General features: G+C 64.4%; 219 protein-coding genes, 3 tRNA genes and 3 pseudogenes (1 of these 225 cut by a window edge). 102 read left to right on the top strand and 123 right to left on the bottom strand.

Translation table 11 applies throughout. The features are described from left to right. The 11 genes from pks13 to glf all read right to left on the bottom strand — a co-directional run. On the bottom strand, nt 1-4,363 hold the 5' portion of the coding sequence (pks13, locus tag ABG82_RS01130; protein ID WP_407661899.1) for a polyketide synthase Pks13. The gene continues 905 nt to the left of window position 1, outside the view; only the first 4,363 of its 5,268 coding nucleotides appear in the window; the start codon lies at nt 4,361-4,363; its stop codon lies beyond the left edge, outside the window. Nucleotides 4,364-4,516: 153 nt separating this feature from the next. Next, nucleotides 4,517-6,430, bottom strand: a complete 1,914-nt coding sequence (gene fadD32 / locus ABG82_RS01125) for a long-chain-fatty-acid--AMP ligase FadD32 (protein ID WP_043077395.1) — start codon at nt 6,428-6,430, stop codon at nt 4,517-4,519. Between the two features lie 336 nt (nt 6,431-6,766). Continuing rightward, nucleotides 6,767-7,777, bottom strand: a complete 1,011-nt coding sequence (gene culp6 / locus ABG82_RS01120; RefSeq protein ID WP_043077396.1) for a carboxylesterase Culp6 — start codon at nt 7,775-7,777, stop codon at nt 6,767-6,769. Nucleotides 7,778-8,013: 236 nt separating this feature from the next. Next, complete coding sequence (locus tag ABG82_RS01115; protein ID WP_043077397.1) at nt 8,014-8,991, bottom strand: alpha/beta hydrolase; 978 nt, start codon at nt 8,989-8,991, stop codon at nt 8,014-8,016. Between the two features lie 245 nt (nt 8,992-9,236). Beyond that, the gene (locus tag ABG82_RS01110; RefSeq protein WP_043077398.1) at nt 9,237-10,238 is read right to left on the bottom strand and encodes an esterase family protein; all 1,002 of its coding nucleotides are present in this window, start codon (nt 10,236-10,238) and stop codon (nt 9,237-9,239) included. A 78-nt stretch (nt 10,239-10,316) separates the two neighbouring features. Continuing rightward, the gene (locus ABG82_RS01105) at nt 10,317-11,291 is read right to left on the bottom strand and encodes an esterase family protein (protein WP_043077399.1); all 975 of its coding nucleotides are present in this window, start codon (nt 11,289-11,291) and stop codon (nt 10,317-10,319) included. A 188-nt stretch (nt 11,292-11,479) separates the two neighbouring features. Beyond that, nucleotides 11,480-13,468, bottom strand: a complete 1,989-nt coding sequence (zomB, locus tag ABG82_RS01100) for a flagellar motor control protein ZomB (protein ID WP_043077501.1) — start codon at nt 13,466-13,468, stop codon at nt 11,480-11,482. 13 nt (nt 13,469-13,481) lie between these two features. Further along, nucleotides 13,482-14,396 (bottom strand): decaprenyl-phosphate phosphoribosyltransferase, encoded by a 915-nt coding sequence (locus ABG82_RS01095; protein ID WP_043077400.1) that lies wholly within the window; start codon nt 14,394-14,396, stop codon nt 13,482-13,484. Next, the gene (locus ABG82_RS01090; protein ID WP_043077401.1) at nt 14,393-14,947 is read right to left on the bottom strand and encodes a phosphatase PAP2 family protein; all 555 of its coding nucleotides are present in this window, start codon (nt 14,945-14,947) and stop codon (nt 14,393-14,395) included. The genes ABG82_RS01095 and ABG82_RS01090 overlap by 4 nt, the downstream gene beginning before the upstream one ends. Beyond that, nucleotides 14,944-16,896 carry a glycosyltransferase gene (locus ABG82_RS01085; RefSeq protein ID WP_043077402.1) on the bottom strand — a complete coding sequence of 651 codons (1,953 nt, stop codon included), beginning with the start codon at nt 16,894-16,896 and terminating at the stop codon, nt 14,944-14,946. Before ABG82_RS01085 ends, ABG82_RS01090 begins: the two co-directional genes overlap by 4 nt. Continuing rightward, the gene (gene glf, locus ABG82_RS01080; protein ID WP_162269178.1) at nt 16,889-18,094 is read right to left on the bottom strand and encodes a UDP-galactopyranose mutase; all 1,206 of its coding nucleotides are present in this window, start codon (nt 18,092-18,094) and stop codon (nt 16,889-16,891) included. Before glf ends, ABG82_RS01085 begins: the two co-directional genes overlap by 8 nt. A gap of 274 nt (nt 18,095-18,368) precedes the next feature. On the opposite strand from glf, the gene ABG82_RS01075 reads away from it, so the two are divergent. From ABG82_RS01075 to ABG82_RS01065, 3 genes are all read left to right on the top strand, one after another. Continuing rightward, the gene (locus tag ABG82_RS01075; protein ID WP_052510972.1) at nt 18,369-19,175 is read left to right on the top strand and encodes a hypothetical protein; all 807 of its coding nucleotides are present in this window, start codon (nt 18,369-18,371) and stop codon (nt 19,173-19,175) included. Between the two features lie 200 nt (nt 19,176-19,375). After that, nucleotides 19,376-21,109: an N-acetylmuramoyl-L-alanine amidase gene (locus ABG82_RS01070; protein WP_043077405.1), complete on the top strand. Its 1,734-nt coding sequence runs from the start codon at nt 19,376-19,378 to the stop codon at nt 21,107-21,109. A gap of 68 nt (nt 21,110-21,177) precedes the next feature. After that, complete coding sequence (locus ABG82_RS01065; protein WP_043077406.1) at nt 21,178-21,747, top strand: dihydrofolate reductase family protein; 570 nt, start codon at nt 21,178-21,180, stop codon at nt 21,745-21,747. A gap of 5 nt (nt 21,748-21,752) precedes the next feature. Here the strand turns inward: ABG82_RS01065 and ABG82_RS01060 are convergent, their stop codons facing one another. From ABG82_RS01060 to ABG82_RS01045, 4 genes are read right to left on the bottom strand one after another with little or no spacing between them, the layout of a single operon-like run. Continuing rightward, nucleotides 21,753-22,571: a Cof-type HAD-IIB family hydrolase gene (locus ABG82_RS01060; protein ID WP_043077407.1), complete on the bottom strand. Its 819-nt coding sequence runs from the start codon at nt 22,569-22,571 to the stop codon at nt 21,753-21,755. Next, on the bottom strand, nt 22,568-23,332 hold the full coding sequence (locus tag ABG82_RS01055) for a lysophospholipid acyltransferase family protein (RefSeq protein ID WP_043077408.1): 765 nt from the start codon (nt 23,330-23,332) through the stop codon (nt 22,568-22,570). The genes ABG82_RS01060 and ABG82_RS01055 overlap by 4 nt, the downstream gene beginning before the upstream one ends. Further along, entirely contained in the window at nt 23,333-24,130 is a 798-nt protein-coding gene (locus ABG82_RS01050) for a lysophospholipid acyltransferase family protein (protein ID WP_043077409.1), read from the bottom strand. It abuts the gene before it with no gap. A gap of 47 nt (nt 24,131-24,177) precedes the next feature. Beyond that, the gene (locus ABG82_RS01045) at nt 24,178-24,951 is read right to left on the bottom strand and encodes an SDR family NAD(P)-dependent oxidoreductase (RefSeq protein WP_043077502.1); all 774 of its coding nucleotides are present in this window, start codon (nt 24,949-24,951) and stop codon (nt 24,178-24,180) included. 43 nt (nt 24,952-24,994) lie between these two features. Between ABG82_RS01045 and ABG82_RS01040 the strand changes: the two genes are divergently transcribed. Together ABG82_RS01040 and ABG82_RS01035 are read left to right on the top strand one after the other, a co-directional pair. Continuing rightward, complete coding sequence (locus ABG82_RS01040; protein WP_043077410.1) at nt 24,995-25,717, top strand: aminoglycoside 3'-phosphotransferase; 723 nt, start codon at nt 24,995-24,997, stop codon at nt 25,715-25,717. Between the two features lie 47 nt (nt 25,718-25,764). After that, nucleotides 25,765-26,328: a CHAP domain-containing protein gene (locus tag ABG82_RS01035; RefSeq protein ID WP_043077411.1), complete on the top strand. Its 564-nt coding sequence runs from the start codon at nt 25,765-25,767 to the stop codon at nt 26,326-26,328. On the opposite strand, the gene ABG82_RS01030 is transcribed toward ABG82_RS01035, so the two are convergent. Genes ABG82_RS01030 through ABG82_RS01020 form a run of 3 tightly spaced genes read right to left on the bottom strand, consistent with a single transcriptional unit; the run spans nt 26,329 to nt 28,614 of the window. After that, entirely contained in the window at nt 26,329-27,222 is an 894-nt protein-coding gene (locus ABG82_RS01030) for a LysR family transcriptional regulator (RefSeq protein ID WP_043077412.1), read from the bottom strand. Nucleotides 27,223-27,234: 12 nt separating this feature from the next. After that, entirely contained in the window at nt 27,235-27,645 is a 411-nt protein-coding gene (locus ABG82_RS01025) for a tautomerase family protein (RefSeq protein ID WP_043077413.1), read from the bottom strand. 3 nt (nt 27,646-27,648) lie between these two features. Further along, nucleotides 27,649-28,614: an NAD(P)H-dependent flavin oxidoreductase gene (locus tag ABG82_RS01020; protein ID WP_043077414.1), complete on the bottom strand. Its 966-nt coding sequence runs from the start codon at nt 28,612-28,614 to the stop codon at nt 27,649-27,651. Nucleotides 28,615-28,744: 130 nt separating this feature from the next. Here ABG82_RS01020 and ABG82_RS01015 point away from each other — a divergent pair, with 130 nt between their 5' ends. Further along, entirely contained in the window at nt 28,745-29,458 is a 714-nt protein-coding gene (locus ABG82_RS01015) for an AAA family ATPase (protein ID WP_043077503.1), read from the top strand. 10 nt (nt 29,459-29,468) lie between these two features. Here the strand turns inward: ABG82_RS01015 and ABG82_RS01010 are convergent, their stop codons facing one another. Next, nucleotides 29,469-29,906 carry a MarR family winged helix-turn-helix transcriptional regulator gene (locus ABG82_RS01010; RefSeq protein ID WP_043077415.1) on the bottom strand — a complete coding sequence of 146 codons (438 nt, stop codon included), beginning with the start codon at nt 29,904-29,906 and terminating at the stop codon, nt 29,469-29,471. A 90-nt stretch (nt 29,907-29,996) separates the two neighbouring features. On the opposite strand from ABG82_RS01010, the gene ABG82_RS01005 reads away from it, so the two are divergent. Next, nucleotides 29,997-31,550, top strand: coding sequence for an MBL fold metallo-hydrolase (locus ABG82_RS01005; protein WP_043077416.1), 1,554 nt, complete (start codon nt 29,997-29,999; stop codon nt 31,548-31,550). Here ABG82_RS01005 and ABG82_RS01000 read toward each other — a convergent pair. From ABG82_RS01000 to ABG82_RS00985, 4 genes are read right to left on the bottom strand one after another with little or no spacing between them, the layout of a single operon-like run. Further along, on the bottom strand, nt 31,547-32,005 hold the full coding sequence (locus tag ABG82_RS01000; RefSeq protein ID WP_043077417.1) for a nitroreductase family deazaflavin-dependent oxidoreductase: 459 nt from the start codon (nt 32,003-32,005) through the stop codon (nt 31,547-31,549). The genes ABG82_RS01005 and ABG82_RS01000 overlap by 4 nt on opposite strands. 47 nt (nt 32,006-32,052) lie before the next feature. Further along, nucleotides 32,053-32,862: a DUF5718 family protein gene (locus tag ABG82_RS00995; protein ID WP_043077504.1), complete on the bottom strand. Its 810-nt coding sequence runs from the start codon at nt 32,860-32,862 to the stop codon at nt 32,053-32,055. 5 nt (nt 32,863-32,867) lie between these two features. Beyond that, nucleotides 32,868-34,124, bottom strand: a complete 1,257-nt coding sequence (gene serS / locus ABG82_RS00990) for a serine--tRNA ligase (RefSeq protein WP_043077418.1) — start codon at nt 34,122-34,124, stop codon at nt 32,868-32,870. A gap of 42 nt (nt 34,125-34,166) precedes the next feature. Next, entirely contained in the window at nt 34,167-34,604 is a 438-nt protein-coding gene (locus tag ABG82_RS00985; RefSeq protein WP_043077419.1) for an ankyrin repeat domain-containing protein, read from the bottom strand. 85 nt (nt 34,605-34,689) lie between these two features. Here ABG82_RS00985 and ABG82_RS00980 point away from each other — a divergent pair, with 85 nt between their 5' ends. The 6 genes from ABG82_RS00980 to ABG82_RS00955 all read left to right on the top strand — a co-directional run bounded on the left by ABG82_RS00980 (nt 34,690) and on the right by ABG82_RS00955 (nt 39,318). Beyond that, on the top strand, nt 34,690-36,363 hold the full coding sequence (locus ABG82_RS00980) for a septum formation family protein (RefSeq protein WP_043077420.1): 1,674 nt from the start codon (nt 34,690-34,692) through the stop codon (nt 36,361-36,363). A 19-nt stretch (nt 36,364-36,382) separates the two neighbouring features. Then, a complete protein-coding gene (locus tag ABG82_RS00975) occupies nt 36,383-36,733 on the top strand; it encodes a metallopeptidase family protein (RefSeq protein WP_043077421.1) in 351 nt (116 codons plus the stop codon). Between the two features lie 145 nt (nt 36,734-36,878). Next, a complete protein-coding gene (locus ABG82_RS00970) occupies nt 36,879-37,250 on the top strand; it encodes a PE family protein (protein ID WP_043077422.1) in 372 nt (123 codons plus the stop codon). Nucleotides 37,251-37,253: 3 nt separating this feature from the next. After that, the gene (locus tag ABG82_RS00965; RefSeq protein WP_043077423.1) at nt 37,254-38,294 is read left to right on the top strand and encodes a PPE domain-containing protein; all 1,041 of its coding nucleotides are present in this window, start codon (nt 37,254-37,256) and stop codon (nt 38,292-38,294) included. After that, complete coding sequence (locus tag ABG82_RS00960) at nt 38,291-39,034, top strand: ESX secretion-associated protein EspG (RefSeq protein WP_043077424.1); 744 nt, start codon at nt 38,291-38,293, stop codon at nt 39,032-39,034. Before ABG82_RS00965 ends, ABG82_RS00960 begins: the two co-directional genes overlap by 4 nt. Before the next feature lie 56 nt (nt 39,035-39,090). Then, nucleotides 39,091-39,318 carry a hypothetical protein gene (locus ABG82_RS00955; RefSeq protein ID WP_043077425.1) on the top strand — a complete coding sequence of 76 codons (228 nt, stop codon included), beginning with the start codon at nt 39,091-39,093 and terminating at the stop codon, nt 39,316-39,318. On the opposite strand, the gene ABG82_RS00950 is transcribed toward ABG82_RS00955, so the two are convergent. Beyond that, nucleotides 39,315-40,001 (bottom strand): histidine phosphatase family protein, encoded by a 687-nt coding sequence (locus tag ABG82_RS00950; RefSeq protein WP_043077426.1) that lies wholly within the window; start codon nt 39,999-40,001, stop codon nt 39,315-39,317. The two genes, ABG82_RS00955 and ABG82_RS00950, sit on opposite strands and share 4 nt — an antisense overlap. Continuing rightward, nucleotides 39,998-40,924, bottom strand: coding sequence for a prephenate dehydratase (gene pheA / locus ABG82_RS00945; protein WP_043077427.1), 927 nt, complete (start codon nt 40,922-40,924; stop codon nt 39,998-40,000). The genes ABG82_RS00950 and pheA overlap by 4 nt, the downstream gene beginning before the upstream one ends. Before the next feature lie 135 nt (nt 40,925-41,059). On the opposite strand from pheA, the gene ABG82_RS00940 reads away from it, so the two are divergent. Next, a complete protein-coding gene (locus tag ABG82_RS00940) occupies nt 41,060-41,845 on the top strand; it encodes a DUF2470 domain-containing protein (protein ID WP_043077428.1) in 786 nt (261 codons plus the stop codon). Here ABG82_RS00940 and ABG82_RS00935 read toward each other — a convergent pair. Beyond that, on the bottom strand, nt 41,842-42,531 hold the full coding sequence (locus tag ABG82_RS00935) for an alpha/beta fold hydrolase (protein WP_043077429.1): 690 nt from the start codon (nt 42,529-42,531) through the stop codon (nt 41,842-41,844). The genes ABG82_RS00940 and ABG82_RS00935 overlap by 4 nt on opposite strands. 22 nt (nt 42,532-42,553) lie before the next feature. Between ABG82_RS00935 and ABG82_RS00930 the strand changes: the two genes are divergently transcribed. The 5 genes from ABG82_RS00930 to ABG82_RS00910 all read left to right on the top strand — a co-directional run bounded on the left by ABG82_RS00930 (nt 42,554) and on the right by ABG82_RS00910 (nt 46,912). After that, entirely contained in the window at nt 42,554-43,315 is a 762-nt protein-coding gene (locus ABG82_RS00930) for a CPBP family intramembrane glutamic endopeptidase (RefSeq protein ID WP_043077430.1), read from the top strand. Nucleotides 43,316-43,626: 311 nt separating this feature from the next. Then, complete coding sequence (locus ABG82_RS00925) at nt 43,627-44,568, top strand: LCP family protein (RefSeq protein ID WP_043077505.1); 942 nt, start codon at nt 43,627-43,629, stop codon at nt 44,566-44,568. An 18-nt stretch (nt 44,569-44,586) separates the two neighbouring features. Then, a complete protein-coding gene (locus tag ABG82_RS00920) occupies nt 44,587-45,144 on the top strand; it encodes a ferritin (RefSeq protein WP_043077431.1) in 558 nt (185 codons plus the stop codon). A 171-nt stretch (nt 45,145-45,315) separates the two neighbouring features. Continuing rightward, nucleotides 45,316-45,861 carry a ferritin gene (locus ABG82_RS00915; protein ID WP_043077506.1) on the top strand — a complete coding sequence of 182 codons (546 nt, stop codon included), beginning with the start codon at nt 45,316-45,318 and terminating at the stop codon, nt 45,859-45,861. A gap of 133 nt (nt 45,862-45,994) precedes the next feature. Beyond that, nucleotides 45,995-46,912, top strand: coding sequence for an SAM-dependent methyltransferase (locus tag ABG82_RS00910; protein ID WP_043077432.1), 918 nt, complete (start codon nt 45,995-45,997; stop codon nt 46,910-46,912). Between the two features lie 49 nt (nt 46,913-46,961). Here ABG82_RS00910 and ABG82_RS00905 read toward each other — a convergent pair whose 3' ends face one another. From ABG82_RS00905 to msrA, 4 genes are all read right to left on the bottom strand, one after another. Continuing rightward, the gene (locus ABG82_RS00905; protein WP_078343389.1) at nt 46,962-47,825 is read right to left on the bottom strand and encodes a glycerophosphodiester phosphodiesterase; all 864 of its coding nucleotides are present in this window, start codon (nt 47,823-47,825) and stop codon (nt 46,962-46,964) included. After that, nucleotides 47,800-48,762: a DUF4328 domain-containing protein gene (locus tag ABG82_RS28765; protein WP_234708006.1), complete on the bottom strand. Its 963-nt coding sequence runs from the start codon at nt 48,760-48,762 to the stop codon at nt 47,800-47,802. The genes ABG82_RS00905 and ABG82_RS28765 overlap by 26 nt, the downstream gene beginning before the upstream one ends. Before the next feature lie 282 nt (nt 48,763-49,044). After that, nucleotides 49,045-49,371, bottom strand: a complete 327-nt coding sequence (locus tag ABG82_RS00895; protein ID WP_043077433.1) for a rhodanese-like domain-containing protein — start codon at nt 49,369-49,371, stop codon at nt 49,045-49,047. Between the two features lie 244 nt (nt 49,372-49,615). Further along, the gene (gene msrA, locus ABG82_RS00890; RefSeq protein WP_043077434.1) at nt 49,616-50,347 is read right to left on the bottom strand and encodes a peptide-methionine (S)-S-oxide reductase MsrA; all 732 of its coding nucleotides are present in this window, start codon (nt 50,345-50,347) and stop codon (nt 49,616-49,618) included. Between the two features lie 188 nt (nt 50,348-50,535). On the opposite strand from msrA, the gene ABG82_RS28500 reads away from it, so the two are divergent. The 4 genes from ABG82_RS28500 (at nt 50,536) to ABG82_RS00875 (ending at nt 53,822) form a co-directional block, all read left to right on the top strand. Then, nucleotides 50,536-50,691 carry a hypothetical protein gene (locus ABG82_RS28500; RefSeq protein WP_078343392.1) on the top strand — a complete coding sequence of 52 codons (156 nt, stop codon included), beginning with the start codon at nt 50,536-50,538 and terminating at the stop codon, nt 50,689-50,691. A gap of 218 nt (nt 50,692-50,909) precedes the next feature. Further along, nucleotides 50,910-51,533 (top strand): superoxide dismutase, encoded by a 624-nt coding sequence (locus tag ABG82_RS00885; protein WP_030096167.1) that lies wholly within the window; start codon nt 50,910-50,912, stop codon nt 51,531-51,533. 167 nt (nt 51,534-51,700) lie between these two features. Further along, the gene (locus tag ABG82_RS00880; protein WP_043077435.1) at nt 51,701-52,234 is read left to right on the top strand and encodes a hypothetical protein; all 534 of its coding nucleotides are present in this window, start codon (nt 51,701-51,703) and stop codon (nt 52,232-52,234) included. A gap of 1,189 nt (nt 52,235-53,423) precedes the next feature. After that, complete coding sequence (locus ABG82_RS00875) at nt 53,424-53,822, top strand: secretion protein EspR (protein ID WP_005062824.1); 399 nt, start codon at nt 53,424-53,426, stop codon at nt 53,820-53,822. Nucleotides 53,823-53,927: 105 nt separating this feature from the next. Here the strand turns inward: ABG82_RS00875 and ABG82_RS00870 are convergent, their stop codons facing one another. The 4 genes and pseudogenes from ABG82_RS00870 to ABG82_RS29290 form a co-directional block, all read right to left on the bottom strand. Further along, nucleotides 53,928-55,043: a hypothetical protein gene (locus ABG82_RS00870; RefSeq protein WP_043077436.1), complete on the bottom strand. Its 1,116-nt coding sequence runs from the start codon at nt 55,041-55,043 to the stop codon at nt 53,928-53,930. After that, nucleotides 55,040-55,531 carry a M48 family metalloprotease gene (locus tag ABG82_RS00865; protein WP_043077437.1) on the bottom strand — a complete coding sequence of 164 codons (492 nt, stop codon included), beginning with the start codon at nt 55,529-55,531 and terminating at the stop codon, nt 55,040-55,042. Before ABG82_RS00865 ends, ABG82_RS00870 begins: the two co-directional genes overlap by 4 nt. Before the next feature lie 66 nt (nt 55,532-55,597). Further along, nucleotides 55,598-56,143, bottom strand: a pseudogene (locus tag ABG82_RS29295) (hypothetical protein); the annotation flags it as partial. A gap of 129 nt (nt 56,144-56,272) precedes the next feature. Then, nucleotides 56,273-57,154: pseudogene (locus ABG82_RS29290) on the bottom strand (hypothetical protein); the annotation flags it as partial. Between the two features lie 316 nt (nt 57,155-57,470). Between ABG82_RS29290 and ABG82_RS00855 the strand changes: the two are divergent. The 7 genes from ABG82_RS00855 (at nt 57,471) to ABG82_RS00825 (ending at nt 63,157) form a co-directional block, all read left to right on the top strand. Continuing rightward, nucleotides 57,471-58,127, top strand: coding sequence for a DUF6474 family protein (locus tag ABG82_RS00855; protein WP_043077438.1), 657 nt, complete (start codon nt 57,471-57,473; stop codon nt 58,125-58,127). Nucleotides 58,128-58,130: 3 nt separating this feature from the next. Continuing rightward, on the top strand, nt 58,131-58,796 hold the full coding sequence (locus ABG82_RS00850; RefSeq protein WP_043077439.1) for a YcnI family copper-binding membrane protein: 666 nt from the start codon (nt 58,131-58,133) through the stop codon (nt 58,794-58,796). Next, nucleotides 58,796-59,362, top strand: a complete 567-nt coding sequence (locus tag ABG82_RS00845) for a copper resistance CopC family protein (protein ID WP_043077440.1) — start codon at nt 58,796-58,798, stop codon at nt 59,360-59,362. The genes ABG82_RS00850 and ABG82_RS00845 overlap by 1 nt, the downstream gene beginning before the upstream one ends. Before the next feature lie 148 nt (nt 59,363-59,510). Continuing rightward, complete coding sequence (locus tag ABG82_RS00840) at nt 59,511-60,131, top strand: hypothetical protein (RefSeq protein ID WP_043077441.1); 621 nt, start codon at nt 59,511-59,513, stop codon at nt 60,129-60,131. 67 nt (nt 60,132-60,198) lie between these two features. Further along, nucleotides 60,199-60,687, top strand: coding sequence for a ribonuclease E activity regulator RraA (rraA, locus tag ABG82_RS00835; RefSeq protein ID WP_043077442.1), 489 nt, complete (start codon nt 60,199-60,201; stop codon nt 60,685-60,687). After that, entirely contained in the window at nt 60,687-61,874 is a 1,188-nt protein-coding gene (locus ABG82_RS00830) for an amino acid deaminase/aldolase (RefSeq protein ID WP_043077443.1), read from the top strand. Before rraA ends, ABG82_RS00830 begins: the two co-directional genes overlap by 1 nt. Beyond that, entirely contained in the window at nt 61,871-63,157 is a 1,287-nt protein-coding gene (locus ABG82_RS00825) for a D-arabinono-1,4-lactone oxidase (RefSeq protein ID WP_078343394.1), read from the top strand. The genes ABG82_RS00830 and ABG82_RS00825 overlap by 4 nt, the downstream gene beginning before the upstream one ends. Here the strand turns inward: ABG82_RS00825 and ABG82_RS28105 are convergent. Both ABG82_RS28105 and ABG82_RS00820 read right to left on the bottom strand, forming a co-directional pair. Beyond that, on the bottom strand, nt 63,147-63,314 hold the full coding sequence (locus ABG82_RS28105; RefSeq protein ID WP_155772763.1) for a hypothetical protein: 168 nt from the start codon (nt 63,312-63,314) through the stop codon (nt 63,147-63,149). The two genes, ABG82_RS00825 and ABG82_RS28105, sit on opposite strands and share 11 nt — an antisense overlap. Nucleotides 63,315-63,419: 105 nt before the next feature. Then, a complete protein-coding gene (locus ABG82_RS00820; protein ID WP_043077445.1) occupies nt 63,420-64,202 on the bottom strand; it encodes an enoyl-CoA hydratase/isomerase family protein in 783 nt (260 codons plus the stop codon). Between the two features lie 81 nt (nt 64,203-64,283). On the opposite strand from ABG82_RS00820, the gene ABG82_RS00815 reads away from it, so the two are divergent. Then, complete coding sequence (locus ABG82_RS00815) at nt 64,284-64,937, top strand: TetR/AcrR family transcriptional regulator (RefSeq protein ID WP_157847526.1); 654 nt, start codon at nt 64,284-64,286, stop codon at nt 64,935-64,937. Nucleotides 64,938-64,993: 56 nt separating this feature from the next. Here ABG82_RS00815 and ABG82_RS00810 read toward each other — a convergent pair whose 3' ends face one another. The 10 genes from ABG82_RS00810 to ABG82_RS00765 all read right to left on the bottom strand — a co-directional run bounded on the left by ABG82_RS00810 (nt 64,994) and on the right by ABG82_RS00765 (nt 75,488). Further along, the gene (locus ABG82_RS00810) at nt 64,994-66,484 is read right to left on the bottom strand and encodes a flavin-containing monooxygenase (RefSeq protein ID WP_043077446.1); all 1,491 of its coding nucleotides are present in this window, start codon (nt 66,482-66,484) and stop codon (nt 64,994-64,996) included. A gap of 111 nt (nt 66,485-66,595) precedes the next feature. Beyond that, complete coding sequence (locus ABG82_RS00805) at nt 66,596-67,207, bottom strand: class I SAM-dependent methyltransferase (RefSeq protein ID WP_043077447.1); 612 nt, start codon at nt 67,205-67,207, stop codon at nt 66,596-66,598. A 7-nt stretch (nt 67,208-67,214) separates the two neighbouring features. Further along, nucleotides 67,215-68,450, bottom strand: coding sequence for a cytochrome P450 (locus ABG82_RS00800; protein ID WP_043077448.1), 1,236 nt, complete (start codon nt 68,448-68,450; stop codon nt 67,215-67,217). After that, nucleotides 68,447-69,277 (bottom strand): mycofactocin-coupled SDR family oxidoreductase, encoded by an 831-nt coding sequence (locus ABG82_RS00795; protein WP_043077449.1) that lies wholly within the window; start codon nt 69,275-69,277, stop codon nt 68,447-68,449. Before ABG82_RS00795 ends, ABG82_RS00800 begins: the two co-directional genes overlap by 4 nt. Next, nucleotides 69,261-70,823 carry a flavin-containing monooxygenase gene (locus ABG82_RS00790; RefSeq protein ID WP_043077450.1) on the bottom strand — a complete coding sequence of 521 codons (1,563 nt, stop codon included), beginning with the start codon at nt 70,821-70,823 and terminating at the stop codon, nt 69,261-69,263. The genes ABG82_RS00795 and ABG82_RS00790 overlap by 17 nt, the downstream gene beginning before the upstream one ends. Further along, entirely contained in the window at nt 70,820-71,413 is a 594-nt protein-coding gene (locus tag ABG82_RS00785) for a TetR/AcrR family transcriptional regulator (protein WP_043077451.1), read from the bottom strand. Before ABG82_RS00785 ends, ABG82_RS00790 begins: the two co-directional genes overlap by 4 nt. A gap of 44 nt (nt 71,414-71,457) precedes the next feature. Continuing rightward, the gene (locus ABG82_RS00780; RefSeq protein WP_043077452.1) at nt 71,458-72,468 is read right to left on the bottom strand and encodes a PHP domain-containing protein; all 1,011 of its coding nucleotides are present in this window, start codon (nt 72,466-72,468) and stop codon (nt 71,458-71,460) included. A 9-nt stretch (nt 72,469-72,477) separates the two neighbouring features. Beyond that, on the bottom strand, nt 72,478-73,866 hold the full coding sequence (locus ABG82_RS00775; protein ID WP_043077453.1) for a hypothetical protein: 1,389 nt from the start codon (nt 73,864-73,866) through the stop codon (nt 72,478-72,480). Next, nucleotides 73,866-75,197, bottom strand: coding sequence for a glycosyltransferase 87 family protein (locus tag ABG82_RS00770; RefSeq protein ID WP_043077454.1), 1,332 nt, complete (start codon nt 75,195-75,197; stop codon nt 73,866-73,868). Before ABG82_RS00770 ends, ABG82_RS00775 begins: the two co-directional genes overlap by 1 nt. Before the next feature lie 24 nt (nt 75,198-75,221). Next, nucleotides 75,222-75,488 carry a helix-turn-helix domain-containing protein gene (locus ABG82_RS00765; protein ID WP_043077455.1) on the bottom strand — a complete coding sequence of 89 codons (267 nt, stop codon included), beginning with the start codon at nt 75,486-75,488 and terminating at the stop codon, nt 75,222-75,224. 75 nt (nt 75,489-75,563) lie between these two features. Between ABG82_RS00765 and map the strand changes: the two genes are divergently transcribed. Next, nucleotides 75,564-76,328: a type I methionyl aminopeptidase gene (map, locus tag ABG82_RS00760; protein WP_043077456.1), complete on the top strand. Its 765-nt coding sequence runs from the start codon at nt 75,564-75,566 to the stop codon at nt 76,326-76,328. On the opposite strand, the gene ABG82_RS00755 is transcribed toward map, so the two are convergent. From ABG82_RS00755 to gltB, 3 genes are all read right to left on the bottom strand, one after another. Continuing rightward, a complete protein-coding gene (locus tag ABG82_RS00755; RefSeq protein WP_043077457.1) occupies nt 76,325-77,116 on the bottom strand; it encodes a DUF3298 domain-containing protein in 792 nt (263 codons plus the stop codon). The two genes, map and ABG82_RS00755, sit on opposite strands and share 4 nt — an antisense overlap. 512 nt (nt 77,117-77,628) lie before the next feature. Next, nucleotides 77,629-79,095, bottom strand: a complete 1,467-nt coding sequence (locus ABG82_RS00750) for a glutamate synthase subunit beta (RefSeq protein WP_043077458.1) — start codon at nt 79,093-79,095, stop codon at nt 77,629-77,631. Further along, the gene (gene gltB, locus ABG82_RS00745; RefSeq protein ID WP_043077459.1) at nt 79,088-83,671 is read right to left on the bottom strand and encodes a glutamate synthase large subunit; all 4,584 of its coding nucleotides are present in this window, start codon (nt 83,669-83,671) and stop codon (nt 79,088-79,090) included. The genes ABG82_RS00750 and gltB overlap by 8 nt, the downstream gene beginning before the upstream one ends. A gap of 469 nt (nt 83,672-84,140) precedes the next feature. Here gltB and ABG82_RS00740 point away from each other — a divergent pair, with 469 nt between their 5' ends. From ABG82_RS00740 to phoA, 4 genes are all read left to right on the top strand, one after another. Beyond that, complete coding sequence (locus ABG82_RS00740; protein ID WP_043077460.1) at nt 84,141-84,974, top strand: SDR family NAD(P)-dependent oxidoreductase; 834 nt, start codon at nt 84,141-84,143, stop codon at nt 84,972-84,974. A 20-nt stretch (nt 84,975-84,994) separates the two neighbouring features. Then, the gene (locus ABG82_RS00735; RefSeq protein WP_043077461.1) at nt 84,995-85,912 is read left to right on the top strand and encodes a metal-dependent hydrolase; all 918 of its coding nucleotides are present in this window, start codon (nt 84,995-84,997) and stop codon (nt 85,910-85,912) included. Further along, nucleotides 85,912-87,051 (top strand): PDR/VanB family oxidoreductase, encoded by a 1,140-nt coding sequence (locus ABG82_RS00730; RefSeq protein ID WP_043077462.1) that lies wholly within the window; start codon nt 85,912-85,914, stop codon nt 87,049-87,051. The genes ABG82_RS00735 and ABG82_RS00730 overlap by 1 nt, the downstream gene beginning before the upstream one ends. A 67-nt stretch (nt 87,052-87,118) precedes the next feature. Beyond that, nucleotides 87,119-88,678, top strand: a complete 1,560-nt coding sequence (gene phoA / locus ABG82_RS00725; protein ID WP_043077463.1) for an alkaline phosphatase — start codon at nt 87,119-87,121, stop codon at nt 88,676-88,678. A 77-nt stretch (nt 88,679-88,755) separates the two neighbouring features. Here phoA and ABG82_RS00720 read toward each other — a convergent pair whose 3' ends face one another. Further along, on the bottom strand, nt 88,756-89,688 hold the full coding sequence (locus ABG82_RS00720) for a TauD/TfdA dioxygenase family protein (protein ID WP_043077464.1): 933 nt from the start codon (nt 89,686-89,688) through the stop codon (nt 88,756-88,758). Nucleotides 89,689-89,759: 71 nt separating this feature from the next. Between ABG82_RS00720 and ABG82_RS00715 the strand changes: the two genes are divergently transcribed. Continuing rightward, nucleotides 89,760-90,320, top strand: a complete 561-nt coding sequence (locus ABG82_RS00715) for a TetR/AcrR family transcriptional regulator (RefSeq protein WP_043077465.1) — start codon at nt 89,760-89,762, stop codon at nt 90,318-90,320. A 7-nt stretch (nt 90,321-90,327) separates the two neighbouring features. Here the strand turns inward: ABG82_RS00715 and ABG82_RS00710 are convergent, their stop codons facing one another. Further along, the gene (locus ABG82_RS00710) at nt 90,328-91,407 is read right to left on the bottom strand and encodes a DUF1254 domain-containing protein (protein ID WP_078343395.1); all 1,080 of its coding nucleotides are present in this window, start codon (nt 91,405-91,407) and stop codon (nt 90,328-90,330) included. A 39-nt stretch (nt 91,408-91,446) separates the two neighbouring features. Next, a complete protein-coding gene (locus ABG82_RS00705; protein ID WP_043077512.1) occupies nt 91,447-91,881 on the bottom strand; it encodes a MarR family winged helix-turn-helix transcriptional regulator in 435 nt (144 codons plus the stop codon). Nucleotides 91,882-91,966: 85 nt separating this feature from the next. On the opposite strand from ABG82_RS00705, the gene ABG82_RS00700 reads away from it, so the two are divergent. After that, a complete protein-coding gene (locus ABG82_RS00700) occupies nt 91,967-92,656 on the top strand; it encodes a PadR family transcriptional regulator (RefSeq protein WP_043077466.1) in 690 nt (229 codons plus the stop codon). Here the strand turns inward: ABG82_RS00700 and ABG82_RS00695 are convergent, their stop codons facing one another. Then, nucleotides 92,657-94,372: a 3-ketosteroid-delta-1-dehydrogenase gene (locus ABG82_RS00695; RefSeq protein ID WP_043077467.1), complete on the bottom strand. Its 1,716-nt coding sequence runs from the start codon at nt 94,370-94,372 to the stop codon at nt 92,657-92,659. Nucleotides 94,373-94,537: 165 nt separating this feature from the next. Here ABG82_RS00695 and ABG82_RS00690 point away from each other — a divergent pair, with 165 nt between their 5' ends. After that, on the top strand, nt 94,538-95,695 hold the full coding sequence (locus ABG82_RS00690) for a Rieske 2Fe-2S domain-containing protein (protein WP_043077468.1): 1,158 nt from the start codon (nt 94,538-94,540) through the stop codon (nt 95,693-95,695). Beyond that, the gene (locus ABG82_RS00685) at nt 95,692-95,949 is read left to right on the top strand and encodes a hypothetical protein (RefSeq protein ID WP_043077469.1); all 258 of its coding nucleotides are present in this window, start codon (nt 95,692-95,694) and stop codon (nt 95,947-95,949) included. The genes ABG82_RS00690 and ABG82_RS00685 overlap by 4 nt, the downstream gene beginning before the upstream one ends. On the opposite strand, the gene ABG82_RS00680 is transcribed toward ABG82_RS00685, so the two are convergent. From ABG82_RS00680 to ABG82_RS00665, 4 genes are all read right to left on the bottom strand, one after another. Further along, a complete protein-coding gene (locus ABG82_RS00680; RefSeq protein ID WP_043077470.1) occupies nt 95,946-96,866 on the bottom strand; it encodes an alpha/beta hydrolase in 921 nt (306 codons plus the stop codon). The two genes, ABG82_RS00685 and ABG82_RS00680, sit on opposite strands and share 4 nt — an antisense overlap. Further along, nucleotides 96,863-97,708 carry an IclR family transcriptional regulator gene (locus tag ABG82_RS00675; protein WP_043077471.1) on the bottom strand — a complete coding sequence of 282 codons (846 nt, stop codon included), beginning with the start codon at nt 97,706-97,708 and terminating at the stop codon, nt 96,863-96,865. Before ABG82_RS00675 ends, ABG82_RS00680 begins: the two co-directional genes overlap by 4 nt. Before the next feature lie 181 nt (nt 97,709-97,889). Then, the gene (gene bphC / locus ABG82_RS00670) at nt 97,890-98,789 is read right to left on the bottom strand and encodes a biphenyl-2,3-diol 1,2-dioxygenase (protein WP_043077472.1); all 900 of its coding nucleotides are present in this window, start codon (nt 98,787-98,789) and stop codon (nt 97,890-97,892) included. Then, nucleotides 98,789-99,970, bottom strand: coding sequence for an acyl-CoA dehydrogenase family protein (locus ABG82_RS00665; RefSeq protein ID WP_043077473.1), 1,182 nt, complete (start codon nt 99,968-99,970; stop codon nt 98,789-98,791). Before ABG82_RS00665 ends, bphC begins: the two co-directional genes overlap by 1 nt. Before the next feature lie 143 nt (nt 99,971-100,113). Here ABG82_RS00665 and ABG82_RS00660 point away from each other — a divergent pair, with 143 nt between their 5' ends. The 4 genes from ABG82_RS00660 to ABG82_RS00645 are packed head-to-tail and all read left to right on the top strand — an operon-like array spanning nt 100,114 to nt 104,203. Then, nucleotides 100,114-101,715 (top strand): flavin-containing monooxygenase, encoded by a 1,602-nt coding sequence (locus tag ABG82_RS00660; RefSeq protein ID WP_043077474.1) that lies wholly within the window; start codon nt 100,114-100,116, stop codon nt 101,713-101,715. Further along, entirely contained in the window at nt 101,712-102,506 is a 795-nt protein-coding gene (locus ABG82_RS00655; RefSeq protein WP_078343397.1) for a mycofactocin-coupled SDR family oxidoreductase, read from the top strand. Before ABG82_RS00660 ends, ABG82_RS00655 begins: the two co-directional genes overlap by 4 nt. A gap of 1 nt (nt 102,507) precedes the next feature. After that, nucleotides 102,508-103,338, top strand: coding sequence for a mycofactocin-coupled SDR family oxidoreductase (locus tag ABG82_RS00650; protein ID WP_043077475.1), 831 nt, complete (start codon nt 102,508-102,510; stop codon nt 103,336-103,338). Between the two features lie 28 nt (nt 103,339-103,366). Next, nucleotides 103,367-104,203 carry a sulfurtransferase gene (locus ABG82_RS00645; RefSeq protein WP_043077476.1) on the top strand — a complete coding sequence of 279 codons (837 nt, stop codon included), beginning with the start codon at nt 103,367-103,369 and terminating at the stop codon, nt 104,201-104,203. On the opposite strand, the gene ABG82_RS00640 is transcribed toward ABG82_RS00645, so the two are convergent. The 4 genes from ABG82_RS00640 to ABG82_RS00625 all read right to left on the bottom strand — a co-directional run bounded on the left by ABG82_RS00640 (nt 104,200) and on the right by ABG82_RS00625 (nt 107,486). Next, nucleotides 104,200-104,586, bottom strand: a complete 387-nt coding sequence (locus ABG82_RS00640; protein ID WP_005062707.1) for a DUF1304 domain-containing protein — start codon at nt 104,584-104,586, stop codon at nt 104,200-104,202. The two genes, ABG82_RS00645 and ABG82_RS00640, sit on opposite strands and share 4 nt — an antisense overlap. Before the next feature lie 26 nt (nt 104,587-104,612). Then, nucleotides 104,613-105,872, bottom strand: coding sequence for an MFS transporter (locus ABG82_RS00635; RefSeq protein WP_456152419.1), 1,260 nt, complete (start codon nt 105,870-105,872; stop codon nt 104,613-104,615). Continuing rightward, a complete protein-coding gene (locus ABG82_RS00630; protein WP_016341521.1) occupies nt 105,865-106,503 on the bottom strand; it encodes a GntR family transcriptional regulator in 639 nt (212 codons plus the stop codon). The genes ABG82_RS00635 and ABG82_RS00630 overlap by 8 nt, the downstream gene beginning before the upstream one ends. 74 nt (nt 106,504-106,577) lie before the next feature. Next, nucleotides 106,578-107,486 (bottom strand): sterol desaturase family protein, encoded by a 909-nt coding sequence (locus tag ABG82_RS00625; RefSeq protein WP_043077478.1) that lies wholly within the window; start codon nt 107,484-107,486, stop codon nt 106,578-106,580. A gap of 25 nt (nt 107,487-107,511) precedes the next feature. Between ABG82_RS00625 and ABG82_RS00620 the strand changes: the two genes are divergently transcribed. Continuing rightward, a complete protein-coding gene (locus ABG82_RS00620) occupies nt 107,512-108,288 on the top strand; it encodes a helix-turn-helix transcriptional regulator (RefSeq protein ID WP_043077514.1) in 777 nt (258 codons plus the stop codon). Nucleotides 108,289-108,310: 22 nt separating this feature from the next. On the opposite strand, the gene bla is transcribed toward ABG82_RS00620, so the two are convergent. After that, the gene (bla, locus tag ABG82_RS00615) at nt 108,311-109,234 is read right to left on the bottom strand and encodes a subclass B3 metallo-beta-lactamase (RefSeq protein WP_052510974.1); all 924 of its coding nucleotides are present in this window, start codon (nt 109,232-109,234) and stop codon (nt 108,311-108,313) included. Between the two features lie 56 nt (nt 109,235-109,290). Here bla and ABG82_RS00610 point away from each other — a divergent pair, with 56 nt between their 5' ends. The 3 genes from ABG82_RS00610 to ABG82_RS00600 all read left to right on the top strand — a co-directional run bounded on the left by ABG82_RS00610 (nt 109,291) and on the right by ABG82_RS00600 (nt 112,853). Then, the gene (locus tag ABG82_RS00610; protein ID WP_043077479.1) at nt 109,291-110,436 is read left to right on the top strand and encodes an acyl-CoA dehydrogenase family protein; all 1,146 of its coding nucleotides are present in this window, start codon (nt 109,291-109,293) and stop codon (nt 110,434-110,436) included. Between the two features lie 95 nt (nt 110,437-110,531). Further along, nucleotides 110,532-111,788, top strand: coding sequence for a lipase LipE (gene lipE / locus ABG82_RS00605; protein ID WP_043077480.1), 1,257 nt, complete (start codon nt 110,532-110,534; stop codon nt 111,786-111,788). A gap of 114 nt (nt 111,789-111,902) precedes the next feature. Further along, nucleotides 111,903-112,853, top strand: a complete 951-nt coding sequence (locus tag ABG82_RS00600) for an epimerase (protein ID WP_234708007.1) — start codon at nt 111,903-111,905, stop codon at nt 112,851-112,853. Here the strand turns inward: ABG82_RS00600 and ABG82_RS00595 are convergent. The 3 genes from ABG82_RS00595 to ABG82_RS00585 are packed head-to-tail and all read right to left on the bottom strand — an operon-like array spanning nt 112,850 to nt 116,127. Beyond that, nucleotides 112,850-114,250: a mycothione reductase gene (locus ABG82_RS00595; RefSeq protein ID WP_043077482.1), complete on the bottom strand. Its 1,401-nt coding sequence runs from the start codon at nt 114,248-114,250 to the stop codon at nt 112,850-112,852. The genes ABG82_RS00600 and ABG82_RS00595 overlap by 4 nt on opposite strands. Nucleotides 114,251-114,286: 36 nt before the next feature. Continuing rightward, nucleotides 114,287-115,474: a sensor histidine kinase gene (locus ABG82_RS00590; protein ID WP_043077483.1), complete on the bottom strand. Its 1,188-nt coding sequence runs from the start codon at nt 115,472-115,474 to the stop codon at nt 114,287-114,289. 5 nt (nt 115,475-115,479) lie between these two features. Further along, nucleotides 115,480-116,127 (bottom strand): response regulator, encoded by a 648-nt coding sequence (locus ABG82_RS00585; protein WP_043077484.1) that lies wholly within the window; start codon nt 116,125-116,127, stop codon nt 115,480-115,482. 174 nt (nt 116,128-116,301) lie between these two features. Between ABG82_RS00585 and ABG82_RS00580 the strand changes: the two genes are divergently transcribed. Together ABG82_RS00580 and ABG82_RS00575 are read left to right on the top strand one after the other, a co-directional pair. Continuing rightward, complete coding sequence (locus ABG82_RS00580; protein WP_043077485.1) at nt 116,302-116,616, top strand: hypothetical protein; 315 nt, start codon at nt 116,302-116,304, stop codon at nt 116,614-116,616. Between the two features lie 178 nt (nt 116,617-116,794). Then, nucleotides 116,795-118,021 (top strand): MinD/ParA family ATP-binding protein, encoded by a 1,227-nt coding sequence (locus tag ABG82_RS00575; protein ID WP_043077486.1) that lies wholly within the window; start codon nt 116,795-116,797, stop codon nt 118,019-118,021. Here ABG82_RS00575 and ABG82_RS00570 read toward each other — a convergent pair. Further along, nucleotides 118,018-118,755, bottom strand: a complete 738-nt coding sequence (locus tag ABG82_RS00570; RefSeq protein WP_043077487.1) for an SDR family oxidoreductase — start codon at nt 118,753-118,755, stop codon at nt 118,018-118,020. The genes ABG82_RS00575 and ABG82_RS00570 overlap by 4 nt on opposite strands. 36 nt (nt 118,756-118,791) lie before the next feature. On the opposite strand from ABG82_RS00570, the gene hrpA reads away from it, so the two are divergent. Next, entirely contained in the window at nt 118,792-122,694 is a 3,903-nt protein-coding gene (hrpA, locus tag ABG82_RS00565) for an ATP-dependent RNA helicase HrpA (protein ID WP_043077488.1), read from the top strand. Here hrpA and ABG82_RS00560 read toward each other — a convergent pair. After that, the gene (locus ABG82_RS00560; protein WP_043077516.1) at nt 122,678-123,889 is read right to left on the bottom strand and encodes an amidohydrolase family protein; all 1,212 of its coding nucleotides are present in this window, start codon (nt 123,887-123,889) and stop codon (nt 122,678-122,680) included. The two genes, hrpA and ABG82_RS00560, sit on opposite strands and share 17 nt — an antisense overlap. A 136-nt stretch (nt 123,890-124,025) precedes the next feature. Here ABG82_RS00560 and cynR point away from each other — a divergent pair, with 136 nt between their 5' ends. The 3 genes from cynR to ABG82_RS00545 all read left to right on the top strand — a co-directional run bounded on the left by cynR (nt 124,026) and on the right by ABG82_RS00545 (nt 126,067). Next, nucleotides 124,026-124,910, top strand: coding sequence for a transcriptional regulator CynR (gene cynR / locus ABG82_RS00555; protein WP_043077489.1), 885 nt, complete (start codon nt 124,026-124,028; stop codon nt 124,908-124,910). A 151-nt stretch (nt 124,911-125,061) separates the two neighbouring features. Then, entirely contained in the window at nt 125,062-125,532 is a 471-nt protein-coding gene (cynS, locus tag ABG82_RS00550; protein WP_043077517.1) for a cyanase, read from the top strand. A 37-nt stretch (nt 125,533-125,569) separates the two neighbouring features. Beyond that, complete coding sequence (locus ABG82_RS00545; RefSeq protein ID WP_043077490.1) at nt 125,570-126,067, top strand: nucleoside deaminase; 498 nt, start codon at nt 125,570-125,572, stop codon at nt 126,065-126,067. Between the two features lie 73 nt (nt 126,068-126,140). Here the strand turns inward: ABG82_RS00545 and ABG82_RS00540 are convergent, their stop codons facing one another. The 5 genes from ABG82_RS00540 to ABG82_RS00520 all read right to left on the bottom strand — a co-directional run bounded on the left by ABG82_RS00540 (nt 126,141) and on the right by ABG82_RS00520 (nt 129,636). Further along, nucleotides 126,141-126,431, bottom strand: coding sequence for a WXG100 family type VII secretion target (locus tag ABG82_RS00540; RefSeq protein ID WP_043080603.1), 291 nt, complete (start codon nt 126,429-126,431; stop codon nt 126,141-126,143). A 24-nt stretch (nt 126,432-126,455) separates the two neighbouring features. Beyond that, complete coding sequence (locus ABG82_RS00535; RefSeq protein ID WP_062826675.1) at nt 126,456-126,746, bottom strand: hypothetical protein; 291 nt, start codon at nt 126,744-126,746, stop codon at nt 126,456-126,458. A 52-nt stretch (nt 126,747-126,798) separates the two neighbouring features. Next, nucleotides 126,799-128,310, bottom strand: a complete 1,512-nt coding sequence (locus ABG82_RS00530) for a PPE domain-containing protein (RefSeq protein WP_043080590.1) — start codon at nt 128,308-128,310, stop codon at nt 126,799-126,801. Nucleotides 128,311-128,315: 5 nt separating this feature from the next. Next, nucleotides 128,316-128,624 carry a PE family protein gene (locus ABG82_RS00525; RefSeq protein WP_043080613.1) on the bottom strand — a complete coding sequence of 103 codons (309 nt, stop codon included), beginning with the start codon at nt 128,622-128,624 and terminating at the stop codon, nt 128,316-128,318. A gap of 433 nt (nt 128,625-129,057) precedes the next feature. Beyond that, complete coding sequence (locus tag ABG82_RS00520) at nt 129,058-129,636, bottom strand: TetR/AcrR family transcriptional regulator (protein ID WP_043078123.1); 579 nt, start codon at nt 129,634-129,636, stop codon at nt 129,058-129,060. 189 nt (nt 129,637-129,825) lie between these two features. On the opposite strand from ABG82_RS00520, the gene ABG82_RS00515 reads away from it, so the two are divergent. Together ABG82_RS00515 and ABG82_RS00510 are read left to right on the top strand one after the other, a co-directional pair. Then, entirely contained in the window at nt 129,826-131,319 is a 1,494-nt protein-coding gene (locus tag ABG82_RS00515) for a flavin-containing monooxygenase (protein ID WP_043078124.1), read from the top strand. Further along, nucleotides 131,316-132,386, top strand: coding sequence for a DUF6670 family protein (locus tag ABG82_RS00510; protein WP_043078125.1), 1,071 nt, complete (start codon nt 131,316-131,318; stop codon nt 132,384-132,386). Before ABG82_RS00515 ends, ABG82_RS00510 begins: the two co-directional genes overlap by 4 nt. A 31-nt stretch (nt 132,387-132,417) precedes the next feature. Here ABG82_RS00510 and ABG82_RS00505 read toward each other — a convergent pair whose 3' ends face one another. The 7 genes from ABG82_RS00505 to ABG82_RS00475 all read right to left on the bottom strand — a co-directional run bounded on the left by ABG82_RS00505 (nt 132,418) and on the right by ABG82_RS00475 (nt 138,629). Next, nucleotides 132,418-132,855 carry a DUF350 domain-containing protein gene (locus ABG82_RS00505; protein ID WP_043078228.1) on the bottom strand — a complete coding sequence of 146 codons (438 nt, stop codon included), beginning with the start codon at nt 132,853-132,855 and terminating at the stop codon, nt 132,418-132,420. A gap of 33 nt (nt 132,856-132,888) precedes the next feature. Then, a complete protein-coding gene (locus tag ABG82_RS00500; protein WP_043078126.1) occupies nt 132,889-134,055 on the bottom strand; it encodes a glutathionylspermidine synthase family protein in 1,167 nt (388 codons plus the stop codon). Beyond that, the gene (locus tag ABG82_RS00495; protein WP_043078127.1) at nt 134,055-134,663 is read right to left on the bottom strand and encodes a hypothetical protein; all 609 of its coding nucleotides are present in this window, start codon (nt 134,661-134,663) and stop codon (nt 134,055-134,057) included. Before ABG82_RS00495 ends, ABG82_RS00500 begins: the two co-directional genes overlap by 1 nt. Before the next feature lie 96 nt (nt 134,664-134,759). Further along, nucleotides 134,760-134,951: a hypothetical protein gene (locus ABG82_RS00490; protein ID WP_043078128.1), complete on the bottom strand. Its 192-nt coding sequence runs from the start codon at nt 134,949-134,951 to the stop codon at nt 134,760-134,762. Nucleotides 134,952-134,983: 32 nt separating this feature from the next. After that, nucleotides 134,984-135,202, bottom strand: a complete 219-nt coding sequence (locus tag ABG82_RS00485) for a DUF732 domain-containing protein (protein ID WP_052511020.1) — start codon at nt 135,200-135,202, stop codon at nt 134,984-134,986. 59 nt (nt 135,203-135,261) lie between these two features. Then, complete coding sequence (locus ABG82_RS00480) at nt 135,262-138,198, bottom strand: MMPL/RND family transporter (protein ID WP_043078130.1); 2,937 nt, start codon at nt 138,196-138,198, stop codon at nt 135,262-135,264. Next, a complete protein-coding gene (locus tag ABG82_RS00475) occupies nt 138,195-138,629 on the bottom strand; it encodes an MmpS family transport accessory protein (RefSeq protein ID WP_165589743.1) in 435 nt (144 codons plus the stop codon). Before ABG82_RS00475 ends, ABG82_RS00480 begins: the two co-directional genes overlap by 4 nt. Before the next feature lie 282 nt (nt 138,630-138,911). On the opposite strand from ABG82_RS00475, the gene ABG82_RS00470 reads away from it, so the two are divergent. Further along, the gene (locus ABG82_RS00470) at nt 138,912-139,484 is read left to right on the top strand and encodes a TetR/AcrR family transcriptional regulator (RefSeq protein WP_043078230.1); all 573 of its coding nucleotides are present in this window, start codon (nt 138,912-138,914) and stop codon (nt 139,482-139,484) included. A gap of 655 nt (nt 139,485-140,139) precedes the next feature. Here ABG82_RS00470 and ABG82_RS00465 read toward each other — a convergent pair. The 3 genes from ABG82_RS00465 to ABG82_RS00455 all read right to left on the bottom strand — a co-directional run bounded on the left by ABG82_RS00465 (nt 140,140) and on the right by ABG82_RS00455 (nt 145,364). Further along, nucleotides 140,140-143,496: a hypothetical protein gene (locus ABG82_RS00465; protein WP_407661847.1), complete on the bottom strand. Its 3,357-nt coding sequence runs from the start codon at nt 143,494-143,496 to the stop codon at nt 140,140-140,142. Nucleotides 143,497-143,913: 417 nt separating this feature from the next. Continuing rightward, nucleotides 143,914-145,050: a tyrosine-type recombinase/integrase gene (locus ABG82_RS00460; protein WP_043078131.1), complete on the bottom strand. Its 1,137-nt coding sequence runs from the start codon at nt 145,048-145,050 to the stop codon at nt 143,914-143,916. 20 nt (nt 145,051-145,070) lie between these two features. Then, a complete protein-coding gene (locus ABG82_RS00455; protein WP_043078132.1) occupies nt 145,071-145,364 on the bottom strand; it encodes a helix-turn-helix domain-containing protein in 294 nt (97 codons plus the stop codon). Between the two features lie 215 nt (nt 145,365-145,579). Between ABG82_RS00455 and ABG82_RS00450 the strand changes: the two genes are divergently transcribed. From ABG82_RS00450 to ABG82_RS00355, 20 genes are all read left to right on the top strand, one after another. Further along, on the top strand, nt 145,580-146,272 hold the full coding sequence (locus tag ABG82_RS00450; protein WP_052511021.1) for a hypothetical protein: 693 nt from the start codon (nt 145,580-145,582) through the stop codon (nt 146,270-146,272). A gap of 94 nt (nt 146,273-146,366) precedes the next feature. Then, the gene (locus ABG82_RS00445) at nt 146,367-146,684 is read left to right on the top strand and encodes a hypothetical protein (RefSeq protein WP_234708030.1); all 318 of its coding nucleotides are present in this window, start codon (nt 146,367-146,369) and stop codon (nt 146,682-146,684) included. Between the two features lie 198 nt (nt 146,685-146,882). Continuing rightward, on the top strand, nt 146,883-147,437 hold the full coding sequence (locus tag ABG82_RS00435) for a recombinase family protein (RefSeq protein WP_043078134.1): 555 nt from the start codon (nt 146,883-146,885) through the stop codon (nt 147,435-147,437). Nucleotides 147,438-147,622: 185 nt separating this feature from the next. After that, a complete protein-coding gene (locus ABG82_RS00430) occupies nt 147,623-147,991 on the top strand; it encodes a hypothetical protein (RefSeq protein WP_043078135.1) in 369 nt (122 codons plus the stop codon). Between the two features lie 11 nt (nt 147,992-148,002). Beyond that, nucleotides 148,003-149,007 carry a DNA adenine methylase gene (locus tag ABG82_RS00425; RefSeq protein ID WP_234708031.1) on the top strand — a complete coding sequence of 335 codons (1,005 nt, stop codon included), beginning with the start codon at nt 148,003-148,005 and terminating at the stop codon, nt 149,005-149,007. Nucleotides 149,008-149,075: 68 nt separating this feature from the next. Further along, entirely contained in the window at nt 149,076-149,354 is a 279-nt protein-coding gene (locus ABG82_RS27410; protein WP_054492169.1) for a type VII secretion target, read from the top strand. Continuing rightward, entirely contained in the window at nt 149,355-150,539 is a 1,185-nt protein-coding gene (locus ABG82_RS00420) for an amidase domain-containing protein (protein WP_052511022.1), read from the top strand. A gap of 2 nt (nt 150,540-150,541) precedes the next feature. Beyond that, nucleotides 150,542-151,258: a cation diffusion facilitator family transporter gene (locus ABG82_RS00415; protein ID WP_054416661.1), complete on the top strand. Its 717-nt coding sequence runs from the start codon at nt 150,542-150,544 to the stop codon at nt 151,256-151,258. A gap of 5 nt (nt 151,259-151,263) precedes the next feature. Then, on the top strand, nt 151,264-151,983 hold the full coding sequence (locus tag ABG82_RS00410) for an MT-A70 family methyltransferase (RefSeq protein ID WP_052511023.1): 720 nt from the start codon (nt 151,264-151,266) through the stop codon (nt 151,981-151,983). Between the two features lie 1,393 nt (nt 151,984-153,376). After that, nucleotides 153,377-153,577 (top strand): hypothetical protein, encoded by a 201-nt coding sequence (locus ABG82_RS28100; RefSeq protein ID WP_043078138.1) that lies wholly within the window; start codon nt 153,377-153,379, stop codon nt 153,575-153,577. 78 nt (nt 153,578-153,655) lie between these two features. Then, a complete protein-coding gene (locus ABG82_RS00400; protein WP_078336699.1) occupies nt 153,656-156,493 on the top strand; it encodes a phage/plasmid primase, P4 family in 2,838 nt (945 codons plus the stop codon). After that, complete coding sequence (locus ABG82_RS00395) at nt 156,486-157,373, top strand: DUF2637 domain-containing protein (protein WP_234708032.1); 888 nt, start codon at nt 156,486-156,488, stop codon at nt 157,371-157,373. The genes ABG82_RS00400 and ABG82_RS00395 overlap by 8 nt, the downstream gene beginning before the upstream one ends. A 716-nt stretch (nt 157,374-158,089) precedes the next feature. Further along, nucleotides 158,090-158,422, top strand: coding sequence for a hypothetical protein (locus ABG82_RS00390; protein WP_043078140.1), 333 nt, complete (start codon nt 158,090-158,092; stop codon nt 158,420-158,422). Then, nucleotides 158,422-160,539 (top strand): type IV secretory system conjugative DNA transfer family protein, encoded by a 2,118-nt coding sequence (locus tag ABG82_RS00385; RefSeq protein WP_054429033.1) that lies wholly within the window; start codon nt 158,422-158,424, stop codon nt 160,537-160,539. The genes ABG82_RS00390 and ABG82_RS00385 overlap by 1 nt, the downstream gene beginning before the upstream one ends. Then, nucleotides 160,536-161,177 carry a hypothetical protein gene (locus tag ABG82_RS00380; RefSeq protein WP_043078142.1) on the top strand — a complete coding sequence of 214 codons (642 nt, stop codon included), beginning with the start codon at nt 160,536-160,538 and terminating at the stop codon, nt 161,175-161,177. Before ABG82_RS00385 ends, ABG82_RS00380 begins: the two co-directional genes overlap by 4 nt. After that, complete coding sequence (locus ABG82_RS00375; RefSeq protein WP_043078143.1) at nt 161,174-161,896, top strand: hypothetical protein; 723 nt, start codon at nt 161,174-161,176, stop codon at nt 161,894-161,896. Before ABG82_RS00380 ends, ABG82_RS00375 begins: the two co-directional genes overlap by 4 nt. A 50-nt stretch (nt 161,897-161,946) precedes the next feature. Next, nucleotides 161,947-162,204, top strand: coding sequence for a hypothetical protein (locus tag ABG82_RS28095; protein ID WP_054416665.1), 258 nt, complete (start codon nt 161,947-161,949; stop codon nt 162,202-162,204). Between the two features lie 2,033 nt (nt 162,205-164,237). After that, complete coding sequence (locus ABG82_RS28810; RefSeq protein ID WP_234708033.1) at nt 164,238-164,927, top strand: hypothetical protein; 690 nt, start codon at nt 164,238-164,240, stop codon at nt 164,925-164,927. Nucleotides 164,928-164,939: 12 nt separating this feature from the next. Continuing rightward, nucleotides 164,940-165,191 carry a hypothetical protein gene (locus ABG82_RS00360; RefSeq protein WP_043078145.1) on the top strand — a complete coding sequence of 84 codons (252 nt, stop codon included), beginning with the start codon at nt 164,940-164,942 and terminating at the stop codon, nt 165,189-165,191. A 141-nt stretch (nt 165,192-165,332) separates the two neighbouring features. Continuing rightward, on the top strand, nt 165,333-165,653 hold the full coding sequence (locus ABG82_RS00355; RefSeq protein ID WP_165589742.1) for a hypothetical protein: 321 nt from the start codon (nt 165,333-165,335) through the stop codon (nt 165,651-165,653). Nucleotides 165,654-165,930: 277 nt separating this feature from the next. Here the strand turns inward: ABG82_RS00355 and ABG82_RS00350 are convergent. Then, nucleotides 165,931-166,013, bottom strand: a tRNA-Leu gene (locus ABG82_RS00350). Between the two features lie 257 nt (nt 166,014-166,270). Here ABG82_RS00350 and ABG82_RS00345 point away from each other — a divergent pair. From ABG82_RS00345 to pknB, 7 genes are all read left to right on the top strand, one after another. Continuing rightward, nucleotides 166,271-167,626 carry an FhaA domain-containing protein gene (locus ABG82_RS00345; protein WP_043078146.1) on the top strand — a complete coding sequence of 452 codons (1,356 nt, stop codon included), beginning with the start codon at nt 166,271-166,273 and terminating at the stop codon, nt 167,624-167,626. A 166-nt stretch (nt 167,627-167,792) separates the two neighbouring features. After that, complete coding sequence (locus ABG82_RS00340; protein ID WP_043078240.1) at nt 167,793-168,257, top strand: FHA domain-containing protein FhaB/FipA; 465 nt, start codon at nt 167,793-167,795, stop codon at nt 168,255-168,257. Continuing rightward, a complete protein-coding gene (locus ABG82_RS00335) occupies nt 168,254-169,762 on the top strand; it encodes a PP2C family protein-serine/threonine phosphatase (RefSeq protein ID WP_043078147.1) in 1,509 nt (502 codons plus the stop codon). Before ABG82_RS00340 ends, ABG82_RS00335 begins: the two co-directional genes overlap by 4 nt. Continuing rightward, complete coding sequence (locus ABG82_RS00330; protein WP_043078148.1) at nt 169,759-171,216, top strand: FtsW/RodA/SpoVE family cell cycle protein; 1,458 nt, start codon at nt 169,759-169,761, stop codon at nt 171,214-171,216. The genes ABG82_RS00335 and ABG82_RS00330 overlap by 4 nt, the downstream gene beginning before the upstream one ends. Next, nucleotides 171,213-172,727 (top strand): D,D-transpeptidase PbpA, encoded by a 1,515-nt coding sequence (pbpA, locus tag ABG82_RS00325; protein WP_043078149.1) that lies wholly within the window; start codon nt 171,213-171,215, stop codon nt 172,725-172,727. The genes ABG82_RS00330 and pbpA overlap by 4 nt, the downstream gene beginning before the upstream one ends. After that, nucleotides 172,724-173,986, top strand: coding sequence for a serine/threonine-protein kinase (locus tag ABG82_RS00320; protein ID WP_054173135.1), 1,263 nt, complete (start codon nt 172,724-172,726; stop codon nt 173,984-173,986). The genes pbpA and ABG82_RS00320 overlap by 4 nt, the downstream gene beginning before the upstream one ends. After that, complete coding sequence (pknB, locus tag ABG82_RS00315; RefSeq protein ID WP_043078151.1) at nt 173,986-175,872, top strand: Stk1 family PASTA domain-containing Ser/Thr kinase; 1,887 nt, start codon at nt 173,986-173,988, stop codon at nt 175,870-175,872. The genes ABG82_RS00320 and pknB overlap by 1 nt, the downstream gene beginning before the upstream one ends. 7 nt (nt 175,873-175,879) lie before the next feature. Here pknB and ABG82_RS00310 read toward each other — a convergent pair whose 3' ends face one another. Both ABG82_RS00310 and ABG82_RS00305 read right to left on the bottom strand, forming a co-directional pair. After that, on the bottom strand, nt 175,880-176,554 hold the full coding sequence (locus ABG82_RS00310) for an aminodeoxychorismate/anthranilate synthase component II (protein ID WP_043078152.1): 675 nt from the start codon (nt 176,552-176,554) through the stop codon (nt 175,880-175,882). A 56-nt stretch (nt 176,555-176,610) separates the two neighbouring features. Continuing rightward, nucleotides 176,611-177,327 (bottom strand): DUF881 domain-containing protein, encoded by a 717-nt coding sequence (locus tag ABG82_RS00305; RefSeq protein WP_052511034.1) that lies wholly within the window; start codon nt 177,325-177,327, stop codon nt 176,611-176,613. Nucleotides 177,328-177,505: 178 nt separating this feature from the next. On the opposite strand from ABG82_RS00305, the gene crgA reads away from it, so the two are divergent. The 4 genes from crgA (at nt 177,506) to ABG82_RS00280 (ending at nt 180,303) form a co-directional block, all read left to right on the top strand. Then, the gene (crgA, locus tag ABG82_RS00300) at nt 177,506-177,769 is read left to right on the top strand and encodes a cell division protein CrgA (RefSeq protein ID WP_005082859.1); all 264 of its coding nucleotides are present in this window, start codon (nt 177,506-177,508) and stop codon (nt 177,767-177,769) included. 154 nt (nt 177,770-177,923) lie between these two features. After that, nucleotides 177,924-178,349 (top strand): PH domain-containing protein, encoded by a 426-nt coding sequence (locus tag ABG82_RS00290; RefSeq protein ID WP_043078154.1) that lies wholly within the window; start codon nt 177,924-177,926, stop codon nt 178,347-178,349. A gap of 59 nt (nt 178,350-178,408) precedes the next feature. Further along, a complete protein-coding gene (locus ABG82_RS00285; protein ID WP_043078155.1) occupies nt 178,409-179,308 on the top strand; it encodes a class I SAM-dependent methyltransferase in 900 nt (299 codons plus the stop codon). Nucleotides 179,309-179,340: 32 nt separating this feature from the next. Continuing rightward, complete coding sequence (locus ABG82_RS00280) at nt 179,341-180,303, top strand: SAM-dependent methyltransferase (RefSeq protein WP_062826674.1); 963 nt, start codon at nt 179,341-179,343, stop codon at nt 180,301-180,303. Nucleotide 180,304: 1 nt separating this feature from the next. Here ABG82_RS00280 and ABG82_RS00275 read toward each other — a convergent pair whose 3' ends face one another. After that, a complete protein-coding gene (locus ABG82_RS00275; RefSeq protein ID WP_043078242.1) occupies nt 180,305-181,048 on the bottom strand; it encodes a rhomboid family intramembrane serine protease in 744 nt (247 codons plus the stop codon). Between the two features lie 126 nt (nt 181,049-181,174). Further along, the gene (locus ABG82_RS00270; RefSeq protein ID WP_078343400.1) at nt 181,175-181,759 is read right to left on the bottom strand and encodes a peptidylprolyl isomerase; all 585 of its coding nucleotides are present in this window, start codon (nt 181,757-181,759) and stop codon (nt 181,175-181,177) included. A 105-nt stretch (nt 181,760-181,864) separates the two neighbouring features. On the opposite strand from ABG82_RS00270, the gene cwsA reads away from it, so the two are divergent. Continuing rightward, complete coding sequence (gene cwsA, locus ABG82_RS00265; RefSeq protein WP_043078156.1) at nt 181,865-182,269, top strand: cell wall synthesis protein CwsA; 405 nt, start codon at nt 181,865-181,867, stop codon at nt 182,267-182,269. A gap of 13 nt (nt 182,270-182,282) precedes the next feature. Beyond that, nucleotides 182,283-182,810, top strand: coding sequence for a hypothetical protein (locus tag ABG82_RS00260; RefSeq protein ID WP_043078157.1), 528 nt, complete (start codon nt 182,283-182,285; stop codon nt 182,808-182,810). Between the two features lie 148 nt (nt 182,811-182,958). Here ABG82_RS00260 and ABG82_RS00255 read toward each other — a convergent pair whose 3' ends face one another. Genes ABG82_RS00255 through ABG82_RS00240 form a run of 4 tightly spaced genes read right to left on the bottom strand, consistent with a single transcriptional unit; the run spans nt 182,959 to nt 187,229 of the window. Continuing rightward, a complete protein-coding gene (locus tag ABG82_RS00255) occupies nt 182,959-183,420 on the bottom strand; it encodes a DUF6262 family protein (protein ID WP_065212754.1) in 462 nt (153 codons plus the stop codon). Further along, nucleotides 183,417-185,417 (bottom strand): tyrosine-type recombinase/integrase, encoded by a 2,001-nt coding sequence (locus tag ABG82_RS00250; RefSeq protein WP_078343401.1) that lies wholly within the window; start codon nt 185,415-185,417, stop codon nt 183,417-183,419. Before ABG82_RS00250 ends, ABG82_RS00255 begins: the two co-directional genes overlap by 4 nt. Next, nucleotides 185,404-186,528: a tyrosine-type recombinase/integrase gene (locus ABG82_RS00245; RefSeq protein WP_043078158.1), complete on the bottom strand. Its 1,125-nt coding sequence runs from the start codon at nt 186,526-186,528 to the stop codon at nt 185,404-185,406. Before ABG82_RS00245 ends, ABG82_RS00250 begins: the two co-directional genes overlap by 14 nt. Beyond that, on the bottom strand, nt 186,525-187,229 hold the full coding sequence (locus ABG82_RS00240) for a hypothetical protein (RefSeq protein WP_224644795.1): 705 nt from the start codon (nt 187,227-187,229) through the stop codon (nt 186,525-186,527). Before ABG82_RS00240 ends, ABG82_RS00245 begins: the two co-directional genes overlap by 4 nt. A gap of 157 nt (nt 187,230-187,386) precedes the next feature. Between ABG82_RS00240 and ABG82_RS00235 the strand changes: the two genes are divergently transcribed. Continuing rightward, complete coding sequence (locus ABG82_RS00235) at nt 187,387-188,607, top strand: ImmA/IrrE family metallo-endopeptidase (RefSeq protein WP_234714538.1); 1,221 nt, start codon at nt 187,387-187,389, stop codon at nt 188,605-188,607. A gap of 18 nt (nt 188,608-188,625) precedes the next feature. Continuing rightward, the gene (locus ABG82_RS00230; protein WP_231707128.1) at nt 188,626-188,994 is read left to right on the top strand and encodes a hypothetical protein; all 369 of its coding nucleotides are present in this window, start codon (nt 188,626-188,628) and stop codon (nt 188,992-188,994) included. A 9-nt stretch (nt 188,995-189,003) separates the two neighbouring features. Here the strand turns inward: ABG82_RS00230 and ABG82_RS00225 are convergent, their stop codons facing one another. Further along, nucleotides 189,004-189,414 (bottom strand): hypothetical protein, encoded by a 411-nt coding sequence (locus tag ABG82_RS00225; protein ID WP_052511025.1) that lies wholly within the window; start codon nt 189,412-189,414, stop codon nt 189,004-189,006. Between the two features lie 77 nt (nt 189,415-189,491). On the opposite strand from ABG82_RS00225, the gene ABG82_RS00220 reads away from it, so the two are divergent. Beyond that, nucleotides 189,492-189,836: a hypothetical protein gene (locus ABG82_RS00220; protein ID WP_131676264.1), complete on the top strand. Its 345-nt coding sequence runs from the start codon at nt 189,492-189,494 to the stop codon at nt 189,834-189,836. Between the two features lie 29 nt (nt 189,837-189,865). Here the strand turns inward: ABG82_RS00220 and ABG82_RS00215 are convergent, their stop codons facing one another. Next, entirely contained in the window at nt 189,866-190,252 is a 387-nt protein-coding gene (locus ABG82_RS00215) for a hypothetical protein (protein ID WP_052511026.1), read from the bottom strand. A 176-nt stretch (nt 190,253-190,428) separates the two neighbouring features. On the opposite strand from ABG82_RS00215, the gene ABG82_RS00210 reads away from it, so the two are divergent. Next, nucleotides 190,429-191,199 (top strand): hypothetical protein, encoded by a 771-nt coding sequence (locus tag ABG82_RS00210; protein ID WP_043078162.1) that lies wholly within the window; start codon nt 190,429-190,431, stop codon nt 191,197-191,199. A gap of 121 nt (nt 191,200-191,320) precedes the next feature. After that, a complete protein-coding gene (locus tag ABG82_RS00205) occupies nt 191,321-191,881 on the top strand; it encodes a hypothetical protein (protein WP_043078163.1) in 561 nt (186 codons plus the stop codon). A gap of 798 nt (nt 191,882-192,679) precedes the next feature. Here ABG82_RS00205 and ABG82_RS00195 read toward each other — a convergent pair. From ABG82_RS00195 to ABG82_RS00150, 10 genes are all read right to left on the bottom strand, one after another. Continuing rightward, nucleotides 192,680-192,967 (bottom strand): hypothetical protein, encoded by a 288-nt coding sequence (locus tag ABG82_RS00195; protein ID WP_043078165.1) that lies wholly within the window; start codon nt 192,965-192,967, stop codon nt 192,680-192,682. 191 nt (nt 192,968-193,158) lie between these two features. After that, nucleotides 193,159-194,790 (bottom strand): long-chain fatty acid--CoA ligase, encoded by a 1,632-nt coding sequence (locus tag ABG82_RS00190; RefSeq protein ID WP_043078166.1) that lies wholly within the window; start codon nt 194,788-194,790, stop codon nt 193,159-193,161. A 72-nt stretch (nt 194,791-194,862) separates the two neighbouring features. After that, complete coding sequence (locus ABG82_RS00185) at nt 194,863-195,930, bottom strand: BtrH N-terminal domain-containing protein (RefSeq protein WP_043078167.1); 1,068 nt, start codon at nt 195,928-195,930, stop codon at nt 194,863-194,865. A gap of 49 nt (nt 195,931-195,979) precedes the next feature. Beyond that, entirely contained in the window at nt 195,980-196,816 is an 837-nt protein-coding gene (locus ABG82_RS00180) for an SDR family oxidoreductase (RefSeq protein ID WP_043078168.1), read from the bottom strand. Further along, a complete protein-coding gene (locus ABG82_RS00175; protein WP_043078169.1) occupies nt 196,813-198,342 on the bottom strand; it encodes an aldehyde dehydrogenase family protein in 1,530 nt (509 codons plus the stop codon). Before ABG82_RS00175 ends, ABG82_RS00180 begins: the two co-directional genes overlap by 4 nt. Next, nucleotides 198,339-199,064 carry a transglutaminase-like domain-containing protein gene (locus tag ABG82_RS00170; RefSeq protein WP_043078170.1) on the bottom strand — a complete coding sequence of 242 codons (726 nt, stop codon included), beginning with the start codon at nt 199,062-199,064 and terminating at the stop codon, nt 198,339-198,341. Before ABG82_RS00170 ends, ABG82_RS00175 begins: the two co-directional genes overlap by 4 nt. Beyond that, nucleotides 199,061-200,521, bottom strand: coding sequence for a cytochrome P450 (locus ABG82_RS00165; RefSeq protein WP_043078171.1), 1,461 nt, complete (start codon nt 200,519-200,521; stop codon nt 199,061-199,063). The genes ABG82_RS00170 and ABG82_RS00165 overlap by 4 nt, the downstream gene beginning before the upstream one ends. A 74-nt stretch (nt 200,522-200,595) precedes the next feature. Continuing rightward, entirely contained in the window at nt 200,596-201,798 is a 1,203-nt protein-coding gene (locus tag ABG82_RS00160; RefSeq protein ID WP_043078172.1) for an NAD(P)/FAD-dependent oxidoreductase, read from the bottom strand. Then, nucleotides 201,795-203,183, bottom strand: coding sequence for a cytochrome P450 (locus ABG82_RS00155; protein ID WP_054173132.1), 1,389 nt, complete (start codon nt 203,181-203,183; stop codon nt 201,795-201,797). The genes ABG82_RS00160 and ABG82_RS00155 overlap by 4 nt, the downstream gene beginning before the upstream one ends. 24 nt (nt 203,184-203,207) lie before the next feature. Then, a complete protein-coding gene (locus ABG82_RS00150) occupies nt 203,208-203,528 on the bottom strand; it encodes a 2Fe-2S iron-sulfur cluster-binding protein (protein ID WP_043078249.1) in 321 nt (106 codons plus the stop codon). A gap of 118 nt (nt 203,529-203,646) precedes the next feature. Between ABG82_RS00150 and ABG82_RS00145 the strand changes: the two genes are divergently transcribed. The 3 genes from ABG82_RS00145 (at nt 203,647) to ABG82_RS29285 (ending at nt 206,692) form a co-directional block, all read left to right on the top strand. Next, nucleotides 203,647-204,648 carry a helix-turn-helix transcriptional regulator gene (locus ABG82_RS00145; protein WP_043078250.1) on the top strand — a complete coding sequence of 334 codons (1,002 nt, stop codon included), beginning with the start codon at nt 203,647-203,649 and terminating at the stop codon, nt 204,646-204,648. A gap of 153 nt (nt 204,649-204,801) precedes the next feature. After that, a protein-coding gene (locus ABG82_RS00135) for an IS3 family transposase (protein ID WP_109475879.1) occupies nt 204,802-206,039 on the top strand; the annotation gives its coding sequence in 2 pieces (ribosomal slippage) (nt 204,802-205,093 and nt 205,093-206,039; 1,239 coding nt in all). Nucleotides 206,040-206,242: 203 nt separating this feature from the next. Next, complete coding sequence (locus ABG82_RS29285; RefSeq protein ID WP_078343402.1) at nt 206,243-206,692, top strand: helix-turn-helix domain-containing protein; 450 nt, start codon at nt 206,243-206,245, stop codon at nt 206,690-206,692. Here the strand turns inward: ABG82_RS29285 and ABG82_RS00125 are convergent. From ABG82_RS00125 to gyrA, 4 genes are all read right to left on the bottom strand, one after another. Continuing rightward, a tRNA-Ala gene (locus tag ABG82_RS00125) sits at nt 206,680-206,755 on the bottom strand. The genes ABG82_RS29285 and ABG82_RS00125 overlap by 13 nt on opposite strands. Before the next feature lie 310 nt (nt 206,756-207,065). Beyond that, nucleotides 207,066-207,142 (bottom strand) — tRNA-Ile (locus ABG82_RS00120). A 48-nt stretch (nt 207,143-207,190) separates the two neighbouring features. Next, nucleotides 207,191-208,156: a DUF3566 domain-containing protein gene (locus ABG82_RS00115; protein WP_054173131.1), complete on the bottom strand. Its 966-nt coding sequence runs from the start codon at nt 208,154-208,156 to the stop codon at nt 207,191-207,193. Nucleotides 208,157-208,166: 10 nt separating this feature from the next. Next, complete coding sequence (gene gyrA, locus ABG82_RS00110; RefSeq protein ID WP_043079394.1) at nt 208,167-210,683, bottom strand: DNA gyrase subunit A; 2,517 nt, start codon at nt 210,681-210,683, stop codon at nt 208,167-208,169. 112 nt (nt 210,684-210,795) lie between these two features. On the opposite strand from gyrA, the gene ABG82_RS00105 reads away from it, so the two are divergent. After that, a complete protein-coding gene (locus ABG82_RS00105) occupies nt 210,796-211,803 on the top strand; it encodes an SAM-dependent methyltransferase (protein ID WP_052511082.1) in 1,008 nt (335 codons plus the stop codon). Nucleotides 211,804-211,809: 6 nt separating this feature from the next. Here the strand turns inward: ABG82_RS00105 and ABG82_RS00100 are convergent, their stop codons facing one another. The 3 genes from ABG82_RS00100 to ABG82_RS00080 form a co-directional block, all read right to left on the bottom strand. Further along, nucleotides 211,810-212,382: a YdeI/OmpD-associated family protein gene (locus tag ABG82_RS00100; RefSeq protein WP_043079372.1), complete on the bottom strand. Its 573-nt coding sequence runs from the start codon at nt 212,380-212,382 to the stop codon at nt 211,810-211,812. A gap of 1,322 nt (nt 212,383-213,704) precedes the next feature. Next, nucleotides 213,705-215,252: a DUF4185 domain-containing protein gene (locus ABG82_RS00090; protein ID WP_043079371.1), complete on the bottom strand. Its 1,548-nt coding sequence runs from the start codon at nt 215,250-215,252 to the stop codon at nt 213,705-213,707. A gap of 361 nt (nt 215,253-215,613) precedes the next feature. After that, nucleotides 215,614-215,835: a hypothetical protein gene (locus ABG82_RS00080; RefSeq protein WP_043079369.1), complete on the bottom strand. Its 222-nt coding sequence runs from the start codon at nt 215,833-215,835 to the stop codon at nt 215,614-215,616. 143 nt (nt 215,836-215,978) lie between these two features. Here ABG82_RS00080 and ABG82_RS00075 point away from each other — a divergent pair, with 143 nt between their 5' ends. Together ABG82_RS00075 and ABG82_RS00070 are read left to right on the top strand one after the other, a co-directional pair. Next, the gene (locus ABG82_RS00075; protein WP_043079368.1) at nt 215,979-216,815 is read left to right on the top strand and encodes an arylamine N-acetyltransferase family protein; all 837 of its coding nucleotides are present in this window, start codon (nt 215,979-215,981) and stop codon (nt 216,813-216,815) included. A 9-nt stretch (nt 216,816-216,824) separates the two neighbouring features. Beyond that, nucleotides 216,825-217,529, top strand: a complete 705-nt coding sequence (locus ABG82_RS00070; protein WP_043079367.1) for a methyltransferase family protein — start codon at nt 216,825-216,827, stop codon at nt 217,527-217,529. Nucleotides 217,530-217,553: 24 nt separating this feature from the next. Here the strand turns inward: ABG82_RS00070 and ABG82_RS00065 are convergent, their stop codons facing one another. From ABG82_RS00065 to dnaN, 12 genes are all read right to left on the bottom strand, one after another. Further along, a complete protein-coding gene (locus tag ABG82_RS00065) occupies nt 217,554-218,009 on the bottom strand; it encodes a hypothetical protein (RefSeq protein ID WP_054416674.1) in 456 nt (151 codons plus the stop codon). A gap of 247 nt (nt 218,010-218,256) precedes the next feature. Beyond that, the gene (locus ABG82_RS00060) at nt 218,257-219,090 is read right to left on the bottom strand and encodes a hypothetical protein (protein WP_043079365.1); all 834 of its coding nucleotides are present in this window, start codon (nt 219,088-219,090) and stop codon (nt 218,257-218,259) included. Nucleotides 219,091-219,098: 8 nt separating this feature from the next. Beyond that, nucleotides 219,099-219,416: a hypothetical protein gene (locus ABG82_RS00055; RefSeq protein ID WP_054416676.1), complete on the bottom strand. Its 318-nt coding sequence runs from the start codon at nt 219,414-219,416 to the stop codon at nt 219,099-219,101. Nucleotides 219,417-219,425: 9 nt separating this feature from the next. Beyond that, nucleotides 219,426-219,965: a hypothetical protein gene (locus ABG82_RS00050; protein WP_078343404.1), complete on the bottom strand. Its 540-nt coding sequence runs from the start codon at nt 219,963-219,965 to the stop codon at nt 219,426-219,428. Between the two features lie 277 nt (nt 219,966-220,242). Next, complete coding sequence (locus ABG82_RS29195) at nt 220,243-220,587, bottom strand: hypothetical protein (RefSeq protein WP_043079377.1); 345 nt, start codon at nt 220,585-220,587, stop codon at nt 220,243-220,245. A gap of 272 nt (nt 220,588-220,859) precedes the next feature. Next, complete coding sequence (locus tag ABG82_RS00040) at nt 220,860-221,081, bottom strand: hypothetical protein (RefSeq protein WP_043079336.1); 222 nt, start codon at nt 221,079-221,081, stop codon at nt 220,860-220,862. Continuing rightward, a complete protein-coding gene (locus ABG82_RS00035; RefSeq protein ID WP_043079335.1) occupies nt 221,078-222,295 on the bottom strand; it encodes a hypothetical protein in 1,218 nt (405 codons plus the stop codon). The genes ABG82_RS00040 and ABG82_RS00035 overlap by 4 nt, the downstream gene beginning before the upstream one ends. 117 nt (nt 222,296-222,412) lie before the next feature. Continuing rightward, the gene (gyrB, locus tag ABG82_RS00030; RefSeq protein WP_043079334.1) at nt 222,413-224,440 is read right to left on the bottom strand and encodes a DNA topoisomerase (ATP-hydrolyzing) subunit B; all 2,028 of its coding nucleotides are present in this window, start codon (nt 224,438-224,440) and stop codon (nt 222,413-222,415) included. A gap of 224 nt (nt 224,441-224,664) precedes the next feature. Continuing rightward, nucleotides 224,665-225,216 (bottom strand): DUF721 family protein, encoded by a 552-nt coding sequence (locus tag ABG82_RS00025; RefSeq protein ID WP_043079333.1) that lies wholly within the window; start codon nt 225,214-225,216, stop codon nt 224,665-224,667. Continuing rightward, complete coding sequence (gene recF / locus ABG82_RS00020; RefSeq protein WP_043079332.1) at nt 225,209-226,357, bottom strand: DNA replication/repair protein RecF; 1,149 nt, start codon at nt 226,355-226,357, stop codon at nt 225,209-225,211. Before recF ends, ABG82_RS00025 begins: the two co-directional genes overlap by 8 nt. 19 nt (nt 226,358-226,376) lie before the next feature. Then, nucleotides 226,377-227,270 (bottom strand): phosphogluconate dehydrogenase (NAD(+)-dependent, decarboxylating), encoded by an 894-nt coding sequence (gene gnd / locus ABG82_RS00015; RefSeq protein WP_043079331.1) that lies wholly within the window; start codon nt 227,268-227,270, stop codon nt 226,377-226,379. A 49-nt stretch (nt 227,271-227,319) separates the two neighbouring features. Continuing rightward, on the bottom strand, nt 227,320-228,519 hold the full coding sequence (gene dnaN, locus ABG82_RS00010; RefSeq protein ID WP_043079330.1) for a DNA polymerase III subunit beta: 1,200 nt from the start codon (nt 228,517-228,519) through the stop codon (nt 227,320-227,322). Nucleotides 228,520-228,939: 420 nt separating this feature from the next. On the opposite strand from dnaN, the pseudogene ABG82_RS28795 reads away from it, so the two are divergent. Next, nucleotides 228,940-229,131, top strand: a pseudogene (locus ABG82_RS28795) (hypothetical protein); the annotation flags it as partial. A gap of 79 nt (nt 229,132-229,210) precedes the next feature. Here ABG82_RS28795 and dnaA read toward each other — a convergent pair. Beyond that, complete coding sequence (gene dnaA, locus ABG82_RS00005) at nt 229,211-230,686, bottom strand: chromosomal replication initiator protein DnaA (protein ID WP_043079329.1); 1,476 nt, start codon at nt 230,684-230,686, stop codon at nt 229,211-229,213.

Below are 230,686 nucleotides of genomic sequence, written 5' to 3'. Positions count from 1 at the left end.
CCTCGGCCTCGATCTCACCGTCGGCCCGCTGCGAAAGACGTTCGGCGAGCTTGGCCGCCGTCGCATCGTCGATCTTGGGCAGTGCGTTGAAGATGCTGCCGGGCGATTCACCGGTGACGATGGCCCAGGTCGCGAACGCGACGCGTTCGGCGGCATCACGCGGTGGCACATCGGCATTCAGCGCCTCGGCGATGGCCTCCTGGTTCATCACCGCCGCGGCCTTGGCCAGCTCGGACGTCTCCGCCGAAATCACCGGCTCGGCAGCGGCTTCCGTCGCGGGCTCCTCGGCCGGAGCGGCCGGAGCCGCCGACACCTCGGCACCCGCGGTCAGCGCCTGTTCGATATCGGCCTTCGACAGCATGGCGCCCGTCGGGGCGGCCTCCTTGAACTCGTCGGTCTGCTGGTAGTCGTGCAGCTCGTGCACGGCGTCCGGGTTCTCCAACGCGTAGATGACCAGCCGCTCGACGTCCATCAGGTTGGCGTCGCGTACGGCCTGCAGCTGAATCGGCGGCAGATCGAAGTCGAACTCGACGCGGTTCTTGATACGCACGGCCATCAGCGAATCCAGGCCCAGCTCGATCAGCGGCACCTCACGCGGCACGTCCTCGGGCTCGTAACCCATGGCCATCGACACGATGGTGGCCAGGCGGTCGATAACCGGCTCGCCGGACTCCTTGCTCCACTTCTTGAAGTCCGCACCCGCACCGGCCCCGGAGAGCAGGTTGTCGTGAATCTCTTCGGGCACTTCCTCTTCCGCGACAGCAGTAGCGTTGGAAGCCAACGCGGGCACCGCGCTCACCACGGCGCTGCCGTTGGCGGCAACCCCCGCGGCAGTCGCGAACGGCAGCGCGCCACCCTGCCCGGCACGGGATACCACCGCGTCATAGACGAGCGTGAACGATTCCCCGATGCGGGCGTGCACCTGCACGGTGGCCCCGCCCGGGTGCCGGGACAGCGTGGTCACCAGCGTGGAGCCTTCGCCCGGGATGGCGCGCTGCTCAAACGCGGTGAGCTGAGCGCCCGGAAGCACGGATGTCGCAGCGGTTTTCACCAGCTCCGCGAAAGCATTCGCCGCGGCCTCGGAATTGAATGTCGCCAGTCCGCTCGTTCCGGGATTCCATTCCCATACGTGCTTACCGTCGGGCAGCGACACATGCGTACCCGGGATGCGGGTCGATCCGTCGGCACTGAAATGCGCGGGCAGCCAGTGCGGCTTGCGCTTGAACTCGGTTGCCGGGATCGGCGCGTAGTCAGCGGACTTGGCCGCCCTGCTGAACAACGTGCGCGGGTCCAGGGCGTGGCCGTGCACGTAGAGCTGCGCCATGGCCTTGACCATGGACTCGACCTCGTCCTCCTTGCGGGCGAGGGTCGCGATGAGCTGCGCGTCCGGCAGCCCCGACGACATGGTCGTGAGCCCTACCTGCATGAGCGCCACCGGGTTTGGCGCCAGCTCCAGGAAGGTGGTGTGCCCGGCGTCCACGGCGTTGCGGGTGCCATGGGTGAAGTAGACCGAGTGCCGCATCCCCTTCTTCCAGTAATCCACATCGTGGACCGGCTCCCCGCCTCCGCGGATGAACGTGCCCTCGTGGACCGTCGAGAAGATGCCGATCTTCGGGGACATCGGCTCGATCCCCTGCAGTTCGGCGGCGAATTCGCCGAGCAGCGGATCCATCTGCGAGGTATGGCCCGCGCCCTTGGTCTGCAGCTTGCGCGCGAACTTGCCTTCCGCCTCGCAGCGGGCCACGATCGCGTCGACCTGCGCCGGCGGACCACCGATGACGGTCTGCGACGGCGCGGCGTACACGCACACTTCCAGATCGGGGAAGTCGGCGAACACCGTCTTGAGTTCGTCGGCCGAGTACTCGACCAGCGCCATCAGCCGGATGTAGTCGCCGAACAGCATCGCCTCGCCCTCACCCATCAGGTGAGCACGTGAGCAGATGACGCGCGTGGCATCGGCCAGCGAGAGCCCGCCCGCGAAGTAGGCAGACGCGGGCTCGCCCAACGACTGTCCAATGACGGCAGTGGGTTTGGCGCCATGTGCCTTGAGTACCTCGCCCAACCCGATCTGGATGGCGAAGATGGCGATATTGCTGGTTTCGATGCCGTACTCATGCGAGTCGTCCAGGATCAGCTCGACCACCGAGTAGCCGCGCTCCTCCTGCACATACGAGTCGACCTTGTCGATCCACTCGGCGAAGATCGGATCGCGCAGATACAGGCTCTTACCCATTTTCCGGTGCTGGGCACCGAAACCGGCCATCACCCAGACCGGACCGTTACTGACCGGTCCGTCGGCGGAGTACACGTAGGGCTTCTGCTTGCCCTCGGCGACAGCACGCAGACCCTTGACGGCCTCCTCGTGGTCGTGGGCCAGCACCACGGCGCGGGAACGGCCATGGTTGCGGCGCGACAGCGAGCGGCCGATGGACTCCAGCGAGTGGGACTGCCCCTCTTCGCTTTCGATCCAGTCCGCCAGTGCGGCCGCCGCGGCCTTCTTGCGCGAAGAAAGGAAGCCCGAGATAAACAGGGGTACAACGGGAGTGACCGGCTCTTCGGCAGCAAGCGCCGCCAGCGCCTCTTCCTTGAGTCGTTTAGCCTCGTCGGTCAGTCCGGGAAGCTCATACGGCTCATCGGAATAGCCCCCGGCGAACTCGCCGTACTCGTCAAAGCGTGAGCCGCCGAAATCGCCGTTGTCTTCGCTATCCGCCTCTGCCACAGCGTGTTTGCCATTGGCGTCGGCATCAGCATCGTCGGATTCCGGCGCCGCACCGTCGCTGGGCTCCACCAAGTCGATGGGCAGCACCTCGCGCACCACGATGTGGGCGTTGGCCCCACCGAAGCCGAAGCCGGAGACACCCGCGATGGCGTGCCCGCTGTAGCGCGGCCACTCGGCGACCTGATCGACAACCTTCAGGTGAATGGCGTCGAAGTCGATGTACGGATTGGGGCCGGTGTAGTTGATCGACGGCGGAACCTTGTTGTTCTGCAAGGCCAGCACGATCTTCGACAGGCTGGCGGCGCCGGCGGCGGACTCCAGGTGCCCGAAGTTCGACTTCGCCGAACCCAGCAGCGCGGGCTTGTCGGCGTCGCGGCCCCGGCCGACCACCCGGCCGAGCCCGTCAGCCTCGATCGGATCACCGAGGATGGTGCCGGTGCCGTGCGCCTCGATCACATCGACACTGCGCGGATCGATTCCGGCGTCCTTATAGGCCTTGCGCAGCACATCGGCCTGGGCATCCGGATTGGGGGCAAGCAGACCATTGGACCGGCCATCGTGGTTGACGGCGGAGCCCGCGATGATCGCCATGATCGGGTCGCCGTCGCGGCGCGCATCCGAGAGACGCTTGAGCACAAGCATGCCGCCACCCTCGGACCGGCTGTACCCGTTGGCATCCTGCGAGAAGGACTTGATACGGCCGTCCGGGGCCAGCACCCCGCCCACCTCGTCGAACCCGACCGTCACCACGGGCGTGATGAGCGCGTTCACACCACCGGCCACCACCACGTCGGCCTCACCGGAACGCAGCGCCTTCACACCCTGGTGCACCGCGACCAACGACGAGGAACACGCCGTGTCGACGGCAACGCTCGGGCCGCGGAAGTCATAGAAGTACGAAACACGGTTCGCGATAATCGAACTCGCGTTTCCGGTGATGGCATACGGGTGGGTGACAGTGGGATCGGCCACCGAGAGATAGCTGTAGTCGTTGTTGGAGCTGCCGATGTACACACCGACACTCTCACCCTTGAGGCTGGACGCCGGGATGCGGGCGTTTTCCAGTGCCTCCCAGGTTAATTCGAGAGCGATCCGCTGCTGCGGATCCATATTGTCGGCTTCCATCTTGGACAGCGTGAAGAATTCGGCATCGAATCCCTTGATGTCCTTGAGGTATCCGCCGCGGGTGGCGGCTTGCGCAACCCGCTCGGCGATACGCGGCTCGACGGTGAACTCTTCCCAGCGGCCCTCGGGCAGATCGGTGATGGCGTCACGGCCCTCCAGCAGCGCCTCCCACAGCTGCGCCGGGCTGTTGACATCACCGGGCAGGCGGGCCGACAGCCCGATCACGGCGATATCGAATTCGCCTGCGGCAACGTTCGAGTCGCGCGACCAGTCCTCGTCACCGGCGTCCGGAACCTCCGGCTCACCCTCGATGATGCGCGTAGCCAGCGATTCGATGGTGGGGTGCTGGAAGGCGACGGTGGCCGTCAGGGTGACCCCGGTGAGGTCCTCGATATCGGCGGCCATCGCGACAGCGTCACGCGAAGACAGACCCATCTCCACCATCGGCGCCGAATCATCGATGCGGTCCGGGCTCACCCCGGTGGCCTTGGCGATCCAGTTGCGCAGCCATTCACGCATCTCGGGCACGGTCAGCTCGGCACCACCTGTTGGTGCCGCTACCTCCGGAGTTGGGGTTTCCAGGCTGGTCTCTGGTGTCGAATCCTGTTGCGTATCAGTCATGTTCGAGGCCTATCTCCGGAGTATCAGATGGCGGGGGCGATGCTGGATCGCCTACCGCCGGTCGTCGGGGAATGCGGTCTGCTGGTAGCCGCCACGCAGGCTGCCGTCCAGGTAGCTGGTTCGCGCGGCACGCCGGGCGATCTTGCCGCTGGAGGTCCGGGCGATCGAGCCGGCCGGGACCAGCAGCACGTCGCGCACCGTCACACCGTGGCGCACCGCGACGGCCGCGCGCACATCGTCACCCACCGTGTGGTTGTCGGACTTGTGTCCGCCCACGCTGCGTTCACCGATAACCACCAGCTGCTCGGAGGAATCCTCCGGGTCGTACTTCAAACCGGCGTGCGGATTGTCGAAGACCTCTTGCGGCAACTGGTTGGCAGGCACCGAGAAGGCCGCGACATAACCCGGGCGCAGTGCCTTGTTGGCCTCTTGCGCGGTGTACTCGATGTCCTGCGGGTAGTGGTTACGGCCGTCGACAATGATGAGGTCCTTGACGCGGCCGGTGATGTACAGCTCGCCATCGACCCACACACCGAGGTCACCGGTGTTGAGCCAGTCGGCGTCATCGGCCACACCCTCGGCGTGCGATTCAGAGATCCGCGACTTCAGCGTGTTATGGAAAGCAGCACGCGTCTCCTCTTCACGGCCCCAGTAACCAGAGCCAATGTTGTTGCCGTGCAACCAGATCTCGCCGATCTGGCCGTCGGGAACCTCGGAGGCGGTCTCGCCGTCGACGATCACGGCCCATTCATCGCGGGCCATCTTGCCGCTGGACACCTGGGTCACCGAGTTCTCCGAGCCCGGCTCCACCTGCACGATGCGCCCGGCATTGAGCTCGGTGCGATCAACATGCAGCACCCGTGCCGTCTCGGTGTTCCAGATGGTCGAGGAGACGAACAGGGTGGCCTCGGCCATGCCGTAGGAAGGATGAATCGCCTTGGGATCAAAGCCATACGGCTCGAAGGCGTCACAGAACTTCTTCAGCGACGCCGTGGAGACCGGCTCGGACCCATTGATGATCGAGTACACATTCGACAGATCCAGCGGTGGCTCGCCCTCCTTGGGCACCCCGCGCAGCGCGCAGTGCTCAAAGGCGAAGTTCGGCAGCGCCGAGAATGTCCCGCCGCGGTCGTCACCCTTGACGCCCATTTCCCGCAACCAGCGCAGGGGGCGGCGGATGAACGCTGCCGGGCTCATCACGGTCATGTGCTTGCCCAGCATGGACGGCACCATCACGGTGATGAGACCCATGTCGTGGAAGAACGGCAACCAGGTGGTGCCACGCAGATCCTCATGACTGCCCTGCCCCTGCTTCGCTGACAACGCGTCGATCAGCTGCAGCAGGTTGGTCGCCAGGCCAAGATGCGTGATCTGCACACCGGCCGGGGCCCGGGTAGAGCCGGAGGTGTACTGCAGATACGCGATGGTGTCCTTGTTGGCCACCGGCTCGACCCACGTCGAACCCACGTCGTTGGGAATGGCGTCGACCGCGATGACGCGGGGACGCTCCTTGGGCGGACGGTTGCGGAAGAACTTGCGTACTCCCTCTGCGCAATCGGTCGTGGTCAGCACCGCGGAGGGCTCACAATCGTCCAGCACCGCATGCAGTCGACCGGCATGGCCGGCCTCACTCGGATCGAACAGCGGCACCGAGATGGCGCCGGCGTACAGCGCGCCGAAGTGGGCGACAAGGTAGTCAAGGCTCTGTGGGGCCAGGATGGCGACACGGTCGCCGGGCTTGGTCACCTGCTGCAGACGGGCCGCCACCGCGCGGTTACGCGCACCGAACTCCGACCAGGTGATGTCGATGTACTCGCCGTCACGCTCGGTGGAGAAGTCCAGGAACCGGTACGCCAAGCTGTCGGCCTGCGACTGTGCAAAACCTTCGACGTGACCGACGATGCTCCCGTCCTCGGGGAACTTGATATGACCCGCCGAGTCTAGGAACGGGTTGTCGAACGCCATGTGTGCTTCTCTCCTATGACGGCGCGGGTGCGCGGTTCGCGGGCCTGACCAGTCCGTGCACGCGGATCATCACACCGGGGCGGACGTCAAATCCTCGATGATCGTACCGAGACGTATTCGCGTACTACGGCAGCTCAGGCGGCCATTCGCGACGAGATTATCGGTCGGCGTCAGCTAGCCAAAATCACTCAGCCCCGCGAACGGCTTACAGTCTTATTTTTCTCTTAACCTTAGGCGAGCGTACCTTCTCCGCCAAATATCTCGGCGCCCTGTTGTGAAGATGACATCAACGCTTGTCAGGCGCTCGCCCGACCACGCGGTCTGCGCGCGAAACGCTCATCCATGCTTCGGGTGGGGGGCGTTCTCAATGAGCCCCTCGGCCCAGTTGGTGGTCCACACCGTGGCCGGATTGCCGTCGATCTGCCAGAACTCAGGGGTCGCGTACAACGCGTGCACGGGGGCGCCCGCCCCGCCGGACAGAATGTCCAGCGTTTTGCCCAGGTTGGAGATGTTGAAGGCGTCCGGCGGCGCCGCACAGATGAGATCTCCGGTGCCGCAGATCTGGTTGGTGCGGTCGTTGAGCTCACCGAACCCGCCCGGCCGCGGTCCCGTCATCTTCAGCCCGAAAGAGTCCAGCACCCCGAGGTCACCCAGAGTGACCTCGGCGCCCTGCCCGGGCGGATTGGGCCCGGGCGACTGCCCGATCCCGTCCTGACGGCGACCGTCGGCGATCAATGTCACCCCCAGCACCAGATCCTGGTCGACGGGGCCCTCCCCGTTACCGATCTGATTGGCGATGTCACCGGCGATCACCGCACCCTGCGAGAAACCAACGATGACATAGCTGGTGAGCGGGCACCGGTCGTACATGTCGGAGAGCTGCTTGACCGCCCGGTCGGTGCCTTCCTTGCGGCTGTCGTTGTACGACATCTGGTTGTCGTTGGCGAACGGATTATGGAACTGCGCGGTGTATGGCACTGTCCACGTCTGCAGCCGGGACTTGTCGAACTTCTCGGTGATGGGCCGAGAGACGTTCAGCAGCAGTGAGCGCGGGAACTCCGTCGGGTTGAGGGGGTCATCCGTGCGCGAAGACTCCCAGGTGCCCGGAATGATCAGCGCCTGCACATCGGGGCAATCGGCACTCTGGAAGGCGGGGCGGGGCTTCTGGCCGGGGCGGGTCACCGGCGGTGTCGTGGTGACCGGGACCTGTGCGCCGGGGCTGACATCATCGGGCCTGCGAACGATGACCACGACAATCGCGATCACCAGAATGACGACGACTGCGACGGCCAGCGCCGCGGCCAAACCGAGAATCCGGTGCCGTTTACTGTTCGAACTCTTGGGCATGTCTCTCCTGGCCGTTCTTGACGTGCTGTCTCGCCGAGTGCTGTCGCTTGCTCCAAGGTACCGGCAACCCCGAGCGGGGCTACCGAGCCGGTGCGCCTCGCACCTGCGCAAATGATCGTCACAGCACCGAATTCGTTACGTGATTGTGGCTCTGCGCCAATACCCGTCCAACGACATCGGCGGCGACCCTCTGCCCGAAGACAGAGTGGCCGCCGCCGATGTGCTGTTCGTTATGCCTAGTGGCTCTGCAGGTACGCGACCATGTCAGACTTCATGGCCTTGAGCTGGTTGCCCCAGTAGGTCCAGTTGTGCAGACCACCCGGGGGGAACTCCACGTGGGCGTTCTTGCCGCCGGCAGCGGTGTAGGCGTCCACGTACTGCTTGTTCGAGCCGATTGCCATTCCCTCGAGGAATCCACCGGTGAAGTTCTCGAAGCCGTTGCGGGTGGCGTCCAGGTCGGTGGCGTCACCGCTACCGCAGTAGATCCACAGACGCGTGCCGTTGGCCACGGTGCGATCGATGTTCAGGAACGGGTCGTTGCGAACCCAGGCGGGGTCGCTGTCCGGGCCCCACATGTCCTGCGGGTTGAAGCCACCGGCGTCACCCATGGCCATACCGATCTGGCCCTTCATGTCGGCCGGGTGCAGGAAGCCCGAGAGCGCACCGGCGTACACGAACTGCTGCGGGTGGTAGTTCGCGAGGTTCAGCGCGGAAGCCGCACCCATGGACAGACCAACAACGGCGTTACCGGTCTTGGACAGCCCCTGGTTGGCCAGGAACGCGGGCAGCTCCTGGGTCAGGAAGGTCTCCCACTTGTAGGTGAAGACACCGTCCTTGCCCTTGGCCGGCTGGTACCAGTCGGTGTACCAGCTGGACTGGCCGCCGACGGGCATGACGACGGAGATGCCGGACTGGTAGTAGTCCTCGAACGCCGTGGTCTCGATGTCCCAACCGCTGAAGTCATCGCGCGCACGCAGACCGTCCAGCAGGTAGACAGACTTGGCGCCACCGTTCTGGAACTGGACCTTGATGCTGGTGTTCATCGCGGCCGACGGCACCTGCAGGTACTCGACCGGGAGACCCGGGCGCGAGAACGCGTTGGCGACCGCGGAACCACCGGCGACACCGATGAATCCAGGTAGAACAGCCGCAGCCGCGGCAACAGTGGCAAGTCGACGCGCGGTCTTACCGCGCAATTGTGAAAAGAGCTTCATTACCTCAGTATCCCGTCTGCTTCAATCGGCGTTACACATGTCAGGCCGATGGACATCCCGATGGACGTCCCTGGGGTTCCCGAGGTAGTCAACCACATCAGGGCGCCTGTCAACACATTCCGTCCCCGTTGTTGACCCTCCGCAACCAGACCGATGTGTTACTGAGACCCAACCCGGCGAAGACAAAAAGAGCGGTGGCCCCCTGCCGAATGTCGGGGGACCACCGCTCTTTTGACTGCTTATGCCTAGTGGCTCTGCAGGTACGCGACCATGTCAGACTTCATGGCCCGCAACTGCTGACCCCAGTAGGTCCAGTTGTGGATACCGCCCGGAGGAAACTCGACGTGAGCATTCTTGCCGCCTGCGGCCGAGTACGCCTCGACGAACTTCTTGTTCGAACCGATGGCCATTCCCTCGAGGAAACCGCCGGTGAAGTTCTCGAAACCATTGCGGTTCGCGTCGACATCGGTGGAGTCACCGGTGCCGCAGTAGATCCACAGGCGAGTGCCGTTGTCGATGATCTTCTGGATGTTCAGGAACGGGTCGTTACGCTGCCAGGCCGGATCGCTGTCCGGGCCCCACATGTCGGAGGCGCTGAAGCCGCCGGCGTCACCCATGGCGAGACCGATCTGGAACTTCATGTCCGACGGGTTCAGGAAGCCCGAGAGCGCACCGGCGTACACGAACAGTTGCGGGTGGTAGATCGCCAGCGTCAGCGCCGCGGAGGCACCCATGGACAGGCCCACTACCGCGTTACCGGTCTGCGAAACACCCTTGTTCGCAGCGAGATACGCCGGGAGCTCCTGGGTGGTGAAGGTTTCCCACTTGTAGGTCCAGACGCCATCCTTGCCCTTGGCCGGGTTGTACCAGTCCGTGTAGAAGCTGGACTGACCGCCGACCGGCATGACCATGGAGATGCCGGACTGGTAGTAGTCCTCGAACGCCGTGGTCTCGATGTCCCAACCGCTGAAGTCATCGCGCGCACGCAGACCGTCCAGCAGGTAGACGGCCTTGGAGCCACCGGGCTGGAACTGCACCTTGATCTCACGGCCCATCGACGCCGAGGGCACCTGCAGGTACTCGACCGGAAGCCCGGGACGTGAGAAGGCGCCCGCGACGGGAGTCAGCGCCGTACCGCCGACGATGCCCGCGACACCGGGCAGCACGGCCACGGCTGTGGCCGCTACCGCGATCCGGCGCGCCGACTGACGCGCCAAGGCACCACGCATCTTCGAAAAGAGCTTCATTTACTTCGTTTTCCTATCTGTCTCAATCGATTTCCCACTATGTGCGCCTGCGGACCTTGTTCAAGGTGCCCCGGGATCCTAGCCGTTGAGCGTGGCTATCAGATCACCCTTGAGTGCCTGCAGTTGCTGTCCCCAATACGGCCAGGAGTGGTTCCCGGACGCGGGGAAGACAAAGTTGGCATTCCTTCCGCCTGCGGCGGTGTACGCCTGCTGGAATGCCTTGTTACCGGCCACCGCCAGCGACTCCAGACTGCTGGCGCTCAGGGCCACACCAGCGTCGGTGTTGTCATCGATCGGCGTCGAACCGCCGGGGGCGCAATAGATGTAGAGACGAGTGCCGGCCGCGACCAACGCCTGCGCCTGCACGGTGGGGTCGTTGCGGCGCCATGCCGGATCCCATGGCGGTCCCCACATGTTGTCGACGCTGTAACTTCCGGCGTCGAGCATCGCGACCCGGATCGCGTTGGTCATGAAGATGGTCGACGGGTTGAGGAACCCGGACAGCGAGCCGGCGAACCGGAACTGCGCCGGATGGAAGGCGGCCAGGATCAGCGCCGCGCCACCACTCATGGAGAGTCCGACCACACCATTTCCGGTGGCCGATATCTGCTTGTTGGTGGCCAGGTACACGGGCAGCTCCTGGGTGAGGAACGTTTCCCACTTGTATGTGTACGGCTGCTTGTTCAGCGCGGACGGCGAATACCAGTCGGTGTAGAAGCTTGATTGCCCACCGACGGGCATGACCACGGAAAGCCCCGACTGGTAGAACCACTCGAACGCACCGGTGTTGATATCCCAGCCGTTGAAGTCGTCCTGGGCACGCAGCCCGTCCAGCAGGTAGACCGCCTTGGGCCCGCCGCCCTGGAACTCGACACGAATGTTGCGCCCCATGGAGCCGGAGTAGACATCGAGGTACTCGACCGGGAGTCCCTCACGCGAAAAGGCATGTGCCGTCGCGGGGCCGATGGTCATGGCCGCGACCATCGACATGGGCATCACAAACGCCGCTACCAGGGCCGACAGCACGCGGCGGGTTCTCACACGCACGCTCATCCGGGGTCCATCCATTTCATGTTCAGGGGAAGTCACTTGAATCACTTCAGTCACTTCTGTCACGCAACGTTGCGCCAGAAGTGTCTGACAAGGTCGTCTTGGTATCGCCGTGACGGGGCCGCGTCGTTACCTAATTGGGATCACAGATCAGACACAGAACGGCCGCTTCGAGGATCCGGACCAGTGCCCTACGGGCCGGTAGCCGGAAGCCCAGTGTATTGCGGGGTGTCCAGTTTCGGCATCGGTAGACCGCACCGAGCCAGTTCAAAGCGCGGAACACGATCGATCCGATAGGTCGTGAACTCATAGGAGTGCAGCAGGTTGGACACGAAAAGCCGCGGCGACAGCGGTTTACGCACCGCACTGAGCATCGCGTCGGTCTGCGGGCATTTCAGCGCTTCGACGGCCTCGGCCACCCAATCCTGATCGATGTACCTGGGAATGTACGGGTACTTCTTGAGCCAGGGCCCGTCCGCGATCATCCAGTCCGGGAACAGGTTCTTGTCGTGGCCGATACGTCCGTCGGTGATGCGCGCGGTATGCGCGGCCAGCGGATTGGCCAGGCCGATCTGATCCACGATCCGCACATCCAGGCCCAGGTTCATGCCGAGCATGCCCAGGTTGGTGAACAGCACCGCGTGCGGCCCTCGGTAACCGGGCGGAATCGGGGGTGGCGGCGGGATTGCCGGTGCCACATCCCACTGGTCGTAATTTCCGGACGGTAGAAGCAGAGCCCCATCCGGGGTGTTGTCTATCGCCACCAGCACCGCGCGCATGCGCGGGTAATTGAGATAGTCCGCGGCGGTCAGTGGATGGGCGACACCCGTGGCCTGCGCGTAGAAGCGCCGCTCATCGACGATGCCGCTGTAGGTGACCTTGGTGCCGTCACCGCCCATGCCCGGGGAGTTGGCGACCCACGCGGACCAACCCGCAATACCGGCGAAAAGCCCGATGGTGGCCGCCGTGAGCAAGCGCGCCTTCTTGGGAGTGAAGGCCGCGCTGTCGGGAGCCACCAGCGGGACAACGGCAATGGGGAGCAACATGCAGAACACCGGAGTCAACAGCACTCGCGCGTGCATGAAGTCGCCACCCTGGCGTATCCAGTACACGCCCTGAATGAATCCGCTCGCCAGCATGAAAATGACTACGGCCGTGGGGTTTTGAACCAGGCGGGCCAGCCAGCCGTAACCAGGAGCCGCGACCTGCCGCACCCACCACTGCCCGCGACGCGCCTGGTAGGCGGCCACGCCCAGCGCGCTGAGTAGAAGCGCCGGAATCCAGATCAGGTACGGCGAGTTCATGTTCTGCAGGTAGACGAAGCCCTGGCCCCACTTGGAACCCGACGCGTCCTTGGCGATCGCGGTGCTGGGCACGAGCAGGCCGTAGTAGCCCATCCGGAAGATTTGGTAGAGCACGGGCAGCGCGCCACCCGCGACCACAATCCATACCCGGCTCATGAAACCGCGGGCGGCGATCAGCATCATCACCAGGAATCCGCCGCCGATGAGCGCCAGCTCCGGGCGGATCAGCACACTCAGCCCGGCCAGGAAGGCCAGTCCCACCGTGAATCGCCTACTGAGAACGTCTTTCTGATCCTTCTTAGCGGCGTGCACGATCTTCGGGTCCACCGGCTGATGCGGGCCGCCGCGCCGATCGAGGGTGACCGGCATGCGCACGGCTTGCGCCCAGATCACCATCATGAGCCACAGTCCACCCAAATAGGCCAGTACCAAACCGTTTTCGAGACCCGAGGTGGCGAAATCGCGGGCCGGAGGAATCGCTATGTACACCAGCATGCCGGCGGGCACCATGACCGCGGCGCGCCCGGCGAGCACCGGCGCGTACAGCCGCGCCGTGCCCAGGATGGCGAGCGCGACACCGATCAAACTCAGCACCAACGACAAGGTCAGCGCCACGTACTCGAGGCGCATACCGCCGCCGGCCCAACCGCCCAGGTACGTCAGATAGGTCCACAACGTGGAGGTGTTGGCCTCTACGCGCTCTCCCTTGTTGAACACCGGGCCATTGCCCGCCAGCAGGTTTCGCACGGTCCGCAGCACAATGAGGCCGTCATCGGCGATCCAGCGCCGCTGCCAGGCACCCCATCCGAACAACACGGTCACGGTGAGGACGCTGACCCACACCGTGAAGCGAGTCAGCCCGTTGCTTGGGCCCAGTGCCCTGGGCCGGTCAGGAGAAGTAGAAGGCCGCACCGAGCGATCCGATCCATGCGACGAACAGGAACTGCAGCACCCTGTCCCCCAAAGCGATCTCCTCGGGCTCCCCCGCCTCGCCCCCGTCGACGTCCACCGCGTAGCGCAGCACCGCGATGGTGAACGGGATCATCGAGGCCACGAACCAGGATCCGGCACGATGATCGCGTTCGAAGGCCCACAAGCCATAACAAACCACCGTGGCCGTAGCCGACAGCGTCCACACGAAACGCAGGTAACTGGAGGTGTAACCCTCCAATGCCTTGCGGATTTTGGCGCCGGTCTGCTCGGCGATCTGCAGCTCGGCGTACCGCTTTCCTGCCGCCAACATGAGCGAGGCGAAGGCCATGATCAGTAGGAACCACTGCGAGAGGTAGACGCCCGCGGCGACGCCACCCGCGATGGCCCGGATGAGGAACCCGGACGAGACAATGCAGATGTCAATGACCGGTTGGTGTTTCAGACCAAAGCAGTACGCCAGTTGGATGGCGATGTACACCGCCATCACGATCACGAGGTTCCTGTTGACCGATGATGCGATGCCGAGGGATCCAGCGGCCAGCACCACCGAAATTCCGTAGGCGGCCGGCACCGGCAGCACACCTGCGGCGATCGGGCGGAAACGCTTGGTCGGATGCTGCCGATCGGCTTCCACATCGCGGGCGTCGTTGATCAAGTAGATCGACGACGCCGCCATGCTGAACACCACAAACGCGATGGCCACCCGGATGAAGACACCCCGGTAGTCGTGGGGCGGAATGTCACCGAGGGCCGCCAAGGGCGCCGCGAAGACCAGGATGTTCTTCACCCACTGCCGAGGGCGGACCGCCTTGACGATTCCCGAGGCAAGGTTCTTGGGCGGGCCCGCGGTCGGAGCTGCTTCCTCACTCATCGCTGTTCCTCCTTGAGCGCCAGGCGCGAGTCCGCCCGGCGAACGGCCGTGCCGATCAGTGCACCGAGCGCGGCGCCGGCGGCCACATCTGTGGGGTAGTGCACGCCAAGCACCAGCCGCGACAACGCCATTGGCGGAATCAGCAGCGCGGGCAAGGGCAACCCGGTCAGCGGTGCGAGAAGTACCGCGGCCGCCGCCGTCGAGGTGGCGTGCGACGAGGGGAAACTCAACCGGCTCGGGGTGCTTACGTTCACCCGGACGGCCTCGTGGCTCGGACGCCGGCGGCGCACCAGGCGCTTGATGATGACCGACGCGGCATGGGCTCCGAAGGCACCGGCACCCGCCGCCAGCCAGCTGCGCCGACGGGGTTTGTCGACAGCTGCGCCGATCAGCGCCGCGGCCACCCAGCCGATGCTGTGCTCACCGAAATGCGAGAGACCCCGCGCGGTGCTGAGCACGCCGGGGCGCCCGGCCAGAGCCGACTGCACGGCGACGAGAATCGCGGTCTCTCCCTGAGGTGCGGTGACCTCGCCCGGCAGCGGACCTGTCATGCACTCACCCCGGGATTGACGGACTTGGGCGCCGCATTGTCGCTGCCAATCCCCAGGATGTTCTCCCACTGCTCTTTGCTGGTCAGTGTGGGCAACGCCTTGCGGTAGGTCTTGCGCATCTTGTTGAAACTACGCATCAACTGCAGGTGGCGGCGCAGCGACCCGCGCAGCAGGTCGAACATCTTGGCGCGGTCGCGCTGGCGGTACACCACACCACGCCCGTCCGCCGTGGTCACGGTGACGCCATCCATTCCGCACAGCAGGAACCAGCGCGCATCCTGAGTCGCGACGTTCAGCTCTGGGCGCACGTGATGCGCGGGATTTTCCTTCGTCAGCTGGTGAATCACGCCCCGCGATAGGCGGAATCCAATGGCAGGCAACGACACCGGCGGCTTGTGCACCTTACGGCGGCCAGAAGGCACCGGCAGCGAGGTCGCGGTGGGCAGCACCACCGCATCCGGGAACTGCTGGCGCATCGCACGCACCTCGGGCATCGCCGATTCCAGGATGGACGCGATGTGCTCGGGCCCCGCGAGGAAGTCGTCGATGGCCCGGTTCTGGATGGCGACGGTCGAGTACTCCAGGCACATCAGATGTTTGACGGTGGCCTTGACCATGCTGGCCAGCAATCCACGAATGTTGTTGTCCCAGTGCAGCGCAGCGACCACCAACCGGTTACGCAGGTGGAAGTAGGCCTGCCAGTCGATGGCATCGTCCTTGTCGCTCCAAGCCATGTGCCAGATCGCGGTGCCGGGCATCGACGCGGTGCCGTAACCATGTTCGTTGGCGCGAAGCCCGTACTCGGCGTCATCCCACTTGATGAACAGTGGCAGCGGTTGCCCCAGCTCTTCGGCGACAACACGGGGGATCATGCACATCCACCAACCGTTGAAGTCGACATCGATCCGGCGGTGCAGCAGCTTGCTGCGATCCTCTTCGATGTCGTCGAGCGCGAACTTGGCGAAATCGTGGTCGTACTCGGCGAACGGCGCGTTGGTCCACATGAAGTTGTCACGATTGACCACCTCGCCCATCACGTGCAGATGCGAGGGCTCCTGCAGGTTGAGCATCTGACCGCCGACAAGCATGGGGGACTTGGCGAACCGATTGAGCGCCAGCGCCCGCAGAATTGAGTCCGGCTCAATCCTGATGTCGTCGTCCATGTAGAGGATCTGCTCACAGTCGGTGTTCTTGAGCGCCTCGTACATGACCCGGCTGTAGCCACCCGACCCGCCGAGATTCGGCTGGTCGTGCACGCGCAGCCGACCTTCCAATGGCCCAGCGGCGGCTGCCCATTCGGGGTGATCCTTGACCTTCTTGGCGCCCTGGTCGGGAACGATGACAGCGGTGATCACCTTGTCCACCAAAGGATCTGAGGTCAGCGCCTTGAGTGCGTTCACGCAGTCGTTCGGCCGGTTGAAGGTGGGGATACCGACGGCGACGCTGGCCCGGCCGGGCGCCGGGGTGGACGCATACCAGCCCGCGTTGTGCAGCGCGACCTCGCTATCGGTGGTGATGTCGAACCAGATCCAGCCGCCGTCCTCGAAGGCGTCCAATCCGATCTCGAACTCGATCACCGCATTTTCGCCGCTGAACTGTGTGCCGCCCACGGTGATTCGCGCACCGGTGGCTTTGGTCCGGTACACATCGATGCGCCCGGATCCGGTCAGTTCGATGTGCAGCACCACATTCTCCAACGTCGACCAGCGGCGCCAATAGCTCGCTGGAAACGCGTTGAAGTAGGTGGCAAAGGAAACCTCTGATTCCGAGCCGATCTCCAGCGAGGTGCGAGTCGGTGGGTGCGCGCGCCGATCGTTGGTGTCGGATTCGACGATGTAGAGCTTGCGTACATCGAGAGGCTCACCCGGCCGGGGCAGGATCACTCTCGAAAGCAGGCTCACCGCGTGCGATTCGGTGGAATCGATGGGGCCGAATGGAATATCACTCACTGTCGTCACCTCCGGACAAGGGTGCACCGTCGGCCAGATGCGGCGCGAGCACGTTGTCGTACATGCTCAGCGCACTGGCGATCGCCATGTGCATATCGAGATATTGGTAAGTACCCAGCCGGCCGCCGAAAAGTACCTTGGCCGAAGCTGTTTCCTCCTTGGCGCGGGCGCGGTACGCGGCCAGGATGGCCCGATCGGACTCGGTGTTGATCGGGTAGTAGGGCTCATCAGTCCCCTCGGCGAACCGCGAGAACTCCCGCATGATCACGGTCTTGTCCGTCGGATAGGCCCGCTCCGGGTGGAAGTGGCGGAACTCGTGGATGCGCGTGTAGGGCACATCGGCGTCGTTGTAGTTCATCACCGGAGTGCCCTGGAAGTCACCGGTGTCAAGCACGTCCAATTCGAAATCCAGTGTCCGCCATCCCAATCGGCCCTCAACATAGTCGAAGTAGCGATCCAGCGGACCGGTGTACACCACCGGCGCCGACGGGTTGGCGGCGCGCAGATCGTCGCGCACCTGGAACCAATCGGTGTCCAGCCGCACCTCGATCCGGTCGTCGGCGGCCATGTTCTGCAGCCACGCCGTGTACCCATCGACGGGCAGACCCTCGTAGGTGTCGTTGAAGTAGCGGTTGTCGAAGGTGTACCGCACCGGGAGCCGGGTGATGTTCCCGGCAGGCAATTCCTTGGGGTCGGTCTGCCACTGCTTGGCGGTGTAGTGCTTGACGAACGCTTCGTACAGCGGGCGGCCGATCAGCGATATCGCCTTTTCCTCCAAGTTGTTGGCGTCGGCGGTGGTGATCTCCGCGGCCTGTTCGGCGATCAGCGCGCGCGCCTCGTCAGGAGTGAAGTAGCGGCCGAAGAATTGGGACACCAGCCCCAGGCCCAACGGGAACTGGTACGACTGCCCGTTGTGCATCGCGAATACACGGTGCTGGTATCCGGTGAACTCGGTGAACTGCCGCACGTAGTCCCAGACCCTCTTGTTGGAGGTGTGGAAGAGGTGGGCGCCGTACTTGTGTACCTCTATACCCGTCTGCGGCTCCGGTTCGGAGTAGGCGTTACCTCCGATGTGGTGACGGCGCTCAATCACGAGCACCCGCTTGTTGAGTTGGGTTGCGGCACGCTCAGCGATGGTGAGGCCGAAAAACCCCGATCCGACGACGATCAGGTCGAACTGCTGGTTTTCTCCGGTCACGTGCAGTCAGGGTACTGGACCGGCACCGCAAGCCCCTGACAGCGACATCCACCCTGGAAAGGACGAGCACGCCAGGGTTCGCAGGTACGGATCCGGTCGCGATTAGCTCACGATTTGATTTCGTCCCATTAGTCACACCAGTAACTCTGGTTACCATCGAAAGCGTCAGTTCCGGTGCCGATCCGCCGATCCGACACCCGCGGGAAATCCCGTGACAGCACACGCAAAACCGCAGTACACCATAAGTGATCGACCCGATATTGAGGAGACTTCCGTGCCTAATCGTCGCCGCCGCCGGCTTTCGACAGCCTTGAGCTCGGTCGCCGCGCTGGCCGTCGCAAGTCCGTTTGCCATCGCCCTCGCGACCAACATGACCCAAGCAGCCGCGCCCGCGCCTTCACAGCAGGAATTTGTGCAGGCCGCGATCGTGTCGGATCTGCCCGGAGAAGTCATGGGCGCAGTTCAGCAGATGACGTCACAGTTCGGCGTCCAGATCCCCGGACTGTCCGGTCTCAACATCCCCGGACTGGGCGGTGGCGGGCTGGGGAGCCTGGGTGGCACCAACCCGGCCCTGACCTCGCCCGGTGGCCTCACCACCCCGGGTGGCCTGACCTCCCCGTCGTCGTCATTGACGAACCCAGCGCTGACCGGCCCGGGCCTGACCAGCCCGAGCACGTCCACCACGCCGAGCCTCACCGACCCGGCGCTGACCAACCCCGGTCTGACCAACCCCGGTCTGACCAACCCGGCAGCCCCCGCCAGCACCCCGGGACTCACTCCCGCCGCGACAGGGGTCAACCCTGCGCTGACAGATCCGGCAGCGGGACTCACCTCCCCCGCTACGGGCGTGTCGAACCCGGCACTGGGTACCGGCCTGACCAACCCGGCACTGGCCGACCCCGCACTGGCGGGCCTCGGTTCACCCAGCGGACTCGGCGGCGGCAGCGGACTGGGCGGCAGCAGCAGCCTGATCAGCGACGCCATGGGTGCGGTCAATCAGCTGGGCATCACCCAGGCTGTTGACCTGATCAAGGGCGCCATTCCGGCGGCCGCCTCGGCAGCGGCTCCGCCGGCCGGCTAGGTCACCACACAAGCTAGGTAGCGAAACGGCACCGCAGGGCACAGAGGCTCTGCGGTGTCGTTGCGTGTGATCAACGCGCCAAACATCAAGATCGACCTTTGACGCGTGTCGAATCACTAGTCACATTTGTCTCATACGTAACATCCCTGGTGGTCGTGTCGCTCCATGCGGCACGTCCGATGTGATCCAGGAGAGACGACGTGCCCATACGAGTCAGCAAGATGCCGGTGAGACGGCAGCTTGCGCTGGCCGTTGCCGCGACCGCGACGGTGATGACCGTCAGCGTGGTCGATCACCTCAAATCCGAGCAGGCCGACGAGACCGCGATCACCTCGCAGTCCTTGCAGAATGCCGCCACGCACGACGTCTTGACCTCTGAGGTGGGGCTGCCCGGCCCGAACACTCCCGCCACTGTCCACGACATCCAGCAGGCAGACTCCTTCAGCCTCATCGCCGTGCGCGGCGCCGACCTGGCTTCCGTCGATGTATCGGTACGCGCACAGCAGACCGATGGCAGCTGGGGACGCTGGTACGAACTCGATCCCGTGGAGTCCGGCGATCCGGTCGCCCAAGACAAGGGGATCCCTGCCGCGACGGAGCCGGTGTTTGTCGGCTCCACCCATTCCGCTCAGGTCGCGGTGCAACCGAAGTACGGCGCGAATGTGAAGTCGCCCAGGGCCGGCGACCGCCGGGACTCCGGGCTGGGCTATCGGCCGGCGAGCATCGAGCAGCCGCTGACCACCGGGCTCGATGCCATCTTGATCAGCCCCAAGCTGGCCCCGCCCGACGGTGCGCGGCTGGAAGAACGCTGGTCGGCGCCGGTCGCGCTCCCCCAGGCGGGACCGCGGATCATCACCCGAGCGCAGTGGGGCGCCAACGAATCAGACCGCTGCCCACCGGTGTACAACCGCGATGTGCGCGCGGGCGTGGTCCACCACACCGCCGGAAGCAACAACTACTCGCCCTACGACTCCGCCGCGATCATCCGCGCGATCTACGCGTATCACACCAAAACCCTCAAGTGGTGCGACATCGCCTACAACGTGCTCGTGGACAAGTACGGACAGATCTTCGAGGGACGCTTCGGCGGCATCACCAACAACGTGCAGGGTGCGCACACCGGCGGATTCAATGAGCACAGCTGGGGCCTCGCGCTGATCGGTGACTTCACCCGCGACGAGCCCTCCCCCGCCATGCTGCAGGCTGCCGGGCGCATGCTGGGCTGGCGGCTGCGGCTGGCCGGCGTGGATCCCCGCGGCCAGGTGGATCTGGCCTCCGAGGGCGGCCCCTTTACCACCGTGCCCGGCGGGAAAGTCGTCACGCTGCCAACGATTTTCACGCACCGCGATGTCGGCAACACCGAGTGCCCGGGCGAGGCCGCCTACCGGCTGATGCCACGGCTACGCGATATCGCCGCCGGCGCGGCCAACGGCGAACCGCCCGATCTGGTGGATTCCCTGCGCGGCGGGGCCATCTACGACACCTGGATGCGGCTCGGCAGCACCGAAGGCGACCTCGGCGCACCCACCTCCGTCGAGCAGCAGGCCGTCGGCGAGGCCCGCTTCGCCACCTTCCGCAATGGTGCGATGTACTTCTCGCCCGGCACCGGCGCGCATCCCGTCGTCGGCGCCATCTATCACGCCTGGGCCGAAACAAATTTCGAGCGCGGACCGCTGGGACTGCCAGTGACTGAAGAGGTCGGCGAGCCCAACATCATCGTGCAGAACTTCCAGAACGGTTCGCTGATCTACGACCGGGCCAGCGGCCGGGTATCAAGCGTGATCGACGGAGAGACCCACGAGATACTCGGCGTGGCACCGGTGGCGCAGAACGCCTTGCCCGAGCAGTTCTCGGCACCCGCGGCCCCAGCCGCACCCGCACCCGCACCGCCTCCCCCGCCGCAGCCCGTCGAACAGTTCGCGCCCGCCAACTAGCACCGCCCATTTCCCGACGATCCGGTGTCTATACGAGTAGACAGTGGAATCGGTGAAGGAGGCCCGCGATGGGAAGAATTGTTGTCAGCGAAAATCTCTCGCTCGACGGCGTGGTCCAAGATCCGACCGGTGACGAAGGCACCGAAAGGGGTGGTTGGTTCACCCGCATCTCGGCGGAGGACCGTGCGGCTTGGGGCGAACTGGAGGCCGCCGAGGCATTCGTCGCAGAGGCGCTCCTGTTCGGCCGGCGCGGTTTTGAGTTCTTCGCCGCACGCTGGCCGGCGCGCAACACCAGCTGGGCGAACCGGCTGAACACGATGCCCAAGTACGTGGTCACCTCGACGCTCACAGACGTCTCGGCATGGGGCAACACGACGATCCTTGGCGGAAATATGCCTGCGTCGGTATCCCATCTCAAAGACGCGGTGCGCGGCGACATCGTCGTCTACGCCAGCGGCACTCTGGTGCGCGCCCTACTGGAACACGGTCTGATCGATGAGCTGCGGCTGACAATCTTCCCGGTGGTCGCGGGAGCAGGCACCAGGCTTTTCGGCGAAACCGCGGCCATGCGACAGCTAACGCTGATCAACACGCGCACCATCGGCGACGGGCTTGCTCACCTGGTGTACCAGGCGTAACTGCCTCAGCCCCACCAACGTTCGAGAACCTTGGCGACGCCGTCGTCGTTGTTGGTGGCGGTCACCTCGTCGGCAGCAGCACGCGCCTCCGGGTGCGCGTTCCCCATCGCCACCCCGTGCCCCGCCCAGCGCAACATGGCCACGTCATTGGGCATGTCGCCGAAGGCGATGATCGATCCCGGCTGTACTCCGGCCTGTTCGGCCACCACCGCGATCCCGCTGGCCTTGCTGATTCCAGTGGGCATCACCTCGATAAGCCCGTTGTCGGTGGAATAGGTGATCGCCGCGCCCGCCTCGGTCACCAGGGGCGCCAGCACCTCGGCCATCTCCGAACTGCGCGCTCCGGCCTTGCGCACCAACAGTTTCACCGCCGGAAAGCTCAGCAGATCCTCCAGGGACACCTCGGTGTTATCGGGATTCAGCCACGCGTGCTCGTAACCCGGTGAGCTGACGAACTGCGGGGTGGCGGCGTCGTGTGCGCTACGGCCCACCCGTTCCACGGCCAGTCCCACACCAGGAATGGCGGCTTGTGCCACTTCGGCCAGCACCGCCAACTCCGATGGCGCGAGGGTGGCGGCGGAGATGATCCGATCACTGTCGGCGTCGTACAGCACGGAACCGTTGGCGCACACCGAGATCGGCGCGAAACCGAGAGCGTCGACAATCGGCGTGATCCATCGGGGCGGGCGTCCGGTCGCCAAAACGAACGTGGCACCGGACTCCACGGCACCGGTGATCACCGCGCGGGTGCGCGCGGACAGGATCTCGGCGGAATCGATCAACGTCCCGTCCACATCGGACGCGATAAGCGTGGGACGGGTCACGCGCGCCCCTGATCCGTCTTCTTCTGTGCCTTCTTGCGGGCCCGTTCGGCCAGTTCTTCGCTGTCGAGCACGGCTGCCTCCTCCACTGTGGGGGCAGTGCCGCCCAAACGCCTGGGCAACCAGTATGCACCCGGTTGGGTGGGATAGTCCTGCTCTGCCTGGACCAGCAATTGCTCCATCGCATCGTGCAATTCGGTGGTGGTATGCGCGAAATCAGGGGAAGCCCGAAGCGGGGGTCCCACCGCGACGTTCACCGGAATCTTGCTGTATCTCAGGTTTTTTGGATGATCCTTGGTCCAGATACGTTGCGCACCCCAGACGATGAGCGGAACGATCGGCACATCGGCCTCGTGCGCCATGCGCGCGGCACCGGTCTTGAACTCCTTGAGCTCGAAACTGCGGCTGATGGTCGCCTCCGGGTACACCGCGACGATCTCGCCGCCGCGCAGGCTGTCCACCGCGGCTTCGTACGCGCCATGCCCGGCACTGCGGTCTACCGGAATGGCCTTGGCGTGCTTGATGAGAAAGCGCATGATGGGCACTTCCTGCATCTCCGCCTTGATCATGAAGCGCAACCGTCGTCCCGCCCGCACAGCCGCCAGCCCCGCGGGAAGAAAATCGACGTAGCTCGTGTGATTGATCGCGATGACCGAACCGCCACGGGACGGAACCTGGTCCAACCCTCGATAGCGGATCTTGGCCCCCGTCAGGAGGACCGCCGTATTCGCCGTGAATTCGAGGAGTCGGTAAACCGGTTCCATCTAGCTGTCTTTCTGTGCCCCATCCTTTTGGGCCTGCTTTTCCGCCTCGCGCGCGGCACGCTGTGCCTTGCGCTCAGCGGCGTCCTGGGCATCCCACTGGGCGGCCTCGGCCAGGGTGGGCGCCGATCCACCCAACCGATGCGGCACCCAGTACTCCCCGGCCGGATGCTGGCCATAGTCGTCCTGCACCTCCAGCAGCAGATGCTGCATGCGAGCGTGCAGCAGCGCGGTCAGTTCCGAGACCGGCAGCGTCGGCGCGATGGGTGCCCCCACCGCGATCGAGATGGGCGTGTTGGTACGCCCCAGATGCTTGGGGTGGCCCTTGGTCCAGATGCGCTGTGCGCCCCAGATGACGTGCGGGACGATGGGCACGCCGGCCTCGATCGCCATCCGCGCGGCCCCCGACTTGAACTCCTTGATCTCGAAGCTGCGGCTGATGGTGGCCTCCGGGTACACCCCGACGAGTTCACCCGCCTTCAGCTTCTCGACCGCCTCGGTATAGGACGCGGCGCCGTCGACGCGGTCCACCGAGATGTGTCGGCAGCCCCGCATGATGGGCCCGGTGATCTTGTTGTCGAAGGTTTCCTTCTTCGCCATGAACCGCACCTTGCGCCCCTTTTTCTGAAGGAACGCCGGCAACCCGGCGAAAGTGAAGTCCATGTACCCGGTGTGGTTGATGGCCACTACCGCCCCGCCTTCGGTCGGCAGGTTCTCGACACCGGTGACGGTGAACTTCAGGCCTTGAATAGCCCATACGGTGCGGGCAAGCCCGATCACGGTTCCATAGACAGGCTCCACAAGATGAGCCTAGCGCTGGCAGTGCGGCTTGCACACCGGATACCCGGCTAGCGCTGCACTCCTCCGCCGCCATCGGCGACGATCACCTGCCCGGTGATGAACGAACCCGCGTCCGACAGCAGCAGCAGCGCGGGGCCGATCATCTCGTCGGTGTGCGCCACCCGGCCCATGAAGGACTGCGCCGCCATCGCGTCGATGACTTCCTGCGGGTTCTGCTGCAGCATGTAGGTGTCGACGGTGCCGGGGGCCAGTGCGTTCACCCGGATGCCGCGGCCGGTGTACTCGGCGGCCATCGACCGGGTGAACGACATGAGCGTGGCCTTCATCGCCGCGTACATCGAGAGCATGGGCACGTACTGGAACGCGGCCACCGACACCACATTGAGCACCGACGCATGCTCACTGGCGGTCAGATGCGGCAACGCGGCCTGGACCAGGAACACCGGCCCACGCACGTTGACATCGAACGACTTGCCCAGCGCCTCGGCGGTGTAGCCGCCCATGGGCTGTGCCACCGGGTTGGCGGCCGCGTTGACCACGATGTCGACGCCGCCGTACTCATCGACAGTGGCGGCGACCAGGGCGTCGATATCACCCAGGTCGCCCATGTGGGCAGGCACGCCCAGTGCCCGATACCCCTTGTCGTTCAGCTCCTTCGCCGCGGCGGTACAGGCGTCGGGTTTGCGGCTCGACACCACCACCGACGCACCACAGGCCCCGAGCGCCTCGGCGATCGCGTATCCGATTCCCCGGGTGCCGCCAGTGACAATGGCCGTGCGCCCCGACAGGTCATAGAGCGCTTGAAAGTCAGTGAGGTTCACGTTCGGCACTCTATTCGGTTGACGAGGCCGCAAGACTGGAACGGTGACGATTCCGACCGAGCCGGTGACCATTCCCGGTGTTGTCGCGCGGCTGGCATCGGGACGTTCAATACTCCCGGTGTGGGACAACGAGATTGGTGGCCATACCTTTCAGATCGGCACCGGACCAGACCGGGAGTTCGTCAAAGTGTCGCCGCCGCACCCGGCCGTCAACCTGCGCACCGAAGCCGAGAAGCTCACCTGGGCGGGCCGCTACACCCCGGTCCCTACCGTTCTCGGGGTAGACACCGAAGGCCCGCTGCATTGGCTGCACACCGCCGGCATCGCCGGTGACAGCGCGGTGGCTCCGCGCTGGGTCGGGGACCCCGAGCCCGCGGTGCGCGGCATCGGGTCCGGGCTCCGCGCGCTTCATGACGCGCTTCCCGTCGACGACTGCCCGTACAGCTGGTCGGTGGCCCAGCGCGTGGCCCGCATACCCAACCCCGGCGGGCTGTCACAGCACCCCGCGATAGATCGCCTGGTGGTGTGCCATGGTGACGCCTGCGCACCCAACACCTTGCTCGATGACGCCGGAAACTGGTGCGGTCATGTCGATTTCGGCGAGCTTGGGGTCGCGGACCGGTGGGCCGATCTTGCCGTGGCCAGCTGGTCGCTGGAGTGGAACTACGGCAAGGGCTGGGACGCCACCTTCTTTGCCGCGTACGGCGTGGCCGAGGATTCCGTACGCATGGCCTACTACCGGCGTTTGTGGGACTCCGAAGACTGAACCCGGCCAGACACCGGCCCTGCGGCAATTTCCGTAATCTGGATCGCATGCGTGCAACGACCCGCCGTGCCCTGCTACTGGTCGCCCTTGTCGTGACCCTGGTCGTGGTGGCCGGTGGCGCCCTCGGCTTCTACCGTTCTCGCACCTCAGCACCGGAATTTCCCGTCGTCGACACCGCGGCATTGTCCCCGGGGCGTGCCGCGGTGGTGCGTATCCTCGGGGAGGAGTACGCCACCCAGGCCGGGATGTCGAAGTACTCCGAGGGCAACGACGAGCCGTGGTGCGCGGACTTCACCAGCTGGGTGATGCGCGCGTCGGGCAAGCCGTTCTCCAACCCCAACTCCGGACACTGGCGCATCCCCGGCGTGCTGACGTTGACCGCGTATCTCAAGGATGAGGGCCGCTACGAGGCTCCCGGCTACGCGCCAAAACCCGGCGACATGGTGCTGTACGACGAGCCGAGCCCCAAGGGACAGCACGTCAACATCGTGCTCATCAACGACAACGGCACCCTCACCACCGTCGGCGGCGGCGAGGGGCGGGGCGTGGGCCTGTCGACCTACGTGGCCGCCGACGATTCGGGTATCACCGGGTACGGGCGCTACGAGTAATCACGGCGCCACCGATCGCAACATGACCGGGGTATCGGCGCGCCGCAGCTGACGCAAGAACTGCGACATCGCCGGTGAAAGCGCGCTATCAGCGCGGCGAACAAACACCGTTTCCACTCGGGATCGCAACGCGGGCAACGGATGCATGCGCAGCAGCGAGGCCCGCTGTGAGGCGGTGACCACCCCAACGGGAAGTAAGGTCGCGCCCATATCGGCAGCGACGCAGCCCAGAATTCCTTCGAGGCTGCCGAACTCAAGGACCTGAGGATCCGTACTGCCCTGTTCGGCGAAGATCTCGTGTAACCGGGCCCGGTACGAACAGCCGTTGCGGAAGACGAGCATTCTGGCCGGCGAGCCGAAGACATCGCGCGGGTCCGTGTGCCGCTGGGCAGTAACCAGGACCAGTTCTTCCACGAAGGCCAAATCCGTTGTCAACACCTGGTTCTGTATGGGTCCGCAGACAAAAGCACCGTCCAGGCGGTGCTCTACTACCATCTCGATCAACTCGGCCGTAGTGCCCGTGGTGAGCGTGAAATCCACTCGCGGGCAGGCCGCCGCGTATGCCGCCAAGACACCCGGCAGGCGCAGGCCGGCCGTGGTCTCCATTGATCCGATCGCCAGTGTCCCGGTGGGTTCGGCCTCATCACCGACCACCTGGCTGGCCTCTCTCAACAGCGCCGTGACGCGTTCCGCATACGGCAGGAACGCCTCACCCGCGTTGGTCAGGGCCATGCCCCGGGCATGTCGCCGAAACAGCTCCACACCGAGCTCGTCCTCCAGCGCCTTGATGTGTGTGCTGACGTTGGATTGCACGGTGTGCAGCTGTTTGGCCGCATGCGAGATACCCCCGGCCTCGGCGACCGCGAGGAAGTGCGTGATGTCACTGAGCTCCATGTCCGGACTCAATCATGCACTCGCGGCGGGGACCGCCAGCTCACCGGTGACGTACTGGGCTCTACCGAAGCCGAAAGACCAATCCTGTGCCCTGTTTTCGCTGATCGCGAGGAACAGATCGGCGCCATCCACCTCGACGGCGGCAAGTCTGTCCGCGAGTTCGGCGAAGATCCGCTGTTTGGTCTGCGTTGTGCGCCCGGCCTGGGTGAAGATGTGCACGATCACCACGCTGCCTGATCGCTCAAACCCCAACCCCGCGTCTTCGGCGATGATGTCGGCGGCATCATGTGCCGTGATGATCTGAAATCGGTCGCGTGCCGGGATTTTCAAGACCGCGACCAGAGCGTCGTGCACGGCGTCCGCGATAGCGCGCCGCTGCGCCAGGGACCGGTCCGCGGTGAGGTCGATGCGTACCAGTGGCATGGGTCAACTCCTTGATGTCGGATTGATCGCGGCGGCCTGTGCCACCATGGATTGGACGATCTCAGCTGCGCTCTCGATATCCCGAATACGGCCTATGCCTTCTCCGACAATCAGATTCGCGACGCTGAAATCCTCGGCGGCCACACCGGCCCGGTATTCCGATCGGGCCCGGTCCAGGTCGTGGGCGAGCTCCGTCTCGCGGTCATGCCATCTCTCGACGAAGTCGTTGCGCAGCACCCGGCCGCTGTAGGCACGGGGCCAATCCTTGCCGCGCACAATGTCATAGACGTGCTGACGGATGGTCTCGTCACCGCCCACCCCGAGGGCGTACTGCTGAGCGGCCCGGGAAATCGCCGCTTCCCGCGACGCCCAGAACCGGGTACCCACCAGCACCCCGTCGGCGCCCAGCGCGAGCGAGGCCGCCAGTGTGCGGCCATCGGTCACCCCGCCGGCCGCCAACACCAGCACCTCGGGCGCTGTATCCGCGACCAGGTCCACAACCTCTGGCACCAGGGTGAACGTCGAGCGGCGCCCTTCGCCGTGTCCGCCCGCTTCTCCTCCTTGGGCGACGATGACATCCGCACCCACCTCGATGGCCCGCGCAGCCTGGGGGATGTTGTGCACCTGACAGATCAGCGGGACACCGGCGGCCCGGATGGTGGCTGCGTAGGGCGCGGGATCGCCGAACGACAGGAAGATAGCGGCCGGCCCCCGTTCCAGGGCGTGGTCCAGCACGCGCTCGTTTCCTGGCAGGGTCCAGGTGATGAATCCGCATCCCACCGCGGCGGTGGCGCGGTCGAATTGTTGACGCACCCAGGCCTCGTCGGTGTAACCGCCACCGAGCAGGCCGAGTCCACCGGCAGCGCTGACGGCACTCGCGAGGCGCGCATCGGCAACGTCATCCATCGGCGCGAGCACCACCGGGTGCTCAAGGCCGAAGCGGTCTGTCAGCCGTGTTTTCAGGGTCATGCCTCAACCGTAGGATCAGAGGAAACCGCAGGTCCAACAGTTTCTCACGATAGCAGCGTTCTGTATCAAAGAACGGTTGGCGGATCAGATCACGCTTCTTGAGAATGGGACCGCCCGATACCATGGGCCGGTGATCCTGCGCCAGATCGCGGTCAATCGTGAGAAGCAGCCGGATGCGTGGTACCTGGAGATTCCGGCCATTGCCCAGATCGCGACCGAGCCGCTGCACTTGACCACCGGGGTCACCGTGATCGTCGGCGAGAACGGGTCGGGCAAGTCCACTTTCCTGGAGGCGCTGGCGACGTCCTGGCGCTGGAAACTGCCCGCCGCCGTCAAACATTGGGGCGCACGCCCCAGCGGTGAAGATACCGACCTGCACTGGACCTTTACCCTCGACGCCGAGCATCCACGGCCCAACGGAGGGTGCTTCCTGCGCGCCGAAGCCATGCATCAGCTGTTCGCCGCCGTCGACGGGCACACCCCGGAGCAGGTCTTCCGCGGCCGGCTCAACGAGCGCTCGCACGGCGAGTCATTTCTGGCCTTCTTGGCCGAACGGGACATGGAGCGCGGCCTGTTCATTCTCGACGAGCCCGAGGCCGCGCTTTCCTTCACCTCATCGCTACAGCTCATGGCGATGCTCGACGGCGTGGTGGCTGCCGGATCGCAGGTCATCATGGCCACCCACTCCCCCGTGTTGGCCGCGTTTCCGGGCGCCACCATTCTGGAATTCAGCGAAGATGGTGTGCAGCAACGCGATTGGGAAGAGCTGGAGATGGTCGGACACTGGCAGCGCTTCCTGACCGATCCGCGTGCCTATCTGCGGCATCTATTCGCCGCCGAGTGAGGTCGCCGGGCTAGCCCGGCTGAGCCGCCATCCGGCGGGTGAGGCCCTCCAGAATCTTCGCGGCCTCGGCAAGCGTGCGCTGCTCATCCGGCGGCAACGTGCTCAACCAGGGATCGAGCACACCCTGGCGCTGAGCGCGCATGGCGACGAGCGCCTCCCGGCCCGCTGCCGTCAACGTGATCCGCTGCGCTCGCTTATCGGCGGAATCGACACGGCGCTCCACGTACCCGACATCTTGCAGCCGTTTCAGCTGCACCGTCATCGTGGGCTGACTGCAGTGGTCGGCCTGCGCCAGATCTGAGATTCGTGCGTTCTCCATCTCGCCGACAAGGGCCAGTAGCCGCGCCTGCCCGGTAGGCACCGGCAGGTCGGCGTAGCTGGAAACCCAGCGGTTGAGCCGCGCGATCACGGTAAGAACGTCGGCAGTGAGGCCATCTGTGGTGGACACTCAACCAACCTATACAAGGGGATTTCGGTGCATTTTCCGGCGCCTTGCGCACCTTTTTGCACCGTAATCGCAGCTCGATAGGCTGGGGCCATGCGAGTCACCAGTGTCGGCCATGCCGGATTCTTCATCGAGACGGCGGCAGGCAGCATCCTCTGCGACCCCTGGGTCAACCCCGCGTACTTCGCTTCGTGGTTCCCGTTCCCCGATAACAGCACCTTGGACTGGGACCGGCTGGGCAACTGCGATTACCTCTACGTCTCGCATCTACACAAAGATCACTACGACCCGCAGAACCTCACCGAGCACGTCAACAAGGACGCGGTGGTGCTGCTACCCGACTATCCGGTACCGGATCTGCGCCGTGAGCTGGAGCGACTGGGATTCCACACCTTCGTGGATACCGAGGACTCGGTGAAGCACCGGGTGAGCGGCCCCAAGGGCGATCTGGACGTCATGATCGTCGCGCTGCGGGCCCCCGCCGACGGGCCCATCGGCGATTCCGGCCTCGTGGTCTCCGACGGCACCACGACGGTTTTCAACATGAACGACGCCCGCCCTGTCGACCTGGACGTGTTGGCCGAGGAATTCGGCCATATCGATGTGCACATGCTGCAGTACTCGGGCGCCATCTGGTACCCGATGGTCTATGACATGCCCGCCCGCGCCAAAGAGGCCTTCGGCACACAGAAGCGCCAGCGTCAGATGGACCGCTGCCGTCAGTACATCGCACAGGTGGGCGCCACCTGGGTCATCCCATCGGCGGGGCCGCCGTGCTTCCTGGACGCCGAGCTACGCGACCTCAACGACGACCACGGCGACCCGGCCAATATCTTCCCCGACCAGCTGGTGTTCCTGGACCAGATGCGTCAGCACGGCCACGACAAGGGCCTGCTGATGATCCCCGGCACCGTCGCCGATTTCACTGCCTCAGAATTGAATTCGTTGGAGCATCCGGTCTCTACCGCAGAGGCTGAGCACATCTTCGGGGCCGGCAAGGCCGCTTACATCGAGGCCTACGCCCAGCGGATGGCACCCGTGCTGGCCGCCGAGAAGGCCGCTTGGGCAGCCTCGGAAGGTGAGCCGCTACTGGGACCGCTGCGCGCCAAGTTTGAACCGATCATGGCGCAGACCGACCAGATCTGCGATGGCATCGGCTACCCCGTGGAGCTTCGCCTCGGCAGCGAAACCGTGGTCCTGGACTTTCCGAAACGGATTGTGCGCGAGCCTATCCCCAACGAGAAGTACCGCTACGGCTTTGCGATCGCACCCGAGCTGGTACGCACCGTGCTACGTGACGACGAGCCCGACTGGGTGAACACCATCTTCCTGTCCACCCGATTCAAGGCGTGGCGCGTGGGCGGCTACAACGAGTACCTGTACACGTTCTTCAAATGCCTCACCGACGAGCGCATCGCCTACGCCGATGGCTGGTTCGCCGAGGCCCACGACGACAGCGCGTCCATCACGTTGGACGGCTGGGAGATCCAGCGCCGTTGCCCGCACTTGAAGGCCGATCTGTCCAAATTCGGTGTGGTGGAAGGAAATAAGCTCACCTGTAATCTGCACGGCTGGGACTGGAACCTGGAGACCGGGCGTTGCTTGACCTCCAAGGGGCACGAACTGAGGTCCAGAAGACTCGACTAGCGTGGCACGAGTTCAAACATCGGGATCACCCTGCTGATCCGCGACTGATAGTCGCCGAAGAACCCATACTTAGCCACCAGCGCCGGGAACATGTCGTCGCGCTCTTCCGAATCCAGCTCGCGCGCAACGGCATTGTAGACATCCGGCACCACCTCCACCGTCACCTCGGGGTTTGCGCGCACGTTGAAGATCCACGATGGCGGCTGCTCTTGTCCGCCGTTGGAGCCCACGATGAACCGGCGCCCCTGATGCGCGAAATACCCCAGGGGTGTCAGCCGCCGCGTGCCCGATTTCGCGCCGGTGATCGTCACGATGAGTACCGGCATCTCGTCATCGGAAACTCCCGGCAGCTTGCCACCGTTCTCGCGGAGCAGCCGAATCATCCGGCTATTGTGCTTTTGTACACCGCTTTCAGATAGCTCTCGGTAGGTATCCGAGGTCACTCCTTCGGTCATGCCTCGACGCTAGCCCGCCCCCGGCAAGATGGCCCCGACTCTCCCGCCTAGCGGACCGTTCGTACCCGCTGCCGCAGTTCGGAAGCCTCATCGCCCTCGGTGCTGTAGACCCGCACCACGGCCTCATCACCCGCCTGCAGAAACGTCGACTCCCCCAGTGGTGTGTACTTGGTCGCCCCGATGCCGATCAGCACGTGCTCGGGGTGTCCAGCGGCCACCATCAGCGCACCGACATCTTCCAAAGGTGTATCCGGAGAACCTTTTTGGGTGTCCAGGCGTTCGGTGATCCAGTCCAGGAGCACCTCGCCGTAGTACGAGTATCCGAGCAGAGGGCTATCGATCCCGTACTCGTGTTCCTGACCGTCCGCGCTGTGCAGATGGCAGTTGAGCCGCAACGTCGCGGTGGGACCGTCCGGTGTCAGATCGCTGATCTCAAAAAACTGGCGCGCAACACCTTTGGACGCCGAGCCCCAATTCTTCTTGTGGCTGATCTTGAGAGCATTGGGTCGACGGATCGAGCAGTCATTGAAGGCTCCCAGCGCGAACGGCTCTAGCGAGGCGACCACATCGCCGCGCCAATGCACTCGGCACGCCAAACCCACCTCGGGCTCGATCTGCAGGTTCAAAGGCGTCTCACTCTCGGGCAGCACCGTCTCGTCCTGCGACAGCGGGAACTGCCCCAAGAAACTGTCGGCACCCGGCGCATACCAGGGGAAGATCCCCTTGGGCGCGACCCCGTCCGAAGCCACATTCACAAAATCGGCTGATTCTCCGGCCTGTTCCAGGTGACCGGCAAAGTTCCCGGCCACTCCGAAACCGAACCAGGTACGCAACTCGTTCAGTTCGACGTCGAACATCTTGGTCATTTGGGCTCCAACACCTCGGTCCCGACGAAGGGCACCAACGCCGCGGGCACCCGGACGCTGCCATCGGGCTGTTGGTGGTTCTCCAGGATCGCCACCAGCCACCTCGTGGTGGCAAGGGTGCCGTTCAGGGTGGCCGCGGTCTGCGGCTTGCCATTCTCATCGCGGTAGCGCACCGCCAGCCGCCGCGCCTGGAAGGTGGTGCAGTTCGAGGTGGAGGTCAGCTCACGGTAGGCCTGCTGCGTCGGAACCCAGGCCTCACAGTCGAACTTACGTGCCGCCGATGAACCCAAATCACCTGCCGCAACATCGATCACGCGGTAGGGCACGTCGATGTGGGCAAGCATCTGCCGCTCCCACCCCAGGATCTTGTCGTGCTCGCTCTCCGCGTCCTCGGGCTTGCAATAGACGAAGGCCTCCACCTTGTCGAACTGGTGCACCCGGATGATGCCGCGGGTGTCCTTGCCGTAGCTGCCGGCCTCGCGGCGAAAGCAGCTGGACCATCCCGCGTAACGCAGCGGCCCATCGCTCAGGTCCAAGATCTCGCCGGAGTGGTATCCCGCGATCGGCACCTCGGAGGTACCCACCAGGTACAGATCATCCTCCTCGAGGTGATACACCTCGTCGGCGTGGGCGCCCAAAAATCCTGTGCCACCCATGATTTCGGGTTTGACCAGCACCGGCGGAATCAGCAGGGTGAAGCCGTTGGCCACCGCGGTCTGCACCGCCAGCTGCAGCAAGCCCAATTGCAGCAACGCGCCGTACCCGGTGAGGAAGTAGAACCGCGCCCCGGAGACCTTGGCGCCGCGCTCCATATCGAACAGGCCCAGCGACTCTCCCAATTCCACGTGGTCTCTGGGGTTTTCAATGGGTTTCGGCTCACCCACCAATTCACGGAGGGCAAAATCCTGCTCGCCACCCGCGGGCACGCCGTCGATCACCACATTGCTGATCGCCTTGTGCGCCGCGGTGAACGCGGCCTCGGTGACCACCTGCTCGGCCTCGGCCGCCTTGACTTGTGCGGCGAGCTCCGAAGCGGCCGCCAAGAGCGCCGGTCGCTCCTCGGGCGATGCCTGACCGACCTTCTTACTCGCCGCCTTCTGCTCGGCACGCAACGTATCGGCGGTCGATATCGCCGCCCGTCGTGCCGTATCGGCGTCGAGCAGCACCTCAACAAGTGCCGGATCCTCGCCCCGCAGACGCTGGGAGGTACGCACCGCGTCGGGGTTTTCGCGCAGGAATTTGAGGTCGATCACCTGCTGAACATTACGTGGGAGCCGGAAAGCCCGGCCAACCCATTAGGCACCGAACAGGCTCAGGTACTCGTCCTTACCGAAGATCCGTGCCGCGTCGAGCGCCGACGGTGTTCCGGCGGCCGGATCGGCGCCCGCGTTCACCAGGATCTGGACGATGTCGTCGGAGCCCTTGAAGACCGCTCCGGCCAGCGGCGTCTGTCCCTTGTCGTTGGCTCTGTTGACGTCGGCTCCGCGCGCGATCAACGAACGCACGGTCGAGGTGTTCCCGTGGTACGCGGCCAGCATGACGAGGGTGTCACCGGCTTCGTTGGTGAGATCCACCGGCGCGCCCGCGTCGAGATACGCCGCCAGGGTCGAGGCGTTGCCCTCCCGCGCCATATCGAACAGTTCGTGAGCGAGCGCCGCGACCTGCTCGGCAACGCGGGCCTGATGCTCGGCTTCCCCCGCCTGGTCGTCAGGGTTGTCACGGTCAGGTTCCATCGTTGTCACAGTGTTCAATCTAGCGGCGCATGCGAGCAGCATCGCTCGGCTAACCCGCAGCGTCACCTGTAACAATGACTGCAATATGAGTGACGAAGCCGAACCCACGCCGAAGGTCGAGCGGGACGACTCCACCCCGGAAGAGCCCACCAACGACGAGCTGGGCACCGACACCGCCGGAGACTCCCCCGCCGAGTCGCCGGACTCTGCCACGCCACCCGAAGAACCCCAGGAAGCTGCGGACTCCGCCGAGACCGGCACCGAATCCGTCGACTCAGCCGAGGCGCCGCCGACAGAAATCCTTGAGCACCCCGAATCCGCGGATTCCGACACGCCAGCCGACGCCGCATCCCAGGTTGAAGCCCCGCAATCCGACAAACCGCACTGGTGGAACGGTCTGAAAGAAGGGCTCAAGGAACGTTCCACACACCGCGCGCTGCTCTTGGTCACCTTCGGCGGATTGTTCATCGCGGGGATCACCCAGGCGCTGCCCGACGGCTGGACCTCCGCGGACCGTCTGGTCAATAAGATCGACGCCAACCCGGTGCCCAGCACCGGCGCCCCGGGCAACAGCACCTTCAACTCGGCGAAAGCCGGGGAATGCCTCAACTGGCCCGCCCCCGCCTCCACCAATGACGTCAACATCGTCGACTGCGCGAACGATCATCGTTTCGAGATCGCCGAGTCCATTGACCTGCGCACCTTCCCGGGCACCGAATACGGTCCCAACTCACGGCCGCCCACCGTCGGACGCATTCAGGAAATCAGCCAGGAACAGTGCCAGGTGGCCATCAACCGTTACCTGGGTGACCGCTATGACCCCAACAGCCGGTTCACCATGGGCATGCTGTGGCCGGGAGAAAAGGGCTGGACCGAGGCGGGCGAACGTCGCGTACTGTGCGGATTGCAGCTTCCCGGTGCCGATAACCAGCAGCAGCTGTTCCGCGGCAAGGTTGCCGAGCAAGATCAGTCGAAGGTCTGGCCCGTGGGCACCTGCCTGGGCATCGATTCGACGACCAACCTGCCCACCGAACTTCCCGTGGACTGCGACAAGGCACATGCCATGGAGATCACCGGAACAGTGAGCCTGGCCGAACAGTTCCCGGGCTCGGTTCCTCCCGAACCTGATCAGGACGGGTTCATCAAGGACAACTGCACTCGGTTGACCAACGAATATATGGGCAATCCCGACGGATTCCGCGCCACCACGTTGACGCTGTCCTACAACACGATCACCCTGCCCAGCTGGACCGCGGGCAGCCGTCAGGTCAGTTGCAATATCGGCTCCACCTTGGGCAATGGCGCCTGGTCGACGCTGGTCAACAGCGCCAAGAGCGGCCAACTGCTGATCAACGGCCAACCGCCGGTGCCGCCGCCGGACATCCCGGCCGACCGGCTGAACATGACGCCGATCCCGCTGACGTCCACCCCGGCTCCGACCCAGCAGCCGACTCAGACTCAGCAACCCACCTACACCCAGCAGCCCACGTATACGCAGCAGCCGACGCGGACTCAGCAGCCCACCCAGCAGACGACGACGCAGCAGCCGACGCGGACTTCTGCTCCGCCGACTTCATCGGGTGTGCCCAACCCCAGTAACCCGCCGGGCATCACCATCGTGACGACGCTGCCTCCTGGTGCCGGGCCGCCACCGCAGCCTGGTCCGCCGATGGACGGTCCGCCTATGGAGGGACCACCGATGGAGGGACCGCCTCCGGGACAGGCGCCCGCGGGGGCACCGCCGCCCGGGCCGGCCTAGCCGCGCCGGGCGCCTCCTGATGCCCGTACAGATGAGCGAGCAACGGTTCGAAGAGCTCGTTTCCGACGCTCTCGATGCGATACCGCCAAAGCTCGCCGCCGCCATCGACAACGTGGTGGTGCTGGTCCAGGACCGTCACCCGGAGGATGCCGAGCTACTCGGCCTGTACGAGGGGATCGCGCTGACAGAGCGCGACAGCTTCTATGCGGGGGCGCTGCCGGACACCATCACGATCTATCGCGAGCCGTTGCTAGAAATGTGTTCCAGCGAACATCAGGTGATCAATGAGGTCACGATCACAGTGATCCACGAGATCGCCCACCATTTTGGTATCGACGACGACCGTTTACACCAGCTGGGCTGGGGCTAAAGGTGCGGCTGAGGTTTGCTGGAAAAAAATCCAAAAATCTTGGAGAATGATGGAACCAAATAGAGGGATCCGCCGTCCATCTCTAGTGAAAGGGCAAAACTGCCCTTAGGACGACGCGAGACAAGTGGGGGAAAGGGGACAGAAGATGGCTGACGTACCGGCGCCCGCCCAGCGTGAGGAGATCCGCTGGGACCTGGCTAACCAGCCGGGGACTGTTCTGCAGGTCGATCCGGATGCGATGAAGGATGCCGCCGTCGAGTACGACGCGATGGCGCAGCGACTGCAGGAAGCTCTCGACAAGCAGCTCGAAACCGCCAAGTTCGGTTCGGCGGGCCGCGACGAGGTGTCCACCGCGGTGGCCCACGCCTCGGCGAAGACCAACGAGAACTTTGAGAAAGTTGCCAAGGACGGCATCGAGCAGCTCAAGCGCATCGCCGAAGCATTCCGGCGTAACTCGCAGGCGTTCGTGGACATCGAGCACCACAACGCCTCTCGTATCAACGCTGTGGGGGAATAGATCATGACCGGATTCACAGGCGTCAACTGGGTGGCCCGCAAGGCGAAGAAGCTGGCCCTTGACCTGACCACCGGCGCAGGCCCGACGCATGTCGTCGATAGCGCGCTGGCCTGGCAGGAGATCAGTGCCGCGTTCGCCGACGTGCACGAGAACAGCCTTCGGGTGGGCGAGAAGCTCATGGAGGGGTACCGCGGTCCACGCGCCGAAGAGGCGCTGACCAAGCTGAACCCGTTCACCGACTGGCTGGACAAGATGGCCGGACTGACCCAGGAGGTCAGCGATACCGCCAACACCTACGCCGAGTCGTACGGCACCGCGGTTCTCGACATGCCGCACATCAACGACCTGGCCCAGCTGGAGAAGGCCAAGGCCGAGGCACTGTCGGCGGGTGGAGCGCTTTTCGGCCTGCACGCAACCACCGAAGGCATGGAGCAGGGCCTGGACCTGCAGGCAGCCAAGGCCATGGAGACCTACGAGTCGGCCAGCGAGCCCGCGTCCAAGGTCGTCGAGTTCCCGCCAGCCCCCGAGATCATCAAGTACCCCGAAGAGAAGTCGGAAGCCAACAGCGGCAACACCGGTGTCAGCGCGGCCGGCGCCGGCCTGTCGGAGATGGGCCCGAGCCCGCTGAGCCCCGACTCGGTGCCCGGTGTGCAAAGCGCCCGCGCGGCGGCCATCTCGATGACTGGCAACACGGCCGCCGCCGGCGGTTCCGGGATGGGTATGGCCGGTATGGGTGCGCCCATGGCCGGCATGATGGCCGGTGGCGCGCTGGCCGCTTCTGCCGGTAAGGGCATCAAGGTTGGCGGCAGCGTCAACAAGAAGGACGAAGACGAGGACGGCAAGGATCTCACCGCCATCGGCGCCACCGGCGTCTTCATGGGCGATGAGAGCAAGCCTGTCGAACTGCCGGACATCCTTACCAGCAAGTCGGGCAGCGACAAGGTAGCCGACTTCGAAAACGTGGATGCCTCAAAGCTCTTCGAGCGTGGTGGCTCCAAGGGAGCGGTTGCGCCTCCGGTTCTCGGCGCGAGCGCGGAGCTGTGACCGTCCGCCTGGACTTCGACGAACTGGAGCTGACTCGCGAGATCACCGGCAATGACCTCTTGCCGGTGGTACTGGCCGCGGGTCCCCGCCACGAAGACGAAGCCGAACACCGAGACGCGCTGGAAAGCGCCCGCACCCGGCTCAAGGAACGCAACCTGCTCAAGGGTGAGGACCTTCACCCGACCCTGCGTGACATGTTGACCTCGGCAAGTAAGGCCACCGGCCAGGTGGCGGTGCGTCGCTGGGCAGGATCGCAGATGCTGCGCCTGTGCTTGGTCGAGCACGGCGAGGCGTACGTGCTGCTGGTCAACGACGGCGAAGGTGTCGCCATGCGATCGGTGACCGGCTCGCTCGGTGCCGAGTTGTGGCGTTACCTCGGTGATGCCACTCCGCTGAAGTTCGGGTCGATCAACGCACCCGCCGAGCAGTTGGCGCTGGCACTCAACTCCGAACCGGCCGACATGGCCCGGCAGCTCATGGCCCTCGGCGCAACCAAGGCCGACGCGGTAACCGTCGCGAAGGCCATGGCACGCCGCGGCGCGATGACAGAGATCACCGCCATCCGGCGAACTGACGGCATCACGGACCGTGCTCCGGGTGGAGTTGCCGTGTACGACACCGCATTTGGGCGCATCATGGCCACCCCCAGCACGTCCAGCGACGGAGCACTGTGGGCGACCCTGACCCCCGCGACGCCGCAGCGGATGACACACGCGCTCAAGAGCCTCGGCCTCGAGTAGCGGCAAGGCCCGCGTGGTTGCGCCGACTTGTCGGCATCCGGTGTTACAACAGTTATGTGAAGAAAGCACCGGACTGGCGGCATGCCATCAGCTGCGGTGTGGCCTGCCGTGATTGCATCCGCGATATCGACCACTGCCACGGCACTCTGATCGTGCATTCCGCGCGCCATGCCGAGTGCACGGACCGGGACTGCGACGGACAGTATCTCTTACGGCACAGCCTCGTGATCGATTGTGTTGCCGCGCAATGTGACTGTGAGAGTCAGATCCAGCTGGCGGTCTAGCCCATCGGATCTGCCGACTGCGCGAGCTCTTCAGCGCTGGCAGCTTCTTGATGCGGGAAGGGCGCCACCGCATCTCCCCAATGCACGCAACTCCACCGGCCATCCGTAATCGGCGCCAGCACAACGGCTTCCGCATTACGCAGGTGGCGATTCACCGCGAAGCCCGGATCCACGCCGGCAAGGGTGGCGGCCACCAAACGTATCGCCGCGCCATGACTCACGATCACCACATCACCGGTCGAAGCATCGTTCTCCAAGTGCCGTAGCCGCAGATCCGCGATCGCGGGCAGGTACCTGTCAAACACGTCCTGCGCCGATTCGCCGCCAGGCATTCGCGCCTCGAGATCACCGAAATGCCAACGCTCATAAGTCCGGTCGAAGATCGCGAACGACTCCAGATCGGTGTGGTCCTCCAACTCTCCGGCCTGTACCTCATGCAGACCATCGGCCTCTTCGGCTTGCACACCTAGGTGTTCGGCGATCCCTGCCGCGGTCTGCACGGCACGCACCGCCACCGAGTGCACCAGCACCGCGGGCGCATGCTCCTCATAGCGTCTGGCGAACAACCGCGCCTGCTGCAATCCGAGTTCGGTCAGCGCCGCGCCGGGCGGTTTCGTGTCCAGCCGCCGTTCAACATTGCCGTAGGACTGTCCATGCCGGACCAAGACAAGCCGCCCACTCATCGCAGCGTCCCTTCTCGTGTCTCGACGAGCCACCCGGACGCCTCATCCAGCACCGGCGGGTTAGATCCGGAGGCTGCCGTGGTCCCTCGTGGCCACGATCCCAAATACCGCACATCTTCACAACGACGATGCAGGCCCTTGAGTGCCTCGCCGACGGCGATGTCGTCGATATGACCCACACAGTCCAGGAAGAACCGATAAGTACCCAACCCGGTGCGGGTCGGCCGGGACTCAATGCGCGTCAGGTCGATATCGCGTATCGCGAACTCGTTCATGGCCGCGGCCAGGGCACCAGGCACATTTCCGAGTCCCAGCACTACCGAGGTGCGATCCGCGCCGGTGGCCGGCGGTGGCGGGGCCGGTTGCCCCACCAGCACAAAGCGTGTGTGCGCGTGAGCTTCGTCCACCACCCCGCTGGCGAGCGCATCCAGTCCCAACCGTTGCGCTGCCCATTCGGTGCACACGCCGGCGTCGGCCCGCTCGGCTTTCACATCCTCGGCGGCTGCCGCGTTCGAGTTCGCCGCGACCAACTCGGCGTTCGGCAGGTTGGCGGCGAGCCACTCGCGAACCTGCGCGGCGGCAATCGGAAAGCCTGCGACGGTCTTCACCTCTGCGGCGGAGGTGCCCGGGCGTACCGCGATAGTGAAGGACACCGGCAACACGGTTTCGGCGAAAATCTGCAGCGGCGCACCCACAGCCAAGGTGTCCAGCGTCGGGACCACCGGGCCCTCCAGCGAGCTCTCGATCGGTACACAGGCATAGGTGGCGCCACCGGTCTGGACCTGCACCAACGCCTCTCGCGCACTGGTCACCGACACCGGCTCCACCTCGGGTGTACCGGGAATGCGTCCTGTCGTGCGCAGCTTGATCAGCGCGGCCTCAGAGAATGTGCCTTCCGGCCCCAGATAAGTGATGCGCTGCACACTTCAAACCTTAGGCGCTCGGCCGCCGGGCGAACCCCCGACACAGGCGATGGGACAGGTGTCCCTTGCACTCTCCACCGCTCGTTGTTAACTTAGGCTTACCTCAGTTCGCTAGTCGCCAGGAAGAGGACCGCCATGACCGCAGCACCGCCCACCACCGCCGAGCGCGTGCGTTCGGCATGCGCGCGAGCCGCGAGCTCCACCCTCGCCATCGCCGGAGCCGATGTGGTCGGCACCTCACTGCACCACTTGTTCGATGACGGCACCTTCGTCGTCGCGGTCCCCTCCAATAGCGCCATCGCGGCGACGGTCGTCGCGGCCGGCTCGTCCGGCATGCCCGCGCTGCTGGAACTCACGGACCAGGCACCCCTCCCGCTGCGCGAGCCGGTCAGATCACTGGTCTGGGTGCGCGGCAATGTCGTGGCCGCCTCCGATCGGGAGGCCCGTGCCATCGTCGACATCATCGCCAGCCGCATACCCAATCCCGCACTACTGGACATCCGCACCGATATGCGGCTGCGCACCGAGCCCGGCTCGATCCTGCTGTGCCTGACCGTGGAGTCCGTTGTCGTCGCCGATTCCACCGGAGCCGAGTCCGTGGACGTCTCGGCGCTGCTCGGCGCGCGGCCCGACCCCTTCTGTGCGCTCGAGGCCGGATGGCTGTCGCATATCGACCACGATCACCGCGATCTGGTCGAACGATTGGCGCGCCGTCTACCGCTGAACCTGCAACACGGTGAGGTGCGCCTGCTCGGCATCGACCGCTATGGCATCCAGCTACGCGTGGAGGGCGCCGAGAGCGACCATGATGTGCGGCTGCCGTTCCAAGAGCCCGTCAACGACACCGCCGGGCTCAGCCAGGCGCTGCGCATCCTGGCCGGCTGCCCGTTCCTCAACGGGCTGCGCGCCCGCAAGATCTAACTCAGGAAGAACTCCCGGAGCATCCGGGCGAACATCACGGGGGCCTCGCGGTGTGCGAAATGATCTTGTCCGACAAGCTCTTTCACTCGCACCCCAGGAACGCGCCGAGCCAGGTACCCGACCGGCTCGCGAAACTGCAGCGGCGAATTCGTCCCCTCAAGTAGCAGCATCGGGACCACCGACCGGGTGTACTCGACCAGCAGCTCCGCACAACGATCCAACGCCTCAAACTCCCGCGACACGGTTGCCGAACGCGCGCGGATCGCCGCACTCCCCTGCCGATTCGCGGCAGCCACAGCATCCGAGACCGGGAGCGGCGGCTCGTACAGCACCACGGCTGCCACATCGAGTCCGCGACGCAACGCCTCAAGCACCACCACAGCGCCGAACGAGTGTCCGACTATCACCGCATCCGGGCCGGCCTCAGCAGCTACCGCGATCACATCATCTGCCTCGCGTGCCAGGCTGTGCTCCTGCGTGTCGCCACTGGCACCGTGGCCGCGCCGGTCGACAAGAAAGCAGGTGAAGTCCTGCCGGAGTTCGGTGGCCACATCGGACCAGCTCGCACCGGAATCCATCGCGCCGTGCACCATCACCAACGGCGGCCCTTCCCCCGACACCGTCAGGCTCAGCCGCACCCCATCGGGCGATGCCACATAGCGCAGAGTGCTCACCACATCGGACACTCTTCCACCAATACCAGCCAGAATGAGCGCCGTGGCGGAATCCGACATGTCAGCGCGCACAATCCGCATCGAGATCGGGATCGTGCTCGCCATCAGCTTCGGGATGAGTGCTCTCAGCGCCATCCTGCAGTTCACTTCGGCCGTCCTGACCGGACTGGCGAACCAGACCGTCGCCCTCAATCCGCGCCGCGCCGAGCTCGGTCTGATTGACCTGGGGCTGAACCTGGTGTCCATCACCCGACTGGTGGCGTGGGGTGCGCTTGCGGTGTATCTGCTGTGGCGCAGCGGATACAGCCCGTCCTCGATCGGACTCGGCCGCTGGCGCTGGCGGACCGACGGCCTGGGCGCGCTGGGCCTGGCAGCACTCGTCGGACTGCCGGGTCTGGCCTTGTACGTCGGTGCGCGCTGGATGGGCATGAGCGTCCAGGTCATTCCCGCCTCGCTCGATGACACCTGGTGGCGGGTGCCCGTATTGGTGCTGTCCGCATTCGCAAACGGATGGGCCGAGGAGGTGGTGGTCGTCGCGTATCTGCAGACGCGTCTGCGCCAACTCGGTTACGGCGCGACGGCCGCCATCGCGTCCTCGGCACTGCTACGTGGTTGCTATCACCTGTATCAAGGTGTCTCGGCGGGTGTCGGGAACCTCGTGATGGGCCTGCTCTTCGGATACGTATGGCACCGCACCGGACGGCTATGGCCCCTGGTCGTCGCCCATGGCGTGATAGATACGGTGGCATTCGTCGGGTTCGCGTTGCTCCGGGATCACCTGGGCTGGCTCCATTAGCCTCATCTCATGGGACACCCCCGATGACCGAGCCCACCATTCCCTTCCGCGGTCGGCGCCCCGACCGCCGGGAGGACAGCCAGGTCATCCGGCGCCGTCCCCAACCGGCACCGCCACCTCCGGTGAATCCACCGCCCAGGCCCGGTCCACCGCCGCCACCACCACGCAGGCAACCACCGCCGGCACGGCCGGTAGCGCGCGAGCCACGATCGCGGCGCACTGCTGCCCCGCCGCCGGCTCCCCCACCCCCCACACGTCCGCCGCGCAAGCGGCGGTGGGGAACCTGGATACGGCGCGCCTTCGCGCTGGCCCTGACCGTCCTACTGCTCGGATTCTGCACCGTCATCGGCACGGCATTCTGGCTCGACGGACGGTTACACCACGTCAACGCGGTGAACGACTACCCGGACCGTCCCGCACCGGGCAGCGGAACCAACTGGCTGTTAGTCGGTTCCGATAGCCGTCAGGGCCTGACCCCGGCGCAGGAGGCCGAGCTGACCACCGGGGGAGACATCGGTGACGGCCGCACCGACACCATCCTGTTGGTACACATACCCGCGTTCTACGACGGCGGGGCGGCCACCATGATCTCGCTCCCCCGCGACTCGTACCTCCCCATCCCCGAGAACGGCAGCAACAAACTCAATGCCGCGTTTTCCCTCGGGGGTGCGGCGCTGCTCACCCAGACCGTGGAACAGGCCACCGGCCTGCGCATAGACCACTACGCGGAAATCGGATTCAGCGGATTCGCCTCCGTAGTCGATGCGATCGGTGGCGTCTCGCTGTGCCTCGACGAGGCTATCGACGATCCCCTGGCCGGCGTCGACCTAGCCCCAGGCTGCCAAATTCTCAACGGGCCCAACGCACTTGGGTACGTACGCAGCCGGGCCACACCCCGCGCCGATCTGGATCGGATGACGCATCAGCGCGCCTTCATGGCCGCACTGTTTCACCGGATGAGCAGTCCTGCGGTGTGGGCCAATCCGTTCCGGTGGTATCCGCTTGCCACCTCGACCGCCGACGCGATCACTATCGCCGAGGGCGATCACAGCTGGAATCTGGCTCAATTGGGCTGGGCGCTAGCGGGTTCGGTACAGAATCTGACGATCCCCATCGGTTCGTTCTCGTCGAACTGGGCGGGCGACATCGTCACCTGGGACCAGGACGCCTCGGCCCGCCTTTTCGACGCCCTGCGCACCGGCCAACAAGTTCCCGCAGACCTCTTGCCCGACCCGGCCACACCGACTCCCTGACCTACTAGGGTTTTCGGTGTGGCTACCACCGATCCGCATGCGCGCCCATCCTCGCCGTTCCTGGCACTGTTGCACGATCAAATCGGCAACGAGTTCACCGCGTCTCAGCAATACATCGCGATCGCGGTGTATTACGACGATGCCGACCTGCCGCAGCTGGCCAAAAAGTTTTATGCGCAGGCAGTCGAGGAACGCAATCACGCCATGATGATCATCCGATACCTCATCGACAAAAAAGTGACAGTCACGATCCCCGGGGTCGATCCCGTGATCACTGAGTTCGCCGACGCACGCGAGCCCATCGCCCTTGCCCTCGATCAAGAAAAACGTGTCACCGACCAGATCACCGAGCTCGCCCGGGCGGCGCGCTCCTCGGGCGACTATTACGGCGAGCAGTTCATGCAGTGGTTCCTCAAGGAACAGGTGGAGGAGGTGGCCACCATGGATACGCTCTTGACGGTGGTGGACCGCGCCGATCACGACCTGTTCGACCTGGAGAACTTCGTGGAGCGTGAGCTCAATCGCCGCACCGGCCAGGATCCGACGGCGCCGACGGCGGCCGGGGGCGCGCTCTAAACAATTGTGCGCACGGTGATTCCTCATCACCAATGCGCATTCATTAACTTTGGCTAAGTTAACAATAGGCCAATTTACTTGCCTAATATCCACCAATTACTTAGGTGAAGGTAACCTCATTAAGGTTCACCTTGGGTGACAATGGCCCTGACCTGGCCTATTGTCGAATTCATGTCCGCGACCGATACTCCCAAGACGAAATTCAACGCGCTCCTCCACGACCAGATCGGCCACGAGTTCACCGCGTCTCAGCAATACATTGCAATTGGCGCGTATTTCGATGATGCCGACCTTCCCCAGCTCGCCGCACACTTCTACAAGCAGGCGGTCGAAGAACGCAACCACGCCATGATGATCGTGCGGTACCTCATCGACAGGAACGTCTCCGTCGAGATCCCTCCGGTGGGTGCGGTGACCAACGGTTTCACGGCGCCGCGCGAGCCGCTGGCGCTGGCGCTGGCCCAGGAGCAGACCGTCACCGAGCAGGTCACCGAACTCGCGCGCACCGCGCGGGACGAGGGCGACTACATCGGTGAGCAGTTCATGCAGTGGTTCCTCAAGGAACAGGTCGAAGAGGTCGCGCTCATGGACACGCTGCTCACCGTCGCGGAGCGGGCCGGCGACAACTACTTCGACCTCGAAGAGTTCGTGGCACGCGAGATCTCGGTTGATTCAAGCGACCCGACCGCACCACCGGCAGCGGGCGGCGCGCTCTAAGCACCCAACAAGATGTCCCCCACCTCGTTTCATCGCCGGGGTGGGGGACATCTCGTATTTCCGGCCGTCAACCCACCCGTTTGCTTAGTTGCTTTCCGATAATCTTTGATCGGGATCCAGGGAACATCGCACGGTGACGACGCGGCGAAAGGCGGTGCAGGCATTGTTCCGCGGTAGGCAAATTCAACTGACGCTGACTGCTTCCCGTGCGATCGAGTCAGACCGGGCCGAACCGCTGTTCGTCGACACCTTCGCGGAACGCTTGGTGCTGAAGTCCGATGATCCGTACGCACTGGCGCTGTTGCAGACAGCGCGGGCACATCCGCCTACCGCCGCGGCCACCGAGCGCGCTCTCTTTCTCGCCCGATGCCGGGCGGTGATGACACGCCATTACGACGACGCACTGCTGGCCGCGGCCCAATCCGGAGCCACCCAGGTAGTGCTCCTGGCCGGCGGACTGGACACGCGCGCCTACCGGTTGGATTGGCCGGCCGGCGTCACGGTCTTCGAGATCGACTACCCGGAATTACTTGAGTTCAAGGCCAGTGTGCTCAAGTCGGTGGGGGCGATACCGCGCACCGCACGACGGCAGGTCGCCACCTTCTTGAGCGGGCCGTGGCAGTCCGACCTGACCGCGGCCGGTTTCGACCCCGATCTGCCCACCGCCTGGCTGGCCGAGGCACTCATCTCTCACCTGCCCGGCCCCAGTCATGACGCACTCTTTGAGCGGATCATCGAAATGTCCGCGCTGGGCAGCACCATCGCGACGGACACCGACGGAATCTCTCCCTCGGGACAGTCCTGGGCGGACGTTCGCGACGCCCTTGCCGCCGAGGCGTTCAATGCTTCGGAGCTGACGCGTGGCTATGAAGAGCGCACCCGGTCCAGCGAATGGCTATCGGGGCACGGCTGGCTGGCGCAAACCACTACCGGACGTGAACTCGCGGACCGCTACGGTTTGCGGACGAACGGCGCGCTGGCACCCTATGTAGACGAGTTCGACGCGCGCAGGTTCCTCACCGCGACCCTGCCGGTCACCTACCTGGACTAGGACACAACACGGAAAGAGCTACGGCCCTGGCGTTTTAGACGAAATCCGGCTACAACGTGGTGCCGGTAAGCCCCCGCTGCAGCCACGATTTGGTCCGTCCTGGGTGGTTGGTGGCAATCCAGGCGACGCCGATGCTCCGGCAGAACTCAACATCCTCGTAGTGGTCGACGGTCCAGCAGTATGTCGCCCGTCCCTGTGCCGCCGCCCTGTCCACCAGCTCGGGGTGTTCACGCAGGGTCGCGATAGAGGGCCCCACCGCAGTGGCGCCCACCGTGGTGGCGGCGCTGCCGCCGAGATACCGGGAGGTCTCGCCGAGCAGCACCGTCGGAAGCATGGGCGCCGCCCGGCGGATACGCCACACCGCGGCGGCCGAGAACGACATCACGACCGCACGCGACATGTCGGCCGAGGCCGGTGCGGCGATTCCGAAGCGATGCAGCAGCGCGAGCACCTTGTTCTCGACCAACGACCCATAGCGGACGGGATGCTTGGTTTCGATGAACAACTTCACCGGACGGTTCCAGTCCAGTACCAGTGAGACCAATTCCTCCAGCGTCAGCAGCCCGGTACCCGACTCAACTTCTGTACCGCCGGGATGCCAGCTGCCGAAATCCAGTGCGCGCAGCTGACTCAACGTCATCTCACTCACCAGGCCGGTCCCGTTGGAGGTGCGATCCACTCTGCGGTCGTGCACGCAGACCAATTGGCCGTCCCGGGTGAGCCGGACATCGCATTCGACGCCGTCCGCGCCTTCTTCCAGGGCGAGCTCGTAGGCGGCGAGGGTGTGCTCGGGCCGGGCCGCCGAGGCGCCCCGATGTGCGACGACGAACGGGTGGCGTTCGCCTCTGCCGTCTATGTCGTCGGCTCCCCGTGCATGGGCCTCATCATCACCAGGCTCCGGCGACTCGGTCACGCTCCAATGCTGCCGGTTCCGGGCCCACTGGTTCAACCGCAGCGCCGGAATTGTTCTCACGTGTCGGCGGAACATCCGGGCGATCGGCGTCAAGGGGCACCGGACCTTGGGGCGATTCCACCGCCAGCCAACGCACCGCGCGGTGATGTCCTTCGGGCACCGTGAAGCCCTCGTACACCCGGCGAAGCGACCAGGCCGCGACCGCCGCGACCGCGTAGTCGATGGCGGTGAACAACGCGTTGTCAGCGACTCCCTGCACCGTCACCGAATCGCGGGCCACCCAGGTCACCAGCACCAGCAGCCATGTCGCGGCCCACAGCGCCGACCACCACACAATGTTCCGGTACTGCCGATACCAGCGGTTCTCGATCTTGGCGAGTTCCAGCAGGAGCAGCGGGATGCCCACGATGTTCGCGATCGGCAGCAGGCACAGCACGCGGATCTCCCACACCCCGCGGGGATCGTGGAACCCCAGTTCTCGGTAAGTATCTGCCCGCCGCGCGATCATCCATTCGGTCAGGAACCACGCGGTGGCCACCAGCACCGCGCAAGCGAGCGCCACGCTCACGAGGACTAGCCCGTTCGACACGCTGGCGACAAACCGCGGGATCAGCGCGCCGCGGTTATAAACCATCAACGCATATCGAAGAAAATGCGCACACGCGGTGATTGCCAGGGTGATGATTGTCCCCAGCAGGAGCCTTTCCAGCACCCGGCTGGGGACACCACCCCCGGCTATCCCTTGGCGTGACGATCCGGCCGGCTCGATGTGGTCGACCAGACCCCAGCGGGGGATGTAGGCGTAACGCGGTGTGGGTCCCAACGGGCGCCGTCGGCGGGTCGGTGACGGCGGCGAACCGGGGCGCACGGCAATCCATCGGTATCCCGCCGGAAGCCGGGTGGGACGAGCCTGCGGGCGTCCCGCAGACGTTGCCACGGAACCCGGTTGCGCGGGCGGAACCCAATACTTTCCAGCCGGCGGCGGGGTCCCGGCGGGCGGGCGCGGCGTAGGCCCGGCCGGCCGCGGGGGGGCCGTCATACCCGGCTCAAGCAGCGTGCCCCGACACCGCGGGCACCAGTATCGGCGCTGCTCGCGCACGTTCCACTGGGTTCCGCAGCGGGAGCACACCTGGATCATTCGTCCAGCGTAACGGCCTGGGGGCGCAACCTGCAGCGAGTACGACAATGGCCGCGGCTACGGAGGCCCGTCGCCCCGAGCTCAGCTGATAGTGGGTTTACCTGCCTGAACCCAGGCCAGCATGCCTCCAGAGACGTTGCTGACATCGAAACCGTTGCGGTTCAGGTATGCGGCGGCGCGCTGAGAACGCCCACCTGCGTGGCAGATCACCCACAGCGGCGCATCGGGGTCCAACTCGTCCATCCGGGAGGGCACATCCCCGAGCGGTATATGTTGCGCGCCCTCGATGTGGCCGGCCGCCCACTCGTCGTCCTCACGAACGTCAAGCAACTTGACACCAAGATCCAGCGCGGCGGAAATCTCGTCGATGCCGACCTGTGGAACCTCATCGCCCGAAGGGAAACTCATCGTCCATTCCTGTCGCTCGATCGATATGACTGTCGTGGCTCCCGCAACTTTTCACAGTGTGACGCACGCCACAGCAATGTCGGCTTATCCACACTATCCACAGGTTGATCCACAAACCACAGCTTGCTCATTTGCATTTGCGCTGGCCAGGACTCCACGGGCAGGTTCAGCGGAGTTCGCGACGGGGAACCGTAGCACTGCCTGTGCAGAGTTAGCGAATTCACTGCCGTGCCCGTGGGATAGCTCACGCCGGTGCCGAACCGGGCGGCACATCCAGGCCTATAGGGCAGGAAACCGATGTCCCGCCGAGGCCGCAGTACCCATTCGGGTTCTTGGCCAGGTACTGCTGGTGATACTCCTCGGCATAGAAGAAGCGCCGCGAAGCGTGCCCGACGGGGCCGTCCAGTGCCGCGATCTCGGTCGTGATCGCTCCGTATCCGGCGTCCGCCAGGGCGGCTTCATACCTTTCGGCACTTTCGGCAGCTTCGGACGCTTGACCCTCGCTGGTCGTGTAGATCACCGAGCGATATTGGGTTCCGCGGTCATTGCCCTGCCGCATGCCCTGAGTCGGGTCATGACTCTCCCAAAAATGCACCAGCAGCTGCCCGTAGGTCACTTCACGGGGATCGAACACCGCGAGCACAACCTCCGCATGCCCGGTCCGCCCCGAGCACACCTCTTCATAGGTCGGGTTGGGCGTGTACCCGCCGGCGTACCCGACCGCGGTGGAATAGACGCCGGGCAGCTTCCAGAAGCCACGCTCGGCGCCCCAGAAACACCCCTCACCGAACACCGCGATCTCGAGCCCTTCGGGGAAGGGCGGCACGATCGCGTGCCCGTTGACGAAATGCGTGCCGGATATCCGTATGGGCGTGGCACGGCCCGGTAGCGCCGCGTCCTCTGCGACGATTGCCGACTTTCCCGGCGCGAGGCCGTCTTCGAGTCGGCCCAAGATCTGATCGCGAACGTTATCCACCCAAGAAGCCATGCATTCGATGGTACGCCGCCAGGGGGTTCCAATTTGCTGGTCTAGCTGCGGTTTCCAGGTACACGCTGGGTGAATTTTCGCGCACCGCGATTTGGAGCTATGATGACCGTCACACGAGAGGTGCTGTGACTCATCTCACCGTGCAGGTACTTGCTCAGAGCGGCAGGAGGGCAGCGATGACAGCACAGTCGGCAGGACACGATCCGATGTCCACTTCCGGCTGGCAGTTGACGCCTCGCTGCTACAACACCTCGTACCGCGTCGCGGCATTCCGCGCGTTGATCATCGCCCTGATCTTGGCGGCCGGCCTCGCATTTCTCATCCTGGTCTGACCCCCGTCCTCGGTCTGCCTGCCCCGCCTCGAGTGTTCAGTAATCCCCTCGGGAACCCGCGCGCCCTGCCCCAGTCCTTGCGGCCCAGAGCGCAATAGAGCAGGGTTGAATCTGTAGGCCGGCACTCCGGTGGGAACAGGTTGGACCGTGCCTTCTGTTGGATGGATCTGCACATAACGCAGATACGAGCGATTACGACGCAAGCGGAAAGGAATCTCGTGGCTGAGTACACACTGCCCGATTTGGACTACGACTATGGAGCGCTGGAGCCCCACATCTCGGGACAGATCAACGAGCTACACCACAGTAAGCACCACGCGGCCTACGTGGCGGGCGTCAATTCCGCAGTGGCCAAGCTGGAAGAGGCTCGCGAGAAGGGCGACCACGCGGCAATCTTCCTCAACGAGAAGAACCTCGCGTTCCACCTCGGCGGCCACGTGAACCACTCGATCTGGTGGAAGAACCTGTCCCCCAACGGTGGCGACAAGCCCACCGGCGATCTGGCCGCTGCCATCGACGATCAGTTCGGTTCGTTCGACAAGTTCCAGGCGCAGTTCACCGCCGCCGCCAATGGCCTGCAGGGATCGGGCTGGGCAGTGCTCGGCTACGACAGCCTCGGACAGAAGCTGCTGACCTTCCAGCTGTACGACCAGCAGGCCAACGTTCCCCTGGGCATCATCCCGCTGCTCCAGGTCGACATGTGGGAGCACGCCTTCTACCTGCAGTACAAGAACGTCAAGGCCGACTACGTGAAGGCGTTCTGGAACGTGGTCAACTGGGCCGACGTGCAGGACCGCTACACCGCGGCGACCACCAAGACGTCGGGTCTGATCTTCGGCTGATCTCACTGTTTCATTTGGGCCCCGGGTTCGTTACGAATCCGGGGCCCAAGTGTGTTTTCGGCGTGTCCGCTAGCGATTGCGGGGTGGTCCCGCGCATGGTAATTCTGGAATCAGCAGCGTCGCGCAATACTGGTAGTGATGTCAGAGTGATTGTGAGCGTGGCAGATATGGCGACCAGTTCCGATCAGCCGATCGAGATCGCGCCCTTTCACGCGGGCGGATCGCTCAGAGGGTTCGTGGTGTGCGGCCGCTGGCCAGATTCCACCAAGGAGTGGATGCAACTGCTCATCGTGACGGTACGCATCGCCACCTTGCCTGGATTGCTTTCCACCACAACGATTTTTGGCGCCCGCGAAGATCTGCCCGACGATCCCGCACCAGGGATGGTCGGACTGGTGATCGCCGAAGGCACCGTTATCGGTGAATCAGCTGTCACCCCTGGGCGTTTCGCGGAGCATCAACCGCCGGCGCTACTCATGCTCCACCCGCCGTCGGAGACCAATCCAACATTGCCGGAATGTCTTGGCGCGGCGTCGGGTTGCCTGCTGCTGCCCGGATTGCCGCATTTGGGTTTGGAACATCGAGCCGCGTGGGTAGAGGCCGAGTCGGACGGCACCGTCACATCGGTGGTGAGCCGGGTGGGCATCGACCCCATCAGCGATCCAGACACCGCGGTGTTGGCAATGCTGCTTGCCGCATAGCGGCTTTCGGCGCCGCCCGCCCCACCTTTCGACGCTGTTTCGGCGCCTGATCGCGGGGCCGCCCACGCAGATGAATGTTGTTTCCAGCAACCACTCCATCACTAGCTCCACGCCGCACCCGCCGGTTCCTGGAGCCATCCACTCACCAAGAGTGCCGGTCCTACAGATTCACGCGCCCGTCGATCCGCCCGGCCACCGCGCCCGACTCAGCGGCCTCCGGCCGGAGCCCACGCGGGCACCGCGCCGGCCCGGCTTCCACCCGGCCCGAACTCCGCAAGACATCCCCACGACACCGACGACGCAAACGGCGCACGAAAACCAGCGACCGCCCGCATCGCTCAATCGGCCCTCCTGGCGACCATCTCTATGGGAGCCTGCCCCCGCATTTCAGCGCGAGAAAGCGGAGCACCGCGTTACCTGTCAGCGACCGTCGGCGGAATTCCCCGAAAGCCAGGCCCAGGAAGGGACGTCATGTGCGCTGACATCCCTCGCGCCCCAGAGGCGGCGTCCGCTCTAGACCCATGGGCCACATCCGCCACCGAGCAAGCCGGCCGCAGGCCGCGATCTTTCCGCTCCGAATGATCTTGATCGGCCCGCCGGGTCCGTCTTAGATGACACGTGGCCGCCCTCAAAGCTTGATGGTTGCTGTGATCTTCCTCACAGTCGTTCGGCGCTGATTCGCCGCTGGTCAGAGGCGATGCCCAGCTGAAGGCCACACTTGCGGTCACCGTTCCATTATTAAAACGTTACCTATGCGCGGCGATTCACACCATAAACGCCAGCTGCGGTTATCGTCACGAGCATGACATCGTGCCAGGTCAACGAGGCGTGCGCGCAGGAAGTGCGGTCTTGGTGCGAGTAGCAACTCAGCAGGTTATACAGTCGGGCACCCAACCGTGCGGACTTAGGAAACGAATGCGATCTCTGAGCGGAGCCCGCGCGGGAGCCTCAGCGCCGTCGCGCTGGGGATTTATCAATCATTTGCCTGAGAACGAAGATTCCCAGATCGTCCTGAATATTGGACGCTGCACAATTGTTCCTGAGCTAGCAGGTTTGGATAACCGAACACCGTGTCCACCGTAGCCAAACTTGACGGTTGCGCTTGGCTACAGGCAAAACTAAGGTTACGATGGGCAGCAAATACGTCCCCCGAATTAGCAACTTTATCTGTTTGTGGAGGTAAGGCTCGATGAGCACCACGTTCACCGCCCGTCTGAATCGGTTGTTCGACACCGTGTATCCCCCCGGGCGTGGCCCCCACACCTCTGCCGAGGTGATCGCAGCCCTGCGTTCCGAGGGCATCACCATGTCCGCGCCGTACCTGTCGCAGCTGCGCTCGGGTAACCGCACGAACCCTTCGTCGGCGACCATGAAGGCTCTCGCGAACTTTTTCCGGATCAAGCCGGCGTACTTCACCGATGACGAGTACTACGAGAAGCTCGACCAGGAACTGACCTGGCTCGCGAACATGCGCGACGAGGGTGTCCGCCGGATCGCGGCCCGCACCGTGGGGCTGTCCGTCGAGGCGCAGGATCGCATCACCCAGACCGTCGACGAGTACCGCCGTAAAGAGGGTCTCGACAGCTAGTCCATCGCTTGTCTGGCCGGTCCACTCGGGGAAAGGACCGGCCAGTTTGGCGTTCACCGCTCGTCGAGCCGGCGGGGAACGCGCAAGGGGGACGGCCCTGACAACTTAAGAACGACGTTCAGCACGCACCAGCCTGCGGTACTCGGTAGCGATCGCGAGAATCCACTCACGATCGGAGTATCCGTCGGGCTGGTGCAGCCATTCGGGGCCCGGGAAGTTTTCCTTCGGATCGCCCTCAGTGAGAACCCATTTCACTACCGCGTGCGCTTGCGCCGTAGGCAGCACGTCAAGCTTGACCGGTTCCACGCCCAGCTCGATATCGCCTTCGCCCTCGGATTCTGGATCGAGGCCCTGGGCATGCATCGCTTCCAGGAACAGCGCGTCGGAGATGTACGCCATGCGGTCGGCCACCTGGAAAGCCAGTGGTCCCCGGGGCCGCACTCCGATCGCGGCATCCGGCTGACGTTTCTTCAGGTCCTTGTACAACGGGGCCAGCACGAACATCTCGCGCCGGGCCACCAACCAGGTCTCAAAGGTCGGCAGCAGCGAACCCACCGCCACCATGGCCATCGCGCACCCGATCAATGTGGCCGCGGTGCCAATGGTTACGTATTCGGACTTGGCCACCGCGACCCCGGCGACCACCAGCACGGCCAGCACCAGCAGGCTGATTCCGACGGTGAAGAGGAATAGGGCGCGACCCCGGCGGGTGCGATTCGAGTAGGCCATGCCGGCCCACAGCACCACCGACAACGCCACCGCGATGTACAACATCGGCACCAACCACGCCGTGCCGGAAGCGAATCCGCCAAGATCGCGCCGCAGGAACTCGCGCGGGGTCATCTCCGGCTGCCGACCGCGATAGAAGAACACCGCGAGGCTGGCGCCGCCGATGACGGTCGCGGCCAGGTACTGCCAGCGCGCCCAGCGCTTGTTGGCCGCCGCGGTGCGGTTGGCAGACATACTGGTGATCATCACGCAGCTGCCCGCCGCACAAGCCGTCAGCGCGGCCTGGCTCAGTGCGACCGAGATGTTGGGCCAACCCACCGAGCTGTCCACCAGTATCGTCAACGGCTCCCAGTTCAGCGCCGACACCAGCGCCAAGCTTCCGAGCGCGACAATCATTCCGGTACTCACCGGGGATTGTTTGTGGACGAGCACCCACCCGATGCGCAAGCCCGTCGCCATACCCAGCAGCCCGGCAATCACCCAGGCGATCACCCAAAGGCCTCCCCGAGCCTCACCTGAACGATGGATGCGCGATCCGAGGGCAGTCGGCCCAGCCGGTACAGCAGCAGTGCCGCGAAATCCTCGGCTTCCTGCTCAGCCTCCATGCCTGCGGCACCCATGCACCCGGTGCGCTGCGACAGCATGTAGGCGATCAGATCATCACTAGCGAATTCTGCTTCATCCCTTGCCATTTCGACTACCGAAATACCCTCGTGCCGCAACACCACATGTCCGAGTTCATGGGCAAGGGTGCGGTCCCAGGTGGGCAGCCCGCGCTGAATGATGAAGATGTCTTCGTTCTCGTATTGGCGCCATTGACCGCACACGCCGGGAGGCAGGTCGGCTGAGATGATCTCGATGGACCGGTCCCGGTCCCGTCCGACAGCCTCCACGAGAGCTGTCAACGTCACCTCGCCCTTGCGTGGGGCAAGATCAAGCACCGCGTTGACGGCGTCGGTCACACGACGGCCTGCGCCCATGTGCCTCTCCCCTCACGGTGTGCCTTCCCGGACAGACCCCTCATGGGGTGCTGTGTCGATTCTCCCCTACTCCAGGAAGCGGGCGGCGGCGGAGGCGCGCACGGTATGCCCGGCCTTGGCTTGCCGATAGCCCAGCGCGGCTCCCACAAACGTCATCATCGCGATGCCGGCAGCGCCCGGAATGGCCACCGCGGCGATCTCGGATGTCTTCGTCAGACGCAGGTAGTCGGTGTAGCCGGTGCGCGGCGCGATGGTCTCTGCCGCGACGAACTGCTGGATCGGCTTGGTGACGGCCTCGGGCTGCTTGGTACCACCCGCAGTGACCACGGCGTCGCCGCCACGGCCGGCCTCGGCCTGCTTCACGGTGACAACCGGGGGCGTCGGAGGCACAACCGGCGCCAGCGGCGCGATGACCGGCGGCGCGGGGGGTGTAGCGATCGCGACAGCGGGAGACTTCGGCATGGGCGCCACCGGCGGCGCGACAGGACCCGTGTGGATGCTGGGGTTTCCGCCCGTGTTCTGCGTTCCCGCGGCACCGCCGAATGGGGCGTTCGGGTTGGTAGAACCGCCGAGGCCAGGGAATCCCGGCAGATTGATCCCATGATCGTGGTCGCTCTCGGATCCGTGCCCGGAATTCGTTCCGGTGCCCGAAGATCCATGCTCATGGCCTGAACCCGAACCCGAACCCGAACCCGAACCCTCAAGAACATTCCCCGGAAGGCTTGCCCCAGGATCACGGCCACCCTCGGACTCATGCTCGGGATTCGTGCCGGTGCCCGAACCCGGAGTGTGTGTCGAGGTACTGGGCTTCTTCTTCCAGATGATGATGGTGCGCCCGCCCATGTTGACCGTGACGCCGGGAACCTTGGGCTCCTCGGAAGCTGCCTCATGTTCGGTATGCGTGGTGCCGGTGGTGGGGGTATCGGCCGTTGCGCCCGGCGCCGTGGACGTGTGCGGCGAGGTAGCCGTTTCGGTCTTCGGCGTCGTCGCGGTCTCCGTCTTGGGTGACAGCGCACCGGCCACCGAGCCGAGCGCACCCTTCAAGGAGGGGCGTTCTTCGGTGTGAGTGCCCGTGGCACTGGAGTTTTCCGTAGCGCCAGCACCTTCGGCGGTCGGAGTATGCACTCCGGCAGAGCCACCCGAGTGCGGCAGCGTTACTCCCACGCCCCCGATTCCCCCGCCCGTCGAACCAGCCGGGGTACCCGCGGTATTGGTACCTGAACCCGCACTACCTGCCGGGCCGTCGGACGTCTTGCCGGTGGAGCCGACAGATCCGGGCTTCGGGACGTTTGCCCCGGGGCTCTTGTCTTTGTCTTTGTCTTTGTCGCTCTTGGCGGAATCGCTGCTGCTGGCCGCCGCGCTGTCCGATCCGGAGCCATGCAGGCTCTTACCGAAACTCGGGGACGACGGAGCATTGCGGCTTCCGCCGCTGCCCGGGCCACCGTTACCGCCGCCTCCGCCCAGCAGGCCGCCGGTCAGCTTGTGCAGGGCACCACCCAGGCCGTGATCGTGGTCGTGATCGTTGCCCGATCCGCCGCCCGGCTTGGCATCCGCCGCCGGCGTTGTGATGGCGAAGACTCCGAATCCGCCCATCAGGGTCCCAGAGCTGAGCACGGTCACCACGGCCGCGCGTGCGGAGGCACGCTTCAGCCGCTGGCTTCTCCTGCTCGGATTTGCTCGATGTCGCCCCACGGCGAACAGCATGCCGGGAATTTGCTCGGAGGTCAAATGTCTATCACAGATTGTGGGGTCTTTCACCTCATGTTCCTCATGGACCACCCGAATGATCGCCGTCAGGAATTCGCTGAGGGGCGGCGGGAACCTTTGCAGTGCACGCCACGACCACCTGAATACGAGGTCCTATCCGCACGGGGCCGACGCGGATCGGCGCGCTAGGGTTAGCGCCACACTCGCAACGCGATGAACGGAGGCCGCTGGGATGGGTTTTCTCACCAGCCGCAAGAGCCGCTCGACCAAGCGCGCCGAGGCGCGCGCCCTGAAGGCAAAGGCCAAGCTCGAAGCCAGGTTGGCGGCGCGCAATGACCGGCGACGGATGCGCGTGCAAGCGCGCTCCGAGTCCGCCGCCCGGCGCGACGCACGCAAGACCGAGCTGGCGACGTTGAAGGCACAGCGGCAAATCGCCCAAGACCAGCTCAGGGCGGTACGTGAGGGCAAGCTGCTCTCACCCACCCGCATCAAGCGCACGCTGACGGTGGTACGGCTGCTGGCCCCGGTGCTGTTGCCGGTGCTCTACAAGGCGGCGATCGCGGTTCGCGGGGTCCTGGATCAACGCCGCGCCGATCGTCTCGGCATTCCGCTGGCTGAGCTCGGCCAGTATTCGGGGTTCGGCGCGGAGCTGTCCGCCCGCATCGCGGGCGCCGAGCAGTCGCTGCAGGCCGTGCTCGATCGAGCCCCGAAGGACGCCGAGACCAAGAAGTTCACGTCAACAGTCCGGGCGCGGCTCGAGGAACTGGGCACGGCCGTCGGAGCTTCCGAGCACATGCCGCCGACCCGCCGGCGTGCGGCGCATGCCGCGATAGCCCGCGAGCTCGACGGCATCGACGCCGATCTGCTCGCACGACTGGGAGTGAGGTAATCCATGCGCGCGTTTCCCCGGGTGATCGCGGCGTCGGCCGCGGCGGCCACCGCCCTCGTCGCGCTGGCCATTCCGGCCTCCGCGCACGTGCGGGTGACCACTGACAACACCGCACGTGGCGGCTACGCGACGCTGGAGTTCTCGGTCCCGAACGAGTCTCAGACCAAAGCGCTGACCACCGAGCTGACCGTTCGGCTGCCGGACGTCGGTTCGGCGAGCACCGAGCTGTTGCCGGGCTGGACCAGCGCGGTCGATCGGGATACCGCGAAGGGCACCGTGCGGTCGGTGACATGGAAGGCCGTGGCCGGCAATGGGATCGGGCCCGACCAGTTCGCGTTGTTCCGGGTGCGCGTCAAGTTGCCCGATACCGATTCGGTGACGTTCCCGGCTACTCAGACTTACGCCGACGGCCAGGTGGTCACGTGGAATCAGCAGTCGCAGCCCGGTGGTGCCGAACCTGAGCACCCGGCGCCCACACTGGACTTGACTGAGGGCAAGGCCGATCACGACGGCCACTCGGCTCACTCACCCCAGGTTTCGGCCACCCATGAGTCCGGCGCAAGCGGTGCTCACCCAGACAAGACGGCACGCTGGTTCGGCGGGATCGGGCTGATCCTCGGCGCCGTCGCCCTCGTGCTTGCTGTGACGAATAGGCGGAAGCAACAGTGATGACAGTGCTACGGAAATCGGCCTCGGCGTTGGTTGCGGCGTTCATCGCGCTGACCCTCGGCCTGGCACTCCCGGCAGTAGCCTCGGCACACGCGGTCAAGGTCTCGTCCGATCCCGCCGAGAACGCTGTACTTTCGGGACCACCGGTGCAGGTCAGCGCCACCTTCAACGAACCGCTACAGAAGCGCTTCTCCGCGATGACCATCATCGGCCCGGACAGCAAGACCGATCCGTGGCAGTCGGGCGATCCCGTGGTTTCGGGCGCAGTGATTTCTGTCGGGATGAAGCCGGACGCCCCCGCCGGGAAGTACACGATCAACTACCGGGTGATCTCCGAAGACGGTCACCCGGTCGACGGGTCGTGGCCATTCACCATCACCGGCTCTGGCGCGCCGGCCGCCGCGGGCGCACCTGCGGTATCGCAGCAGCCATCGGGAGCCACATCCGCGGCACCTACGCCGTCCGCCGATTCCACCGATGGGGACCTACCTATGTGGCCGTTCGTGGTGGCCGTAGTGGTCTCGGTAGGCGCCGCGCTGTTTTGGACTCAGCGCCGTCAGTCGTGAGCGGCTGGGGGCTCGACTGGCCTTTTTGCGCCGTAACGGCATGATGGACAGCGGCGGGGCGGCAGAGATTCGGGTGTGAGCCGCCCATCGTGGCCGAGAGCGCGCCACGAACACCCAGGACGACCGAAACTTGCGAAGGAGCAGGCGCATGGCGGACCAGGACAATTCGGCCAACGAGCCCAACCAAACACCGGAGAAGGCAGCCAGCGGCGAGGCACCGAAGCCCGCGCCTCCGGCCCGCCCGGCGAAGGCCGCCAAGCGTCCGGCTGCCAAACGTGCGCCTGCCAAGCGGCCCGCCGGGTCATCGGCGCCGCCCAAGTCTGGCCCCAAGGCCGCATCCCCAGCGGAGGCTGCCCCGAAGCCGCCCGCAGCACCCAAGCCGCCCGTCAAGGCACCGGCACCCGAAGCTCCTAAGACCGCCGAGGCTGCCAAGCCTGCGCCGCCCGCGTCCGAGCCGGCGCCAGCCGCCCAGGCTCCGGCTCCGACTCCGGCTCCCAAACCTGTCGCACCGGCACCCAAGCCGGAAGCTCCCGCGCCGGCGCCCCTTCCCGAGCCCGCGCAGCCGGATCTCGCGGCCGCCGCGCGCGAGGCCGCCGCGCAGGCCAAATCCACCGTCGACTCCGCTCCGCCGCCGATCCCCGGCCCCGCGCCCGAACAGGGCCGGCAATCCCCGAACCTGAAGGTCATAATCGGCGCTGCAGTCGCGGTCCTGGCCCTGGTGCTGCTGCGTCGCCGGCGCGGACGTGAAGACGCCGTCGAATCGGAGTGATCGGTCCGGTCAGATTGCCTAGGCGGTGGCCTCCAACGGCGGCCACACCGGGCAATAAACTCGGGGTATGACGACCGCACCGATCACCCCCCGACCGACCGCCGACCTGGGAGACGAGCTCGGCATCGACATGGCCAGCTGCGATCTGCAGCTCACCCAGTACGGAGCGCGGCCGGTATTCGCCGGGGTCATCACCACGGTGCGTTGTCACCATGACAATGCACTGCTCAAATCCGTTCTGTCCGAGCCTAGTTCAGGTGGAGTGCTGGTCATCGACGGCGGCGGCTCGTTACATTGCGCGCTGGTCGGCGACGTGATCGCCGGGATCGCCGTCGACAGTGGCTGGTCGGGCCTGGTGATCAACGGCGTCGTCCGGGACAGTGCGGAGCTGGCGACCATGGACATCGGTATCAAGGCCCTGGGCACCAATCCCCGCAAGGGTCACAAGACCGGCGCCGGCGAACGCGATGTCGTCGTGAGCTTCGGCGGCATCGACTTCACACCGGGCGCTATCTGCTACGCCGACCATGACGGCGTTGTCGTGGTTCCTGCCTGATGTCGGTGCGGCGGCTGGCCGAGGCGCTGCGGGGGGCACCCGTGCCGCTGGCCGCGGTGGACATGGATGCGGCGCGATCCAATGCCGCGGCGTTGGTAGAAGCCGCATCCGGGCTACCCATCAGGGTTGCCAGTAAGTCGATACGCAGTACCGCGCTGATCCGGAAGTTTTTGGAGATACCGGGTTTTCAGGGGGTCCTGGCATTCACCCCGGCAGAGGCCGTGCATCTGGCCGACGCCGGTGTCGAGGACTTGCTGATCGCCTATCCCAGTGTCGACCGCGGGGCCCTGGCCACCGCGGCCCGTCACCGCTCTGTCATCCGGCCTTTGATCGATTCGGCCGACCACGTGCGTCTATTGGCGGACATCGCGCGTGAGACGAACGCCCCCATCCCGGTATGCCTGGATATCGATGCGGGTTGGCGACCTCTCGGCGGCCCGATGCATCTGGGACCGAAGCGATCACCCGTGCGCACTCCGGAGCAGGCGGCAGCCCTGACCGACCTGGTGTGCGCGACCCCGGGTCTGCGACTCGCGGCAGTGATGGCCTACGACGGGCAGATCGCCGGCGTGGGCGATATTGTGCCGGGAAATCCGTGGTACCAGTTGGCGGTTCGTGGAATGCAGGCCTCTTCCCTTCGCGAACTCGGCGAGCGCCTGCCCAGGATCTTGGACGCGGTGTCCGCGCGGCTACGGGCCGCGGGCGCACCGCCATTGGAGTTGGTGAACGCCGGCGGCACCGGCAGCCTCGCCCGTATCGCCGGGTTGGGCTTCGCCACTGAATTGGCCGCCGGGTCAGGCTTCTTCGCACCCGCACTGTTCGATCATTACCGCAGCCTGCGGCTGGATCCCGCCGCCGCGTTCGCGCTTCCGGTGGTTCGTAAACCCGCGCCGGACCTGGCCACGGTGCTGGGCGGCGGATACATCGCCAGTGGCCCGGCGGGTGCGAGCCGCGTTCCGGTTCCCTCGTGGCCCACGGGTTTATCCTTCGAGGCCTCCGAGGGCGCCGGCGAAGTGCAGACTCCCCTGCGCGGCGCGCGAGCGCTACAGATCGGCGACGTGGTGTGGTTCCGGCACGCCAAGGCCGGTGAGCTCTGCGAGCATTTCACCGAATTGCAGCTTGTCGAGCACGGCCAGCACGCCGGGTCGGTTTCCACCTATCGCGGCGAGGGAATGATGTTCCTGTGAGCGAATGGCGCAATTGGAGCGGCCAAACATCTTGCGCCCCAGCAATGGTGGCGCGTGCTCGGTCGGAAGAGGAACTGGCATTCGCCCTGAAACGTTCGGCGGGGCGCACCGTGCGGCCGATCGGCTCCTCCCATTCCTTCACCCAGCTCTGTGTCACCAACGATGTACAGATTGATATCTCCGAACTGCGCCAACTGATCTCGGTGGACGATCAGGATCGAGTACGCGTGCAGGCAGGAATCAGCCTGCACGACCTGAACCGCAAGTTGTTGCGGCACGGGCTGGCGCTACCCAACCTCGGCGATATCGACGTGCAGACACTGGCAGGGGCCGCGGCCACCGGCACACACGGGACCGGACTGAAATTCGGCAACGTTTCACAGACAGTCCTGTCCATGCGAATCATGGCTGCCGACGGAACCATTCACGAGATCAATGGCGGAGATGAGCTGCGCGCCGCTCGCATTTCGCTCGGCGCACTCGGCGTGGTCACCGAGTTCACCTTGCAATGCGTTCCGGCCTTCCGGCTGCACCGCCGTCAGTCCGTGCAGGATCTGGACAGCGTGCTCGCCGAGCTACCCACACTGCTGGCCGATACCGATCACCTTGAGTTGTATCTGTTTCCGCACACACGCCGGGTGCTGCTGCTGCAGTCGACCCGCACCGACGCGGCGCCGTGGCCACGCAATCCGCTCAAGCACTGGGTGGAACGCGACTTGGTGGAGAACGGTGCGCTCGGCGCACTGATGTGGACGGCCGGGCGGCTGCCCACCGCCGCCCCACATATATCCAAATTTGTTGCCGCCCTTGCTGGTTCCAACGAGTCTCAGGATGAGAGCGCGGCGGTGTTCGCCAGCCCCCGCAAGGTGAAGTTCACCGAGATGGAGTACTCACTCCCACTGGCCAATGCCCATGAAGCAATCGAGACCGCGCTGGCCACAATCGAGCGAAATCGGCATCTGGTGGCCTTCCCACTGGAGGTTCGTTTTACCCAGGCCGATGACGCGCTGCTGGCGCCTGCCTACGGGCGCGAGAGCGTATATCTGGCTGTACATCAAACAATTCACGGAGCGTGGGAGCCGTACTTCCGCGACCTTGAGCCCGTCCTGATCGGGTTGGGCGGGCGGCCGCATTGGGGCAAGCGGCACACGTTGACGGCCGGGCAATTGAGTGAGCGGTACCCCGAATGGCGCACATTCCAGAACATCCGTGCCCGCATGGATCCCGAGGGCACGTTCAGCGGCGACTACCTGAACCGGCTGCTAGGACCCGTCAGCCCCTGAACCAGGGCGGCGGCATCGGGAGATCGCGATCGGGCTCGATCGCGGCGCGTATTGTCCCGGCGCGCTCCCGGTCCCAGTCGACATCGGCGCTCCGGCCGGCAAGGGACGGCAACCCCGGCTCGTCGTCCACGACAGCGGGGAGGTGGTGTCGACCCACGATGCGCTCCTCTGCTCGCCCATTCCGGCTATCTGGATACGGTGCGTAACCAGAAATAGACTAGGCGGCCCTGGGCCATCCTTCAACCCCCGGCCGCAGGTGCGTCTATCCCAGACCGCTCCAGCGCGGTGTGCGGCCTTGCACGAACGCACGCGGTCCCTCGGTCGCGTCCCTTGAGCCCATGAGCCGCAGGTGGTCCTCCGTTTCTCGGGACGCCACCGCGTCGGGAGGCATGCCGGTCATCTGCGTGTCCCAGAGCAACCGCTTGGTGAGCGCCGCAGACTCGGGTGCCACATTGGCCGCTATATCGCGAGCCAGCTCCAGCGCAGCACCCAGCACCTCATCGGCGGGTAAGCAACGGTTGGCCAAGCCGGTTTCGACAGCCCGCCGAGCCGAGAAGCTCGTGCCGGTGAGCAGTAGTTCCGCCGCGACCGCCGTACCGACCAGCCTGGGTAGCGTCCAATGCGCCATGGCATCCGGCGCCATTCCCAAGCGCACCTGCGGTATCGCGTAACGCCCTTCCTCAGCGAGGATGCGGATGTCGGCGTGCAGGGCCAGCGTCATCCCGATACCGATCGCATGCCCATTCACCGCCGCGATAACGGGGGTCCTCAGCTCAAACGCGGTGGGCCGCACGGGCGACGCCGAGAAGTCCGGATTGGTTGGGGCAGCGAATGTTTCCGCGTCGGGAGAGATCTGCGCGCCACTGCAGAACGCGGGCGCGGTGCCGGTGAGCACGATAACCCGAACGGCCGGGTCATCATCGAAGAGGCGATAAGCGGCACCGAGTTGGCGTCCCAACTCGGCGGTGAAGGAATTACGCGTCGCCGGTCCATGCAGCGTGAGTGTCGCTACCCCGCCGTCGATATCGGCCAGCAGTTCGGTCACACCGAACCCTCCCAGCGGATCATCGATCGACCGTACATCGCAGTCCTTTCACGCGGAGCCGACCGCATAGACTCCGTGGTCGTGGCCAAACGATTGACGCGCTCTGAGGCTCAGGCGCAGACAAAGGCCCGCCTCGTGGAGTCCGCGACCCGGCTCTACCTACAGCATGGCTTCGCGGCGACATCGAATGAGCAGGTGGCTGAAGACGCGGGCTACAGCCGTGGCGCGGTGTACTCCAACTTTCCGAGTAAAGAGGCGCTGGCGCTAGAGGTCATCGATCGCCACACCGAGCAAGTTATGCAGAGCTACCGCCAATCACTCGCCGAGGATTCTCCGGCAGACCGCCTAGAAAGGTTTCAGGCGTGGATTGAGCAGTCCCTCAGCGAAACCGGCTGGGCCCTGCTGAAGATAGAGCTCGCGCTCGTCGCCCGGCATAATTCCGCGCTCAACGATGAGCTGGCCGACCGCGACAAGACCATGCTCCAGCACGTTGCCGACATGATCGCGCAGCTCGATGAAGATCGCGGGCTGCCCGAACAAAGCGTGCGGGACCTCGCCCGCCTGTGCGTCGCGGTAGGTCAGGGAGTCGCTCTCGACAGCATCAAGGACCCGTCGTCGACGATCGACTGGACGGCGCGGCTGCTGACCGCGGCACGACCGCTGCTGCCCATGCAACCAATGCTTTCGGCCCTGATCGCCGCGAGCGCGAATCACACAGCACCAGAACAGAAGTAGCTTTGACGAAACGGCCGGGTGCCATGTCGTGACACCCGGCCGTTCTGGAGAAATGCTCAGCTATTGACGGCTGCCCGCTCGGCGGCAGGCTCTGCTGCCACCTTCTTCCTGCCGAAGCGCATGCCTTCGGTGACCCGGCTGCGACGCATCATCCCGATGTCGTAGGCGTAGTTCTGCTTCAAACGCCACGGGTGCTTGTCGCCCTGTTTGGGCAATTCATCCAGCGCGCGCAACACGTACCCCGGGGTGAAGTCCATGAACGGCTGCTTCTCCAGAGTCTCATCCGCCAGCTCCGGAACTGCTGTGACATAACCGTTCTCGTCCATGTAGTTCAGCAGTCGGCCCACATACTCCGAGACCAGGTCGGCCTTGAGGGTCCACGAGGCGTTGGTGTAGCCAATGGTGAATGCCATGTTCGGAACGCCGGTGAGCATCGCACCCTTGTAAACGGTCTGCGCGGGCAGGTCCACCGGCTCGCCGTCGACAGTCGGGATGACACCGCTGAAGAACTTCAGATTCAGACCCGTCGCCGTGATGATGATGTCGGCGTCGAGGTGCTTGCCCGACTTCAGCTTGATGCCGGTTTCGTCGAACGTCTCGATGTGATCGGTGACGATATCGGCCTCACCCTTGCGAATCGCTTTGTACAGGTCGCCATTGGGCACCACACACAGACGTTCGTCCCACGGGTTGTACTTGGGGCCGAAGTGGGTCTGGTAGTCGAAACCCTTGGGCAGCTGAAGCTTGGCCTGCGCCATGATCAGCCGGCGCGCGGCGCGCGGGAACTTGCGGCTGGCCTGGTAGCTGAAGATCAATTGGCCGATGTTGATCCAGCGCGCGATCGGGTAAGCAACCTTGGGCGGCAGGATCTTTCGCAGCCCATTGATGATCGGGTTCTCGTTGGGCAGCGACATGATGTATGTGGGCGAGCGCTGCAACATGGTGATGTGGCCGGCGTTGGGCGCCATCGCAGGAACCAGCGTGACCGCAGTGGCACCGGAACCGATAACCACGACCTTCTTGCCCTGGTAATCCAGATCCTCGGGCCAGTGTTGTGGGTGCACCACGGTGCCCTTGAAGTCCGCCACCCCCGGAAACTCTGGTGAGTAGCCCTGGTCGTAGTCGTAGTAACCGCTGCAGCAGAACAGGAAGGAACACGTGTACTCGACGGTCTTGCCATCGTGATCCACCTGGACCGTCCACTGCTGAGTTTCGGTGTTCCAGGCCGCGCCGACCACCTTCTGCCGGTAGCGGATGTGCCCGTCGATACCCGCGTTGGCCGCCGTCTTGTGTACGTAGTCAAGGATCGACGGACCGTCGGCCAGGGTCCGGCTGTCATTCCATGGAGAGAAACGGAACCCCAGTGTGTACATGTCCGAGTCGGACCGGATGCCGGGATACTTGAACAGGTTCCAGGTGCCACCCATGTCGTCGCGGGCCTCAAGCACCGCGTAGGTCTTGGACGGGCAGCGATCCTGGATGTGCCAGGCGGCACTGATTCCGGAGATACCTGCGCCGACAATGAGCACGTCAAAGTGTTCGGACATGCCGCGATGCTACCGCTTACGGTTCGGCGAGAAAAGTAAAGTTAGACCCTTGCGATCCCGATCACACTGTGCCAATGACCTGACCGCGATGCCACAGGTCATGAGGTGTACTCACCGCGTCGTGGCTGATCCTGGCCGGTGCGCCGCCGGTCCCTTGACGGCGTCGAAGTAGTGGTTGCCACCCTCGTCTACATATTCATGAGCGACTGAGATCCCGACCGCGGCCAACCGCTGCCGATACTCGTCGGCACCGAGGGATCGCGATTCCAATCCAGTCAACACGTCGGTACCGGATGCGATGTGCGCCGACGAGGTGAAAAGCAGTCGGCCGCCAGGCACCAACGCCTCAGCGATCCGCTGAATCAGGCGACGCTGGTCCTGAACTGTCAGCAGAAACATGAGGCCCCAAGCCAGGATCCCATCGAAAGTCCGGTCGAAGAACGTCGAGTCTTGGACCGCCTCGCACACAACCGGTGTGGTGGGCAGGTTGCGCCGAAACTCCCGGACGAGAGACGGCGCCGCATCGATGCCGTACACACCAAGTCCCGCGCCCACCAACACTTCGGTGATCGGGACACCGGGCCCACAGCCCAGATCAAGGACAGCGGCACCCCGCGGTAACGCGTTGGCCCAGTCCTGAACCCGCGCTACTCCGATGCTGGGTGACCGAACCTTCATAAATTCGGCGGCGGCGGCCTCATATCCGTGTGACCGATCGACCATGACGACCTCAGCCGACGTAGTTCGCCGGCAGTGTCACCACACCGTTGATCCACCCCGAGCGAAAGCGGGTGGGCCCACCGGTCGGCACCAGGTTCGGCAGCCGGTCGGCCATCGCGTCGAACATGATGCCGATTTCCAGCCGGGCCAGATTCGCTCCGAGGCAGTAGTGGATCCCGTGGCCGCCGAAGGCGAGGTGCGGGTTGGGGTCGCGTTCAATGTTGAAGGTGAAGGGATCGTCGAACACGTCCTCGTCAAAGTTGGCCGACGCATAGAACATTCCGACGCGCTGGCCCTTGCGGATCTGCACCCCGCCAAGTTCCACATCCTGAAGCGCGGTGCGCTGAAAGGCGATGATGGGGCTGGCCCACCGGATGATCTCATCGGCTGTTGTCTGTGGGCGGCACTCGCGATACAGCTGCCATTGTGCCGGATTGTTGGCGAAGGCCAACACGCCATGAGTGATCGCGTTGCGTGAGGTCTCGTTGCCCGCGACCATGAGTTGAATGACGAAGTAGGCGAACTCCAAGGGAGTCAGCGGGCGGTCATCGTAGGCGCCTTGCACCAGCCCGGTCAGGATGTCATCTCGCGGATTCAATTGCCGTTCTTCCGCCATCGCGTATGCGTAGCCGAGCATCGAAACCGTCGCGGTGGTGGCCGTATCCTTGCCGATGGCGGGGTCGTCGTAGGCGAACATCTGATTGGTCCAGTCCAGCACCTGTTGCCTGTCCGATTCCGGAATGCCGACAAGGTCGGCGATGGCATGCATCGGCAACACCGAGGCGATATCGGAAACGAAGTTACCGCTCGATTTTTGGGCGGCCGCCTCCACTATTCCCCTGGCGCGCTCGACGAGCCGCGCGTGCAATCCCGCCACAGCCTTGGGGGTGAAAAGTGGCGAGACGATACGCCGCAGGACACGGTGCTTGGGTTCGTCCATATCGATCAGCAGGTTCTCACGCTGGATTTCGAGTTGCTCGGCGGTGATGTCCTGGTTGTAGCGCACCACTGTGGTGTTCACACTGTTGGAGAACATATCGCTGAGGCGTGACACCTCCTTGATATCAGCGTGTTTGGTCACCACCCAGTAGCCTTCGTCGTCGAATCCGGCCACTCCCCTGGGTTGGGCGTTCCACCAGATGGGTTCGGTCTTCCGTAGATGCGCGAACTCCTCGGCGGGCATGCGCTGCTGAATCAGGTCCGGGTCGGTGAAATCGAAACCTGGCGCGAACGGACATGTGGTCATCTCTTCAGGTACCCCTTGTCGACGGGAATCTGCGCGCCGGTCATGACACCAGAGGCGTCGCCCGCGAGCCATGCCACCACTTCGGCGATCTCGGCGGGCTCAACGAGTCTGTCGTTATCCACCAGCGTTTGACTGAAACTTTGCAGGTATGCGGGGTGCTTCTCGAACATTCTCAGCACCGACTGGTCAGCCGCCAAGGGTGTATTGGTTCCGTAGGGGTGAATGGAGTTGACACGAATCCCGTACTCCCCCAGCTCGACTGCGAGTGAGTTCGTCAAACCCACCACACCGAACTTTGCCGCCACGTAGTGCCCGCAGCCCGGCATGGCCTTGATCCCCGCCGACGAGCTCACCGTGATGATGGATCCGCCGTTGCCTGCCTGGATCATGGCCGGTACCGCCGCCTTGATGGTGTTCCACACGCCGGTCAGATTGACGTCGATCACATCGCGCCACTGGTCGGCCTCGATCTCCCAGAGCCGCGCCCAGCTGGCGATACCCGCATTGGCCACCACGACGTCCAGACGCCCGAACCTGGTGATCGCTTCCTGGATCACCTTCTGCTGTCCCGCGAGATCGCGCACGTCGACACGCTCGGCGATGATGTCGCGTCCCAGATCCTTTACCGCGGCGACGGTCTCGTCGAACTCCTCGAGTGTGGTCGCCGGGTACTCGTTGTAGGGCGAGGGCTTGTCGCAGGTGTCGATGGCCACGATATCGGCGCCGTCGGCCGCCAACCGGAGGGCGTGTGCGCGCCCCTGTCCGCGTCCGGCTCCGGTGATGTACGCGACGCGGCCGGCCAGGGGCTTGTCAGGCTGACTTGTCATAACGCACCTCCGCATCCATGGAAGCCGGCCGCAACGAGTAGTCGGCGATGCGGGAATGCCTGGAGAACCAGTTCATTTCGCTCACCGTTTGCGGACGGTAATACCGTGCCTCGCCCTTGGAGTTGACGAAGTAAGTACTCAGCGGCGGCTGACAATCGGTGGCATACAGCCGGATTGCCTTGCTCTGATGCGCCATTCGGCGTACCCATCTGTCGAACGCACGCTGACTCACTTCCGCGACCTCGCGCCGGCGCCGGCGCGATTCGCCGATGATTCGGGCTGCGTGGCGTGCATTGGCCTCTACCATCGCGTGCCAGCCCTGCCCCTGGTTGCCCTCGGGTCCCACCAACATCCACCGGTTGGGCAACCCAGGCAACGCGGATCCGCCGTAGGTACGCATCTCGTTGTCGCGATAGTATTCACCAAGGTCAAATCCATTGCGGCCCTGAACCACTCCCGGTTCGTAGTGTTCCGGGTCCGTATAGATCTGGTATCCCGTCGCCAACACCAGAAGGTCGACAGCGTGGTGTGTTCCGTCTGCCGTCTCGATACCGGTCTCGGTGACGCACGTGATCGGTTCGGTGACCAGTCGAACCGCACCGGCATCCACGGCCTGCAGGAAGTCGTTCGACAAGATGGTGCGTCGCGCGAGTATGCCGTAGCTGGGCATCAGGGCGTCCCGCAGTTTCGGGTCCCTGACGATGCCCGCCAGCAGATTGCGGTACCACCGCCTCGCCATGTTGTCGTACCGGGGAATCAGAAGGCGCAGTATCGATTCCGGAAGCAGTGGCAGCAAGTGAAACAGCAGGGCCTCCGCGATATCCATGGCCGCGACAATCAGCATGTTGATGATCGTCAGCACGAACGGCGCGTTGAGGATCCGCTGAGCGCGCGGCGATAGATCGGGGTTGGGCTTGGGGATGATCCATGCGGGCGTGCGCTGGAAGGTGGTTACCGACGCGGCAGTCCGGGCGACGGCGGGCGCGATCTGGATGCCGCTGGAGCCCGTACCGATGACCGCGACACGCTTCCCGCCGTAGTCGTACGAGTGGTCCCACGCGTTCGGGCGCATGACCCTGCCGCGAAAGTCGCTGATGCCGGGGATATCCGGGCCCGGTTTGGTGTCGATGTATCCACCCACGGCGCTGATCACATACCTGGCGCGGATGGGCGGCCGTCCCGCGATGGTGAGTTCCCAGTAGTCGCTGGGCTCGTTCCAGCGTTCCGCGATCACCTCGCTGTCACCGCGGAAATGCCTGCGCAGCCCCAGCTGTGCCACCACCGACAGGTGATAGCGCTGGATGTCGGCGCCGTCGGCAAACAGTCTGTTCCACTGCCCGGTGCGCGCGAAACTCAATTGGTAGAACAACACCGGGATATCGACGGCGAGCCCGGGATAGGTGTTGTCGCGCCAGGTGCCACCGAAGTCGGCGGCGCGGTCCAAGATCACGAAATCGTCGATGCCCTGCCTGCGCAGATAGTGGGCGGCGGCGATGCCGCCCGGACCTGCGCCGATGATTGCGACCCGAAAGTCGATGTCCGTCATGCCAGTCCGCGCAGGATGTAACGGGAGAAGTAGCCGCGCACCCGGTCCGGGTCCTTCAGGTCGACGGAGATGGCGGGCAGCACTTCGATACTCATCAGGGTTCGCATGATCCATTCGGCCGCCTCGGTGGCGTCGACGTCATTGCCGACTTCTCCCCTCCTCTTGGCCGCGTCCACCTGTGGCACCCAGAACTCGACAGAGCGGCGCATCAGGTCGTCGCCGCATTCTTCGAGCACCAGCTCCAGCACGTTCGAGACATGCAGCGTCGGATCGAGCCGATCGGACCAGGCGCGGTGGTCGCTGATACGCACCGCGGCCTCACCGACCTGATCGGTGAGGGTGGTCTTGGCACTCACCGCTCCGGCGAACAGCTCGATGAAGGCGCCCGCGATGAAGCCCACGGCGACATCGATGGCTTCCTTCTTGCCGCCGAACCAGTTGTAGATGGTGCCACGTGAAACACCCGCCTCGTCGGCGGCGGCCGAGAGGCTGAATCGTTGAATTCCGGATCTGACCAGGGTCTGTGCGACGGCAGCGACGATCGGTTCGGGAACCTCGCCGCGCGGGCCCGTCGTCTTCACGAGCTTCACGTTTGAACACTTTGCGCGAATGTGTTCAAAGTGTCAATAGGCGATTATCGGGCTTGTTGCGTCCGGGCCAGCAGCTGCTCGACGGGCCAGGTGTTGATCACGCGTTCCTCCGGGACCCCCGCGTCGAGCGCGCGCTCGCAGCCGTACCCGGAGAACTCCAGCTGCCCTGGCGCGTGCGCGTCGGTATCGATGGAAAAATCGCAGCCGATGTTCAACGCCAGGTCCAGCAGCCGGCGCGGCGGATCCCGGCGCTCCGGTCGCGAATTGATCTCGACGGCCGTGCCAGAATCGCGACAGGCCCGAAATACCTCGGCGGCATCGAATTTCGACTCGCCGCGAGTGCCGCGCTCCCCCTCCACCAGCCGCCCCGTGCAATGTCCCAGCACATCCACGCGCGGGTTGGTGACGGCAGCGATCATGCGCCGTGTCATGGCGGCGGAATCCATCGCCAGCTTGGAATGCACGCTCGCCACCACGATGTCGAGCTGATCGAGAAGCTCGGGGTCCTGATCCAGATCACCGTCATCCAGAATGTCGACCTCGATGCCTGTCAGAATTCGCATGGGCGCCATCTGATCTCGCAGACCGTCGATGACTTTCAGCTGAGCGCGCAGCCGGTCCGCCGATAGCCCGTTGGCCACCCGCAGACGGGGCGAATGGTCGGTGAGCGCACAGTATTCGTGGCCGAGCGCCTTGGCGGCGCTCATCATCTCCTCGATGGGGACCGATCCATCCGACCAGTTGGAGTGCAGATGCAGATCACCCTTGAGTGCCTCCCGCATAGTGCCACCACCGGTGCTCTGGGCATTGGCACGCAGTTGTTCCAGGGTCGCCGGGACCTTGCCTGCCCAAGCCTCGGCGGCGACGGTCGCCGTCTTGGGCCCCAGGCCCGTCAGGCTTTTCCAGGTCTTGTTGTCGCCATGACGTTCTCGTTCTTCGGGACTGAGTGCGGCGATGGCCTCGGCGGCCTTGCGGTAGGCCATGACTCGACGGGATTCCTCACGCGCGAGCTCCTTGTAGTACGCGATCTCGCGTAGCGCGCTAACCGGGTCCATAGTCAGACCTTAGGCGTGGTGGATGCGATCGATCACGTACGCCAGCTGATCGCGTTGCTCGCGCAGCGCCTGCTCAGCTTCCGGCCAGGCCTTGTTCACACCCGACACTGATACGTACGGTGTCCCCGCGTAGAGCACGACGCCGCGCACCCGCGCTGTCTGTGCCACCGTGCCTGTCACTTCGCAGATGGCGTTGCCGCCCTTGGCGTGGCCCAGAGTCAGCACCACCCGCTCATAGCCGCTGACCAACTCGCCGTGAATTCTGATGGGCGGCAGGGCCGTCAATGACGGACTCCAACCGGTACCGACACAGACTTCCGGGGTGTCGAGGTGTTCCCGGCATTGTTGAATCCACCGGTCGAGTAATGCCAGTCCGTCCACGCCGGCGCGTTCCCGCAGCACCTTCGTACCGTTGGCCACAACCCGCAGATCGCCTCCCGGCGGCGACGTGCGCCACGCGTCTTCGCTGCCGCGTCCCCTGGACGCCAGCGGGTCGTTTTCGCACGATTGGGTATCCGTAGTGACGGTGGGCGGCGGAAAGTCGGGGGGCCGGATACGCACATCAGACTCCACCGCAGGCTGCGCCATGGCAGGTGTCGCAATCCGTGCCGGAGGCCACTGGGCGATGCTGGACGTCGAGATCACGGTGTTGGGCTTCTCTGCCGCTTGGGCGACGAACGCCCGCACCATCTGCGCTAAGTCGCCTTCCCCGGAATTCTCACGGGTAGGGAAGGTCTCGGCGCGCAGCACCATCCCATTGCGGGCGATCACCACGGCACGATTGTTGGGGTCGGCGTAGTTCGGGTCCGGGGCGATGGGCGGAGTGATGTTTCGGTGCTCGAATTGGATTGCGTCGCTCGGCATTACCGGACTATTGCGAATCATTCGAATGATATGGGTGTTGTGGAACTCATCGACGTACCGCGCGCAGTGGTTGCCCCACGCGACCATATCGTCCACTACATCACGGTCTGGCCAGGTGCTCCACAGCTGCACACGCAAGCTCGGTCCGCCGCGATTCGGCCTCTTGTAATAGGCACCAATCAGCATGGGCCTGTTGGGGTCGCCGGGCTCCGGGGCAAAACCACACCGAGCACGCCTCGATCTGGCGTAATCGTCATCGCCATGAGGTGCCCAGTAGTTCATTTCCAACCAGCCGGGCGCATTGGCCAGCGCCGGCAGATACCGCAGCAGCGGATGCTCCGGTATCGGCGTGGGCACATAGGCGGTAGGGGCTGCGGGCGTGCTCGTGCTGGGTGTGGCCACGGGATCGCTGGATGGGGCCGCGGAATCACGCCTTTGGGAAATCACGACGGATGTGATGATCAGCGCCGCAACCAGCGCGGCCGCACCGGCCAGCAGCATCCATCGTCTGGCAGTCGGCGGCGCGTCGGTCATCAGGCGCGTGCCCCCATAGGCTCGTCAAGATCGTCGGGGACGAAGTCCTCGATGTCCGCGGTCAGCAGCGCGAGCTCGTCCTGTGGGGCAGTCGTATAGGTGCTCAGGCGCAGCCAGCCGGCGGCGCCGATCATGAAGCAGAGAAACACCAACGGATACCAGCCGCTCGCCAGCTGGCCCACCCAGAAGGGCCGCAGATCCAGGAAATTCCAGTACGCCCCGCTGAAGTAGATGGTGGTGTTTCCGCGCCCCGGCCGGTGCAGAGTCCACATGAAGACCAGCGCGAAAAGACCGCCCGCGCGGTAGGCCCACCCGCGCGACCAAGGCCGTTGCGCTGTACATGCTTTCGCGACCATCCAGATGATCGCGGGTGCGAACCACACCCAGTGCGCGGCCCAGCTGAACGGCGATACCGCACAGCCGGTAAGGCCCACCAACACCACCGCCAGCGTTCGTTCACCCCGGCGGTACGCCCACACGGCCACAGCAAGACCCGCGGCAAGTGCCAAGAGGCTCAACACAATCCACAGCCATTCCGGGCGCGGCAGAGGAAAGAAGTACCTGGCCAGAAATCCGTTGATCGACTGGTTTGCCAGGTGGTCAATCCGGCTGATGTGCGCGGTGTCGCCCAGATGGCTCCAGAACCATCCACTGTCACGCGGCAGCAGCGGCCACGTCAACGCCACGGTGGCGGCGAACGTGCCCGTGGCGATCGCCGAAGCACGCCACTGGCGGGTAAGCAGCAGGTACGGCAGGAAGATCAGCGGGGTGAGCTTGATGCCCGCGGCAAGACCGAGCCCTATGCCCCGCCACCGGGACTGCGGCGGACCCAGCAGATCGAGAAGCACCGCGGCCATGAGCAGGACGTTGATCTGCCCCCACCAGAGCGTCGCCTGAACCGGCTCGACATCGATGACCATCACTGCGAGCGCCACACTGACAATGAGCAGCCGTCCGTCGCCGCGGATACCGGCCAGCCGCAGGATGCGCCACGCGATCAGTGCGAGGGCGCAAAGCGAGAGCACCAGCAGTACCCACTTGGCGACCTCGAATGACGCCCATCCCAGCGGGGCGAGGATCAGTATCGCGAAGGGCGGATACACGAACCAGGCCTGGTTGAGCGCCGGCGCCTCGTACAGCCGCTTGCCCTCCCACAGCCCCCGCACCGCGGCGCGGTAGGTGTCCAGGTCGTAGCCGTTCTCGGTCAGTCCAAAAAAACGGATGCCGAACGGGACCAGCTGGTCATGTACCACCATCGCCAGTACCGCCACCACCACCGCGATCACCGCGGCCTTACGCGGCAGCCGCCTCTCCCCACCCCAGCTGTGCACCCGCCGAGTTTACGGCCGTGGTGGTTAGGACGCGGCGCCGATCTTGGACTCTTCTTGCCAGACCGCGGCCACGTCATTGAGGTCGAGGCGCAGTGTTGCGGCCAGCTGGACGACGGCACCGAATGCGGGTGTCGGCAGGCGTCCTGTTTCGATCTTCCGCAGCGTCTCCGGAGAAATCCCCGAGGCCCGCGCGACATCTTCCAGCGCCCGGTCGGCACGCGCGGCACGCAGCAAGCCGCCCAGCCGCTTGCCGGCGGCGAGTTGTTCGGCGGTAAGCGGCTGACGGACCATGGCACCGACTCTAGTCTTGGTATTTAAATACCAAAAGCCCTAAGGTGGTATTTAAATACCATCAAGGAGGAGCCCGTGATCGAGCTGAAGTCGCCCGCGGAGATCGGACGCATGCGCGTGACCGGCGAGTTCGTGGCCTCCGTGCTGACCGAGTTGTCATCGCTGGCCGCGCCGGGAGTAAACCTGCTGGAACTCGAACAGCGCGCGCGAGAGATGGTCGCCGACCGTGGTGCCGTGTCCTGCTACTGGGACTACTCCCCCTCATTTGGCCGCGGCCCCTTCCGCAACGTCATCTGCCTTTCGGTGAACGACGCGGTGCTACATGGACTTCCACACGACTATCGGCTAGCCGACGGTGATCTGCTCAGCATGGACTTCGCGGTGAGTATTGACGGCTGGGTGGCCGATTCCGCCGTGAGCGTCATCGTTGGCACCCCGGACCCCGAGGATGTCCGACTGATCGAGACCACCCGGGTGGCTCTCGACGCCGCCATCGCGGCAGCCCGACCGGGTAATCGGCTCGGCGATATTTCTGCGGCAGTGGCCGCGGTCGCCCAAGACGCCGGGTACCGAATCAACACCGACTTCGGTGGGCACGGCCTGGGCCGCACGATGCACGAAGACCCCCACGTGCCGAACAAGGGGACCGCCGGACGGGGATTGACGCTGGAACCGGGCCTCACGCTCGCGCTGGAGCCGTGGTTCGGACGCGGAACCAACCGGCTCACCGTGGATTCCGATGGGTGGACCCTGCGGATGGCGGACGGTTCGCGGGGCGCCCATTCCGAGCACACCATCGCCATCACCGAGGACGGGCCTCAGGTTCTGACGTTGCCCTAGGCAGCGCAACTTTCCCGCAGAATCGGTTGCAATGCCGACAGCGGCACTCTGACCTGGAAGAGTCCGGCACCCACCGGCCCCAGTCGGGCAGACGGTAGGAACAGCAGCAGCGACTCGCCATCAAGGGCCCACGCGTCGTACGAGTTGACGTAGGTGTGTCGGTGCTCGGCCCCCGGAGGTAATGGCTCGAACTCGTCGATCGTCAGCGCAGAGTTGCCTGCCGGCCGATTGGCATTGAGTTTGTCGATCTCCTTCTGAAGGTACGGACGCACGTACTGCGGCAGAATTTTGTCGGGATTGCCTCCGCCACACAACAAGTCGGCAAGCTGCAGCTGCCTGCCACGCGTGACGTCAAAAGTAAAGGTTGACAGCGCCGTGTTCGGATGAGCTGCACCACCGAAGAATGTGTAGTACTTGAGCACCACTGACTTATCTGCCGGTGTCCGCTCGTAGCGGGTGTAGCCCAACGTCGCTTCGCTGCTACCGATATAGCTGTCATTCAGTGACGAGAACTGCCCCAGAAACTTCCGCACGTTATCGGTCAGTGTCGGGCCCATGACCGGGTCGTCGAGCAGCTCCGACGAGTACGTGGCGGTGGCCTTCACATCGGCCGCCTTGCTGTTTCGGGAAATCAGCGTGCATCTGGTGGCAGCTTCGTCCCAACTGCCACGCATCTCATGGCAGAGGCCCGCCGCGCTCGACGGCTCCGCCCGGGCCATGGCCGCCGGACCTAACCATCCACAGAGAACCGCCGACAGCAGACCGGCGCATACATGCGCACTCGCCATGTCCCCCCCTCAGGTCCAGCCATCACGCACTCAATCATCGTCGGCTACCACCCGCGCCCCGGCTGGTTACAGCTCTATAACGATCTTGAAGCACTGCGCGTGTCTGCGATCGGACACGCCGACAGCTGCCGCGAGCAACGCTCAGTGGCTGAAGCGCAGCAGCTCTTCGGGAGTGATCAGCCGCTCGTTTTTCGCAGGGAAACTATGACTCTTCATGGGATGACGGAGCAGTGACCAGGCAATTCGGCCAACCCATGTCTTGGTAACGGGTGTGTTGGGCACGAGAACATCTCCTGCGTCGGCTAGCTTTCAGAACCGGTCCGTAGCATAACGCAAATTCATGCCGATCTCACGTGTCACACCCGCGTCAAGCAAACCTTTTGGGCAGCGGGCAATGAAGTCGCTGCGAGCTACCGAACCAGGTAGACCCGGCAATGTTCGCAACCACGTGGGAGAACGCATGCGGAATCAGCCCGGACTCCGTACGTCAGCGCCCTCTCGGGCCGAAGCGGCTAACGCTGGGGTGCGGCGGTCGGCTTGATCGGCGCGGGCAGCGCCGTCTCGCCGGTGAGGTACGCGTCCACCGCGGCAGCGGCGGATCGCCCCTCGGCAATCGCCCAGACGATCAGCGACTGTCCGCGGCCCATGTCGCCGGCCACGAACACACCGTCAACGGAGGTCGCGTACGCGTCGTTGCGCGCCACATTGCCGCGGTCCGTGAGCTCCACGCCCAGGTTCTCGAGCAGCCCCGGCTTCTCCGGGCCAACGAATCCCATTGCCAGGAAGACGATGTCGGCTTGCAGTTCGAAATCCGAACCTTCGACCTTCTCGAACTTACCGGCGTTGAAGACCACCTCGTGAGCCCGCAGACCGGTGACCTTGCCGTCCTCGCCGAGGAACCGCTCGGTGTTGACGGCGTAGATCCGCTCGCCGCCCTCTTCGTGTGCGGAGGCCACCCGGAACAACGTCGGGTAGGTGGGCCACGGGTCGCGCTCAGAGCGGCTCTCCGGCGGCTTCGGCATGATCTCGAACTGCTGGATGCTCGCCGCACCCTGCCGGTGCGCGGTGCCCAGGCAGTCGGCACCGGTGTCGCCACCGCCAATGATGATGACGTGCTTGCCCTTTGCCGTGATCGGCGGCTGGCCGTCGGCGTCTACGACGTCGTCGCCGAGTTGCACCTTGTTGGCCCAGGGCAGGTATTCCATGGCCTGGTAGATGCCCTCGAGCTCACGGCCGGGAACCGGCAGATCACGCCAGGCGGTCGCGCCGCCCGCGAGGACCACCGCGTCGAACTTCGCACGCAGCTCCTCGGCAGTGATATCCACGCCCACGTTCACGCCGGCCTCGAAGACCGTTCCCTCGGCCCGCATCTGGTCCAGACGCCGGTCGATGTGGCGCTTTTCCATCTTGAACTCGGGGATGCCGTAGCGCAGCAGACCGCCGATGCGGTCGGCACGCTCGTACACGGTGACATCATGTCCGGCCCGGGTGAGCTGCTGTGCCGCAGCCAATCCCGCCGGTCCGGAACCCACCACCGCGACCTTCTTGCCAGTCTTCACCTCGGATGGAATGGGCTTGACCCAGTCGTTCTCGAAGGCGTTGTCGATCAGCTCGACCTCGACCTGCTTGATGGTCACCGGGTCCTGGTTGATGCCCAGCACGCACGATGCCTCACACGGCGCCGGGCAGAGCCGGCCGGTGAACTCGGGGAAGTTGTTGGTGGCGTGCAGACGCTCGATGGCCTCGCGCCAGTTTCCGCGGTACACCATGTCGTTCCACTCGGGAATGAGGTTACCCAGCGGGCAGCCCTTGTGGCAGAACGGGATTCCGCAGTCCATGCAGCGCGACGCCTGCGTCTGCAGCGCCGAGTGCTCGAAGTCCTCGTAGACCTCTTTCCAGTCGAGCAGCCGCAGCGGCACAGGGCGCCGCTTGGGCAGTTCGCGGGTGGTGTGGGTCAGAAAGCCGCTTGGGTCACCCACGAGCGGCCGCCATGATCGCTTCGTTCACATCGCCTCCGGTCAGCTCCGCGTCGGCGATGGCCTCCAGCACGCGACGGTAGTCGCGAGGCATCACCTTGACGAAGGAGTCGCTTTGGCCGCTCCAGTCGGCCAGAATGCGTTGTCCGACAGCAGAGTCGGTCGCCGCCACATGCTTTTCGATGAGGCTGCGCAGTACCTGCTCATCGTCAGGGTCCAGCGCGTCCACATCGACCATCTCGTCGTTGAGGTTGTCCACCAGGTTCTTGTCGGGGTCGTAGACGTAGGCCACGCCGCCCGACATACCCGCCGCGAAGTTACGGCCCGTGGGGCCGAGCACCACCACGGTGCCACCGGTCATGTACTCGCAACCGTGATCGCCGACTCCTTCGACGACGGCGGATGCCCCGGAGTTACGCACGGCGAACCGCTCACCGACCACACCGTTGAGGAATGCCTCACCGCTGGTGGCTCCGAACAGGATGACGTTGCCGCCGATGATGTTCTTCTCGGCCTCGAAGCCTTCCGGTGCCTCGCGGGACGGGCGCACCGCGATGTGCCCGCCGGACAGGCCCTTGCCCACGTAGTCGTTGGCGTCGCCGAACAGCCGCAAGGTGATACCGCGCGGCACGAACGCACCGAAGCTGTTCCCGGCCGAGCCGGTGAACGTGATGTCGATGGTGTCGTCCGGGAGACCTTCGCCGCCATAGGCCTTGGTCACCTCGTGACCGAGCATGGTGCCGACGGTCCGGTTGACGTTGGTGATCAGCGTCTCGAACTTCACCGGGGTGCCGTGATCCAATGCCTCGCGGCTCATCACGATGAGCTGCTGATCCAGCGCCTTCTCCAGGCCGTGGTCCTGCGAACCGCTGCAGTACAGGTCCTGGTTCATGAACGCCGACTCGGGCTCGGTCAGCACCGGAGTCAGGTCGATCTTGCTGGCCTTCCAGTGCGCGATCGCCTTCTCGGTGTCCAGCGCGCCGACCTGTCCGACTGCCTCGTTCACGGTACGGAAGCCGAGCTCGGCCATGAGCTCGCGCACCTCTTCGGCGATGAACAGGAAGAAGTTCTCCACGAACTCCGGCTTGCCGTTGAAGCGCTGGCGCAGCACCGGATTCTGGGTGGCCACGCCCACCGGGCAGGTGTCCAGGTGGCATACGCGCATCATGATGCAGCCCGAGACCACCAGTGGGGCGGTCGCGAAACCGAACTCCTCGCCGCCCAGCAGCATTGCGATCATCACGTCGCGGCCGGTCTTGAGCTGGCCGTCCACCTGCACGACGATGCGATCCCGCAAGCCGTTGAGCAGCAGCGTCTGCTGCGTCTCGGCCAGACCCAATTCCCACGGCGCACCGGCGTGCTTCATGGAAGTCAACGGGGTGGCACCGGTTCCGCCGTCGTGCCCGGAGATGAGCACCACGTCGGCGTGCGCCTTCGAGACACCCGTGGCCACCGTGCCGACACCGTTCTCCGACACCAGCTTCACGTGGATACGCGCCTGCGGGTTGGAGTTCTTCAGGTCGTGGATCAGCTGCGCCAGATCCTCGATCGAGTAGATGTCGTGGTGCGGCGGCGGGGAGATCAGACCCACACCGGGCGTGGAGTGGCGCACCTCGGCCACCCACGGATACACCTTGTGCGCGGGCAGCTGGCCACCCTCGCCGGGCTTGGCGCCCTGCGCCATCTTGATCTGGATGTCGGTGCAGTTGCTCAGGTAGTGCGAGGTGACACCGAAGCGGCCGGAGGCCACCTGCTTGATGGCACTGCGGCGCCAGTCGCCGTTCTCGTCCGGGATGAACCGGCGCGGATCCTCGCCGCCCTCACCGGAGTTCGACCGGCCGCCCAGGCGGTTCATCGCGATCGCCAGCGTCTCGTGCGCCTCGGCCGAGATCGAGCCGAAGCTCATGGCACCGGTCGAGAAGCGCTTCACGATCTCGCTGGCGGGCTCCACCTCGTCCAGGGGAACAGGGGGACGAATCCCGGCCTTGAACTTCAGCAGGCCGCGCAGCGACGCCATCCGCTCGCTCTGGTCATCGACCAGCTGGGTGTACTCCTTGAACACCGAGTACTGGCCGGTGCGGGTGGAGTGCTGCAGCTTGAAAACGGTGTCCGGGTTGAACAGGTGGTACTCACCCTCACGCCGCCACTGGTACTCGCCGCCGACCTCGAGCTCGCGGTGTGCCCACTCCTCGGGGCGTTCCAGGAATGCCAGGTGGTGACGCGAGGCGACATCGGCCGCGATCTCGTCAAGACCGATACCGCCGGTGGGGCAGGCCAGTCCGGTGAAGTACTCGTCGAGCAGCTCCTGCGAGAGACCGATGGCCTGGAACAGCTGGGCACCGGTGTAGGAGGCCAGCGTCGAGATGCCCATCTTGGACATCACCTTGAGCACGCCCTTGCCGGCTGCCTTGATGTAGTTGCGGATCGCCTTGTCGCGCTCCACACCCGAGATCACGCCGCGGTCGATGAGGTCCTCGATGGACTCGAACGCCATGTACGGGTTGACCGCGGCGGCACCGAAACCGACCAGCGCCGCGACGTGGTGCACCTCGCGGGCGTCACCGGCTTCGACCACCAAGCCGACCTTGGTGCGCGAGCGTTCGCGCACCAGGTGATGGTGCACCGACGCAACCGCCAGCAGCGACGGGATGGGCGCCATCTGATCATCGGACTCACGATCCGACAGGATGATCACCTGGGCGCCATCGGCGATGGCTGCGGAGACCTCGGCGCGCACCGATTCGAGCGCGGTGCGCAGTCCGGCGCCGCCCTCGGCGACCGGGTACAGGCAGCGCACCACCCGGCTCGAGAAGCCATGCCGGCGGCCCTTGACCTCATCGGCGGGATCGAGGTGAATCAGCTTGTCCAGCTCGTCGTTGTGCAACACCGGCTGCGGCAACAGGATCTGGTGGCACGACTCGGCGGTCGGGTGCAACAGGTCACCCTCGGGGCCGATCACACCGCCCAGGCTGGTCACGACCTCTTCGCGAATGGCGTCCAGCGGGGGATTGGTCACCTGGGCGAAAAGCTGCTGGAAGTAGTCGAAGAGCATCCGGGAACGGTTGGACAGCACCGCGATCGGGGTGTCGGTGCCCATCGATCCGAGGGCCTCGGCGCCGGTGCGGGCCATCGGCGCCACCAGCAGGTTGATCTCCTCGTAGGTGTAACCGAATACCTGCTGACGCAACACAATCCGGTCGTGCGGCATGTGCTGGTGCGGACGGTCCGGCAGCTGCTCAAGGCGCACCAGACCCTCGTCGAGCCACTGCTGGTACGGCTCGGCCGCGGCCAGCTCTGCCTTGACCTCTTCATCGGAGACGATGCGCCCCTGGGTGGTATCCACCAGGAACATGCGGCCGGGCTGCAGCCGGGTGCGCTGCACGACGGTGGACGGATCCAGGTCCAGCACGCCGGCTTCGGAGGCCATCACGACAAGTCCGTCGTTGGTCACCCAAACACGCGACGGCCGTAGACCGTTGCGGTCGAGCACCGCGCCCACGATGGTGCCGTCGGTGAAGCACACCGAGGCCGGCCCATCCCAGGGCTCCATGAGGGAGGAGTGGTACTCGTAGAAGGCGCGGCGCTCCGGGTCCATGGACTCGTGCCGTTCCCAGGCCTCGGGAATCATCATCAGCACCGCGTGGTGCAAGGGGCGGCCACCCAGGTGCAGCAGTTCCAGTGCCTCGTCGAACCGCGCCGTGTCCGAGGCACCGCGCGTACAGATCGGGAAGATCTTCTCGATCTGGCCGGGCTCACCGAAGACATCGGTCTTGATGAGCGCCTCGCGGGCCCGCATCCAATTCTCATTGCCTGCGACGGTGTTGATCTCACCGTTGTGCGCCACCCGGCGGTAGGGGTGGGCCAGCGGCCAGGACGGGAAGGTGTTGGTGGAGAAGCGCGAGTGCACGATGCCCAGCGCGCTCTCAACCCGCTCGTCCTGCAGATCCAGATAGAACGCCCGCAGCTGCGGGGTAGTCAGCATGCCCTTGTAGACGAAGGTGCGGCCGGAAAGGCTTGGGAAGTAGACGGTTTCCTCGCCGAGGCTGCCCCGGCCGGATCCCTGGTTGCCCAGCTCGTGCTCGATGCGCTTGCGCACCACGTAGACGCGCCGCTCCAGCTCGATGCCGGAGGCGCCGGAGATGAACAGCTGCCGGAAGGTGGGCATGGCGTCGCGGGCGAGCGCGCCCAGCGAGGAGTCGTCGTGCGGAACCTCACGCCAGCCCAGGACCGTCAAACCCTCTGCCTCGACGATCTTCTCGACGGCCTCGCTCGCGGCGGCGGCGTCCTTGGACCCCTGCGGCAGGAAGGCGATACCGGAGGCGTAGCTGCCCTCGGCGGGCAACTCGAAGTCCACGACGGCACGGAAGAACTTGTCCGGGATCTGCAGCATGATTCCGGCGCCGTCACCGCTGTTCGGCTCGGCTCCCGCCGCACCACGGTGCTCCAGGTTCAGCAGTGCGGTGATTGCCTTGTCCACGATGTCGCGGCTGCGCCGGCCGTGCATATCCACGACCATGGCGACACCGCACGAATCGTGCTCGTATGCCGGGTTGTAGAGCCCGGTCGCGGGGTGTGGCATGGCTGCTCGTCTCGTCTCCGGGGCCTGCTCAGGTGCATCGGCTGTATGCACCCGTCTATGCCCTCCTCGAAGGTGCCTCACAGACCGGCACGGGGTGATGCTCTACCCCGGGGCTGGCCCGTTGGCCCTTGTCCGTAGCGTCCTTCTCGCCCGTCTGCTGGGTTGCGCTCGCGGTGACGATGAGGCACCCACCGGACACCGTTGACCAGCGGATCTCGTGCCCCGACGCGACAAGTAATCAAAACGATATGTCAGGAACCCCGTCGCACGCCAACTCGGGTGGTTAGATGGCGCGACACCTGATGGCGTCGTGTTCTCAATGCGTTCTTCATAGCAAGGTCAACGCATGTTTCCTCGGGGAATACCGGTGAATCCCGTATTGGACGTCACGTCTTTTTTCGCGTGCTCGCGGTGTTTTACAATCTCCTTCATCACGTAAGCGCAGCGGTGCGCAGGATTCGGAGGATGCATGACATCCGGCAGTGCCCAACGCAACAGTCTGGTGGTGGTGACCGGCGGCGGTAGCGGTATCGGCCGCGAGACCTCGCTGGCCTTCGCGCGCCAGGGCTCTCGCGTCGTCGTCGCCGATATCAATCTCGATACCGCCAACGAAACGGTAGGGCTCATCGAGAAGCTCGGCGGATCCGCGTACCCCTATGCCCTGGATGTTTCCGACGAGACGGCGGTATCCGCGTTCGCCGACGATGTGTGCGCCCAGCATGGTGTGCCCGACGTCCTGATCAACAACGCCGGCATCGGACAGGGCGGGCGGTTCTTCGACACTCCCTCCGCCGACTTCCAGCGGGTGCTCAACATCAACCTGGGCGGCGTCGTCCACGGCTGCCGCGCCTTCGGGCCGCGGATGGCCGAGCGCAAGAGCGGTCACATCGTCAACATCTCCAGCGCCGCCGCGTACACACCGATCCCCGAGATGGGCGCCTACGCCACCAGCAAGGCAGCCGTGTTCATGTTCTCCGACGTGCTGCGCGGCGAGCTCGCGCGCGACAAGGTGAAGGTCAGCACCATCTGTCCGGGCATCGTCAACACGAACATCATTCGCACTACCCAGTTCTCGGGTCTGTCACCGGAGGCAGAGGCCAAGCGCCAGCAGCAGGGGGCGGGCCTGTACGCCAAGCGCGGATACGGCCCGGAGAAGGTGGCCAAGGAGATCGTCAACGCCGTCGCCAAGGGCAAGTCAGTCGTGCCCGTCACCCCGGAGGCGCATGTGCAGTACCACTTCAGCCGCCTGGCCCCGGCGCTGAATCGGTTCTTTTGGGGCCTCAGCGACAAGATCAGTCGGTAGCGAGAAGGAGATCAGACATCATGGCGCGCAACACAACTGACACCACGGGCCTGCAGGTCGTACCCACCGAGCCGGGCGAGGTCGTGCTGCGGCCGCGCAATGTCCAGTTCGACACCAGCCACACCCCGCTGCACTGGATTCCGAACGAGCCCATCGTGTCGCACTTCATCTCGGCCTTCAATCTCCTTCTCCCGGAGGGCGAGCGGGCGTTCGTCGATACCTTCACCCGCGCGTTGCCCTACGTGAAGGACGACAAGATCCGCGAGGCCATGATCGGATTCATGGGCCAGGAAGCCGTGCACGCCGAGACGCACCACAAGGTCCTCGGCGACTTCCTGGAAAAGAACGGCCTGGATGTACGGCCGGCGCTGACCCAGATCGAATACATCACCCACATGCTGGAACGCACCAACGAGCTGCGCAGTGAGAAGCTGCGCTACCGCGTCATGGTGGAGAAGCTGGCCCTCATCGCCGGTATCGAACACTTCACCGCTGTGCTGGGCGACTGGGTACTGAACCACCCCTTCGAGAAGTTCAACGCCGATCCGGAGATGGTGGACCTGTTCCGCTGGCACGGTGCCGAGGAAGTGGAGCACCGCAGCGTCGCGTACGACGTCGCCCGGTACTTCCAGATCCGGCGCGGACACATGATGCTCACCTTCGTACTGGCCACCGTGTTGCTGGTCGGTGTGATGCTGCGCTACACCAAGTTCTTGGTGCGCCAGGACCCGTCGTTGCCCAACTACGGCGTGTTCGGCGTGCTGCGGCAGATGAACAAGGCCATGAAGCGGGGCGCTTTCCTGCGCTGGCGCGAGCTGGGTAAATCGGCTCTTGAGTTCATGCGCCCGGGCTTCTCACCCGACCAGGTGGGCAGCACGGCGCAGGCGGTGGCATACCTGAGTACGTCGCCCGCCGCCAAGGCTGCGGCCGGCTACTGATGTTCGACCGATTCCGCCGCACGGCCCAGTCCACCCCCAAGCGCAAGCGGCCCTCACTGCCGCCCACGCTGTACGGCACGCTGCCGGTTTCACCCACGATCGCACTGGGCACCGCGCTGTTCCCGGTCGCGGTCCGCGCCATCGGCGCCTTGCTGATTCTCAAGAAGCCACCGGAGAACCACGTCGACCGGACGCTGCAGCTGGTGGTCAAGGACCGCTGGATCGAGGCCAAGGATCAGGACGTGGCAAGCCTAGTGCTGGCGTCGCCCGACGGGGAGCGGCTGCCGCCATGGCACCCGGGCGCACACCTGGACCTGCTGCTGCCGTCCGGACGGATGCGGCAGTACTCGCTGTGCGGTGATGTGTCGGATCCGTACCACTACCGCATCGCGGTACGCCGCATCCCCGACGGCGGTGGCGGCTCGATCGAGGTACACGACGCGCTGCAGATCGGCGCCACGGTGTCGATCCTGGGACCGCGCAACGCCTTCCCGCTAGCCATGACCCAGCCGGGACCCCGCAAGCTGCATTTCGTGGCCGGCGGTATCGGCATCACGCCCATCCTGTCCATGATCGCCTTCGCCGAACAGCTGGGTAAGCCGTGGACCATGGTGTACACCGGACGGCACCGGGATTCGCTTCCGTTCCTCAACGAACTCAAGCGCTTTGGTGATCGGGTGATCATCCGGACTGACGATCAGTCCGGGCTGCCGACGGCCGACGACCTGCTGCCCGACGTGGGTGAGAACGACGCGGTGTACTGCTGCGGTCCCGCCCCGATGCTCGCGGTGCTGCAGCGGCGCTTGCTCGAAATGCCTTCAGTGGAACTGCATTTCGAACGTTTCGCGGCGGCACCCGTGGTGGACGGTCATCCGTTCGAGGTGCAGCTGGGACCGGGCGGACCGGTGCTGAACGTACCCGCCGACCGCACCGCACTAGATGTCATCAAGGAACGGCTGCCCCACGTGGCCTACTCGTGCCAGCAGGGTTTCTGCGGCACGTGCAAGGTGCACGTACTGGCGGGCAACGCAGATCACCGCGATCAGATCCTCACCGAGTCGCAACGAGAAGAGGGACAGATCCTGACCTGCGTCTCGCGCGGCGAAGGTCGCCTGGTGCTGGACCTGCCCGCCGGATAGCAGGCGGTTCACCCCGCGTTCACCGTAAGGCTGGCAGCTGGACGCCGATTCACAGCAAGCTGTCAGCATGAGCCTTCGCAGCACGGCACTGGCCGCGTCCGCAGCGCTAACCCTGGCCCTGGCCCCGGCAGCCGGCGCCGCGCCGCCTTCGGATTCACCTGAGGTGCCCACGAACGAGATCGCCAAGACCGGCGGTGCCAACCGCACCCAGGGCGGCCGTGACGGTGACAAGACGGCAGATCTGCGTGATTCGGTACGTGGCCGGAACGCCAAGAACGTCATCCTGCTGATCGGCGATGGCATGGGCACCTCGGAGATCACCTCGGCGCGCAACTACCAGTACGGCGCCGCCGGGACATTGCCCGGACTGGACGCGCTGCCGATCACTGGCGAATACACCACGTTCGCGCTGACCAAGGACGGGCCCGATAAGGGCAAGCCGGATTACGTGACCGACTCGGCGGCCTCCGGCACCGGATGGGCCACCGGCACCAAGACCTACAACGGCGCCATCTCCGTCGGCCTGGACGGTAAGCCGCTCGACACGATCCTGGAGATCGTGCAGAAGCAGGGCTTCGCGACCGGCAATGTCACCACCGCAGAACTGCAGGACGCCACCCCGGCGGTGCTCACCGCGCACGTCACCGATCGGGACTGCAAGGGCCCCAAGGAGACCCTCGCGAAATGCGCCACCAACGCCGTCGACAACGGCGGCAGGGGATCCATCTCCGAGCAGCTGGTGAACACCCGCGCCGATATCAGCCTGGGCGGCGGCGCCAAGTACTTCGACGAGACCATCACCGCAGGCGAGCACAAGGGCAAGACGTCCCTCGAGGTCGCCAAGGCCGCTGGCTACCAGTTACCCACCACCGCAGGCGATCTGAACAAGGTGAACAACCTCGACAACCCCGTACTGGGGGTCTTCGGCAAGGGCAACCTGCCGGTGCAGTGGGACAAGGTACCGGCCGCGGTGCCCAACGGCGGCAAGCTGCCCGCGACCACCTGCCGGCAAAACCCCGAGCTGCCCAAGGAGCAACCCCAACTGGCCGCAATGACCACCAAAGCCATTGATCTACTGGTCAATTCCAAGAAGGGCAAGGACAAGGGCTTCTTCCTGCAGGTCGAGTCCGCTTCGATCGACAAGCAGGATCACGCGGCCAACATCTGCGGCCAGATCGGTGAGACCATCGCCCTCGACGAGGCCGTCACCGCCGCCCTGGACTTCGCCCGTCAGGACCGCAACACCCTGGTGATCGTGACCGCCGATCACGGGCATTCCTCGCTCATCGTTCCCGAGGACTTCAACAACCCGTCAAGCCTGTCGGTCGCGGTGAAGACCGCCGACGGAGCCACCATGCGAATCGTGTATCCCACCGCGCCGGAAGGAGAGTCGCAGACTCACACCGGAACCCAGGTGCGCATCGCCGCATACGGGCCGGGTGCCGCGAATGTCTCCGGCCTCACCGATCAGACCGACAATTTCAACACCATCGTGGGCGCACTGCTCGGCCCCAAGAGCCCCGACGCCTCCAACGGCCCGTCGTGGTGGGTGGCCGGCGGCATCGCGGCAGTGGCAGCCGCGCTGGGTGCCGCGGCAGCATTCTTCCTGGGCAGACGCCCGGCCTAACCCGAGCGCCGAGTGGGAATCTCACGAGGCAAACCGGCTGGATTCCCTCGCGAGATTCCCACTCGAGGGCTGCCCGCTCAGGCCACCAGGCGCTTCGGGTTGTCGATCACCGAATAGTCGCTGGCGTCCCCGGCGATCACCCGGCTACTTTCCCCGTCGACGCTCACCGGGACATCGCCCGCCAGCGTGACGCGGTGCATGCGGCGACGCTGATCGCCGTAGTCGGAGATGGCGTAGTGCTGGGTGGCCCGGTTGTCCCACATCGCGACATCACCCAGTTCCCAGCTCCACCGAATCGTGTTCTCCAGCCAGGTGATCCGATCCTGGAACATCCGGAACAACGCCTGCGACTCGCTGCCGCTCACGTCCAGGATTCGCTTGACGAAGTTGCCCAGCAGCAGGGCCTTTTCACCCGTCTCGGGATGCACTCGCACCACCGGGTGCTGGGCCTCGAAATGAGTGGCGCCGAACTCACGCACGTACTTGGAACCGGAGCCCGACTTGGCCAGTAGCTCTGCAACTTTGGCGGGATCGACTTGAGCGTAATCGAATTGGTTGTTGTGCATGGCCCACAGCTTGTCCGCCAGCTCCTGCAACGCCGCGGGCAACTGCCGATACGCGGCGACCGTGGAGGCCCAGGTGGTGGTGCCGCCATAGGGCGGCAGCTCGACGGCCCGCAGGATGGATGCCTTCGGAATCCTGTCCACGAAGGTGACATCGGTGTGCCACTGGTTGGCGCGGCCGCCTTCCTCGGAATCGAGCCGCATCACGCGCTCGCCGTCGAATTTCAGCGTCGGATGCGGCGAGGTGGGTACGCCCATGCATCGTGCGAACGCGAACTGTGCCTCGTCGTCCAGGTGATGCTGGCCCCGAAAGAAGATCACCTTGTGTTCCAGCATCGCCTCGTTGATGGCGCGCGCGGTCTCGGCGTCCACATCGCCCAGGCGAACTCCGTCGATACGGGCGCCGATGTTCTCGCCCAGCTTCACTACACGCAAATCACTGCTCATGACCCGTTCCTTCTGTTCGATAATCCGGTGTAGTCAAATGACTACACTCGGTCATCCGCTACTGTACACACATGACTACACAGGAGGCAACGGATACCAAGCCCGTCGGCAAGGAGGAGGTCGTCGAGGCCGTCCTGAACGCCGCCTCAGGCCTCTTCGCCGAGAAGGGGCCGGCCGCGACATCGATCCGCGAGGTCGCTACGCGCGCGGGGGTGAACCACGGCCTGGTCCACCGGCACTTCGGCAGCAAGCGCCAGCTGCTGGCCGCCACCCTGCAGCACCTCGCCGATGCCGCGGCCGCCCTGCGCGAAGCAGCGGCGCCGATCGAGGAACTCGAGGCCGCACACGATCTTCAACTGCGCGTGATGGTGCGCTCCACCCTCGACGGTTTTCCCATCGAGGAACTCCAGGAACGCAAGCCGGGCATGGAGTGGCTGCTGGAACAAATCCGCCCTGGTCACGCCGACGATCGTGAAGCACGGCTGGCCGGCGCCCATGCGATAGCGCTACAGCTCGGCTGGCGATTGATGGGTCCCAGCCTCCGTGCCGGGTTCGGCCTGGATGACATGTCCGATGCCGATATGCGCGCCGAAATCGCCCAGCAGATCGCCCGGATCGTTACACCCCAATAGGTTTGGTCTATGCGACGGGATGGGCCTCGGGGAAGACCCAGCTGCCGTCGAGAACCTGCGGTTGTGCGCGGTACAACCTGACCATGTAGTTCCAGCCCGTGGTGATCGGCAGGCAGTTCACCACGCCCTCCACGCACCCACCGAATTGCACCGTGGCATCCCCGCTACCTTCCCGTCGCACGGTGATGTTGTTGATTGAGTAGACATTACGGGCATTCGGCGTGAAGTAGCCGTCCTTGTTGTAGACGGTGATCGACCAGAACCCGTCCACGGGTACCTGCCCGACGGTGAGCCGATACACCGTGGCGCCGTCGTTCTTCGCGGGATTCACGGTGAGATAGAAAGCATCCTTCTCGGGGTTCCCACCCCAGGCGGATGCCGTGCCGATCAGGTGACGTACCGGATCGGTTGTTTCTCGGGTGCCGAACATCGCCTTGGTATCGGGGACGGTCGCGGCGAGCTCCAGCAGAGCTGTGCGCACCCGTTGTTGACTTACCTTGTCCCACACAGGAATGTCGAAGGTGCCCGTCTTCTCTTGGCGGACAGCGATACCGTCCTGCAGTGCGTGAACCTGTGCGAGGTCGGCGGGATCGCCCGGGTTGACCAGGGTGCGCACCGCCGCGGCCACATAGCGGGTGCCTGCCTGCTCCTTGGTGATCGTGTGCTCACCCCGTCCGTAGAAGACGGCCGGCACGTAATGGTCTTCGGTGATGAGTTGCAGCGACATGAACCGCTGTCCCGGGTCGGGCATGGAGATGGTGATCGGTCCCGCGTCGAGATCGAACACCGCCGAGGAGTAGAGCGTGTCCCGGTTCTGCCGGATAACCAGCTGCTTGTCCAGCGGTGACAGCTCACGGATGTGGTGGAACGCGCCAAAACCCCCGTCCTTCACGATGTTCCCGAAGTACAGGTCTGACTCCGCGCGTACGAAGTTGTCCGGAGTAACGATGATCGCCCCGTCATGTGTGCGTCGATCGGGGAGCTGAGTGCTGGGGCCGCCGGACCCCTCGGGCGGCGGAGTATGCGCCCCGCAACCGGCGACCACCGCACAAACACCGATCCACACGACCGCGGCTACCCACTTCATGGTGTGAAAGTACCCCGGCCCCGGCGCCGCGTGCCCGCGTTACGGAGTGGCAGCATCCTCGCCGGCGATATCACGCAGCGTTTGAAAGAAGTCGCTGCGCTGCCGTGCCGAGATGCCCGATAACAAACGCTCTTCGGCCTCCCGGGCCAACGCTTCTGCCTGTTTGAGCAAGGCCGTCCCGGACCGGCTCAACTGCGCTGGACGTGCGCGGCCGGAGTCGACAGTGTCCGGCCGCGACACCAGTCCGGCATCCTGCAGCGCCTGCAGGACGGTGTTCATCGATTGCGGGGTCACGTCGATGGCGCGGGCCAGATCCGCGTTGGACCAGCCCGGGTTCTTGGACAACACCCGCATGCAGACGTACTGGGGGAATGGCAGATTCAGCGGCGCCAACGCCGCCGTGATCTCCGATCGCAACGCTGCCGACACGCGATGCATCAACGCGCCGAGCGGCTGCCATTCCTGCTCATCCATATCAGTGATGTTGACACAGCTACCGCCGTCCCGCTGAGCGGCCCGGACCACCCTGCGGAACATCTGACGTTGCTACCCTTGATCGATGGCAGCAACCAGTTCGCCCGACGAACCCAATCTTGCTGCCACCAGCTGGACAATCCTCGGAATGCTCTCCTACGAGGAAGAGGTTTCCGGCTATGACATCAAGAAATGGGCCGACTGGAGTATCAGCTACTTCTACTGGAGCCCCTCGTTCAGCCAGATCTACTCCGAGCTACGCAAACTGGAGAAGATCGGGTATGCCACCTCACGGGTAGACCATGACAACGGCGCTCGCAGCCGGCGACTGTACAAGATCACTCCGGCGGGTATGGCGGCGATGAGCCAGTGGGCCAACGAGACGCCCGCCGAGCCTCAGGTCCTCAAACACAGCGTGGTGCTCCGCGTCATGCAGGGGCATATGACGGACCCTGCCCGGCTCAAGGAGATTCTGGAACGCCACGTGGAGTACTCCGAGAACATGCAGCGACGGGCCGCGCTGGACGCGGATGGCGCGGCAGCCCAGCCCGCCTGGGCATACTCTCGTGTCGCGCTCAAATGGGCCGAGCGCTACTACGCGGCCGAGCGCGATCTGGCGCTGATGATGATCGAGGATCTGGCCGCGGCGGCCGAGGAGTTCGACAAGGCGGGTCCGGATGGCGGCACGCCTCGCCTGGTCCCCGGCTACTGGCGCGAGGTGGAAAAGCGGGTGGACGCCGAAAAGCTTTCCACCCAGTCCGATCCGACGGACTGATCAACGCGCGGCCGCGTCGCGTGCCGCGATGTAGCCGTACACCAGGCCCTGGGCAATTGTTGCTCCCGCACCTGGGTAGGTGGCACCAAAGGCATTGGCGGCGGTGTTGCCGATCGCGTACAGGCCCCCGATGACACTGCCATCTTCACGCACTACCCGCGCGTGCTCGTCGGCACGCAGGCCACCGCAGGTGCCCAGGTCGCTGAGAACCATGCGCACCGCATAGAAGGGTCCGTCGCGTAACGGCCGCAGATTCGGATTCGGCGTGACTGTCGGGTCGCCGTAGTAACGGTCGTACGCGCTACGGCCGCGGTGAAATTCGGCATCGTCGCCGGCGGCCGCCGATTCATTGAATCGCCGCACGGTGGCCAGGAACTCGCCCTCCGGCAACCCTGCCAACGATGCGAGCTCAACCAGACTGCCGGCACGATGGGCAATCCCTGCGTCAAACCACTTGCCCGGTATCGGCATCCGGGGATACAGCTGGCCCGCGAAGACGTAACTGTTGCGGTACTGCTGGTCGAAAATGATCCACATCGATTCCACCGGGGCACCGCGGCGCTCCCGCTCCAGCACCCGCTGACCGAACGACATATAGTCGGCGGCTTCGTTGATGAACCGGTTCCCGGTCTGGTCCACGATGAACGATCCCGGCAGCGAGCGCTCCGCCAGCATGACCTTCGGCGCGGCGCCGGGTAGTGGTGCCACGGCCGGGAACCACCACGCGTGGTTCATGGAATCGATTGCCGCACCGCTGTCCTGGCCTATCCGGAGGGCATCGCCGGTGTTGGTATCGGCACCCAGGCTCATGTTCTCGCCCAGTGCCGTCGACTGGAATTTGTGCCGCATCTCCATGTCGTGGTCAAAGCCTCCGGCAGCCAACACCACACCGCGGCGGGCTGTCACCGTGATCTCTCGTCCGTCATGGGTGACCACCGCGCCCGCGACACGGCCACTCTCCATGGTGAGGTGTACCAGGGAAGTATCGGTCCAGATCGGTATGCCCGCGCGTAACACCCCCGCGAATAGTCCGGCGGCCAGCGCCTGCCCGCCCGCCAGGTACCGCCGGCCCAGCACGGCCCCGCCGACACCCTGTACGACGCGTTTCACGATGAGTGGCAATGCTTTACGCGGTAGCCGCGCCATCAGGTTCATCCAGCGGTAGTCAGCGCTGGTGACGGGCATCGGCACCGCCGGCGGCTTCATCACGCCCGGCTGCAGCCTGCCGCGGTACTCGCCCAGCACTGACGCGTCGAACGGACGGCATTCGCAGGTGCGCCCCGCCGCGCTGCCACCGGGCTCTTCCGGGTGGTAATCCGCGTAGTCGCGGCACCAGGTGAAGCGCATCGGGGTCGAGCGCATCAGCATCTCGACGGTGGCCGCCTCGTGCTCAAGGAAGGCGTCACTGCGCGCATCCGGGGCGCTTCCCGCAACGACCGCCCGCAGATAGGTACGCGCCCGCTCCGGGGTGTCGCCGGTTCCCGCGGCCCCCAGCACGGGGCTGGCAGGCAACCACAGGGCTCCTCCGGAGCGGGCGGTAGACCCGCCCACATAGTGCGATTTCTCGACGATCAGTACCGACAACCCGAGTTCACTGGCGGCCAGCGCGGCGGCCATTCCCGTCCCGGAGCCGACAACCAGCAGATCGACCTCGATGTCATCTGCGACGGTTCCGGCCGGGATCGGTCCGGGGGGGTGCTGACGCCATCTGTGCATACCTCCGTCGAATTCGCGTGGACGGCAGCGAGGCTAAGCCGATACACGCCACCCCACGCCCGGGTTTCCCTTCCAGCGGGAGACGACGGTCAATCGCCACACACGATGTCCGGTGAGCGGACCAACCCCCTGCTACGGCAGGAATTCGGTTGTTAGAACGGGTCTATGACGACAGCCCAGTCAGATACCGAATCCGGTGCCGCGGCGGTTCGGAACATCGAAGCCGACGCGGCGCCGGCACGATTCGCCCGTGGCTGGTATTGCCTCGGCCTCATCCAAGACTTCGGAGATGGCAAGCCGCATGCGGTCCACGCTTTCGGCCAGAAGCTTGTGGTCTTCCGCGCGGGGGATGGCACGGTGAGTGTCCTGGACGCGTACTGCCGGCATATGGGCGGCGACCTCAGCCAAGGCGACGTGAAGGGCGACGAAATCGCCTGCCCGTTCCACGATTGGCGCTGGGGCGGTGACGGGCGCTGCAAGAAGGTGCCCTACAGCCGCCGGACACCCAAGCTGGCACGGACCGCCACCTGGACCACCCTGGAGCAGGACGGCATGCTGTTCATCTGGAACGACCCACAAGGCAATCCGCCTCCCGAAGACGTCACCATTCCCCGCATCGAGGGAGCCGATAGTGACGAGTGGACCGATTGGCATTGGTACACAACAGTTGTCAACACCAATTGCCGCGAGATCATCGACAATGTGGTCGACATGGCGCACTTCTTCTACGTGCACGGCGCCGTGCCCACGTACTTCAAGAACATCTTCGAGGGACACATCGCGACCCAATACATGAACACCGGAGAGCCGCGCGCCGATCTACCCATCCCCGAGGGCGTGCAGATGACCGGACAGACATCCGTCGCGTCGTATTACGGCCCGTCATTCATGATCGACGATCTGACGTACCACTTCGTCGGGTACGACTCGAATTCGATCCTGATCAACTGCCACTACCCGATCGACGCCAATTCCTTCGTGTTGCAGTACGGCATCATCGTGAAGAAGTCGGCGGGGCTGTCCGACGACGACGCACTGGCCGCCGCCGTCACACTGGGCGACTGGATCAAGGCCGGCTTCGAGCAGGACGTGCAGATCTGGAAGAACAAGGCGCGCATCGACAATCCGCTGCTGTGCGAGGAAGACGGCCCGGTGTACCAGCTGCGCCGCTGGTACGAACAGTTCTATGTGGACACCGCCGAGGTCACCTCCGAGATGACCGATAGGTTCGAGTACGAGGTGGACACCACCCGTCCGGGTGAGGTGTGGAAGGCACAGGTTGAGGAGAACCTCGCTGCCATGGCCGCGAGCGCGTCATCGTGATCCGCACGGATAACCGTCTGGCGGATTCGCCGATGGTGCCGGTGGACTGCCAACGCTGCGGGGCCGAGGTTTTGGCGCGCAAGAGCAGCTGGCAGCAGACCAGCGTGCAGTGGAATACCGAGGCCGAGACGCGGTGCCCGGAGCGCCGGAACTGCACCGGTTTGTTCCTGGTGTGCTCGGCGTTGCGTGGCTCGATTCTTGATGCCGCGCGCAGCGGACGACTGCCGGTGCTGGCCGGGGAATACGGGGTTTAACCGAGCAGGTCGTTGACATCGCGGCATAGCCGTTCGATCGCCACACCGGCCAGGTCAGTCCCCAGCATGGTCATGAATCCGTGAACCGCGTTGTCATAGCACCTGTACCGCACCGGTACGCCCGCTTCTCGCAGGGCGCTCGCATAGGCCTCACCCTCACTGCACGGCGGGTCAAAGCGTGCGGTGACGACCACCGCGGGTGGCAGCCGCTCCAGGTCGGCGTGCAGCGGCGCCGCATACGGGTGTCCGCGCAGCCCATGATCAGGCAGGTACTGGTCCCAGTACCATCGCATCGCGGCACGCGTGTTGTAGTAGCCGGTCGCGAACCGACGGTAAGACGGGGTATCGAAATCCGCGTCCAGCACCGGATAGATCAGAATCTGGCCCGCCAACGCGGGCCCACCCAGGTCGCGGGCCATCAACGTGGTGACCGCGGCCAAATTCCCTCCCGCACTGTCACCGCAGACCAGCACCCGTGCGGGGTCACCACCGAGCGTGCGGGCATTACGCACCACCCAACACGCCGCCAGGAACACGTCCTGGGCCGCCGTCGGCCATCGATGTTCCGGCGCGCACCGATAGCCGACCGATACCACCACCGCGGGTGTCTGAGCGGCCAGGCGGCGACACAGCTCGTCATGAGAATCCAAGTCGCAGAACACGAATCCGCCACCATGGGCAAACACGACGGTGGGCAGGGGTCCTGGCGTGTCGGGGCGGTACACCCGGATCGGTATCTCACCGCCCGGTCCGGAGGCGCGTTCATCGGTCACCGCACGCATACGTGTGGGCTCAGTGGGCGGCGCGTACCGGGCACGGATCGCCGCGCGCGCCTGCGCGCCGGTCATCGTTTCGACGCGCGGGAAGCCCTCGTTCAGCGCCGGCAGCAGCGCCGCTATCTGAGGATCGAGACTCACGCGTACTGCAGTGTGCGCGAGCTCATCTCGCGTCGCGCGGGGGCGGGGCGCAGCGGCCGGATCGGCTGCAATGTCGGGGCCACCCGGCTTGGGCCGTTCTCGACGTTGCGCCAAATCCCCATCGCCGTCATCCGGACGGGGGCCACCAGACGCTGATCAAAGCTCATCCGCGCCATGGGCCCGCACACCGAAACCGCCGCGACCGCATCGCCGATACTGCCGATCGGAGCAGCCACACAGCCGATGCCCTGCTGCAATTCCTCGCGATCAAAGGCCACCCCGTGCCCCCGCACCTTGTCGAGCTCCGGCCGCAGTTGCGCGGCCGAGCCGATGGAGAAGCGTGTCTTGCGGGCCAGCGCGGTAAAGCCATCCAGCGTGTCACCCCGGTACGCCAGGATGGCCTTCCCGGATGCGGTGCAGTGCGCGGGCTGGCGCCCACCGATGCGGGTAGTGACGGCCGCGCCCATCCCGGCCCCGATCTTCTCCAAGTAGACGACGTCGGCGCCGTCGAGGATGGACAGGTGGACCACCAGGCCGGTGGCGCGATGCAGCTCGTGCAGCATCGGCAGCGCCGCCGCGTGCAGCCGATCCTGATGCACCGCGAGGGAGCCCAGCTCGACCAGCCGGGTACCCAGCTCATAGTCACGTCCATCACGCCGCAGCCAGCGCAATTGCACCAGCCGCTCCAGCATCCGGTGCACGGATGAGCGGGGGAGACCGGTGCGGCGCACCAGCTGCGCCAGCGTAAGCCGGCCCGGACCGTCGAAGGCGTCCAGCAGCAGAGACACCCGATCGATGACGGCGCTCGGGGTGGTCGCATCGGCGGTGATGGTGGTTGTCATGGTGCCCTCCCACGGCTTTGGGGTCTCGGTCACATATGACTATTAGTCATATACCTTTTTGTACCATGAGTGTGTCTGCCGCCACAACCCCGGCTCACAAGTGCCCCTAGCAGACGTATAAGCCCCCAGCACACCGTGTGTTTGGGGGCTTATACGTCTATTCGGTGAGACCAGGGTGGGGCTACATGGCGGCGAGCGGCTCGCTGCCGGACCAGTCGTGGCCCCAATAGCTGTCTGCGGTGATTTCCTCAGCGGTGTAATACGTTTCGTCGACAAGTACCCCGTCGGTGCCGAACTCGATATCCCATCCGCCGGGTGCCCGGACGTAGAACGACACCATCTTGTCGTTGGTGTGCCGGCCCAGCGTGGAGGACACCGAGTAGCCGTCCTTGAGCACGCGATCGAGGGCCTGTCCGACGGCGTCGAGACTGTCCACCTCGACCATCACATGAACCAGCCCGGGCGCACCGCCGTGCGGCGCGGGGCATAGCGCCAGACTGTGGTGGCGCTCGTTGATGCCCAGGAAACGCACCCGCATCGGGCCGAACTCCGGCGGAGCGGGAATGCGAAACGCACCCCGCGGCCGGAACCCCAGCACCTCGGTATAGAAGGTGAAAGCGCCGTTCGGGTCGGTAACCGGCAACACCACATGCCCGAGCCCCTGGGCGCCGGTGACAAATCGCGCGCCGTACGGCGTCACCACCGGGCTGTGGTCCAGCACCGGACCATGGAAAACCTCGACGGTGGTGCCGACGGGATCGGTGAAGGTCACCACCTCCTCGACCCGGCGCACCTCCGCCTCATCGGCGGACAGCTGTTTCACACCGATGCCGGCCCCTTCCACTGCTCGCACGGTCTCACGCAATGCGGTGCCGTCGCGCACTTCCCAGCCGACGGTGACCACCTGATCCGTTTCTCCGGGCACCACCACGATGCGTGCGGCCCGTTCGTCCATGCGCAGGTACAGGGCCTCGGGATCGGGCCCACTGCCTTCGGCAAAGCCCAGCACCCGCAGGGCGAAATGTCGCCAGCGGTCCATGTCCTGGGTCTGGATGGTGATGTATCCCAAGCTTTTCAGCATCAGATCATCGCCCTCAGCGGGCCCTGCGGTTCGATTCCCAGCGAGCTGAGAGCCGACGCGTGAAACACCGTGCTGGGCACGTGAATAGCGTGCGCGAGCCCGGTGTGGGCGTCACGCCAATAACGTTGCAGGGGCTTGTCCAAGCGCATCGCGTTACCGCCCGAGCGGGAGAAGATCTGGTCGACGGCCATCACGGCTCGCCACGCCGCACGCACCTGGGTGCGACGGCCCGCGGCGCGGTCGGCGAAGGACACCTCCTTACCGGAATCTACGATGTCCCAGATCTTGTCGACGTTGGCAAGAATCTCCTGGCGCGCGGCATTGATATCCGCGGCGGCCTCCCCGATCGCGAACAGCACGTACGGATCGTCCTTGACCGCCGTGCCTTGGGCGCCGACGCGCTCGCGCTGGTAGTCCAGGTGTGCCGCCAACGCGCCCTCGGCGATGCCGATCACCGCCGAGCTGATGCCCAGCGGGAACATCGTCGACCACGGCATCCGGTACAGGGTGTCCGTCATCCCGGCCTTGCGCTGCGCGGTGCCGTCGATCACCTCGTCGCCGTCCATCACCCGGTACGCCGGGACGAATGCGTCCGCGACCACGATGTCCTTGGATCCGGTGCCGCGCAGCCCCACCACATTCCAGGAATCTTCGACGATCTGGTAGTCCGTTCGCGGCAGGATCATGTGCAGCATCTTCGGTGGCATCACGGGCTTGCCGTCGGCATCGCCCAGCAACGCGCCCAGGATGATCCAGTCACAGTGGTCGGTGCCCGAGCTGAACTGCCAGCGCCCGTTGAAGAGGTAGCCGCCGTCCACCGGGGTGGCCACGCCTGTTGGCGCATAGGGGGAGGCCATCCAGATGTCCTGATCCTTGGCCCACATCTCCTCGGCGACCTTGGGGTCGGCAAAGGCAACCTGCCAGGGGTGTACACCGACAACGCCGCAAATCCATCCCGATGCCGGATCGAGTGCGGCGGTGGCCATTACGGTTTCGGCGAACTCACGAGGATGCACCTCGTAGCCGCCATGGTTCTTGGGTTGAAGTAGCCGGATGGGTCCGGCCGCCTTGAGCATCTTGGCGGTCTCGTCGGGCAGCTTGCCCAGCTTCTCCGCCTCCCAGGCCTGCTCACGCAGCTGGTCGGCGAGATCGTTGATGCGATCGAGTACGCGTTCGGTCATGGGCACGATAGTGCGCTCGCGGCGCCGCCACCATAGGGCCTTTTCCCGATCAGCGGTCCGTTGGATCCGACCGCCCGGTCACTGGGAACGCAGGCTCGCCGAGAACCGCTGCGGCCCTAGCGTGACCAAGTGTGAAAGCCCTCGTGAAGAACTTCGACGTGGTGGTGGTCGGCGCCGGCTTCGCCGGGTTGTATGCCCTGCAACGGCTGCGGTCGCAGGGTCTGTCGGTCATCGTGTTCGAAGCGGGCACGGACGTGGGCGGCACCTGGTTCTTCAATCGCTACCCGGGCGCGCGCTGCGATGTGGAAAGCATCGACTACTCGTATTCGTTCTCTGATGAGCTACAACAGGATTGGGATTGGACGGAGAAGTACGCCACCCAAGAGGAAATCCTGCGTTACATCAATCATGTCGCCGACCGGTTCGACCTGCGCCGCGATATCCGCTGCGACACCCGTGTCACGTCGGCGGTGTTCGACGAAGAGCACCTGCTGTGGTCGGTGCGCACCGACCGGGATGACGCGGTGACCGCCCGGTTCTGCGTGCTGGCCACCGGCGCGCTGTCCACCGCGAACATGCCCGATATCGCGGGCCTCGGCTCCTTCACCGGGGAGCTGTACCACACCGGGCATTGGCCGGCGGCCGGGGTGGATTTCACCGGGAAGCGGGTCGGGGTGATCGGCACCGGTTCCTCGGGCATTCAACTGGTGCCGATCGCCGCGCAAACCGCGCAGGAGCTCTTCGTTTTTCAGCGCACCGCCAACTACAGCGTGCCCGCGGGTAATACCGTGATCACGCCGCAGCGGCGGGCCGAGGTCAAGGCGACCTATGACGAGCGGCGCCGGCTGTCCAGGGAAAGCGGTGGCGGTTCACCGCATCAGGCTCATCCGCGCAAGACGCTGGATATCTCCGCGGAGGAGCGCCGCGCCGCGTTCGAGAAGCGCTGGAATCTGGGCGGTGTCCTTTTCGGAAAGACCTTCCCGGATCAGACCACCGATATCCGCGCCAACGACGCGGCCCGCGCCTTCTTCGAGGAGAAGGTGCGGGCCGTCATCGACGATCCTGCCGTTGCCGACGTCCTCATACCCACCGACCATCCCATAGGAACGAAGCGGATCTGCACGGACACCAACTACTTTCAGACCTACAACCGCAGCAACGTGCATATCGTGGATCTGCGAGCCACCCCGATCGAGTCCATCGATGGGCAGGGCATCGCCACCGCCGCACAGCATTACGGCCTCGACATGATCGTGTTCGCCACCGGCTTTGACGCCATGACCGGATCGCTCAATCGCATCGACATCCGCGGCCGCGGAGGGCAGCCACTCGCGGATGCTTGGCAGGCCGGTCCCCGCACTTACCTGGGCCTCGGAGTCGACGGGTTCCCCAATCTGTTCATCGTGACCGGTCCGGGTAGCCCTTCGGTGCTTGCCAATATGGTGCTGGGCGCCGAGCAGCACGTCGACTGGATCGGCGATCTGCTCAACCACATGGCCGACCATGGTTTCTCGACGGTGGAGGCCCAGCCTCGCGCTGTATCCGACTGGGTGGCCGAATGCAACGAGCGAGCCGCCTCCACCATGTTCCCCCAGGCCAATTCGTGGTATCTGGGCGCCAATATCCCTGGCAAGCCAAGGGTTTTCATGCCGTTCATCGGCGGGTTCGGGGTCTACGGCACCATCTGTGCCGACGTCGCGGCCAGCGGGTACAAAGGCTTCACCTTGACCGGGAGCAACGCGTGACCCGGCTGGCCGGGCGCGTTGCCGTCGTCACAGGTGCCGGAAAGGGTATGGGGCGCACGCACTGTGCGCGCCTGGCCGAGGAAGGCGCCGACGTGATCGCCATCGACCTGCCCGGTTCGCAAGAACTGCCCCACACCGCCGCCACCGTCGAACAGCACGGTCGTCGTTGCGTGCGAGCGTGCGCAGATGTCCGTGACGCCGCGGCACTGACCGAGGCCATCGACACCGGGGTGCGGATGCTCGGCCGACTGGACATCGTGGTCGCCAATGCCGGGGTCTACGACGGCCTGGCTCCATCATGCGAGCTCACCGAGGACTCCTGGCGGCGCGCGCTGGACGTGAACCTCACCGGGGCCTGGCACACGGTCAAGGCCGGTGCCGCCCACCTTCTGGACGGCGGCTCGGTGATCATCATCAGCTCCACCAACGGGCTCAAGGGCACCGCCCACACGGCGCACTACACCGCAAGCAAGCATGCCGTCGTCGGCTTGGCTCGTACGGCCGCCAACGAACTGGGGCCGCAGGGTATTCGGGTGAACACCGTGCATCCCGGCGCGGTAAGCACCGGAATGATCCTCAACCCGGCGGTCATCGCACGGCTGCGCCCCGATCTGGAGCACCCCACTGTCGAGGATGCCGCCGAGGCGCTGGCGGCCCGCACCCTGTTACCGGTGCCGTGGGTAGAAGCCGTCGACATCAGCAACGCGGTGGTCTTCCTGGCCTCCGACGAAGCGCGGTACATCACCGGCACCCAGCTGGTGGTCGACGCCGGACTGACACAGAAGGCATGACGTGACTGGACGATTGACGGGCAAGGTGGCCCTGGTGACCGGCGCCGCCCGGGGCATCGGGCGCGCTCAGGCGGTGCGTTTCGCGCAGGAGGGCGCCGACATCATCGCGCTCGATATCTGCGCCCCGGTACACACCACCATCACCCCGCCGGCCACTCGCGCCGACCTCGACAAGACCTCGGAGCTCGTCGAGTCGGCCGGGCGCCGGGTCATTCCCGGGGTGGTGGACGTGCGCAATCTGCGCGATGTGCAGACCTTCACCCAGGACGCGGTCACCGAGTTTGGCGGGCTCGACATCGTGTGCGCCACCGCCGGCATCACCTCGCGTGGGATGCTGCTGGATATGCCCGAGAGTGATTGGCAGACAATGCTTGACGTCAATCTGACCGGAGTGTGGCACACCACCCGCGCGGCCACACCGCACCTGATAGCGCGTGGCGGCGGCGCGATGGTGCTGGTCAGCTCCATCGCCGGGCTGCGCGGGCTGGTCGGGGTGTCGCACTACGTGGCGGCCAAGCACGGCGTGGTCGGCCTCATGCGCGCACTGGCCATCGAACTTGCCCCCTACAAGATTCGGGTCAACACGGTGCATCCGACCAACGTCGATACCCCGATGATTCAGAACGAGCACGTGCGGGGGATGTTCCGGCCCGACCTCGAAGAGCCGACCCGCGAGGATTTCGCCGTCGCGGCCAAGACCATGAACCTGCTCGACCTGCCGTGGGTGGAGCCGAGCGATATCGCCAACGCCTCGCTGTTCCTGGCCTCGGATGAGGCGCGGTACATCACCTCGGTGAGCCTTCCCGTCGACGCGGGCAGCACCCAACGATAGGAGCCCATCAGCGCGTACCGTCACCGGTATGGACGTGCTCATCTCGCCCTCCGAACTCGCTGACCGGCTGACTGATGTCCGGCTGCTGGACGTGCGCTGGACAGTCATGGCGCCGAACGGTCGTCCGGCCTACCTGGCGGGTCACCTGCCCGGCGCGGTGTTCGTGGATCTCGATGCCGACCTCGCCGATCACTCCGCCACTGGTCGCGGGCGCCATCCGCTGCCCACGCCGCAGGCTCTTCAGGCCAGCGCCCGCCGCTGGGGTCTGAACGACGGCGACGCCGTGGTGGTCTACGACGATTGGAACGGGCAGGCGGCTGCGCGCGGCTGGTGGCTGCTGCGCGCAGCGGGCGTGTCGAATGTCCGGATACTCGATGGCGGCTGGGCTGCCTGGCAGCGGTCGGGTGGTCCGGTCGCGACGGAGGAGGTTGTCCCCGCCGCGGGCGACATCACCATCAACTCACTGCACGGTCTTGCCGCCGTCGACGCCGATGCGGTTGCCGCTCAAGCCCAATCACCAGACAATCTGGTGTTCGACGCACGCGCCGCGGCCCGCTATCGCGGCGATGAAGAACCCCTGGACCCTCGTGCCGGGCACATCCCTGGTGCCGTGTCCGCTCCCACCGCCGAGAACCTGACCGCGGACGGCACCTTCAAACCGGTGGCCGAGTTGCGTGAACGCTTCGAAAAGTTGGGCGCGGGTGCCGCACCCGTCACGGTGTACTGCGGCTCGGGCGTCACCGCCACCCATCAGATCGCGGCGCTTGCCATCGCCGGATACGACGCGGCGCTCTACCCGGGCTCGTGGTCGGAGTGGTCAAGCGACCCGCAACGCCCCGTCGCGACGGGTCCCACCCCGGCCTAGAGCAGTCCGGCTGCCAGCGCGATGATTCCCAGCAGCGGCGGTACCAACTGCTTCAGGGCCGCCGAGGCCTTATCGGGCGATGAGATCAGCAGCACCAGCCCGGCGGCGACCATCGATCCGGCGCCGGTGAACACCAGCGTCGCACCCACCGAGGTACAACCACGCGCCCACAGCACCGTGCCCACGCCGATGGCGATGGCCAGAAACAGGTTGTAGAAACCCTGGTTGAAGGCCAGCGGTTTGGTGATCTCGGCTTCCTCCGCGGTGCGGACCCCGAAGACCTTCCGGGTCTTCTCGCTGGTCCAGGAGATCGACTCCAAATAGAAGATGTACACGTGGATGAGAGCGGCAATGCCCGTCAGTACCAGCCCGGCGATGATCATGCTGCGAAAGCCTAACCGCGCGCCGGCTAACGCAACACCGGCTCACACATTTCCTCGGCCGGTGCCGCCGCGGTGGTGCCCGGCTGTTCGCCGATATCGGTCCGTGAGTTGAGCATCAGCACCACCAAGCAGACCGTGGCCAAGAGTGCGCCACCGCACAGCAGCACCGGATGCGTGAGCACCGGCGATGCGTCGCCGAGCATCGTCAACATCATCGGCACCCCGAAGCCCAGGTAGGTCAGTCCGTAGAAGACGGCGGTGAGTCCGGCCAGGTCCGTCGGCCCGGCAATCCGGTTGACCTCTTGCAGGCCACTGACCAGTGCCGTGCCGTAGCCGGCGCCCAGCACCAGGGCGGCGATCAGAACCAGCGGGATGGTGAGCTGGTGTGCGGCGAGCGCGGCCAGTGCCATACCTGCGGCAACCAGCCCCAACCCGATGATGCCCAGCCGGGCGGTGCCCGCCCGGTCGAGCCTGGGCGCCAGCATCTGGGCGGTGAAGCCGCAGCCCAGGCACACCAGGCAGCACAGCGCGGAAAAGGCGATGCGGTCGCCCGGAAGTGTCGGGGCGATGAGCGTCGGCAGCACCGCATAGGCCACCGCCGCCGAGCCGAACACCCACGGCGCCAACGGCATCACCACAAACAGGAAGCGCCGGCGGCGCGCTGCCGGAATCTTGAGGTCATCGATCAGACGGCCCGGGGCGCGCTCGGCAGCCGATTCTGGAACCGAAAGCGCCAGCATCGCACCGGGAATCGTGATCGCGATGTTGACAAAGAAGGCCAGGTGCTGCGGCCAGGGACCCCACTGCGCCAAGGCACCCGCCACGGCGGCGCCCAGTGCGAATCCTGCCGTCAGGCTCATCGCCCCGCGCCGCGCCCCGGCACCTGGGCGGTCGAACGGCGGCGCCGAAAGCTCCTTGACCCACGAGCTCCCCGCGGCCATCGCCAGGCCCAGCGCGACACCGGAGAACACGCGGCCGGTGAACAGCAGTGCGAAATGTTGTGCACCGAGTGCGAGCACCAGAGAACCCAGCATCGAGACAAACGGTGCGGGCAGCATCACCGCGCGACGGCCGTAACGATCCGAGAGCGGTCCACCCAGGAAAAGGGCGGGGATGATGCCCAGCACGTACGCGAACAGCAGCGTATCGACCGAGGCCGCGGACTGCCCCGCCTGCCGGTACATCACCAGCAGTGGAGTGAATTCGTTACCACCCCAGGCAATTCCGAACATCGCCAGAGCGACACGCTGCCAAGGCGCTAGGCGTGAGAGCAGCCGGCTAGTCAACTTCCGTCACCACTTTCATGTGCTCGACCAATTCGGTGCTGAAGCGGGCCGCATCGCCCGCCGCCAGCGCGTCCACCAGCGCGCGGTGCCCGGCGACCGATCGCGCGACCCGTACCGGGTCCACTCCGATGGCCGCGGCCGCCATCCGGCGCTGGCGCTCCCGGAGAGAGTCATAGAAGTTCTCCAGCAGCGGGTTGCCCAGCTTGGCCACGATCGCGCGATGGAAGTCCACATCGGCCGCCGCGAAACCCGCGGCATCGCCCTGCGCCGCGCGGCCCAACTGCACCTCGATGAGCGCCGAGAGGTCTGACAGCAACGACTGAGGTGCACCCCGCTCGGCGATGCGTGCCGCCGCGGCTCCCTCGATGACGCGGCGGGCGTCGACGACGTGGCGGCGCTCCTCGGGGGTGATGGGCACCACCAGCGCACCGCGTTTGGGATAGAGCCGCAGCCAGCCTTCCGCTTCCAGCCGCAGGAATGCCTCGCGCACGGGTGTGCGGCTGCACCCCATACGCGCGGAGATCTCGCCTTCGCTCAACAGCTCGCCACCAGGGATGTCGCCGTTGAGGATGCTCTCCTTGACGGAGCGGTACGCCTCTTCACTCGCGGAGATGGCCACCGTACGGATCATAGACACAACATGTATCTAAGCTCACCGCCGGTGGCCCCGCAAGCCGAAAGTCGCACCTCACAGGGTGTTCAGTGTCACGTCGAGGGCTGCCGCTCGGTCGCCGTCACCTCAGATTTCACCCCGTCGAAGTGGCACGCACCGCTGGCCCGGAACGGCTCCGCGAGCTGCGCGGTGTACCCGACCGGATAGTTCGGCTTGGCCGCCATACCCAGATCATCACTGTGAAAGCGCCGCGCCGGGTCAAAGGAGAACGTCCGCAGCAGATGGTCCCAGACCAGCGTGAACAGCCCGAAATTGACGTCGCCGATGCCCGCCCATTTGAGGTGATGGAACCGGTGCCCCTCATTGAGCGCCAACACCACTCGCAGACGGCCGATCCGGTAGTCGGCGTTGGAATGCTGCAGCAACAGCTGGACCGCGATCAAGACCGTCAATGCCTCGGCGACCGCCTGCGGCAACCCCATGATCAGAAGCGGCGCCGTCCCCGCGATCAGTTCCAGCCCACCGTGCACGGGATGCTTCATCAATCCGTTGAAGCCGTAGAACCTCTTGATGCTGTGGTGCACGGCATGCAGTCGCCACAGTGCCGGCACCTTGTGGCTGGCGTAGTGCATGAGCGTGATTCCGAAATCGGCGACGGCCGCGGCGATGAGCACCTGCAACACAAAGGGGATCGACGACGGCCACCAGGCGTGGAACGGCGAGAGCAGCGCAACCGCCGGCACCACCAGCACCGTGAGCAGCAGCGCGGTCTCGTTCACGAAGGCATGCGCGGCATCCCGCGGCGCGTCCCCCATCGACTCGTTCCACTCGGGCGAGTAGGGCGCCACCCGCTCGGCGAGGAACGACAGTCCGATCGCCACCAGAATGAGCACTACCATCCACAGCGGTGCCCCCGGCCGATGCGCCAGCGCAATCGCAACCCCGTTGATACCCAACAACATCAGCGGCACGTAGCCGTATCGCACAAACCAAATAGCCATGCAAGCAGTCTTGGTTTTTGTGTGCATGCCGCGCATGTACAGATCCGTTGACCTGTCGCCGATACTCAAAGGCATGGTCTGGACAGGCGCGGCAGTCATCGAACCCGGGCGGCTCGTCTACCGCGGGGCGCTGGGGGATACCCATCGCCATACTCATGCGGCGGTGCAGATCGCCATCGCCCTGGACGGGACACTGCAGCTCACCGACGCGGCCGATCGCAGGGTCAGCACCCGCGCCGCCGTCATTCCCGCGGGAGCGCAACACACCGTGCACGGCGGCACATCGACCGGCCTGATGATCTATCTGGAACCCACCTGCTTCGAAGGCCGCGCTCTCGGCGCGCTGTTCGACGGTGCCGCACGCGACGACGCCGCCGCCTGGTGCGCCGCCGCATCAGAACTCATTGACATACAAGATGCTTCGTCCGCGGCAGAGCGCGTCATCGCCTGTCTCGTCGGCGATGTGCACGCGCCAGAACCACACCAGAGTGTCCGGGAGGCCATCCGGCTGCTGCCCGGGATGCTGACCGGGCCGGTGCGGTTGGCCGAAGTGGCGCGGGTCGTACATCTCTCCGCTGACCGGCTGGGCCGCATGTTCGCCCGAGACACCGGCATGTCCTTCCCGGCGTATGTCCGCTGGGCACGGCTCATCCGCACCATCGAGGTCGCGCGCACCGGAGGCACCCTGACCGATGCCGCGCACGCGGCCGGTTTCAGCGACAGTTCCCATGCCAACCGGGCGTTTCACGAGATGTTCGGCATCACCCCGGTGGAGCTGCACCGCAGTGTGCAGCTGAGCTAGCCCGGGAATGATGAGCGCGCCCCTAGCGCCCTGCCTTCTCCCCGGCGATCCGCTCGTCAAGCTTCGTCTCGAACTTGTCGGCAAGCGCCCGGCACGCGGTCGGCTCGAGCATCGGGTTCGGATCACGTTGCACAGCAAGCCTGTTCAGCTTGTCGATGGCGCCGGACTGCTCGGGATGTACCGAGAACACAATGTCGCAGGGCAGATTGCGCAGGGTCTGGATGCTCTGCCGGAACTGCGATTCCAACGGTGCGATCCGGAAGTCGCCCGAGGACACAGCGTTGATGCTGTCGGCGTAGACCACATTCAGACACCGATCGCCCTCACACGACTCCCAGGTCCAGCTGACTCCTCCCGGCGTGTGGCCTGGCGTGAAATGTGCTGTCACGGCTGCCTTCCCGAGACGCACTACCTCACCGTCGGCGACCTCTCGAACACGCTCAACGGCGGGGAAGGTGGAGTTCGCGGTATCGGAGGCCTGTGGGTCGTCGGGAGCCACGTGGCCATTACGCAACGCTGCGGCGCCCGCGGGGCTCGAGACGGCGGTGGCGCCGCTGTCATGGACCACCGCCGCGACACCACCCACATGATCGATGTGGGTATGCGAGGTCAGCACATACTTCACGTCGCTCACATCGAATCCCAGCGTGCGGATGTTCTGCTCGATCTGGGGCGCCGATTGCGGCATACCCACGTCCAACAGGATCAGACCGTCGTCCGTGCGGATCAGCACCGAACTGATGCCCTCGGTTCCGACGTAATAGGTGTCGCCATGTACACGGATGGGCGCACGTGGCTGGGTCCACACCGGGTCCCCGGCCACCGGCGCGATCAGCGAGCTGTCCTGTTCGTGCTGTTCTGCCGGTTTGGGCAGTTCAGTCTGTTGAGGTGTTGTGGCGCAGCCGGCTGTGAACGCGGCCAGGACGGCAGCGACGAGCAGCTTCATGGTTCTCATCCCTATCACCCCTGCACACGGATTTAGACGCGTGCTTCGATAACACCATGCAACGGACCATCTACACCGAAGACCACGAGGCATTCCGCGAGTCCGTGAAGGCGTTTGTGCAACGCCACGTCGACCCGCGCGCCGAGACGTTCATCGAACAGCGCTACATCGACCGCGATCTCTGGGAAGAGGCCGGTAAGCAGGGCTACCTGGGCCTCGATGTGCCCGAGGAGTTCGGCGGCAGCAGCGCCGGGGATTACCGCTACAACGCGGTTCTCCAGGAGGAGCTGGCCCGCTCCAGCGCGGCACTGGCGTCCTCGATGTCCATTCACTTCGACATCGTCGCCCCCTATCTGGTGGAGCTGACCACCGATGAGCAGAAGCAGCGCTGGCTGCCCAAGTTCTGTAGCGGCGAGATGATCACCGCGATCGGCATGACCGAGCCCTCGGGCGGCTCCGACCTGGCGGCCCTCAAGACGACAGCCGTCAAGGACGGCGACGACTGGGTCATCAACGGCTCCAAGACCTTCATCACCAACGGCGCCCGGGCCGATCTCGTCATCGTCGCGGCACGCACCGCCCCCGAGCTGAAGGCCAAGGGCATCACCCTGTTCGCGGTCGAGGAGGGCATGCCCGGCTTCGAGCGCGGCCGCAAGCTCGACAAGGTGGGCCAGCCCGAAGCCGACACCGCCGAGCTGTTCTTCACCGATGTGCGGGTGCCCGCCGAGAACATCATCGGCGAGGTGAACCAGGGATTCATCTCCATGATGCAGCGCCTGCCCCAGGAGCGGATGGGCTGCGCCGTCGCCAACATCGCCCACGCGGTGGCCGTGCTCGAGGAGACCATCGAATACGCCAAGGAGCGCAAGGCGTTCGGTCAGCAGATCGGCAGCTTGCAGTACAACAAGTTCCTCATCGCCGAACTGGTCACCAAGCTCGAAGCGGCGCAGGTGTACGTCGATCAGGCCGTGCTGGCACACAGCAAGGGCGAACTCACCGCGATCGACGCGGCCAAGGCCAAGTGGTGGTCGTCGCAGGTACAGAACGAGGTCATCGACGCCTGCGTACAGCTGCACGGCGGCTACGGCTACATGAAGGAGTACCGGGTCGCACGTGCCTGGATGGACGCCCGCGTCACCAAGATCTGGGCAGGCTCCAACGAGATCATGAAAGAGCTCATCGGCCGCGACCTGGGCTTCTGACGGGTCGCACCGCGAGCGCTAACGTCGAGTCTGCATCTCACGACGGTTTTGAGCCGCAAAGCGTCGTGAGGCGCAGAGTCGGCCGAAAGGAATCCATGACCGGCACCGAAGACGGGCGCATACGAGTTCCAGCCGATCTGGACTCGGTGACGAATATCGGCAGCGGCGATCAGGCCGAGGACCACTCCGACATCGACCCGGCCTCCGTCGAGCGCATCTGGCAGGCGGCGCGGTACTGGTATCAGGCCGGTATGCATCCTGCGATCCAGGTGTGTCTGCGACACAAGGGCAAGGTGATTCTCAACCGCGCCATCGGGCATGGCTGGGGCAATGCCCCGACCGATCCCGTCGACGCCGAAAAGATCGCCGTCACCACCGAGACACCGTTCTGCGTGTACTCGGCGGCCAAGGCCATCTCGACGACGGTGGTGCACCTGTTGGTGGAACGCGGAGCGCTCTCGCTCGACGACCGGGTCTGCGAGTACTTGCCCACCTTCACCAGCCGCGGCAAGGACCGCATCACCATCCGGCACGTGATGACGCACAGCGCCGGTATTCCGATTCCCACCGGTCCGCGACCGGATATCACCCGGATGGATGACAGCGAGTACACCCGCGAACAGCTCGGGCAACTGCGACCGCTGTACCGGCCCGGTCTGATCCACATGTATCACGCGCTGACCTGGGGCCCGTTGGTGCGCGAGATCGTCCTGGGCGCCACCGGCAAGAGCATCCGGGAGATCCTCGCCACCGAAATCCTTGACCCACTCGGGTTTCGCTGGACCAACTACGGTGTGGCACCGGAAGATGTGCCGTTGGTGGCGCCGAGCCATCCCACCGGCAAGCCACTGCCCGCACCCATGCGCGCGGCCTTCCGGGCGGTGGTCGGCGGGACCATGCACGAGATCATTCCGATGTCGAACCAGCCATTCTTCCTGACCGGTGTGGTGCCTTCGTCCAATACCGTCTCCAACGCGAACGAACTATCCCGATTTGCCGAAATCCTCTGTCGTGGTGGTGAATTGGACGGGGTACGCATCATGTCGCCGGAGACCATCCGAGCGGCGGCGGCACCTGCCCGACGGCTGCGCCCCGATATGGCGACCGGCGGCATGCCGATGCGCTGGGGGACCGGATACATGTTGGGCTCCAAGCGTTTCGGCCCGTTCGGCCGCAACTCACCGGAAGCGTTTGGGCACACCGGGCTTGTCGACATCGCCGTGTGGGCAGACCCCGCGCGCGCCCTGTCCGTCGGCGTGGTCAGCAGCGGTAAACCCGGCAACTACAAGGAGGCCAAGCGGTACCCCGCGCTGCTGGACCTGATCGCCGCGGAAGTGCCGCTCGTCGGCTGAGCAGCGCAGTGAGCGACGCCACCCGTGAGCTAGCTCTCGATTGCCGTTAGCCCACTGCCCACCAGGGCATACTCCAGGCGACGGGTTCCAGCGTCGGAAATCGTTGAAGGGCTGGTGATTATCGTCATGAAGGTCGTCATTGCCGGAGGTAGCGGAGCACTCGGCCGCCGCATCACCACCGATCTGACCGGTCACGGGCACGACGTGGTGGTACTCACCCGTCGCATCAACCCGGACCTGCCCGTTCATCAAGTCCGGTGGGACGGCGAGAACGTCGATGACTGGGCCAACGAACTCGACAGCCCGGATACGGCGTTGATCAACCTGGCGGGCAAGCTTGTCGACTGCCGCCCCACCGCAGACAACATCAGAGCGCTCACCGATAGCCGGGTACTGCCGACCCGCACGCTGGTTGTCGCCAGTCAACAGTTGAAACAGCCTCTCGCCCATTGGGTTCAAGCCAGTACCACCGCCATCTGGTCAGATGCCGGTGAACAGCGCTGTACCGAAAGCACCGATCTGCCCGTCCCGGGGCTACCGCAGATGACCGGAGTCGCCCGGCCATGGGAGCAGGCGTTCGAAGGGGCCAACACCGACCACGGCGTGATACTGCGAACCTCGATTGTGCTCGATCCGGAATCCGTCGCGCTCTCCCGCCTCATCACCCTCACCAAATTCGGCCTGGGCGGCCGGGTGGGCAGCGGTCAGCAATGGTTCTCCTGGATTCATGTCGCAGACTGGCTTTCTCTCGTACGCGCCTGCCTGGGACTGACACCCCAGGTGACAATTCCCGAGGGGGTCCTGGTCGCTGCCACTGATCACCCCGTGCGTAACGCCGAGCTCATGGCAGCGCTCCGCAGGAAACTGCACCGTCCTGGTCCACCCACCCCCGCGTTCCTACTCAAGATCGGCGCGATCGCGCTGCGCACTGACCCCGCGCTCGGGCTAACCGGACGGCATGCCACATCACAAGTGCTGTCGCACAAAGATTTTCGGTTTCAGTTCGACACCCTTGAGGTAGCACTCGCCGACCTGCTCCAACAGGCACGGCCGGGCCAGCGCTAGAGCTCCAACCCGAGTAACGCGTTCTCCACCAGCTCGGGAAGCGCCGGATGAATCCAGTACTGTCCGCGTGCCATCTCACGGACAGGGATGGAGAAGCTCATCGCGGTGATCAACGATTGGATCAGCGCCGAGGCCTGATAGCCGATGATGTGCGCGCCCACCAGCAGCCCCGTCGAACGATCGGCGATGAGCTTGCACAAGCCCTCGGTGTCCTCCATGGCCCATCCGTAGGCGATATCGCCGTACGTCTGCACCTTGACCGCGATGTCGAATCCGCGCTGACGGGCCTGTTCCTCGGAGAGCCCCACCGAGGCCACCTGCGGACGAGTGAACACGGCTCCCGGAACAAACCGGTGATCGCTGGCGGTGGTCGGGGAGTCCCACCCCGACAGCAGATTCGCCTGCACCACGCGGGCTTCGTGGTTGGCCACATGCTTGAGCAGATAATGCGAGCTCACATCGCCCAGTGCGTAGATGCCCCGCACCGGCGTGCGCTGGTACTGATCGACCGGGACACGGCCCTGCTCGTCAAGCACCAATCCGGCCGCCGTGACATCCAGTTGATCCCCATTGGGGGTGCGCCCGGTCGCCACCAGCAGCACATCACCGGTCACCGACGATCCGTCGCTGAGGTCCACCTCGATACCGCTACCGGCCCGGCGGGCACCGGTCACCTCGGTGTTCAGGCGCACATCCCACCTGCCCGACACCACCTCGGTGAAACGCTGCGAAATCGTCTCGTCCTGCGCCCGCAGCAGCCGCGGGCCGCGGGCTATCACCGTGACCGCCGACCCCAATCCACTGAACACGTGCGCGAACTCGGCGGCGATGAAGCCGCTGCCCACGATCACCACCCGGCCTGGCAGCTCCGGTAGCCGCATGATGTCGTCGTTGGTGTGGAACGGCACGCCGCTCTCGGCGATGAGTGGCGGGATGACCGGACGAGAGCCTGCGGCGATCACCACCTGCCGCGCTTCCAGGATTGTCCCGTCGGCCAGCCGCAGCCGGTGCACCGCGTCGCCGTCGGCATCGGCGCTCGGCGCGATGAACCGGGCTTCCTGCTGAAAGACGGTGATGTTCGGACAGTCTTCGACGCGGTAGCGCAGCCCGCCCGCCGCGATGGGATCGATCCTGCCGAACACCCGTTCCCGGATATCGGCCCAGCGGGTACCACTCACCGAACTGTCCACACCCAGACGGGCACCATCGCGTGCCTCATCGGCCAAATCCGCCGGATAGACGAACATCTTGGTGGGTATGCAGCCGACATTCAGGCAGGTTCCGCCGTAGGCGCCGCCGTACACCCCGCGATCCACTATCGCGACCTGCTGATCCGCAAAACGGTCGTCGGGCAACGAGTTTCCACTGCCGGAACCGATGATGACGAGGTCGTACACCTGTTCTCCATCTCTTGAGGGGACGAACGATCCCCCTCACGCTGCCATATCGGCGGGCACCGTGACGGATACCCGGGTACCCGAGCCAGGGGCCGAGGCAATGGCGACCTCCCCACCGGCCGCCTCGATGGGGACGGTCAGCGAGGCCAGGCCGATATGCCCGTCGGCGACCGAGATGACCAGATCGCGCGGATCGAAGCCGGCACCGTCGTCCACGACAACAAGGGTGAGTAGCTCCCCGTCCCGGGTGAGTTGCACCCTAATATTCTTGGCCCGGCCGTGTTTGACGGCATTGGTCAACAACTCCTTGGCCGCGCGGTACACCAGCGGTTGCGCAGGGGGACTACCCACCTCCTCGAGCTCCGCGACGACATCGCCTGCGCACCGCGCCGCGTACTGCCGCCCGAGTTCCCGGATAGCCGCCGTCAACCCCAATTCGGCCAGCACCTGCGGATGCAACGAGGACACCGCGCCACGTAGCTCGGCGGCCGTCTCGCGCAATGACGAATGCACCGCCTGCAGTACCGGATCCGGCTGTCGTTCAAGTACTTCCTCGATCTGCAGACGCGCCGCCAGGAGATTCTGCAGCGGTCCATCGTGCAGTCGCTCGGCCACCTCGCGGTTGTGGCGCTCATCGGCCCGCATCGATTCCAGAACCAGCTGCTCACGGGTGCGCAGCAGCTGGCCGACCCGCTCGGAGCGGCGTCGCAGGACAAAGCACATGCCGGTGGTGAAGACCGTCAGCCAGAGCAACGCCGCCCAGGTGAGGTACTCGTCGTCGGGGATTCTGTCCCAGTTGCCGTCGGCCATGTAGTACACGAGTATGCCGAAATAGGCTGCCGCCGTGACGATTCCCAAGACCGCCGTGATCATCGGGCGCTCCTGGAACGCCACCGAAACCGGGAGCAGGAAAAACACCGGAAGCAACTCGGTATTGCCGGCGCCGGAGGCCAGACACAGCATCACCACGGCGGCGATATCCACCGAGGTGGCCGCGGGCGCCACCCACTGCGGAACCTGGCCCCGTACCGCGATCGCCACCCACAGCACGGCCGACACCGTGTACACCGCCAGCACTCCGTAGTACACGCCGTTGTGCCACATCTGGATGTTCGGATCAGATCCCAGCAGCACGATCAGCCCGATGAGCGGTAACCGCAGCCAGGCCGACACCCGCATGGGTTCGGCCGCGAAGTAGTCGGCGACGCGTCCCGGCCGGCTCATCTCGGCTATTCCAGCAGTCCGCGACGCATGGCTTCGGCCACCGCCGCCGCACGATCGCCGACGCCCAGCTTCTCGTACAACCGCTGGACATGGGTCTTCACCGTGGAGGGGGCCAGGAACAGTTCTTTGGCAATGGCGGGCACCGTCTGGCCGGTCGCGATCATCCGGAGCACCTCACGTTCGCGGCTACTGAGTGATGGGCCCACCGGCTGCGCCCGCTTGCGAATCTCGCCGGCCAACCCCGCCGTCAGGCTGGCGGTCACCACATCGCGCCCCCGCGCACAGTCGAGCACCGCACTGACCAGCTCGGCGCGCGTCGACTCCTTCGACAGAAAGCCGGCGGCCCCCTCCGCCAACGCGTGGTACACGATCGCCGCGTCGTCGTGTGCCGAGAGCAGCAACACCCTGGTGGGCAGCTCGTCGCGGCGCACAGCCGCCGCCACCTGAGTGCCGTCCAACTCCGGCATCCGGTAGTCCACCAACGCGACGTCGGGCCGGTGCTCCCTGATCAGCTCCAGCGCTCCGGCACCGTTCTCGGCCTCCGCGACCACGGTGATCTGCCCGCTGCCCACGAGTGCCCGCACCACACCCTCACGAAAGAGCGGGTGATCATCCCCGACGACCACCCGCACAAGTTCGCCGCTCACCTGCATAAACGCAAGCTTGGCACGCCAAATCCACGCGTGTCCCCCAATTGGGGGACATCAAGATCCTCCCCCGTATCCACCGGTCACCCGACAGACTTTCCGGCTCCGCCGCCGCATCGTTGAAGTATCACCAAGCAACCCGGTGATCAGCCTCAAAATTCAACTGGCACAGGAGAAATCATGAAGAAGTACCTCATCGCCGGAACTGCCGCCGCCGCGCTCGCACTGGCACCGTTCGGGTTCGCCGTCGGTGCCGCGGCCGCCCAGTCCGACGGCTCCAACGCCCAGCAGACGATCAGCGAGTTGCAGTCGCAGGGGTACAGCGTGATCGTCAGCAAGACCGGATCCAAGGCTCTCACCCAGTGCACGGCCAGCAGCGTCCGTCCCGGACAGACCACCGTTCGCTCCGACTACGGTCTTCCGAGCAACAAGCGGCCGGGTGTCTTCACCACCACCACGACCACCCGGACCATGTACGTGGATGTCACCTGCTGATGAGCGGGCGATACCGAGTGCGTACCAACCTCATCCCATTTGGTGCCGATTCAGACACGGGTGGGTAACGGACCTCGCCAACCACGCACGGGGCATAAGAGACTGCGTATGCGACGGGACGCATACTGCCCGCGATGCAGGACGAAACTGGCGGAACGCTGGGGCCAGACGGCTTCTGGTGGAGAAGGAGATTGTCGTGAGTGCGCCCAACGATTCTGTGGCGGACGGCTCCGAGGACGAAATCCTCGACCGGACCGGTCCCATCATCCCCATCAAACTGGGCGCGCACGCCAAACGGCAACGCGCCGAAGCCGCCACACAACAGCAGCAGGCCCAACCCGAGCTGCTGCCGTTCCCTATGCCACCGCGCGGGCCGCTCTCGATTGTCGACGCGGTACCCCCGCATGATCCCCTTGTCGATCTACCACCGGCCATCGGCGACGCACTCGGGGCGCAGCTTCGATCCGAGATTCTGCCCACGCCACGGCGCCCCGCATCCGTCGGCTGGCGTAAATGGGTGTACCGCGGCAGTTTTGGCGTGATCAATCCGGGTGAGTCCCGGGAAGAGGCTGAGCTGCGAGAGCTCACCGCCGTGGTGCGCAGCCCGTGGCGCGGTATTCACTCTCTGGCGGTGCTGGGCGGCAACGGTGGCGTCGGCAAGACGATGATGACCGCCGCGCTCGGCTCCGTGCTTTCCGAACTGCGCCGCAAGGACATGGTGCTGGCCACCGACGCCGACCCCGGCCAGTCGGCCAACCTGGCTTCCTGGATCGACCCGTCGGCTTCATCCACCTTCGCCGACGTGCTGGCGCAGCACGAGCCGGAACGCAATTTCGATCTACGCTTCTTCGTCGGCCAGAACTCCGAGACCGGCCTGGATGTGCTTGCCGCCAACTCCCATTCGGTGCGCCCCCGCGGCGAACTGAATGCCGAGATCTACACCCAGGCTCACCACCGGCTGCAGCGGCTCTACAGTCTGCTCATCACCGACACCGGCGTGGACTTCTGGCATCCAGTGATGCCCGGCGTGCTGCGGTGCGCCAACGGTGTGGTGCTGGTGGCGGCCGCCACACCGGTCGGCGCCGAGGGCGCGGTGCGCGCCATCGAATGGCTGATTGCCGAGGGCTACGAGTACCTCATCCCGCGAATGGTGGTGGTGATCAACCATGTTCGCGGCTACGACAATCGCGAGGACCGCAGGAACTCCGAGCGGCTGGTCGCCGCGATGGTGGCCCGATTCCACCGGTGGATCTCACCCAACCACATCGTGGCCGTGCCGTATGACCCGCATATCGCGACGGCAGGCCCGCTGGATATTCAGCAATTGCAGCCGGAGACCTGGCACGGCTTGTTGACGGCGGCGGCTTCGGTCTCCGCGGGCCTAGCCAGCGCCTGGAGCGTCTAGCGCAACGCGTAGCCCCCGTCGGTATACAGCGTTGATCCGGTGGTGCCGGTGTTGAGCAGTAGGTAGACCGCGGCCTGCGCCACTTCAGCTTCCGTGACCGGGCGGCCCAGCGTGGCGGCCGCGGAGATGTGCTCGAAGGCCTGTCGGCGCACCTCGGGTGCCCGCTGGCTCCATAGGTGCCCGTCTACCGTGCCGGGGGAGAGCGCGTTGACGCGGATGGGCGCCAGCTCCAGGGCCAGCCCGCGCGCCAAACCTTCGATGGCCGCGTTCGCCGCGACGTAGGCCGGCGCGTTTCCAGCGGGCCGGACGCTGGCGGCCCCCGATACCAGGACCACCGAGGCGTCGGTGGCCAGCTTCGGTAGCGCCGACTTCACCACCCGGTACTGACCCCAGAATTTCGACTCGAAAGGTGTGGCGGCCTCTTCGACGGAAAGCTCAGCGATCGAACCGGTCACGTAGGTCGCCGCCGTGGTGAGCAACCCGTGCACCCCGTCGATCTGGTCGAAGAACTCATCGACACTGGGTTGATGTGAGGTGTCCACCCGATACCAACGTGCCCTGTGCCCCAATTCATCTGCGGCCGCGGCCAGCGTTGCCGCGGTCCGTCCGCCCAGCACCACGTCCCCACCCGCCGCAGTCACCAGTCGGGCCACACGCAAGCCGATACCGGTACCCCCTCCGATCAGCACCACGGTGCGGCCGGTAAATGCGTCACCCGCCAAGAACCCTGTCACGTCGGCGAAGCTACCCGACCGCCTATCCTTGCTGGAGTGTCCGAATTGTCCCGTGCCGAGCTGCGCGCGCGCCTCGACGGTTTGACCATTCGCGACGCTGCCCGCCTGGGACGGCGCCTGAAGAATCAGCGTGACACAAACCCCGACGCGCTGGCGAAGCTGGCCGAGCAGCTCACGGTGGCCGAGGCCCTGGTGGCCACCCGCACCGCGGCCGTGCCAGCGATCACCTATCCGGATCTGCCGGTCAGCGAGCACCGCGAAGAACTCGCCCGGGCCATCTCCGCACACCAGGTCGTCGTCGTGGCGGGCGCGACGGGCTCGGGGAAGACCACGCAGCTGCCCAAGATCTGCCTGGACTTGGGTCGCGGAATCCGCGGCACCATCGGCCACACCCAGCCCCGCAGGCTCGCCGCACGCACCGTCGCCGAGCGCATCGCCGAAGAGCTGGGCACGCCACTCGGTGAGACCGTGGGATACACAGTCAGATTCACCGACCAGGCCAGTGATCGCACCCTGGTCAAGCTCATGACCGATGGCATCCTGCTGGCCGAGATCCAACGTGACCGCCGGCTACTGCGCTACGACACACTCATCCTCGACGAGGCACACGAGCGCAGCCTCAATATCGACTTTCTCCTCGGCTATCTCCGTGAACTCCTGCCGCGGCGGCCCGACCTGAAGGTCATTGTTACCTCGGCTACCATTGAACCCCAACGCTTTTCGGCACATTTCGGCGACGCGCCCATCGTGGAGGTATCGGGCCGCACTTACCCGGTGGAGATTCGCTACCGGCCCCTGGAAGTCCCGGTTCCCGGCGGTGCCGGTACCAACACCGCGGAGGAGCCCGACGACCCCGATCACGAGATCGTCCGCACCGAGCTGCGCGACCAGACCGAGGCAATCGCCGACGCGGTGCGCGAGCTGGAGAGCGAACCGCCCGGAGATGTACTGGTGTTCCTGTCCGGCGAACGCGAGATCCGCGATACCGCCGAGACTTTGCGCGGCGCGTTCCGCAATACCGAGGTGCTCCCGCTGTACGCCCGGCTACCAACCGCCGAGCAACACAAGGTCTTTGCACCCCACACCGGCAGGCGGGTGGTGCTGGCCACCAACGTCGCCGAGACCTCGCTGACGGTCCCGGGCATCCGGTACGTCATCGACCCCGGCACCGCACGTATCTCCCGCTACAGCCGCCGCACCAAGGTGCAGCGCCTACCCATCGAGCCCATCTCACAAGCATCGGCCGCGCAGCGATCTGGCCGCTCGGGGCGGACCGCGCCCGGTATCTGTATCCGGTTGTACTCCGAGCAGGACTTCGAGGCTCGGCCCCGCTACACCGATCCGGAGATTCTGCGCACCAACCTGGCCGCCGTGATCCTGCAAATGGCGGCACTGCAGCTCGGCGATATCGAGAACTTCCCGTTCTTGGATCCGCCCGACAAGCGCAGCATCCGCGATGGTGTGCAGCTGCTGCAGGAACTCGGCGCCTTCAGCACCGACGGCACCATTACCGACCTCGGGCGCCGACTGGCGCGGTTGCCCCTTGACCCCCGAATAGGCCGGATGATCCTGCAGGCCGACGCCGAGGGCTGTGTCGGGGAGATTCTGGTGCTCGCGGCGGCCCTGTCGATTCCCGATCCGCGGGAGCGCCCGGCAGACCGGGAGGAAGCAGCCCGGCAAAAACATGCCCGATTCGCCGACGACCACTCCGATTTCACCGCCTATCTGAACCTCTGGCGATATCTCCAGGATCAGCGAAGTCAGCTGTCGGGCAGCGCGTTTCGGCGCATGTGCCGCGACGAGTTCCTACACTACCTGCGCATCCGCGAATGGCAGGATCTGGTGGGTCAATTGCGCAGCATCGCACGCGATCTCGGCATCCGGGAGTCGGGAGACAGCGCGGACCCGGGCGCGGTCCATGCCGCACTCGTCGCCGGTCTGCTCTCACACATTGGACTGCGCGAGGGCGATACCCGTGACTACTCCGGGGCGCGCAATACCAAATTCGTGCTCGCGCCCGGTTCGGTACTGACCAAGAAGCCGCCGCGCTGGGTGGTGGTGGCCGACCTGGTGGAGACCAGCCGGCTATTCGGCCGGATCGCCGCCCGAGTCGAGCCGCAGTCAGTGGAGCGGATCGCCGGCGATCTGGTGCAACGCACCTACAGCGAGCCGCACTGGGACGCCGAGCGCGGAGCCGTGATGGCCTTCGAACGGGTCACCCTCTACGGTCTACCGCTGGTGCCGCGTCGCCGGGTCGGCTACGCACAAGTCGACCCCGAGCTGGCCCGCGAACTGTTCATCCGGCATGCCCTCGTAGAGGGCGACTGGCAGAGCAAGCATCACTTTCTGCGTGACAACGCACGGCTGCTGCAGGAGCTCTCCGAGCTTGAGGACAAAGCGCGCCGGCGCGATCTGCTGGTGGGTGACGACGAGATCTACGCCCTCTACGCGGCGCGGATACCGGAAGAGGCGGTGTCGGCACGACATTTCGATGCGTGGTGGCGCAAACAGCGGCATCAGACGCCGGAGCTGCTGACGTTCACCCGCGACGACCTGCTGCGTACCTCGGATGCGGGTGCCGACATGCCCGATACCTGGCGCGCGGGGGATGTCGCACTACCTGTGACCTATCGCTTCGAACCCGGCGCGGCCGACGACGGGGTATCGGTACACATCCCGGTGGAAGTACTGGCACGCCTCGGTGGTGACGAGTTCGCCTGGCATGTACCGGCTTTGCGTGAGGAGTTGGTCACCGCGCTCATTCGGTCCCTTCCAAAGGACCTGCGCCGCAACTTCGTTCCCGCCCCCGACACCGCCCGCGCAGTACTCGCGAACCTTGAGCCCGAGGCCGAGCCGCTGGTCTACGCGCTAGGGCGGGAACTACACCGGCTCAGTGGCATTCGCGTACCCACCGATGCTTTCGACCTGGACAAAATTCCCCCGCATCTGCGCATGACCTTTGTCGTCGAATCCGCCGACGGCACCGAAGTGGCGCGCGACAAGAATTTGGACGTGCTGCAGCAGCGGCTTGCCGGTTCCACCCGTCAGGCCGTGGCCGCCGCGGTGGCAGGGGAGTGGGAGCGCAGCGGTTTACGCGCGTGGCCCGAGGATCTCCCCGAATTGCCGCGCACCGTCGAAGAACTCAGCGGCGGCCACACCGTACGCGGATACCCCGCGCTGGTGGACGCGGTCACCTCGGTGGACATCCACGTATTCGCCACCGAGGCCGAGCAACGGGCAGCCATGACGGCCGGCACCCGGCGCCTGCTGCGCTTGTCGATTCCCTCTCCCATGAAAACGGTGGAACGGGGCCTCGACCCGCGCGCGCGTCTGCTGCTCTCGTCGAATCCTGATGGCTCGCTGCCCGCGCTGCTGGATGACTGCGCCGATGCTGCCGTCGATCTGCTGGCACCCACGCCCGTGTGGTCCCGCACGGAGTTCACGGCGCTACGTGATCGGACCGCTCAGAGTCTGGCGGCCACCACCCTCGACATCATGCGCCGCGCCGAAAAGGTGGTGACGGCCTGGAGCGAGGTTCAGGTGGCGCTGCCCTCGAAGGCACCTGCGGCGCAACACGACGCGCTTTCCGATATGCGCGATCAGCTCGACCGGCTGCTGGAGGCCGGCTTCGTCGCGGCGACCGGGGCGACGCGGCTGGCCGACCTCGCACGCTACGTCGGCGGCATCGGTAAACGGCTGGAACGCCTGCCACAGGGAGTGGAGGCGGACCGCGAACGGATGCACCGTGTCCATGCCGTCGAGGACGCCTATGACGATCTCCTGCGCGATCTGCCCGCCGGGCGGTCCGACGACCCCGCCATCCGGGATATCGCGTGGTTCATCGAAGAATTACGGGTGAGCCTGTGGGCTCAGCAACTCGGGACCGCACGCGCGGTCAGCGAGCAGCGCATCCTCAAGGCGATCAACGCCGCTCGCTGATCGAACCGGCATACCAGCACGACCCGCCGACCACGCGACCACCGTGCAGTACCCACCGCCGTTCGGGGTGCGCGGCGACCGCTTCAGGCATGCTGCGCGCGGCAACCACCACCAGGTCCGCTCTGCCCCCTGAATGAACTCCGTAGTCGGCTATCCCCAGCGCGGCCGCCGCCGAGTCGGTGATCAATGACCCGATCTGGTTGAGTTCCTCGTCCGTCATCAGTCCGCCCTCAAGCCCGATGATGGTGGCCCGCTCCAGCATGTCGCCGGTGCCGTATGGCCACCACGCGTCCTGAATGTTGTCCGAACCCGCGAACACCCGCACACCGTGTTGGCGCAAACGCAGCACCGGCGGCATGGTGCCCGCGGGGCCGTTGGTCATGATGGCCACCCCCGCAGCAGCGAGCGCGGACGCGGTCCTGTCCAACTCGTCGGCATCCACCTGGCCCAGCGCGTAGGCGTGACTCACGGTCACCGCGCCACCCAGGCCCAGCGTGCGGGTCCGGTCGGCGATGGCACGCAGTTGCTCCGTACCTTCCGTGCCGGGGTCATGCAGGTGAATATCCACACCGGCGCCATGCCGATCCGCGAGCCCGAAAACGACATCCAGCTGGCCGTCGACATCCCCGTCAAATCCGGCCGGGTCCAGCCCGCCGATCAGGTCGGCACCTTCTGCGAGCGCGGCGTCGAGCAGGTCCGCGACCCCGGGGGCGGTCACCACTCCGCTCTGCGGAAAGGCCACCAGTTGGATTGAGATCCGGTCCCGCAGCGCCGCACGAACTTCCAACAGCGCATACAAGCCGGCCAGGCCGTTCTCCGGGTCGATGTCCACGTGCGACCGGATGTGACCGGTACCGAGCTCCACCATCCGGTTCGCCAATGCCGTGGCCCGCTCGGTGACCGGCACCCCGATCTGTGCGCGCAGCGACTTCTCGTTGGCGATCCGTTCACGCAGCGTCCCTGCCGTGCGATGCGGCTGCCACGGCGCACCCAGAAAGGTCTTATCGAGATGGCAGTGCCCATCGACAAATGCGGGTAGCACCAATGCTCCCTGACAATCGATCACACTGGCGGACAGCGGACCGACGTGCGGACGATGATCGTCGATCGCGGTGATACGCCCGTCGCGCAGGGCCAGGTCAACCCGACGGCCGTCGGCTAACAGGGCGTCGACCAAGCGGTCGGGGTAACTCATCGTCGTCATCTCGATTCGGGTGCTTGTCTTCCGGGCGGTCCGGTCACTCCACGATGCCCAGTGACGTCCATAGTGTCCAAGACATGCTTTCGATGATCGCGATTGATCTCACCTATGACGCTCTATAGTGACGGCGATGGAGCTGCGCCACATCCGGTACCTGCTGGCGGTGGCAGATCACGCGAACTTCACCCGTGCGGCCGAGTCACTACATATCTCCCAGCCAACGCTCTCCCAGCAGATCAAACAGCTAGAGCGCGCGCTCGGCGTCATCCTGCTCGACCGCTCGGGCCGCTCCATTCGGCTGACCGACGCCGGCGAGGCCTACGCACATCACGCGCGTCTGGCTCTGCGCGATCTGGATGCCGGCGAGCGGGCGGTCCACGATGTCCAGGACCTGTCCCGCGGACATCTGCGCATCGCCATGACCCCCACCTTCACCACGTATTTCATTGGCCCACTGGTACATCGCTTTCGCGCCGCGCATCCGGGCATCACCCTCTCGGTGCGGGAGACAACCCAGGAACGCATCGAATCCGATCTACTCGCCGATCGTCTCGACCTCGGCATCGCCTTCTCGGGCGCACACCCCTCGGGTATCGAGCACCAGGCGCTGTTCACGGAAACCCTGCGGCTGGTGGTCGGCTCGAATCATCGACTGGCGGCGCGGCGCGGATCGCTGCCCGTGCGCCAGCTCTCGCGTGAAGCGCTGGGCCTGCTCAGCACGGACTTCGCGACGCGACAGGACATCGACGCCTATTTCACCGGGCTCGAAGTGGCGCCCTACATCGCCGTCGAAGCCAACTCGATCAGCGCACTCCTGGAATTCGTCAGACGTGGCGCCCTGGCCACCGTGCTACCCGACGCGATCGCGCACGAACACCCCGATCTGCACCTGGTGTCGCTGTCACCTCCGCTGCCCACCCGGACGGTGGAGTTACTTCGCCGCGATACCGCCTATCACTCGGCTGCGGCGCGCGCGTTCGCGGACGTTGTCCGCGAAGCCGCCCACGGCTACTGAGCCCATAACTATTCGTTGCACCAATCGAAGCTATTGCAAGCAGGTATTGGACGCTATAGCAGCAGGTGATTCATTCTGGAGTTGCGGGCGGCAGCCGTATCCACCCGGACGACTGCCCGCCGACATCCCGCCTTCGAGAGGAATGAGCACCATGGTGCACGCGCAATTGGATCCCACCGGTCGCGAGGAATTGGCCATCGCCGCCGTCGAGGCCAAAGTCGCCAAGGACCTCAGCTGGCAGCAGATCGCTGATGCTGCCGGCTATTCACCCGCCTTCGTCACCGCGGCCGTTCTCGGCCAGCATCCCCTGCCGAAGCAGGCCGCCGATGCCGTAGCCGGTCTTCTCGGTCTCGGCGACGACGCATCGTCGCTGCTGCAGACGATCCCGACCCGCGGCTCGATTCCCGGTGGTGTGCCGACAGATCCAACGATCTACCGGTTCTACGAGATGATCCAGGTGTACGGCACCACCTTGAAGGCGCTCATCCACGAGCAGTTCGGCGACGGCATCATCAGCGCCATCAACTTCAAACTGGACGTACAGAAAGTACCCGACCCGGACGGAGGCCACCGCGCGGTGATCACCCTGGACGGCAAATACCTACCGACTGTGCCGTTCTGATCACACCCAATCATTCTGTCCCACATAAGGAATTCTCATGGATTTCGCACAACGCACCATTGATCTGGCGCGCCGCAACGTCGAAGAGGGCGGCCGGCCCTTCGCCACCGTCATCGTGAAGGACGGCGCAATTCTCGCCGAAAGCCCGAACAAGGTCGCCCAGACCAGCGATCCCACCGCCCACGCGGAGATCCTGGCCATCCGCGACGCGTGCACCACGCTGGGCACCGAACATCTGGCCGGCAGCACCATTTACATCCTGGCCCTGCCGTGCCCCATGTGTCTCGGCGCGCTCTACTACTGCTCGCCCGATGAAGTCGTCTTCCTGACTACCCGCGATGCCTACCAGCCGCACTACGTTGATGATCGAAAGTACTTCGAGCTCAACACCTTCTACGACGAGTTCGCCAAACCCTGGGATCAGCGGCGGCTGCCCATGCGCCACGAATCCCGCGATGACGCGGTCGACGTCTACCGGTTATGGCAGGTGCGCAACGGCGGCAATCGTCGCGTCGCCGGAGCCCCGACCGCCTGAACGTAGCCCGCACACAAGGGCCGGAGACCTTTTGGAGTCTCCGGCCCTTGTGTGCGTAATCGTCAGTCGGTGGCTATGCGCCCCACTTGGCTCCTTCGGCCATGTCGCGGGCGTTCATGGACAGGGTGTTGGTTTCGTGGGTGGAGCCCATGGCGCGGTAGGAGCGGATGAGTTCTTCCATGGCGGTGTTCCATTGGGCCTGCCAGGCGGCCTGGCTCATGGAGGTATCACCGTGCCAGACGGCCTGCAGGGAAGCCTGCTGGGCGGCCAGGTCCGCGCCCAGGGCGGTCAGCACACCGGCATAGGTGTTCATCTCACCGGCGTGGGCCAGCATCGCGGGGTAGTTGAAGGTGATCTGCGACATGCGTGTATCTCCCTAAGTTGGTTTCTAGACGCCGTAGCGGCTGGCGGCGGCGACATCCTCGGCCACGTAGGTGGCCGCGGCATCTCCGAGGTTGATCTGTGCGATATCGAGCAGCGCGTTGACCTTGGCGGCAACTTCCACGAACCGGGCATGGGCGGCCTGGAAGGCCACCGAGGACTCACCGACGTGGAACGCCTGGGCCGACAACGCCGCCGACTCCGCCTGCGAAATCGTCGAACGCATCAACGCGGTCTTGGCACCGAACGTGCCCTCCGAAGCCACCAGGGCCGGAATGTGTGCATCGAGCAAACTCATAGCATCTCCTCAATCATGTTGTGTTGTAGATAATTCAGATGGTTAGTGGCGATCAAGTTCCGGTGGGCCCGTCCGGGTGCTGTTCGGAATCGGCACTCCAGGTGGTGGGCAGCATGGGGATGGTGCGAGTGCCGTCCATCTCCGAGGCGGCCTCACGTTCGATCAAACCCGCCGCGCTTGTCGTCGAGGTGGTCCTGGGTACGGTGCCGGTGAAGCCGAGCTGCCCAGCCCCGCGGCCCGAAGCCCCGACGCCCGCGCCTTGCCGCGTCGACGGCACCGAAAAGTCCGGTTCTACCGTCGAATTCATGTCCATGAACTGCGGAGCCGGATCCTTGATCCGGGCCGCGCGCTTGCGGCGCGCGCGGGAGCGGGCCGACGCGGCGGCAGCAGCGGCGGCGGAGATGCCGGCCGCCGGGGCCTTCGCTCCGCTGCCCTCATTCAGCGTGGGGCCGAAGCGCGCGGCCGGCGGATCCTCTTGCACCGCATACACCATGTAGGCCGGGGTCGCGGCCGCGGCAGCGGGGGACGCAGGTGCCGAGCCACTGGAAGTCACCGTGCTGGAGGGCGAGCCGCCCGGCATCGACGGCGTCGACGGCACGTGTGCCAGTTGCAGATCCTGCGGACTCCTGCGCTCGATACGCCCGGGCTCCCGGTTCGGCTCGTCCACGTGAGCCGGCTCCTCGATCCCCGCGGGCGGCACCAATGCCGAAAGCGCCAGTCCCAGCACAATCGGCAGCCAGGCCGGCGCGGTAAGCACCACGCCCCAGAAGGTGAACCCAAAGGGGATGAAGAAGGCCTCATACGCAATGAAGAACAAGAGCGGGAACCACGCGAAGAACGCGGCTACCGGGTTCCTCATGAAGTCTTCGATCATGTCCTGAAGCGTGCCAAGCGGATTGGTCATGAACCGCATCAGCTGATCCATGATGTTGTTGCTGCTATCGAGCGCGCTGCCGGATTCGGCGGCTTGCGGCTGCGCGGCCATTGACATCATGTCGGCCGACATGCGGGACATTTCGCCACCTGGCGCCATGATGATCGGTGACGGCTGCGTAGGTGTTGTCGCCGCCAGGGCCGTACTCGAAACACCTTGATACACGCCCATGGTGGTGGCGGCCTGGATCCACATCCGGATGTAGTCGGCCTCGTTCAACGCGATCGGAATCGTGTTTATACCAAAGAAATTGGTGGCCAGCAGCACACCGTGGATCATGTGGTTGGCGGCCAGCTCGGCCAGCGTCGGCATGGCGGCCAGCGCCGTGGTGTATCCCGCCGCCGCAGTCTCCTGCAGCACCGCGTTGGTGGCGCTCATCGCGCTCTGCTGGGTCAACCAGGCCAGATAGGGGGCGTGACTGGCCGCGTATTGCATGGCGCTGGGGCCCTGCCACGAACCCGCGACGGTGCTGCCCAGTAGCTCGGTGAGTTCTGTTGCGGCAGTGGCATATTGCGTGGACAACGCCTGCCATTGCGTGGCAGAGGCAAGCAGGGCGCCCGGCCCGGGTCCGGCGCTCAGGAGCGCCGAGTGGACCTCGGGGGGAGAAGCCATCCAAATCGGAGCCGACACCGGTGTTAACCCCGCGCGATCATGTACGCCGTGGCGGCCTGCATATCCCCGGTGGTGTAGCTGGCGGCGGACTCCGAAACACCCAGCCCGGCCCGGCCCAACTCCTCGACGGCCTGGGCGGCCACCCCGCTGTGCTCGACACCGCGAGCACTGAAGCCCGCCGCGGTCTCCAATGACACCGGATCGGCGGCCGGAGGCACCACCGCACCGATCACCGGTGCGGCAGCGGCATGGGCCGCGGCCAGACGCGCGGTCAACGCCTCCACCGCCGCGCTGGTGGCGGTCAAACCTTCCGGAACAACATTGAGATTCATCGTGGGTACTCCCTTCCATGAGCAGCACGTAGACCGACGAGCGAATACCCAGCCCCATGCCCACCCGCCGCGCCACGGCCCACAGCCGCACAGACCGACGGGAGTCCAGAGATAGCTGCGATGGATATTGGTGACCATCGCGCCTTGTGAACAGGCAACCGCATGCAGGCAAGTTAGCATCACCTAACAGCGCTGTCGATAGTTCGCCTGAAATCTATTCCCAGCCTTTGAACTGTTTTAAATCAAAATATGCAGATTGCTGCACCCGGTCACCGCCAGCCTCGGCGGTCGCCACGAAGAGCCTGACCTGCACTTTGTTGGACAGGCCCACAGAGAACTCTGTTTAGTGTGCGGCTGTTACTAGCGCCGATCACCCACCGCCGGCTGTGGCGCAGGTCACCAGCAACGCCGAAGCGGCTGGGCCCAGCAAGCCTCAGGCGCCGCGGTCCGACAGCGCGGTGAGCACTCTTCGAGCACGGCCGGCCATCTCATCGGCAGAGCGCTGCGGATGGTGTCGCCACCATTCCACCAACGCCGAGACCATGCTTTCCCAGACCAGCGTCGCCGCCGAAAGATCATCGTCGTCACTAAGCCCCACGGCCCCAAGCGTTCTGGTCACCGCGGCGGCGGCCTGTGCACGCAAGATGGTCCGCTGCCCGCGCGCCGCTTCTCGGGCCCGCCCGTCGGGCACCGTTCGGTCGTACAGCACCGGCCAGTCGCTGGGGCGGTCCTCAAGAGCAGTGAAAATCGCTGTCAGCACCGCCTCGGCCACCTCCACACGCGCCGACGACGCAGCGATCGCTCCACCGATGGCGGCAGCCATTCGCTCTCCAGCCCGCTGCACGCATGCGACGTAGAGATCTTCCTTGGACCCGAAATAGGCGAGTACCAACGCCTTGGACACCTCGGCGCGCGCCGCGATCCCGTTCATGCTCGAGCCGGCGAAGGTCGATTCCCCGAACTCTGCTGCCGCGGCAGCCAAGATCCACTGCTCCCGTTCCTGACGAGGCATTCCCTTACTGCCGGTACGGACGGGTTGCACCGTATGACGGTAGCGGAGCTCCCTCCCGGCACTCGCGCAAACCGCCCTGGGCTCGCAATCTTCCCTCGACAAAGGATTGACCGCGCGGTCACTTCAACATATATTACCGAATGGTCAATTCGTGGCGGCCCAGTCGCCGCAGCGCAGAGAGGCGGTCACATGAGTTCCGTAGCGATCATCGGCGCGGGCTTCTCCGGCCTGGCGGCGGCCATCCAACTCGTCGCGGCGGGGCACGACGTCACCCTCTACGAGCGGGCAGAAGATGTCGGCGGTGTCTGGCGTGAGAACACCTACCCGGGTGCCGCCTGCGATGTACCGTCCGCCTACTACTGCTTCTCCTTCGACCCGAACCCCCGATGGTCACGCCGCTACGCCCCGCAGCCGGAAATCCTGGACTATCTGCGCGCGGCCGCCGATAAGTACGCGGTGCGCCAACGAATCCGTTTCGGTACCGCGATCGTGTCGGCGGCCTTCAGCGCCACCACGAACCAATGGTGTCTCGAAAGCTCTCAGGGTGAGCACTTCTGGGTGGATGTCGTGGTGCCCGCGGTGGGACAGTTGTCTCAGCCCGCGTTTCCGGCGATCCCCGGCCGCGATTCCTTCACCGGGCCGTGCTTTCACTCCGCGCAATGGGACGGCAGCGTATCGCTGGTCGGGAAACGCGTCGCCGTCATCGGTACCGGCGCCAGCTCGATTCAGCTGGTGCCCGAGATCGCGCCGATTGTCGATTCCCTCACTGTCTTTCAGCGTTCAGCGCCGCACATCGTGCCGCGCCCCGATTCGCGGCTGACCCGACTACATCACCTCCTGGCGTCCCGGCTGCCGGCCACCTTGCGTGCCCAACGTTTCACCTGGCTGGCCCTTACCGAGGGATTCACCGGAGTGCTGCAGTATTCGCCGCTGCTGTCCCGCGCTATGACCGGGCTCTCCCGGGGATTCATGCGCTACCAAACCCGGGGTGACGCCGAACTTTTCGACAAGGTCTGGCCCGATTACCCGCTGGGATGCAAGCGCGTGCTCTTCTCCAACGCATACCTACCGGCCCTGCGCCGTGAAAACACCACACTCGTCACCGATCCGATAGCGAGCATCACGTCCAGCGGAGTGCTGTCCGACACCGGCGAACACTACGACGCCGATGTGATCATCTACGGCACAGGTTTCGCCGCGGGCGGCCTTCTCGACCATGTGACCATCACCGGCATCGACGGCGTGCCGCTACGAAAACACTGGAGCCACGGCGCACGGGCCTACCTCGGCATCACGGTGCCCGGTTTTCCCAACATGTTCCTGATGTACGGACCGAATACCAACCTGGGATCCGGGTCTATCGTCGCGATGCTCGAATGCCAGGCCGCATACATCCGCCGGGCCGTCGATGCTCTCAATCCCGGAATCGCTATCGACGTGACGCCCGACGTCGAGGACGTCTATGACGGCGGACTGCAGGCGCGGCTCGCCGCCGGAGTCTGGTCACGCTGCGATAGTTGGTACATCAACACCGATGGGCGGATCACCACCAACTGGCCGGGTCTGGTTCGCGAATACCGGCGCCGCACCCAAGAATTCGCGATCTCTGACTACCGTGTCCTACTACCCGAGCCCACCGGACCGGCTCGACACGCCGCGATGACCGACGGAGGCAGCCGATGACCGGCCAAAACATCTCCCGCGCCCTGTCACGTCTCGTCGTGGACGGACTCTTACCACGGATCGATCGTCGTCTCGAGGCCTCACGAAGGCCCTTCACCAACCCGGGCATCCTGCGGCCGCATGCGGACGACGGCCCTTGGGCAGCAACTCACTATGGCGTCTTCATTCCCGACCTTGATTCGCCACACCGGTATCTGAACACCATGACCCTGATCGGGGCTACCGGCGCCGAGTTGTTCGACAACGATTACCTGACCGCGGCGGACGCCCGGCACACCGCCACGGTTCTTTCCTCAACGGCGGCCGGCGATCACCACCACTACCGCGCCTACGACTCGGCCCGCGACTGCCACTTCGCGAAGGACGGCAGCGTCTTGCGTTGGGGAGATGACCTGCAGATCCAGGTCGAGTATCCGCACGTCACCGTTCGCGGCCGGTACCACCACTTTTCAGCCGATATCGAGCTGACCGTCACCGATCAGGTGTCCTACTTCGTCAAAACTCCGGTCTACGACCACCTGAGCCTGCTCGCCGAATACACGGGTGTGATCGCCGACGCCACGGGTTCCATGCCGATCAGCGGACTGGGCACCTTCGAGTACGCACGGTTCCTCAGCCATCAATCGCTCACCCGGCGGCCACTGCCGAACCCACTGAAGCTGCCGATCGACTTCTTCACCTACCAGATCATCGATCTCGGTAACGGAGCCCAAGTACTGCTGACCGACGTTCGCGCGCGTGGCGCCGTGGCCTGCCGACTGGCGCATGTGCGGATCCTGGGCAAGTCCACCGAGGTGTACACCGACGTCCGAATGGATGTCAGCGAGTACCGCGACAACCCATTGGTCGACGAAGAGGGCCGCTCCATGCGCATCCCGCATCGCCTCACCTGGACCGTCCGCGACAGCCATGGGCACCTGGTGCTGGCGATCGACGGCCTTGTGGACTCACCTCTGCGCTACGGCCACGGCCGTGGCTACGTGGGTGCCTACAGCTATACCGGTGAATACCAGGGGGATCCGGTAGGTGGTTCGGCCTACGTCGAATGGGTAGACACCCGGCTCTAGGTCTGCCACCCGGGCCCAGACGGCGGCCCGTCTACAGAATCGCGGCAGCGATGACCAACCCGACCGCGACATAGGCTGCGGCCACGACGAGGGTTGTCGGCGCGAATCGCCTCTGCGCCAACAGGTCACCCACGTCGATACCCAGCACCCATTCGATCAGCCTCATGCAGATCGTCTGGGCCGCGATACCGATGAGACCGAAAACCAGGGTGCGCAACAGCCCCTCGGCGATGTTCCCCGAAGCGGTGTAGATGGCGAGCACAATCACGAACGCCTGCGACAACAGTCCTGCCGCGGAGATCACCGCGGCATTGGGCAGACCCACCCGGACCATCTGACGCAGCGGACCCGGAGTGGTCCAGTCCAGCACGAAGAACCCAATGGTCATCAGCACGAAACCCACTGCCGCGTACAGCCAAATGGCCGCCGCACCGTGGGCGACTATCGACCAGTATCCCGCTGCGTTCATCGCAGTCATCCCGTCTCTCTGTGCTCGATGTCGCTATTGAAGTGGTATCCGGTGGGGAACGAACGCGGCGCCGTCGTCGGTGATCAGCCCGGCCGTCTCGCGGATCCCCAGGCCCGCCGACTCGTCGCCGACAATCCAGGCACCGAGGACCGGCCGCATGCCGTCGAACTGCGGCAGCGGGTCGAGCAGCTGGTAGACGTAGCCCTCTTCGCCGTAGACACCGCCGGTAGCCGTCTCGTATCCCGCGCCCACCACGGTGATGTTGGCGCCCTCCCGGCCGAGCTTGGGTTTGCGCACGTACTCGGTCAGCTCATGCGGGCTATCGAGGTAGGCCGGCAACAAGTTCGGGTGCCCTGGGTACATCTCCCAGAGAATCGCGAGAATCGCTTTGTTGCTCAGCAGTGTCTTCCACAGCGGCTCGATCCATAGGGTCTGGGGCAGCAGATCTAAGGCATGGCGGCCAAAATCGTCGTCGATCATCCACTCCCATGGGTACAGCTTGAAGATCGATTCGATGGGCGCCTCTTCCAGATCCACGAGCCGGTTGAGGTCGCTGTCCCAGCCGATTTCCTCGATGGGCAAGCCCACCGTGTTGAGCCCGGCCTCCGCCGCGCACTCCTGCAAGTAAGCCAGCGTCACATGGTCCTCGCCGGATTGATCTGCCGACGACCAGGTGAAGTGTGTCTCCGCACCGGGTAGCTGTCCGCCGATATGTTTCCACCGAGCCACCAGTTGTTCGTGCAGCGAGTTCCATTGATCGTCGTCGGGAAACACATCCGTCTTCCAGTGCCATTGCAAGATCGCGGCTTCCAGCAACGAGGTGGGGGTATCGGCGTTGTACTCCAGCAGAACGGGCGGCCGCTGTCCGTCGTATCGGAGGTCGAACCGACCGTACAGATGGGGATCGCTTCTGCGCCAAGATTTTTCGATATGCTCCCAGCTCCATTCGGGCAGCCCGAAATCGCGGTAGCGGCCCAGCAGGACTACCTGCTCCACGGCTTCCAGGCACATGGAGTGGAGCACCTCGACGGTGGCCTCAAGCGAAAGTACCTCGTCCATGTCGAACACGTAATGGACCGACTCGTCCCAATAGGGGCGATCACTGCCGTCGGCCCGGCGCGCAGGCGTGCCGTAACACATTCCTTGGGAGGCGACCGTCTGCTCCCAGCCGGGGCGCGGACGCGCATACTCGCGACGCATCAGCTGCCCGAACTTCCCGAGCTACTGGACCCAAAGCCGCCGCGTGATACCGATGGCGATCGTGAAACGCTGTCCGAGCCATCGGATTTGGAGATTCGAGTACCCGAGCCGGTCCTGGCGGTGGTGCCTCTCGGTAGCTCCAAACTCCCGCCGGTGGCGGTCGTGCCGATGCCACGGTTGTGCCCGCCGTAGTAGTACTGGTAGGCAGACCCCGCGTAGATGAACATGCCGCCCGACGACGCGGTGCCCCGCTCGCAGTACTCCTCGGGGGCCACGACGTTGGAGCCCTGCCGGACACAGGTGGCCTCGACATCGTCGTCACGGTCGATCACGGCATAGCCCACGGCCACCACCGCCGCGATACCTGCGACGACCGCAGAACCCATCAGAACGTTTTTGCGGGTCCGGCGCCGTTCCTCCGCCTTCTGCTCCTGCACCTCGGCCAGCCTCTGCGCGGCCTCCCGGGCACGCCGTGCCTTATCCCTGGCGCGCGCCTCGGCGACGGTGGGTGGTCTCACCTTGGTGACACCCGGCTCTTGCCACCGCACGGCACCGCGTACCGGCTCGGGTGGGTCGGCGTCGTGACCGCCCGTGGTCTGGTCGGGCATTACTTCCCCCTTTGCCCGAATCATCGGATACATGCCCGGCTTGACCGTACCCCAGCAACCCGGCTCGGATGTCGCGGACCTCGAAGGTGGGAAGACCTATTGGACCCGGACAGACAAGTCGTTGGCCGGGTGTTGCAGGCAGACATCGGCTGCGTGCGCGGCCACACCCTGTTCAGCGGTACAGGTGGTGATGACCATCCTGCGCGGAATCGGACAGTTCTCCGCCATACCGGCAGAGGCCTTGACGACCACCACGGCTAAGGCTGCGCCGACCCCCAGCGCTACCACGATCCCGAGTACATGCCACCGGCTCCATTGGATCAAGATGTCAGGCCTCGGTTGTCGCGCACCCTTGCCAGCGTCACATGCTTTTCCGGGCAATAGAATTCGACCGAGGCCGCCACGAACTGCCACGACTGTTCAATGCTGTGGGTCCGTGGCAGGTTTTGCCCGACGAATCGCGCTGACTGATACGCGTTGTGGTCGCGTTGTCCGTACACGCCGTGGCCGTGCAGCCGTTCATTGAAATCGGCGTGCACAGGGGAGCGAAAGCTACCGCATCCACCGCGCATAGCATCGCCGGCGCGGTACGTGCACCTCATGGGTTCACCTGCTGGGGGTCGCGCCGCACGGTCTCGGGCCACGGCTGCGGCTTGGGCCGCTCGCGCGGCAACTGCGGCCACCAGAACCACTTTCCCAGCAGTGAGACGATCGCCGGTGTCATGAAGGCGCGGATGATCAAGGTATCCAACAACAAACCGATTCCGATGGTGGTACCAACCTGTCCGATGACCTTGAGTTCGCTGACTGCCATCACCATCATGGTGAACGCGAATACCAAACCTGCTGCGGTAACGACAGATCCGCTACCGCCCATGGCCCGGATCATGCCGGTATTGAGGCCCGCGTGTATCTCCTCCTTGAGGCGGGCGACCAGCAGCAGGTTGTAGTCGGCGCCGACCGCCAGCAGGATGATCACAGCCATGGCCGGCACCATCCACTGCAGCGGCAACCCAATAATGTGCTGCCAGAGCAGGATCGATATTCCGAACGCCGTCCCCAGTGACACCACTACCGTCCCCACGATGATCAGTGCGGCCACCACGCCGCGGGTAAGAATCACCATGATGAGGAAGATCAGGCACAGCGAGCCGATCGCGGCAATCATGAGGTCGTAGTTAGAGCCCTCCTGCAGATCTTTGTACATCGCGGCCCCGCCACCGAGGTAGATCTTCGAGCCCTCCCATGGTGTGGTCTTCATGGCTTCCTTGACCGCCTGCCGAACGGCATCGATGCGCTCGATGCCCTCTGGGGTCAGCGGATCATTTTCGTGGTTGATGGTGAACCGCACGGCGTGTCCATCCGGCGACAGGAAGAGCTTCATGCCGCGCGCGAACTCCGGATTATCGAACGCCTCCGGAGGCAGGTAAAACGAATCGTCGTTCTTGGATCGGTCGAACGCATCGCCCATCGCATTGACGTTCTTGCGCATTTCCTGAGCCTGCGCCTGCAATCCCTTCTGGGTCGAGTAACCGGTGAGGATAAGAGATCTCGCGGTTTTCATCGTTTCGAGCAGGGGCGGCACCAAATCGATCATCTTGGGCAGCGTCTGTTCTAGACGGTCGATGTTCGGCACAATGCCCTTGAGGTTGTCGACCATCGTATCGATACCGTCGAGCGCATCGAAAACCGAACGGAACGCGGCACACACGGGAATGTCGAAGCAGTGCGGTTCCCAGTAGAAGTAGTTGCGAATCGGCCGGAAGAAGTCTTGGAAGTTGGCGATGTGCGTCTGTAATTCTTCGACATTGGCCACCATCTCGTGCATCTTGTGGGTCGTATCGGTGAGGATTCCTTGCATTTCGCGCATAAGGACAACCATCCGCGTCATGGTATCGATGGTCTGATCCATCTCCGCGGCTTGCTTGAGCATGTCGGCGGTCCGGTCGTCGTTGTACTGTTGGGACATCTCCGCGATGATGCCCTGCATACCCATCGCGTAGGGAATAGTGGAGTGCTGCATGGCAATTCCCTGCGGTCTGGTGATCGTCATGACCCGGGAGATACCCGGCACCTGGGTAACCCTTTTCGCGATGCGCTCGATGACCAGAAAGTCCGCCGGGTTACGCAGGTCGTGGTCGGACTCGACCATCAACATTTCGGGGTTCATGCGGGCGGGCGAGAAGTGCCGGTCGGCGGCCTGAAAACCGCTGCTGGCGGCGAGATTGGCGGGCAAGTACCGCCGGTCGTTGTAACTGGTGGTGTAGGTGGGCAACACCAGCAGCCCGATCAACGCTATCGCGGTCGCCGAGACGAGCATCGGACCGGGCCAACGGACCACGGCCGCACCGATCTTGCGCCATCCGCGCTCGCGGTTCTTAACCTTGGGTTCGAGCACATTGCCGAACCGTGTCGCGAAGGCCACGATCGCCGCACCCGCGGTCAGCGAGGTGATGACCACCACCGTCATGCCGATGGCCAACGGAATTCCCAATGACTTGAAGTAGGGCAGTCGGGTGAAGTGCAGGCACAGTGTGGCGCCCGCGATGGTCAGGCCCGAGCCCAGCACCACATGCGCCGTACCATGAAACATCGTGTAGTAGGCCTGTTCCCGGTCCTCTCCGGCATTTCGCGCCTCGTGATAGCGACCTATCAGAAAGATCGCGTAGTCGGTGGCCGCCGCGATCGCCAAGACCATCAACAACGTGGTGGCGAATGTCGTCAATCCAATCAGGTTGTGATAGGCCAAGAATGCGACGACACCGCTGGCCGCCATGACACCGACAGCGACAATCACCAGGGCTACCACCATGGTGACGACCGAACGGTACACCAGCAGCAGCATGATGCAGATGACGACGATGGTCACCGCTTCGATCGTCTTCATGCTGCGGTTGCCGGCGAGTTCTTGGTCGGCCGCCAACGCAGCGGAACCGGTGACAAAGACCTTGATGCCCGGCGGGGCGGGTTCATGCTCGACAATCTCTCGCACGGTCTTGATCGACTCGTTGGCTAAGGTCTCACCCTGATTGCCGGCAGTGTTCACCTGCACGTAGGCCGCGTGGCCATCCGAGCTTTGAGCCCCTGCCGCGGTCAGTCGATCACCCCAGAAATCCTGGACGTGCTCTACATAGGTCTTTTCCGCCCTGAGCTTGGCGACAATCCCGTCGTAGAAACTGTGTGCTTCCTTACCGAGCGGCCGGTCGCTTTCCAGTACCACCATGACCGAGCTGGTCGATGTGTATTCCTGGAATGTCTCACCGATACGTTTCATGGCAATGGTGGAGGCGGCCTCGTTGGGCATCATGGACACCGCCCGCATCTCGCCGACCTTCTCCAGCGAGGGCACTACCGTGCTCAAGACCGCGACCAGTGCAAATCCCGCGAGGATGATCGGAATTGCCAGGCGCCGAACCCACTTGGCGAATCCACCCGGCTTGGATTCAGTGGCGTGTTTGGCGCCGCCAACGCGGATGGCGTCGGTGGGGGCATCATCTGACGCATTTCCGTCGGTCTTTTTGCCGAAGATGCTCATGCCGATTTCACCGTGCAGAAGGTCATCGCGTTTGTGCCAACGAAGGTCCTGCGGTCCTTGACTGTTTGATTGACGCTGATGCTGCACTCGATCTCCGAACCATGCCCCTGGGCAAGAAGATTGGGTGCGACGGAGCTAACAGTGGTGCTCAATGTCATGGACCAGGGCAGCGGAACCCGCTCAAGCCGCTGTGGCCTGGCATCGAGGTCCAGGTAGTTGATGTCAGCGGTCGCACCCGGCTCACCATGGACCTCGTAGGTGACGACCTTTGGATTGAAGGGTTTGGTGTCGTCGATCCGGGGGCTGATGAGGTGGGCCCTTTCTCCTCCGAACTGGGTGCGAATTCCCATCACAGCGAGCCCACCCACGCCGATAACGAGCGCGATGATCAGCAGCAACCAGACGCGTCTGAGCAGTTTCAACAGGATCATCGGTCAAAAGCCTTCCGTTCATTGAACTTTCGAGCGATCACCACGAGGCTCACGTCCGAGCCAAACGGTTCACGACCTCTGTGAACTCCGTCATCGCCTGGAACACCACGACACCCGCCGGTGCGGACGGCTCCCAGCCAGATCTGGCATCTCTGCCGGATCTCCTTGCCGTACGGGTAGCGAATTTAGCCGATCGGCTTATTTACTTCAAGCCGATCGGCTTATTTGAATGTGCGATGTGGCCCACATCGGTATGCTCAGCGGCAACGACGGGAGATGGGCGTGGCGAAAGCGGTGGCTCAGCGCGGCTTCGCGCGCGAGCGCGTTCTCGAAGCGGCTCTTGCGCTATTCAGGGAGAACGGAGTGAACGGCACGTCGCTGCAGATGATCGCGGATCGTCTGGGCGTCAATAAGTCCGCCGTCTACTACCAGTTCCATTCCAAGGACGACATCGTGCTGGAGATCGTCCGGCCCGTATTCGACGACACCAACCGAGTCGTCAGGATCGCCAATGCACTCTCGACACCGGCGGCGAAACGCGAGGCCGCCGTCAGCGGACTGGTCGAGATGTCTGTACGGCATCGCACCATCACATCCCTTTTCTTCGACCCGGTAGCCGAACGTGCAGCACGCGCGCACGAGGAATTCATGAACACCTACGACGACCTCACGGCCCTGCTACAAGGCCCCAACCCAGGTCCGGCGGACCGCGTCGCCATGTCGGTGCTCATGAACGGGCTGCTAGCCGGCGCAGCGGATCCCGACATTGCCGACGTCCCCGATGCGGCCCTGCACGACATCCTGCTGGACTGCGCACGGCGGCTGCTCGATGTAGCGGCCGCGCCCGTGATCTGAGTTGCGTGGGCGATTATCGTTTCTAAACCCTGGGGTTGCCGCAGCGATCACCGAAGTCACTGCAGCCAAATAGTTTTACCGGTTCAGAATGTCCACGAACCAGAGGGCTGTAAGACAAAACCATGGTTATCAACCCGGTTGATGCAAGCGGTCAACCGATCCGCGCCAACCACACACGTAATATTCGCTGACGAAATCTTTTGCCCCACATCAACAAGCCTCTGCGGGCCTGGAGTACCTCCGCCACCCCGCACGAAGCCCGCTCCGTTGCTCATTACTTTATCGGTTGTACCGTGGACCACCGGTGCATCAGCAGGCATTCCAGGGATAGGGCCGATACACCACGCATATGTATGGATAGTTGGGTTGTCGGGGCCGAGGTTTGACAGTCCGCATTCGAGGCCATCGGGAGTAGAGAACTTCACTGCCACAGATGTTTTACCCGCCGAGGCGGCGTATTGGTTGGCTTCAACGGGGGCGAAGGCGTCTAGGTCCGGAAATCCGGTTGGTGCTGCGTTGGCGGTTCCTGTTACCAGTCCCAACACAGCGGAGCTGACTGCTACTGCGGCTGCGATGGTTCGCGACACCTGTTTGATCCGTGGTGTTGTCATATCTGGTCGTTGTCCTAACGGATAGTCAATGAGCTGGTAAGGGTCTATGGTGCAGGCGACGGGTGGGCGACGGTAAAGGTCGTTAGGTAGGTCATGGGGTTATAGGGGAATAGCTCGCCGGGGGCTGGTTTCCAGTCAGGGTAGGCGGCTTTCATAGCGGCGGCGATGGTTTCCGGGGTAGATCCTGGCGCGTTTTGAGCGGCCAAGAATTCGCCCACAGCGGGCCAAGTACTCACCCGCATAGTGATGGTCTCGACAGTTTTATCGGGGCTCAGTACCTGACTCACTATGCTCGGCCCATACACCGTGCGCAGGTCCGGGCCCCCTGAACCCCGCAAGTCCAGCGCGCTCACCAAAGTGACAGCGCTAGCGTTTTGCAGTCCATTGGTGGTTCCGGCGGTCACCCCGGAAATACCGTCACCAGAGGTGCCAACGAACAGGTTGCCACCACCAAGTAGCGGCACGACCTGACTTTCCCGGTTACCAGGCAGGCCGGTAACCGCACCTCCGGGGGTGAGGTTGTTGATCCAGCTGTTCGGGGTTTTGGGGTCGTAAGGTGCGGTCCACATCTGCCGGACGGTGTCTTCGCTGCTGCTGTTGCCGATAAGCGTGACCCTCTGCTGCCCGCCCTCGTTCGTGATGACGCCGCTGGCTTGATAGATCTGCGGAAGATCTCCCAGCTTCTTTGGGCTGGCGGGGTTGGTCACGTCATACACGGACCCATTGGTGACGAATTCCGCTACACCGGTGCCCGTGCCGTCAGGGGTGCTGACAAACTGGTACTTGGTGCCGTTCGGCCCGGTCATGGTGCCAGTTGGGATCGCACGGTGTGACGGATCCGTTTTGGGCAGCGTGTTGGTGATGGCCTGGGTGTGCGGGTCTGTGGCCTGTGCAGTTGGGTACTTACTGGGGTCTCCGCCGTACTGGTAGCCAGGTCCGGCATTCGGGAACGCTGTGACGAGGTCATAACGCGTCTGCTCCAGTGTGGGGGTGCCCGCCGGCCCGTTGATGGTCGGGTCCGGCGGCGGAGGCGGGGGATCCGCAGGCGCGGGAGCATCTCCGCCGGGAACGTCTTGGGGCACAGGACCGCTCATCAGTTCAACGGGTTGTGCTTCGCCGGCGGCGTTGGTGACGCTGTCGGCCGAGCCCGACATGGCCTCGGCTGTACCGCTGGTATCCGGGATGCCAGAGGCACCCAAGCTGGATGCGGTGTTGACGACCCCGGAGGCTTGGGAGACGCCGCTGGCCACCTGACCCGTCAAGTCAGAAACCTGCCCAGCTGTTTTGGTCAGTTGCTGAACCTGCTCGGCTTGCGGTTGCAGTTGCGGGTTCGCGTCGGCGGCCAGCTGTGCGCCTTGACCGGCCTCATTGAGCCAGGTCGAGGCGATCGAGGTGCCCGAGTTCACCGCGTCCGCGGTATCGCTGATCCCTCCAGAAATGCCCTGCACCAACGCAACCGCGTCCATCGGATTGACCGCCCCGGACTGCGCGCTGGAGGCGATCGACGCGCCGGCCTGTGCCGCTGACCCGAAATTCTGAGCCGCCGATCCCGCGGACTGACCCAAATTCACACCGTCAGAGACAGTGTTGGTGATATCGCCGGGCAACGACTGACCAAGCTGCGCACCATCTTGAGTCAGCGCCTGCGTATCGGGACCCTGCGCCCGCTGCTGACCTTGCTCGGGCTGGTCTTGTTCACCTTGCTTACGGCGCCGCGTGGAGGCCGCACCCAACAACAGCGCGGTCAGATCATTGTCACCGGACTGCTTATCGCGATCCTGCTGGTCGTCCTTCTTCTTGTCCTTGCTCGGCGCCTTGGGCAACTTCTGATTGCCATTCTGCTTCTGCTGCCCCTGCTGCTGTTGCAGCTGCTTGGTCATGTCGTCGATGCGCTGACGATCCTGCGTCGACTGCTGCTGCTGATCCTGCAGCTGCTTGGTCAGGTCATCGATCTTCTGTTGATCGGACTGTTGCGGTGGCTGCTGGCCTTGGTCTTGATTGGCTGGCGGCTGTTGAGGCGTCTGCTGCTGCGGCGCGCCTTGATTGGCTTGCCCGCCTTGTGATCCCGTGTTCGTACCCGGGTTGGCTTGCCCACCATTGTAATCCGGGTTCGGGGCACCCGGGCCTTGTGTGTAGGGGGTTGCGGATTGGTAATCCGGGATTTGGCTGCCGTGTTGGGGTGTCTGCGAGCCCTGCAGCGACTGCTGTGCGCTTTGACCACTGGTGCTTTGGCTCACCGAGGGCGCTTGGGTGTTGTAGATCGAGATTCCCGAGTTTTGATCTAGCGGGGCTTGGTTGGAGCCGTAGTTACCGCCCTGGTAGTCCGGCATCTGATTCGGCATCTGCGGTGGCTGAAACTGCGAAGCGTCGGGCCCATAGGAGTTGGACCCGTTAGAGCCACCCCCACAATCAGGCGGGCACTGCGCATGCGCCTGCGGCACCGTCGCCGGACTAAACCAGCCCAAACCCAAACCCCCAGCCGAAAACATCAGCAGGGCAACGACACCGGCGACGGCAGCGGTCTTTTCAGACGCCGCAGTGGCCCAGGCGTACAGCCCTTCCAGGCCTTTCCACCAGCCCAGGTTCGCCCCGACACCCCATACCAACAGTGCCGCGATCGACCCGGCCGCGGCCACCGTGTTGGTACCGATGATGGTGGGAGCCAGCGCAGGGGTCAGCCACACCGCCAGCGCCACCAGCGCGAGTCCACCGGCGGCCAAGACCGCCACCAGCATCGGATGGGACGCAACATCTGATCCATCGTCAGTCGGGTTGCGATGTGCGGCAGTGTTTTCGGTTCTGATGAGCCCGGCATCTGCAAGAACCTCCCCGGTCAAACCGGCCAGATACCTACCGCCCGTGAACAGTGCCGCCCCCGCCAGCACCGCAACCAGCATTTGTCCGACGCCCAATGTCAATGACCACCCCGGCTCGCCGGAAATCGACTGCCACCATTGGGTGTATCCGCCACGCAGCGCCCACCACAAGCCCACCGCGCCGACGATGACCCCGAGCGCCGCGACCGTTGATTGCACTGCTTCGGAGAACCGCTGTTGAGTCGCGGCAAACAGCGCATCGATGATCGGTCTGATGCCCCAGCCGGCCAGTTTGACTCCGCCACCGAGCGCGGTCAACCAGGCCAGCAATACCGTGACCCACACGATCCAATCCCCGGCGCTATCCCCACCGCGATACAGGTGATGCAGACCAGCCACCCCCGCCATCACCAGGATGAGACCAATAGCGAATGCTGCCAGATGCCGTCCTGCGCCCTGCCCGAAGAAAGACGCGGTTTCGCGATCATCAGCAGGAAACGTCTCATGTGCCGCCTGCGAAGCACCCGAACGACGGCCATAATCGGCTTTTCTCAGGTGTTCTGTCGGTACTTCATACCCGGCCACGTTCATCTCCATAACATGAAAGCAAAGAATACGAAGATAACGGTACAGACCGTTGCCGACAGTCGTCTACCCATAGAGCAAACTTTTATGATCTTCGCGTTCCAGTCTTTGGTGGCGTCGGTACCTCGGCTGCCGGACCTGTTCCACCAATCGGGCGCTCACCCCGCTGGCGAACCATGGGCCCGCGGTACTGACAACCCTCGAGACGGCGGCACACAGCGGAGACCCGCCGCCCGCCCCTGAGAATGAGAAAGGGTCAGGAACCCTGTCCGAGTTCCTGACCCTTTATCGTTGGGCTTCCCAGCCCACATGCTTGTGGGCGAAGGGGGACTTGAACCCCTTTTCAGGTACAGGTCAGGAGCTCGAAAATGGTATTTGAGCATTTCATATGCCCCACGTCATCGGGTGGGTTCGGCTTCAATCGGGCACGTTTGTGCCCAAAATGTGCCCACGGGCAGGGGTGGATTTATCCGCCAGTTCGTACTTCGTGTGAAGCTGTTCGGCGAGCGCGTCCAGGTCGGAGTCGAACAAGTCGGAATAGGTCTTCAAAGTGACCGATGCGTCCTTGTGTCCGAGCATCCGCGCAAGTACGAGGACATTGCCTCCTGCTGAGACCGTGAGGCTTGCGCAGGTATGCCGCAAAGAGTGCGGGGTGGTTGTGGAGTCGATGCCGGAGCGAGCGACCGCTCGCGCGAACCAGCCGCGCGGAGCCTTGTTCACCCCACGGAACGTGCCCTCACGGTTCGGGAACACGAGGTCGTTGGCCCCCCTGCCCCTGCATTGCTCGGACAGCTTGGTCAGCACGAACTCGGGGACGGGAACGCTGCGGTTCTCTTTGCCTTTGGTCTCTCCGACTTTGCATTTGGTGCCGACCCACACGGCGTTCCGATGGACCGAGATACGCCGTCGCAGGAACTCGATGTCCCTGACCCGCAGCGCGATGAGTTCTCCCCAACGGAGTCCGCAAAACGCAAGCACATAGACGATGGTCTGGTTGTCAGGCGTCAGGCAGGCATTCGCCAGGGCGTCCACGTCGTCTGCGGTGAGGTAGACGTGCTTCTTGCCACGCTTCTTCGGGAGGTTGTCGATGTGTCTCGACGGGTTCGACGCCAAGCGGCGTGCCTTCACAGCGTCATCCAGTATCCCAGCCAGAATGTTGTGTGCACGGATGACGACGGTCGCGGACTTGCCACGTGAAAGCTCGGCCACCCAGGTCTCGACTTGCAGAGGGTCGATGTCGCTGAGTTTGGTGGCACCCCAGCGAGGCTTGACGTGGACGCGCCACGCGATTTCCAGCGTGTGCGCCCATGAAGGGGACACGAATGCTGTCTTCTTCTCCAACCAGTCGGGGCCAAGTTCACCAACCGTGATCAGTCCCAACGAGGGGGCGACGTATGCGCCCGTCATCTTGTCCACCTCGACCGTCGCGGCGAACGCCTCGGCGGCACGTTTCGTCCCAAATCCACGCTTCTTGGTCTGCTTGCCGTTGGGGGCTCGGTAGCGCACCATGTACCGCTTGCCGCCCGCGACGGTGTAGCTCTCGATGGTTGCCATGTGCTGAGACTATCCGGGGGTTACGCGGAGTCGCGGGTCTGCACAGTGCCCTGGTCAAGCCAGGCGTCCAGATCCTCGTGGGTGTAGCGGATGAGCCGCCCGACCTTGCGGAAAGTCGGCCCTTCTCGCAGGTAGCGCAAGTCTGCGAGCTTCTGCGGTGTCACCTTGAGGTAGGTAGCCGCTTCCTCAGGGGTCAGCCATTGGCGAGGAGCTTGGGCGAGGGCGGGACGAAGCTCATCGGCCACTTGGGCGGCTATGGCCCGTACCAGGGCAGCATCGACCACCGCGAGGTGCGCGGTCGTGTTCCTGGCCATTCATCTAGCGCATCACACATTTCGATTTTCACCCCTCCAGATGACGCGTTCTGGAGAAATTGGTCGAAAGAATTTTCCTGAATCCTGTTGTGTCCGAGTCGAACAGGGGGAGTGTTCGACTCATAGTGGCATCTGGGGTCAGTGCACGTGATGGCTTCGATGAAGCCGCTGCGGCACTCTTCTGAAATCCCAAGAAGAGTCTTACCCTGTTCGTTGTGAGGGTTGGTCATTGCGTTCAGCTGGCGTTAGAGACGTTGGAGGTCGCTAGGCGGCACGAAGGTGAACGCCGCAAGGTCTACGGAGAGGCGGCCATGCTTCACGCCTGCAACGCCGTTGATGGGACGGCAAGTAAGCGATTCGGCAGCAAGGAACCCAACGCTAAGCGGTTCACCAACATCATCCGTGAAGAGTTACTCGTCTTCGAGCACATCGGGATGCCTGCTATCGACCTGTACAGGACTCGCTTCCCCTACAAGATAAAAAAGCAAAGCTCTGATGGTCGGTCCGATATCGCGGATGTCCTCTATCACGTGCATCGCTGTGCACATGGTCATGGTGACGACGTTGAGGAAGGTTTCGAGCTACAGCTTTGCGGCGGTGTGGCGGGTAATCATTCGATGAGGTTCACCCCCGACGCGGTGAGATTGCCAGAGTCCGCGATCCTCGGGCTCGCTGCCATCGCCGTCCTTGCGCCGGAGAACGCTGACCAACGCGCTTGGGATGCCTCTATCCCGTGGGTCGGCGGCACACTCTCGGTTAACGACTGGTGGGGGCGAAAGACCGACTTCCTTGCCCTCGCGGAACAGGGCGGATACAACCAGTACAAGCTGGATATGACGCCGCCCGAGAACGTAAACGCACCCCTGAGTGAGATTGTAAGCAGTACTTTGGGGCGGACTTTGGACTAATGAATCAGCCTGGACGACCTCGCTAGTCCGCAATACGTGGGGACGTGCGCCCTTCTCGATTGCCCTCCTCGCCCATCCGTCCTAGCGTCGAGTCATGTCCGAAACCCCCACGCTCCGAGCGCATCTGATGGCTCTCGCCGAACTGTTCGATGAACCGCAACACGCCCGTGGCCCCGACGCCCAACGCTGCTCGGCTGACGAGAACCCGGAGGCGTGGGCGGCGCTGACGACGGGCTGGTCACGGGTTCTCGGGGCTGCCCGCACCCTCCAAGAGCGCCACGCCGCCGACAGTCGTGACGACGTGCTGGTCATGTGTTCCGACTCGGCACGGGAGTCGGCGGTATCCGAACTCCGTTGGTGCTGGGCGCGATTGGTGAACAAGTACGTCGAGGCGGTGGAGTCGGATGACTGAGACCGAGCCGCCCTTGACCCACGAGGAACGGCTGCTCATCGTCGGTCTGTATGTCGCTCTCAGCCAGTCCCAGAACCGAACACCTTTGGGACGACTCGGCTCCGAGAGGTCGTGTTACGCCGACCATGACATTCACGGTCTCAAAAGCCTGTCCCACAAGAGGATTCCCGAATCTCAGATGATTGAGGGTTTAGAGACATGTTGATTGGCTATGCGCGGGTCTCGACCGTCGAGCAGTCCACCGACCTCCAGCTCGACGCCCTCAACGGCGCTGGCGTCGAGCGAGTGTTCGTGGACGAGGGAGTGTCGGGCTCGGTCTCCTCCCGACCCGAACTCGACAAGTGCCTGGAAGTGTTGCGCGAGGGTGACACCCTGGTCGTCTGGAGGCTCGACCGCCTGGCTCGCTCCCTGCGGAACCTGCTGGAACTCGTGGAATCCCTGAGTGCCAAGGGGATTCACCTGCGCAGCCTCACCGAATCCATCGACACGTCCTCGGCATCGGGGAGGCTGGTTCTGTCCGTGTTCGGGGCGCTGGCTGAGTTCGAGAGGGCGCTTATCATCGAGCGGACGCAGGCTGGACTCCAGGCCGCGCGGTCGCGGGGAGCCAGGATTGGGCGTCCAGCGGCGATGACCGATGGACAGGTCGAGCAGGCTCGGACATTGGTTGGGGCGGGTCATCGGGTGCCCGAGGTGGCTCGGAGCCTGGGTGTCGGGAGGAGCACGCTGTACCGAGTGCTCGGGGAGTCGGGCTGACCCGTGGCCGCGCAGATCAGGGTGTTCCGCGCGAGGGCGGCTCCGAGCCGAAGGCTTGGGGTCGTCCGAGCCAGTGCGGGGGTGCTGGGAGGGTGCGGGGACGGGGAAACCCGTCACACGGGTGTTCGGAAACCCGTCACACGGTGGGGGAGTTTCCGGACGTTTTCGACCGGAAACGGTGACCCATGGATGACCTGATTGGTCGGATTGACGGACTGCTCGATGATGGGGACGACGAGTCTCTGGATGATTGGCAGTACCCGTGGTCAGACGCCATGCGGTGGGCTCCATCCGACACCGAGTTGCCCGAAGGTGTCTGGGACGATCAGCCCGACGCTGAGCTGGACTCGGGGTGGGACTATCACCCCGACACGCAAGTCCACGTGATCGCCGTTGAGCAGATAGACGAGTGGATAGCGTGTCTGGACACTCTGCCGCCCGCCGAGCGGGGCGACATCGACTGGTATGTCGTGTGCCACGTGCACAAGACCGCAGGGGAGCGTTCGGTGGATTGTGGCTGCGGAAATCCCAGAAGAGACGGGGATTCCCGGTAGCATCACGTCTCGTGACCCGTTCTCCCGTGCCTTATTTCGGTGGAAAAGCCTGGCTAGCCCCACGGCTGGCTTCGGTGTTGCCCGCACATAAACACTACATCGAGGTCTGCGGGGGCTCCCTGGCTGTCCTGCTGGCGAAGCGGCCCTCGCGCCAAGAGACCGTCAACGATTTGGATAACCACCTGATGACTTTCTGGAGGGTGTTGCGGGACCGTCCCGACGACTTGGAACGGATGTGTTCCCTGACCCCGCACAGTCGGGCTGAAAGGGCACTGGCGCAAGAGATTTCGAGTGAGCTGGACGAGCTGGAGATTGCGCGGCGGGTGTTCGTGGCGTTGACGCAAGGGAGGTCCGGGAGCCTCACGCGCACGGGCTGGCGGCACGACTTGCGACCCGTGTCCACCCCGATGCCCGTTGTTCTCCAGCGGTACGCGGGACGAATTGGTGCTGCCGCCAAGCGGATTCAGCGTGTGAGCCTGGAGTGTCGCCCCGCCGTCGAGCTGGTTTCGGCGTACGGTGGTGACCGTGGAAACCTGCTGTATGTGGACCCTCCGTACATCGTGGATAAGGGGGTTCGGCGCGGCGGGGAGTATCGGGTGGAGATGAGGTCGGAGAAGGCGCATCGGGAGTTGGCCGAGGCGTGCGTCGGGGCTGATGCGTCGGTCGTGGTGAGCGGATATGCCAGTGCGCTGTGGGACGGGATGCTGGATGGCTGGTACCGCTACGAGATTCCGATGTTGACGGCGCAAGGCAGCGGTGACGGCCGGCGGACGGAAATTGTGTGGTCGAATAGGGTGCTGGAGGGTCTGGGAGAGGGTGCCCATTTCGTCACAGAAGCGGAATCTGGTGACGAAATGGTGAGGTGTCTGGGGTGTGCAGCGGTGCTCCGTCAGCCGCGCCGTGGGAGGCGGAAAGTGTGGTGTTCGGCGGCATGTAGAACAGCGGCCTGGAGAGTGCGGCGCGATTCAGATGTGGAGGGGGAAGGGTTGGCCGAGGAAGGCGAGGCGGTGGGCTGAGCAGGCATTGTCCAGTCCCTACCGCGCGCCACGGTGTTATTCTCGCGTTAACTGGGAGGACTGTCGAAATGGCTGAGTCGTTGAATGTGGATCCTGGTGGACTGCGCCGAGCAGCGGGACGAAGCGATGACCTTGCAAGTGAGCTGAACAGCTCAAATATTGCTGGTTCTGCTGGTGGTTCGCAGCCCACCGCTGGCGCTGTGCAGTCCGTGCATGCCCTGATTTCGGGTGTTCGGGCTGATCAAGCGGCGTTCCTGTCAGGTCGGTCGGGGACTCTGCGCGCTGGCGCGAACGGGTACGAGAACACCGATGTTGGCAGCGCCAAGTCGTTCGGGGAGACGATGTAAGTGGCTGCCATCGCACCGTCGAAGATGCCGACGAAATCCCAGATATTCCAGTGGACCACCACGCATCTGCACGAGGCCGCGACGGCGTGGGAGAAGTTCGCTGACCAGTCCGAACAGGCGTTTGAGCAGCACGTCAACAACGTACGAGCGCCTAGCGGCACCGACTGGACGGGTGCGGGGGCTACTGCCGCTTACGACGATGCGCGTGAAGCCCAGGACATGGTGCGAACCCAGTGCTCCATCAAGAGGGAACTTGCGCGGATCGCGCGCCGTGGTGCTGAGGACATTGACGGGGCCAAGCGTGCGACCGTCAATGCTATCCAGGAAGTCGAGGGTAAGGGATACACGGTCAGCGAAGACCTGACGGTCACCGACGCCCGAAGCGGTGGCAGCGACTCCGAGCGCGCCGCCCGCAAGGCCGAGGCCCAGCAGCTCACCGAGTTTCTGCGCTGGCACGCACAGGGTTTGGCGTCCACCGATGAGAAGGTGGCAGGTGAGCTGACCGCCGAGGCGCGGGGCTTAGAAGGGCGCACGCTCGCTGGTGCCCAGGCGATGGACTACAAAACGGACAAGGGCAGTGGCGATGATTTGATTCTTCCGCCTGACTTGTCGGAGGCGCGTCGCAGAGCAATCGAATACGCTGACAAGTGGGCAGACGGAAATAACCCTGACTACAAGGTATATCCAGAAGACTGCACAAACTTCGTATCCCAGGCACTGCGCGCAGGTGGATTCAAGGACGAGGGCGACGGTTGGGACGACTGGCACCACGGCGACCGCGATGACTGGTATTACAACAAAGACACCTTCAACAGATGGAACCACGAATCACAAACCTGGAATAACGCCGCCGCATCTCATGATTACCTAACTCAGCATTCAGGGCGGGGACAGATTACGGGTGTGATGGGAACTCCTACCGCTAGCGGGCTTGATCCTCTAGCCCCGTCCAAGGCGGGACTGGTGCCGGGAGACCTTGTTTATTACAAGGACAATGCTGGGAAGATTGACCACGTTGCCGTCTATGCCGGACAGGTACGGGCAGCCGATGGCACCTTGATGGACGTAGTGGACCAGCACTCGGGGACGAATAACTTCCACAAGAGCTGGGCTCCGATAGACCCCTCGTTCATTGGCGGACCCGCCCAAGCGGAATTCGTGCATTTGAATTACCCGAACGGATGACTGTGTACAAAAACAGGTTTGGTGCTGGCGCTCTCACCGTATTCGTAGGTGCGGCGATACTGGCTATATCGGGTGTTGTTATCTTCTATACCCATCCAGACGAGGGGAACTCGTCGTCGGCAACCGTCTGGACTGCAATCCTCCTTGCGGGTGTGACAGCCCTCGTCGCCGGGGTGGTCCTGAGAAATTCGGCTCGCGGTTCGGGGGCATCGGCGAAATCCCGCTTCGGGCTTGCCTTGCTGAGTGTCGGAGCGGTTATCGCAGTGCTCATGGTTGCGTTCATGGGGCTCTTGTTGTTTTTCCCCGATGAAGACACGACCGCGCCAGAGCTGTCACACTTCACACCCGAGAAGCAACGGCAGAAAGCGCAGTCTGTCATCGATGGTTTGAATACGCGCGACTCCGCGAAGGCGGGGGTTCTGCGTGATTATCACGAGCATTATGTGAAGCCTGAAGAGCACGCCGCCGACCTGGCGCAAGAGCAGTCCATACAATCGGTGATTCCACCCATCGGCTGCCGCTACGTCTTGACGGACGTTCGGGATCAGGGGACACAAGGAACGAAAATCGTTCCGGGGCTCGTGCGCCCGATGCCGGTGTATCGGCTCGACGCAATGGTGAATCAGGAATGTCCCTCGCAGGACACGACGCCTCGAACCATTGGGATACTCCTGGTCCAGGCTTATGGACATTGGACGCCGATGGCTTTCACGTACTGAATCCGATGAACCTCCCCACCACCCCAGACGGCTTCAAATGCGTGCTGGCCGACCCGCCCTGGCGGTTCGGGAATCGGCGCTCGGGCATGTCGCCAGAGAGCGGGCTCAGACCGCGTTACGCCACCATGGCGCTCGACGACATCTGCGATATGCCCGTGCAATCCATCCTCGCGCAGGACGCGCATCTCTATCTGTGGGTGCCTAGCGCGATGTTGCCCGATGGGCTAAAAGTCATGCAGCGCTGGGGTTTTCGGTACACCACGAGTATCACATGGCTCAAGACTCGGCTCGACGGGGAACCTGACGGGTCGGGTGTGGGTTGGTATTTCCGAAATGCCGCTGAGTTGTTGTTGTTCGGTGTTCGGGGAAGCCTGCGGACGCTCCCGGCGGGCCGCTCGATGCCGAATGTGATCGCGGCACGGAGGCGCGAGCACTCACGCAAGCCTGTGGAGCAGTACTGGTTGATTGAACAGTCCTCGCCTGGTCCTCGGGTCGAGTTGTTCGCCCGCGAGGAGCGTCCAGGGTGGGTGTCATGGGGTGACGAGAGTGAGGGTGTTTCCGGTCGTTTTCGTCCGGAAACGCACCCTGTTCGGTGCCCCGTATGCCAGGGGGATTTGGCTCAACCGAGCACGGGAAGACGGCGGACGTGGTGCTCGGATTCGTGCAGGAAGCGGTATCGGCGAGCGGCGCTGGCGGGTGCTCAAAACCCGTTACATCACGGGTGAAAAGGGGGCGGATGTAACGGGTTTTGGGCGTACGTGTGGACGGTGCGGGCGGCACCGAGAGTCCGGGGCATCCCCGGACACCCGTCCCGTCCGAGAGCCCACTGACCAGCCCTTTCGTCGTCCGGGGTCTCGGCCGGGCGCCCGGACGGTGCTTTAGGGTTACCGACCCCCGGTAACCTGGCCGACCAGCACTTTTACCGTCACGGGGACTCGACAACCCCTGCTCAGCGGGCTCTTCGTGGACGGGGCACGCCCCGATGTCCGGTGGTCGTGACCACCCGGACACCGGAAACCGTGGGGAAATGGGGGCTGAACTGGGGTTTTAGGGCTCGGGTGTCCGGGGAGGGTCCGGGGATGTCCGGTGGGTTGGGGTGATGTTGTTGCCGCCGTAGCACTTCGGGTGAAGCGGGCACAGGGGGAGTGCTCGGTCGCTAGCGTTTCGTGGAGGCGGGGGACGTGACAGGAGTTCCCTGGATTGTTCGGTTGTTCGGGAGTGAGGGGATTGGGATGTCGGACGATGACAAGTGGAAGACGACTGCGGTGGTGCCGTTGGCACCCGGCATCACGACAAGATTTGGTAACAACGACTTTCCAGTCGTCTGCCTGATGCTGCAAGAGAAAGACACGAAAACGCGTGTCATGCCCGGTGCGCTGGACGGCAGTGGAGGGAAGCTAATCGACGCGACAGGAGGTCTCGCATGGTCGCCATCGGCGTGGAACCCAAGGGAGTCGGAACCAATAGCTACGACTGAGGATTAGGGACTCGATACCCCAGCTCAGCATGTGTTTTTACAGCTCAGTGCCCTGCTGATGGGCGTGTTGCATCGAGCACAACGGCAGAAACGGCACTTTTCGGCCACTAACTCTATAGAGGTAAAAATGCGTGTTTCTGGTAGCTGTCACGTCCCCAAGACCCTGACATCGCGCGTCTGGAGGGGGAGATAGTGTGTGTTTTTTCTGTATAGGGGTTAATGGCCGAAAAGTGCCGTTTCTGCCGTTGTGCTTAGCGCAACACGCGGAAAGTATTGTTGAGCTGGTCTTTTCGGTGCCCGAGGCTATCGGTTGAGTCGGCGGAGATGCTGTTTTGACCTGGCAGAAATGTCTGCGCGCCTGGCAGGAGTGGCCATACACCCTCCCGAATGTGACTAGCATCACATGATTGCTGGCAGCACACGATGGCCATTGAAGGAGGCCTAGAACGGGGCGAATGTTCCGTAAGACGCTCTGCCCAGGTCGTTCCTGGGATTCCAATCTCTTTCGCGACGTTCCGTAAGATTTCCGCTCCTGTTCGTGCGGATTTAGCAATCACAAATCGTGTCACGGGACGTGCAAATCTACTGCTAGTACGCCATTTTCGGTTGCATATGGGCAATTCAGAGCTAATCTCGATGATATGAGTGATGACATTGACTTGCTGCTCGGCGTAGGTGCTGCCGCAGCCCGCGTTGGACGCACCCGCAGAGCCGTGCACGCGGCTATCGCGGCAGGGCGGCTGCCCGCGCTATCGGTCCAAGTAGGTGGTGGGCGACGCGTTTGGCTCCTGCGCCAAGAGGACGTGGACCGCACCTGGAAGCAGAAGCGGAAAGCCGCCTAGACCCCTGAAAACGAATCAGGGTCAGCATCCCCGCCTGGAAACGAGCGCTGACCCTGACACCGAACAAGAAAGTCCGACATGACAACTGTAACACCAACTCTAACCTCTGAGTTGCCTGCGCAGCCGTTGAACGAGAAGGACCGTGAGGTCCTGATCGCGGGTGCGGCCTGCACCGCCGAGTTCCTCGAAACCCACCCGCACCTGGTGCGCTCCGTGGAGACCTCCGTGGACCTGCGTCTTGGCCCCGACCGAAATCCCTGGCAGCATTTGAAGTCTCGCACTCAGGGCCTGCTGTTCGTGTGGCACCCACTCGACGGCGGTGAGCCCCGATTCCAGTTCCGGTCGGACAGCCCCGCCGACGGTGAAGGGAAATACCAGTTCGAGCCAGCGCCTCGCGCCGCGAATCATGGTGTTGTCCGCCGTGGTTCCGACGACGGCAGGGTGCTCCTTGTCGAAGGATTCAAGAAGGCGTTGGCAGTCGCCTCGATGCTCGCGGAGAGCGGCGACAAGGACACATGGGTGCTGTCGATTCCGGGGTGCTCTGCGTGGAGCACGGGAGACTGGACTCCCGACATCGCCCTCGTGCGCCTCGCTGAGGGGCGAGAAGTGCTGATCTGCATGGACGCTGACGCCGGGAGCAACCCAAAGGTCTACGAAGGGGCTGAGCGCCTCGGTTCCGCCCTGTCGAACGCTGAGTCCATCCGCTACACCCAGGTGCCCGGCGGCGGCAAGACCGGGGTGGACGACTACCTGACCGCCTTGCCTGTGGACAAACGCGCCGCTGCCTGGAATCGGCTGGTGGACAGGGCCACGAGCAAGCCCGCATCGCGCAGGCCAAAGGCCCAGAAAGACTCGGCTCCCAAGAAGTCTCTCGCGCAGCAGCAGGCAGAGCTGTCTGAATCGGTCACTCAGGCATATGACTTCGTGAGCGGCCGGGTGAAGCTTCCGCCGCGTTTGGACGGCGGGGTGTGGTTGCGCGACGGCGGTGGCTTGGACGCTGACATGCTCGTGCGAGTTGTCGCGGAGTCGGACATCGCGCCCATCGCTTTGGCCGCTGACGGCACCGTCGCTGTGTACCGGCAGGGCGTCTACGACACGAGTGATGCGGGTTTCCCCGCGCTGGTGTCCACCCTGCTCGGCGCGCATTTCACTACTGGGCACCTGGCCAACGCGACCGCCAAGGCTCAAGCGATGCTGCACGCAGCAGGGCTCAGACTGCCTGATCTCGCGCCTCATCAGATGTTGAACCTGCGCAACGGCATGCTCGACTTGCGCACGCTGGTCCTGCACCCGCATGACCCGAAGTACCTGAGCACCCGACAGATTCCGGCGGACTGGAATCCCGACGCGGCGTGCCCCACCTACGACGCCTGGCTATCCGACCGGGTGGGGCCATTCCAGGTCGAGCTGGTGGAAGAGGTCATCAGCCAGTTCCTCGACCCGAGCCTCACCCCCGCCAGGGCGTTGTTCCTGTTCGGCCCGTCCCGCTCGGGAAAGTCCACAATCCTGCGGCTGGCCGAGAAGCTCGCGGGCGGCGAACAGTACGTCTCCGGGCTGACATTGCAGCAACTGGCCGACAACCAATTCGCCGCAGCCGAGTTGTATGGCCGCGCCATCAACGTGTGCCCGGATCTTCCCAAGGACCACGTGAACGACTTGTCCGTCTTCAAGCGCGTGACGGGCGACGACAAAATCACGGCCAATCGCAAGTACGGGAAAATGTTCCACTTCCGCGCCAACTCGCTGTTTCTGTTCTCGGCGAACACGATTCCCACCATTTCCGTGGTGGAAGGCGACGCTTACTTCGCGCGCACTGTGCCCGCCGCGTTCCCCAAGTCCTACAAGAACAAGGAGAACCCCGCAATCGAGAAGCAGCTCCTCACGGAGCTTCCGGGGATTCTCGTGCGGTGGGCCACGGCCCGCCAGCGCCACATCCTCTCCGGGTATCAGTGGCAGGCGGCGCATCCCGCCGTCAAAGCGCACTTCGAGTCCTCGTCGGACAGGGTGGCGCAGTTCGTCGCGCAGTGCTGCACGGTTGGCGTGCGGCCCATGGCCAAAGCGGTCGGCGGCAGCTTGGGTATCCGTCGCGAGCGCGGTCTGGGAATGAGCATCGAGGATGCCTGGCTGGTCGGTGAACCGCTACCGATTAAGAGTTTGTTCAAGGCGTTCGACACGTTCCGCACGGGTGAAGGCCAATCGGGCGGAATGAACTTGAAGACGTTCCGCGCCCGCATCGAGACGCTCCCCGGGGTGCGGGAAACACGGAACATCGCGGGCGCGCGCGTCCTCAATATTTCCGTCAAGCCCCAGGAGGAGTGGGGAGCCCGCGCCGACACGTACGGCTCGCTGATTCCCCTGCTCTTCCCGAACGACGACGGTGGGGAAGACCCGGACACTCCGGACAATGTGACGCCGATTCGTAGTGACGTAGCGGTGACACCGCCGCCACTCGACGAGGATGACGACGAGGACGAGGACGACGGCGATGCGGATCCTCGCGGGGGCAGCACTCCACCACCTCCCGCATCTACGCCGAAGCCGAAGCCGACCACGGCGGCACCCTCGGCCAAGGGGAAGCCGAAGGCCGCGCCCGCCAAGGTCAAGCCCACTCCGACTATTTACTACGCCTCCGACCTGTCCTCGTCGTCCGCGCCGACTTTCGGCTCGGCTGTCGAAGAGCTGTTGAACGCGCTCGGTCCCGAGGCCAAGTTCCGCCCGTTCAACATCGACTCGCTGATTGAGCGCGCCGAGGCCGAGGCCCACGCAGGGGGCGGGGAAGCCGCTGTCGAGGAGTTGCGCGTCCAGGTCGCCAGGCTCCGCGCCGAGCTGGACGAGCGGCTGGCACGGACAAACATCTGGGGAATCACGAGCAGAAGCGACTACCGCACCCAGGGGGACGTGACGGGCCGTGACTAGCCAATCCCACTCCAGCTCAACAACAATCGGCCATATGAGCACCATCCTCACGCAGACGGAACTCGCGCAGCGCGCGCATCACCGCGCCACGCGGTTCTTCTGGGCCTGGTTAGCTGGAGCGACCGCCGTTTCGCTTATCGGGAACGTCGCCCATGCGGTGCTCACCGCCACCGAGAGCACCCGGTGGCTCGCGGCAGCGGTAGCGATGGTGCCGCCCACAGTGCTGCTGGCGTCGGTTCACGGCATCGCCGTGCTGGCCAAGACAACCGCCTCGGGCCGCGTGTATCGAGCCGCCGTTGCAGCCACCACGGGCCTCGCACTCGGCGCGTTCCTGTTGAGTTTCGTCGCGCTGCGCGACCTCGCGGTGATCGCGCACATCCCGCGTCAGCTCGCGTTCGTCTTGCCCTTGGTGATTGATTTGGCGATTGGCGTCGCGACGCTCGCGCTCGTCGCCGTGGGGGATAAGCCGCCCCGCCGCGTCGCCCAACGCGCCGCATCACCCCAGGTCAGCAAACCTCCAGCGTCCAGCAGCGCGCCGCGCCCAATCACCTCAAGCGCGCCCGACGCATCGCGTCCCGCGTCGCGCGCCGTCTCCACGGCCGCGCCCAACGCGACGCGCCCCGCGCCGCCCAGCGCGCCGCAGGGGAGTGGTGACGCGCCGAGTCCCGCGCCAGAACTCGTCGCGCTGGCCGAGCGCATCGTGGAATCTCGCGCCGTCCGTCAGCCCGTGGCCACGGTCGCTCGGATCCTCGCTCTGTCGGAGACTGAGGGGCGGAAGAACATCGTGGCCGAGCGAGCGGGCGTCCATCATTCGGTCGTGAGCAAGGTGCTGTCCGAGGCCGAGACCCAGCGCCGCCACGGCCTCCAAGCCGTGTCCTGAGCCAGTTTGCCCGCCCGCTCGACCCTCTGGTGACCCCGATTTCGTAAGGCCGCATGGAAGATGCTCCGTAAGACTGGCCGTAAGGGGCTCCGTAAGACGCTCCGTAAGATTCCCGAGCCCCTTGATTTCGGGTGAGAGCACACTCGCATAGGGCCTGCTAGGAACACCCTTTCACGGCCATCCGAGCGCCCCTCGCACCCTTGCTCCCGAGCCCTCTCGTAACCCCGCCCGTAAGAGCCCTCAGCGCCCCATTTCGCCCGTCCCATAACCCTTCTCGGCACTCCGCATCTCCGTGCCGTAAGAAGAACTCCCTCCCCAGCGCCACGCCCGATGCTCGCTGCCGCCCAAGGCTTCGCCTCGGACGACACCTCGCGGCGAACCTTCTGACCTCCCGAGAACCCCAGTGACCTGGACTTTTCCGTCAGATTTACTCTCACACTCAGTAGCATCTATGGCTTCTGACCTGCGGAAACACCCCGCTCTCGCAACTTCTCGTGTCTCCCGTTTCCCCTAAACCCCAGCTCACGGGCGGTTCCTGACCAGATAGCAAACGGTGGTGTTAATGCCAGAGTAACGGGAAAGCCTGGTAGACACCGGGATTGGTGAAATCAAGGGTTGACACAGCGAATATTTTGATTAGAATTAGTTAATAGCTCACGGAACTGCTCGCGCAAGCGCTCCCAGCCCGTGAGCATGGCTTTTGGAGGTGAGACCGAGTGGGCAAGTGGATTGGCGTTACAGTCCTTGCGCTGCTGGGCTTCTCACTTCTCGGTGGTCAGTACAGCCTCATTGGTCTCGTCATGTTGGCGGGCGCGGGGCTCATCATCTGGCTCGCCATTCGGGGCTCTGGGAGTTCCCGGAGCTACTCGGTGCCCGCCCGCCCCGGACAGCTTTCTTCGGCTCGATTCGACGCTCGGGAGGAACTCGCGTCCGCCGAGCACAGCGCGGCGCGCATGGTTCGTGCCGCCCAGGAGAACGCGGAAGCTGAAGGGCGCGAGGCGCTTCGCGCCGCCATGACGTTCCTCGCCTCCGAGCCGAGGTGGATGTGATGGCGTCCTCGAATCGCGCCGCGCGGTGCGCGGCCCAGGCGCGTCAGCAACACGCGCGCGATGAATTTATGTGGCGTCAGGATGTCCGCAGGGCGGAAGCCGCGCACCGTGACCTGCTCCGCGACGCCGACCAGGCCGATGCCGAACGCGAGCGCACCGCCGAGCGCGTGAAGACCATCATGGCGCGGGCACAGGCGGACGCCGACCGCGCGGTGGCCGAGGTCGGCAAGCGATTCGCCGCTGAGGAGAAGCGTTTGTTGGGACAGCCCGTAGTGCGGTACACGGGAGCGACCCGCGCCTTGGCGTCGGGCGTGATCGTGTGGCACTGGCGCGCTGCGTGCCCGCCCGCGCTCGCCGCGCGGTTGGGTGTTGGTCGCTCGGATGCTGGCCCCCTCGCGGTGCTGCGACCAAACGGTGGATTGGTCGAGACCGATAGCTGCCCTGACGTGTTCGCGGGACTGGACGCGACATTGTTGGACGACGCGGAGTTCATGGCGTGGGCGAGAACAGTGGCTGAGCTGTGGCACGGGGACGTGCAGCAGCGATACGGAATTCTCGGCACGTTGAGGGATGACGACTGGTTCGCGAGGTTGGCGGAGAGCGCTGGAATCGCGGACTCGCAGACGACCTCGGAGACACTCAGTGGACGGTATGGGGCAGTCGAGCGGAAAGTCGCCACGGTCGGGATTCCGTCCATCGCGGGTGTTGAGATTGGTCAGGACGGGTTGGAGCTGGCGTTCTCCCACAGCTCGAATGCGAGCGCGGCGAAGTGGACAAAGGGTCTCGACCTGCTGCGCAATGGGTTCCGCGCGGCGGGCATGGACTCCTCGAATTTGCGACTCGCGGATACCGCCGATGGCGGGGTGGTGATGCGCTTTGACGATGCTCCGAGTGCCTTTCCCGACGCGGCTGCGCTTCCGGCGCCTGTGCCCGCTGCCACTGTGGATGACGCCGTTCGTCGGGTGCCCGAGGCGCGCTGGCCCGTGGGGTGGGATGCACGAGGCAACCTGATCGCTCCCACTGTCACCAGCACTCGGCATTGCATCGCGGCGGGGCAGCCTGGTGTCGGTAAGTCGGTGTGGGTGCGCAGCGTTGTTGAGCAGTTTCGGCTCAGCGGGTGGGAGATTTATCTCGGCGACGGCAAGGGCTCGGACTACGCGGCTTTGGCCGAGCAGCCGAATGTGCGGATGGTCAGTAGCGAGCCCGCGCAGCATCTTCTGCTCGTGGCCGAGGTGTGTGCCGAATTGGAGCGGCGTCGTGCCGAGGCGAAGATCGCCAAGCGCACGACGGCAGAACCGTATGCCCGATACCCGGGCATCCTCCTCGTGCTCGACGAGTTCGGAACCATGAAATCGGAGGTCTCCGAGCTGGATAAGAAGAACGGGCTGGAGCTGTTCATGGCACGGCTGGCACGGATTATCCGAGTGGGCAGGGAAGCAAGGATCGTGGTGCTCATCGCCGCGCAGGACGTTTACGCCGACACCATTCCTGTGTCGTTGCAGGACCAGTTCGGCCTTGCTGTCTTGCTGGGTGTGCCAGGGGAGCGCACTGTCACGGGAACCTTCGTTCCGGAGAATCTGCGCGATGATGCACGCCGTATCGGTGGGCGGTTGACCCACCCAGGACGTGCGTTGTACGTCGATAGGGTCGGCAAGCAGGTTGTGGAGGTGCAAACCCCCTACTCCTACTCACCTGGCTCGGTGGTGTTGGCGAAGGCACCCTCAGATGAGGTTCGCACCATCTGGGAGCAGAGCGCGAAAGTCGCTGGCTCACTGCCGAGTCTGTATCCCAGGCTCGGCATCAAAGCCACTGCGGACTGGCGTAAGGGTGGCGCTGAGACCATCGCGGACACCGAGGTTGTCGTGCTTACCGACAGCGGAGGCAACCTCCTTGCTGGAGCTGAAAAGTTCGACCCACTGAGCGACCAGTGGGCGGGCGGAGAACAGATCGGCACGCTGAAACCCCGACCGGGCTCGACCACTAAAAGCCCTGTCACGCCCCCTGTACCCGCACCCGCCGACGAGCAGTCCGAGTCGGTCGAGGAACAAGAGCAGACCGAGAAATCAGAGGAGAACACGGTGACGAAAAGACCATCCGCAGGGGGGTATTCACTATGAGCAGGCATGTCGTCGCACTTGACCCTGTGACCTCGGGGTGCTCGATTGTCCTGATAGCCGAGGACTCTCCAATCCCTCTGGTGAAGTGGGTTCCCGCGCCCTCGGCGAACAGCAACAGGAGCATCGCGGCTACCGTTCACCGCACCACGCAGACCGCCGAGGGTGTGCTGGATTCTGTTCTCCGCAGCGGGAAGCCAGCTCTCGTTGTGATGATGAAACCCCTCTGCGACCCCATCCACGAGGATCCCAGCGGCCCTCGGCGCATGATGCTTTCGGGCGAGATCATGCGACGACTGGTGGACGCGGATATCAAGGTAAGCGAGATCCCCCCGATGACTTTGGTGAAATGGGTGTTGGGTCGATTCGTCGGTGGGACAGCAGGACGCGAGTCGGTCACGAAGACGATGAAGGACAAGTTCACGGGCATCGACACAACGGACTTGGACAGCCGATTCCGCTGGAGCACAGTCGCACTGGCTGCGGCAGGAGCCCTGGCTGTGGGCATCCCAACCCGACTCGACGTGACGGACGACCGACTCAAAAACTTGAAGCTGATGGTTCTCCCGAGCACGTGGACACTGCCCAGCTCGGCTGCCGAATGGCACCAGAAGCACTCTATTCAGGAGGTATCAGCATGACTCTCAAGCGAATTGGCGCGGTGGTTGGACTGAGCGCCGTCCTGGCCGCTGTCCCGCTGACGATGCTCGCCACCGAGGACGGCACGACGGGCGCGATGCCCGTGGCCGCTGCTGCGCCCACGACTTTGTACCCCGGGGATCCTGGATATGACGATGCCAGGCAGTGGGAGAAGAACCTGCCGAGCTACACACCACCTGCGACCGCTACTCACACCGTCACGGTGACACCGACCACGACCACAAAGCCCGCACCGTCGAAGAGCACGGGCGGCGGCAGTGGAATACCCTGGTGGGTTTGGCTCGTCGGAACCATCGCCGCTATCGGTGGATTGCTGTGGTGGGGCACGACGCTCGACGGCGGGAGTTCCGCACGCACGGCGCGCGACGACGACGATGATGACGACGGCGGCGACGACGGTCAGTACCCGACTCCCCGCAACTCCGCCGAGGAAGCTGTGCTCGACCGCTGGGAAGAGCGCGAGGAAGCCCGCGAGCGTGCGGGTGCCTTGCCCCGCCGTTACCCGACCACCACCGAACTGACCGAAATGGCTCGGCTCGGAGTGCAGGACTACGACCAGCTTCCGGAGAATTCGGTGATGAGCTACCCCGCCATCACGAGCACGCCTGTCCCCGAGGTGGTTCCGTATCCCGAGCCGACGAGCGTTCCCGTGCAGCCCGCCCCGAGTGGCTCTCTCATGGACAGGCTCGGCGGCAAGTAGGCCTCAACCCAGACAAAACATCTGACCGACCATCAGAGAAATGAAGAGAAATGAAGAAAAACCTGATCCTCGCAGCCGTGGCAGCGAGCGCAGCGGCGGTCGGTCTTCTCACCGCCCCGCTCGCGGGCGCTGACCCGACACCAACCCCGACTCCTGGGGGCTACCAGGACCACCCGAACCCAAAGTCCTGCGCCGACGCTTGGGATTTCGACCTGTGCCGCGCCACGCACGGCAAGGACATGGGGCAACCCCCGTCCTACATCCATGTCCCATCGGCTTCCCCCGTGTGGACGGGGGCGGGACGATGAAAAGACTTGTCGCAGCGGGTGTCATGGCTCTCGGCATCCTGAGCGCTCCGCCCGCTGGTGCCGACCCGCAACCCTGGTGCACCTGGTCACCCGAGCTGGACACCCACTCGTGCGATTTAATCGTCGGAGTTCCTCCGACAGGGGAACTGGTCGATGGTCCAGGGGACTGGTCTACCCCAGAGACCCGCACGAGGGGATAGCGTGTGACCATGACTATCTATCAATCCCGGCCGGACACAAGGTATCTCGTGTCCCTGGTCGCCGCGCTCGGCGTGGGACTCGGGGTGGTGGGGTGCTCGACTCACCCCACCACCCCCACGGGGGCGAGCGCGGCGGGGACGATCAGTTCGGCGTCGGCTCAGGGCCTGGTGGACGTGGAGCAGGTGTGGGCGAGTCATCCGATGCCAGACTGCTCACGCGTTGTTATTGGAAATGCAACAGCGTCACCAGGATTGGTGCTTCCCGACGATGCGAGCGTTGCTCGGCAGCTCACGGGTGTCCGTAGTCCAGGGTCTGGGGAATGGGTGCGGAGCAAGTTGGGGTGGGTGACACAGGAACTGGCTGCGACTCGCGCGGACATTATCGACGCGAATAGTCCTGACGATAAGTCCATGTTGGACGGGTTCACGAGATACGTCGAGCATGTCAAATCCGAGTTGATTGCAGGACATGACATTACAGATTCTATCGACAAGACGTACCCCGAAGGATGTTCCTGACTGATGGCACCAAAACCCGATGTCGAGATGCCTCTCGATGACCCGTATGCCCTGATTGGAACGCACTGGCCATCTGAGTCGGAGAGCGCGTACCACGTCGCTGAGGTCGTGGCGGATGACGCATCGACCGCTGCCCGAACACAGGCCGAATCTGCTGACGATGCTAAGCGTCAGACCGATGAAGGCATGCAGGGCAGGACAGCTAACAGTGTGTCAGAAGGATATTCGAGCATCGCGGGCCAGCTCCGCCAGGAGAGTGCCGACTTCACCGCAATCTCTGGATGGATGTTGGACGCCGCCGGGAAGATTCGTGCGGCCAAGAAGCACATCGCGAATCTTGTCAGTACGGGTACGAGCGAAATCAAAGACGCCATCACCAGCGAGACGGCTGGCACCGCTGTTACACCGTCATCAACAGACCTCACCGCGAAGTACAGGGATGACATCGCTGGTGTCGCAAGCAAGCTGACCACCGACCTTGACGACATTGGCCACAGCCTTGCAGGCGCGCCAGGAGCTTCCACCACTCCGAGCTACACGAGTGTTCCCATGACGCCGAGCGCTCAGCAGCCTGATCCTCACGCGGTCGTGACGGCCTATAACACAGGCCAACACCCCGTCGTCGAGGCGCAACGCCTGCCGGAAATGCCCCGTGCGATGAGCACCTCGACTGTCGAGTTACCAAGCACGCCAAGCGCACCAGGGAGTACCAGTGCTCCCGCAGCCCCTGTGAATCCAACCCTCGCGGGACTCATCTCGGGGAGCGGTCCAGCGAGCACTCCGATATCTCCGAGCGCCAGTTCCCCGCACGGCTCGGCGTCGAGTCCGCTGAACACCCCCGCAGGACAGGGACCACGTGGCGCCGAGCAGCGCCAGGCCCCCGAGCACCACACTCCTGGACTGCCCAACACCCCGTCCATTCCATTGCCTGATCTGCCCGCCGTGGCATCGGACATCGCCACGGCGGTCACCAGCTCGGTAGGACATCAGCTCCCCGCCACGAGCATGGCACCCGCCACACCTCTCGCGCCCGCGAGCACGGGATTCACTCCAGGGACCAGCGGCACCTCTCCAATTCCCTCGGGGCTCGCGCCAATCGGCGGAGTACCGACCCCGCCACCCGTAACTCAGTCAGTAACACCCGCACCGCAGGGAACGCCAGCCTCCCCGCCACCAGGAGTCCAGACCCCCAGTGCTCCCCAGACTCCTGCATCAGCACCAGCTCCACGCGGTCCCGTGGTGGACGCCGCTTGGCTGCAAAGGACTTATGGGCTGGCCCCTGGTGTGGAACTCCCCAAGGATGAGAACACCTCTGTGACGGCACTATTCATCGCTTACCTGCCCGAACCCGAGGCTCGCCTGCACCGTGCGCTGGCTTCACTCTGTCACCAATTCGAGCAGGCGGGGTGGGCTCAGCCACTCGCTGTGGCCAGCATTCGGCGGGGGTTCGAGAGTCGCATCGTCTATGCCACGGCAGACGCCCTGTCTATCCACCCAGCGGGCATCCTCCTGCCCGCCGAGGTGACCCCGTTGGACGAGATGACAGGAATCTCAACTCATTCCGACCTTGAGGGCAGCCTCATGGTCGCGGACAAGCTCACCAGCCTCATTCCCTATGGATGGGAACTCGAAAGCATGTTGAGCACCGTGCCCGCCGACGAGAACAGCCAGTCCGCCGAGCAGTATCGGGAACTGGTGCAGGGTGGGGAGTTGCTGGAATGCAAGGTTTCTCGTGGTCGTGAGGGTGTGACGGACGCGGAGGCTCTGAGGGTGTTCGCTCGGGCTGCTATTGGCTCGGCAGGCTGCTCCGACTTGGACGTGGAGTCCGCTCGGCTCCGAGGGAGTCGGTGGGTCGGGGTTCAGCCGCAAGGTTATGTCGATGGTCTGAGTCGGTGGTATCTGTCGGATGCCGCAGAAGCGATGAGCGCGGGCCGCTGGGGAGAAGCGGTGTACGCCAGCGAGAACTACATGTCCATCCAGCAGTCGAGAAGCCAAGCGGCATAAGGAGGATTAGATATGTACACACGAGAGCAGCATGAAGCCATCCAGGCCGCATACGCCCGCTCGGCTGAGCGCAACGCTGCGCTCGCGGCGACATTCATGTGCATCGAAGCGCTGAATTGGACTGACCGTCCCACGGCTCACGAGGAGTTCCTTGCTGCGATGGACGCACACGCCGAAATGCGCAAGGCAAGCGATGCGCAGCTCCAGTTCGAGCTGGAAGTGGCGCAAGGGAAATGGGACAACCTGTTGGGCGAGCGCCCGTGACGCAAGAGGAACTGAGCGCACGTGCCGCCGAGTTGGCCGAGCGGAGTCGCGCGACGAGTGCCCGTGCCGCCGAGTCGTTGAAAGCTCAGTGGCTGGCCAAGCCGAATGGAACTCATGTCATCGAGAGAAGGAGAAGGACTGATGTCAGGAACTGTCGCGACGAGTGGTGACCCCATCGTCCAGGCGCACAGGGCCGTCGCGCAGTCGGCGCGGGAGGCGGCTGCGGGGCTGCCCGTGGTGGAGTCGGAGGGCATGAGAACGGGGCACGCAGAACTGTTGGAAGCCGCGCTGGGGGAGACCAAGAAGGTGTTGGGGGCGCTGGCGCACGTGGCCGACATCGGTGCTGGGGGTGCGTGTGCGCTGGGGGAGCAGGATCGCGAGAACGGTCGGCGGTACGAAGGCTGGGACGCTCCCGAGTTGCAGCGGCGAGGGGAGCCGACAGGGGAGGCACGGGTGGTGTGAGTGAGGGAGGTGAAGTGATGGCAGAGAACGAGTGCGGATGCGAGCGCACAGTTTGGGCGGTGCTCGACGAGCTGGGAGTCGAGTACGAGCGCATCGGATGACGCGTCCACACACCGAATAGGGTCTCGGAGAGCGAACTCCGAGACCCTATTCGGTGTGTGGACAACTCTTGGGCGCGACCGTTTGTGCCCAAAATGTGCCCACGGGGGCAGGAAACCACCTAGCCCCCGCCTATGAAAAAACCTCCCACCTGCGGTAACAGGTGGGAGGTTATCGGTGGGCGAAGGGGGACTTGAACCCCCACGTCCCGAAGGACACTGGCACCTGAAGCCAGCGCGTCTGCCATTCCGCCACTCGCCCCAACGACCGCGGCAGCTTATCACGATCAGAACCCCACCTCCGAACCGCGAATGGTCCGGGCGGGCACCTGAGTACCCCCAGATCACCACAAACAGCGTGGATAGATGGCCTTTTGGTGCCAAGACGATGTCCTCTCGTAATAGAGGAGTGGGTGCCGACGATCATCAAACCGATACCATCTACTCGAGATCCGCTCGCGGCGGTGCGCTGTGCCATGCGCTCAGCACCTCCCACGCGATCGCCGAAAGGAGGAAGGCATGGGAATTGTCCAGCGCTTTGAGCGCAAGCTTGAAGACGTGGTCGGCGATGCCTTCGCCCGGGTATTCGGCGGCAGCATCGTGCCGCAAGAAGTGCAGGCCTCGCTGCGCCGTGAAGCCGCCGACGGCGTCCGGTCGGCCGGCCAGGGGCGGCTATTGGCTCCCAACGAGTTCTTTGTTCTCCTCAGTGCCTCAGATCACGAGAAAGCGGCCGACGATCGCGATCTCGACCCAGACACGTTCGCCGAACTCCTGCGCGAATATATTCGCGATCAGGGGTGGCAAACGTATGGTGAAGTTGTTGTCCGATTCGAACAATCACCAAACTTGCACACCGGCCAGTTTCGTACGCGCGGTGTGGTCAATCCCGATAGCAAGCGGGACCGTACGCACGGCGCCGTGACGACTGCCCCTCCGACCCCGGATCCACAACCAGGAGCATCCATGACTGACAACCCAGGTCCCCAGCAGGGACGCCCCGGCGAAGAGTACGGCCGAGAGGACGACCGGTACGGGCGTCCCGACCAGGATCCGCGCGCTCAGCAGCCGCAGGGCGGCCAGGGATACCCGCCGCGTCAGGGTGGCTACGAGGGCGGTGGCTACGGACAGGGCCAGCAGTACGGCCAGGACTATGGTCGTCCGCCCGCCGGCTACGAGCAGGGCGGCTACCAGCAGCGCCCACCACAGCAGGGCGGTTATGACCAGGGCGGATACGGTGGCGGTCCCGACTACGGTCGGCCCCCCGCCGCGCCCCAGCAGGGTGGCGGGTACGGCGCCCCGCAACAAGGCGGATATGGCGAGCCTCCACGCCCCAACTACGGCGAGTACGAGCAGGGCAGTGGCTACGGCGGCGGGCAATACGGCGGTCAGCAAGGTCCCCCTCCGGGCCAGGACTACGGGCGTCCCCCCGCCTACCCGCAGCAAGGCGGATACGGCGCTCCGCCGCAGCAGGGTGGCTACGGATCACCCCAGGGTGGCTACGGCGAGCCCGAGTACGGCGACTACGAGCAGGGCGGCTACCAGAGCAGCCCCGACTACGGCGCCCCCGCGGGCGGTCCGGGTGCCGGTCGCACCACCGTCACGCTGCAGCTTGATGACGGCAGTGGCCGCACCTACCAGCTGCGTGAGGGCACCAATGTGATCGGTCGCGGACAGGACGCTCAGTTCCGGCTTCCGGACACCGGCGTTTCGCGGCGCCACCTCGAGGTGCGCTTCGACGGACACGCCGCACTGCTGTCGGATCTGAACTCGACAAACGGCACCACCGTCAACAACGCTCCGGTCACTGAGTGGCAGCTGGCCGACGGAGACATCATCCGGCTGGGACACTCCGAGATCATCGTTCGGGTCCAGTAGGTAACCGAGGAACAGCGACCGAATCGGCAACACCGCGTTCGACACAGGCCGCTGTATCGGCCCCCGGCCGGTGCGTCTGACAAGTATCGTTGCCCTGCCGAATATGTCCGGTCTGCCGGACACCCTCGCCGAGGCGCGATGGACCAGCGAGAGGAACGACAACCGGATGCAGGGACTGGTGCTCCAGCTCACCCGCGGTGGGTTCCTGTTGCTGCTGTGGGTGTTCATCTGGTCGGTACTACGGATCCTGCGCACAGATATCTACGCGCCGACCGGTCAGCTGATGGCCAATCGCGGACTGAATCTGCGTTCCATCCGTCCCGCGAAGACCAGCCGGAGGCAGATGCAGTACTTACTCGTGACCGAAGGTGCCCTGGCAGGTACCCGGATCACGCTCGGTACCCAGCCGATTTTGATCGGGCGCGCCGACGACTCCACGCTGGTCCTCACCGACGACTACTCGTCGACGCGGCACGCGCGGCTATCGCCACGGGGGTCGGATTGGTACGTAGAGGATCTAGGATCGACCAACGGCACATATCTGGATAGGGAGAAGGTGACGACGGCGCTGCGGGTTCCCCAGGGGACGCCGGTACGGATCGGTAAGACAGTGATCGAGCTGCGCTCGTGACACTGGTACTTCGCTACGCCGCGCGTAGCGACCGCGGACTGGTGCGGTCGAACAACGAGGACTCCGTCTATGCCGGCGCCCGGCTTTTGGCATTGGCCGACGGGATGGGCGGGCATGCCGCCGGCGAGGTCGCCTCTCAGCTGGTCATCGCCGCATTGGCACCACTCGACGACGACGAGCCCGGCGGCGATCTGCTGGATGCTCTGGCCGACGCCGTCTACGCGGGCAACGGGGCAATCGCCGATCACGTGCGCGCCGAACCCGAGCTGGACGGCATGGGCACCACCCTGACGGCCTTCCTGTTCGCCGGGAAGCGGTTGGGCATGGTGCATATCGGCGATTCGCGCGCGTACCTGATGCGCGACGGCGAGCTCACGCAGATTTCCAAGGACGACACCTTCGTCCAAACCCTTGTCGACGAGGGTCGCATCACACCTGAGCAGGCACACAACCATCCGCAGCGCTCGCTCATCATGCGTGCGCTCACCGGGGCGCCGGTCGAGCCCACCCTCATCATGCGCGAGGCACATGCCGGCGACAGATACCTGCTGTGTTCTGACGGCCTGTCCGATCCGGTCAGCCACGAGACCATCACCGAAGCGCTGGAGATCGCCGACGTCTCTGCCGCGGCCGACCGGCTCATCGAACTGGCGCTGCGCAGCGGGGGCCCCGACAACGTCACCGTCGTCGTGGCCGACGTGGTGGAGCTGGACTACGGGCAGACACGGCCGATCGTGGCCGGTGCGGTATCCACCGATGCCGACACCGATACCCCGCCGCCGAACACGGCCGCCGGGCGCGCCGCCGCGATCCAGCGCGCACTGAAGGAACCCGAGCCCACTGAGGACGAATCCGATAGTGCCGCAGATGAATCCGACGGCTCCAAGCCCAAGAAGCGGCGGCTGCGCTGGCTGATCGCCGCCATGCTCGTGGTGCTCATCGCAGTAGCGGGCCTGGCAATCGGCCGCAGGGTGGTACTCAATAACTATTACGTGAGCGCCTACGAGGGCAACGTCTCCATCATGCAGGGCGTGCAGGGCTCGCTCCTGGGGTATCGGCTGCAACGTCCCGACCTCGTCGGCTGCCTCGACAGCCGGGGCGACATGTCCCTGGTGAGTTACGGCGAGTCGTCCAACCTGTCCTGCAAGTACCTGAAGGTTTCGGACCTGCGGCCATCCGAGCGCCAGCAGGTGGAAACCGGCCTGCCGGGCGGCACTCTCGATGAGGCCATCAGTCAGCTGCGCCAGCTCAGCAAGAATGCGCTGCCGCCGTGCCCGCCGCCCGCGCCCAGGACGCCGCCGCCCGCTCCGGCCACCGCGGGGCGCACTCCGACCACCACATCGGCCAGCCCGAGCACCGTCACCGCAAAGCCATCGCCGACGACGTCGACGACCCCGAGCACTCCAGGCGCCAGCACCACGCCGACCACAACATCCACTCCTGCGCCGGCCCCGCTGCCGTCGCCGCCACAAGAGCCGGGTGTCACCTGCCGGACCGTGTCATGACGACGGCGCCCCAAACCGCGGTAGGACCCAGTGGAAGGGGCAGCGGAGCCGTTGCGGCGCCGCCCACTCAATCAACACGACGCAGCGCGGAGTTGGGGCTCCTCGGCTTCGCTGCCGCCATCACCACCACCGCCCTGGTCCTTGTCGAGGCCAATCTCGAACGCGGGCTGTCCTGGGACTTACTCGGTTACGGCTTTGCCTACCTCGCACTTTTTGCCTTGGCGCACATGGCGGTCCGCCGCTGGGCACCGTACGCGGATCCGCTGCTGCTGCCGTGCGTCGCGCTGCTCAACGGCCTCGGCCTGGTAATGATTCACCGGCTGGACCTGGTACACGCCTACAACGACGGCAACACCGATCAGGTCGGGGACAACAACGCCACACAGCAGATGCTGTGGACCATGGTCGGTCTCATCGCGCTGGCCGCCGTGCTCGCCACTCTCAAAGATCATCGCGTGCTGGCCCGATACGGGTACACCTTCGGCATCGTCGGCTGCGTGCTGCTGGCCATCCCCGCGCTACTGCCCACTTCAATGTCCGAGCAGTACGGCGCCAAGATCTGGATTGAGTTGCCGTTCTTGTCAATTCAGCCCGCCGAGGCAGCCAAGATTCTGCTGCTGATCTTCTTCGCGGCGTTCCTAATGACCAAGCGCACGCTGTTTCGCACCGCCGGCCGCAACTACCTGGGCATCGAACTACCCCGGCCACGCGATCTCGGGCCCTTGCTCGCCATCTGGGGAATCTCGGTGGGCGTCATGGTCTTTGAGAAGGACCTGGGCGCGTCGCTGCTGTTCTATTCGTCGTTTCTCATCGTGCTCTACGTAGCAACCGCCCGAATCAGTTGGGTGCTCATCGGTTTGGCACTCTTCACGGCTGGCAGCGTGATCGCCTACTTCCTGTTCGGGCATGTGCGGGTGCGCGTGCAGAACTGGTGGGATCCGTTCACCGATCCCGACGGTGCCGGTTACCAGATGGTGCAATCGCTGTTCAGCTTCGCCACCGGGGGCATCTTCGGCACCGGCCTGGGTAATGGCCAGCCAGGCACAGTCCCTGCTGCCTCAACGGATTTCATCATCGCGGCGATCGGCGAGGAGCTCGGCCTGGTCGGCTTGGCCGGGGTGCTCATGCTGTACACGATCGTGATCATCCGCGGGTTCCGGACGGCACTCGCGGTGCGCGATAGCTTTGGAAAGCTGCTTGCGGTGGGACTGTCGGCCGCGCTGGCCATGCAGTTGTTCATCGTGGTGGGCGGCGTCACCAAGCTCATCCCGCAGACGGGGCTCACCACTCCGTGGATGTCCTACGGAGGCTCCTCGCTCGTCGCCAACTACGTCCTCCTGGCCATCCTGCTGCGCATCTCACACATCGCTCGCCGGCCGCTGAGCCCGCATGCCCCCTCATCACCCGCCGCGCCGCTGGCCGACGCCCGCACCGAACTGATCGACCGCGTATGAACACGTCGATCCGTCGAGTGTCGCTGGCTGTCATGGGCCTGGTCGTCCTGCTGCTGGCCAATGCCACCATCACCCAGGTGTTCACGGCGTCGGGCCTGCGCGCCGATCCCCGCAATCAGCGCATCCTGCTCGACGAGTACTCGCGCCAACGGGGCCAGATCTCGGCCAGTGGACAGCTGCTGGCCTCCTCGGTGGCCACCGACAGCCGCTTCCGCTTTCTGCGGGAGTACGCGGACCCTGAGGTGTACGCCCCGGTGACCGGGTTCTATTCGCTCAACTACTCAAGCACCGGCCTGGAGCGCGCCGAGGACACCGTGCTCAACGGCTCGGACCCGCGCCTCTTCGGACGGCGCCTCGCGGACTTCTTCACCGGGCGTGACCCACGCGGTGGCAGCGTCGTGACGACCATCCGGCCCGACGTGCAACAGGCCGCGTACGACGCCATGCACCGGGGCTGCAAGAACGGCTGCCGTGGGGCCGTGGTGGCCCTGGAGCCATCCACCGGCAAGATCCTGGCGATGGTCTCCACGCCCTCCTACGATCCCAACCTGCTCGCCAGTCAGGACCCGGAGAAGGAGAACGGGGCCTGGAAGCAGCTGACGGAGGATCCGGCGCAGCCGATGCTCAACCGTGCGATCGCGCAGACCTACCCGCCGGGATCGACCTTCAAGGTGATCACCACCGCGGCGGCATTGGCCGACGGTAAGACCGTCAACACCGAGGTGACCGCGTCTCCGACGATCTTCCTTCCGGGGAGCAACGCAACCTTGGAAAACTACAACCGGGCCTCCTGCGGCGGCGGTGACACCACCTCGTTGAAGGAGGCATTCGCGCGCTCCTGCAACACCGCCTTCGCCAAGCTCGGCGCCGAACAACTCAAGCGCGACAAGCTGGTCAAGGCCGCGCAGGCGTTCGGTCTGGACCGCGAGCTGGACTCCATCCCGCTCCAGGTGGCAACTTCCACCGTCGGCCCCATGTCCGACGACGCCGCCGTCGCCATGTCGAGCATCGGGCAAAAGGATGTCGCCATGACCCCGCTGCAGAACGCGATGGTTGCCGCGGCCGTCGCCAACAAGGGCGTGCTGATGCAGCCGCACCTGGTCGATAGCCTTAAGGGCCCAGACCTTTCGAATTTGTCCACCACCACCCCGGATGACATAGGCCAAGCCGTAACTCCCGCTATCGCGAACACATTGACCGAACTGATGATTGCCTCAGAACAGCGCACCGCACAGACGGGTGCCCTCCCCGGCGTACAGATCGCTTCCAAGACCGGCACTGCCGAGCACGGCACCGATCCACGCAACACCCCGCCGCACGCGTGGTACATCGCGTTCGCGCCGGCTCAGGGCACCACAACGGATCCTCAGACCACGGCGGTCACCCCCAAGGTGGCCATCGCAGTCCTCGTCGAAGACGGCGGCGACCGCGCCCTGGCGGCCACCGGCGGCTCCGTCGCCGCACCCATCGGGCGGCAGGTTATCGCCGCAGCACTACAGGGGGCCTCATGACAGTTCGTGTCGGAGAAACGCTCTCGGGTCGCTACCGGTTGCAGCGACTCATCGCCACCGGCGGTATGGGCCAGGTCTGGGAGGGCACCGACAGCCGCCTGGGCCGCAAGGTAGCCGTGAAGGTACTCAAGGCAGAGTTCTCCTCGGATCCCGAGTTCATCGAGCGGTTCCGCGCCGAGGCACGCACGGTCGCGATGCTCAACCACCCCGGGATCGCCAGCGTCTATGACTACGGTGAAACCGATATCGACAGCGAGGGCCGCACGGCCTATCTGGTGATGGAACTGATCCATGGCGAGCCGCTGAACTCGGTGCTCAAACGCACCGGGCGGTTGTCGCTGCGCCACTCCCTGGACATGCTGGAACAGACCGGCCGCGCCTTGCAGATCGCCCACGCGGCAGGTCTGGTGCACCGTGACGTCAAACCGGGCAACATACTGATCACGCCCACCGGCCAGGTGAAGCTCACCGACTTCGGCATCGCCAAGGCTGTTGATGCCGCCCCGGTCACGCAGACCGGCATGGTGATGGGCACCGCCCAGTACATCGCCCCCGAACAGGCGCTGGGCCACGACGCCACCCCCGCCAGCGACGTCTACTCATTGGGAGTCGTTGGCTACGAGGCCGTTTCGGGTAAGCGTCCGTTCTCCGGCGACGGCGCGCTGACGGTCGCGATGAAACACATCAAGGAAACACCGTCGCCGCTGCCCTCTGATCTGCCACCGAACGTGCGCGAGCTCATCGAGATCACCCTCGTGAAAAACCCGCAGAACCGGTACACCAGCGGCGGCCCGTTCGCCGACGCGGTGGCCGCCGTGCGTGCCGGACGGCGCCCGCCGCGACCCAATCAGGCGCCCACCATCAGCCGGGCCACGCCGGCCGCCATCCCGCCCGCCACTCAGGTCCGGCCCGCCGTGGGGGCGCCCAGCCGGGTGGCTCCACCTACCTCGCGGACCCGTCAACCCACGGGCTCGCACCGGCCACCCCCGCCCAGGCGCGGCACCTTCTCACCGGGTCAGAAGGCCCTGATGTGGGCGGCGGCCGTGTTGGGGATCTTCGCGATCATCATCGCCGCGCTCATTCTGTTGCAGGCGAGCGAGAAGAAGAACCAGTCGCCGAGCACCCCGGCAACGATTTCCGGCAGTGAGACACCCTCAAGCCCAGGTTCAGCTTCGCCAGGAGCGCTCGCGCCAGCTAATATCGTGGCTCTGCTTCCGGACGACCAACCGGACTCGATCCCTGGGACGAAATCACCGTAATGACCACTCCGCAGCACCTCTCGGACCGCTATGAGCTGGGGGAGATCCTCGGCTATGGCGGCATGTCCGAGGTCCACCTGGCTCGCGACCTGCGGTTGAACCGCGATGTCGCGATCAAGGTGCTGCGCGCCGACCTGGCCCGGGACCCCAGCTTCTATCTGCGCTTCCGCAGAGAGGCCCAGAACGCCGCCGCGCTGAACCACCCCGCGATCGTCGCCGTGTACGACACCGGGGAGGCCGAGACCGCCACCGGACCGCTGCCGTACATCGTGATGGAGTACGTCGACGGCATCACCTTGCGTGACATCGTCAAGGACGACGGTCCCATGCCGATCCGACGGGCAATCGAGGTCATCGCGGACTCCTGCCAGGCACTCAACTTCAGCCACCAGCACGGCATCATCCACCGCGACGTCAAGCCCGCCAACATCATGATCAGCAAGACCGGCGCGGTGAAGGTGATGGACTTCGGCATCGCACGCGCGGTCTCCGACGCTGGCAACAGCGTCACGCAGACCGCAGCGGTAATCGGCACCGCGCAGTACCTTTCGCCGGAACAGGCCCGTGGCGAGACCGTCGACGCCCGCTCCGATGTTTATTCGCTGGGCTGCGTTCTCTATGAACTGCTCACCGGGGAACCGCCTTTCGTGGGCGACTCGCCGGTCGCGGTGGCCTACCAGCATGTGCGCGAAGATCCCGTCGCACCGTCCAAGCACAACCCAGAGATTCCCCCTGGTTTGGATTCCGTTGTGCTCAAGGCACTTTCAAAGAATCCTGATAATCGCTATCAGAACGCCGCCGAGATGCGCGCCGACCTGATGCGCGTGTACCAGGGCGAGCAGCCCGAAGCACCCAAGGTGCTGACGGACGCCGAACGCAGCACCATGCTCAGCACGCCGTCCAACACCCGGGCCTTCCCGTCCCCGGGACCCCAGACCGGCCCGCTGCCGAACCAGTACGAGGAGCCGCGCCGTAATCCGCTGAGCCGCTGGCTGGTCGGCCTGGCCGCCCTGGTGGTACTGACCGTCATCGTCACCTTCGCCATCATCTTGGGTAATGGGCCCTCTCGCGATGTGCAGGTTCCCGATGTCACCGGCAAGTCTCAGTCCGACGCCGTCGCGGCGCTGCAGAACCTTGGGTTCAAGACCAAGGTCCAAAAGAACACCAGCTCGAAGGTGGCGCCCGACAAGGTGATCGACACCGACCCGGCCAAGGGCTCCACGGTTTCCGCGGGCGCTGAAGTCACCCTCAACGTGTCCATCGGCCCGGAGAGCCAACAGGTACCCGACTGCCACGGTCTGAGCTTCGGCGACGCCGTGAAGAAGCTGCAAAGCGCCGGCTTCAAGGGCACCTTCACCCAGAGCGAGACCAAGTCACTGCCCGAGGACAAGGGCCGCGTCATGGCCACCAACCCGCCGGCCGGTCAGTACTCGGCGGTCACCAACAACATCACCATCGTGGTGGGTAAGGGGCCGGGCGAGAAGCCCGCGCCGGACCTCGTCGGCCAGAACATCGATGTGGCTCTCAAGAATCTGCCCACCTACGGATTCACCGCGCCCCCCACCGTGATCCCGGTGCCCAGCCCCGAATCCAAGGGACAGATCCTGAGCACCAACCCGCCTGCGAACACACCATTCGCTGAGGACGGGGTCATCGAGATCCGGGTGTCCAACGGCGGCCAGTTCCGCATGCCGAACATCATGGGCAAGTTCTGGACCGACGCCGAGCCCATGCTGTACCAGGCCGGCTGGCAAGGCGGGGGATTGACCACCGAGGACGTGCCGTCCGATGGCAACAATCGTGCCCGGGTGGTGTACCAGGATCCGCCCGCAGGCGCCGGTGCCGGCTACAACGGCCCCATAAAGCTGCGCTTCGGCGCGGGCTAAACAGGTCCTAGCCGCCCAGCGCGGCGACGCGTCCGGTGACTCCGTTCAGCGCCGCGGCGACCTCGGCCTCCAGCGAGCGCACCAGCGGCTCATCAAGGGACGCACCGCAATAGGTGAGCCAGTTGGCGAGCATCCGATGTCCGCCCTCGGTGAGGATCGACTCGGGATGGAACTGCACCCCGTGGATCGGATATTCGGTGTGCATGACACCCATGATCACGCCGCTGGCGGTGCGCGCGATCACCCGAAGCCCGTCGGGCACCGTGTCCGGCAGGATGGTCAACGAGTGATACCTGGTGGCGGTGAACGGGTTCGGCAGACCGCGCAGCACTCCGGCATCTTCATGCTCGACGGTGCTGGTCTTGCCGTGCAACAGCTCCGGTGCGCGATCGACGGTGCCGCCGAACGCCACGCCGATGGCCTGATGCCCCAGGCATACCCCCAGCAGCGGAGTACCCGTCTTGGCGCATGAATGCACCATGGCGATGGACGCGCCCGCGCTCTCTGGTGTGCCCGGGCCAGGACTGATCAGTACGCCGTCGAAATCGGCGGCCACCGCGTCGGTGTCGGCCAGCCGCGCGTCGTCGTTGCGCCACACTGTCGCGTCCACGCCGAGCTGGCCCAGGTACTGGACCAGGTTGAACACGAAGCTGTCGTAGTTGTCGACGACCAGGATGCGCACAGGTCAAGGGTACGGACCCGCGCCAGCGGTTTCCCAGCCGGTTTACCGGCGAGCGCTCAGTGACCCTCTAGCGGCACCGCGCGCCCGGGACCGACCGCGTCACGGTATCCGGCCACCTCGAGGTGATGGCCACGAGTCACCGTGTATCCCAAGCCAAATCGCGCGACATACTGCCGGTACAGGATTACCAGCGGGGCCGCGTCGAGGGCCGCTTGCATGGCATCGGCATCGCCGATCGCCGTGATCACGTAGGGCGGGCTGTAGGTGCGGCCGTGCAACAACAGGGTGTTGCCCACACACCGGGGCACCGAGCTCGCCACCAGGCGCTGGTCATCCTGCATCTGGATGGCTTCGGCGCCTGCGCTCCACAAGGCGTTGAGTACGCCCTCCACGTCCTGCTGATGCACCACCAGGTCGTCAGGCGAGGCATCCCTGGGGAAGCGTCCGTACGCGTCACGCTTGGCGTCGGTGAGCGTCACCACCAAGCCCGGTCCGGTGACGGGCCGCACCCCTGCGGCATCGGCCACCTGTGCGGTCTCGGCGAGCGCGGCCGCGACCTGACTGTCGCCGCCGGCTGACTGCTCTCGCGCGGCCGCCATCTCGTTGGCCAGGCCGTCGCGCGCGCCGCTCAGCCTGTCGACCGACTTCTGTGTCTCACGCACCAGATCCACGAGTCGAGGCGCTGGCGAGTCGCCGCGGCGGATCTCATTGCCACCCGAGACAGTGTGCGTCGCGGCCAGTAGGAAGCCGGCGAGCGCACACACCAGGGGCACGCCCAACCGCCAGAGCAGGCCCCCGCGCGCGCCCGAACGCGGTCGCACAAGCGGCTCATCGGCGGTCACCAGAAGATTGTCGCAGCACCGCGCTGTAACCTGCGTAAGAACCCATTACTACTCGGCCGCGACGACCACTCGCCGTGCCGCCATATCCGAGATGCTTCCGAGGTAGTCGATGCCCAAGTCCAAGGTCCGTAAGAAGTCAGCGTTCAACGCGACCACTGTTAGCCGTACCCCGGTCAAGGTGAAAGCCGGCCCGTCGAGCGTCTGGTTCGTCGCGTTCTTCCTCACCCTCATGCTCATCGGCCTGGCCTGGCTCATGGTGTTCCAGCTCGCCGCACAGCACATCACGTGGATGCTCGATCTGGGGCCGTGGAACTACGCCATCGCCTTTGCCTTCATGATCACGGGGCTGTTGCTGACCATGCGGTGGCGCTGACAAAGAGCATGGTGGAGCCCCTGTTGCCGTCGGCACTATCCGCTGCTATTCGCGCAGGCGGCACATCGATCTGGTTGGTACCCGTTTCCGTCGAGTCCACCCGTCAGACACCCAATCACAACGATGTGATTTATCCCCACTGTGGATAACGCCTGTGGATAACTCAGCTGCCGCCCCCGCCGAATGGGGCCCGAAACCTGCCGGCATCGTGGCCGTGGCGCTCGTAGGCATCGCCCTCGGTGTCGCCTCGGCGTTGTTCGTCACCGATGCACCGGGTCGGCTGCTGGCCTCGCTGGCAGCCCTCGGCCTGCTGATCTTCGCCGCGGTGTCCTGGCGCTGCCGCCCCAAACTGCGGATCGTCGACGAAGGCCTGCAGATGCAAGGCCTGACCCGCGACACCGTCCTGCCACGCGCCGCCGTCGACTCGGTGAAAGTGACCGAGTTCCGACGCCTGGGCCGGCGCACCCGGCTGCTGGAGATCGAATCCGGCGATCGTCTGATCGTGCTGAACCGCTGGGATCTGGGTACCGACCCCCGCGACGTGCACGAAGCCTTGCGTGCCGCGCGCTACCCGACGTGATCTAGATAACGCGCGTATCGTTGCCTTAGGTAATTACTCCCAGGCAAAGAGGCGGGCACATGACACGGACCGACGGCGACCAGTGGGACATTGTCAGCAGCGTCGGGTTCACGGCCCTGATGGTGTCGTCGTTCCGGGCGCTGGAGACCACCCGATCAGAACCGCTCATCCGCGACGATTACGCCCGCGCCTTCGTCGAGGCCTCGGGTGAGCCCCGCCTCACCGAGGCATTGGCCGCGGGTAGACCCGAATCCGAATGGGACACCGCGACCGTCTACCTGGTGAACCACCTCGCCGTCCGCACCAAGTATTTTGATGAATTCTTCTCGGCTGCAACGGATTCAGGCATCCGACAGGTAGTGATCCTGGCCGCGGGCCTGGACTCGCGGGTCTACCGGCTGCCTTGGCCGGACGGCACCGTCGTCTACGAACTCGATCAGCCGAAGGTCCTCGAATTCAAGGACCACGTGCTGCGGGCGGAGAACGCAGCGCCACTGGCCGATCGCCGGGAGGTGGCCGTCGACCTTCGGGACGACTGGATCTCGGCCCTGCAAACGGCGGGCTTCGACGCCGCCAAGCCCACGGCCTGGCTTGCAGAGGGTCTGCTGGCCTACCTTCCCGGGGCGGCGCAGGACGCCCTCTTCGAGAACATCACCGCTCATTCCGCGCCCGGCAGCTTCCTCGCCACCGAATGGCGCCGCCAGCTGGCCACCGCCGGGCAATGGCAGGACGCCGTGAACAAGCTGAAGCCGGAGTTCATCAAGGACCTCAGCATCGGCTCCCTCATCTACGACGATGAGCGCAAGGACCCCATCGAGTGGCTGCGCGAGCACGGTTGGCACGTCGACACCGCCAATCGGCTGGAGCAGGCCGCTGCTTATGGGCGGCCGGCACCCAGCGAGCACAGCGATGTCACATCGCTGTGGTCTGACGCGTACTTCATCACCGCCACGCGATAGCTTTCCGCGTCCCGCCGCGGTGTTTGCCCGCGGTGGATAGCCTGAGATTCATCGAGCAGGTCCGCGCAGCAGGGGAAGCCGGTGATCCATTGGACGGCCAGAAGAAGAGCACGGTGTCCACACCGTCGCACAAGCTTCAGTTCGACCTCTTCTACGCCGCCCTCCGCGCCCTGGAAAGCAGGCGCGGCCACCCACTGATCGATGATCCCCTGTCGGCACTACTGGTGAACGCCGCGAACGAACCGCTCAGCACCGCGCTTCTTGCCGCCGGCTTTCCCGATACCGCGACCGAGGACGGCGGCCGGATGTTCATGCTGCTCAGTGCGGCCGGGCTGATGGCTCGATACGGAGATGACTTCCTGCTGACCGAGATTCGGGCCGGTGCCCGGCAGGTCGTCCTATTCGCGACGGGATTGGACACCCGCGTCTATCGTCTGGACTGGCCGGACGGAACCACCGTCTACGAGGTGGACTACCCCCATACCCTCGAATTCGGCAGCGGCGTTCTGAAGGAGCACGGCGCCGTTGCACGGGTGACTCATCGACAGGTGCCCGCGGCGTCGATGACCCACCCCTGGGGTGAAGACATGTGTGCTGCCGGGTTTGATCCAGACCAACCCACGGCATGGCTCATCTCGCCGGCCATCATCGCCGGCTTGGCGGGGTCGGATCAGGACGTGCTCTTCGAGCGGATCATCGAGATGTCGGCCCCCGGCAGCGTCGTCAATTGCGATGCCGACAATTTCGTGCCGTCCGTGGACCGATGGGACGCTGCAGTCGAGCCGCTGGCGCCGGAACAGGTGAAGGCAGCCAACATCTGGATGCTGACCTATCCCGACGCCCGAATGCGTCCTGGTGAATGGCTCGCCGGCCATGGCTGGAACACATCGACAACGACCATCGCCCAGATCGCCGCGCACTACGGGCGGCCGTACGACCCGGAATTGCTTGTGCAGCACACCAACTTGCAGTTCCTGACTGCCCGGCTTCCGTGACTCAGCTCGTGTAGGTGAGCACCTTCGCCACGATCAGGGCCACCGACAACGCGGCAGCCACGGCCGCAAGTACCCACGGTGCCGAGGGCTTGCGGGCGAGTTCGGGCATGCCGATCCCGCGGCACACCTCGCGGTAGTACAACAGCGCACCGGCGCTCAGCGCGCCGAACACCAGCCCACCCATATGTCCGGCGAGCGAGATGCCCGGCAGTGAGACGCTCAGGCCGATGTTGAGCAACAGCACAATGATGATGGTCTGCGGGTTCAACCGCTCGCGCAGATAGAGCACCAGCGCCGCGCCCAAGAGGCCGTAGATAGCGCCGGACGCACCGGCCACCACGGCATGTGGACTGAGCCACATCGCCGCGGCGCTACTGCCCAGCAGCGCGGTGCCGTAGATCGCGGCGTACCGCTGGCCACCGAACGCACGCTCAAGACCGGGCCCGATCATCGCCAGCGACAGCATGTTGACCGCGATGTGCATCAGGCCCAGATGCAGGAAGCCTGTGGTGACGGTCCGCCATAATTCGCCCTGGGCAACCCATGGCACATAGAGCACGAGTTCCCGGAACAGCGGGCTGCTGGTGACCTCGCCGTCCACACCATCCGACACCGTCGCCGCGTACACCAAAACGTTGACGGCGATCAGCGCCCAGGTGATCCAGGCTCGCGCCTGCTGCAACGGCTTGACCTGACGCACCGACTTGGCGCCCTGCTGGACGCATTCGACGCACTGCTGCCCCACGGGTGCCGACCGCATGCAGTCCGGGCACACCGGGCGCCCGCACCGCACACAACGCACCGCGGTGGCCCGGTCCGGGTGCCATGCGCACCCATAGACCGGGACCTGACCGGGATGAGCCATCGAGACCTAGCTGATGGTGATGGAGTTGATCACGACGTCCTCGGTGGGACGGTCGCCACGATCGACGGCGGTGGAAGCGATGGCGTCGACAACCTGCTGCGAGGCCGGGTCCACAACCTCACCGAAGATGGTGTGGCGCCGGTTCAGGTGCGGGGTCTTGCCCACGGTGATGAAGAACTGCGAGCCGTTGGTGCCGGGTCCGGCGTTGGCCATGGCCAGCAGGTACGGCTTGTCGAACTGCAGCTCGGGGTGGAACTCGTCGGCGAACTGGTATCCGGGGCCACCGCGGCCGGTGCCGGTGGGGTCACCGCCCTGGATCATGAATCCGTCGATGACGCGGTGGAAGATGGCGCCGTCGTAGAACGGGCCGGCGGCCTCGCCCTTGGCATTCTTGGTGGAGTAGTCCTTGCTGCCGTCGGCCAGGCCGACGAAGTTGGCGACGGTCTTCGGGGCGTGGTTGCCGAAGAGAGCGATGACGACGTCGCCGTGGTTGGTGTGCAAGGTGGCGGTCTGTGTCTGGATTGGTGAAGTCACGACGACCACCTTATCCGCGCGGAAAAGACATTCATGCGGATGTTTCGCAACAGCCATCCGGCACACCGGTCTTTTCCGGCGGGGCATGGCCGTCCGTGCGCAAAGATGGCAATCTGAGGTACCAGTCTTGAAATTACCGCCCAACGAAGGGACCCGCTGACGATGAGCCTGCTCACCAAGTCCGATGAACCTGCCCTCAAGCTGACCTCCGGACAGCGTCTTGCCCGGGGACTCAAGGAGGCGGCCCTGGCCCCTATTGACGTGTCGCGCGGAACCGCAGGGCTGGGCTTCGGGCTGGCGAAATCGGCGACAAGCGTCGCCGGCAAGCTGCTGCGCCGCGGCAAGGCGGTGTCATCGGAGGTGCAGGACGCCGTTGCCGACGTGGTCGACACGCTGCCCGAGGTGGTCAGCGGCGCCCGCAAGCGCAAGCTGCCGCGCGCGCTGACCGGTCTGGCCGTCGTGGGCCTGCTGGGTGCGGGTGCGGTGGCATTCAGCGTGTTGCGGCGCTCGGGCCAGCCCGAGCCCTCGCCGCTGGCGCCGAGTGTGGCTCCGCAGCCTCAGCCGTAGCCGGGGGCGTGAAATGGCGCCGTCTCAGGCTTTGGGATGTATCGGAGCGCTGGCAGCCGCCGGCCTGTCATTCGCACCGTTAGCCGGCGCTGAGCCCCAATTACCGGATCTGGACCGTTACACCGCGGTGAAGACGTCCGACTATACGGTCGCGATCCCCACCGGCGGCTATAACGGTGCCGTGAGTAGCGTGCAGTTCAGCACCCCTGCCGGCCAGAACTGCAGTGTGGTGATCAATGTTCGGGGTGAGTGGGACATCGCGACATGTACCGGGCAGATTCCGGGGAGCAGCCACACCAGCGTGGCCGCGAGCTATTTGGAGGCCGGCAAGTTCGGCGACGCCTCGTCCAGTGCCGAACAGGCGAAACTGTTGCCGTCCGGTAGCAAGGTCGTGTTTACCCGTGGAGTATGGACGGGCACTTGCGCAGTGGACCAGGCGATGACCGCCTGTGTTGTCGACACCGTCCCCGGGCCTGGCGAGTCAACCTCAAGGACCCCGCACGGGTTCGTGCTCGGCCCAAACGAGAGCTCGACGTTCTAGACCTACTGATCGGTTGGTGCAAGGCCCGGGAAAGGGCCTGCTCTCAGGGATACGGCTGAGATTGCGTGGAACGGAAACTTTGAGTGGAGCCTAGGAGAATCGATATCTATAGGAGCCTCCTGACTGTCCGCGACGTGGCTGACGGGGGTCATCGTGGCTGTTGTGGCCCTGTGGTGGTCGGGTTATCTGCAGGTTCTCCTCGACGGGCTTCTTGCGTGGCCGGTGGCCGGGTTCCCAGGTCGAGGAGTCGGCTGCGGAGCGCCTCGTTCTCGGTGCGTAGTTGCTCGAGCAGTTCGGTCAACTGACGGTTGCGGTCGATCGCGGTGGCGAGTTTGGTGCGGAGGGATTCCGCGCTGGCGGCGGTGGAGCGTTCGGTTCCAGTGGGGGCGGTGCCGCGTTTCGCGTCGATTTCCTGTCGGAGCTGGGGGTGCTTGTAGAGGAAGCTGGTTGAGACGTCGGCGGCTCGGGCGACGGCGACGAAGGTGACGGGGTGTCCGGTGTTGTGCAGCCGGGTGATGGCTCGGCGTGCGCGGGCGGTCGCGCTGGTTGTGCGGGCGGCGGCGGCCGCGGTGAGGCGGGCTGTGCGGTGATCGCGGTCGCCTTCGCTCACCTGGGTTCCTGCGCGTCTGGTCTGATTTCGTCGATGAGCTTGGTGACCTTGTCGAGCATGCTCTTGTTCAGTTCCGCTGCCTGGCTGTCGCCGTTTTCCTGTGCTTGGGCGGCGAGTTGTTTGAGCTGGTCGCGGTGGGTGATGTGCGCGCCGAGGAAGGTGCGGCCGCCGGGGTCGTGGAAGGAGCAGTCGATGCAGGGGTTCGGGCGGAATTCGCAGCGTTGCGTCGCGGGGAGCGTGCAGAACCCGTTCGGCAGTGCGGTGGTGAAGCGGGCTCGCAGTCGCTCGACGGTGGCGTCAGCGCCGTTGTCGGGGTTGGTGTCCCAGAATTGCCGGGCTTTCCGGGCGAGGGTGTCGTCGGTGATGCGGGCGTAGGTTGCGGTCATGGTGTCGCTGTGGTGGCCGAGGAAGTCGCGGACTTCCGGTTGGGTCCATCCGTTGTTGAGCAGGTTCATCCCGATGGTGTGGCGGAAGCGGTGGACGTCGCCGCCGGAGATCTTCTCGCCGGTGGTGATCGAGGTGGTGATGCCGTGCTCGCGGAAGAGTGCGGCGAGGCGGTGGCGCAGGCCGCTGGTGGACCAGGGCTGGGTGCGGCCGGCGACGGCGCTGGACCGGGCGCCGGGGAAGAGGTGTCCGGCGTCGGGCCCGTAGGCGTCGCGGACGCGAGTCTGCTGGTCGCGGATGATCGTAGCGAGGCCATCGGGGACGGGAAACCGGCGCCAGGCACTGGTTTTGGTCATCCAGTATTCGATCCAGTACCCCTGCTCGCTGTGTTGAAGGCAGTCGATCGGGAGGCTGACGAGTTCGGAGATGCGGCACCCTGCCCACCGTGTGGTCGCGATCATCGCCCGGAGGGTGGGATCGGTGTCCGGGTTGTCGACGATCAGGGTGTCGATGCGTTCGATGACGTCGGGAGGGAAGGGCCTCGGGCGGCGGGTCTTGCGGTGCACGTTCTCGCCGCGGCGCAGGAAGACCGCCGATCCGAGGTCGTCGACGAGTCCGCAGTCGCGGAGTGTTTCCAGCAGGTAGGCCGCGGTGTTCGCGAGCTGAGAGTTCGCGGTGGTGTCGGGACGGCGGGTCCATTCGAGGTAGTCGAGGAACACCGTCCGGGTGACCGCCGGCGGTTCGGGGACGGTGCCGTCGAGGGTGAGGAACTGGGCGAGTTGGCGGGTGGCGCGCAGCCACTGGGTGAGCGTTCCCCAGGACATGCTGGAGGTGGAGAGCTGTTGGCGGGCGAGGCGTTTGACGGCGTCTTTGAGCCAGGGCACCGGGACGGTGGCCCAGTCGACAGCGGTTCGTGTCGCCCCGGCTTGGGTGGTATCGAGGACGAACTCGAATCCGTCGCGCCAGTGCCAGTGATCCGCCGCCCATGGGTCGGGGTCGGTGGCCCCGTGCAGGAGCCGGAAGAATCTGCGGATGTAGGGGGCGCACAGGGAGTCGAAGTTGGTGTAGGGCCAGTATTGCCGGCACAGCAGCAGCCAGTCGTCGACGGGGCGTTCGGTCAGGGAGCTGGTGATGCGCCCGTCGGCGACCTCGATGAGGACGATCAGGACGCGGCGCAGTCCGGCGTTGGGGGTCCAGTCGCCGCGGCCGATCTTGGTGGCGGCGACGAACCGGATTTCGTCGGCGGCCGCCGCTGGGATACGGCGGAAGTCGACCGCCTGGGTGGTGGCAGGCCGGCCGCGCGGCACACCGACGGGCAAGGCACTGATGGTGGCCCAGGCGTCGAAGTCGCCGGGCTGTCCGGCACGGAACCACTGGAAGTAGTGGGCGTAGCACAGCCCCGAGGTGGCGCCGGCGCGTCCGCCGGGGCCGCCGAGCCAGTACCGTTCGCCGTTGCACTCGATGACGGCGCAGGGGTCGGTGGCGGCGCGGCGGCGGTCGCCGGCGACATCGACGACCGGCCACGTCGGCGCGCACCAGGGCCCGTCCGGCACCTGCAGAGCGGAGATATCGTTGCGCCCCGACCGGGCGCGCTCGCCGTTACCGCGTGCCATCGCCGTCTCCCTTCACGCGGTGCTGCTGCGGTTCACGCCAGACCAGATGCTCGGTGTGACGGAGCTTTTCGGCGAGGTCGTCGCTGGCGAGGTGGATGTACACGTCGGCGCTCGCTGAGTGGGATTGGCCGAGGCGGGCGGCGATCTCGGCGGAGGTCCATCCGGCCTTGGCCAGGGCGGTGGCGTGGGTGTGGCGGAGCATGTGCGGGTTGAGATCGTCGATCCCGGCGGCGGCGCCGATCCGTTCGATGAGCTGGTAAGCGTTGGAGTAGGTCATCGGACCACCGACGGGTGGGCGGGAGAGGTTGACGAACACGTAATCGCTGTCGACGTGGGCGACCTCACCGAGAAGGTACGCGGCATACAGGTCGAAGAACCGCCGCGGCGCGTCGACGATGAACTGGGTCTTCTGCTTCGACAGGGCGCCGTTGGCGTTGTCGTCGCGCCGGCAGATCACCACCTGTCGGCGCATCGGGTTCAGGTCGCCGTGACGCAGGCCGAGCGCTTGGCCGACCCGCAGGCCCAGGTCGTACTGCGCCGACAGCAGCAGCCGGTCACGGGTGGTCGACGCCGCGGCGAGCAGCTTGGCGAAGTCGGTTTCGAAGTCGATCACCTGTACCGTCTCGGCCGGCTGCCGGTCGGGCCGGGCCAGGCGGGAGACCTCGCGGGGACGGCGCTGCTCGAGGTGGGCGAGGAAGCTGTGCGCTCGCCGCGGCAACTTCGACGGATTGCGGGTCAGCACCAAATTCTGCGGTCCCCGGCCCTCGACGCGGTGGAACTCGTAGAACTCACGTACCGCGGCACTGACCGCTTTCACGGTGCCGGGTGCACGGCCCCCGCACCGTGACGGCAGCGGCGGCAGTCCTGCGGTGAGGACGGCGACGAAATCGCACAGCTGATGGAAATCCAGCTCATCCCATGAGATTCCCCGGGCAGCGAGCCAGCGGTAGAACTGACTCAAGTGCCGTGCGTACGAGCGGACGGTGTTCTGGGAACGTCCGATCGCCCGCTGCCAGTGCAGGAACTGCTCGATCTCGGGCACCGGCAGGCCCTGGTCGTCGACGACCGTCCACGACCGGACCCCGTGAACAGTGACCGCGGCGGCCCTCATCGCTGGTCCTCGATGACGTCGTCGCGGCGCGGCCGGCGGGTCTTGATGTCGGTGCGCCGCCGATCCTGCTCATCGCGTACGAGATCCTCGGTGCCGACGAGGTCGTCGGCGGGTAGCCGCCCGGGCAGCCACCGTACGTCCCGTTTGCGCCAGGAGGCGTACCGCTCCTGCACCCGATCCATCGGCACCTCGAACCGTTCCCAGTGCACGCCAGGGGCGCTGACCCAGATCCGCCGCACGTGCGAATCGGTGGCCGCGTCGTAGTCCCAGGTCAGTTCGCAGTGCGTGGGATCGCCCACCAGCTGCAGGGTCTGTGAATCCTGCTTGATGAACGCCTTGCGCCGGGTGTTGGTGCCCTCCATCTCCTTGTGATGGATCGCCAGGTAGGTGCGGCCGTGACTGCTCACCTCCGACCACTGGTAGGGCCGTTTGACCAGGTGTCCGGGCGGATGCATCCCCTGGGTGCTCAGCCAGACGTTGGTGCCGGCGGAGACGAACGCCGCGACGTGGCTGCCCCGCAGCAGCGGTTGCAGCACCGTCCGCAGGTGCGCCGGCTGCTCCGCCATGAGCGTGTTCCAGTGATCGACTGCGGCCAGCAGCAGCGCGCCGACGCCGATCGTCACCGGACGCAGGATACGCTGCGCCTCCTTCCGGGACACCGTTCCCTGCAGCGGGTTGAGGTCGTCCATGAGTGTCGTCACGATCTGTCTCCTCTCGATGTAATTACTTGCGTGGAATTTTGCCTAACGTGGTACAGTTCTCAGGTAGACAACACGCCGTGACCTGCAGAATTGTCCACACCGGCTCGGCTCGATCTCGCGCACGAGATGGGCGTCACACCAGTCACTTGCGTCTCAGGTGCAGATAACCGGGCCGGTAGGAAAATCGCAGTTCACACGGTGTTTCTGCACGGATTTGCGGTGCTGCCGCGATAGCGTGGAGCGCAGGGACCGATCGAGGGATATGGAGGCGATCTGGGTGACGGCACTCTTCTCGCAGGCCGAGGCGAACCCGGTGATGGTTGCGCTGACGCGACTGGCGCACGGCTGGTCGAAGAAGCGGCTCGCGGAGGAGGCCGGGGTCTCCGGATCGCACGTCACCCGGGTCGAGGCCGGTGCGCTGCCCTTGGCGGGTAAGGCGCTCGACGACTACGCGCGGGCATTGCAATGCCCAGTGGATGCTCTGTGCGTCGCGTTCGAGCGCTCCCCTGCGCAGGGCACGCACTTCCGCGCCAACGCCACTACTGCGGAGTGGAAGCGCGACCGCGTCTGGGCGCGCGCCAACCTGGTCGCGATGCGGCTCGGTCGGGTCGTGGCCCACACCGACCTCGATCCGGCGCTGGCGCTGCCGGATCTCGACCCCGGGGACTACGCCGCCGAGCTCGGCGAGATCACCGTCGCGCAGGTTCTACGCCGGCTCTGGCGGATCGCCGGGCCCATCCGATCAATGGTCGAACTGCTGGAAGGGGCCGGGGTCTTCGTCGTCGTCGAGGACTTCCACGACCGCGAGATCGACGCGGTCACCCTGCGCGCCACCGCGCATCACCCGCACCTGGTGTACGTCAACTCTGCCCTGCCGCCGGACCGGATGCGCATGACCCTCGCGCACGAACTCGGGCACCTGGTGATGGATGCGATGACCCTGGTCAGCCCAGCCGAAACCGAACGACGGGCGGATGTTTTCGCTGCCGAGTTCCTCGCGCCGGTCGATGACATCGGCCCGGCGCTGGACCGGGTCTCGACCCGGACCGTCCACGAGCTCGACGAGCTGCGCCTGGACTGGGGGGTGAGCGAGTCCTCGCTCGTCGTCCGTGCCCGTGAGCGTGGCGTGCTCTCCGACCGGCAGTACCGGGCGATGTTCCGCCTGCTCAACGAGACCGGCCGGATGTACGGCGCCCGGCCCGGTGTCCCTGCAGAGACCCCCGAGCTCGCCCGCGATGTCCTCGCCCAACTCGCCACCGACGGATACAGCACCACCGAGCTCGACGCCCTGACACTGCTGAGCCCCGACCGCCGCACCAGCCTGTTCGGTGCACCCGAAGGTGCTACCGCCGGCAGCCGGCACCTGACCGTCGTCTAACACAGCGGGCCGCCGGGGATGTCGCGATGGGGCTGGAACCGCAAGGACGCGGTCAAAGACCACCACTGGCGAGTCCCACGCGGTTCGAACAAGGCGGTGCAGGCCAAAGAGCAGGACGACGCCGCAGGCGGCCGCCACAACCGCGTCATCCGCACTGCACCCGACGCTCTCGGGCGGGTGGTCCTCCGGTGCCAGTACCGGCGGCTCTACGCGGAGCTGCGGTGGACCGATGCGACGAAGAAACACGCCGAGTACCTCGGCGAGATGACCTGGCACAGCCGCGCCGACAACCTCGCCGCCGCCTGGCGCGCAGCACACGCCCGCGGTCTCACGGCCAAGGTCCTCGCCGAAGAGTCCGCCGAAACCGGTATCAACCAACCGCTCTGATGCCGCGCCCTACTGCATCCAGTGGGCGCTGTCCTCGGATGCCCGTGCCAGGACGACATCCAGGCGGCGGGGATCACGCGGGCCGCGGGTGAGGTAGGTGATCGCCGTCTGGTCGTCGAGGTCCGCTGACGGCGCGCACATCCAGCCGGCCGCCGTCCACGGCTCGGCGGCGCGCCGCAGGGTCTGCCAGATGGTCAGCAGCCACTCATCCACCCGGCGGCCGTCGGGGAACTGCCACGCAGGGAATACCGGGGTGCCGCCGGCCAGCGGCGCACAGATCACCTGCTCCGCCGCGACCATCCGCGCCAGGTCATCGCCGTCCAGACCGAGGTACCCGGTGACACCTTCGGCGTCGTAGAAGGGCCCGACCAGCTCATCGAGTATCGCTCCCACATCGGTGCCGGTAGTCGTCTCGTCCACGCAAGGCGATGATCCGCGCGGCCCGGTGCACTTGTCCACCCGGATAAACGTCGCGCCCAGCGTGGATGCTGACGACCATGACGGAAAGTAGCGACGAGGTGCGGTTCGTGTCCGGCAATGAGCGGCTGGCGCGGATTCTCGCCGACCCGGACCGGCGGGCCCGGGTGGACGCCATCACCGCCGAGATAGACCTGATCGATCAGCGGTACCGCACGGCCGCACACCTACTCGACGAAGCAGTGGCCACGACAGCCGCAGAAGTCGGCGCCGGCACGACCGCCGAGGTCCTCACCGCACTCCAGCGTCACCTCACCGCCGCCGGCGTCCGCGAGGTCGGCATCACGCTCACATTCGACGATCACGACGCGACGGTGCCGTGGACCCGGATCGCCGACCATCCGCTGCGCGACACCCGCGACTGACCACCGTGCACCAGACCCGCACCGATCTTCTAGTCGGCTGCGGCCTCGTCGGGGACGAATCCGCTCGCCGCGGCGTCCGCGGCACATAGGGTCCGGACCCAGCTTCCGCGGCGCGTGAGGCCGCCACCGCGGCCGCACTGCTCGCAGGTCCGCTCCGACCGTCGTTCAGCCGCCCGGATCAACTCGTCGAAGCCCGGCCGGGGCCGGTCCGGTTCGAGCTCCACGTAGTACCGCAGCCCACCGAACTTCTCCTTGACCTGCACCAGCTGGTAATCGGGGTCGATCGCGCCCAGCTCCCGGTCGAGATCGACGATCAGCCGGTACCAGCCCGGCCCGACATCCAGGGACCCGCACCACCCGGGAAGGAACCGCGCGCGGATCCCCGCCAGGTCATCCTCACTCACCTCATCGGCCATACGGACCAGCCTGCCAGGACACGCACACCGCGGTATGAGCGGCCCGGCATGGTCTGTCCGTTTGGGTTCGAGGGGATGCCCCTGGTATTTCGCGCGCGCATTTCGCACACCGCACCTACAAAGCAGTGCGCCACCGTCGAGCAACCTCCAAACCGGTTACTGGCACGCTTGCACCAATGTCACGAAGATCAGATCGCAACCGCACCCCCCGCCACAAGCCCGAACCCGCACCGCTGGATCACACACCGCTGATGACGGCATTGCGGCAGGTGGAGCTCGCCGTCGACGGCTTCAACCGCGAAGCCGCACGGATCGAGACCGAGTACGGCATCGCGATCCATCCAGAACGGGTGGGCAACACGCACACCGATCTGGCACACTACATCGAGGTCGCGATCGGCATCGTCGCACGCAAGCTGCCGGTCGCCGTGTACGGGGCGGACAGCCGGCGCTGGACAGGCCCCCAGTCCCCGCGACAGGTGTTCGCCCTGTACGAGGCGGCCGGCGACAACACCGCCGACTATCTGACGCAGATGGCTCTCAACGCCGAGCGGATCAAGGCAAAGAAGGACGACCTCGACCGCAGCCTCAAGCAGAAGTGCCTGCGGCCGAAGACGAACGGGAAACCGTGCCAGATGCGGCCGCTGTACCAGGCCGGAGTCGGCCACCAAGAAGGTTTCGGGTGCTGGCGTCACGCCACCGACGACGAGAAGCTCGAGCTCGAGAAGTCGCGAATCGCCATCGAGGTCAAGACCGGTTGTCCCGGATGCAAGGCCGGCCCCGGCGAGGTGTGCCTGATCCCCACCGAGGACGGCCTCACCCCCGCCCAGGTCGGCCTGACGATGGTCGACGGCGAGTGGCCCCGGGTGCGGGTCCTCGGTGGCGCCGACATCCACGTCCCGCGGATCGAACTGATCCATCCTCGCGTCCTCGAGCCCGCCGAGTAGATCCGCCCAAGACGGCACGCGAAACCCCCGGCCCAATCATGGGCACGCCCGGTAGGGGCACCAGATGAACACCATCTAGCGTTCGGGACAGCGAGCCCGCCCCCGAATACGAGGAGTCCCCATGACGGATGAGCCGGATGTCCGGCAGCCCCCTGACGTCAACGATCCACCGTCCGAGAACGTGGATGAGCTCGCGGGCGGTATGCGCGGCAAGTGGGTGGTCGCGTCCCAGGGATCTACGCACTTGTGGGATCTTGACGCCCTGACCTACATGCGCCGTCCCGGCCCCGCCAGCCCCTCGGGGGCCTTTGACTACGACGGCATCGCGCACCGGATCACGGGGGTGACCCGGTGGCCGCGTGTCGGTGATCAGTCACTGGTCTGGTTCGACGATCCCGCGAGTCCCTTCGACACTGAGCAGTTCAGCCGTCGTCTGCTGATCAGTTTTCACCCGCCGTTGACACCATCACCCGTGCTCCCGAGAGTCTGGACAACGAGTCGGTGGCCGGTACCGAACTCGGGGACGCTGAGTGACGCTGGCGTCAGTCCTGCGGTCTGCTCTCTGCGGCGACAGCAGGGCTCCACGGTCTCGAGTTCGCAGAACGTCACATCGCCGTCGTTGATCGGGCCGCATTCCGCAGTGCGACTCTGGGTAGGGCGACCGACGCGGTGGCAACGATGACCATCACGACGGAGATCGTGAGAAAGGCGCGGGTGTACGCCTCGGCGAGGGAGCGTTGACACCCGGTTCCGTGGGTGTTGGGCGTGGACGACTTTGTCTTCCGTCGCGGGCACCGTTATGGGACGACTCCGGACCGCCATGCAGACCGACCGTCCGATCGAGGTATTGGAAGACGGGACCGCCACACTCCTACGGCCTGGTTGCGGGTCCATCCGGGCGTTGAGATCTTCTATCGTGACCGCATCGGCGCTTACGCAGAAGGCGCGGCGGCGGAGCACCGGACGCGCTGCAAGTCGCCGCTCGGTAGCACATCTGGCACATCGCGGCGGGGCGGTCGATGGCGCCGTGGCACGCCACCGGGCGGCCCTGCCCGCCGCGATCATCGCTCCCGAACCACAGGACCGGCCTGATGCCGCTGTGGTTGCCGCCGAAACCCACTCGGGAGCCGGGTCACGCCCAGTGCTGGCCGAGGGGACTAACATCCTTGCGATCAGCCGCGAGCTGGGTCTGTCTCGCGGTACCACACGCCGCTTTGCCCGCGCGAGGCGCCTGATGAACTGCCGGTCAACAATTGCCTCGGGTACCGAGTCCGTATTCTCGAGGCATACAAACCCGAGCTGCATCGGCGGTGGAATGTGGCGTGTACCCAACACAATGTGGCCGTTCGAGGAGATCACGGCCCACAGCTACCAAGGCAGCGAGATGTTGGTGCGCGACTACCTGCAGCCTTTCCTCGCTCTCACCCACCTCCCGGTCGCGCCGCCCAGCCACCGATCGTCCGCGAAGTCATCAGCTGGATCATGACCAACCCCAACACCCCTCGCTGCCGGACACCGGCCGCGCCTGGATTCGATCCTGGCATTCAGTCCGCGACCGGCCGCGCTGGCCGGGCACGTCCGCGCGTTCGCCGAGATCATGGGCGAGCGGCGCGGTCGGGATCTCGAACGGTGGATGGCCACAGTCGACGTCGACGACCAGCTGGCGCTGCACTCGTTCGTGCGAGGCCTCCGCCGCAGGCCACGTCCCCCGCACCAAGATGCTCAAACGCCGAATGCCCGGCCGCGAGAAGAGCGACCCACTGCGCAAACGAATCCTTCTGAGCGAGTGACCAATTCACCCTACCGAATCACCAACTTCGTGACAGATCCCCCAAACCGGACCATCTGACGGCTGTGGGTTCGAGGGTGGCCATCCTTCACGTGCTGCCGACAGAAGTTTGGGCCAGATCCAACACGGAGCCGGGAGTTGCCTCCCAGATCTCCGGCAGGAGAAGATTCCTAGATTTCAATGACGGCAAGCTCTCCGTCAGCATACAGGGAGCGCAGGCGCTTCTTGTCGAACTTGCCGACCGAGGTCTTGGGCACCTCGTCGACAAAGCACCAACGCTCAGGCAACCACCATTTGGCGACCTTGCCAACGAGGAAGTCACGCAGATGAGCAGGTGTGGGCGCACGACCGTCACGTACGACGATCACCGCGAGAGGCCGTTCCTGCCACTTCTCGTCCGGCACCCCGATCACAGATGCCTCGAGCACATAGGGGTGTCCGGCGAGCAGCAGCTCGAGCTCGACCGAGGAGATCCACTCCCCACCAGACTTGATCACGTCCTTGGTGCGGTCGGTCAGCGTCACGAAGCTCCGTTCATCGATCCGACCGACGTCGCCGGTGCGCAACCAACCGTCCTGAAACTTCTCCCCGTCATCCTCTCCGCCGATGTACGAGCCGGTGATCCAAGGTCCGCGCACCTGCAGCTCACCGACGGCTTCTCCGTCGTGCGGGAGCGCATTGCCCGCGTCGCCGACAATCCGCAACTCCACACCAGGAACCGGACGGCCCTGGGTAGCTCGCAGGCGCCACCGCTCCTGCGCGTCGAGCGATGCCGGCGGACGCGCGACGGCGGCCAGCGGCGAGGTCTCGGTCATTCCCCACGCCTGGACGACCTGCACGCCGTACTTCTCCTCGAAGACCTCCATCAGGTGAACGGGCACGGCGGAGCCACCGCAGGCAACCAGGCCGAGAGAGGAAATGTCGTAATCGGGGTTGGCCTCCACGAAGTTCAGCACGTCGTTCCAGATTGTCGGGACCGCGCCTGCGACGGTTGGCTTCTGGGCATCGATGAGCCGTACCAGCGGCTCGGCCTGCAGGAACCGGTCAGGCATGAGCAGGTCGGCACCGGCCATGAGGGCGGCATAGACCAGTCCCCAGGCGTTGGCATGGAACATCGGCACAATGGCGAGGATCCGGTCGTCACAGCCGACTCGCAGTCCGTCGGCGGCGCAGGCCGCCATCGAGTGCAGGTAGGTCGACCGGTGGCTATAGGCGACACCTTTGGGGGTTCCGGTGGTACCAGAGGTGTAGCACATGGCGGCTGCTGACTGCTCATCGAGGTCGGGCCAGTCGAACGTCTCGGGTTGGGCGGAGATGAACTCCTCGTAACCCACGACTGTGAGCCCGTCACGGTGCAGCGGGGTGAGGTCTACCCCGCCGGTCACGACGACGGTGTGCACGCTGGTGATCTGCGGCAGCACGGGGGCCAGCAGCGGGACCAGGCTTCCATCGAGAATCACGACCCGGTCCTCGGCGTGGTTGCCTACGTAGACGAGTTGATCTGAGGCGAGGCGTAGATTGAGAGTGTGCAATACCGCGCCCATCGAGGGCACCGCACAATAGACCTCCACATGTTCCTGGTTGTTCCACATAAAGGTCGCGACACGCTCATCGCCTGTGATCCCACAACCGCGCAACGCGTTGGCCAACTGGGCGGACCGCCGTCCGATCTCGGCGAACGAGGCGACCTTTATGCTCCCGTCGGGCTGTAAGGTCCGCACGGTCGACGAGCCATGCACACTCGAGCCGTGGCGCAGAATCGCCGCAGTTGTCAACGGGACGGTCATCATCGTGCTCTGCATAACATTCCTTATTGAGAGAGTTGCCGTCGAACCGACACGATCCGGGATCGAGCGTCCAGGGAGAGTGGGCTGTCAGCGATCTGCAGCCGAAAGCGAGCTTGAAGCAGACTCCAAGGACTCGACCAGGTCCAACTCGAGTTCTGGCAGTCGGCTGGCCGCCAAGGCCATCCCGCCCGCGCGGGCTCGCACATCAACGTCGCACTGGATCCCGGCGCGTGCAATGTCGGTCCATGCCTGTGCGCAACGGCTGGCGACGACGGCGAGGTCTGCGGTGGCAAGGTCACCGGTCAGACGTGCGACATCCGCGCAGCCATCGGCGAGCAATCGACGAAACAGCCCGCCACCGGTGCCTGCCTTCTCAATGAAAGCGCTCAGGCTGAACAAGAGGATCTCGAGGTCGTCTGCCGGAAGGTCGACCCAGGTCTGGACGTCGGCTGCCAGCTGCGCGACCGCGGCTAAGCCCTCAGCCCCGGGCACCGCTGTCGTGAGATCGACAATCCCCGGCCGCGACGGGCGCCGCATGCTGGCCGCGGACTGGCGAAATGCCTCTGCCGCCACTCCCGCCACATCCGGCAGCGCGCCCGGCCAGGTGATGCGATACGTGCAGTGGCGCGTCGGTTGCGGGAACGACGTCGAGGACCGCGCCCGAGCCAGGGCTTCGAGCGGGACCTCCTGCACCTCGGCGCGGTCATTGTCTACGACAACGGCAATCCCCTTGGCCTCATCATAGCCAATCACCACGATGTCGTGGCGACTCATCCGTAGCTGGACCCGCAGGTACGGCAGCTCGCCGATGTCGCCCCACACCAGGCTGGGTCTGCCTGCGTCAATCTCGTCGAGAACCCACAGCCACCCCTCGCGGGGATCATCGGTGGTGAGAACGTGGACCTGTCCGCCGAGCCGACGAGGTAGGTCGACTTCGAAGTCGGCGCCTCGTCCCACCAGGTACAGCGGCGGAACGAGGTCGCTCGACCGGAGGTAGGTCAGCCCTAGCGCGCCACCGAGCGCGAACACGAGGCCTTCATCGGGCGGTCCATCCCACCCCAAACCATGCCAGTGCAGAAGATCCCGCATCGCACCAGAACCGCAATGCCCCCCCATCCGATGCGGGTAGTCCTCGATCAGGGTCCTGCGGGGCATGTGAGTTCCTCTTCGGTGGATGGGCGCACGACGGGGTTCGAAGACATGATCAGTTGTTCCGGATTCTGTCCAGGTAGGCCTGGCGGGTCCTCATGTCGACGTCGTCCAGGAACACCGAGTCCGAGCCCAGGGCCGAGCCGAGCCAGGTGGCCAGCCAACCGGGGACGAACTTCATCGCGGCGACCATGCCGCCGGCGAGGCGGGTGACGCGCACGAAGGGACGCGGGTTCTCGATCAAATCGGCTGTCGCTCGGGCGATCTCCTCGGGCTCGGCGTTGCGCATTCCCTTGGCCCCAGCCGTCCCAGCGACAAGTTCGGTGTTGGTGAACGTGGGCCGGACCGTGGACAGTTGGACCCCGGACTTGCGGTATTCTTGTCGTGCTGCCTCGGTGAATCCGATGACCGCGAACTTGGTGCCGCAATAGGTCGCCAGACCGGGTACGGCGAGCTCACCGGCCAGTGATGCGGTGTTGATGATGTGCCCAGCACGCCGCGGCAGCATCCGTTGAAGGGCGAGCTTGGTGCCGAAGACAACTCCCAGGACGTTGATCTCGACCTGCCGCCGGGTTACCGCGTCGTCTTCCTCGTGGGCGTGCCCGGTGGGCATGATGCCCGCGTTGTTGATCAGTACGTCGAGCGGGCCGAGGTCCCCCTCGACCAGGTCGAGAAAATCGCGGAACGAGTCAGGGTCGGTGACATCCAAGTGGGCGACGACCTTCACCCCGAGATCAACGGCGGCCTCCTTTGCACGGGCCTCGTCGACGTCGCCAATAGCGACGCGGTGGCCTCGTCGGATCAACTCCTTCGCGGTCTGGTATCCGATACCGCGGGCTCCGCCCGTGATTGCCACGGTCTTGGCGGCATTGCGGGGGTTGTGCGTCGTCACTTGCTGTTCTCCTTGTTCAGGCCGAGGCGTTGCCACAGGCCGCGGCCGGCTGCCGCGCGCAATACTCTTTCGGCGATGGCCGCACGCCGAGAGGTGTACGGGTACCACGTGAGTTCCCGTGTCAGGACAGGGATCCGCGGCTCCGTCACCGCCTGGACCCGGCAGTACTTGTGCAGCCCATAGGCGCCGCCGAGCCGCGCACCGATACCTGATGCCTTCCATCCACTGTGCGGCAGTGTGGTGGCGAAGAGGTTACTGAAGACGTCGTTGATGTTGACAGCGCCCGCGTCCAGGCGTTTCGCGATGCGCTGCGCACGAGCGTGATCGCGGGTCCACACCGTCGCGGACAGGCCGTACACCGAGTCGTTGGCCAAGCGGACGGCCTCGTCTTCATCCGCGACCAGCATCACCGGGATCGTGGGTCCGAAGGTCTCCTCGGTCATGCAAGTCATCGTGTGGTCGACGCCGACCAGGACGGTAGGAGCGTAGTAGTTCCCGGCCGCGCTCCGGGTTCCGCCGACCAAGACCCGTGCACCCGCCGCCACCGCCTCGTTGACGTGGCGATCGGCGATCTCGACCTGCCTCGCAGTGACCATCGCACCCACGTCGTCACCTGCCGCTGCACCGTGGGCGAGGGACCGCACCCTTTGCGTCAGCCGAGCCACGAACTCGTCGTAGATCTCAGCTACCACATACACCCGCTCAACGGAGATGCAGACCTGCCCTGCGTTGAACAGACCGCCCCACGCGATCCCCTCGACCGCGCGAGCAAGGTCGGCGTCCTCCAGCACTATCGCCGGATCCTTACCGCCCAGCTCCAGGCTCACCGGCTTCAGGTGCTCGGCACAGCGGATCGCGACCGCGCGCCCGGTGGCTGTCGAGCCGGTGAACTGCACGAAGTCAGCTGCGTCCACCACCGACGCACCCGCTTCGCCGGCACCCACAACATGGGCCAGGACCGGGGGGGCGCCGATCTCGTGCCAGCCTTCGACGACCCGCGCACACGTCAGTGGCGTCGCTTCCGAGGACTTCGCCAGGACCGCGCACCCGGCAGCCAACGCGGGTGCTGCATCCATGAGGAAGAGGGTGATCGGGAAGTTCCAGGGCGTGATGAGCCCGACAACAGGGTACGGGTGGTAGGTCTTGGACAGCCGCTTCGGCAGACTCAACAGACTCGAGGGCCTGACCTGCTCGCCAGCGAGAAACCTCTCGGCATTGTCGGCGTAGTAGGTGATGAATTCGCACGACGCGGTCGTCTCCACGAGAGCGTCTGGGCGCACTTTGCCCGTTTCGGCTTGCAACAGGTCGGTGAGCTCGTCGGTGTGAGCCAGGATCCAGTCCCGCCAGCGATGCAACCATCTTGCGCGTTGCCGCGGGCCAGCTTCGGCCCACCCTGCCTGGGCGCGGCGGAGGTCAGCCGCGATGCGGTTCACGGTCTCACGATCATCCACGGGGACGGTTGCGATCCGCCGGCCGTCGGCTGGGCTACACACGGCCAAGGCGTCCGCTGTGGTCGCCGTGCTCATCGGTCCTCCAGGAGTGAGTCGAACCCGCGGGAGAGCCCGTTGGGTGGGGTGCGTCTGGTGGGTGTGTCGGTGAAAGCGTCAGCGATCACGTCAGCGCGTTTGAACATCACCGGTCCATAGGTATGCCGAAGCTCGGTCAGGATCGCGTTCAAAGGCAGGTCGTCGAAGATGCCGCGCTCGCGGACGTACTCCATATGCTGGGCTCCGTCGGCGGTGAAGGCGTGCAGGAGGGCGTCGCGATCGCCGTCGAATTCCACCGGCGGCACACTGAAACGCGCACACAACTCGGTGTTGAACGCAGGTGTCGCCTTCAACCACCGGCCGTCGATGTAGAGAAGGCTGTAACCGTGATAGACGAACAGGTCTGTGCCGCCCATGAGCGCTCGCAGCGCTTCGGTCTGCAGGTGATTGCGGACATCAGCGAAGCCCAGCAGCGCCGGAATCCCTGCCGCACGGCACACCGCGGTCAAGAGCACCGCCTTCGGGACGCAATAGGCACGCCCGGCCTCGAGGACGAAGCTGGCTCGATAGTGGGCGGGATCGTCCGACACTGTGTAGGGGTCGTACCAGATCTGGTCACGGACGGTGGTGAAGAGGCGATTGGCCTTGTCCCGGTCGGTGCTCGCATCCCCAATCGCGGCGGCGGTGAATGCCCGGACGGACGCGTGTTCGATGTCGAGGAAGTCGGTCGCCACCAACGACGCCACCGGTGCCTGATTCATCTGCGCTCCAGGGTGATCGGCAACCCGTCGACAGGGATGGGGAGCGAAGTGTTGTCCCATCTCACTTCATACTGGTCCGGGACCGACCAGGTGTACGTGCGCAGCATGTAGTGCAGGATCGCCTTGACCTCGAGAGTGCCGAAGTGCAGACCAATGCACTTGTGCACCCCTCCTCCGAAGGGGATCCACCCGAAACGGTGATTCTGGTCCTCCCGGCGCGGCTCGCTGAAACGGTCGGGGTCGAAGGTATCGGGGCCGGTCCAGCACGACTCGTCGAAGTGGTTCACCGCAGGAGCCACGGCCACCAGGGTGTCCGCCGGGATGTGGCGTCCGGCAATCTCCACGTTCTCGATCGTTTTGCGCATCACGATCGGCACGGGCGCTACGAGGCGCAGCGTCTCCTTGATCACCAGGTCGAGAGTCGCCAGCGAGTCCAGGTCGTCGATGTCGGGGCGGCGTTCACCGAGTCGGTCGGACTCGGCCCGAGCCCGTTCCTGCCAGGCTGGGTGCTTGGCGAGGAAGTAGGCGGCAGCTGTGGTGGTAATGGTCGAGGTGTCGTGGGCCGCCATCATCAAGAAGATCATGTGGTTGACGACGTCCTCATCGTTGAACGCCTCACCGTCGGCCGTGCGCGCATGGCACAACCCCGTGAAGAGGTCGTCTCCCTGGCCACTTCGAGCCGTCGGCAGATGCCGGGTGAAGTAGTTCTCCAGGAGCGTGCGCCCACGGACTCCGGCGCGCCACCGAGTACCGGGCAGCGGGAAATGGATGATCGAGCTGGCTGCGCGCACGGTGGCCACGAAGGCGTCGTTGATGGCGTCGATGTCCTCGCTCCTGCCCCGACCTGCCATGAAGACCCCCGTTGCGACGTCGAGAGTCAAGGCCTTCAGCAGTGGGTAGATGCGCGTGGACCGGCCCGCTGTCCACCCGGGGATGCTGGTCTCCAGCGTCGGGCCGAGCTGGTCGACATAGCCGGCGAGCCGGTCGCGGGTGAACGCTTCCTGCATGATCCGCCGATGCATCCTGTGCTCGTCGAAGCTCATCAGCATCAGGCCCCGGTGAAAGAAGGCATCGATGAGATAGGTCCACCCGTCCTGGGAGAACGACTTCGCCTTGGTCGTCAGCGCCTCCTGGGTGGCATCCGCGCCGGCCACCATCACGATTCTCGTACCGAAGGCGCCCATCCACCAGACCGGTCCGAAGCGTTGGTACCTGGCCCGGGTGAAGTTGGAGCCGAACCTGATGTAGTCCAGGGTGTGACCGAGCAAAGGCAGGCCCGCGGTCCCCCGGACCGGCTCGAGGCCCGACCCCGCCGGGGGCGGGGTGAGCTCACGCACAGGCCAATGGTCGCTGACCCCAAGCAGGGTCGCGTCGACTCGACTCGGCAGCGGCGCCAGGAGTACCGATGAGAGCCGCTCACGACCCTTCGCCAGCGGGAGCTGGATGATATTCGTCACTGACGTTCCTTTCTGAAAATGTGGGGCCGCACTCGATGTCTTCCTACCGCCGTCGACCCCAGGGACCAGTCAGTTCAGGTCGAGCCGGCGAGCACCAGTTCGGCCCGGCCGACGGGGAGTCGTTGCGCGATGACCCGCTTGCTGAACACGAAGTCCCGGGGCCGGTTGACGCAGTCGGCAGCAATGAGCTCGCCGGCACGGAGGTAGAAGCAGGCGAAGGCGCGGTCCCGGATCGGGTCGCCGCTGCAGACGACTTCGTCGTACTCGGTGTTGAGACCGGCGATCTGGAGCTTGAGATCGTATTGATCCGACCAGAACCACGGAAGCGCCGCGATCATCTTGGGCTTGCCGCAGAAGGTCGCGGCGGCCACCTTGGCCTGCTCACCCGCACTCGGCACGGACTCCAGGCGTATGCGACGGCCGTAACGGGCCATGTCGTGGCTGGCGCAGTCCCCGGCGGCCACGATGTCGGGGTCACTGGTCCGGGCCTGGTCGTCGATCACGACGCCGTTGTCGACGACCAGACCCGCGGCGGCGGCGAGCTCGGTGTTCGGCTCAACGCCGATGCCGACAATGACGAGGTCGGCGGGAATTGATTCGCCACCTGACAGGAATACCTCGCGGACCCTGCCGTCACCGGACAGAGCCTCGACCAGCGCGCCCGTCCTGATGTTCACGCCCTCCTCCCGGTGGATCCGTTCGAAGAACGCCGATACCTCGGGAGCGGTGACCCGTTCGAGGACGCGCTCGGCCGCCTCAAGCACTGTGACCTCCAGACCCAGCGCACGCAACGAAGCGGCCGTCTCCAGTCCGATGTAGCCGCCGCCGACGATCACGGCCCGGCACCCGGGGCTGGTGACCTCTCGGATCATCTCGACGTCCGCAGCGGTGCGTAGGTAGTAGACGCCGACCAGGTCGGCACCCGGGATGGAAAGCCGTCGAGGGCTGGCCCCAGTGCACAGCGCGAGCTTGTCGTAGGGCAGCGTGTCGCCGGCGCTCAGTGCAAGGTGACCGGCCGAGCGGTCGATCGCCTCCACGGTCGCGTCCAGGAGTTGGATTCCCTGCTTGCTGTAGAATTCGGCGCTGCGGATCGCAAGTTCGTCGAGCGTGCTCTTCCCCGCCAGGTAAGCCTTCGACAGCGGCGGGCGTTGATAGGGCAGCGCCGACTCCTCGCCGATGAGGACGATCTCACCGGTCCACCCTTCCTGGCGGAGACTGGCCGCGAGCTGGACCCCGGCATGGCCGGCCCCAACGATGAGGGCCCGCTGCGAAGTCATGCGCTGGACTTCGGGGTGAGGCGGACCATCATTTTACTGATCCCCCTGACGAAATTGGACTGCACGTACTCTGGCTCCCCGACGACCTCGATGTTGTCGAAACGGGTAAGCAACTCCTCCCACAGGATCCGCAGCTGGAGCTCGGCCAGCCGGTTGCCCATGCAGCGGTGGACGCCGAAGCCGAACGAGATGTGGTTGCGGGCGTTGGCCCGGTCGATGATGAACTCATCCGGCCGTTCGAACACGCGCTCGTCACGGTTGCCCGAGGCGTACCACATCACTACCTTGTCGCCCTTGCGGATGAATTGCCCGTTCAGAATGGTATCGGCCTTGGCGACCCGGCGCATATACGCCAGCGGGGTTTGCCACCGGATGATCTCCGAGCCCATGTTGGGAATCAAGTCGGGGTTCGCCTTCAGCTTCTCGAACTGATCGGGGAAGCGGTTCAGCGCAAGAACACCGCCGCTCATCGAGTTCCGGGTCGTGTCGTTGCCTCCGACGATCAGCAACACAAGGTTGCCCAAGAATTCCATCGGGCGGTCGATCAGGTCCTTGGTGCTCTCGTTGCTCTGCAACATGGTGATCAGATCGAAGCCAGGTTCCTCCCCGGCCGCTGTCCGGGCTGCCTTGTCGTGCCAGAGAGCGCTGAGACCTCGCGCCATGTCGCGCATGCCGGGGAACACCTCGTCGTTGTCCGAGGGCCCGCCGTTAGCCTGCTCCAGCGAGGTCGCAAGGTCTGACCAGTAGACGAGCTTGCGACGCTGCTCGTACGGAAAGTCCAGGAGAGTCGCGAGCATCCGAGCGGTCAACTCGATCGAGACGTTCTGCACCCAGTCGAACGGCTGATCCACAGGCAGGTCGTCCAGCACCTCCTGCACACGCGATCGAATCAGCCCCTCCATCTCACGCAGGTTCTTCGGCGCGACCACGCCTTGGACAGCGGCCCGCTGCGCGTCATGCCGTGGCGGATCCATCGCGATGAACATCGCGATATCGAGGAAGCGAGGCGGGGCCCCGATGACAATGAACGGCTCGGCGGAGAAGAGCTCGTGGTTCTTGTCCACGGCCACGATGTCGGCATGCCGCGTGACAGACCAGAACGGACCGAACGAACTGTTGGGCTGATAGTGGACTGGCGCCTCGTTGCGCAAGCGCTCGAAGTAGGACTGCCAGCGCCCCTGGCGATAGAGAAAAGGGTTGCTGAGGTCGATGTCGGCGAGCTCGACGTCCTCGACCGGCGGGACAGGACTCTCGACGAAGAGCTTCTCTCCGTTCGTCCCGGTCACCCATCGCCGGGTCTTGTCATACAGATGCGCGCCCCGGATCTGCAGATCCATCGGGATGGTCGACTGAACTCTGGTGGTAATCACTTCAGGAATCTTCATCAGGTCTTACTCTGTCTCTCGTCGTCACATCTGGAATTCGGGTAGTTGGACGATCAAGCCGTCCCACTCCGCGCAGGCCACCATCTGGCAGGACAGCCGAGAGGTCGGCTGGCGCTCTGGGTTCATCGCGAGCATCTCCTCCTCATCGGATCCGGAGAGGCCGACCTGCTCGGACCATTGCGAATCGACGATCACATGACAGGTGCCACAGGCGGCTTCGCCTCCACAGTCGCCGTTGATTCCGGGGACCGCGTTGTTGGTCGCGACCTGCATCAGCGACTGCCCTTCCTCGAAGGGCGCTTCGTGCTTCTCGCCGTCGTGGGAGACAAAGGTGACAAATGCCATAGCCAACTCCTGATACGTTGTCCTCAGCGGGAACTTGGTCAAAGTGTTGTCGAGGATGGGCGCTGCGACCATGTTCGACGGAGTCAGAAACTTGTGAATTCAGCTCAAAGGGACTATGGTGAACCTCAATGACGAGGGCGTGCCTCCGCTCATGTTCGTGCAACTGCTCGAGAGCCAAGCACTCGACTCAGACGCTGCAGCGCGGCTTCGCAACATCATGGCTCGCGAAGGAACCAACGAGGCGATGCTGATCCAGCATGACGTCCAGGCCCCGATCCGGTGGTTTCGGGAGGTCTACCCCGAACTCGACGTCGACCAGGCAACCCTGCTCGGCTTCACATTCGCTGAACAGGCCCAATTGACGTCCTTCGGCCCGTTGAGTTTTCCGCTGGTCAGCGCAGGCTCGGTAGCCGAGATCGTAGAGCTGCTCACCTACTTGCCGTTGATCTCGACAGCACTCAGCCCACAGTTCCATCCGAGTGACCACGGCCTCACTGTCGGGCTCACCGCGCATACAAGCGACCTGGCCCTGGACTGCCTGGTCGTTGCCTACAGCGGGTCAGTGCTCCTGCGGCTGCTTGCCATGCTCGCCGGCGACATGCCGACGGTCACACTCCACCTGAGCTGGCCAGCGCCGACCTCTCTGACCCACCATAAGGACGTGCTGGCCGGGCGCCTGTGCTTTGACGCTCCAACGTCCTTTCTCTATATCCCCGCAGACACGCTCAACGAGGTCTGCCGGTTCTCCGATCCCCTCGCTTATCGACTCGCCATCGTCGATCTGCAACGAACTCTCGACCAGCGGAGCAGAACAACGTCGTTCTCAGAGAAGGTGAGACGACTGTTGGAGCAGCATTCCGGACAGCGAGGTAGCCATTGGGTCGCACATGAGCTGTCGATATCCGCCAGCACGCTCAAGCGCCGCCTCGCCGAAGAGGGGACCACCTTTCGCGAGTTGCACCAGTCATTCCTGCGCGAGCGCGCGATGCTGCAGCTACTCGACCAATCAATGTCGGTGAGCGAGATCGCCACAGATCTCGGATACAGCGACCTCACCAACTTCTCACACGCTTTCAAGCGATGGACCGGCCGCTCTCCGAGCGAGTTCCGGCACACGTAACGCTGAGCCATCCCGGGCCGTCCGCGGTGAATGGGAGTGTCAGATTTTCGGTGTAAGTGGCGTTGTTAGCACCGGTGGATCCAAGGGTGTAGCGCAACACTAGGTGAAGTGTTCGGGGTTCCGTTCCGACCTCTATCGGAGAGGATCGAAGCCATGCCACGTCAATATCCGCAGGAGTTCCGTGATCGGGGTGTCCGGATGGTCGCCGAGGCGCGGGAGGACAACCCGCAGGTGACCGAGTACGGGGCGATCCAGAAGGTCGCCGCCCAGCGCGGCTGCAGTCAGCAGGGATTGACCCGCTGGGTGCGCAAACGTCAGATCGACACCGGTCAGCGCACGGGCGTGACCTCCGCCGGGGATGAGGAGATCCGCCGGCTCAAACGCGAGAACGCCGAGCTGCGCAGGGCGAATGAGATCTTGAAGACGGCGTCGGCGTTTTTCGCCGCGGAGCTCGACCGTCCCGCCCAGCGATGATCCGATACATCGACCGGTATCGGCATCGGTTCGGGGTCGAGCTCATCTGCCGCACCCTGCGTGCGACGGATGCGGGGTTTCTCACCTCCCGCGGCTACCGCGCCGCCAGGACCCGGCCGCCATCCGATCGCGCTCTGATGGACCGGGAACTGATCGACGAATTGCGGCGGATCCATCGGGACAACTTCTCCGTCTACGGGGTACGCAAGATGCACGCCGCGATGCGCCGAACCGGATGGGACATCGGCCGCGACAGAACCGCGAGATTGATGAAAGCTGCTGGTTTGCAAGGCGTTCAGCGAGGACGGAAGGTGTTCACCACCCACCCCGACCCCACTCAACAACGCCCCGCCGATCTCGTTGAACGCCACTTCCACGCGAGCGCCCCGAACCGGTTGTGGGTCGTCGACATCACTTACACCCGGACCTGGCAATCGATGGCCTACACCGCGTTCGTCACCGACGTCTGCACCCGCAAGATCGTCGGATGGGCCGTCACACCGACCATGCGGACCGCCGATCTTCCCCTCGAAGCGTTCAACTACGCGATCTGGCAGACCGATGGCGCAGACCTGCGTGACCTCATCCACCACAGCGACCGCGGCAGCCAATACCTCAGCGTGATCTACACCGATCGGCTCGCCGAACTCGGCATCACCGCCTCGGTCGGATCCCGCGGCGACAGCTACGACAATGCCCTCGCCGAAGCCGTCAACGCCGCCTACAAAGCCGAACTGATCCGCCGCGGCCCCTGGAAAACCGTCGAGCAACTCGAGCTCGCAACAATGGAATGGGTGCACTGGTTCAACCACGAACGCCTGCCCGAAGCCCTCGGGTATCGCACCCCCGTCGAAACAGAGGCACACTACAAGTACGAGAGCCGACCCACCCTGGCTCTACCAACCGGGCCGGAATGAAACCCAGGGCACTTCAGGCACTGCCCGAATGAAGGGAGGAGAAGGGATCCTGCTCCAGGTCGTTCATTCAGCCCTGGGTTCTAGTAGTGACCCTATGGTGGAGGCTAGGGTTTCTGGGTTCACGACATCTGTCACAGGTGATACGTCGCTGATGAGTCGGGACATACGTCGCACCCCTGCCGCGGAGGCGAGAGTGACCGTGCATGTCCCGTGCACGCGTCGCAGTGATGAAGGTCGTCTCCCACCAGCTCTCGGTCACCGACACTGCCCGCCAGTACGGCTACTCACGCCGCCAGCTCCACCGCCTGCTCGCCCGCTACCGCACCGACGGCCTCAATGCCGTCGAACCGCGCTCCCGGCGACCGAGCTACACCAGAAGCGGTACACGAGAAGATCATCGACCTATGAGCTTCCGCCACGCCGGCAGGATGCGTCACCTCGGCATCGGAATCGAACATGCCGGCAAACGCGGCATCGCCGTAGCCGACGACCACACCATCACCGTCATCCACCTCGACACCGGCGAAGTCATCGCATCAAACGACATCCAGCCCGACAAGGCCTACTGGCGCAACACGCAGAAAGCCCCCCCGGCCGATGGCCGGGGGCTTCCTCGTGACTCATGTCGCGACTCATCACATGGTGGAGGCTAGGGGATTCGAACCCCTGACCCTCGCCTTGCAAAGGCGATGCTCTACCAACTGAGCTAAGCCCCCGTATTCGGTTGTCACCCACCGAGTGGGCGCCGGCTGACCGCCAAACTACGACCTCGTGGTGGACATGTCCACCACAGCATCCCTGCCGGTCAACCCCTCATCGAACCCGTCAGCTGGAGATAATGCTCGAACTCCTGACATCTACCTTGCAAAGGTAGCGCTCTACCAACTGAGCTAAGGCCCCTCACCTGCTGCTGTGTGCCACACTTCCATGTTGCTGCGAGCCACGGTGAGTGCTGCCGCGTAGGCCACGCCCAGCAGTGCGAGCACCAGCAGCAGCACTCTCACGTGGTGAACCTCCCAACAAGTGTGGTGGGGCTAGGAGGACTCGAACCTCCGACCTCTTCGTTATCAGCGAAGCGCTCTAACCGCCTGAGCTATAGCCCCTGAACCGAACGCAGAGATTACCGCACAGATGCGGTGCATCCCAAACCGTTAGTCGCGATCGGCCAATGTGATCTCGATACCACCCACAAGATCCGTGGTCAGGTTGTAGATGAACGCCCCGATCGTGGCGGCGGCGGTCATCAGAACAATGTTCACCAAACCGATGAGCAGCGCGGTACCGAAGATGGTGCCGCTGGACACCAACTCACCGCCGCCGCTGTTGGTGATGAGCTCGCCGACGTTCTCGTTGAGCTTCGACCACACGCCCATCGCGCCCAGCACCAGGTACAGCATGGCGACGGCGATCATCCAGACGAAGAAGAACACCACAGACAGCACCAGCGACACCTTCAGCGTCGCCCACGGGTCGATGCGCCGGATCTGCATGGACGCACGCAATGGCCCCCGTCGCGAGGGACCCACGGTAATTGCGGAGCCACCTTGTGCCGCTTCACTTCGGCGCGGGGGACGGGGGACCGGACCGGACAGGTCCGGGAGGTCCTCGTTCTTGAGGGCGCTCTTGGGGGCGCGTACCGGCTCCTGCGCGCTGGACTCGCCCCACGGGGTGCCCGAACGCGGCGGCTCCGGCCGTTCAGCCCTCTCAGCCCTGTCGGAGCGCTCCGGTCTGTCGGGGAGCTCTGGCACCTCGTCATAGGCCTCCGGCTCGGCTTCCGGCTCCGGCTCGGGACGGGTGGGCGGGGTGGTGAATCCGGCCGGTGCAGCCGTTCCAGAGATGAATCTGCTGAGCCTGGCATCGAGTCCCGCGGACGGGCGACTCGTGGGTCGTGGGGCCGATGTGGGCGCAGTCGGAGGGGCTGACGCGTCGTCCACGATGGGAATGATCTCCGTCGGTGCGCCACCGGGGCGCGGTTCGCGGCCCTGAATCCGCTGCGGGCCGGTAGCGGCGGCGTGTGAACCACGCCGCCGCTCCGCCCGCTGCCAGGGAGGTAAGTCCGTCTGTTCCACGGGGCGTTCGTTCGCGCCAGAATCCCCGGGATCGTTCGGTGAACTCACCTACTGCTCCTTACTCGCTCTCGGCGCCGACCGTACCGTCATCGGGGTCAGCATCCCCCTCATCGGCATTATGCGCGATCGCCAACAGGGTGTCGCCCTCGCCGAGGTTCATCAACCGCACGCCCTTGGTCTGGCGGCCGGCCTTCCGAACCTGTTTGGCGATGGTGCGAATGACACCGCCGCCGGAGGTGATGGCGTACAGCTCCGATTCCTCGTCCACGACGAGCGCCCCGACCAGGGAGCCACGGCGCGGGTCGTACTGAACAGTCAGCACACCCTTACCGCCGCGGCCCTGCACCGGGTACTCCTCGATCGCGGTGCGCTTGGAGTAGCCGCCCGAGGTGGCCACCAGCAGGTAGGTGCCCTCGCGAACGACGTTGAGCGACAACAGATCGTCCTCACCGTTGAAGCGCATACCCTGCACGCCGGAGGTGGCGCGGCCCATCGGGCGCAACGCCTCGTCGGTGGCACTGAATCGGATGGACTGCCCGTGCGCCGAAACCAAGAGCAAATCGTCCTCGGCCGAGCACAGCACCGCGCCCACCAGCTCGTCGCCGTCACGCAGGTTCACGGCCACCAGGCCACCGCTGCGGTTGGAATCGAACTCGGTGAGCTTGGACTTCTTGACCAGGCCATTCTTGGTGGCGAGCACCAGGTACGGCTGGTCTTCGTAGCTCTTGATCTGGATGACCTGCGCGATGCGCTCCTCCGGCTGGAAGGCCAGCAGGTTGGCGACGTGCTGACCGCGTGCGGTACGAGCCGCTTCGGGCAGGTCGTACGCCTTGGCGCGGTAGACACGGCCCTTGGTGGTGAAGAACAGGATCCAGTCATGCGTCGAGCACACGAAGAAGTGCTTGACGATGTCGTCCTGCTTCAGGCCCGCACCCTGCACACCCTTACCGCCGCGCTTCTGGCTGCGGTAGAGGTCGGTCTTGGTGCGCTTGGCGTATCCGGTTTCGGTGATGGTGACGACGACGTCCTCGCGCGCGATGAGATCCTCATCGGCAACATCGCCGTCGGCCGAGATGATGCGGGTGCGGCGGTCGTCGCCGTACTTCTCGGTGATCTCGGCCAGCTCGTCCTTCACGATGGCGCGCTGACGTTCCGGCTTGGCCAGAATGTCCTCGAGATCGGCGATCTCGGCCTCGATCTTGGCCAGGTCGTCGATGATCTTCTGCCGCTCCAGGGCCGCCAGGCGGCGCAGCTGCATATCGAGGATGGCCTGCGCCTGGATCTCGTCGACGTCCAGCAGCTCGATCAGGCCGGTGCGGGCAATGTCGACGGTCTGCGACGCGCGGATCAACGCGATCACTTCATCTAGAGCGTCAAGGGCTTTCACCAAACCGCGCAAGATGTGCGCGCGCTCGTTCGCCTTGCGCAACCGGTACCGGGTGCGCCGGATGATGACGTCCAACTGGTGATTGACGTAGAGCCGGATCAGCTGATCCAGTCGCAGTGTGCGCGGCACACCGTCGACGATGGACAGCATGTTGGCGCCGAAGCTGGTCTGCAGCTGGGTGTGCTTGTAGAGATTGTTCAGTACCACCTTGGCCACGGCATCGCGCTTGAGCACCACCACAATTCGCAAACCGACACGGTCGGAACTCTGGTCCTCGATGTTGGAGATGCCGGCGATCTTGCCGTCGCGCACCTGCTCGGCGATCGAGGTGATGAAGTTGTCGTGGTTGACCTGGTAGGGCAGCTCGGTGATCACCAAAGACGTTCTGCCCTTGGAGTCTTCCTCGATCTCGGCCACACCGCGCATACGGATGGAGCCGCGTCCCGTGGTGTAGGCGTCGTGAATGCCTTGCGTCCCAACGATCAAGCCCGATGTCGGGAAGTCAGGGCCGGTGATCTTCTCGCAGACCGCCTTGAGGGTGGTCTCCTCGTCTGCCTCGTGGTTGTCCAGCGCCCAGTAGACGGCCTCGGCCAGCTCGCGCAGGTTGTGCGGCGGCATGTTGGTGGCCATGCCGACCGCGATGCCGCCCGAACCGTTGGCCAGCAAGTTCGGGAACCGGCTGGGCAGCACGGTCGGCTCCATGACCCGGCCGTCGTAGTTCGGAATGAAATCGACTGTCTCCTCGTCGATTTCACGAAGCATCTCCATGGCCAGCGGCGTCAGCCGGGCCTCGGTGTAACGCATGGCGGCGGCAGGATCGTTACCCGGTGAGCCGAAGTTTCCTTGGCCGTCCACCAGCGGGTAACGCAGCGACCACGGCTGCGCCATACGCACCAACGTGTCGTAGATGGAGGCGTCGCCGTGGGGGTGGTAGTTACCCATGGTCTCGGCGACCGAGCGGGCCGACTTGGCGTGGCTCCGGTCGGGGCGGAAGCCGGAGTCGTACATCGCGTACAGGACGCGGCGATGTACTGGCTTGAGGCCATCGCGGACTTCGGGGAGGGCGCGGCCCACGATCACGCTCATGGCGTAGTCGATGTAGCTGCGCTGCATCTCCTGCTGGATGTCTACCGGTTCGATTCGGTCGACGGCGTCGTCACCGCCGGGGGGCAGCGTTGTGTCGGTCATGTGCTCCTCGTTCATGCTCCGCCCGCAGAAAGCCGGGCAACCACCCCAGCCTAGTCACTTCACCGGCCGGTTTCCCGGACGCTGCCCCGTGCGTCGTTCTCAGCGGCATTAGATGCCGATATCTAAAGTATCGGGTACTGTTTGTTACGCATGCGCGAGCCGCAACGGGGCGGCCAGAACCGAAAGGGAGCTGCCACTCATGACCACTCTGACGTCTGATTTCACCGATGAATCCACCGGCGAGCGCCTACGGCGCTGGGCCGACGAGTGGCGGCGCATGGCGGCCGTCGCGGTATCCAATGCCGACGGCCCCAAGACTGGGATGGTGTACGACATCGTCGGACCGCAGAATCTGTTCGGCGAGGAATCGCTCTTCATCAACTTCGGCTACTGGCGCGACCATCCGACGACCTTGGACGAGGCCAGCCGCGATCTTGCCCGCCTGGTTGCTTCCAGTGCCGGATTCACCGCGACGGACGTGGTGGTGGATTGCGGCTGTGGATACGGCGATCAGGACATTCTCTGGGCCAATGAGTTCAAGGTGAAGAAGATCACCGGGGTCAACATCGCCGAGGAGCAGATCGCGATCTCCACCGAACGTGTCGCGGCCGCGGGTCTGTCCGGCACCATCTCCTACGTCAAGGCGTCGGCGACCGACCTGCCGTTCGAGAATGAGTCCTGCACCAAGGTGGTGGCGCTGGAATCGGCGTTCCACTTCCCGTCGCGTATCGACTTCTTCCGCGAGGCGTTGCGCGTGCTCAAACCCGGCGGGCGATTGGTGACGGCAGACATCGTTCCGCGACGCACCGCCCTCACCGCGATCGCGCGCAACCAGGTGGCACGGCGCGGTTGGCAAGGTGCCCCGGCCAACGCGGTGCCCTGGGCCGTCGATGTGCAGGGCTACCGGGATCTGCTGTTGGATATGGGCTTCGCGCGTTCGGAGACATGGTCTATCGCCAACGACGTCTATCCACCGCTATCGCGGTTCCTTGCCAAGCGGCTGCGCCAGCCGGACATGAAGCACGTCAATCCGTTGTTGCGGGCCCAATTCAACTCGGTGGGCATGCGGCTGTTCTCACTGCATTCGGACTACATCGTGGCGGTGGCACACAAGGCGTAACGGCCTTTAGTGCAACGTCTTTCCTTCGCCGAGTAGTTCCACGTACTGCGTTATGCGACGAGTCCGGGTCTCTGGTTTCTTGATGGTGGCAAGCCGGAACAAGAACGGCCAGCGTGCCGTCTTGGTGAGAGAATCGAAGAATGTCAAGGCTTCCGGCTTAGCCTTGAGTGCCTGCGCGAAATCCTCAGGCACCTCGATGGTGGCCTGCGAGCTGTAGGCGGCATCCCAGCGGCCATCGGCCTTGGCGGCATCCACCTCTCGTTGACCTGCCGGCCTGACGCGACCCTCATTGGTGAGCCGCTCGATGTGGCCGACATTGATCTTGGACCAGGTGCTGCGCGCGCGTCGGGGAGTGAACATGCGCAGGGTGTACTGCTCATCGAGCGACTTGGCTTGCCCGTCGATCCACCCAAAGCACAGCGCTTCTTCCAGGGCTTCTTTGTGGTTGATGCTGGGGATGCCGGCGGCTTTCTTCGCCATCTTGATCCAGACACCGGGGGAGTCCTCATGGTTGTCTTCCAGCCATGCTTCCCAGTCTTGTTGGGAGGCAAAGTAGATGGTGGGACGGTCGACGGCCATGCGGTCACTCTAGGGGTGGGTGGTGACAGCGGTTACACCTTCGGAAACCATATCGACCCACGCTTGGACAGTACGAATCCGCGACCATCGGTGTCCTTACACGCAGTTGTGCCTGCATCATCGACGCCACAGACAACGCCATTAACCGTGATCGAGTGAAGTACGGGCAGGACCTTTAGTTCATGCCCTTGGATCTTGCCATCCACAAATGGCGTAGATGCAGTAGGCCGAATTCCCGTCCCGGTAGCGACGTATGTATACGGGTTCTTATCCTTATCCGATATTCCCGGGATGTTGTCTCCCGTGCATCCGGCAGAATCCATCAGAAAGTTGCATCGAACACCATCGGGCGTTACAAAATACACTCTTTTATTGGCTTCGCGGCCGACATTTGGAAGCAAAATTACGTACTCGTCAACATTCGCCGCTACATAGGCGTTCAGGTCGGGAAATTTTGGGGGCTCGGCATTCGCGTGGCACGCACACAGAACCGCGAGAGCGGACGTCATCGACACTGCAATGGCCATTGCCCGTGTAGACATCTTTTGCATCATCGTACTAGGGCCGCTTTCTTTTCGGCCAGTACTGTTTACAATTATCGAATCGGGTTTGACCTCAATTATATTCGAATGATAGATGTCGTCTTCCGTCGGAAAATGCACCCCTAACCCGACTACCCTTGAAAACTGGGCTCGGCGAGCTAGGAAATGTTCCCGTCGAATCACTGCCGATAACGCCAACGTGTCCCGGACCACGGCGCGAAAGTACTAGACCTGGGGGAACCAGCTAGTGCCGTCCTGCGAGATGACGAAACCGCGCTGTTTCGAATCCTTACACGCGGTAGTCCCTTTGCCGTCCACACCACATGTCACTCCGCCAGACGTTAGTGAGTGAAGCGGCGGAAGTGCTTTTAGTTCATGCCCTTGAATTTTCCCGTCAACAAATGGTGTGGAGCCCATTGGTTGCACCCCCGAGTCGGTGCCAATATCTGTGTACGGGCTCTTGTCCTTTGCCGATACTCCCGGGATGTTACCCGTGCAGCCAGCGGACTGCCCTAGAAAGCTGCAGTGAATACCGTCCGGGGTCACGAAATACACCTTCTTAATCGGTTCCCGGCCCACGTTGGGAAGCGAGATCACATAATCGTCCGCGTTGACGGGTGTATAGCTACTCATATCGGGAAACTTCGGCGGCTCCGCTTTAGCGGTGCAGGCCCCCAAAAGTCCGACTACGTGACTCAGGAGAATCGCCGTTGCGGTTTTAAAATACATAGCGTGTCCTGTCGGTACGTGGTTCAAAGCAGTAGCTCCAACTGAATTCTTCTACTTGTTAGGGTTCACCTCAAATATGCTGGAATGATAAGTATCGTTCGTTGTGGTGTCCCACTGACTACCCATAATCAGCAGCCGGTCCAGTGTTGAATTCGGGAGAATGTACCCGCCGTAGGGCTGCGGCAACTGTCCGCTATTAATCACTGTCGTTGGCGGACCCGCGAATATCTTGTTGGGCTCACCCCCACCCACGCGCACTTCAACATTTCCCGTATCGACATTGAACCCAGACAATACGGGCCTGCCTTGGACCTCACGCAGGCTGATTTCCCCGTACGACTGCCGCCCGCTGAGGCTGACGGCCTCCTGCCCGTTTTGGCCCCAACCGTTCCCAGTCCACGGCTGCCAGTTTTTGCGATCCGTGACGTCCACGCCATCGGGTACCCGATACATGGTTACGCCTTGTCCGCGATCGAACCCGTTCGCGGCTATGTAAGTCGAGCCATCTTTGGCCTGGTAACCGCTGACCTGCGATAGCGACGAATCTTGAGCCGTACGATAACTGGACTCGATTGGCGGCCATCCATTCGAAAAGTCGCCGGTCGCCTTCGTGAACCACGTTCCGCCGTCCGGGTGCAGATCCTTCGTGGCTGCCACCATCGTGTACACGTCGCCGTTATTCATCACAATGCTTCCCGCCGGCAGAGTGTTAGGGCCCTTCCCAACCTCAGCAGCCACCCTGGGGTCTTGGAAAGCTGTCGGAAAGAGCGGGGCCCGACCCTGTTGTCCGTCATAGCCCGTCAGGACATCACCCCAAATCGGCTTGCCTTGTTCATCAAACCCCTTGATTTCCACCGCAACTGACTTGTAGTGGTTACCTCCAAGCCGATCCTCGGAGAATGAGTCGCCGAAGACCGCGATCAGCTTCTTGCCGCCCTTACCATCGGGGATCTCTAGAACCTCCCCGAGATCGGTGCCCTTGACGCCGGAGATCGGAGGCGCGTTCGTGCCAGCGACGGGGCCCAGGTTTCTACTCTGCCCCTGTGGCAGCGGCCCACCTGTCAACACCGTCGTGCCATCGGATCCACCTACGTGGAAGGCGCTTACCTCCTCAGCGATCTTGTGCAGCTCTGAGGCAATGCGGTTATCGACGCCAACAAGTGCTCTTGCGCGTGCCCGGATGATTCCCTCGTAGACGAATTTTGTGATCTTGCGGAATGCGCGGTCGACAAAGGAAGCGTTCGTCTTTCTATCAGTCAGCGAGAGATCCTGATTGACTGTGAAATCATCGCTCTCGGCATCATTAATGGCTGACACAGCTGAGTTTTTGGCGTCCTTCAGGTCCGCTTCTGACGTCTCAGCCGCTGTCTTAGCCGCCCGGATTCTTTCAATCTGGTGCGGCGTTCTGGCGATGACTGCTTCAGCTGTTTCCTTGAACTTGTCTAGGAACTGGCCCTTTCCGATGGGTGATTTTATCGCGTCTCTCGCTGCGTTAAGGATGAACTCGACGTGGTCGGCTACCTCTCCCCAGTTCTTTGCGGCAGCGCTGAGCTGGTCGGTCCGCCATTGTTCAATCTGTGCCCGCGTCGGATCCCCCATCCGGTCCTCCTACATGCCCCGGCGCTCAGCGGCACCGATGTTCCCGGCGTTTTGTTGATCCGTACTTTCGAACGCCTGGACCGCGCTATCCAGCGTTGCGCCCTCCCTTTGAAGGAATGAGCCGCACTGCTTAGAAAAGTGCTCGCTGGCTGCGTACATGGCCCCAATAGCCGCTATGGATTTCTCCGGCCCTGGGCTCTCTGACGGCCTAGGCGCACCCGGAATCAAACTGTCACCCAGTTGCTTCAGCCGCTGTGCCACCTGGCGCGCAAGAGTGACATCAACTTGGAGGCCCTGACCACCTGCGCCGCTACTTGGAGTCACCGCAGGCACGCTGGGACTCCTGACTCCATATTTTTCGTCATCGTCCGTATCGCTGAAATTGGTAGTAGTCGTCTTCGTCGAACTCTGTCGGTAGCGGAGCGGCTGATTTCACTTGCTGTTGAGGATCGGCCGACTGCGTCGTGCTGAGCTGCCTCTTGACCTCGGCGGCGGCCTCACGACCCGCGGCTTCAATGTCCATCACGCTGCGATCGGCCACACTACGGATTAGGTCCAGATCACGCTGAAGCTCGTCGCTCATCCACACTCACCTCCCTATCGCAGCCAGATTTCCCTTCTTATTGTGCTCCGACGCATGGACCGGCCATTCGGTTCCACCCTTTTGCCAGATATGGTCCGCAGCACTACATCGATACTCAGCGCTGCTAGTACGTTGTCCACACCATGTGGAACGGCGATGAGCTCAAACTCGGCGAATATCTGGCCTTCATCGGTTTCGACGGCGATCGGTCGCCGTCCCTGGACACCTTGCGGCGTCTGCAGCGTGGGCACGTCCTGAATATCAAGTGGGAGAACCTCGATGCGGTGCTGCACAAGCACGTCGCATTGGATATCCCGGCGGTTCAGGCCAAGCTGCTGCGCGAGCCCCGCGGCGGCTACTGCTATGAACATGTCGCCCTGTTCGCCGCCGTTCTAGAACGCCTCGGCTTCGACTTCTTCGGAATTCAAGGGCGCGTGCAGATGGGCGCCACCACCATTCGGCCGGCGACGCACGGCATGCTCGTGGTCCGGCTGGACGGACAACAGTGGCTCTGCGATGTCGGATTCGGGACCAGCCCGCTTGCCCCAATCCGCATCGTCGACGAGGACACCATCAACGACGGATCGTGGACGTACCAACTGCTGCGCGGCGAGGTCACACCCAGAGCCGACGGCTGGACCCTGTCCGAGGCCGCCGGGGACGGGACGCAGCCAGGGTGGATGAGCAGATACACCTTCGTGCTTGAACCGCAGTACCCGATCGACTATCGCGCCGCGAGTTACTTCGTCGCCTCGAGTCCCCATTCACCCTTCAGTACAAGGGTTTTCGTACAGAAAATCGCACCCGATCATGCGTACATCCTGGATCACCGCGAGCTCCACGACATCCGGCCCGGCGTGGGGCGAGATACCCAGCGGCTGAGCCCCGAGGAAGTGCTGGTCACGCTCCGAGAAATCTTCGGTATCGAGCTGGGCGTTGATGATTCCCGATTGCTATTGCAGAGGCTCACCGAGCAGTAGCGTCAACCCATGACTAAGACCATTCCGTCGAAATCGCGGCTACTGGTCAAGCTGCTCGTCACCAATGTTGTCTCGACTATCGCGCTGGGTGGATTGCTGATCCTCGCCGCCGGCACATGGCATTGGCCCCAGTTGTGGATCCTGGGCATCGAGGTGACCGTTCTCAACCTCGGTGTGCACCTTTGGTTGTTGAACGAGAATCCCGCGCTACTAGCCGAACGACTCGGATCACCTCGTCAGGCCACCCAAACAGGCTGGGACAAGGTGTTCATGATCTTCGCGATCATCGGAATGCCACTTTGGTTCGCGCTGCCCGGATTCGACCGCCGCTGGGGCTGGTCGAGCGTTCCTATCTGGGTCCAGGCTGCCGGCGCGGTGCTGATCGCGGTGTCGCTGCTATCCATGGTGTCTGTGTTCCGCGCCAATAGCTTCGCGGCGCCGGTCGTGAAAGTACAAGCCGACCGCGGACATTCGATCGCGGACACTGGGCCCTACGCGTATGTGCGGCATCCGATGTACGCGGGAGCCATCCCGTTCTTGATCGGCATGCCGCTACTGCTCGACTCGTGGTATGGGTTGATTGGATCAGCGGTAACCATTGTGGCGCTTGGGTTTCGAGCGGTGGGGGAGGAGCGGCTACTCACCCAGGAGCTTGACGGCTATCCCGAATATGCGGCGAGGGTCCGGTACCGCCTGGTGCCTGGCGTGTGGTGACCGCCCGCCTTCAAGACAAGTCCCCTAGTTAATGGCCGCTATCGACCGTTTTGTCACCGTCACCAGGGCGTCTGCCGCCTGCCGCAACTCGTCGATAGTCGTGGCCTGTCCCGCCACCCATTCAGAACGTGTCGGAAGTCTGAGCGTCCCACGCCACGCATCGAGCTTGACTTCTAAAAACAGTTCGTTGGCCACAGTCCAGTCTTGTTGACCGAATCCGACGAGCACCTTGAAGCCCTCTGCATCCACAAACATGCGCCGGTCCTGCGGGTAGTTCGATATCGACGATTCCGCTGTATCAATCCTGTATTCAGCGACAAACTGCCTCTTGTTATTATCCTCGTGAGGGTGCCCCGCAAAGGTCGGGTCGGAGACATCGAACAAGCAGTACGCCAGCTTGAGGTCTGCGTTGAATTTCGAGGGCCGACTCTCGCCATTGATCCTGGGTTCGCCACCCTTTGTACCGGGCCATGTCATCATCAGGGACTTCAAGATGTCGTCACAAACCTGCAAGACCGGAATACTTGCGGCTTCGGGCGCAGCAGAAATCGGCCGGGTTGAGGTACTCGAGGACGGTGTCGTCAATCCTGGGTTCGAATTAGGGCTAGGTGCCGGACATGCGGCTAAGAGCACGGCGACCGCAGCGGACACACCGGACAAGACGCAACGGTTTCTCACACGCGATGACATTCAGCATAACCTCTCATAGATTGCCGGGCCTACGCAGCTACGAATTGGTAATCACTCCCGGTTTGACTGACCAATCGTTATGGCCGCCCTTCACCGAACCGTCCTTATACCTATCCTTTGCCGACACCGGCCACTGGGCTGGTTGCCCCACCTTTTCGAAGCCCTCGACCGTCTTCTCCAAAGATTTGAAGTTTTGCCGCGATTTGTACTCACCTCGAAAGAATTCAACGTAGGACTCCAATATATCCCGCAAGGCCAGTGCACCATTTGTTATTATGGTGACTGCCGAAGGAATCGCATCAATTAGCCTGAACGGATTACCAAACTTACCAATCTCATCGTAAAACTTCGCCATGAAATCTGTTATTTTGTTGAATAAATCTGTGTACAGTTTCCATCCGCGGTCCGCCATCGAATTAAGTTCAGCCGCAATCAGTTTAGATACCGATTTGATGTTCGCCAGTGCCGTCTTTTGATCTTCTCTGGCGATCGCATACGAATCGGCTCCCAGCCCCTGCCAATCGACACTGAGATTGGTATCAGCGCCCGTACCGGTGGTGACAATGGGGGTGATGATGCCGGCAAGTTCGGGATCCCAGTCACTTGCGTGCCCCAAGTAGGTAAATGGTGCTGCAATCCCTTCGCTCGCCTCGACAAGCTTGTCCCAGACTTTTTCTGCTTGCTCCATCATTTTGTCGCGATTACCCCAGAGATCGTCGATGTCGAGCATGAAACTGAAACGGTCAGCCTGTTCGCACCAATGCTGAATCTCATCCTTTACATGCTGCTTACTACCGATGGCCTCATTGGCTCCGTCCCGTACTTTCTCGAAGTCGCCAATCGCTTTTTCTAACGCCGCTTTATCTGCCACCGCTGCTCCTAGTAGAGATTCTTGAATCTGTGGACACCCTCGTCTTCTTCGCGCTTGTATGTCGCGGCAACTGCGGCGAGGGTGTCTCCAATTGCGTCGAATTCAGTATGGGCCTCGCACATGCGGGTCCACCAATACGTTGCGCAATTAATGTAGGCTTGGTGGGAATACTGGAATGGGCCTGCCTCTAAGCGCGAAATATCCTTAAGTGCTGCCGCTTTACTGGCGGCACCATCCATTGAAGTCGCCATGTTGTACCAAGTTTGTGCAACCTTCTGCATGCTGTCTAACGACACGCTGATCCGGCCGGCATCTGGGTTGGGCATCGTTCTCACCTAACTTTCTGCGAGTAGCGACGGAAGATGGGTGCGAAGCATTTCTTCCAATTGTTCATCGGATAGTTGTCCGTCATCTCTGTTGAATTTTTTGGAATTCTTCGCGTTCCGGATTTCGTCGGCACACTCCACGATCGCATGGGCGACAACACCCGGCCCGACCTGCTTAGCCCAACTAATAGAAACATCCAGTTTGGTTAGTGCAGATCCATCCGCGAGGAGAACCACTCCCGGTCTGCCGGCTTCGTCGCGCTGCTTACTCTCTGCTCGAAAAGTACGTCCGAACGATTCAGACAGCAGGTCCATATATTCGTCCCAAGAACGGGCCGTTAAAAACTCGAGCACGCTGTTCCGGCGCGACGGAACGGTTGATACACCTTTGTCTCCGCTTTCTATTCGCACCTCAATCCGCTTCTTCAGCGCCTCACCGTATCCCTTCGCAAACTGGCGCTCGTAGTCCTCCGCACGGAGTCCTTGGCTGATCTGAACATCGGTTGGCAGATTGCGATCGTCCACAACCACACTGACAGGTCCCGTCACGTTCCCTCCCTCTTCCAGCGTCCCTATCTACAGAGATACGAGGCGGATGCTGGCCGTTTGGTTCCCCTCAGAGCACAGGAATTTTGCAAATAGTTGAATCTGCAATAATCACACCTGCGGCTGCCCGCCCACACACGTTGAAGAAGCGCACGTCATTTGAGGCCGTGAGCGACTGAACTGCCTCATGCCGCAACATCCCCTCGTCGAGAAAACATCCTCAGTCGCTTTACCGAACTCTCATCGAACGGGCCACCGAGTCACCCCAAAGTAGTCATTGCTACTTGGTCCACCCCAGCTTCTTGTTGGCCTCTGCGATGATTGGCGCGGAGAAGTCGCACCACGTTTGTCCGGTCGGTAGTGCGGCCGCCGATACCGCCGCCGAGGTAGGCGTGAACTCCAGCTGCACAATGTTGTTATCTGGTCCTAGGAGCGAGGCCGAGCATTTCGCCGGTTCATCCACCCCCACATAGATATCCGCGCCTTCTGCCTTGATGACACGTAGATTGAAATCTTTGAAATTGCTTGCCGCGTCAGGATTTTTGGACAACTTGATGTCAAGGACGTTTGAATATCCCGATTCCTCGTAGTTGCACTCCTGGATTGCGGTCTCACGGGTGGATATGTCGCTTTCCTTGATCGGCGTGGCACCCTGGTTGCTCAGCGAGTCTGGGAGGACGAGGGTGCACGGCTTCGTTTCTGGGGTGAACGGTGTGAATGCCCCCCGCGGCGGAGCGTCAACCATCGACGAAGTCGGTGCTGCGGTACCCGTGGCCGTCTCGGACTTGGCGCTTGGCGCCGCCGTTTCGGCTGGCTGCTGATGACACCCGGCGAGGGCAAGCCCGAGTACTACTGCGAACCCACTGGCTAGCACTGTGCTTTTCAAGTTGCGTTCCTTCATTTCGGGCCGAAGCGCTTGAACTGGTACACATCGTCCTCTTCGAGATCTGAGAGCGTGCGCGGCTGCGGCGGCATACTGGTCTCGTCTTCGACCTGATGGAAAGGAGTTTCTATGAACTCGTCGGCGGCATGCAGCGCGAGTTCCATCTCTTCGATTCCATCAATTACCTTGCTGTACAACGCGGAAATCCCGTCTTGCAGCAGATCGTCTTCTGTCATTGTGCGTCCGCCCACGGATGCCCGTCCTTGCCACCGGAGTAGGCGCCGCCCGGTGTCTGGGCTACATCGAACGCTCCGCCAAACGCAGCGGGCAAGTCTTTCTTGAGTTGCCTGAACTCATCGCTACCACCGCCGCCGGCCTTCTTCTCGGCTTCGTCCAACTTTTCTTTCAATTTCTTCTCACCCGCGTCCTTCAAGAAATCTACTGGGTTTGAGAAGAAGTCCACCACTGATTTGACGAGGTCCACAGCTTTCTGCACTTCCTCCACAAGCTTCTGCGCTTCGTTGTAGACGTCGTACAGCATCTTGATGACTTCGCCTGCCTCATATGCATTGCCTGCGAAGGGAACTCGGCGCGCGAGGGCCTTCAGTGCGCCCGACCAACTTTTGATCTGCACATGTTCTTCGAGCTTCTTCTTGATCAGCTCGACGATCTTTTTGATCAACTTCTTGATCTCTGCGACCAGCAGATCCAGGCAGTCCTTGACCACCTTGGTCAGTGGTTTCTCGGCCTGGAAGGCCTTCGCGAGCTTAGGCGCCCATCCATCAAATCCCTTGGCAGCATCACCATCCCAATGCGACTTCACCCGGTTGGCCATGGTCTGGAAATCCTCACCAGCTCCAGCTATGCCTTCCCCCGCCTTCGAGTAAGCGTTGCCAATTCGCGTTAGTTCGGCCCAGTTGCCTACCAATTTATTGAAGGTGTCGTTGATGGGGCTCCATCCGGTTCCCCATTTGATGGCGTCATCAGCATCTGCAACCCATGAGGCCGCCTCACGCACGATCCCAACAACGTCGGCTTCCTCATGAGCCGGTGGAGTCAGATCTGGTTGACCGTCCGAGGTGTAGTGCGCAGCCGCAGTAGTGGCATCACCTTGCTGAAAAGAGTCGTGCGCGGTAACCGGGGTATCAGACACCTGGCGGATGCGTTCACTTCGCCGTTGCTCCTGATCGCGGTAGAGATTGGCTAACGAGATGAGCTCGTTGCCCGTCATATACATCACCGTTTGACGCTGGTTGTAACGGTTAGCGGTTGCCGTCCTCATACCTTCGAACGGCGCCTTAATCTGCGACATAAGCCCGTTCCAGCCGTCCTTCGGTCCGGCTTCGGCATTTACGAACGCTTCTACCTTGCCTACATACGCAGCAAGGTCCTCGGTTCCCGCACCCAGACCAGCGAGCTCGTTTGTGTCAACGCTGAACTTCTCGGCCATGCAAACAATCCCCTCCTGTTCTCCTACCTGTATGTAGGACGGGACAGCGCCGGAATCGGTTCCACAGCCGACGAATGAATCTTTAGTTCAGTTGAAGATTCAATAACCAACTAGCCGCTACACGTCGAGGAAGCGCACGTCCCTGGCATTCCGGGTGATGAAGCTACGGCGTGCCTCGACGTCCTCGCCCATCAAAATCGAGAACAGTTCATCGGCGGCAGCGGCATCATCGAGAGTCACCTGGCGCAGCACACGCACCGACGGATCCATCGTGGTCTCCCACAGTTCCTTGGCATCCATCTCACCAAGACCCTTGTAGCGCTGGATGCCGTCATCCTTGTTGATCTTCTTGCCCGCCTTGAGCCCGGCCTCCATCAGCCCGTCGCGCTCACGGTCGGAGTATGCGAACTCCGGCTGGCTGCGCTGCCACTTGAGCTTGTACAGCGGCGGCTGCGCCAAGAAGATGTGGCCGTGCTCCACCAACGGGCGCATGAACCGGAACAGCAGCGTGAGCAACAGGGTCGAAATGTGTTGGCCGTCAACGTCAGCGTCGGCCATCAGCACGATCTTGTGATACCGCAGCTTGGCGATGTCGAACTCGTCATGGATACCGGTACCCAGCGCGGTGATGATCGCCTGGACTTCGGTGTTCTTCAAAACCCGGTCGATACGGGCCTTTTCGACGTTGATGATCTTGCCTCGCAGCGGCAGGATCGCCTGGAACATCGAGTCGCGACCGCTCTTGGCCGAACCACCGGCCGAGTCGCCCTCCACCACATACAGTTCGGACTTCGACGGGTCCGTCGAACGGCAGTCGGCCAGCTTGCCCGGCAGACCACCGATATCGGTGGCGCTCTTGCGGCGCACGAGCTCGCGCGCCTTACGCGCGGCGATACGTGCCTGTGCCGATGAAACTGCTTTGTTGACAACAGTTTTAGCATCGGCCGGGTTCGAGTCGAACCAGTGCTGCAGCTGCTCGTTGCATACCTTCTGCACAAACGACTTCACTTCGGTATTACCGAGTTTGGTCTTGGTCTGCCCCTCGAACTGCGGCTCGCCAACCTTCACCGAGATGACCGCGGCCAGACCCTCGCGGATATCGTCGCCGGTCAGGTTCGAGTCTTTCTCCTTGAGAAGCTTCTTCTCCTTGGCGTACTTGTTCACCACCGAAGTCAGCGCCGCACGGAAACCTTCCTCGTGCGTTCCGCCCTCATGGGTGTTGATGGTGTTGGCGAAGGTGTGCACCGATTCGGAGTAGCCGGCGTTCCACTGCATCGCGATCTCCACCTCGTGGCCTTCACCCTTGCCGGAGAAGTCGACGATCGTGGTGTGGATGGCGGACTTGGTGCGGTTGATGTGCTTGACGAAGTCGACCAGGCCGTCCGGGTAGTGGAACACGCGATTCTTAACCTTATGCGGGGCAGCCGATTCCGCGGCCTGTTCCTCAGCGGTCTTGGGCGCCTCGGCCGTATCGCGAACTACCTCATCCGTCACGTCCGAATCGCTCACCCGCTCATCGGTGAGTTTGATGGTCAAGCCCTTGTTCAGGAACGCCTGCTCCTGAAGACGCCGCGCCACCGTCTCAAAGTCATAGGTGGTGGTCTCGAAGATCTCCGGATCTGCCCAAAAGCGGACGGTGGTGCCCGTCTTCTTCGTGGCGCCACCCTGCTGCAGGGTCCCCGGCACGGACGCCGTGTACACCTGATTCCACTCATGGCCATCCCGCAGGATCTCCAACTCGACCTTTGTGGAAAGGGCGTTAACCACCGAGATACCCACGCCGTGCAGACCACCGGAGACCGCGTAGGAATCCGAGTCGAACTTGCCACCGGCATGCAGCTGCGTCATGACGACGTCGACGGTCGGTATGCCGGAGGCGTGCATGGCCACCGGGATACCGCGGCCGTCGTCCTTGACCTGGATACCGCCGTCGGCCAGCATCGTTACCTCGACGGTGGTGGCGTAGCCAGCCATCGCCTCATCGACGGAGTTGTCGACAACTTCCCAGATCAGATGGTGCAAACCGCGCTCACCGGTGGACCCGATGTACATACCGGGGCGCTTCCGGACCGCCTCAAGCCCCTCTAGGATGGTGATCGAGTCGGCACTGTATTCGCTCTTGGCACTCTTCTTCTGGGCAGCCACGATCGACTTTGTCTCCTGTCTGGAAGTAACGACTCCGGCGGGCCTGCTCAACTACAGGGACCCAGCGATCCGTCTTATGACCATCCTACTGGTCTGCACCGACGGCACCTAGTTTCAGGGCATGTTTCGTCCCCTCTATTTACGCCGTCCGTCGCGTATCTCGGATCACCTTGTGTCATGACGGTCTAGACGCGTGTTCCACGTCGCGACGCGGCGATGAGCGCTCAGCCGTAGGTGTCCCGCGGGCCGCGTCCCGCGATATGCCGTGGTCCCTTGCGCCACGACGGCGCCGTCGGACCGGAGATCTTCAAACTGGTCACCACACCGTCGCCGACGGCGGCCGCGATCTTCGCCAGCAGCTGAGCCTGCACCAGCCGCAACTGTGTCGCCCATGCCGTCGACTCGGCCGCGACCGTGAGCACTCCCTCATTCAGTGCCGTCGGCGTCGCATGTGCGGCGATCTGCTCACCGACAACGGCCTCCCACCGTCCGAAGACCGCGCCTTCCGAAACACGCCCTGACCACCCACGGCGTTTCGCTAAATCCCCTGCCGCCCTTCCCAACAACTGTGGATCACGGGCATCCGGCCCCGGGCCCGACCAGGTACGGCGGCCACCAGCGACACGTCGGCGCTGCTCCGGCGATCTGCCGCCACGACCAATGTCTTTCCCTTGCTGCTTGGCCGCGCCACGGGCTTCCTCCAAGACCCGGCGCACCAGGTCCATACCCTTCATCCCCGCCAAGTGCTCCGGCGGCCACGCCTCATCCTCACTCATGTGCCACCGACTTTCGTCCCGCGGGATCTTCCTGTACCTCGACGGTAACCGTGCGTGCCGACAATTCCTCGGGCACATCGTCCGGGACCGCCGCCGTCACCAAGACCTGTTCGGCATCGGCGGCAACCGTGGCCAGTGACCGCCGTCTGGCGCCGTCCAATTCGGCGAAAACGTCATCCAGCATTAACACGGGATCCGTCCCCTCCGCCCGCAGCAGATCGAATGCCGCCAGTCGCAGCGCCAACGCGAAAGACCAGGATTCGCCGTGGCTCGCGAACCCTTTCGCCGGGCCATCGCCAAGACGCAATTCCACGTCATCGCGGTGCGGGCCCACCAAACAGACCCCACGTTCTATCTCCGCGGACCGTTTGGCCACCAGCCCAGCGTGCAGCGCCTCCGCAAGGCGTTCAACCGACAGCTCGGCCTCCACACCCTCGACACTGCTGCGGTACGCGATATCCGCCGGCCGCGACGCGGGGGCCAGCAGCTGATACGACTTTTCCACCAGCGGGCGCAACTCTCCGACCAGTTCGATACGCGCGGAAAGTAATTCGGCACCGTGGGCCACCAGATGCCCATCCCACACATCCAAGGTGTCCAGCACACTCTGGTCGTTGCGTTGCCGTAACGCCGCGCCGGCGGTCTTGAGTAGCGCCGTCCGCTGCCGCAGTACCTTGTCATAGTCGGCACGTACCCCGGCCATCCGCGGCCTGCGTTGAATCAGCAGATCATCCAGGAAACGGCGCCTATCAGACGGGTCGCCCCGCACCAACGACAGATCTTCTGGCGCGAAGAGCACCGCGTGAAGAATCCCGACGACTTCCCGGGGGCTACGTACTGGCGAACGATTGATCCTCGCCTTGTTCGCGCGGCCCGCGGCGATTTCCAGATCAATCCCCAGCTCACGACCGTCATTGACGACAATCGTCGACACCACCGCGCGCTCGGCCCCGGTCCGGATCAGGGGCGCATCGGTGGCCACCCGATGCGACCCCAAGGTTGACGAATACCAAAGAGCCTCAACGAGATTCGTCTTCCCGTAGCCGTTAGGACCTACGAAAACGGTCCGACCGGGTGCAAGCTCCAAGTCGACACGCTCCCATGACCGGAAGTCACGCAATCCCAGCTGTCGTACGTACACCTCGGCGCGCGCACCTCCCTCAGCCGGAAAGGCCGACGCGCTTAACCGCGTGGCCGCCGAACTGATTGCGCAATGCCGAAACCGCCTTCATCGCGGGCGAATCCTCTTGGCGTGAAGCAAATCTCGCGAAAAGGGACGCCGCGATAACGGGGGCGGGTACCCGATGATTGATAGCCTCTTCGACGGTCCAGCGACCCTCACCGGAATCCTCGGTGTACCCGGAGATCGCGTCGAAGCCGGGGTCTTCTTTGAGGGCCTTGGCCAGCAGGTCCAACAGCCACGACCGCACCACGGTGCCCTTGGTCCAGGCCTGCAGTACCGCCTGCACATCGGTGATCAGCGGTTCCGCGGCCAGCAGTTCATAGCCTTCGGCGTACGCATGCATGAGCCCATACTCGATACCGTTGTGGATCATCTTGGCGTAATGTCCGGCGCCCACGGGGCCCGCGTGTACGAAACCATCGGCCCGATCGCCTTCGGGACGCAGCGTGTCGAAGATCGGCATAGCCCGCGCCACATCGTCGTCGCTGCCGCCGACCATCAACCCGTAGCCATTTTCCTTGCCCCACACGCCACCGGAAACACCCGCGTCGATATATCCAATTCCCTTGGCAGCCAATAGATCCGCGTTCGGCTGATCCTCAGTGAACCGCGAGTTACCGCCATCGATCACCAGGTCGCCCTCGGACAATTCGGCCGCGAGATCAGCGATCGTCTGCTGCGTGATCGGACCCGAAGGCACCATCACCCACACCACCCGAGGCGCGTCGAGCGCGTCGGCCAACCCTTTCAGCGACGGCACATCGGTGACCTCGGGACGAGGGTCGTATCCGATGACCTCATGCCCGCCGGCCCGCAGCCGGTCGCGCATGTTGAAACCCATCTTGCCCAGACCAACCAAACCCAGCTGCATGACCTATAACCTCCGAAGACCCGTCTGTATGCCGATAGGAACGCACGCCCTAGCCGGGCAGGCGCACCGGCATCAATAGATAGACATAGTCAGTTTGCGCTGCCGTAAACGGCCCGGAGCCTTCCGGCGAGCTTTGATCGTCATCCGCAGGACGCAGCACGGCCGGACGGCTCGGAGTGGTGAATCCAAAGGTCACCCGATTCGAATGCAGCGACCCCAGCCCGTCGGTCAGGTAGGTCGGGTTGAACGCGATCGTGAGGGGCTCACCGACGAACTCCACCTCGAGTTCTTCTTCCGCGCGACCCACGTCGTCGGCGCCAGCCGATAGGCGCAGCAACCCCGGTTCAAACTCCAGACGGATCTGGGCACCACGATCGGCCACCAGCGCGACACGTTTGATGGCCTCGACCAGCTCCGAGATCGCAATCGTTGCCAACGCGGTGTGCTCGGTCGGCAGCAGCTGGCGGAACTTGGGGAATTCCGCATCGAGCAGACGTGTCGTGCTGCGCTTACCGTCGCTGACGATGCCGAGCAGACCTTCGGAACCGATGGCCGAACCCGCGCCCAGTGCCAACTGCACATCCGAACCACTGGATGCGGACTTCGCCGCTTCGGACAACGTCTTGGCCGGTACCAACACCGCGGCGTTGGTTTCGCTGGATCCCGAGGTCCACTTGAGCTCGCGCACCGCCAGGCGGAACCGGTCTGTTGCGGCCAAAACCACTGTGTCACCGTTGATTTCGACACGAATACCGGTCAGCATGGGCAACGTGTCGTCCTTACCGGCAGCGACCGCGACCTGACCGATTGCTTCGGAAAACACATCGGCGCCCAGCGCACCGGTTTCCTCCGGCAACGACGGCAGGGCGGGATAGTCCTCCACTGGCATGCTGGGTAGCGAGAACTTCGCGCTTCCACAGCTGAGCAGCAAGCGCGTGCCCTCCAGCGCCACATCGACGGGCTTGTTGGGCAATGACCGGGTGATATCCGACAACAGCCGGCCCGAAACCAGCGCACTGCCCGCCGCGGCCACTTCGGCAGGAACCTTCACCTGCGCGGAAACCTCGTAATCAAAGCCGGACAAGGTCAAGCCCGTGTCGTGCGCTGTGAGCAGCACGCCCGCCAACACCGGGACCGTCGGCCTGGAAGGCAGACTGCGCGCAACCCACGCCACCGAATCGGCGAAATCGTCACGCGCGACCCTGAACTTCAGGCTGGTGTCTGCGGCAGTGGGGCTCGCGAGATCCATGAATACCCTTCGCTTCCTCGATGTCCAGGTCGGACGGTTGCACACAAAAATCCGTGATGGCCATCGTGGCACGTCCGGCTGACAAGGCTGACAGCGCATCGGGTCGCCATCCGGCATCACCGGGGGCACCGTGCACAGGTCTTGTCACTCGGAGCGGGAAGCCGTCAGGCCATGCGGCTTCCGAAGCACAACCGTAGATGCTTTCGCCGCGTCGGGAAAGCGGATCGGTTTCTTGTAAGACCCCTGTCGTCCATCGCTGGGTTACCGGTTGGACGGGCCATGTTGACGCGTCCATCCACACAGCTGCTTTTAGAGAGAAAGAATAGATAGAGATTTGAGCAGTATTAGTAGGTGCTGTGGAATCTGTGGACAGACAACTGTTATCGCACCACAGCGCGCTGCCAGAGCTGTCAGGAATTTGTGGATTCGGATGTGACTGAGCGCCGGTGGATGTGGACGCCGCGTCGTTCGTTCAGCAACCCCCAAGCGATCATCGGTTCGGTCAACATCAGTCCACAGTCCTGTGCACAACCCGCCGATGTTGTGGATGTGACGTGTGAGCCCCACGAGGTGACAAAAAATCGTCGAGAAAAATCTCCAAAAGTCTTGAAATTCCCGTGTGTTGAGACGGCGTGGCGGTGTCGCGACACAAAAAAACCCGGCCGCGCGGGCCGGGTGGGGGACGGGTGCGTCAGTGACGGGAACGTTGGCGTATCCGGGCGGTGAGCTCCTTGACGTGATCGAAAACCTCACGCCGTTGCGCCATTTCGCCGCGCACCTTCTTGTCCGCGTACATGACCGTGGTGTGGTCACGGCCGAACGTCTGCCCGATCTTGGGCAGCGAGAGGTCGGTGAGCTCTCGGCACAGGTACATGGCGATCTGACGGGCTTGTGCCAGCGCGCGCGTCTTACCGGGCCCACGAAGCTCCTCGACGGTGGTGTCGAAGTACTCCGCCGTGACAGCCATGATGGTGGCGGCACTGATCTGGATGGAGTTGGCATCCGGGATGAGGTCGCGCAGCACGATCTCGGCCAGCGAGAGCTCAATGGGGGACTTGTTCAGTGACGCGAACGCGGTTACCCGGATCAGGGCACCTTCAAGCTCACGGATGTTCCGCTCGATGCGACTCGCGATGAGCTCCAGCACGTCGTCGGGGACGTCGAGCCGATCCATCTGAGCTTTTTTACGCAGGATGGCGATGCGGGTCTCCAGCTCAGGCGGCTGGACATCGGTGATCAAGCCCCACTCGAAGCGGGTCCGCAGACGATCTTCCAGAGTGGCCAGGCCCTTCGGCGGGCGGTCCGAGGAGATCACGATCTGTTTGTTGGCGTTGTGCAAGGTGTTGAAGGTGTGGAAGAACTCCTCCTGGATACCTTCCTTGCCTTCGATGAACTGAATGTCGTCGACCAGGAGAACGTCGATGTCGCGGTAGCTGCGCTTGAAGGCGACCCGGCGGTCATCGCGCAAAGAATTGATGAAGTCGTTGGTGAACTCTTCGGTGGAGACGTATTTGACACGCATACCGGGGAAGAGACGCTGTGCATAGTTCCCCGCGGCGTGCAGCAGGTGCGTCTTGCCCAGGCCGGACTCGCCCCAGATGAACAGGGGGTTGTAGGCGCGCGCGGGCGCCTCGGATACGGCGACGGCTGCGGCATGAGAGAACCGGTTCGAAGCGCCGATGACGAACGACTCGAAGGTGTACCGCGCGTTGAGACTCGTATCAGGGGTCTCAGCCTTGTCGGCGCCGCCCGGGCGATTGATGAAGTAGGAAGGCCACGATTCGTGTGCGCTGGCAAGCGCCTCGGTGGTCTCATCGACCTCGTCGAGCTCGAGTTCGGGGGCGGCTCCGGCGACGTCAGAATCTTCGCCAGGAGCCGGTGCCGCGATCCGCACACCGAGCTCGACATTCTCGCCGAGCCGTCGGGAAAGTGCCTCGACGATGGGACCGCGCAGATGTCGCTCGATCTCGTTTTGGACGAAGCTGGAGGGCACGGAGAGGAGCGCGAAGCCCTCGGCCATGGTGAGCGGTTTGACCAGAGTGAGCCAGGCGCGCTGCTGCGGCGTCAACGGCGGAAAACTCGACAGATATTGGTTGTCGTCACCGTTGAGCTCTGCGACGACGGTATTCCATACCGCCGTGAACTGGGAATTCAGTTCATCAGTCAA

This window comes from Mycobacteroides immunogenum (assembly GCF_001605725.1).
Classification (GTDB): domain Bacteria; phylum Actinomycetota; class Actinomycetes; order Mycobacteriales; family Mycobacteriaceae; genus Mycobacterium; species Mycobacterium immunogenum.
This window is presented reverse-complemented; position numbering and strand designations above follow the sequence as displayed.

Bases quoted from the DNA above. Each gene is read 5' to 3' on its own strand.
- fadD32 (WP_043077395.1), bottom strand. From the start codon at position 6,430: ATGGCGTTCGACAACCCGTTCCTAGACTCGGCGGGTCATATCAAGTTC.
- culp6 (WP_043077396.1), bottom strand. From the start codon at position 7,777: ATGCCCAAGAGTTCGAACAGTAAACGGCACCGGATTCTCGGTTTGGCC.
- ABG82_RS01115 (WP_043077397.1), bottom strand. From the start codon at position 8,991: ATGAAGCTCTTTTCACAATTGCGCGGTAAGACCGCGCGTCGACTTGCC.
- ABG82_RS01110 (WP_043077398.1), bottom strand. From the start codon at position 10,238: ATGAAGCTCTTTTCGAAGATGCGTGGTGCCTTGGCGCGTCAGTCGGCG.
- ABG82_RS01105 (WP_043077399.1), bottom strand. From the start codon at position 11,291: ATGAGCGTGCGTGTGAGAACCCGCCGCGTGCTGTCGGCCCTGGTAGCG.
- ABG82_RS01095 (WP_043077400.1), bottom strand. From the start codon at position 14,396: ATGAGTGAGGAAGCAGCTCCGACCGCGGGCCCGCCCAAGAACCTTGCC.
- ABG82_RS01090 (WP_043077401.1), bottom strand. From the start codon at position 14,947: ATGACAGGTCCGCTGCCGGGCGAGGTCACCGCACCTCAGGGAGAGACC.
- ABG82_RS01065 (WP_043077406.1), top strand. From the start codon at position 21,178: ATGGGAAGAATTGTTGTCAGCGAAAATCTCTCGCTCGACGGCGTGGTC.
- ABG82_RS01055 (WP_043077408.1), bottom strand. From the start codon at position 23,332: ATGGAACCGGTTTACCGACTCCTCGAATTCACGGCGAATACGGCGGTC.
- ABG82_RS01035 (WP_043077411.1), top strand. From the start codon at position 25,765: ATGCGTGCAACGACCCGCCGTGCCCTGCTACTGGTCGCCCTTGTCGTG.
- ABG82_RS01030 (WP_043077412.1), bottom strand. From the start codon at position 27,222: ATGGAGCTCAGTGACATCACGCACTTCCTCGCGGTCGCCGAGGCCGGG.
- ABG82_RS01025 (WP_043077413.1), bottom strand. From the start codon at position 27,645: ATGCCACTGGTACGCATCGACCTCACCGCGGACCGGTCCCTGGCGCAG.
- ABG82_RS01020 (WP_043077414.1), bottom strand. From the start codon at position 28,614: ATGACCCTGAAAACACGGCTGACAGACCGCTTCGGCCTTGAGCACCCG.
- ABG82_RS01005 (WP_043077416.1), top strand. From the start codon at position 29,997: ATGCGAGTCACCAGTGTCGGCCATGCCGGATTCTTCATCGAGACGGCG.
- ABG82_RS01000 (WP_043077417.1), bottom strand. From the start codon at position 32,005: ATGACCGAAGGAGTGACCTCGGATACCTACCGAGAGCTATCTGAAAGC.
- ABG82_RS00995 (WP_043077504.1), bottom strand. From the start codon at position 32,862: ATGTTCGACGTCGAACTGAACGAGTTGCGTACCTGGTTCGGTTTCGGA.
- ABG82_RS00985 (WP_043077419.1), bottom strand. From the start codon at position 34,604: ATGGAACCTGACCGTGACAACCCTGACGACCAGGCGGGGGAAGCCGAG.
- ABG82_RS00980 (WP_043077420.1), top strand. From the start codon at position 34,690: ATGAGTGACGAAGCCGAACCCACGCCGAAGGTCGAGCGGGACGACTCC.
- ABG82_RS00975 (WP_043077421.1), top strand. From the start codon at position 36,383: ATGCCCGTACAGATGAGCGAGCAACGGTTCGAAGAGCTCGTTTCCGAC.
- ABG82_RS00970 (WP_043077422.1), top strand. From the start codon at position 36,879: ATGGCTGACGTACCGGCGCCCGCCCAGCGTGAGGAGATCCGCTGGGAC.
- ABG82_RS00965 (WP_043077423.1), top strand. From the start codon at position 37,254: ATGACCGGATTCACAGGCGTCAACTGGGTGGCCCGCAAGGCGAAGAAG.
- ABG82_RS00950 (WP_043077426.1), bottom strand. From the start codon at position 40,001: ATGAGTGGGCGGCTTGTCTTGGTCCGGCATGGACAGTCCTACGGCAAT.
- ABG82_RS00940 (WP_043077428.1), top strand. From the start codon at position 41,060: ATGACCGCAGCACCGCCCACCACCGCCGAGCGCGTGCGTTCGGCATGC.
- ABG82_RS00930 (WP_043077430.1), top strand. From the start codon at position 42,554: ATGAGCGCCGTGGCGGAATCCGACATGTCAGCGCGCACAATCCGCATC.
- ABG82_RS00915 (WP_043077506.1), top strand. From the start codon at position 45,316: ATGTCCGCGACCGATACTCCCAAGACGAAATTCAACGCGCTCCTCCAC.
- ABG82_RS00895 (WP_043077433.1), bottom strand. From the start codon at position 49,371: ATGAGTTTCCCTTCGGGCGATGAGGTTCCACAGGTCGGCATCGACGAG.
- ABG82_RS28500 (WP_078343392.1), top strand. From the start codon at position 50,536: ATGACAGCACAGTCGGCAGGACACGATCCGATGTCCACTTCCGGCTGG.
- ABG82_RS00880 (WP_043077435.1), top strand. From the start codon at position 51,701: ATGGCGACCAGTTCCGATCAGCCGATCGAGATCGCGCCCTTTCACGCG.
- ABG82_RS00875 (WP_005062824.1), top strand. From the start codon at position 53,424: ATGAGCACCACGTTCACCGCCCGTCTGAATCGGTTGTTCGACACCGTG.
- ABG82_RS00865 (WP_043077437.1), bottom strand. From the start codon at position 55,531: ATGGGCGCAGGCCGTCGTGTGACCGACGCCGTCAACGCGGTGCTTGAT.
- ABG82_RS00855 (WP_043077438.1), top strand. From the start codon at position 57,471: ATGGGTTTTCTCACCAGCCGCAAGAGCCGCTCGACCAAGCGCGCCGAG.
- ABG82_RS00850 (WP_043077439.1), top strand. From the start codon at position 58,131: ATGCGCGCGTTTCCCCGGGTGATCGCGGCGTCGGCCGCGGCGGCCACC.
- ABG82_RS00845 (WP_043077440.1), top strand. From the start codon at position 58,796: ATGACAGTGCTACGGAAATCGGCCTCGGCGTTGGTTGCGGCGTTCATC.
- ABG82_RS00840 (WP_043077441.1), top strand. From the start codon at position 59,511: ATGGCGGACCAGGACAATTCGGCCAACGAGCCCAACCAAACACCGGAG.
- rraA (WP_043077442.1), top strand. From the start codon at position 60,199: ATGACGACCGCACCGATCACCCCCCGACCGACCGCCGACCTGGGAGAC.
- ABG82_RS00830 (WP_043077443.1), top strand. From the start codon at position 60,687: ATGTCGGTGCGGCGGCTGGCCGAGGCGCTGCGGGGGGCACCCGTGCCG.
- ABG82_RS00810 (WP_043077446.1), bottom strand. From the start codon at position 66,484: ATGTCCGAACACTTTGACGTGCTCATTGTCGGCGCAGGTATCTCCGGA.
- ABG82_RS00805 (WP_043077447.1), bottom strand. From the start codon at position 67,207: ATGGTCGATCGGTCACACGGATATGAGGCCGCCGCCGCCGAATTTATG.
- ABG82_RS00800 (WP_043077448.1), bottom strand. From the start codon at position 68,450: ATGACCACATGTCCGTTCGCGCCAGGTTTCGATTTCACCGACCCGGAC.
- ABG82_RS00795 (WP_043077449.1), bottom strand. From the start codon at position 69,277: ATGACAAGTCAGCCTGACAAGCCCCTGGCCGGCCGCGTCGCGTACATC.
- ABG82_RS00790 (WP_043077450.1), bottom strand. From the start codon at position 70,823: ATGACGGACATCGACTTTCGGGTCGCAATCATCGGCGCAGGTCCGGGC.
- ABG82_RS00780 (WP_043077452.1), bottom strand. From the start codon at position 72,468: ATGGACCCGGTTAGCGCGCTACGCGAGATCGCGTACTACAAGGAGCTC.
- ABG82_RS00775 (WP_043077453.1), bottom strand. From the start codon at position 73,866: ATGACCGACGCGCCGCCGACTGCCAGACGATGGATGCTGCTGGCCGGT.
- ABG82_RS00765 (WP_043077455.1), bottom strand. From the start codon at position 75,488: ATGGTCCGTCAGCCGCTTACCGCCGAACAACTCGCCGCCGGCAAGCGG.
- ABG82_RS00755 (WP_043077457.1), bottom strand. From the start codon at position 77,116: ATGGCGAGTGCGCATGTATGCGCCGGTCTGCTGTCGGCGGTTCTCTGT.
- gltB (WP_043077459.1), bottom strand. From the start codon at position 83,671: ATGCCACACCCCGCGACCGGGCTCTACAACCCGGCATACGAGCACGAT.
- ABG82_RS00740 (WP_043077460.1), top strand. From the start codon at position 84,141: ATGACATCCGGCAGTGCCCAACGCAACAGTCTGGTGGTGGTGACCGGC.
- ABG82_RS00735 (WP_043077461.1), top strand. From the start codon at position 84,995: ATGGCGCGCAACACAACTGACACCACGGGCCTGCAGGTCGTACCCACC.
- ABG82_RS00730 (WP_043077462.1), top strand. From the start codon at position 85,912: ATGTTCGACCGATTCCGCCGCACGGCCCAGTCCACCCCCAAGCGCAAG.
- phoA (WP_043077463.1), top strand. From the start codon at position 87,119: ATGAGCCTTCGCAGCACGGCACTGGCCGCGTCCGCAGCGCTAACCCTG.
- ABG82_RS00720 (WP_043077464.1), bottom strand. From the start codon at position 89,688: ATGAGCAGTGATTTGCGTGTAGTGAAGCTGGGCGAGAACATCGGCGCC.
- ABG82_RS00715 (WP_043077465.1), top strand. From the start codon at position 89,760: ATGACTACACAGGAGGCAACGGATACCAAGCCCGTCGGCAAGGAGGAG.
- ABG82_RS00710 (WP_078343395.1), bottom strand. From the start codon at position 91,407: ATGAAGTGGGTAGCCGCGGTCGTGTGGATCGGTGTTTGTGCGGTGGTC.
- ABG82_RS00705 (WP_043077512.1), bottom strand. From the start codon at position 91,881: ATGGATGAGCAGGAATGGCAGCCGCTCGGCGCGTTGATGCATCGCGTG.
- ABG82_RS00700 (WP_043077466.1), top strand. From the start codon at position 91,967: ATGGCAGCAACCAGTTCGCCCGACGAACCCAATCTTGCTGCCACCAGC.
- ABG82_RS00695 (WP_043077467.1), bottom strand. From the start codon at position 94,372: ATGCACAGATGGCGTCAGCACCCCCCCGGACCGATCCCGGCCGGAACC.
- ABG82_RS00690 (WP_043077468.1), top strand. From the start codon at position 94,538: ATGACGACAGCCCAGTCAGATACCGAATCCGGTGCCGCGGCGGTTCGG.
- ABG82_RS00675 (WP_043077471.1), bottom strand. From the start codon at position 97,708: ATGACAACCACCATCACCGCCGATGCGACCACCCCGAGCGCCGTCATC.
- bphC (WP_043077472.1), bottom strand. From the start codon at position 98,789: ATGCTGAAAAGCTTGGGATACATCACCATCCAGACCCAGGACATGGAC.
- ABG82_RS00665 (WP_043077473.1), bottom strand. From the start codon at position 99,970: ATGACCGAACGCGTACTCGATCGCATCAACGATCTCGCCGACCAGCTG.
- ABG82_RS00645 (WP_043077476.1), top strand. From the start codon at position 103,367: ATGGACGTGCTCATCTCGCCCTCCGAACTCGCTGACCGGCTGACTGAT.
- ABG82_RS00640 (WP_005062707.1), bottom strand. From the start codon at position 104,586: ATGATCATCGCCGGGCTGGTACTGACGGGCATTGCCGCTCTCATCCAC.
- ABG82_RS00630 (WP_016341521.1), bottom strand. From the start codon at position 106,503: ATGATCCGTACGGTGGCCATCTCCGCGAGTGAAGAGGCGTACCGCTCC.
- ABG82_RS00625 (WP_043077478.1), bottom strand. From the start codon at position 107,486: ATGGCTATTTGGTTTGTGCGATACGGCTACGTGCCGCTGATGTTGTTG.
- ABG82_RS00620 (WP_043077514.1), top strand. From the start codon at position 107,512: ATGCCGCGCATGTACAGATCCGTTGACCTGTCGCCGATACTCAAAGGC.
- bla (WP_052510974.1), bottom strand. From the start codon at position 109,234: ATGAAGCTGCTCGTCGCTGCCGTCCTGGCCGCGTTCACAGCCGGCTGC.
- ABG82_RS00610 (WP_043077479.1), top strand. From the start codon at position 109,291: ATGCAACGGACCATCTACACCGAAGACCACGAGGCATTCCGCGAGTCC.
- lipE (WP_043077480.1), top strand. From the start codon at position 110,532: ATGACCGGCACCGAAGACGGGCGCATACGAGTTCCAGCCGATCTGGAC.
- ABG82_RS00590 (WP_043077483.1), bottom strand. From the start codon at position 115,474: ATGAGCCGGCCGGGACGCGTCGCCGACTACTTCGCGGCCGAACCCATG.
- ABG82_RS00585 (WP_043077484.1), bottom strand. From the start codon at position 116,127: ATGCAGGTGAGCGGCGAACTTGTGCGGGTGGTCGTCGGGGATGATCAC.
- ABG82_RS00580 (WP_043077485.1), top strand. From the start codon at position 116,302: ATGAAGAAGTACCTCATCGCCGGAACTGCCGCCGCCGCGCTCGCACTG.
- ABG82_RS00560 (WP_043077516.1), bottom strand. From the start codon at position 123,889: ATGAGTTACCCCGACCGCTTGGTCGACGCCCTGTTAGCCGACGGCCGT.
- cynR (WP_043077489.1), top strand. From the start codon at position 124,026: ATGGAGCTGCGCCACATCCGGTACCTGCTGGCGGTGGCAGATCACGCG.
- cynS (WP_043077517.1), top strand. From the start codon at position 125,062: ATGGTGCACGCGCAATTGGATCCCACCGGTCGCGAGGAATTGGCCATC.
- ABG82_RS00545 (WP_043077490.1), top strand. From the start codon at position 125,570: ATGGATTTCGCACAACGCACCATTGATCTGGCGCGCCGCAACGTCGAA.
- ABG82_RS00540 (WP_043080603.1), bottom strand. From the start codon at position 126,431: ATGTCGCAGATCACCTTCAACTACCCCGCGATGCTGGCCCACGCCGGT.
- ABG82_RS00535 (WP_062826675.1), bottom strand. From the start codon at position 126,746: ATGAGTTTGCTCGATGCACACATTCCGGCCCTGGTGGCTTCGGAGGGC.
- ABG82_RS00525 (WP_043080613.1), bottom strand. From the start codon at position 128,624: ATGAATCTCAATGTTGTTCCGGAAGGTTTGACCGCCACCAGCGCGGCG.
- ABG82_RS00520 (WP_043078123.1), bottom strand. From the start codon at position 129,636: ATGCCTCGTCAGGAACGGGAGCAGTGGATCTTGGCTGCCGCGGCAGCA.
- ABG82_RS00515 (WP_043078124.1), top strand. From the start codon at position 129,826: ATGAGTTCCGTAGCGATCATCGGCGCGGGCTTCTCCGGCCTGGCGGCG.
- ABG82_RS00510 (WP_043078125.1), top strand. From the start codon at position 131,316: ATGACCGGCCAAAACATCTCCCGCGCCCTGTCACGTCTCGTCGTGGAC.
- ABG82_RS00505 (WP_043078228.1), bottom strand. From the start codon at position 132,855: ATGAACGCAGCGGGATACTGGTCGATAGTCGCCCACGGTGCGGCGGCC.
- ABG82_RS00500 (WP_043078126.1), bottom strand. From the start codon at position 134,055: ATGCGTCGCGAGTATGCGCGTCCGCGCCCCGGCTGGGAGCAGACGGTC.
- ABG82_RS00495 (WP_043078127.1), bottom strand. From the start codon at position 134,663: ATGCCCGACCAGACCACGGGCGGTCACGACGCCGACCCACCCGAGCCG.
- ABG82_RS00480 (WP_043078130.1), bottom strand. From the start codon at position 138,198: ATGAGCATCTTCGGCAAAAAGACCGACGGAAATGCGTCAGATGATGCC.
- ABG82_RS00475 (WP_165589743.1), bottom strand. From the start codon at position 138,629: ATGATCCTGTTGAAACTGCTCAGACGCGTCTGGTTGCTGCTGATCATC.
- ABG82_RS00460 (WP_043078131.1), bottom strand. From the start codon at position 145,050: ATGGCAACCATCGAGAGCTACACCGTCGCGGGCGGCAAGCGGTACATG.
- ABG82_RS00455 (WP_043078132.1), bottom strand. From the start codon at position 145,364: ATGGCCAGGAACACGACCGCGCACCTCGCGGTGGTCGATGCTGCCCTG.
- ABG82_RS00445 (WP_234708030.1), top strand. From the start codon at position 146,367: ATGTCCGAAACCCCCACGCTCCGAGCGCATCTGATGGCTCTCGCCGAA.
- ABG82_RS00435 (WP_043078134.1), top strand. From the start codon at position 146,883: ATGTTGATTGGCTATGCGCGGGTCTCGACCGTCGAGCAGTCCACCGAC.
- ABG82_RS00430 (WP_043078135.1), top strand. From the start codon at position 147,623: ATGGATGACCTGATTGGTCGGATTGACGGACTGCTCGATGATGGGGAC.
- ABG82_RS27410 (WP_054492169.1), top strand. From the start codon at position 149,076: ATGGCTGAGTCGTTGAATGTGGATCCTGGTGGACTGCGCCGAGCAGCG.
- ABG82_RS00410 (WP_052511023.1), top strand. From the start codon at position 151,264: ATGAACCTCCCCACCACCCCAGACGGCTTCAAATGCGTGCTGGCCGAC.
- ABG82_RS28100 (WP_043078138.1), top strand. From the start codon at position 153,377: ATGAGTGATGACATTGACTTGCTGCTCGGCGTAGGTGCTGCCGCAGCC.
- ABG82_RS00400 (WP_078336699.1), top strand. From the start codon at position 153,656: ATGACAACTGTAACACCAACTCTAACCTCTGAGTTGCCTGCGCAGCCG.
- ABG82_RS00385 (WP_054429033.1), top strand. From the start codon at position 158,422: ATGGCGTCCTCGAATCGCGCCGCGCGGTGCGCGGCCCAGGCGCGTCAG.
- ABG82_RS00380 (WP_043078142.1), top strand. From the start codon at position 160,536: ATGAGCAGGCATGTCGTCGCACTTGACCCTGTGACCTCGGGGTGCTCG.
- ABG82_RS00375 (WP_043078143.1), top strand. From the start codon at position 161,174: ATGACTCTCAAGCGAATTGGCGCGGTGGTTGGACTGAGCGCCGTCCTG.
- ABG82_RS28095 (WP_054416665.1), top strand. From the start codon at position 161,947: ATGAAGAAAAACCTGATCCTCGCAGCCGTGGCAGCGAGCGCAGCGGCG.
- ABG82_RS00360 (WP_043078145.1), top strand. From the start codon at position 164,940: ATGTACACACGAGAGCAGCATGAAGCCATCCAGGCCGCATACGCCCGC.
- ABG82_RS00355 (WP_165589742.1), top strand. From the start codon at position 165,333: ATGTCAGGAACTGTCGCGACGAGTGGTGACCCCATCGTCCAGGCGCAC.
- ABG82_RS00345 (WP_043078146.1), top strand. From the start codon at position 166,271: ATGGGAATTGTCCAGCGCTTTGAGCGCAAGCTTGAAGACGTGGTCGGC.
- ABG82_RS00340 (WP_043078240.1), top strand. From the start codon at position 167,793: ATGCAGGGACTGGTGCTCCAGCTCACCCGCGGTGGGTTCCTGTTGCTG.
- ABG82_RS00330 (WP_043078148.1), top strand. From the start codon at position 169,759: ATGACGACGGCGCCCCAAACCGCGGTAGGACCCAGTGGAAGGGGCAGC.
- pbpA (WP_043078149.1), top strand. From the start codon at position 171,213: ATGAACACGTCGATCCGTCGAGTGTCGCTGGCTGTCATGGGCCTGGTC.
- ABG82_RS00320 (WP_054173135.1), top strand. From the start codon at position 172,724: ATGACAGTTCGTGTCGGAGAAACGCTCTCGGGTCGCTACCGGTTGCAG.
- pknB (WP_043078151.1), top strand. From the start codon at position 173,986: ATGACCACTCCGCAGCACCTCTCGGACCGCTATGAGCTGGGGGAGATC.
- crgA (WP_005082859.1), top strand. From the start codon at position 177,506: ATGCCCAAGTCCAAGGTCCGTAAGAAGTCAGCGTTCAACGCGACCACT.
- ABG82_RS00285 (WP_043078155.1), top strand. From the start codon at position 178,409: ATGACACGGACCGACGGCGACCAGTGGGACATTGTCAGCAGCGTCGGG.
- ABG82_RS00270 (WP_078343400.1), bottom strand. From the start codon at position 181,759: ATGGCTGTTGCGAAACATCCGCATGAATGTCTTTTCCGCGCGGATAAG.
- cwsA (WP_043078156.1), top strand. From the start codon at position 181,865: ATGAGCCTGCTCACCAAGTCCGATGAACCTGCCCTCAAGCTGACCTCC.
- ABG82_RS00260 (WP_043078157.1), top strand. From the start codon at position 182,283: ATGGCGCCGTCTCAGGCTTTGGGATGTATCGGAGCGCTGGCAGCCGCC.
- ABG82_RS00250 (WP_078343401.1), bottom strand. From the start codon at position 185,417: ATGGCACGCGGTAACGGCGAGCGCGCCCGGTCGGGGCGCAACGATATC.
- ABG82_RS00245 (WP_043078158.1), bottom strand. From the start codon at position 186,528: ATGAGGGCCGCCGCGGTCACTGTTCACGGGGTCCGGTCGTGGACGGTC.
- ABG82_RS00230 (WP_231707128.1), top strand. From the start codon at position 188,626: ATGTCGCGATGGGGCTGGAACCGCAAGGACGCGGTCAAAGACCACCAC.
- ABG82_RS00220 (WP_131676264.1), top strand. From the start codon at position 189,492: ATGACGGAAAGTAGCGACGAGGTGCGGTTCGTGTCCGGCAATGAGCGG.
- ABG82_RS00215 (WP_052511026.1), bottom strand. From the start codon at position 190,252: ATGGCCGATGAGGTGAGTGAGGATGACCTGGCGGGGATCCGCGCGCGG.
- ABG82_RS00210 (WP_043078162.1), top strand. From the start codon at position 190,429: ATGTCACGAAGATCAGATCGCAACCGCACCCCCCGCCACAAGCCCGAA.
- ABG82_RS00205 (WP_043078163.1), top strand. From the start codon at position 191,321: ATGACGGATGAGCCGGATGTCCGGCAGCCCCCTGACGTCAACGATCCA.
- ABG82_RS00190 (WP_043078166.1), bottom strand. From the start codon at position 194,790: ATGCAGAGCACGATGATGACCGTCCCGTTGACAACTGCGGCGATTCTG.
- ABG82_RS00185 (WP_043078167.1), bottom strand. From the start codon at position 195,930: ATGCCCCGCAGGACCCTGATCGAGGACTACCCGCATCGGATGGGGGGG.
- ABG82_RS00175 (WP_043078169.1), bottom strand. From the start codon at position 198,342: ATGAGCACGGCGACCACAGCGGACGCCTTGGCCGTGTGTAGCCCAGCC.
- ABG82_RS00170 (WP_043078170.1), bottom strand. From the start codon at position 199,064: ATGAATCAGGCACCGGTGGCGTCGTTGGTGGCGACCGACTTCCTCGAC.
- ABG82_RS00160 (WP_043078172.1), bottom strand. From the start codon at position 201,798: ATGACTTCGCAGCGGGCCCTCATCGTTGGGGCCGGCCATGCCGGGGTC.
- ABG82_RS00155 (WP_054173132.1), bottom strand. From the start codon at position 203,183: ATGAAGATTCCTGAAGTGATTACCACCAGAGTTCAGTCGACCATCCCG.
- ABG82_RS00150 (WP_043078249.1), bottom strand. From the start codon at position 203,528: ATGGCATTTGTCACCTTTGTCTCCCACGACGGCGAGAAGCACGAAGCG.
- ABG82_RS29285 (WP_078343402.1), top strand. From the start codon at position 206,243: ATGTCCCGTGCACGCGTCGCAGTGATGAAGGTCGTCTCCCACCAGCTC.
- gyrA (WP_043079394.1), bottom strand. From the start codon at position 210,683: ATGACCGACACAACGCTGCCCCCCGGCGGTGACGACGCCGTCGACCGA.
- ABG82_RS00105 (WP_052511082.1), top strand. From the start codon at position 210,796: ATGCCGATATCTAAAGTATCGGGTACTGTTTGTTACGCATGCGCGAGC.
- ABG82_RS00100 (WP_043079372.1), bottom strand. From the start codon at position 212,382: ATGGCCGTCGACCGTCCCACCATCTACTTTGCCTCCCAACAAGACTGG.
- ABG82_RS00090 (WP_043079371.1), bottom strand. From the start codon at position 215,252: ATGGGGGATCCGACGCGGGCACAGATTGAACAATGGCGGACCGACCAG.
- ABG82_RS00080 (WP_043079369.1), bottom strand. From the start codon at position 215,835: ATGAGCGACGAGCTTCAGCGTGATCTGGACCTAATCCGTAGTGTGGCC.
- ABG82_RS00075 (WP_043079368.1), top strand. From the start codon at position 215,979: ATGTGGAACGGCGATGAGCTCAAACTCGGCGAATATCTGGCCTTCATC.
- ABG82_RS00070 (WP_043079367.1), top strand. From the start codon at position 216,825: ATGACTAAGACCATTCCGTCGAAATCGCGGCTACTGGTCAAGCTGCTC.
- ABG82_RS00065 (WP_054416674.1), bottom strand. From the start codon at position 218,009: ATGATGACATGGCCCGGTACAAAGGGTGGCGAACCCAGGATCAATGGC.
- ABG82_RS00055 (WP_054416676.1), bottom strand. From the start codon at position 219,416: ATGCCCAACCCAGATGCCGGCCGGATCAGCGTGTCGTTAGACAGCATG.
- ABG82_RS00040 (WP_043079336.1), bottom strand. From the start codon at position 221,081: ATGACAGAAGACGATCTGCTGCAAGACGGGATTTCCGCGTTGTACAGC.
- ABG82_RS00035 (WP_043079335.1), bottom strand. From the start codon at position 222,295: ATGGCCGAGAAGTTCAGCGTTGACACAAACGAGCTCGCTGGTCTGGGT.
- ABG82_RS00025 (WP_043079333.1), bottom strand. From the start codon at position 225,216: ATGAGTGAGGATGAGGCGTGGCCGCCGGAGCACTTGGCGGGGATGAAG.
- gnd (WP_043079331.1), bottom strand. From the start codon at position 227,270: ATGCAGCTGGGTTTGGTTGGTCTGGGCAAGATGGGTTTCAACATGCGC.
- dnaN (WP_043079330.1), bottom strand. From the start codon at position 228,519: ATGGATCTCGCGAGCCCCACTGCCGCAGACACCAGCCTGAAGTTCAGG.